The 163,893-nt window shown below is 73.2% G+C and carries 153 protein-coding genes and 6 pseudogenes (1 of these 159 cut by a window edge); 69 read left to right on the top strand and 90 right to left on the bottom strand.

The window, feature by feature from the left end:
• The 4 genes from AMK19_RS37530 to AMK19_RS25990 form a co-directional block, all read left to right on the top strand.
• Positions 1-69: mycothiol transferase (locus AMK19_RS37530; protein ID WP_241844592.1), on the top strand; the 69-nt coding region annotated here is incomplete at its 5' end.
• 395 nt (positions 70-464) lie between these two features.
• Entirely contained in the window at positions 465-860 is a 396-nt protein-coding gene (locus AMK19_RS26000) for a cell division protein SepF (protein WP_143200392.1), read from the top strand.
• Between the two features lie 231 nt (positions 861-1,091).
• On the top strand, positions 1,092-1,646 hold the full coding sequence (locus AMK19_RS25995; protein ID WP_073815789.1) for a TetR/AcrR family transcriptional regulator: 555 nt from the start codon (positions 1,092-1,094) through the stop codon (positions 1,644-1,646).
• Positions 1,643-3,274, top strand: a complete 1,632-nt coding sequence (locus AMK19_RS25990) for an MFS transporter (protein ID WP_083647353.1) — start codon at positions 1,643-1,645, stop codon at positions 3,272-3,274. Before AMK19_RS25995 ends, AMK19_RS25990 begins: the two co-directional genes overlap by 4 nt.
• Position 3,275: 1 nt before the next feature.
• On the opposite strand, the gene AMK19_RS25985 is transcribed toward AMK19_RS25990, so the two are convergent.
• Positions 3,276-4,985, bottom strand: a complete 1,710-nt coding sequence (locus AMK19_RS25985) for an alpha/beta hydrolase (protein WP_073815787.1) — start codon at positions 4,983-4,985, stop codon at positions 3,276-3,278.
• A 216-nt stretch (positions 4,986-5,201) separates the two neighbouring features.
• Between AMK19_RS25985 and AMK19_RS25980 the strand changes: the two genes are divergently transcribed.
• Positions 5,202-5,900, top strand: a complete 699-nt coding sequence (locus AMK19_RS25980) for a hypothetical protein (protein WP_083647351.1) — start codon at positions 5,202-5,204, stop codon at positions 5,898-5,900.
• An 85-nt stretch (positions 5,901-5,985) separates the two neighbouring features.
• On the opposite strand, the gene AMK19_RS25975 is transcribed toward AMK19_RS25980, so the two are convergent.
• Positions 5,986-6,273, bottom strand: coding sequence for a hypothetical protein (locus AMK19_RS25975; RefSeq protein WP_073815785.1), 288 nt, complete (start codon positions 6,271-6,273; stop codon positions 5,986-5,988).
• A gap of 227 nt (positions 6,274-6,500) precedes the next feature.
• On the opposite strand from AMK19_RS25975, the gene AMK19_RS25970 reads away from it, so the two are divergent.
• Positions 6,501-7,736: a right-handed parallel beta-helix repeat-containing protein gene (locus tag AMK19_RS25970; RefSeq protein ID WP_143200391.1), complete on the top strand. Its 1,236-nt coding sequence runs from the start codon at positions 6,501-6,503 to the stop codon at positions 7,734-7,736.
• A 45-nt stretch (positions 7,737-7,781) separates the two neighbouring features.
• The gene (locus AMK19_RS25965; RefSeq protein WP_073815784.1) at positions 7,782-8,900 is read left to right on the top strand and encodes a methyltransferase; all 1,119 of its coding nucleotides are present in this window, start codon (positions 7,782-7,784) and stop codon (positions 8,898-8,900) included.
• Positions 8,901-8,995: 95 nt separating this feature from the next.
• Here AMK19_RS25965 and AMK19_RS25960 read toward each other — a convergent pair whose 3' ends face one another.
• Genes AMK19_RS25960 through AMK19_RS25915 form a run of 10 tightly spaced genes read right to left on the bottom strand, consistent with a single transcriptional unit; the run spans position 8,996 to position 17,762 of the window.
• A complete protein-coding gene (locus AMK19_RS25960; protein ID WP_073815782.1) occupies positions 8,996-10,351 on the bottom strand; it encodes an acetyl-CoA carboxylase biotin carboxylase subunit in 1,356 nt (451 codons plus the stop codon).
• A gap of 9 nt (positions 10,352-10,360) precedes the next feature.
• Positions 10,361-10,867, bottom strand: coding sequence for an acetyl-CoA carboxylase biotin carboxyl carrier protein (locus AMK19_RS25955; RefSeq protein ID WP_073815781.1), 507 nt, complete (start codon positions 10,865-10,867; stop codon positions 10,361-10,363).
• Positions 10,864-12,552 (bottom strand): acetyl-CoA carboxylase, carboxyltransferase subunit beta, encoded by a 1,689-nt coding sequence (accD, locus tag AMK19_RS25950; protein ID WP_073815779.1) that lies wholly within the window; start codon positions 12,550-12,552, stop codon positions 10,864-10,866. The genes AMK19_RS25955 and accD overlap by 4 nt, the downstream gene beginning before the upstream one ends.
• A 46-nt stretch (positions 12,553-12,598) precedes the next feature.
• Positions 12,599-12,919, bottom strand: coding sequence for a TcmI family type II polyketide cyclase (locus AMK19_RS25945; protein ID WP_073815822.1), 321 nt, complete (start codon positions 12,917-12,919; stop codon positions 12,599-12,601).
• Between the two features lie 5 nt (positions 12,920-12,924).
• Positions 12,925-13,383: an SRPBCC family protein gene (locus AMK19_RS25940; RefSeq protein WP_073815777.1), complete on the bottom strand. Its 459-nt coding sequence runs from the start codon at positions 13,381-13,383 to the stop codon at positions 12,925-12,927.
• 1 nt (position 13,384) lies between these two features.
• A complete protein-coding gene (locus AMK19_RS25935; protein ID WP_073815776.1) occupies positions 13,385-13,639 on the bottom strand; it encodes an acyl carrier protein in 255 nt (84 codons plus the stop codon).
• A 27-nt stretch (positions 13,640-13,666) separates the two neighbouring features.
• Positions 13,667-14,890 (bottom strand): beta-ketoacyl synthase N-terminal-like domain-containing protein, encoded by a 1,224-nt coding sequence (locus tag AMK19_RS25930; RefSeq protein WP_073815774.1) that lies wholly within the window; start codon positions 14,888-14,890, stop codon positions 13,667-13,669.
• On the bottom strand, positions 14,887-16,149 hold the full coding sequence (locus tag AMK19_RS25925) for a beta-ketoacyl-[acyl-carrier-protein] synthase family protein (RefSeq protein ID WP_073815772.1): 1,263 nt from the start codon (positions 16,147-16,149) through the stop codon (positions 14,887-14,889). The genes AMK19_RS25930 and AMK19_RS25925 overlap by 4 nt, the downstream gene beginning before the upstream one ends.
• Positions 16,146-16,577, bottom strand: coding sequence for a cupin domain-containing protein (locus tag AMK19_RS25920; RefSeq protein ID WP_073815771.1), 432 nt, complete (start codon positions 16,575-16,577; stop codon positions 16,146-16,148). Before AMK19_RS25920 ends, AMK19_RS25925 begins: the two co-directional genes overlap by 4 nt.
• 42 nt (positions 16,578-16,619) lie before the next feature.
• A complete protein-coding gene (locus AMK19_RS25915) occupies positions 16,620-17,762 on the bottom strand; it encodes a SchA/CurD-like domain-containing protein (RefSeq protein WP_073815769.1) in 1,143 nt (380 codons plus the stop codon).
• Between the two features lie 224 nt (positions 17,763-17,986).
• Between AMK19_RS25915 and AMK19_RS25910 the strand changes: the two genes are divergently transcribed.
• The 6 genes from AMK19_RS25910 to AMK19_RS25885 all read left to right on the top strand — a co-directional run bounded on the left by AMK19_RS25910 (position 17,987) and on the right by AMK19_RS25885 (position 24,062).
• A complete protein-coding gene (locus tag AMK19_RS25910; RefSeq protein WP_073815767.1) occupies positions 17,987-19,660 on the top strand; it encodes an FAD-dependent oxidoreductase in 1,674 nt (557 codons plus the stop codon).
• 218 nt (positions 19,661-19,878) lie between these two features.
• Positions 19,879-20,439 (top strand): RNA polymerase sigma factor, encoded by a 561-nt coding sequence (locus AMK19_RS25905; RefSeq protein WP_073815765.1) that lies wholly within the window; start codon positions 19,879-19,881, stop codon positions 20,437-20,439.
• Entirely contained in the window at positions 20,436-21,254 is an 819-nt protein-coding gene (locus tag AMK19_RS25900; protein WP_073815763.1) for a zf-HC2 domain-containing protein, read from the top strand. The genes AMK19_RS25905 and AMK19_RS25900 overlap by 4 nt, the downstream gene beginning before the upstream one ends.
• A gap of 29 nt (positions 21,255-21,283) precedes the next feature.
• Positions 21,284-22,090 (top strand): ABC transporter ATP-binding protein, encoded by an 807-nt coding sequence (locus tag AMK19_RS25895; RefSeq protein ID WP_073815762.1) that lies wholly within the window; start codon positions 21,284-21,286, stop codon positions 22,088-22,090.
• Positions 22,087-23,490 (top strand): hypothetical protein, encoded by a 1,404-nt coding sequence (locus AMK19_RS25890; protein WP_073815760.1) that lies wholly within the window; start codon positions 22,087-22,089, stop codon positions 23,488-23,490. Before AMK19_RS25895 ends, AMK19_RS25890 begins: the two co-directional genes overlap by 4 nt.
• Positions 23,487-24,062, top strand: coding sequence for a hypothetical protein (locus AMK19_RS25885; RefSeq protein WP_073815758.1), 576 nt, complete (start codon positions 23,487-23,489; stop codon positions 24,060-24,062). The genes AMK19_RS25890 and AMK19_RS25885 overlap by 4 nt, the downstream gene beginning before the upstream one ends.
• Positions 24,063-24,245: 183 nt before the next feature.
• Here the strand turns inward: AMK19_RS25885 and AMK19_RS25880 are convergent, their stop codons facing one another.
• The 10 genes from AMK19_RS25880 to AMK19_RS25835 form a co-directional block, all read right to left on the bottom strand.
• Entirely contained in the window at positions 24,246-25,646 is a 1,401-nt protein-coding gene (locus AMK19_RS25880; RefSeq protein WP_073815757.1) for an MFS transporter, read from the bottom strand.
• A 105-nt stretch (positions 25,647-25,751) separates the two neighbouring features.
• Positions 25,752-26,210, bottom strand: coding sequence for a hypothetical protein (locus AMK19_RS38235; protein WP_073815756.1), 459 nt, complete (start codon positions 26,208-26,210; stop codon positions 25,752-25,754).
• Positions 26,211-26,296: 86 nt separating this feature from the next.
• Positions 26,297-28,672: a SpoIIE family protein phosphatase gene (locus AMK19_RS25870; protein WP_241844583.1), complete on the bottom strand. Its 2,376-nt coding sequence runs from the start codon at positions 28,670-28,672 to the stop codon at positions 26,297-26,299.
• 309 nt (positions 28,673-28,981) lie between these two features.
• Positions 28,982-29,596 carry a TetR/AcrR family transcriptional regulator gene (locus tag AMK19_RS25865; RefSeq protein WP_073815752.1) on the bottom strand — a complete coding sequence of 205 codons (615 nt, stop codon included), beginning with the start codon at positions 29,594-29,596 and terminating at the stop codon, positions 28,982-28,984.
• Between the two features lie 51 nt (positions 29,597-29,647).
• Positions 29,648-31,225, bottom strand: coding sequence for an AMP-binding protein (locus AMK19_RS25860; RefSeq protein WP_073815750.1), 1,578 nt, complete (start codon positions 31,223-31,225; stop codon positions 29,648-29,650).
• Positions 31,226-31,403: 178 nt separating this feature from the next.
• Entirely contained in the window at positions 31,404-32,222 is an 819-nt protein-coding gene (locus tag AMK19_RS25855; protein WP_073815820.1) for an inositol monophosphatase family protein, read from the bottom strand.
• Positions 32,223-32,319: 97 nt separating this feature from the next.
• Positions 32,320-33,510, bottom strand: a complete 1,191-nt coding sequence (locus AMK19_RS25850; protein WP_073815749.1) for an acyl-CoA dehydrogenase family protein — start codon at positions 33,508-33,510, stop codon at positions 32,320-32,322.
• 80 nt (positions 33,511-33,590) lie between these two features.
• On the bottom strand, positions 33,591-35,540 hold the full coding sequence (locus tag AMK19_RS25845) for an ATP-binding protein (RefSeq protein ID WP_073815747.1): 1,950 nt from the start codon (positions 35,538-35,540) through the stop codon (positions 33,591-33,593).
• 31 nt (positions 35,541-35,571) lie between these two features.
• Positions 35,572-37,170, bottom strand: a complete 1,599-nt coding sequence (locus AMK19_RS25840; RefSeq protein ID WP_073815745.1) for an acyl-CoA carboxylase subunit beta — start codon at positions 37,168-37,170, stop codon at positions 35,572-35,574.
• Positions 37,167-38,876, bottom strand: coding sequence for an acyclic terpene utilization AtuA family protein (locus AMK19_RS25835; protein WP_073815744.1), 1,710 nt, complete (start codon positions 38,874-38,876; stop codon positions 37,167-37,169). The genes AMK19_RS25840 and AMK19_RS25835 overlap by 4 nt, the downstream gene beginning before the upstream one ends.
• A gap of 267 nt (positions 38,877-39,143) precedes the next feature.
• Between AMK19_RS25835 and AMK19_RS25830 the strand changes: the two genes are divergently transcribed.
• From AMK19_RS25830 to AMK19_RS25815, 4 genes are all read left to right on the top strand, one after another.
• Positions 39,144-39,575: a phage tail protein gene (locus tag AMK19_RS25830; RefSeq protein WP_073815742.1), complete on the top strand. Its 432-nt coding sequence runs from the start codon at positions 39,144-39,146 to the stop codon at positions 39,573-39,575.
• A 146-nt stretch (positions 39,576-39,721) separates the two neighbouring features.
• The gene (gcvH, locus tag AMK19_RS25825) at positions 39,722-40,105 is read left to right on the top strand and encodes a glycine cleavage system protein GcvH (RefSeq protein WP_073815741.1); all 384 of its coding nucleotides are present in this window, start codon (positions 39,722-39,724) and stop codon (positions 40,103-40,105) included.
• A 167-nt stretch (positions 40,106-40,272) separates the two neighbouring features.
• Positions 40,273-40,746 (top strand): GNAT family N-acetyltransferase, encoded by a 474-nt coding sequence (locus AMK19_RS25820; protein ID WP_073815739.1) that lies wholly within the window; start codon positions 40,273-40,275, stop codon positions 40,744-40,746.
• 23 nt (positions 40,747-40,769) lie between these two features.
• Positions 40,770-41,366 carry a GrpB family protein gene (locus tag AMK19_RS25815; protein ID WP_073815738.1) on the top strand — a complete coding sequence of 199 codons (597 nt, stop codon included), beginning with the start codon at positions 40,770-40,772 and terminating at the stop codon, positions 41,364-41,366.
• Positions 41,367-41,401: 35 nt separating this feature from the next.
• On the opposite strand, the gene AMK19_RS25810 is transcribed toward AMK19_RS25815, so the two are convergent.
• Positions 41,402-41,836, bottom strand: a complete 435-nt coding sequence (locus AMK19_RS25810; RefSeq protein WP_073815736.1) for a VOC family protein — start codon at positions 41,834-41,836, stop codon at positions 41,402-41,404.
• 126 nt (positions 41,837-41,962) lie between these two features.
• Here AMK19_RS25810 and AMK19_RS25805 point away from each other — a divergent pair, with 126 nt between their 5' ends.
• Genes AMK19_RS25805 through AMK19_RS25795 form a run of 3 tightly spaced genes read left to right on the top strand, consistent with a single transcriptional unit; the run spans position 41,963 to position 43,858 of the window.
• Complete coding sequence (locus AMK19_RS25805; protein WP_073815734.1) at positions 41,963-42,415, top strand: hypothetical protein; 453 nt, start codon at positions 41,963-41,965, stop codon at positions 42,413-42,415.
• A gap of 20 nt (positions 42,416-42,435) precedes the next feature.
• The gene (locus AMK19_RS25800; RefSeq protein ID WP_073815733.1) at positions 42,436-43,494 is read left to right on the top strand and encodes a hypothetical protein; all 1,059 of its coding nucleotides are present in this window, start codon (positions 42,436-42,438) and stop codon (positions 43,492-43,494) included.
• A gap of 34 nt (positions 43,495-43,528) precedes the next feature.
• Positions 43,529-43,858, top strand: coding sequence for a hypothetical protein (locus tag AMK19_RS25795; protein ID WP_073815731.1), 330 nt, complete (start codon positions 43,529-43,531; stop codon positions 43,856-43,858).
• Between the two features lie 12 nt (positions 43,859-43,870).
• Here AMK19_RS25795 and AMK19_RS25790 read toward each other — a convergent pair whose 3' ends face one another.
• From AMK19_RS25790 to tdh, 11 genes are all read right to left on the bottom strand, one after another.
• Complete coding sequence (locus AMK19_RS25790; RefSeq protein WP_073815730.1) at positions 43,871-44,065, bottom strand: hypothetical protein; 195 nt, start codon at positions 44,063-44,065, stop codon at positions 43,871-43,873.
• A gap of 429 nt (positions 44,066-44,494) precedes the next feature.
• Positions 44,495-45,496 carry a phosphatase PAP2 family protein gene (locus AMK19_RS25785; RefSeq protein WP_083647350.1) on the bottom strand — a complete coding sequence of 334 codons (1,002 nt, stop codon included), beginning with the start codon at positions 45,494-45,496 and terminating at the stop codon, positions 44,495-44,497.
• Between the two features lie 139 nt (positions 45,497-45,635).
• Entirely contained in the window at positions 45,636-46,256 is a 621-nt protein-coding gene (locus AMK19_RS25780) for an MBL fold metallo-hydrolase (RefSeq protein WP_073815726.1), read from the bottom strand.
• A 110-nt stretch (positions 46,257-46,366) separates the two neighbouring features.
• On the bottom strand, positions 46,367-47,905 hold the full coding sequence (locus tag AMK19_RS25775; protein WP_073815724.1) for an AMP-binding protein: 1,539 nt from the start codon (positions 47,903-47,905) through the stop codon (positions 46,367-46,369).
• A 158-nt stretch (positions 47,906-48,063) separates the two neighbouring features.
• Complete coding sequence (locus AMK19_RS36665; RefSeq protein ID WP_073815722.1) at positions 48,064-48,939, bottom strand: hypothetical protein; 876 nt, start codon at positions 48,937-48,939, stop codon at positions 48,064-48,066.
• Between the two features lie 226 nt (positions 48,940-49,165).
• A complete protein-coding gene (locus AMK19_RS25765; protein ID WP_073815721.1) occupies positions 49,166-50,092 on the bottom strand; it encodes a Gfo/Idh/MocA family protein in 927 nt (308 codons plus the stop codon).
• A gap of 127 nt (positions 50,093-50,219) precedes the next feature.
• The gene (locus tag AMK19_RS25760) at positions 50,220-50,621 is read right to left on the bottom strand and encodes a type II toxin-antitoxin system death-on-curing family toxin (protein WP_443135039.1); all 402 of its coding nucleotides are present in this window, start codon (positions 50,619-50,621) and stop codon (positions 50,220-50,222) included.
• Positions 50,618-50,764: a hypothetical protein gene (locus AMK19_RS36130; protein WP_158071946.1), complete on the bottom strand. Its 147-nt coding sequence runs from the start codon at positions 50,762-50,764 to the stop codon at positions 50,618-50,620. The genes AMK19_RS25760 and AMK19_RS36130 overlap by 4 nt, the downstream gene beginning before the upstream one ends.
• A 92-nt stretch (positions 50,765-50,856) precedes the next feature.
• The gene (locus AMK19_RS25755; RefSeq protein ID WP_073815720.1) at positions 50,857-51,789 is read right to left on the bottom strand and encodes a LysR family transcriptional regulator; all 933 of its coding nucleotides are present in this window, start codon (positions 51,787-51,789) and stop codon (positions 50,857-50,859) included.
• 258 nt (positions 51,790-52,047) lie between these two features.
• The gene (locus AMK19_RS25750) at positions 52,048-53,238 is read right to left on the bottom strand and encodes a glycine C-acetyltransferase (protein ID WP_073815719.1); all 1,191 of its coding nucleotides are present in this window, start codon (positions 53,236-53,238) and stop codon (positions 52,048-52,050) included.
• 49 nt (positions 53,239-53,287) lie between these two features.
• A complete protein-coding gene (tdh, locus tag AMK19_RS25745) occupies positions 53,288-54,319 on the bottom strand; it encodes an L-threonine 3-dehydrogenase (protein ID WP_073815717.1) in 1,032 nt (343 codons plus the stop codon).
• Between the two features lie 361 nt (positions 54,320-54,680).
• Between tdh and AMK19_RS25740 the strand changes: the two genes are divergently transcribed.
• Positions 54,681-56,360 carry a carbohydrate binding domain-containing protein gene (locus AMK19_RS25740; protein ID WP_073815715.1) on the top strand — a complete coding sequence of 560 codons (1,680 nt, stop codon included), beginning with the start codon at positions 54,681-54,683 and terminating at the stop codon, positions 56,358-56,360.
• Between the two features lie 132 nt (positions 56,361-56,492).
• On the opposite strand, the gene AMK19_RS25735 is transcribed toward AMK19_RS25740, so the two are convergent.
• Positions 56,493-57,722, bottom strand: a complete 1,230-nt coding sequence (locus tag AMK19_RS25735) for an FAD-dependent monooxygenase (protein WP_073815713.1) — start codon at positions 57,720-57,722, stop codon at positions 56,493-56,495.
• Between the two features lie 169 nt (positions 57,723-57,891).
• On the opposite strand from AMK19_RS25735, the gene AMK19_RS25730 reads away from it, so the two are divergent.
• Positions 57,892-58,875, top strand: coding sequence for a TetR/AcrR family transcriptional regulator C-terminal domain-containing protein (locus AMK19_RS25730; protein ID WP_073815711.1), 984 nt, complete (start codon positions 57,892-57,894; stop codon positions 58,873-58,875).
• Here the strand turns inward: AMK19_RS25730 and AMK19_RS25725 are convergent.
• A complete protein-coding gene (locus AMK19_RS25725) occupies positions 58,848-59,912 on the bottom strand; it encodes an ATP-dependent DNA ligase (protein ID WP_073815710.1) in 1,065 nt (354 codons plus the stop codon). The genes AMK19_RS25730 and AMK19_RS25725 overlap by 28 nt on opposite strands.
• Positions 59,913-60,250: 338 nt before the next feature.
• On the opposite strand from AMK19_RS25725, the gene ligD reads away from it, so the two are divergent.
• Together ligD and AMK19_RS25715 are read left to right on the top strand one after the other, a co-directional pair.
• Complete coding sequence (gene ligD / locus AMK19_RS25720; RefSeq protein WP_073815708.1) at positions 60,251-61,246, top strand: non-homologous end-joining DNA ligase; 996 nt, start codon at positions 60,251-60,253, stop codon at positions 61,244-61,246.
• A 111-nt stretch (positions 61,247-61,357) separates the two neighbouring features.
• Positions 61,358-62,089, top strand: coding sequence for an alpha/beta fold hydrolase (locus AMK19_RS25715; protein ID WP_443135042.1), 732 nt, complete (start codon positions 61,358-61,360; stop codon positions 62,087-62,089).
• 65 nt (positions 62,090-62,154) lie between these two features.
• Here AMK19_RS25715 and AMK19_RS25710 read toward each other — a convergent pair whose 3' ends face one another.
• From AMK19_RS25710 to AMK19_RS25685, 4 genes are all read right to left on the bottom strand, one after another.
• Positions 62,155-62,391 (bottom strand): chaplin, encoded by a 237-nt coding sequence (locus AMK19_RS25710; RefSeq protein WP_073815704.1) that lies wholly within the window; start codon positions 62,389-62,391, stop codon positions 62,155-62,157.
• A 597-nt stretch (positions 62,392-62,988) separates the two neighbouring features.
• Positions 62,989-63,717: a succinate dehydrogenase/fumarate reductase iron-sulfur subunit gene (locus tag AMK19_RS25695; RefSeq protein WP_073815701.1), complete on the bottom strand. Its 729-nt coding sequence runs from the start codon at positions 63,715-63,717 to the stop codon at positions 62,989-62,991.
• Positions 63,714-65,651: a fumarate reductase/succinate dehydrogenase flavoprotein subunit gene (locus AMK19_RS25690; RefSeq protein ID WP_073815817.1), complete on the bottom strand. Its 1,938-nt coding sequence runs from the start codon at positions 65,649-65,651 to the stop codon at positions 63,714-63,716. Before AMK19_RS25690 ends, AMK19_RS25695 begins: the two co-directional genes overlap by 4 nt.
• 32 nt (positions 65,652-65,683) lie before the next feature.
• The gene (locus AMK19_RS25685; protein WP_083647348.1) at positions 65,684-66,442 is read right to left on the bottom strand and encodes a succinate dehydrogenase cytochrome b subunit; all 759 of its coding nucleotides are present in this window, start codon (positions 66,440-66,442) and stop codon (positions 65,684-65,686) included.
• Positions 66,443-66,526: 84 nt separating this feature from the next.
• On the opposite strand from AMK19_RS25685, the gene AMK19_RS25680 reads away from it, so the two are divergent.
• Together AMK19_RS25680 and AMK19_RS25675 are read left to right on the top strand one after the other, a co-directional pair.
• Positions 66,527-67,450 carry a LysR family transcriptional regulator gene (locus AMK19_RS25680; protein ID WP_073815816.1) on the top strand — a complete coding sequence of 308 codons (924 nt, stop codon included), beginning with the start codon at positions 66,527-66,529 and terminating at the stop codon, positions 67,448-67,450.
• A gap of 92 nt (positions 67,451-67,542) precedes the next feature.
• Positions 67,543-68,085, top strand: coding sequence for an MOSC domain-containing protein (locus tag AMK19_RS25675; RefSeq protein WP_073815698.1), 543 nt, complete (start codon positions 67,543-67,545; stop codon positions 68,083-68,085).
• 20 nt (positions 68,086-68,105) lie between these two features.
• Here AMK19_RS25675 and AMK19_RS34570 read toward each other — a convergent pair.
• A pseudogene (locus tag AMK19_RS34570) lies at positions 68,106-68,531 on the bottom strand (alpha/beta hydrolase); the annotation flags it as partial.
• A gap of 5 nt (positions 68,532-68,536) precedes the next feature.
• Between AMK19_RS34570 and AMK19_RS25665 the strand changes: the two are divergent.
• Together AMK19_RS25665 and AMK19_RS25660 are read left to right on the top strand one after the other, a co-directional pair.
• Positions 68,537-68,731, top strand: a pseudogene (locus AMK19_RS25665) (TetR/AcrR family transcriptional regulator); the annotation flags it as partial.
• A gap of 424 nt (positions 68,732-69,155) precedes the next feature.
• A complete protein-coding gene (locus tag AMK19_RS25660) occupies positions 69,156-71,309 on the top strand; it encodes a M4 family metallopeptidase (protein ID WP_073815696.1) in 2,154 nt (717 codons plus the stop codon).
• Between the two features lie 61 nt (positions 71,310-71,370).
• On the opposite strand, the gene AMK19_RS25655 is transcribed toward AMK19_RS25660, so the two are convergent.
• The 3 genes from AMK19_RS25655 to AMK19_RS25645 all read right to left on the bottom strand — a co-directional run bounded on the left by AMK19_RS25655 (position 71,371) and on the right by AMK19_RS25645 (position 72,816).
• The gene (locus AMK19_RS25655; RefSeq protein ID WP_073815694.1) at positions 71,371-72,030 is read right to left on the bottom strand and encodes an HD domain-containing protein; all 660 of its coding nucleotides are present in this window, start codon (positions 72,028-72,030) and stop codon (positions 71,371-71,373) included.
• Positions 72,031-72,120: 90 nt separating this feature from the next.
• Complete coding sequence (locus AMK19_RS25650) at positions 72,121-72,390, bottom strand: hypothetical protein (protein ID WP_073815692.1); 270 nt, start codon at positions 72,388-72,390, stop codon at positions 72,121-72,123.
• Positions 72,391-72,558: 168 nt separating this feature from the next.
• Positions 72,559-72,816 carry a hypothetical protein gene (locus tag AMK19_RS25645; protein ID WP_073815690.1) on the bottom strand — a complete coding sequence of 86 codons (258 nt, stop codon included), beginning with the start codon at positions 72,814-72,816 and terminating at the stop codon, positions 72,559-72,561.
• A 518-nt stretch (positions 72,817-73,334) separates the two neighbouring features.
• Between AMK19_RS25645 and AMK19_RS25640 the strand changes: the two genes are divergently transcribed.
• Positions 73,335-76,898, top strand: a complete 3,564-nt coding sequence (locus tag AMK19_RS25640; protein ID WP_073815688.1) for an NACHT domain-containing protein — start codon at positions 73,335-73,337, stop codon at positions 76,896-76,898.
• A 12-nt stretch (positions 76,899-76,910) separates the two neighbouring features.
• On the opposite strand, the gene AMK19_RS38230 is transcribed toward AMK19_RS25640, so the two are convergent.
• Positions 76,911-79,676, bottom strand: a complete 2,766-nt coding sequence (locus AMK19_RS38230; RefSeq protein WP_073815686.1) for a helix-turn-helix transcriptional regulator — start codon at positions 79,674-79,676, stop codon at positions 76,911-76,913.
• Positions 79,677-79,809: 133 nt separating this feature from the next.
• The gene (locus AMK19_RS25630; protein ID WP_073815685.1) at positions 79,810-81,963 is read right to left on the bottom strand and encodes a M4 family metallopeptidase; all 2,154 of its coding nucleotides are present in this window, start codon (positions 81,961-81,963) and stop codon (positions 79,810-79,812) included.
• 278 nt (positions 81,964-82,241) lie between these two features.
• Here AMK19_RS25630 and AMK19_RS25625 point away from each other — a divergent pair, with 278 nt between their 5' ends.
• From AMK19_RS25625 to AMK19_RS37500, 4 genes and pseudogenes are all read left to right on the top strand, one after another.
• Positions 82,242-82,820, top strand: coding sequence for an ArsR/SmtB family transcription factor (locus AMK19_RS25625; RefSeq protein ID WP_073815683.1), 579 nt, complete (start codon positions 82,242-82,244; stop codon positions 82,818-82,820).
• Positions 82,817-84,064: an MFS transporter gene (locus tag AMK19_RS25620; protein ID WP_073815681.1), complete on the top strand. Its 1,248-nt coding sequence runs from the start codon at positions 82,817-82,819 to the stop codon at positions 84,062-84,064. The genes AMK19_RS25625 and AMK19_RS25620 overlap by 4 nt, the downstream gene beginning before the upstream one ends.
• A 455-nt stretch (positions 84,065-84,519) precedes the next feature.
• The gene (locus AMK19_RS25615) at positions 84,520-85,401 is read left to right on the top strand and encodes a chitosanase (RefSeq protein WP_443135041.1); all 882 of its coding nucleotides are present in this window, start codon (positions 84,520-84,522) and stop codon (positions 85,399-85,401) included.
• A 361-nt stretch (positions 85,402-85,762) separates the two neighbouring features.
• A pseudogene (locus AMK19_RS37500) lies at positions 85,763-85,933 on the top strand (IS256 family transposase); the annotation flags it as partial.
• Between the two features lie 642 nt (positions 85,934-86,575).
• Here the strand turns inward: AMK19_RS37500 and AMK19_RS25605 are convergent.
• The 4 genes from AMK19_RS25605 to AMK19_RS25590 form a co-directional block, all read right to left on the bottom strand.
• Entirely contained in the window at positions 86,576-87,751 is a 1,176-nt protein-coding gene (locus tag AMK19_RS25605; RefSeq protein ID WP_073815677.1) for an 8-amino-7-oxononanoate synthase, read from the bottom strand.
• A gap of 98 nt (positions 87,752-87,849) precedes the next feature.
• Entirely contained in the window at positions 87,850-88,074 is a 225-nt protein-coding gene (infA, locus tag AMK19_RS25600; RefSeq protein ID WP_073815676.1) for a translation initiation factor IF-1, read from the bottom strand.
• Positions 88,075-88,154: 80 nt separating this feature from the next.
• A complete protein-coding gene (locus AMK19_RS25595) occupies positions 88,155-88,928 on the bottom strand; it encodes a GNAT family N-acetyltransferase (protein ID WP_073815674.1) in 774 nt (257 codons plus the stop codon).
• 182 nt (positions 88,929-89,110) lie between these two features.
• Positions 89,111-89,851 (bottom strand): hypothetical protein, encoded by a 741-nt coding sequence (locus AMK19_RS25590; protein ID WP_073815673.1) that lies wholly within the window; start codon positions 89,849-89,851, stop codon positions 89,111-89,113.
• Between the two features lie 219 nt (positions 89,852-90,070).
• On the opposite strand from AMK19_RS25590, the gene AMK19_RS25585 reads away from it, so the two are divergent.
• Positions 90,071-91,825 (top strand): PT domain-containing protein, encoded by a 1,755-nt coding sequence (locus AMK19_RS25585; RefSeq protein WP_143200390.1) that lies wholly within the window; start codon positions 90,071-90,073, stop codon positions 91,823-91,825.
• Positions 91,826-91,898: 73 nt separating this feature from the next.
• A complete protein-coding gene (locus AMK19_RS25580; protein ID WP_241844581.1) occupies positions 91,899-93,002 on the top strand; it encodes a hypothetical protein in 1,104 nt (367 codons plus the stop codon).
• Positions 93,003-93,064: 62 nt separating this feature from the next.
• Here AMK19_RS25580 and AMK19_RS38480 read toward each other — a convergent pair whose 3' ends face one another.
• Positions 93,065-93,634 (bottom strand): AAA family ATPase, encoded by a 570-nt coding sequence (locus AMK19_RS38480; RefSeq protein ID WP_338015817.1) that lies wholly within the window; start codon positions 93,632-93,634, stop codon positions 93,065-93,067.
• 253 nt (positions 93,635-93,887) lie between these two features.
• Between AMK19_RS38480 and AMK19_RS25570 the strand changes: the two genes are divergently transcribed.
• On the top strand, positions 93,888-96,248 hold the full coding sequence (locus tag AMK19_RS25570; protein ID WP_073815667.1) for an oxidoreductase: 2,361 nt from the start codon (positions 93,888-93,890) through the stop codon (positions 96,246-96,248).
• A gap of 28 nt (positions 96,249-96,276) precedes the next feature.
• Here the strand turns inward: AMK19_RS25570 and AMK19_RS25565 are convergent, their stop codons facing one another.
• Positions 96,277-97,950 (bottom strand): AMP-binding protein, encoded by a 1,674-nt coding sequence (locus AMK19_RS25565; protein ID WP_073815666.1) that lies wholly within the window; start codon positions 97,948-97,950, stop codon positions 96,277-96,279.
• Between the two features lie 279 nt (positions 97,951-98,229).
• Between AMK19_RS25565 and AMK19_RS25560 the strand changes: the two genes are divergently transcribed.
• Positions 98,230-99,102, top strand: a complete 873-nt coding sequence (locus tag AMK19_RS25560; protein ID WP_073815664.1) for an arylamine N-acetyltransferase family protein — start codon at positions 98,230-98,232, stop codon at positions 99,100-99,102.
• Between the two features lie 20 nt (positions 99,103-99,122).
• On the opposite strand, the gene AMK19_RS25555 is transcribed toward AMK19_RS25560, so the two are convergent.
• The 9 genes from AMK19_RS25555 to AMK19_RS25525 form a co-directional block, all read right to left on the bottom strand.
• Positions 99,123-99,623 carry a MarR family winged helix-turn-helix transcriptional regulator gene (locus tag AMK19_RS25555; protein WP_073815662.1) on the bottom strand — a complete coding sequence of 167 codons (501 nt, stop codon included), beginning with the start codon at positions 99,621-99,623 and terminating at the stop codon, positions 99,123-99,125.
• Between the two features lie 72 nt (positions 99,624-99,695).
• On the bottom strand, positions 99,696-99,959 hold the full coding sequence (locus AMK19_RS37495; protein WP_338015815.1) for a hemerythrin domain-containing protein: 264 nt from the start codon (positions 99,957-99,959) through the stop codon (positions 99,696-99,698).
• Positions 99,899-100,552, bottom strand: a complete 654-nt coding sequence (locus AMK19_RS25550; RefSeq protein WP_241844580.1) for a nitroreductase/quinone reductase family protein — start codon at positions 100,550-100,552, stop codon at positions 99,899-99,901. Before AMK19_RS25550 ends, AMK19_RS37495 begins: the two co-directional genes overlap by 61 nt.
• A gap of 108 nt (positions 100,553-100,660) precedes the next feature.
• Positions 100,661-101,140 carry a macro domain-containing protein gene (locus tag AMK19_RS25545; RefSeq protein WP_073815660.1) on the bottom strand — a complete coding sequence of 160 codons (480 nt, stop codon included), beginning with the start codon at positions 101,138-101,140 and terminating at the stop codon, positions 100,661-100,663.
• A gap of 38 nt (positions 101,141-101,178) precedes the next feature.
• The gene (locus AMK19_RS36660; RefSeq protein ID WP_241844579.1) at positions 101,179-101,421 is read right to left on the bottom strand and encodes a multicopper oxidase domain-containing protein; all 243 of its coding nucleotides are present in this window, start codon (positions 101,419-101,421) and stop codon (positions 101,179-101,181) included.
• A gap of 60 nt (positions 101,422-101,481) precedes the next feature.
• Complete coding sequence (locus AMK19_RS25540; protein WP_198953442.1) at positions 101,482-102,645, bottom strand: multicopper oxidase family protein; 1,164 nt, start codon at positions 102,643-102,645, stop codon at positions 101,482-101,484.
• The gene (locus AMK19_RS25535) at positions 102,642-103,643 is read right to left on the bottom strand and encodes a TIGR03842 family LLM class F420-dependent oxidoreductase (protein ID WP_073815658.1); all 1,002 of its coding nucleotides are present in this window, start codon (positions 103,641-103,643) and stop codon (positions 102,642-102,644) included. Before AMK19_RS25535 ends, AMK19_RS25540 begins: the two co-directional genes overlap by 4 nt.
• 36 nt (positions 103,644-103,679) lie before the next feature.
• Positions 103,680-105,068 (bottom strand): dihydropyrimidinase, encoded by a 1,389-nt coding sequence (hydA, locus tag AMK19_RS25530; RefSeq protein WP_073815811.1) that lies wholly within the window; start codon positions 105,066-105,068, stop codon positions 103,680-103,682.
• Positions 105,069-105,073: 5 nt separating this feature from the next.
• A complete protein-coding gene (locus tag AMK19_RS25525; protein WP_073815656.1) occupies positions 105,074-105,916 on the bottom strand; it encodes a nitrilase-related carbon-nitrogen hydrolase in 843 nt (280 codons plus the stop codon).
• Positions 105,917-106,197: 281 nt separating this feature from the next.
• Here AMK19_RS25525 and AMK19_RS25520 point away from each other — a divergent pair, with 281 nt between their 5' ends.
• Positions 106,198-106,899, top strand: coding sequence for a TetR/AcrR family transcriptional regulator (locus tag AMK19_RS25520; protein WP_073815654.1), 702 nt, complete (start codon positions 106,198-106,200; stop codon positions 106,897-106,899).
• Positions 106,896-107,261 (top strand): VOC family protein, encoded by a 366-nt coding sequence (locus AMK19_RS25515; RefSeq protein ID WP_073815652.1) that lies wholly within the window; start codon positions 106,896-106,898, stop codon positions 107,259-107,261. The genes AMK19_RS25520 and AMK19_RS25515 overlap by 4 nt, the downstream gene beginning before the upstream one ends.
• Before the next feature lie 16 nt (positions 107,262-107,277).
• Here AMK19_RS25515 and AMK19_RS25510 read toward each other — a convergent pair whose 3' ends face one another.
• The gene (locus AMK19_RS25510) at positions 107,278-108,174 is read right to left on the bottom strand and encodes a serine hydrolase (RefSeq protein ID WP_073815651.1); all 897 of its coding nucleotides are present in this window, start codon (positions 108,172-108,174) and stop codon (positions 107,278-107,280) included.
• A 201-nt stretch (positions 108,175-108,375) separates the two neighbouring features.
• Here AMK19_RS25510 and AMK19_RS25500 point away from each other — a divergent pair, with 201 nt between their 5' ends.
• Both AMK19_RS25500 and AMK19_RS35440 read left to right on the top strand, forming a co-directional pair.
• The gene (locus AMK19_RS25500; protein WP_073815647.1) at positions 108,376-109,404 is read left to right on the top strand and encodes a serine hydrolase domain-containing protein; all 1,029 of its coding nucleotides are present in this window, start codon (positions 108,376-108,378) and stop codon (positions 109,402-109,404) included.
• A gap of 13 nt (positions 109,405-109,417) precedes the next feature.
• Positions 109,418-109,687 carry a hypothetical protein gene (locus tag AMK19_RS35440; protein WP_143200389.1) on the top strand — a complete coding sequence of 90 codons (270 nt, stop codon included), beginning with the start codon at positions 109,418-109,420 and terminating at the stop codon, positions 109,685-109,687.
• Here the strand turns inward: AMK19_RS35440 and AMK19_RS25495 are convergent.
• On the bottom strand, positions 109,684-110,349 hold the full coding sequence (locus tag AMK19_RS25495) for a response regulator transcription factor (protein WP_073815645.1): 666 nt from the start codon (positions 110,347-110,349) through the stop codon (positions 109,684-109,686). The genes AMK19_RS35440 and AMK19_RS25495 overlap by 4 nt on opposite strands.
• Positions 110,350-110,385: 36 nt before the next feature.
• Entirely contained in the window at positions 110,386-111,396 is a 1,011-nt protein-coding gene (locus AMK19_RS25490) for a sensor histidine kinase (RefSeq protein ID WP_083647343.1), read from the bottom strand.
• A 291-nt stretch (positions 111,397-111,687) separates the two neighbouring features.
• On the opposite strand from AMK19_RS25490, the gene AMK19_RS25485 reads away from it, so the two are divergent.
• From AMK19_RS25485 to AMK19_RS25475, 3 genes are read left to right on the top strand one after another with little or no spacing between them, the layout of a single operon-like run.
• Positions 111,688-112,443 carry an ABC transporter ATP-binding protein gene (locus AMK19_RS25485; protein WP_241844578.1) on the top strand — a complete coding sequence of 252 codons (756 nt, stop codon included), beginning with the start codon at positions 111,688-111,690 and terminating at the stop codon, positions 112,441-112,443.
• The gene (locus AMK19_RS25480; RefSeq protein ID WP_073815641.1) at positions 112,440-113,780 is read left to right on the top strand and encodes an FtsX-like permease family protein; all 1,341 of its coding nucleotides are present in this window, start codon (positions 112,440-112,442) and stop codon (positions 113,778-113,780) included. The genes AMK19_RS25485 and AMK19_RS25480 overlap by 4 nt, the downstream gene beginning before the upstream one ends.
• A gap of 26 nt (positions 113,781-113,806) precedes the next feature.
• On the top strand, positions 113,807-114,601 hold the full coding sequence (locus AMK19_RS25475; protein WP_241844577.1) for a DUF4097 family beta strand repeat-containing protein: 795 nt from the start codon (positions 113,807-113,809) through the stop codon (positions 114,599-114,601).
• A gap of 91 nt (positions 114,602-114,692) precedes the next feature.
• Here AMK19_RS25475 and AMK19_RS25470 read toward each other — a convergent pair whose 3' ends face one another.
• On the bottom strand, positions 114,693-115,304 hold the full coding sequence (locus tag AMK19_RS25470; RefSeq protein ID WP_073815638.1) for a TetR/AcrR family transcriptional regulator: 612 nt from the start codon (positions 115,302-115,304) through the stop codon (positions 114,693-114,695).
• A gap of 253 nt (positions 115,305-115,557) precedes the next feature.
• Between AMK19_RS25470 and AMK19_RS25465 the strand changes: the two genes are divergently transcribed.
• From AMK19_RS25465 to AMK19_RS25455, 3 genes are all read left to right on the top strand, one after another.
• Positions 115,558-116,076 carry a MarR family winged helix-turn-helix transcriptional regulator gene (locus AMK19_RS25465; RefSeq protein ID WP_073815636.1) on the top strand — a complete coding sequence of 173 codons (519 nt, stop codon included), beginning with the start codon at positions 115,558-115,560 and terminating at the stop codon, positions 116,074-116,076.
• A gap of 156 nt (positions 116,077-116,232) precedes the next feature.
• Positions 116,233-116,697: a hypothetical protein gene (locus AMK19_RS25460; protein WP_073815634.1), complete on the top strand. Its 465-nt coding sequence runs from the start codon at positions 116,233-116,235 to the stop codon at positions 116,695-116,697.
• 109 nt (positions 116,698-116,806) lie between these two features.
• Positions 116,807-117,658 carry an NmrA family NAD(P)-binding protein gene (locus tag AMK19_RS25455; protein WP_338015814.1) on the top strand — a complete coding sequence of 284 codons (852 nt, stop codon included), beginning with the start codon at positions 116,807-116,809 and terminating at the stop codon, positions 117,656-117,658.
• Between the two features lie 149 nt (positions 117,659-117,807).
• Here AMK19_RS25455 and AMK19_RS37490 read toward each other — a convergent pair whose 3' ends face one another.
• A complete protein-coding gene (locus AMK19_RS37490; RefSeq protein ID WP_241844576.1) occupies positions 117,808-119,091 on the bottom strand; it encodes a hypothetical protein in 1,284 nt (427 codons plus the stop codon).
• 437 nt (positions 119,092-119,528) lie between these two features.
• Between AMK19_RS37490 and AMK19_RS25445 the strand changes: the two genes are divergently transcribed.
• Positions 119,529-119,966, top strand: a complete 438-nt coding sequence (locus AMK19_RS25445; protein WP_073815631.1) for a hypothetical protein — start codon at positions 119,529-119,531, stop codon at positions 119,964-119,966.
• Between the two features lie 131 nt (positions 119,967-120,097).
• Here the strand turns inward: AMK19_RS25445 and AMK19_RS36120 are convergent, their stop codons facing one another.
• On the bottom strand, positions 120,098-120,538 hold the full coding sequence (locus tag AMK19_RS36120) for a hypothetical protein (RefSeq protein WP_073815629.1): 441 nt from the start codon (positions 120,536-120,538) through the stop codon (positions 120,098-120,100).
• 115 nt (positions 120,539-120,653) lie between these two features.
• A complete protein-coding gene (locus tag AMK19_RS25435; protein ID WP_143200388.1) occupies positions 120,654-121,088 on the bottom strand; it encodes a hypothetical protein in 435 nt (144 codons plus the stop codon).
• Between the two features lie 176 nt (positions 121,089-121,264).
• On the opposite strand from AMK19_RS25435, the gene AMK19_RS25430 reads away from it, so the two are divergent.
• A complete protein-coding gene (locus tag AMK19_RS25430) occupies positions 121,265-122,215 on the top strand; it encodes a beta-ketoacyl-ACP synthase III (RefSeq protein WP_073815628.1) in 951 nt (316 codons plus the stop codon).
• A 76-nt stretch (positions 122,216-122,291) separates the two neighbouring features.
• Here AMK19_RS25430 and AMK19_RS25425 read toward each other — a convergent pair whose 3' ends face one another.
• On the bottom strand, positions 122,292-122,609 hold the full coding sequence (locus tag AMK19_RS25425; RefSeq protein WP_073815626.1) for a hypothetical protein: 318 nt from the start codon (positions 122,607-122,609) through the stop codon (positions 122,292-122,294).
• Between the two features lie 203 nt (positions 122,610-122,812).
• Between AMK19_RS25425 and AMK19_RS25420 the strand changes: the two genes are divergently transcribed.
• Positions 122,813-125,305, top strand: coding sequence for a DEAD/DEAH box helicase (locus AMK19_RS25420; protein ID WP_443135040.1), 2,493 nt, complete (start codon positions 122,813-122,815; stop codon positions 125,303-125,305).
• A gap of 123 nt (positions 125,306-125,428) precedes the next feature.
• Here AMK19_RS25420 and AMK19_RS25415 read toward each other — a convergent pair whose 3' ends face one another.
• The 3 genes from AMK19_RS25415 to AMK19_RS25405 all read right to left on the bottom strand — a co-directional run bounded on the left by AMK19_RS25415 (position 125,429) and on the right by AMK19_RS25405 (position 127,311).
• Positions 125,429-125,731, bottom strand: coding sequence for a DUF981 family protein (locus tag AMK19_RS25415; protein WP_241844575.1), 303 nt, complete (start codon positions 125,729-125,731; stop codon positions 125,429-125,431).
• 113 nt (positions 125,732-125,844) lie between these two features.
• The gene (locus tag AMK19_RS25410) at positions 125,845-126,390 is read right to left on the bottom strand and encodes a chloramphenicol phosphotransferase CPT family protein (protein ID WP_198953440.1); all 546 of its coding nucleotides are present in this window, start codon (positions 126,388-126,390) and stop codon (positions 125,845-125,847) included.
• 48 nt (positions 126,391-126,438) lie between these two features.
• Positions 126,439-127,311: an MBL fold metallo-hydrolase gene (locus AMK19_RS25405; RefSeq protein WP_073815623.1), complete on the bottom strand. Its 873-nt coding sequence runs from the start codon at positions 127,309-127,311 to the stop codon at positions 126,439-126,441.
• Between the two features lie 801 nt (positions 127,312-128,112).
• On the opposite strand from AMK19_RS25405, the gene AMK19_RS25400 reads away from it, so the two are divergent.
• The 6 genes and pseudogenes from AMK19_RS25400 (at position 128,113) to AMK19_RS25385 (ending at position 130,756) form a co-directional block, all read left to right on the top strand.
• Positions 128,113-128,721, top strand: a complete 609-nt coding sequence (locus AMK19_RS25400) for a hypothetical protein (RefSeq protein ID WP_073815621.1) — start codon at positions 128,113-128,115, stop codon at positions 128,719-128,721.
• Between the two features lie 61 nt (positions 128,722-128,782).
• Positions 128,783-128,983 carry a hypothetical protein gene (locus tag AMK19_RS25395; RefSeq protein WP_083647341.1) on the top strand — a complete coding sequence of 67 codons (201 nt, stop codon included), beginning with the start codon at positions 128,783-128,785 and terminating at the stop codon, positions 128,981-128,983.
• A gap of 206 nt (positions 128,984-129,189) precedes the next feature.
• Positions 129,190-129,291, top strand: a pseudogene (locus tag AMK19_RS38690) (hypothetical protein); the annotation flags it as partial.
• A 121-nt stretch (positions 129,292-129,412) separates the two neighbouring features.
• Positions 129,413-130,162, top strand: coding sequence for a recombinase family protein (locus AMK19_RS34555; protein WP_338015816.1), 750 nt, complete (start codon positions 129,413-129,415; stop codon positions 130,160-130,162).
• Positions 130,159-130,314 carry a hypothetical protein gene (locus tag AMK19_RS36115; protein WP_158071944.1) on the top strand — a complete coding sequence of 52 codons (156 nt, stop codon included), beginning with the start codon at positions 130,159-130,161 and terminating at the stop codon, positions 130,312-130,314. Before AMK19_RS34555 ends, AMK19_RS36115 begins: the two co-directional genes overlap by 4 nt.
• 82 nt (positions 130,315-130,396) lie before the next feature.
• On the top strand, positions 130,397-130,756 hold the full coding sequence (locus AMK19_RS25385; protein WP_073815618.1) for a VOC family protein: 360 nt from the start codon (positions 130,397-130,399) through the stop codon (positions 130,754-130,756).
• A 64-nt stretch (positions 130,757-130,820) separates the two neighbouring features.
• Here AMK19_RS25385 and AMK19_RS25380 read toward each other — a convergent pair whose 3' ends face one another.
• From AMK19_RS25380 to AMK19_RS38225, 3 genes are all read right to left on the bottom strand, one after another.
• On the bottom strand, positions 130,821-131,711 hold the full coding sequence (locus AMK19_RS25380) for a hypothetical protein (protein WP_073815616.1): 891 nt from the start codon (positions 131,709-131,711) through the stop codon (positions 130,821-130,823).
• On the bottom strand, positions 131,708-133,180 hold the full coding sequence (locus tag AMK19_RS25375) for an MBL fold metallo-hydrolase (RefSeq protein ID WP_073815615.1): 1,473 nt from the start codon (positions 133,178-133,180) through the stop codon (positions 131,708-131,710). The genes AMK19_RS25380 and AMK19_RS25375 overlap by 4 nt, the downstream gene beginning before the upstream one ends.
• Before the next feature lie 87 nt (positions 133,181-133,267).
• The gene (locus tag AMK19_RS38225) at positions 133,268-133,402 is read right to left on the bottom strand and encodes a hypothetical protein (protein WP_274536998.1); all 135 of its coding nucleotides are present in this window, start codon (positions 133,400-133,402) and stop codon (positions 133,268-133,270) included.
• A gap of 194 nt (positions 133,403-133,596) precedes the next feature.
• On the opposite strand from AMK19_RS38225, the gene AMK19_RS25370 reads away from it, so the two are divergent.
• Entirely contained in the window at positions 133,597-134,916 is a 1,320-nt protein-coding gene (locus AMK19_RS25370; protein ID WP_083647340.1) for a helix-turn-helix domain-containing protein, read from the top strand.
• Here AMK19_RS25370 and AMK19_RS25365 read toward each other — a convergent pair.
• From AMK19_RS25365 to AMK19_RS25345, 5 genes are all read right to left on the bottom strand, one after another.
• Entirely contained in the window at positions 134,913-135,719 is an 807-nt protein-coding gene (locus AMK19_RS25365; protein WP_073815613.1) for an alpha/beta hydrolase, read from the bottom strand. The genes AMK19_RS25370 and AMK19_RS25365 overlap by 4 nt on opposite strands.
• Positions 135,720-136,206: 487 nt before the next feature.
• The gene (locus tag AMK19_RS25360; RefSeq protein ID WP_073815611.1) at positions 136,207-136,734 is read right to left on the bottom strand and encodes a hypothetical protein; all 528 of its coding nucleotides are present in this window, start codon (positions 136,732-136,734) and stop codon (positions 136,207-136,209) included.
• Entirely contained in the window at positions 136,731-137,663 is a 933-nt protein-coding gene (locus AMK19_RS25355) for a class I SAM-dependent methyltransferase (protein ID WP_073815610.1), read from the bottom strand. The genes AMK19_RS25360 and AMK19_RS25355 overlap by 4 nt, the downstream gene beginning before the upstream one ends.
• Positions 137,664-138,565: 902 nt before the next feature.
• Positions 138,566-139,357, bottom strand: coding sequence for a DUF3050 domain-containing protein (locus tag AMK19_RS25350; RefSeq protein WP_073815608.1), 792 nt, complete (start codon positions 139,355-139,357; stop codon positions 138,566-138,568).
• Positions 139,358-139,618: 261 nt separating this feature from the next.
• A complete protein-coding gene (locus AMK19_RS25345; protein WP_073815606.1) occupies positions 139,619-140,155 on the bottom strand; it encodes a TetR-like C-terminal domain-containing protein in 537 nt (178 codons plus the stop codon).
• A 230-nt stretch (positions 140,156-140,385) separates the two neighbouring features.
• On the opposite strand from AMK19_RS25345, the gene AMK19_RS25340 reads away from it, so the two are divergent.
• Positions 140,386-141,396 (top strand): zinc-binding dehydrogenase, encoded by a 1,011-nt coding sequence (locus tag AMK19_RS25340; RefSeq protein ID WP_073815605.1) that lies wholly within the window; start codon positions 140,386-140,388, stop codon positions 141,394-141,396.
• A 714-nt stretch (positions 141,397-142,110) separates the two neighbouring features.
• On the opposite strand, the pseudogene AMK19_RS38475 reads toward AMK19_RS25340, so the two are convergent.
• Both AMK19_RS38475 and AMK19_RS25330 read right to left on the bottom strand, forming a co-directional pair.
• Positions 142,111-142,251 (bottom strand): annotated as a pseudogene (locus AMK19_RS38475) (nucleotidyltransferase domain-containing protein); the annotation flags it as partial.
• 94 nt (positions 142,252-142,345) lie between these two features.
• Positions 142,346-143,197 carry a patatin-like phospholipase family protein gene (locus AMK19_RS25330; RefSeq protein ID WP_073815601.1) on the bottom strand — a complete coding sequence of 284 codons (852 nt, stop codon included), beginning with the start codon at positions 143,195-143,197 and terminating at the stop codon, positions 142,346-142,348.
• A gap of 81 nt (positions 143,198-143,278) precedes the next feature.
• Between AMK19_RS25330 and AMK19_RS25325 the strand changes: the two genes are divergently transcribed.
• The 3 genes from AMK19_RS25325 (at position 143,279) to AMK19_RS25315 (ending at position 145,389) form a co-directional block, all read left to right on the top strand.
• A complete protein-coding gene (locus AMK19_RS25325) occupies positions 143,279-143,839 on the top strand; it encodes a TetR/AcrR family transcriptional regulator (protein WP_073815600.1) in 561 nt (186 codons plus the stop codon).
• A gap of 89 nt (positions 143,840-143,928) precedes the next feature.
• On the top strand, positions 143,929-144,348 hold the full coding sequence (locus tag AMK19_RS25320; protein ID WP_073815598.1) for a carboxymuconolactone decarboxylase family protein: 420 nt from the start codon (positions 143,929-143,931) through the stop codon (positions 144,346-144,348).
• Positions 144,349-144,432: 84 nt separating this feature from the next.
• Positions 144,433-145,389: a phosphotransferase gene (locus tag AMK19_RS25315; RefSeq protein ID WP_073815596.1), complete on the top strand. Its 957-nt coding sequence runs from the start codon at positions 144,433-144,435 to the stop codon at positions 145,387-145,389.
• A gap of 12 nt (positions 145,390-145,401) precedes the next feature.
• Here AMK19_RS25315 and AMK19_RS25310 read toward each other — a convergent pair whose 3' ends face one another.
• Both AMK19_RS25310 and AMK19_RS25305 read right to left on the bottom strand, forming a co-directional pair.
• Complete coding sequence (locus AMK19_RS25310; protein ID WP_073815595.1) at positions 145,402-146,685, bottom strand: alpha/beta hydrolase family protein; 1,284 nt, start codon at positions 146,683-146,685, stop codon at positions 145,402-145,404.
• Positions 146,686-146,828: 143 nt separating this feature from the next.
• Positions 146,829-147,695, bottom strand: a complete 867-nt coding sequence (locus AMK19_RS25305; RefSeq protein ID WP_241844574.1) for a class I SAM-dependent methyltransferase — start codon at positions 147,693-147,695, stop codon at positions 146,829-146,831.
• A 126-nt stretch (positions 147,696-147,821) separates the two neighbouring features.
• Between AMK19_RS25305 and AMK19_RS25300 the strand changes: the two genes are divergently transcribed.
• Positions 147,822-148,577 (top strand): maleylpyruvate isomerase N-terminal domain-containing protein, encoded by a 756-nt coding sequence (locus AMK19_RS25300; protein ID WP_073815592.1) that lies wholly within the window; start codon positions 147,822-147,824, stop codon positions 148,575-148,577.
• A 33-nt stretch (positions 148,578-148,610) separates the two neighbouring features.
• On the opposite strand, the gene AMK19_RS25295 is transcribed toward AMK19_RS25300, so the two are convergent.
• Complete coding sequence (locus AMK19_RS25295) at positions 148,611-149,180, bottom strand: hypothetical protein (protein ID WP_073815590.1); 570 nt, start codon at positions 149,178-149,180, stop codon at positions 148,611-148,613.
• Between the two features lie 91 nt (positions 149,181-149,271).
• On the opposite strand from AMK19_RS25295, the gene AMK19_RS25290 reads away from it, so the two are divergent.
• Complete coding sequence (locus AMK19_RS25290; RefSeq protein WP_073815588.1) at positions 149,272-149,655, top strand: VOC family protein; 384 nt, start codon at positions 149,272-149,274, stop codon at positions 149,653-149,655.
• Between the two features lie 20 nt (positions 149,656-149,675).
• On the opposite strand, the gene AMK19_RS25285 is transcribed toward AMK19_RS25290, so the two are convergent.
• Positions 149,676-150,290 carry an HAD family hydrolase gene (locus AMK19_RS25285; protein ID WP_073815586.1) on the bottom strand — a complete coding sequence of 205 codons (615 nt, stop codon included), beginning with the start codon at positions 150,288-150,290 and terminating at the stop codon, positions 149,676-149,678.
• Positions 150,291-150,353: 63 nt separating this feature from the next.
• Here AMK19_RS25285 and AMK19_RS25280 point away from each other — a divergent pair, with 63 nt between their 5' ends.
• Positions 150,354-151,352, top strand: coding sequence for an ROK family protein (locus AMK19_RS25280; RefSeq protein WP_083647338.1), 999 nt, complete (start codon positions 150,354-150,356; stop codon positions 151,350-151,352).
• 32 nt (positions 151,353-151,384) lie between these two features.
• On the opposite strand, the gene AMK19_RS25275 is transcribed toward AMK19_RS25280, so the two are convergent.
• Entirely contained in the window at positions 151,385-152,377 is a 993-nt protein-coding gene (locus AMK19_RS25275) for a hypothetical protein (protein ID WP_073815583.1), read from the bottom strand.
• 262 nt (positions 152,378-152,639) lie between these two features.
• Here AMK19_RS25275 and AMK19_RS25270 point away from each other — a divergent pair.
• Positions 152,640-153,263, top strand: a pseudogene (locus AMK19_RS25270) (histidine phosphatase family protein).
• Positions 153,264-153,304: 41 nt separating this feature from the next.
• Here AMK19_RS25270 and AMK19_RS25265 read toward each other — a convergent pair.
• Both AMK19_RS25265 and AMK19_RS25260 read right to left on the bottom strand, forming a co-directional pair.
• The gene (locus AMK19_RS25265; protein ID WP_073815581.1) at positions 153,305-153,826 is read right to left on the bottom strand and encodes an SMI1/KNR4 family protein; all 522 of its coding nucleotides are present in this window, start codon (positions 153,824-153,826) and stop codon (positions 153,305-153,307) included.
• A 106-nt stretch (positions 153,827-153,932) separates the two neighbouring features.
• Entirely contained in the window at positions 153,933-154,790 is an 858-nt protein-coding gene (locus AMK19_RS25260; RefSeq protein WP_241844573.1) for an acyl-CoA thioester hydrolase/BAAT C-terminal domain-containing protein, read from the bottom strand.
• A 394-nt stretch (positions 154,791-155,184) separates the two neighbouring features.
• Between AMK19_RS25260 and AMK19_RS25250 the strand changes: the two genes are divergently transcribed.
• The 4 genes from AMK19_RS25250 (at position 155,185) to AMK19_RS25235 (ending at position 163,890) form a co-directional block, all read left to right on the top strand.
• Entirely contained in the window at positions 155,185-157,623 is a 2,439-nt protein-coding gene (locus AMK19_RS25250; protein WP_083647336.1) for a penicillin acylase family protein, read from the top strand.
• Between the two features lie 312 nt (positions 157,624-157,935).
• Positions 157,936-161,856, top strand: a complete 3,921-nt coding sequence (locus AMK19_RS38220) for a P-loop NTPase (protein WP_143200386.1) — start codon at positions 157,936-157,938, stop codon at positions 161,854-161,856.
• A 55-nt stretch (positions 161,857-161,911) separates the two neighbouring features.
• Entirely contained in the window at positions 161,912-162,400 is a 489-nt protein-coding gene (locus AMK19_RS25240) for an RrF2 family transcriptional regulator (RefSeq protein ID WP_073815576.1), read from the top strand.
• Positions 162,401-162,669: 269 nt separating this feature from the next.
• On the top strand, positions 162,670-163,890 hold the full coding sequence (locus tag AMK19_RS25235; protein WP_073815575.1) for an MFS transporter: 1,221 nt from the start codon (positions 162,670-162,672) through the stop codon (positions 163,888-163,890).
• Here the strand turns inward: AMK19_RS25235 and AMK19_RS25230 are convergent.
• A protein-coding gene (locus AMK19_RS25230) for a hypothetical protein (protein WP_073815573.1) crosses the window boundary here: on the bottom strand, positions 163,877-163,893 show its final stretch. The gene runs 721 nt beyond the window's last position; the window shows 17 of its 738 coding nt (coding positions 722-738); its start codon lies beyond the right edge, outside the window — the gene reads right to left on this strand; the stop codon is at positions 163,877-163,879. The genes AMK19_RS25235 and AMK19_RS25230 overlap by 14 nt on opposite strands.

The raw sequence follows: 163,893 nt of genomic DNA, 5'->3' as shown, positions 1-163,893 counted from the left end.
GAGTACGCCCGCCACAACGGCCACGCCGACCTGATCCGCGAGCGGATCGACGGCGCCACCGGCGAGTGACCCCACCGAACGCCGGCCCAGCCCCACTTCCAGGGATCCGGCCCCGCCGACCCCCACGACACGCGGTCGGAAGAGAGCACAGTCCCGCGAACCGACCACCCAAGGTGAACCCCATCGGGTGAAGCCGTTACATGATTGTTGACACACAGTCAACTGTCCTCCGGCCGCCACCGATAGTGTCGTCGCGCGCAACCGTTCACCGGCCGACTGCGTCGTTGCGAATATCCGGGCAAGCACGGATATTCGCCCACGCCACAACCTGCTGGGGCGTCGCGTGCGGGCACTTCGACAGTGATCAGTGCGATACTCGGACAGTTCCAACAAGTGGATGACGTGTCAAAACGACCGTTGTCCCCCGGGGGACGAGTACGGAACGAGACAGGGAGGCGCGGCTAATGGGAGCACTTCGCGACGAGCACCACAACGGGTGGCTGATGCCCTCCGGCAGCTACCCGGCCGCGATGTACGAGGAATCGTGGGACGGCGAGGAGACGCTGCCGAGCGGGCAGCCCGGGCCGTCCAAGATCGTCTCGCTCCGGCCCACCGGGTTCGAGGCCGCCCGCACGGTCGGCGAGCACATCCGTGCTGCCACGCCGGTGGTCATGGACCTCACCGAGATGAACGACGCCGAGGCCAAGCGGATGGTCGACTTCGCCTCCGGTCTGATCTTCGGCACCTGCGGCGGCATCGAGCGGATCGCCCGCCGGGTGTTCCTGCTCACGCCGGCGGACGTCGAGGTGATGGTGATCGACCGCCCGCTCGACGAGTCCGGCTTCTACAACCAGAGCTGACGACCAGGCCTGACGACCAGGGCCGCCACCAGCGCTGACCACCAGCGCCGGCCACCCTGGCAACCGGATCCAACGCCCCCGGCCGCACGGCAATACCACAGCGCCACCCCCCGAAGACCCCGCGCCCCGCGCGGGGTCTTCGTCGTGCGCCCCCCTTCGCACTCCCACCACCGTTGAGACCTCCACCCCCAAATTGAGACATCAATGTCTCACCTGCGCTAGGCTGCTCTCATGGCAACCGACCGCGACTCCGTCCTTGGGGCAGCCGTCGGCGTCCTCTCGCGACGCCCGACCGCCCATCTCGACGAGATCGCCCGCGCCGCCGGCATCAGCCGCGCCACCCTGCACCGGATCTTCCCGGGCCGGGAGGCCCTGATCCGCGAGGTGGGCGCGCTCGGCCTGCGTCGCTTCTCGGCCGCGCTGGACACCGCGCAGATCGAGGAGGGCGACGCCGAGTCCGCGCTGCGCCGACTGGTGGACGCGGTGGTGCCGGATGCCGCGCTGTGCGCCTTCCTCGCCGGCGAGAACCAGCTGTACGACGATCCCGAGATCAACGACCTCTGGGAGCTCCAAGACGCCCGGGTCCGCGCACTGTTCCTGCGCGGCCAGCAGGAGGGGGCGTTCAGGGTCGAGCTCTCGGCCGGCTGGCTCAGTGAGGCGTTCTTCGACCTGGTGGCCGGCATCGGCTGGGCCGTCCAGGAAGGCCGGCTCGCCCCTCGCGAAAGCGCATTCTCGCTCGCCGAGTTGTTCCTCGGCGGCGCTCTACGGAGACCTGATACCCGATGAGTTCCCCCCTCTCCACAACCCCGCCGGGCCCGCCCGGCCACCTGCCGCCCACCCACACCTCAACTGCCGGCTCCGAGACCGCCCCCAACCCCACCACCGGCCGCCGCTGGACCGGCCTCGCCGTCCTCGTGCTCGCCGTCACCCTGGTGGCGGTCGACGCGACGGTCCTCTCCCTCGCCATCCCGTCGATCACCGAAACCCTCCGCCCGTCCGGCACCCAGCTGCTGTGGATCGGCGACGTCTACTCGTTCGTGCTGGCCGGCCTGCTGGTGTCGATGGGCGCGCTCAGCGACCGGCTGGGCCGCAAGCGGGTGCTGCTGGCGGGCTCGGCGGCGTTCGGCGCGGCCTCGCTGCTGGCGGCGTACGCGCCGGGTCCGGGCTGGTTGATCCTGGCCCGGGCGCTGCTCGGCGTGGCGGGGGCGACGATCATGCCGTCCACGCTGTCGCTGATCCGCGCACTGTTCCCGGACGCCCGGGAGCGGGCGACCGCGATCGGTGTATGGGGTGCGGGCGCGACGGCAGGTGCGGCGCTCGGGCCGCTGGTGGGCGGGGTGCTGCTGGAGCACTTCTGGTGGGGCTCGGTGTTCCTGCTGAACCTGCCGGTGATGGTGCTGCTGCTGGTGTTCGGCGGCTGGCTGCTGCCGGAGTCCCGCGATCCGCGCCCGGGCCGCTGGGACATGCCGAGCGTGCTGCTGTCGATGGCGGGCGTGATCGGCGTGGTGTACGGGATCAAGGAGTTCGCCGCGCACGGCCTGTCCGACTGGGCGACCCCGGCGGTGTTCGTCCTCGGTGCGGCGGCGCTGGCGCTGTTCGTACGGCGTCAGCTCCGGCTGGCGACGCCGCTGCTGGAGATCCGGCTGTTCCGTGACCCTCGTTTCACGGCGGCGGTGCTGTCCTCGCTGATCAGTCTGATCGGCCTGTCCGGTGTGATCTTCTTCATGTCGCAGTACCTCCAGCTGGTCCGTGGCTACTCGCCGCTCTCGGCGGGTGTCGCCGAACTGCCGGCCTTCGTCGGTTCGGTGGCGGGCGGTCTGCTGACGGCCCGGCTGGCCCGGCGGGCCGGTGCGCGCCGGGTGCTGACGGTCGGCCTGCTGGTGATGGGGCTGGGCATCGCGGTGCTGGGCGTGATCCACGCCGACAGCGCCTACCTGCTGATCGGCTCGTCGTTCCTGGCGCTGGGCACCGCCGAGGGCGTGGTGTACACCCTCTCCTCGGACCTGGTGCTGGGTGCCGCTCCGGCCGACAAGGCGGGCGCCGCTTCGGCGGTGTCGGAGACGGCGTACGAGCTGGGCGCGGCGCTCGGCATCGCGCTGGTCGGCTCGATCGTGACGGCCCTGTACGCGGGGTCGCTGACCGTCCCTGCGCACACGGACCCGGCGCTCGCCGACCAGGCCGGGCAGTCGCTGGGCGGTGCGGTGGAGGTGGCCTCGACGCTGCCGGCCGGCCCCGCCGAGCAGCTGCTGGCGGCCGCGAACACGGCGTTCGTCCACGGCATCAACGTCGCCGCGTGGATCTCGGCCGCCCTGCTGCTGACCGCCGCGGCCCTCGCCCGCCATCTCCTGCGCCCCCGCACCGAGAACGCCGCCCGGAGCGCCACCGCTCCCCGGCACGACCCGGCCCACCACTGATTCACCCCTGTTCCCGCAGGTGGGCCACCAGCCGCTCGGTGTCCGCCGAGCTCCACCCCTCGGGCGGGACGATCCGCGCCCAGGCCTCGACCGGCATCAGTCCGTAGCGGTGCCCGTGCCCTTCGGGCACCGCCTCGGAGGCCGCCAGGTCGCAGGACACCTGCCAGAACGTCACCAGCGGGTACCAGCGCATGGCGGGTGAGACGTCGTGGGCGCGCTGCCCGTTCAGCCAGGCGGGGCGGCTCCAGATCAGCGCGGGCTGCCACCACACCACCGGGTCGCTGCCGTTCTGCAGGTACACCACGCGGGGCTGCGGCCACGGCGCGTCGGGGACGGCGAAGTCGGAGGGTTGCTGGGCGAAGCGCACGGTGCGGCCGTCCTGGTAGACCGGCCGCCAGACGGGGCTGCCGGGCGCCCGCCCGTCGGTGATCGTCCTGCGCAGCGGGTTGTCGGGGGTGGGCCCGACCAGCAGGGCCCCGCCGGTCTCGGCGGCGAGCTGGTCGACGCCGTCGGGGAAGGCCCGTTCGACGGCGTACGAGCCGAGGCTCTCGCCGGCGACCAGCAGCCGGGGGCGGCTGTCGGCGGGCAGCTGCGACCAGTGCGCGTGGACGGCGTCGTAGAGGGCCCGGCCCGCGTCGGTGGCCTCGCCCTCGGTCAGGAAGGAGATCCAGCTCGGCAGGTAGGAGTACTGGAAGGCGACTTCGGCGCTGTCGCCGTCGTACAGGTACTCGGGCGGCTGGGCGATCCGTTCGTTGACCCAGCCGCTGCCGGTGGTGCCCATCACCACCAGGACCTTGCGCCGGAAGCCGCCGGCCCGGTCGAGTTCCGCGACGGCCCGCCGGGCCCGGTCCTCCAGCACGTGCACCGGGTCGGTGAGACCGATCCCTTCGCCGGAGCGCAGGCCGACGTAGGCCCGGACGGGGTCCTTGGCGGGCCGTCCGGTGAACGCGGAGATCTCGGCGGCGGTCGGGGCGTGGCCGACGAAGTCGCGGCCCTTCGCACCGAGGCTGTCCCAGCTCTCGAACGAGGCGGGGCTGCCGGAGAGGGTGGGAAGGTCGGGGCGGACGATGCCGGGGGCGGTCGAGCGGTCGGCGAGGGCGGCGGCGCGTTCGGCGATGCCGAGCAGGCCTCGCAGCAGGAAGCCCTCGACGAAGCCGAACACCAGGACGGCGGCGAGCGCGCCGGCCCCGGCGGCGGCCGCCCAGCCGGGGACGGCACGGCCGAGGAGCCGCCGCAGCGTCCGGGTGCCGAGCCGGACGGCCCGCGCGGCGAGCACCAGCAGCGCGCCGAGCAGCGCGGCGACGGGGAGCACCAGCGCCCACTGCCACCAGCCGATCTGCGGGTCGAGGCCGACGGCCCGCCGCGCGTCGCCCTGCCAGCGCACGCTCCAGGCGGTGACCGCGACGACCGCCCCGCCGCCCACCGCGGCCAGTGCCCACCACCCGGCGCGCCGCACCGCCGGCGCCGGCCGCAGCCCGCACCGGGGGGCGACCAGGCCGAAGAACGCGCCGAGTCCGTAGCCGAAGAGCGCGGTGATCGCCCCGGCCGCGGCCTGCAGGTGCCAGGGCCGGGGCAGCAGCGACGGCGTGAAGGACAGGCAGTAGAACAGCACCGCCCCGACCAGCGCGCTCCAGCTCGGCCACCGCCGTACGATCCGCTGCTCCCCCACTGCCCTCGGCGCTGTCGCCGCGCTGCTTCGTCCATCGGTCACCCGCCATACGTATCCGTCGCCCGGGCCGTCGATCTGACGGCCCGTCGGACTCCTCCCAATGGCGCAGCGCCGCTGGCTCCGGGGGTTGGCGCGCTCCGACGATGGGGACGGTGGGCGGAGCGTCGGTTCCGCACGTCCTGGCGCGGGCCGACGGCTCGCCCGATCGACCGCGGCGCACAGTGGCCGGCGCGGTCCTGAGCGAAAGGGTGCAGCGCGATGCGAGACGCGGACCAGAACAGTTCCCCCACCGGCGCGCCCCGCGGGCCGCTGCTGCGCCAGGGCCGGGTCGGCCCGCCGGTCCGGCCGGTCCGGCCCGGTCGGCCGGCCCGCCGCGGGGTGCGGCTGGCGCTGGCGCTGGGCGCGGCGACGACCGGGATCGCGGTGATGGCGTCCTGCGGCGGCACCTCGGGCGAGAACCCGACCCAGGCGGCGATGTCGACGTTCACGGTGGGGGCGGAGAACTTCTCGGGCGAGCCGGCGTCGCCGCTCGCCTCGGTGCACTCCTCGGCGTTGGCGTCGGTCTCGTCGGCGCAGGCGTCGGCGTCGCGGCAGGCGGCGGCGTTCGAGTCCTCGGCCAACGCCCAGCTGGCGGCGGGCCGGGAGAAGGCGACCCAGGTGCTGGCGGGCGTCCCGGACGCGGGCAACGCGTTGGGCGACGTGACGCTGACGGGGGTGCCGACGCAGGTGACCGGCGGTCTGACCGCGGCGAAGGTGACGGTCCGCAACAGCACTGGGGCGACCGCCTCGTACGCGATCCAGGTGGACTTCACCGACGGCTCGGGGCAGACCGTGGACTCGGCGGTGGTGGGCGTGGAGAACCTGGCGGCGGGCGCGACCGAGAACCCGGTGGTGTTCTCGACGAAGAGCTCGGACACCACGCTGGTGCCGGTGGTGGTGAAGGCCCAGCGCTACTGACGTCCGCGGAGCTGAGTGCCCCTCAGCGCGCGGTGCCCGCCGTTCGACCGTGGCCGAGCGGCGGGCACCGCGTGCTGAGGGGCACTCAGTTGACCGACCGGAGGATGACGTCGTCGTAGTCCCAGGCGGGGTCCTCGGCGTCCGGCCAGCTCGCGGTCTCCGCTTCGGTCTCGGGGCCGACGTCCACGGCGGCCTGTCGGGCGGCGAGTTCCTCGTCGAGCCGGTACTCCTCGCTGCGTTGCCGCTCGGTGCGGTAGTGGTCGGCGGAGTGCGGTTCGGCGGGGAACAGGTCGGTGCGGCCGACGCCGGTGGGGCGCAGGTCGTCGGGGGCTGGGTCGGTGTGTTCGGCGATTCGTCCACTTTGCATGTTCATGGGTCCATAGTGGTTCGGTGGGCCTGGGCGGGCCCGGTGCCCGGCCGGTGTGCCCCCCGATCGGGTGTACCGGGGGTCTGGGCGCGTCGGGCCACCCGGTCGGCGGCGTGGGCAACTCTTGCGACCGAACCCGGCTGGCCGCGGGCGGGGCGCGACCATAGCGTCGAGGCGGCGGGCGCGCGCCAAGGCCGTCCGCGACCGCGACCCCTGGAAGCCGGCTTCCCCAGATGACTTCTCTCTTCGCCCCGGCGCGTCCGCGCATCCGCCTCGCCGCCGTTCTGTTCGCCACCGCGGCCACCGTGCCCGCCCTGCTGGGCGCCACGACGCCCGCCCCGTTCACCGTCGACAAGTCCCCCTTGCTCGCCCCCGGCCACGCTCCGGGCGCAGCCGTGCCCGGCACAACCGTGCCCGGCGCAGCAGCCGCACCCGGTGCAGCCGTGCCCGGTCCGGCCGCACCCGGCAGCGCCGGTCGCCCGAACGTGCACCACCTCGCGCCCGGCGCCTCCGTGCAGGCCGCCGTGGACGCGGCCCGCCCGGGCGACGTGGTGGAGCTGGCCGCGGGCACCTTCCCGGGCAGCGTCACCCTCGCCACCGACGGCGTGACGCTGCGCGGGCAGGGCAACCGCACCGTGCTGGTGCCCGACCCGGCGGACCGCAGCGCGTGCGCCGCGGCCGGCAACGGGCTGTGCGTGACGGGGGTGGCGGACGACCGCGGGATGCCGGTGCGGCCGGTGTCCGGTGCGGTGGTGGAGTCGCTGGCGGTGGCGGGTTTCCCGAAGAGCGGGATCGCCGCGGCCGTCACCGACCGGTTGACGGTCCATGAGGTGTCCTCGCACGACAACGGCCTGCAGGGCATCAGCGTCGAGATGTCGACCCGTACGGTGCTGACCGACAACGAGGCTCGGGACAACGGGCAGGCGGGGATCTTCGTCGCCAACTGGTTCGACCGCAAGGGCGGTGCGCTGGAGACCCGCGGCACCCAGGTGGCGGGAAACCGACTGACCGACAATCGGATCGGCCTGCAGCTGCGCCGGGTACGTGACCTGACGGCGATCGGCAACCTGGCGTACGGCAACTGCGGCGGCATCTTCGTGGTCGGCGACGACGGGGTGCCGCGGGCCGGTTCGCTGACCGTCTCCGACAACGTGGTGCGCGCCAACAACCGTTACTGCGCACCCAATCCGCGCCTGGACGCGGTCCAGGGCACCGGCATCCTGCTGACCGGCACCGAGGACGTCGTGGTCTCCGACAACCAGGTCGCCGACCACTCCGGCACCTCGCCGATGTCGGGCGGCATCGTGCTGTACCCGAGCGTGGTGGGCGCGCCGAACGCCCGCGCGGTGATCACCGGCAACATGCTGAGCGACAACCAGCCCGCCGACATCGCCGACCTCGACCAGGACACCGGGAGCTCCTTCACGAACAACGCCTGCCGCACCTCCCAGCCCGCCGGCCACTGCTGACCGGCCATCCGAGCCCTCCAGCCCCGACGAAAGGCCGCCGCGCCCATGACCTCCGCCCCGACCCGACCCGTCCCGTCGTCCCCCACCCCCGCCGCCACCTCACCCATCGCCGCGGCCACCGCAGCAGAGGAGGCGACCGAGGCAGCCGAAGCCGCCGGTGTGCCGCCCGCGATGGTGCTGCGCGAGCTGGTCTTCGGCGCCGCCTGCGCGGGCGCGGTGCGCGCCGCCGCCAGTCTGGGGCTGGCCGACGCGCTGGACGAACAGCCCGCCACCGCCGAGGAGTTGGCGTCCCGGCTGGGCGTCGAAGCCGGCCCGTTGGAGCGGCTGCTGCGGGCCCTGGTCTGCTACCAGGTGTTCGACCGGGCCGCCGACGGCCGCTACCGCCACACCCCGCTGTCGCGGCTGCTGCGCGCCGAGGAGCCGGGCAGCCTGCGCGACATCGCGCTGTGGTGCACCGAGCCGTGGACGTGGCAGTCCTGGTCGCGGCTGGACGACGCGGTGCGCACCGGGCGCAGCGTGTTCGCCGATGCCTTCGGCAAGGAGTTCTTCCAGTACCTGCACGACGACGCGCCGCAGTCGGCGGCGCTGTTCAACCGGGCGATGACGCAGTCCAGCCGGCAGTCCGCGCAGGACCTGGCGGATTTCCTGGATCTGGCGGGCATCGCCACGGCGGCCGACATCGGCGGCGGCCAGGGGCAGGCGCTGGCGGCGTTGATGGAGCGTCATCCGGCGCTGCACGGCACGCTGCTGGATCTGCCGAAGGTGGTCGAGCACGCCGATCCGCGGCTGCTGCCGGGCGGTGCGCTGGCGGAGCGGGCCCGGCTGGTGCCGGGCGACTGCCGGGTCGCGATCCCGGTGCAGGCCGATCTGTACCTGGTGAAGAACATCCTGGAGTGGGACGACGAGTCCACCCGCCGCACGTTGCGCAATCTGCGTCAGGTGGCCCGTCCGGGGGCCCGGGTGGTGATCGTGGAGAACCTGGTGGACGACTCCCCGTCGATGCGTTTCACCACTGCGATGGACCTGCTCCTGCTGCTGAACGTCGGCGGCGCCAAGCACACGCTGGGCAGTCTGACGGCGCTGATCGAGGAGTCCGGCCTGCTGCTGCGGTCGGTGGCCCCGGTCAACGCGTACCTGCACGCCTTCACCTGCACCGTCCCCTGAGGCCCCTGACCGGTGCCGACGGAGAAGCCGTCCGGAGATCGTCCGGACGGCTTCTCCGTTGCGCGAGTGCGCGGGAGCGCGAGTACGCGGGAGCGCTACACCGCCTCCGCCGCCATCTCGGCGACCAGCGCGGTGGTGTGCCGGCCGGCCCGGAAGCGCGGGTCGGCGAGGGTGCGGCGCAGGTAGTCGGTGGTGGTGCGGACACCGGGGCCGTCGATGCGGAACTCGGCGAGGGCGCGGTCGAGGCGGGCGACGGCCTGTTCGCGGTCGGGCGCCCAGGCGATGGTCTTGGCGAGCAGCGAGTCGTAGTCGGGGCCGATCGGCCAGCCGGGGTAGGCGTGGGTGTCGACCCGGACGAACGGGCCGCCGGGCGGGACGAATTCGGTGAGCAGTCCGGGGGTGGGCAGGAAGCCGCGGTCGGGGTCCTCGGCGTTGACCCGGGCTTCGACGGCCGCGCCGCGCGGTGCGACGGTGTCCTGGCGGTGGGTCAGGGGTTCGCCGGCGGCGATGGTGAGCTGTTCGCGGACGAGATCGATGCCGGTGACCATCTCGGTGACGGGGTGTTCGACCTGGAGGCGGCAGTTGACCTCCATCAGGTGGAAGGAGCCGTCGGGGCCGAGTACGAACTCGAAGGTGGCGGCGCCGACGTAGCCGACGGCGAGGGCGCCGCGGACGGCGGCGGCGCAGATCTCGCGGCGCAGCGGGTCGGGCAGGTTGGGTGCGGGCGATTCCTCGATCAGCTTCTGGTGGCGGCGTTGCACGGAGCAGTCGCGTTCGCCCAGGTGGATGGCGTTGCCGTGGTGGTCGCAGAGCACCTGGACCTCGATGTGCCGGGCGCTGTCGACGTAGCGTTCGAGGTAGAGCCGGTCGTCGCCGAAGACGGCGCGGGCGTGGGCGCGGGTCTCCTGGAAGGCGGTGGCCAGGTCGGCGGCGTCGCGGACCACGGCCATGCCGCGTCCGCCGCCGCCGGCGATGGCCTTGAGGATGACGGGGTAGCCGGTGCGGGCGGCGATCTCGCGGGCTTCGGCGGGGCTGCGGACGGCGCCGGTGGAGCCGGGCAGGACGGGCAGTCCGGCTTCGGCCATCAGCCGGCGGGCCACGGACTTGTCGCCGAGTTGTTCGATGACCTGCGGGGGCGGGCCGATGAAGGTGAGGCCGTTGGCTTCGCAGATCTCGGCGAAGTCGGGGTCCTCGGAGAGGAATCCGTAGCCGGGGTGGACGGCCTGGGCGCCGGTGAGCCGGGCGGCTTCGACGATGGACGGGATGTGCAGGTAGCTGGCTCTGGACGCGGCCGGGCCGAGGTGGACGGCGCGGTCGGCGAAGCGGACCACCGCCGAGTCCCGGTCGGCGGTGGAGTGCACGGCGACGGTGCGGATGCCCATCTCGCGGCAGGTGCGGGCGATCCGCAGGGCGATCTCGCCGCGGTTGGCGATCAGCACGGTGGTGAACACGCCGTCCTCCTAGGCCGGTTCGACGGCGATCAGCCGCTGCTGGAACTCCACGGCGGTGCCGTCGGCGACGAGGATCTCCACCACCCGGCCGGCGGTGTCGGCCTCGACGGGGCTCATCATCTTCATCACTTCGAGCAGGCCGATCGGCTGGCCGGGGGTGATGTTGTCGCCGACCTTGACGAACGGCGGCGCGCCCGGTTCGGGCGCGTGGTAGAAGGTGCCGATCATCGGGGCGCACACGTGGTGGTGGCCGTCCTGCGGTTCCGGTGCGGCGGCGGGCGACCGGCCCTCCGTCCCGGGTGCGGCCGGAGCGCCGTCCCCGTCCCATTCGACCTCGACGGCGGTGCCGAGGTGTTCGAGTCGGATCCGGCGGGGCGGGCGGCTGCTGGTGCGGGCGAGTTCGGCGATGCTGCGGCACAGTTCGGCGAGGTCCGCGCCGGGCTCGGGGCCGCCGGAGCCGTCACCGGTGAGGGCGATCCGTCCGTGGGACGGCTGGTCTTTCACCTCGACGGTCATGGCTGGCTCCAATCTGCCGCAGCGGCGCCTTGGTCGGCGCCGTAGCGGTGGAAGCGGGCCCGGCGGGCGGCGCGCAGCCGGTCCGGGTCCCAGGGGATCAGTTCGCGCAGGGCCTCGGTGACGGCGGCTTCCAGCAGGTCGGCCGCGGCGGCGTGGTCCTGGTGGGCTCCTTCGGGCGGTTCGGGGACGATGCCGTCGACGACGCCGAGGCTGAGCAGGTCGCCGGGGTGCATGCGCAGCGAGGCGGCGGCGGCGGGGGCGGCCTGCGGGTCCTTCCACAGGATGGCGGCGCAGCCTTCGGGGCTGATCACCGAGTAGATGCCGTTGGCGCTGACCAGGACGCGGTCGGCGACGGCGAGGGCGAGGGCGCCGCCGCTGCCGCCCTCGCCGATCAGTACGGCGACGATGGGGACGGGGAGGCGGGCCATCAGGCGGAGGTTCTCGGCGATGGCGGCGGCCTGTCCGCCGGTCTCGGCCTCGGGTCCGGGGTTGGCGCCGGGGGTGTCGATCAGGGTGACGACGGGCAGGCCGAGTTTGGCGGCGAGGCGCATCAGCCGGTTGGCCTTGCGGTAGCCGGCGGGCTGGGCCATGCCGAAGCGGCGGCGGCGGCGTTCGCCGAGGTCGGGTCCGCCCTTGTCGTGGCCGATCAGGACGACGGGGGTGCCGGCCAGGCGTCCGGTGCCGGCGACGATGGCGGGGCAGTCCTCGGTGAGCCGGTCGCCGTGCAGTTCCTGGAAGTCGTCGACGAGGCGGCGGATGTAGTCGAGGGTGGTGGGCCGTTCGGGGTGCCGGGCGAGGCGGACGTTCTGCCAGGGGTCGCGGTCGGCGAGTTCGTCGACGGCGCGCAGGATGGCGGCGGGGTCGGGTGCGGCGGCGGACCCGGTCGGGCCGGGGGGCCGCAGGCCGAGGAGGCGGCCGAGGACGGGGCGCAGGCCGATCCGGGGCACGACGTCGTCCACCATGCCGTGGGCGAGCAGGAATTCGGCGGTCTGGAAGCCTTCGGGGAGTTTCTCGCCGGTGGTCTGTTCGATGACGCGGGGGCCGGCGAAGCCCATTCGGGCGCCGGGTTCGGCGAGGATGACGTCGGCGAGGGTGGCGAAGGAGGCGGCGACGCCGCCGTAGGTGGGGTCGGTGATGACGGAGACGGTGAGGATGCCGGCTTCGTCGAGTTCGGCCATGGCCTGCGCGGTCTTGGCCATCTGCATGAGCGACAGCACGCCTTCCTGCATGCGGGCGCCGCCGCTGGCGGTGACCAGGACGAGCGGGACGCGGCGGTCGAGCGCGGTGGTGGCGGCGTGCGTGATGAGGGCGCCGACGGCGCAGCCGAGGCTGCCGCCGAGGAAGCGGAAGTCCATCACGGCGGTGACGCAGGGCTGGCCCTCGATCTGTCCGGCGGCGCACAGCACGGCGTCGTGCAGGCCGGTGCGGTCGCGGGCCTCGTCGAGGCGGTCCTGGTAGGGGCGGCTGTCGACGAAGCCGAGCGGGTCGTGCAGGGCGGGCACCGGTCCGAGGAGTTCGGCGGTGCCCGGGTCGAGGAGTTGGGTGAGCCGCTGCGGGGCGGTGAGCCGCCCGTGGTGCCCGCAGTCGGGGCACACCTGCAGGGTGCGCGCCCAGCGTCTGCCGTAGAGCAGGCCGGCGCAGCCTTCGCAGCGCACCCAGTCCGTCGGTTCGCCCGGTTCGGCCACGGCGGCTCTCCCTTCTCTGTGCAATTCCCTGTGGTGGTGCGGGTGTTCAGCGCTCCCAGCGGTAGAACTCGTGGGCCATGGCGTCCTTGGGGCTGCGCCAGGTCGCCGGGTCGTAGGCGTCGACGTAGACGGCGAGCCGTTCGCTGACGTCGCGGAACTCGGGGTGGTCGGCGTACTTGGCGACCTCGGGTCCGGCGGGGCGCTCGGACTCGATCAGGTGCAGGTAGACGTCGCCGAACTGGAACAGGCTGCGGCCGCTGACGCCGATCAGGCCGGGCAGGGCGCCGCGGTCGGAGTCGGCGAAGACGCCGGCGATGTGGTCGGCGGTGCCGGGTTTCATCCGGGCGACGATCAGGGTGCGGTGCATGCCGGTCATCCGGCCGCGCCGGCGCGGTGTTCGACCTTGGCGCGGATCAGCTCCATCTGGATCTTGGAGTTCTGGTCGATCCGGTCGGTCATCCAGAGGTCGTCGACGGGCGCGGTGGGCTTCATCGCGAAGTCCTGGATCCAGCGCATCCGGGTGCTCTTCGGGAGGTCCTCGTACTCCCAGCGGATCTCCATGAATTCGAACGGGCCGGGTTCGACGCGGCGGGCGCGGACGGCGAGCGCGTCGCGGTCGGTCTCGCGTTCGGAGACCCAGCTCCACACCTGGCCGTTCTCGTCGGGGTGCATGGTGAGCCGGAACCGCACCAGTTGGCCCTGCCGGTCGAGGACCTCGACGGAGGCGTACTCGCTGAACAGCTGGGGCCACTGCTCCAGGTCGTTGGTCATGTCCCAGACCAGGTCGACGGGGGCGTTGATGAGGATGGTGTTGTCGGTGTGTCCGGGCATCTCAGGCACCAGCTTTCACGGTGGAGTTGACGGTCTGCAGGAACTCGGCGACGGGACGCCCGAGCAGGTCGGAGGAGTCGATGGAGACGCCGTAGCGGTTCTCCAGGTCGGAGAGGACGCCGAGCACCCCCAGCGAGTCGACGCCGAGGTCGAGGAACATGCAGCCCGGGTCGGCGAGTTCGTCCACGGTGACCTGGACGCCGGCCCGGGCCTTGATCAGGGTGGCGAGTTCCTCGTAGGTGATCTCGGATGCCATCTGTTGCTCCTTGCGGTGGGGTGGCGGTCAGGCCCGGCGCAGTACCAGGGCGGTGTTGGAGCCCATCAGGCCGCGGCTGAGCACCAGGGCGGTGCGCAGTTCGGCGGGCCGCGGGTGGCCTATGACCAGGTCGAGGCCGTACGGGCAGTCCTCGGTGTGCGGGGTGGGCGGGATCAGGCCCTGTTCGAGGGCGAGCACGGCGGCGGCGACGTCGAGCGCGGGGGCGCCGCAGTGGGCGCGGCCGAATCCGGCCTTGGGGGCGGTGACGGGGACGCGTTCGGCGTGTTCGCCGAGGGCGTCGGCGAGCGCGAGGGCTTCGGCGCGGTCGGCCTCGGGGACGCCGAGGGCGTCGGCGAAGACCACGTCGATCTCGTCGGGTGCGCAGTGCGCCTCGGCGAGGGCGCCGCGGACGGCGTGGGCGAGTCCTTCGCGGCTGTCGGCCCAGCGGGCGGCGCCGGTGAAGGTGGCGGTGTGTCCGGCGATCCGGGCCCGGGTGCGGGCGCCGCGCCGGCGGGCGGTGGAGGCGTCCTCGACGACGAACATCGCGCCGCCCTCGGCGGGGACGAAGCCGGCCGCGTCGGAGCCGAACGGTCGGTAGGCGCGGTCGGGGTCGTCGGTGGTGGACAGTCCGGGGTAGCCGAGCTGGCAGACCATCGAGTAGGGGGCGATCGGCGCTTCGGCGGCGCCGGCCAGCACGGCGTCGGTGCCGCGGCCGACGGCGCGGGCGGCGTGCGCGAGGGCGTCGAGGCCGCCGGCCTCGTCGGAGGCGACCACCCCGCAGGGGCCCTTGAAGCCGCCGCGGATGGAGATCTGGCCGGTGGAGGCGGCGTAGAACCAGGCGATCGACTGGTAGGGGCCGACGTGGCGGGGTCCCTCGGCCCACAGGTGCTGGAGTTCGCGCTGGCCGAACTCGCCGCCGCCGGAGCCGGCCGCGGTGACCACCGCGACCTGGAACGGGTCGTCCGGTTGGGGTGTCAGGCCGGCGTCGGTCATGGCGAGTTCGGCGGCGGCCATCGCGAAGTGCGTGAACCGGTCGGTCTGGACGAGGTAGCGCGGCTCGACGTACTCCTCGGCGTCGAAGCCGCGCACCAGGCCGGCGATCCGCAGCGGCAGGTTCTCGCAGCCTTCGCGGTCGATCCGGGCGAGCGCGGAACGGCCCTGGCAGAGCGCCTTCCAGTAGTCGTCGGCGCCGATGCCCTGCGGGGAGACCACGCCGACGCCGGTGATCACCGCGCTGCGGGTGGGGCTCATGCCGCCTCCGCTCTGCTCAGCACCACCGCGGACTGGAAGCCGCCGAAGCCGCTGCCCACCGACAGCACGTGGCGCAGCGGCAGTTCGCGGGCGGTGCGGGGGACGTAGTCGAGGTCGCACTCGGGGTCGCGTTCGGTGTAGTTGGCGGTCGGCGGGACCACGCCGTGGTGCAGGGCGAGGGTGCAGGCGACCAGTTCGATGGCGCCGATCGCGCCGAGCGAGTGCCCGACCATGGATTTGATGGAGCTCATCGGGGTGCGCCGGGCGTGCGCGCCGAGGGAGCGTTTGACGGCGGCGGTCTCGTGCCGGTCGTTCTGCTTGGTGCCGGAGCCGTGCGCGTTGACGTAGTCGATGGCGTCGCCGGGCAGCTTCGCGTGGGCGAGGGCCCGGTCGATGGCCTCGGACATCTCCACGCCGTCCCGGGTGAGGCCGGTCATGTGGTAGGCGTTGCCGAAGGTGGCGAAGCCGCCGAGTTCGGCGTAGATCCGGGCGCCGCGCTTCTCGGCGTGCTCCCATTCCTCCAGCACGATGACGGCGCCGCCCTCGCCGAGCACGAAGCCGTCGCGACTCGCGTCGAACGGGCGGGAGGCGTGTTCGGGGTCGTCGTTGCGGGCGGAGGTGGCCTTGATGGCGTCGAAGCAGGCGACGGTGATCGGGGAGATCGGCGAGTCGCAGGCTCCGGCGACGATGACGTCGGCGCGGCCGTCCTCGATGGCGAGGGCGGCGTAGCCGACGGCGTCCAGGCCGGAGGTGCAGCCGGTGGAGACGGTCTGCACGGGGCCGTGCGCGCCGAGCCGTTCGGCGACGGCGGAGGCCAGTGTGGAGGGGGAGAACGCCCGCTCCAGGTGGGGTTCGGCGGGCCGGTGGTCGACGTCCCAGTGCTCGCCGCGGCCGCTGACCAGCACGTAGTCGTGTTCGAGGCGGGTGGTGCCGCCGACGGCGGTGCCGAGCGAGACGCCGATCCGCCACGGGTCCTCGCGGGCGGGTTCGAGTCCGGCGTCGGCGACCGCCTCGTCGGCGGCGACCAGCGCGAACTGCACGTAGCGGTCGTTGCGGGCGATCTGGTCGGCGGTCAGGCCGTGCGCGACGGGGTCGAAGTCGCACTCGGCGGCGATCCGGGAGCGGAAGCCGTCCGGGTCGAACAGCGTGATGCCGCGGGTGGCGGTGCGGCCGTCGGTGAGCAGCTGCCAGAACTGCGGGACGCCGATGCCGCCGGGGGCCACGACGCCGATCCCGGTGACCGCGACCCGGCGGTTCACGACGCCGCCCCGGCCGGTTCGGGCGGCCCCGACTCGGGGGCGTTCTGCTCCTCGGTGTCGACGTGGCCGAGTTCGGGCCGGGGCGCGAGCGGCCCGAGGTGGAAGACCATGCGGGCCTGGCCGGCGCCGACGTTGCGGAACCGGTGCCGCATCCCGATCGGGATCATCAGCCCGTGGTCGGGCCGCAGCGGCCGGGTCTCCCCGTCCAGGTCGACTTCCAGTTCGCCGGAGATCACGAACACGAACTCCTCGGAGTACGGGTGGTAGTGCTCGCCGATCCGCTCCCCCGGTTCGACGATCGCCACCCCCATGAATCCGCTGGTCGCACCGACCGCCGTCGGGGTGAGCATGGCCCGCAGGTCGCCGCCGCGCTTGCGGTTCGGGGGCGCGTCGTCGACGTGGACGACTCGTGGCATCTCGGTGGTCACGGTGGGCTTCCTCTCGGGCATGGGGACGTGGGTGGCGGGTGGTCAGGTGTCGGCCGAGCGGCGGTCGGTGACCGGGGTCATCGCGCACTCGGCGAGCAGGTGGCGCAGGCCGTCGGCACTGGGCACGGGGTGTTCGGCGGGGATGTCGGCGAGCTTGCCGAGCACGGCGGCGGCGCGCGGTCCGGCCACGCCGAGTGCGGTGGCGGGGTCGGCGGCCGGGTCGGCGAGCAGGTCGACCAGCCGTACCACCAGGTCCTCGCGGCGGTAGACGGTGGCGCGCACCAGCGGCGATCCGGGGTCGGCGGCGGCGTGCTCGTCCTCGCCGGCCAGCAGTGCGGCGAGCGCCGAGCCGCAGCCGGGCCGGACGGGGTACAGGTAGGCGTGCCGCTGCACCTGGCCGGACTTGAGCGCGGCGTGGTGGTGGACGGCGGGCAGTGCGGCGCGCTGGAAGAAGTCGCGGGCGGACAGCGGGTCGTCCAGGTCGCGGTCCTCCTCCAGGTACGGGTTGATGGCCTCCTCGACGGCCCGCACCTCGGGCTGCCTGGCGACGTGCCGCAGGGCGACGACCAGGTCGCCGGCGACTTCGACGCAGCGCACGATCCGGTTGCCGCGCATGAACAGCGAGGTGCGCAGCAGCCGGGTGCGGTCGTCGACCCGGGCCTGCGGGGAGCGGTAGCCGGCCAGCAACTCGGCCGCCCTGGCCTCGGCACCGGGCTTGACGGCGAAGCTGAGCGCGTGCCGGACCACGCCGTCGGGCCCGGGACGGGGGGCGGCGGGCACGCCCGGATGGTGCTCGCCGGGGCGCAGCGGCGCGGCAGCGCTGTCGAAGGTGCGGTCGCCGTGGGTCTCCCGCAGCACGGTGTAGCGCAGCGAGTGGGTGTCGCGGACGCAGCCGTGCATCGGCTTGACCATCTCGCGGTGGTCGGCGCTGTCGACCCAGGCGAGGAACGGTACGGCGCTGTCCCATTCGCTGGTGATCAGCCAGCGGGACGGGTCGTCGATGGACTGGCAGAGCTGGTCGCTGACGTGGCCGGGCACGGCGGAGACCTGATGCCGCAGTAGTTCGTAGGCGTCGAGGAAGCGGTCCTGGGCGCCGTCGTGGACGTCGAGCATCAGGACGACGCGAAGCCGGCCCGCGACGGGCCGGCCGGTGGCGGTCTCCTCGGGTTCGGAGAGCAGGGTCATGGTGGCGGAATCCTGTCCTTGGTTCGCTCCGGGGCCCTCGGCCGGCCGCGGTGCCGTTCGGTCTCGGCGGGCGGGGCGTGGTTCGCACTCGATCGTCACGGGGGTGGGGGGCGGGCGCGAGACTTCACGGCCATCCGAGGGAAGCACCCTGCGTGGCCGTCGGCGGCGGGGGATGGATGCAGGGTCCGGCGTATCCAGCGCCCCGCACGGATGGAGCAGAGCTGATGAACACACAGATGGCGGACCGGGTTCCGGTCCTGGTCTCGGGCGGTTCCCTGGTGGGGCTGTCGGCGTCCCTCTTCCTCGGCCGGCTCGGCGTGCCGCACCTGCTGGTGGAGCGGCACGCGGAGACCTCCCGGCATCCGCGCGGGCGCGGGAACAACCTGCGCACGATGGAGCTGTTCCGCGCCGCCGGGGTGGAGGACGACATCCGGGCGGCGGCGTCGGTGCTCGCCGACAACCACGGCATCCTGCAGGCCGAGACGCTGTCGGGCGGCGAGCAGGAGTGGCTGTTCCGGGAGATCGACCCGGGCGGGGGCCTGGCCAGGTTCAGTCCGTCCGCGTGGTGCCTGTGCAGCCAGAACGACCTGGAGCCGGTGCTGCTGCGGCACGCCGCCGGGCGGGGCGACGTCCGTTTCAACACCGAGCTGCTCTCCTTCGAGCAGGACCCGGATGGGGTGACGGCGCGGCTGCGGGACCGGGCCACCGGCGAGGAACGCGAGGTGCGGGCCGACTATCTGATCGCCGCGGACGGTCCGCGCAGTCCCGTCCGGGAGCGCCTGGGCATCGGGCAGTCCGGGCGCGGCGACCTGTTCCACAACGTCAGCGTCACCTTCCGGGCCAAGCGGCTGGCGGACGTGGTCGGCGACCGGCGGTTCATCGCCTGCTACCTGACCGAGCCGGCGGGGGCGGGCGCGCTGCTGCCGGTCGACAACGACGAGAACTGGGTGTTCCACCTGCCCTGGCACCCCGAGCGCGGCGAGAGCGTCGAGGACTTCACCGACGCCCGCTGCACCGCTCACATCCGGGCCGCCGCCGGGGTCCCCGACCTGGAGGTGGAGATCACCGGCCGGGCCCCCTGGCACGCCGCCGAACGGGTCGCGGACCGGTACGGCGCGGGGCGGGTGTTCCTGGTCGGGGACGCCGCGCACGAGATGCCGCCGACCGGCGCGTTCGGTTCCAACACCGGCATCCAGGACGCCCACAACCTGGCCTGGAAGCTCGCCGCCGTCCTGGCCGGCTGGGGCGGGCCCCGGCTGCTGGACTCCTACGAGAGCGAGCGCCGCCCGGTCGCCGTGCAGACCGCGGCCCGCGCGGCGGCCCGGTCCGTCGAGCACCAGCACCCCGGCTTCGACGCGGCCCCCGCCGGCGGGCCGCGCACCAACGTCCTTGCGGTGGCGCTCGGTTACCGCTACCCGGAGGGCGCGCTGATCGGCGCGGACGCCACGGCCGGCGTCGTCCCCGAGCGCTTCGCCGCCACCGGCGAACCCGGCACCCGCGCCCCGCACGTGTGGCTGCGCGACGCCGCCGGGACGCGCCTCTCCACCCTCGACCTGTTCTCCGCCGGCCCGCTGCTGCTGGCCCCCGTCGAGGGCGGCGGGGCCTGGCCGGCCGCCGCCCGCCTGGTCGCCGAACAGACCGGCGTACCGCTGCGCTGCCTGCTGATCGGCGACGGCGGCGACCTCCTCCCCGAGCCCCCGCCCGCCGACCTCCCCTCCGGCGCCCGCCCCACCGGCCCGGTCTCCCCCACCACCTGGCCCGCCGCGTACGGGTTGCACCCGGGCGGCGCGGCACTGGTCCGCCCGGACGGCTTCGTCGGCTGGCGCGCGACAGGCGCCGTCGGCGACCCGGCCGCGGCCCTGCGGGTCGCCGTCCGCGGGATCGCCGGCCTGGCCTGAGAGAAGCACCGCCAGGGGCGCGGGGAACTGCGCGACAAGCGCAAGGCCGGTCCGCAAGGTCGCGATCACGTGCAGGTCATAGCACTGCATCGCGATCTTGCGGTTGGGTGCCTTCCGCTTCGCGCAGTTCCCCGCGCTCCTGCACTCGCACCCCCGTGCATGTGACGGGGATCACGCCGAACCGAGAACCCGGGCGTCAGCCCTCGCGTCTGGCAGGTGTGAGAGCACGCAGGAGAGCACTGGACGAGCTGGACGAGGAACGTCTGCTCCGCCTGGTCGCCAAGGGCGACCGCGCGGCGTTCGACGAGCTGTACCGGCGCACCGCCCCGTGGCTGGCGGTGCGTCTGCGCCGCCGCTGTGCGGACGAGCAGATCGTCGCCGAGGTGATGCAGGAGACCTTCCTGGCGGTGTGGCGCGCGGCCGGCGCGTTCGCCGGCAGCGTGGTGGGCGGCAGCGCCGTCGGCTGGCTGTGGACGATCGCGGCCCGCCGTCTGGTCGACGCCTTCCGCCGCCGGGCGCACCACGCCGAGCCGCCGGCCGCCGCCGCCCACCTGGCCGCCGCCCCGGCGGCCGAGGAGGAGGCGCTGGCCGCGTCGGTCGGCGGCGACGTGGGGGACGCGTTGCGCCGTCTGGCCCCCGAGCTGCGCGCGGTGCTGCAGGCCACCGTCCTGGACGGGCTCTCCGTGCGGGAGGCCGCCGTCCTGCTCAGACTGCCCGAGGGCACGGTCAAGACCCGTGCCCGCCGGGCCCGGATCGCGATGCGGAAGGAGCTGGCATGAGCACGGACCACGCCTCGGCCGGGCTGATCGACGAGTACGCGCGCGGCGGCGACGGCCTGCCCGCGGACACCGTCTGGGCGTTGGAGGCGCACCTGGAGGGCTGCGCGCCCTGCCGGGGGCTGCTGGCGGCGGCCGTGCCGGCCGCGGCGCCCGATGTCGCGGCGCTGGTCGGCTCCGTGCACGCCGCGCTGGGGCCGCAGTTGGGCACGGCCCGCCCGGTGCCGGTGCGGCGGCGGGCCCGGTGGCTGCCGGCCTGGGCCGTGCCGGCCGTGACGCCCTGGCTGCTGACCGCCGTCGCGGTGGTGGTGCTGGCGCTGACGCTGGACTCCGCCGGGCCGCCGGACCTGCTCGGCCGGGTGTCTCCGCTGCTGCTGGTGGCGCCCGTGCTGCCGCTGTGCGCGGCCGCCGCCGCCTGGGCGCCTGGCCTCGACCCGGCGCACGAACTGACCGCCGCCGCTCCGCGCTCCGGCCTTCCGCTGCTGCTGCGGCGCACCGTCGCCGCGCTCGCCGTGGTGCTGCCGGTGCTGCTGGCGGCGGGCTGGCTGACCGGCGCGATGTCGGCCGCGCAGTGGCTGCTGCCTTCGCTGGCGTTCACCACCACCGCACTCGCCCTGGGCAGTGTCGTCGGCGTCGGCCGGGCCGCCGCCGCGCTGGTCGCCGTCTGGGCCGCCGCCGTCGCGGCTCCCCTCTGGGCCACCGGCCGCCTGCCGTTCGTGCTGCGGCCCGAGCAGCTGCCCGGCTGGGCGCTGCTGCTCGTCCTCGGCGCGGCCACCGTGCTCGCCCGTCGGCGCGCCTACTCCGCACCCCGTACCTGACCCACCCCTTTCCGGAAGGAACCACCTTCATGCCACGCGCCGTCAGCGCGGCCTCCGTCGCGCCCAAAACCCATGCCTGGGAGATCCGCGCCGAGGGCCTGCTCGTCCGGGCCGGACGCAAGAAAATGGCCGTCAACGGCCTCGACCTCGCCCTGGGCACCGGTGCCCACGGCCTGCTCGGCCCGAACGGGGCCGGCAAGACCACCCTGATCCGGGCGCTGGCCACCGTGCTGCGCCCGGCCGGCGGCGAGCTGGAACTGCTCGGCACCGCCGCCGACGGCGCCGACCTGCGGGCGCTGCGCCGCCGGATCGGCTACCTGCCACAGGACTTCGGCTACTACCGGCGCTTCACCGTCCGCGAGTTCGTCGAGTACATGGCCTGGCTGAAGGAGGTCCCGAAGGCCGAGATCCCCGGCGCCGTCCAGCGGGCGGTGGAACGGGTCGGCCTTGCGGACCGCGCCGACCACCGGATGAAGACGCTGTCCGGCGGCATGGTGCGGCGGGCCGGCATCGCCCAGGCCATCGTCAACGACCCCGACCTGCTGCTGCTGGACGAGCCGACCGCCGGGCTGGACCCGGCGCAGCGGCTGCGCTTCCGCGAGCTGCTGCAGGAACTCGGCCGGGACACCTGCGTGGTGGTCTCCACCCACCTGGTCGAGGACGTCGCCGCCGCCTGCTCCGACGTGGTGCTGTTCGCGGACGGCCGCCTGGTCTTCCAGGGCACCCCGGACGACCTGGCCGCCGCCGGCGGGCCCGAACACCCGGGCGACAGCCCGCTGGAGCGCGGCTACTCGGCGCTGCTCCGCCACACCGAACAACCCGGGGGCATCTGGTGAACACACGTGTGCTGCGGACCGAGCTGCGTCGCTCGGCCGCGCCCTGGGCCGGGCTGCTGGTGCTCGGCGGCTCGCTGGCGATCCTGTTCGCGATCGACGGCATCTGGTGGCGCGGCACGGCCGGCTGGACGGCGCAGTGGACGCCGATGGCGATGTGGACGCGCTGGCTGCTGGCCTTCTGGTGGCCGCTGTCGGTCGGTGCCGGCGCGCTGTACGGCCTGCGCGACGCCCGTTCGGGGACGGCAGAGCTGTTCGGCACCGTGCCGAAGCCGGCCTGGCGGCGCGCCGCGCTGCCCGCCGGGGCGATGGCCGGGGTACTGATGGCCGGGTTCGGCCTGGTGGTGGCGGCGGGCGGCGTGCAGGTGGCGCTCGGCGACACCCGGTACCGGCCGCTGGGCTGGGTGCCGATCTCGCTGGTGGCGGTGCTCGCCCTGGCGGCGGCCGCGGTGTTCGGCATGGGCGTGGCGCGGGCCGTGCCGTCGGTGCTGACACCGCCCGCGCTGGTGGTGCTCTCGCTGATGACGGTGGCCGCGCTGCTGCGGTTCACCACCGACGGCGCGGTGCCCAGCGCCCCTTTCGCACCGAACCGGTTCGCCCTGCTCTCCCCTGTGACGGTCGACCCGCGTGAGTCGCTGCTCACCCTGTCCGGCTCCGTCCACCTCGGCCAGACGCTGTGGCTGCTGGGCCTGGCCGCGACCGGATTCGCGCTGCTGGTCGCCGCGACCCGCCGGGCCCGGCTGCTGGCCCTCGTCCCGGTGCTGGTGGGCGCGGCCCTGGCGCTGGCGGTGCTGCCCGGCGACGCCCGCCGCACGTACGTGGTGGACGCGGCGGCGGCCCGGCCGGTCTGCGACGGACCGGTGTGCGTGACGACGGAGAACCGGCACCGGCTGCCCGAACTGTCGGCGCGCGGCGCGGAGGCGCTGCACATTCTGCACGAGGTACTGGGCGACCGGGCGCCACAGGCGATCCGCGAGGACGCCGAGCCGCGCGCCCTCGGCGGGCTGCGGCCGGTCGACGCCGGAACGGTCCTGGTGGACTTCGACGAACGGGAGTTCGCCCACGCGAGCGGCCGGGACCTCACCCGCGCCCTGGTCGCGCAGGGCCTCGTCCCGACCTGCTACGCCCGCACCGACCGGGAGGGCGGGATGGTCGAGGACGCCGCCACGCAGAGCGTCGCCGCGAGCTGGGCGCTCGGCGAGAGCGCCCTGGTCCCGGTGGAGACCCCGGGCACCAGCATGTACGACCGGCAGGGCTGGGAGGACGCCCGGACCGCCTGGACGGCGTTCGCCGCCACTCCCCCGGCCGAGCAGCGGGCCCGGATCGCCGCACTGCACGACGCCGCGCTGTCCTGCTCGGTGGACCACCGTGCGACTGTCCTGGCCGGAACGGAGGGCCGATGAACTGGCTTGTGCTGTATGCCCGTTCGCGTCAGGTGCCGCTCTCGGCGGCGGTGGTGGCGGCCGTCGCGCTGAGTGTGTGGGCGCTGGTGGACGGCGCCCCGGACGGCTCGGACGACCTGGGGACCACCGCCTTCGTGCTGGCCGCGAACGTGCTGGCCGCGATCGTCGGCCTCGGCGGGCAGGACGCGGTGCTCGACCGCACCGCCGCGATCCGCTGGGCGCCGCGCCGGGCCGCGCACGTCCTGCTGATCGGCGCCGCCGCCGGAGCGGTCCTGCTGGCCGTCCAGGCCGTGGGGCCCCACCTGGCCGGCGCCTCGGTGGTGGTCCGTGACAGTGCGGGCCTGGCGGGCCTGGCCGCGTTCGGCGCCGCCTGCTGGGGCACCACGTACGGGTGGACGCTGCCGACCGGCTGGCTCGCCTTCACACTGCTGGTCCCGCCGATCGGCGGGACGCCGGGCCGGGTGGCGATGTGGCTGAACCAGCCCGCCGGCACCACGGCGTCCACCGTGACGGCGTCGGCCCTGTTCCTGGTCGGCACCACGCTGTACGCCTTCGCCGGGCCGCGACGATAGCCCTGCGGGCGCGAACCCGGGGGTGCGAGGAACTGCGCGAAGCGGAAGGCACCCAGTCCGCAAGATCGCGACGCAGGACAATGACCTGCACGTGATCGCGACCTTGCGGACGTGGCGTGCGCTTGTCGCGCAGTTCCCCGCGCCCCTGGGTTCGCGCCCGTCGGCTCTCGCGCTCCCCGGTCCTCAGGGGCGGAGCGCAGCGACCAGCGCCAGCAGCACGAAGCCGATGACCACGGCGAGGCTGAGCTGGAACGCCCCCGGGTAGTCCGCGGGGGTGTGCAGGTGCCCGAAGAACGTGGCTCCGACGGTGGCGATGCCCGCGGCGGAGCCGATCCGCTGGGCGGTCTGCAGGACGCCGCCGGCGCTGCCCGCCCGGGCGACGGGGACTTCGTTGAGGGTGAGGGCCTGGTTCGGGGAGACGACCAGGCCGCTGCCGAGTCCGGCGATCAGCAGGGGCAGGGCGGTGGCCCAGCCGACGAAGGGGCCGTTGAAGAGGTGGACGGCGAGCGCGGCGAGGGCCAGGCCCACGGCGACGGTGGCGAGGCCGAACGCGATCAACCGGCGGCCGTGCCGGGTGACGATCCGTCCGCCGATGGTGGAGGCGACCGCGGAGGCGAGCGCGAACGGGGTGATGGCGAGGCCCGCGTAGAGCGCGCTGTAGCCGCGGCCGGACTGCAGGTACAGCGTGAAGACGAAGAACACGGCCGTGAACCCGGCGAAGTACAGCAGCGACACCAGCGAGCCGGCGGTGAACGAGCGGGTCCGGAACAGCTCGGGGTGGACCAGCGGTTCGCGGCGGCGCGCGTACCACCGCTCCCACCGGACGAAGGCGGCGAGCACGAGCAGCGATCCGGCCAGCAGCAGCCACTTGCGGGCGTCGTGCCACTGCGCCTGGACGAGCGGGAGCAGCAGCAGGACGGTGCCGACGCCGAGCAGCAGCACCCCGACGGGGTCGAAGTCGCGGCGGGCGCAGGTGTCGGGGGTGGGGGCGGGCAGCAGGCGGCGGGCGAAGGGCAGGGCGACCAGGCCGATCGGCAGGTTGACGTAGAAGACCCAGCGCCAGCCCTCCTCGGCGCCGAACGCGGCGATCAGCAGGCCGCCGAGGAGCGGTCCGACGGCGGTGGAGAAGCCGATGGTGGTGCCGAGCAGCCCGAACGCGCGGGCGCGTTCGCCGCCCCGGAAGAGTTGCTGGATGAAGCCGGAGACCTGCGGGACGAGCAGGCCGCCGGACATGCCCTGCAGCAGTCGGGCGATGACCAGCCAGTCCTCGTTCTGGGCGGCGCCGGCCAGCGCGCTGGTGGCGGTGAACAGGGCGAGGCCGGTGAGGAAGACGGGCCGGCGGCCGACCGCGTCGCCGAGCCGCCCGGCGGGGACGAGGACCAGGCCGAATGCCAGCGAGTAGCCGGAGAGCACCCATTGGAGGCCTGCTTCCGACATGTCCAGGCCGGCGCGCACGGACGGCAGTGCGACGTTGACGATCGACACGTCCAGCAGCGTCATGAAGCCGGCGACCAGGCAGACCGCGAGGGCCCGCCAGCGGCGTACCTCGGTGGTGGTGTCGCCGGCTGTGGTGGGCTGGGCCATGCGCGGTGTCCTTCCGTCCGGCGTCCCAGTCTGGGCGGCGCGGACGGCGGCGGGCGTGCGGCGCGCCGGGGTTGACGGCCGGTCGGCCGGTCGGCCGACTGCGGGTCAGGCGTCGGCGGGCAGGTCGAGGACGAGTTGTTGGGCGTCGGCGAAGGCCGGCGGGGCGGCGCCGAGGTCGGCGAGGGTGGTGATGACGACGGCGTCGACGCCTTCCAGCCAGTTGCTGGTCTTGGACTGGACGACGACGCTCTGGCTGTGTTCGGAGCCGTCGCAGACCACCAGGGTGGGCGAGGTGCGGGTGGAGCCGAAGGCCACGGTGGCGGGGTCGTCGGGGTCGGTCTGTTCGACGGAGGTGTTGAGCGAGCGCGGGCCGTCGGAGGCGGCGCAGGTGTAGTCGAGTTCGACCCGGACGCGGCTGGGGACCTTCGGGTCGATGGTGATCCCGGTGATCTCGATGGCGGTGGCCGCGTCGGAGGCGCCGGGTTCCTCGTCGGCGACGGCGGCGGGAGCGAGGGCCAGGCCCAGGGCGAGGGCGGCGAGGGCGGCGGGGAGGCGGAGCTGCACGGCGGGGCCTTCCGGACGGAGGAGGGGGTTCCTCCGACTGTCCGTCAGCCCCGCCGGACGGGCGAGCGGTGTCCGCCGGGCGGGTGTCAGCCCTGCCGGTAGGGCAGTTCGATCTCGGCCCAGACGACCTTGCCGTGCTTGGTCGGGCGGGTGCCCCAGCGGTGGGCGAGTTCGCTGACCAGGTGGATGCCGCGGCCGCCCTCGTCCTCCTCGGCGGAGGTGCGCAGCCGGGGCGGCTGGCCGCCGGCGTCGGAGACCTCCAGGGTGAGGGTGCGGTCGCGGAACAGGCGCAGCCGGCGGGGGGCGTCGGCGTGCAGCAGGGCGTTGGTGACGAGTTCGCTGACCACGAGTTCGGCGTAGTCGGTGAGGCCGGACAGGCCCCAGCTCTCCAGGGTGGCGCGGGTGAAGCGGCGGGCGCGGGCGGGCAGCGGGCCCTCGGTGGGCAGGACCAGGGTGGCGATGCGGTCGGCGGGCAGGGGCAGCGCCCGGGCCATGATCATCGCGATGTCGTCCTCGGTGCCGTCGGTGACCAGGGCGGAGAGTGCGGCGTCGCAGCTCTCCTCCAGGGTGCGGCCGGGAGTGGCGAGGGTGCGGGCGAGCAGGTCGATGCCCTCGTCGATGTCGCGGCCGCGGCGTTCGACCAGGCCGTCGGTGTAGAGCGCGAAGGTGGAGCCGGCGGGCAGCGTGAACCCGGTGGATTCGAACGCGCCGCCGCCGATGCCGAGCGGGACGCCGGGCGGCAGGTGCATGATCTGGGCGGTGCCGTCGGGTTCCACCCGTACGGGTGGCAGGTGGCCGGCGGAGGCGATCACGACGCTGCGGTCGACGGGGTCGTAGACGGCGCACACGCAGGTGGCGAACTGGCCGTCGCCGATCGCCGAGGCGGTCTCGTCGAGTCGGCCGAGGACCTGCTCGGGCGACAGGTCGAGGGTGGCCAAGGTGCGGGCGACGGTGCGGAGTTGGCCCATGGTGGCGGCGGCGCGGATGCCGTGGCCCATCACGTCGCCGACCACCAGTGCGACGCGTCCGCAGGACAGCGGGACGACGTCGAACCAGTCGCCGCCGACCTCGCTGACCACGCTGGAGGGCAGGTAGCGGTGGGCGATCTCCAGGCCGAGGGTGCGGTGGATCTCCTGCGGCAGCAGGCTGCGCTGCAGGGTGAGGGCGGTTTCGCGTTCGCGCCGGTAGAGGCGGGCGTTGTCGATGGCGAGGGCGGTGCGGGCGACGAGTTCCTCGGCGAGCGAGACGTCGGCGGCGCCGAACGGCTCGGGGTTGCGGGTGCGGATGAACTCGGCGCCGCCGAGCACCATGCCGCGGGCGATCACCGGTACCAGCAGGTAGGAGTGGATGCCGGCGGCGACGCCGGGGGCGACCCGGTCCTCGCTGGGGACGATGCCGCGCAGCACCTCCTCGTCGACCTGCGGCTTGAACATCGTGCGGCCGCTGCGCAGGCACTTGGTGTAGGTGCGCTCGGGGCCGTACTCGACGGTGCCGCCGACCTGGTCGGCGGCGCCGGTCAGGCTGGTGCCGTAGGCCTCGCCGACGGCCAGTGCGCGGACCTGGACGGTTCTGCCGGGCTGGATGGGGGCGGGTTCCTCGCCGCGCACCACGGGTTCGAGCAGGTCGAGGGTGGCGAAGTCGGCGAACCGGGGGACGACCGCCTCGACCAGTTCCTCGGCGGTGCGCTGGAGGTCGAGGGTGGTGCCGATGCGGGCGCCGGCGGCGGCCAGCAGGGCGAGGCGTTCCTGGGCGCGGGCGGCGCGGGCCTCGGCCTGGAAGCGCTCGGTGACGTCGATGATCGAGGAGGCGACGCCCAGCACCCGTCCGGTGGAGTCCTCCAGCCGGAAGTAGGACGCGGACCAGGCCCGGTCGCGGCGCGGGTCGGCGGGGACGCGGCCGTGCGAGCGGGCGTCTATGACGGGCTTTCCGGTGGCCAGCACCTGCCGCATGACGGCTTCGACCTCGGCGGCGTTGATGCCGGGCAGCACGGCGGTGATCCGCCGGCCGCGGTGCTGTTCGACGGTGAGGCCGTTGATCCGGGCGAGTGCCCCGTTGAGGCGGACGAAGCGCAGGTCGGTGTCGTAGACGGCGAGGCCGATCGGCGACTGGTTGAAGAAGCCGTCGAAGACCGCGAGGTCGGACTCCACCTCGTGCAGGGCGTGCACGTCGGAGGCGGTGGCCAGCAGCAGGGTGGAGCCGTCCGGCCCGGCGATCGGGTAGGTGTGGAACTCCAGTTCGACGGTGGAGCCGTCGCGGCGGCGGACCGGGTGGGTGCCGGACCAGCCGCGGCCGGCGAGCAGTTTCGCGAACAGCTTCTCGCCGTCGTCGACCCCGTCGTCGGCGAGCAGCAGCCGGGCGGGGTGGGCGCCGAGGGCGTCCTGGGCGGTCCAGCCGGTGAGCGCCTCGGCCTCCTCGCTCCAGTGCAGGATGCGGCCGTCGTCCTGGACCAGCGCGGTGGCCAACGGAACCAGGCGGTGCCCGGCCAGACGCGCGGAGGCGTCGCCCGCCGCGTCGCGACCGGGCTTCTGTTCGAATCCGTGCGTGCTCAGTTGGACACCTGCCCGGTACCTTCCCCGGTTCCGCCGGTCGTTCCGGCTTCCACCAGACTGCATGGCCTGTCGCACCCCTGCGACTGGTGGTCGTACGGGCGATGTGACCGAAGGTCGAAGTCTCCTCGATCCGGGCCTTTCGCGGCAAGGGGAAGGCGGTGATCTGCCGGTTTCGCCGCCGGTCAGGGCCGTGACCAGCCCCGACGGCGGCCCGGCCGGGGCTCAGCCGGCCAGCGCGGCGTCCAGCAGGCGCGACCACTGGCGGACGATGCCGGCCCGGCGCGGGCCGTCGTCGGTGAGCAGGTTCGCCAGGCCGAGGCCGCGGGCGAGGTCGAGCGTCGCCTGGACGGTCTCCCGGACGCCGGTGGCGCTCTCGTCGGCGCCCAGGCACTCGACGGCGGCCCGGTGCGCCTCGCGGCCGACGTGGTTCTCCAGGCTGACGATCCGTTCGCGCAGCGGCTGCTCGGTGGCGGCGGCCACCCACAGGTGCAGGGCGGCCCGGAACAGCGGGCCGGTGTAGAGGCGGACGATCATCTCGACCACCGCCTCGGTGCGTTCCGGCCCGGGCGGCGGCAGCTCCCGCATGTGCGCCAGGACGGCGGCCAGCCGCTCGGCGGCGACGTGTTCGACGGCGGCGGTGAACAGGTCCTCGCGGGTGCGGAAGTGGTGCTGGGCGGCGCCGCGGGTGACGCCGGCCCGTTCCGCGACCACGGCGACGGTGGAGCCGTTCCAGCCGACGTCGGCCAGGCACTCCACCGCCGCCTCCAGCAGCCGGCGGCGGGTGGCGCGGCTGCGGTCCTGCTGGGGGGTGCGGGCGGCGGGGGTGCTGGTCGTCATCGGCGGCTCCTGCTCGGCTGGTTCTCGGCGTGTCCCGATCCTCGCAGACCGTCAGCCGCGCGCGGCCCGGTCCCGCAGTTCGCGGCGGAGGATCTTGCCGCTGGCGGACTTCGGCACGGCGTCCAGGAACTCCACCTCGCGCACCTTCTTGTACGGGGCGACCCGACGGGCCACGTACTCGATGACCTCCTGCTCGGCGATCTCGCAGCCGAACGCGGGCACCACGTACGCCTTGGGGCGTTCGGTGCCCTCGGCGTCGGTGACGCCGATGACCGCGGCGTCGGCGATGGCGGGGTGGGTGAGCAGCAGGGCCTCCAGTTCGGCGGGCGCGACCTGGTAGCCCTTGTACTTGATGAGTTCCTTGACCCGGTCGACGACGTACAGGTAGCCGTCCTCGTCGACGTGGCCGACGTCGCCGGTGTGCAGCCAGCCGTCGGCGTCGACGGTGGCGGCGGTGTCGGAGTCCCGGCCGAAGTAGCCCTTCATCACCTGCGGGCCGCGGAACAGCAGTTCGCCGTCCTCGTCGGGGCCGAGGTCGCGGCGCGGCTCGTCGAAGGACAGCACCCGCAGTTCGGTGCCGGGCAGCAGGCGGCCGACGGTGCCGACGGGCGGGTGGGGGTCGTGCGGCGGGACGACGTGGGTGGCCGGGGAGAGTTCGGTCATGCCGTAGGCCTGCAGCAGGTGCGGCAGGCCGAGCCGGCGGGCGCAGGCGGCGGCGAGTTCGGCGTCCAGCGGGGCGGCGGAGCTGAGCACGTAGCGCACGGAGGACAGGTCGTAGCGGTCCACCAGCGGGTGCTTGGCGAGGGCGAGGGCGATCGGCGGGGCCACGAACACGGCCTCGATGCGGTGCTCCTGGATGGCCGTCAGGAACTGCTCCAGGTCGAAACGGGGCAGCACGACGACGGTGGAGCGGGCCCGCAGCGGGCGGTTCAGCAGCGCGGTCAGGCCGTAGATGTGGAAGAACGGGAGGACCGCGAGGATGCGTTCGCCCGGGGCGGTCTTCAGCATCGCGTCGAGCTGGGCGAGGTTGGTGGAGACCGAGCGGTGGGTCAGCATCACGCCCTTGGGCAGGCCGGTGGTACCGCTGGAGTACGGCAGCACGGCGAGGTCGGCGGCCGGGTCGAACTCCGGGGTCGGCTCGGGGGCGTCGGTGGCGGCCAGGTCGGCGAGCGAGCGGTGGCCGTCGGCGCTGTCGCAGACGAAGATCTCGGCGACGGGGTGGCTCGCGGCCGCTTCGAGGGCGACGGGCAGGAACGCGGCGACGGTGATGATCCAGCGGGCGCCGCAGTCGCGCAGCTGGCCGGCGAGGTCGGCGGCGGTGGCGAGCGAGCCGACGGGGGTGACGGTGGCACCGGTGCGGGTGGCACCGTAGAACGCCAGTGGGTAGGCCACGGTGTTCGGGCTGAACAGCGCCACCACCTCGCCCTTGCCGACGCCCGCCGCGGCCAGCCCGGCGGCGATCCGGCGGCTGCCCGTGTCGAGCTCGCGGTAGCTGACGGTCCGCCCGGTCAGTGCGTCGACCAGGGCGGGCCGTTCGGCGTGCTCGCCGGTGGCGCAGTCGCCGAGGACGGCGTCGTGGATGGGCAGGTCGAGCGGGGCGACGGTCGGGTAGTCGCTGTGGAACACCATGCGGGCCTCCGGGGCGGGCTCGGCGGTCGGGGTGGCGGCGCGGTCCTGTTCGGTGGTGCCGGTGGTGCGGGCGTGGGTCTCGGTGGTGCGGGTGTGCGTCTCGGTGGTGCGGGCTCCTGGCTGCTGTTGGCCAAGGCTGCCGGGGCGGGGAGGGGCGCGGGCAGGGCGCGTGGCGTGATCAGGGGGTCGCGCGGTGGTACTGGCGGTCGATCAGGTCGAGCAGGCGGGCGTGGGTGTCGGCGTCGGCGGCGGCCAGCAGGCCGCCCCCGCCGCTGTGCAGGGGCTTGCCGCGCAGGTCGGTGACGGTGCAGCCGGCCGCTTCGCACAGGGCGAGGCCGGCGGCGAAGTGGACGCTGTCGGCGAGGTGTCCGTCGGTGATATAGGCGGCGCGGCGGCCGGCGGCGACCCAGGCGACGGCCAGGGTGCTGGAGACCACCCGGGGGCGGAACGCGGCTTCGAAGTCGGGGTCGGTGAGCAGGTGCGCGGCACGGAACGCGGCGGCGTTCGGGTAGGGCGGGTCGAGGTTGAGGTCGACGAGCGCGGACTGCGCGGACGGGACCAGCGGGGTGTCCTGCCGGTCGTGGCGCAGGTGGGCGCGCTCGCCGTCGGTCCAGTACGTCTCGCCGGTGTACGGGTCGGCGGTGGCGGCGGCGACCGTCCGGCCGTGCTCGCGCAGGGCCACGTTGACGGCCACCAGGTGGGTGCCGACGGCGTAGTTGAGGGTGCCGCAGAGCGGGTCGATCAGCCACCGCCGGTCGGCGTCGGCCGCGCCGGTGCGGCCGCTCTCCTCGCCGGTGAACGCGTCGCCGGGGCGGGCGGCGCGCAGCAGGTCGAGGACGGCGGCCTCGGCGGCCAGGTCGGCGGCGGTGGCGAAGTCGCCGCCGCCCTTGTGGTGCTTCTCGGCGGTGGCCCAGGCGTGGGCCCGGACGGCCTCGGCACCGGCCTCGGCGGCGCGGCGGGCGATACCGGCGTCGGTGTGCTCGTCGGACCTGTACATGATCGTCATGGCGGGAGCGTAACCGTCCGTCCCGGTGCGGGACGCCGATCCCTCGGATTGCTTCGCGCACCGGCGCACGGGGTCTCCTGACGGCCCGTCAGTACGAGCGGGGCAGGCCCAGGGTGTGCTGGGCGACGTAGTTGAGGATCATTTCGCGGCTGACCGGGGCGACCCGGCCGACCCGGGTGGCGGTGATCAGTGCGGCGAGGCCGTACTCCTGGGTGAGGCCGTTGCCGCCGAGGGTCTGGACGGCCTGGTCGACGGCGCGGCAGGAGGCTTCGCCGGCGGCGTACTTGGCCATGTTGGCGGCCTCGCCGGCGGCCAGGTCGTCGCCCGCGTCGTAGAGGTGGGCGGCCTTCTGGGTCATCAGGCGGGCGAGTTCGACCTCGATGGCGCACTGGGCGAGCGGGTGGGCGATGCCCTGGTGGGCGCCGATCGGCTTGTCCCAGACGGTGCGGGTGCGGGCGTAGGCGACGGCGGTGTCGAGGGCGTAGCGGGCGATGCCGAGGGTGAAGGCGGCGGTCATGATCCGCTCGGGGTTGAGTCCGGCGAACAGTTGCAGCAGCCCGGCGTCCTCGTCGCCGACCAGGGCGTCGGCGGGCAGCCGCACGTCGTCCAGGAAGACCTGGAACTGCCGTTCGGGGGCGGTGAGTTCCATCGGTATGGGGCGGTACTCGAAGCCGGGGGTGTCGCGCGGGACGACGAACAGGGCGGGCTTGAGCTTGCCGGTGCGAGCGTCTTCGGTGCGGCCGACGAACAGCACGGCGTCGGCGTGGTCGATGCCGGAGACGAAGACCTTGCGGCCGCTGAGCAGCCAGTCCTGGCCGTCGCGGCGGGCGACGGTGGAGATGCGGTGCGAGTTGGAGCCGGCGTCGGGCTCGGTGATGCCGAATGCCATCACCTTGCTGCCGTCGGCGAGGCCGGGCAGCCAGCGCTGCTTCTGTTCCTCGGTGCCGAACCGGGCGATCACGGTGCCGCAGATCGCGGGCGAGACGATCAGCATCAGCAGCGGGCAGCCGGCCGCGCCCAACTCCTCGAGCACGACCGCGAGTTCGCCGATGCCCGCGCCCCCGCCGCCGTGTTCGGCGGGCAGGTTGACGCCGAGGTAGCCCAACTTGGCGGCCTCGGACCAGAGTTCTTCGACGGGCTGGTTCTCGCGGGCCTTGCGCTGGAAGTACTCGCGGCCGTAGCGGCGGCCGAGCGCGGCGACGGCTTCGCGCAGGGCGCGGCGGTCCTCTGACTCGATCAGCGGGGAGGCGGGCAGGGCGGTGGTGCGCGGTGCGGACATCGGCGGGTCCTTCCGGGCGAGGGTGGCCGGTGTGCGGGGTCGCCCAACCGGCTTGGTGCGCAAGGGTTTCGAAGGCAGTCTCAGGTGGCGGTGACCACGGCGAGGACGGCGCCGGTCTCGACCTGCTGGCCGACGGCGACCGGGAGTTCGGCGAGTGTGCCGTCGGCCGGGGCGGTGACCTGGTGTTCCATCTTCATCGCCTCCAGCCAGAGCAGCGGCTGCCCGGCGGTGACGGCCCGGCCGGGTTCGGCGGCGATCCGGACGACCGTGCCGGGCATCGGCGCGAGCAGCGTTCCGGGGGCCAACTGGGCTGCCGCGTCCGGGAATCGGTCGAGGACGGTCAGCGTGTGGTGCTCGGTCGGGCTGTCCACGAAGACCTGGTCGCCGTGCCGGGCGATCCGGTAGCGGCGGCGCAGCGGGCCGACCGCGAGGTCGACGGATTCCGCTGTGCTGCCGAGGAGTTGGACGTCGGGGTGGTCCTCGGCGCGCAGGCCGTCGCGGGTGAGCCGGTAGCGGACGTCGAGTTCGGCGCCGTCGGTGGTGCGGTAGCGCTTGTGCTGCGGCTGGGAGGGCAGGTTGCGCCAGCCGGACGGGGCGGTCGCGCCGGGGCGGGCGGTGGCGTCGGCGAGGGCTGCGGCGAGGGCCGCGAGCTGGGCGGATTTGGCGTCCTGGCCGAGGAGTTGGTCGGCGTGCTCGGCGAGGAAGGAGGTGTGCACGGCGCCGTCCAGGAAGGCGGGGTGGCGCAGGGCGCGGACCAGCAGGTCGCGGTTGGTGGCGGGTCCGTGCAGGCGGGTGCGGGCGAGGGCGTCGGCGAGGCGGCGGGCGGCGGCGCGGCGGGTGGGGGCCCAGGCGATCACCTTGGCGAGCATCGCGTCGTAGTGGACGGTGATCCGTTCGGCGGGCGCGTCGCCGGTGCTCGATCCGATGCCGGCGTCCAGGCGCAGGCCGGCGGGTGCCGGGAGGGTGTCGAACTCGACGTCCACGCCGGGGACTTCGAGCAGGTGGACGGTGCCGGTGGCGGGCTGCCAGTCGCGGGCGGGGTCCTCGGCGTACAGGCGTGCCTCGATCGCGCAGCCCCGCGCGGGCGGCGCGGTGGCGGGGAGCTTCTCGCCCTCGGCGACGGCGAGTTGGAGGGCGACCAGGTCGAGGCCGGTGACGGCTTCGGTGACGGGGTGTTCGACCTGGAGGCGGGTGTTCATCTCCAGGAACGCGAGTCGTCCGTCGGGGGCGAGCAAGAACTCGGCGGTGCCGGCGCCGCGGTAGCCGATGGCGCGGGCGGCGGCGGTGGCGGCGGCGTGCAGGCGGGTGCGCAGTGCGGGGTCGAGGCCGGGCGCGGGGGCCTCCTCGATCACCTTCTGGTGCCGGCGTTGCAGCGAGCAGTCGCGGTCGCCGACGGCCCACACGGTGCCGTGCGCGTCGGCCAGCAGTTGGACCTCCAGGTGGCGGCCGGCGGGCAGGTAGGGCTCGCAGAACACCTCGTCGTCGCCGAACGCGGCGGCCGCTTCGGCCCGGGCCGCGGCCAGCGCGTCGGGCAGTTCGGCGAGGGTGCGCACCACCCGCATGCCGCGTCCGCCGCCACCGGCCGCGGCCTTGACCAGCAGCGGCAGGTCGGCCTCGGCGGGTTCGGGGCCGACGGTGAGGACCGGCACGCCGGCGGCGGCCATCAGGCGTTTGGCGGCGGTCTTGGAGCCCATCGCGGCGATCGCGGCGGGCGGCGGGCCGACCCAGCGCAGTCCGGCGTCCTGCACGGCGCGGGCGAAGGCGGCGTTCTCGGAGAGGAATCCGTAGCCGGGGTGGACGGCGTCGGCGCCCGCGTCGAGGGCGGCCCGGATCAGCAGGTCGGCGCGCAGGTAGGTGTCGGCGGGCGCGGCGCCGGGCAGCCGGACAGCGGTGTCGGCCTCCTGGACGTGCCGGGCGTCGGCGTCCGGGTCGGCGTACACGGCGACGGTGGCGATGCCGAGGGTGCGGCAGGTGCGGAAGATCCGGCGGGCGATCTCGCCGCGGTTGGCCACCAACAGTGAGGTGATCATCCGTCAGTTCCCCTTCGTCAGTGGGCTGGTGTTACATCCGGAAGACGCCGTAGCCGCGGGCGCCCTCGACCGGGCCGCTGTGGATCGCGGAGAGGCAGATGCCGAGCACGGTGCGGGTGTCGCGGGGGTCGATCACCCCGTCGTCGTAGAGCCGGCCGGAGAGGAACGCGGGCAGCGACTCGGCCTCGATCTGCTGCTCGACCATGGCGCGGATGGCGGCGTCGGCGTCCTCGTCGTAGGGCAGGCCCTTGGCGGCGGCGGACTGGCGGGCCACGATCGAGAGCACGCCGGCCAGTTGCTGCGGGCCCATCACGGCGGACTTGGCGCTGGGCCAGGCGAACAGGAAGCGCGGGTCGTAGGCGCGTCCGCACATGCCGTAGTGGCCGGCGCCGTAGGAGGCGCCCATCAGTACCGAGAGGTGCGGGACGGTGCTGTTCGACACCGCGTTGATCATCATCGCGCCGTGCTTGATGATGCCGCCCTGCTCGTAGTCCCGGCCGACCATGTAGCCGGTGGTGTTGTGCAGGAACAGCAGCGGCCGGTCGCGCCGGTTGGCGAGTTGGATGAACTGGGCGGCCTTCTGCGACTCCTGGCTGAACAGCACGCCCTGCGCGTTGGCCAGGATGCCGACCGGGTAGCCGTGGACGGTGGCCCAGCCGGTGGCCAGGCTGCTGCCGTACAGCGGTTTGAACTCGTCGAAGTCGGAGCCGTCGACGATCCGGGCGATCACCTCGCGCGGGTCGAACGGCGCCTTCAGGTCGCCGGGGACGACGCCCAGCAGCTCGTCCTCGTCGTACTTCGGCGGCCGGAGCCGACTGTCGGGCGCGGGGCCGGACTTGCGCCAGTGCAGGCGGTGGACGGTGCGGCGGGCCAGGCGCAGCGCGTCGGGTTCGTCGAGGGCGAGCTGGTCGGCCAGGCCGGAGGTGCGGGCGTGCATCTCGGCGCCGCCGAGGGATTCGTCGTCGGCCTCCTCGCCGGTGGCCATCTTGACCAGCGGCGGGCCGCCGAGGAAGACCTTGGCCCGCTCCTTGACCATGATCACGTGGTCGGACATGCCGGGCACGTACGCGCCGCCGGCCGTGGAGTTGCCGAACACGACGGCCACGGTGGGGATTCCGGCGGCCGAGAGGCGGGTGAGGTCGCGGAAGAGGGCGCCGCCCGGGATGAAGATCTCCTTCTGGCTGGGCAGGTCCGCTCCTCCCGACTCGACCAGGTTGACCAGCGGGAGACGGTTGCGCAGCGCGATCTCGTTGGCGCGCAGGGCCTTGCGGAGTGTCCACGGGTTGGACGAACCGCCGCGCACGGTGGGGTCGTTGGCGGTGATCAAGCACTCCGTGCCCTCGATCACGCCGATCCCGGTGACCAGCGACGCGCCGACCGGGTAGTCGCTGCCCCAGGCGGCCAGCGGCGACAGTTCGAGGAACGGCGAGTCCGGGTCGATCAGCAGCTCGATCCGTTCGCGGGCCGGCAGTTTGCCCCGACTGCGGTGCCGTTCCACGTACTTGGGGCCGCCGCCGGCCAGTGCCCTGGCGTGCTCGGCGTCCAGCGCGGCGAGCTTCTCCAGCATGGCGGCGCGGTCGGCGGTGTACGCGGGCCCGCTGGTGTCCAGCCGGGTGGGCAGTACGGTCACAGCAGTGCCTCCGGGATGTCGAGGTGCCGGGAGCGCAGCCACTCCCCCAGCGCTTTGGCCTGCGGGTCGAACCGGGCCTGGGCGGCGACGCCTTCGCCGAGCAGTCCGCGGAGGGTGAAGTTCACCGCGCGGAGGTTCGGCAGCAGGTGCCGCTCGATGGTCAACTCCGCTGTCTCCGGCAGGAGTTCGCGGATGCGTTCGATGGTGAGGGTGTGCGCGAGCCAGCGCCAGCCGGCGTCGTCGCGGGCCCACACGCCGAGGTTGGCGTCGCCGCCCTTGTCGCCGCTGCGGGCGCCGGCGACCAGTCCGAGCGGGGCGCGGCGGGTCGGTCCCGGGTCGGGCCCGTTCGGCAACTGCGGTTGTTCCTGGGCGGATTGGGCCCCGGGGTGGGGTGCCGGCCGGACGGTGACGGTGTCGCCGCCGGGCAGGTGGGCCAGGTGCTCGACCTCCTTGGCGTCCAACTCCCTTGCCTCGAACACCCCGTAGGGTGCGGCCGGGGCGGGCGGCGCGGTCAGGTGGAAGCCGGGGTAGCCGGCCAGGCCGAGTTCGACGGCGGCGGCGGTGAGGGCGCGGCCGACCCTGGCCTCCTGCGGGTCGCGGGCGGCGAGGCGGAGCAGCGCGCTGGCCCGTTCCTCGGTGTCGGCGTCCTCGTGGTCGGTGCGGGCCAGCGTCCAGCGCAGCTCGGCCGGCGGGTCGGTCAGCGCCTGCGTCAACTGCCGTTGCACGAGTGCCGCTTTGGCCTCGATGTCGAGTCCGGTGAGGACGAACACCAGCTCGTTGCGGTAGCCGCCGAGCCGGTTCAGCCCGACCTTGAGGGTGGCGGGCGGGGCCTCGCCGCGCACTCCGTCGATCCGTACCCGGTCCGGTCCGTCCGGGGTGAGCGTCACGGTGTCCAGGCGGGCGGTGACGTCGGGTCCGAGGTAGCGCGGTCCGGCTGTCTCGTACAGGAGTTGGGCGGTGACGGTCTCCACGGTCACCGCTCCGCCGGTGCCCGGGTGCTTGGTGATCACGCTGCTGCCGTCGGCGTGGAGTTCGGCGAGCGGGAAGCCGGGGCGGTCGAGGCTCCCGGCCGCGTGTTCGGCGAAGAAGGCGTAGTTCCCGCCGGTGGCCTGTGCCCCGCACTCCAGCACGTGGCCCGCGACCACCGCACCGGCCAGCGCGTCCAGGTCGTCGGGCGTCCAGCCGTAGTGGGCGATGCCCGGTCCGGCCACCAGCGCGGCGTCGGTCACCCGTCCGGTCACCACCACGTCGGCGCCGCCGCGCAGGCACTCGGCGATGCCGAACGCGCCCAGGTAGGCGTTGGCGGCGAGCAGCGGGCGGCGCGGGTCCTCCCCGGTCCAGCCGAACTCCTGTGCGCGGGGCAGCAGTTCGTCGCCGGTGACGTGCCCGATCCGGGCCCGGACCCCCTGCCGGTCGGCGAGCTCGCCGAGCGCCTCGGCGAGCCGCGCCGGGTTCAGGCCACCGGCGTTGACGACGATCCGCACGCCCCGGTCGAGCGCTTCCGCGAGGCACTCCTCGGCCTGCCGCAGGAACGTCCGCGCGTAGCCGAGTCGCGGGTCGCGCAGCCGGTCGCGGGCCAGGATCAGCATCGTCAGCTCGGCCAGGTAGTCGCCGGTGAGGACGTCCAGCGGGCCGCCGGTCAGCATCTCCCGGAACGCCGCGAACCTGTCCCCGTAGAACCCCGAAGCATTGCCGATCCGCAACACGGCGCACCTCCTCAACTCCCGCTCGAAGAACAGTCGTTCGGCCGGTTCGGCGAGCCCTCCGCCGATCCGGTCGGGACCGAGCGTGGCACCACCCCGCCGACAAATCAAGCACGCGTGCTTGTTTCTCGCCGAACCCGGCACCGGCCCGGCCGTCTCGCCCCGCCATCCCCCGAACCGGTGATCTTTTCGCGTTTCCGCGCCGGCCTCGGGAGTTGTTCGCGAGCATGCGTGCGACTGATCCACTTCTCTCCGCCCAGGAGCACCGGCATGGCCCCCACCGAGTTCGCCACCTCGGGCCACAGCGTTCCGAACCACTGGTTCCGCCTCGACCTCGGCGGTCACGGCAGGGCCGACGGCTTCTTCGCCTCGGCCCTGGGCCTGGCCTTCGACGCCGAGGACGTCCGGTACCGCACACCCGGTCGCCGGCGGTCCGCGACCATCAGCCTGCGCCAGGGCGTCGCTCCGAAGGACGGCCCACTGTTCAGCTGGCTCCACGAGGCCAGCCGGAACCGGGTCGAGCGGAAGGACTGCCGGGTCTCCCTCACGGACGGCAGCGGCGAGACCCTGCTCGCCACCTGGACCATCACCGACGCCGTCCCGGTCCGACTGGGCCGGCGGGACGTCGACGACGCGACCGGGAAAGGCACGATCGAGGACCTGATGCTCGCCACCGACCGGCTCGCGGTCGAATTCCACTGACGGAAGCGGGACACGGGCTGCGTCGACCGCCCTTCCGTCAACCGGCATTGACGTTCCGTCGGCGACGCGCGGGAAATCCGATCGCCGCTGAACGGCCTCGGGCATGCTGAGGCTGCTGCTCGCCCCACCCCCTGAAGGAGAAGAGAATGTCGAACATCCCTGCCGATCTGCGCTTCGCCGAGTCGCACGAGTGGGCGCGCCTGGAGGGCGACGGGACGGTCTCGGTCGGAATCAGCGATCACGCCCAGAAGGCGCTCGGCGACGTGGTGTTCGTGGAGCTGCCGGAGGTCGGCAAGGTCTTCACGGCCGGCGGCGCGGCCGGCGTGGTCGAGTCGGTCAAGGCCGCGTCGGACATCTACTCGCCGATCGCCGGCAAGGTGGTCGCCGTGAACGAGGAACTGGCCGACAGCCCGGAGCTGCTCAACGAAGAGCCCTACGACGCCTGGATCTTCAAGCTCCAGCCGTCCGAGAAGTCCGAGCTCAAGGAGCTGCTGGACGCCGCAGGCTACCGGGCGGCCATCGGCGAGTGAGGCCCTGCGGCCACCGGGATCCGGAACGGGATCGGCCGAATATCGGCCCCGGCCGGTCGCTCCGGCGGTGGCCGAAGGCCGCGGCGGCGGACCGAACGGCCGCTCCCCCGCGGGAAGTGCCAGGGGCGGTTCGTCCGTGTGCGCCGGGGTCGGCCAGACTCTTCGTCATGACGGACGATCCGACCGTACGCGCGGCCCGGCCCGGCGACGCGCGGGTGCTGGCGGAACCGCGTTGGGCGTTCAAGCACGAGGACCACGACGGGTCCGCGGCGGCCGGCGCCCGGCCGGTGGAGGAGGCCGAGCGGTGGCTGCGCGACCGGCTCGGCGGCGGGCGGTGGCCCGCCTGGGTGGTGGAGCACGACGGCGAGGTCTGCGGGCACGTGTTCCTGCACCTGGTGGAGCGGGTGCCGGAGCCGTACGCGGACAACGACCCGCTCGGGTACGTCACCAACTTCTACGTCGCGTCGCCGCACCGGAACCGGGGCGCGGGCGCGGCGCTGCTCGCGGCCGTCCGGCGGTACGCGGAGGCCGAGGGCCTCGACACGCTGATCGTCCGGCCGTCCGAACGCAGCGCCCCGCTCTACCGGCGCTCCGGATTCCGGCCGCCCGAGGAGCTGTTGGAGCTTCCGGTCGCCCCGTGACGGCCCTGGGGTACCTTGATCGGATGACCACCGACACGACCTCCGCGCCCCTCGTCCTCGACCACGACCCGGCGTGGGCGGAGCGCGGCCGCGCCCTCGCGGACGAGCTCCGCGCGGACCTCGCGCCGCTGGCGCTGCACGTCGAGCACATCGGCAGCACGGCGATCCCCGGCATGGCCGCGAAGCCGGTCCTGGACCTGCAGATCACCGTCGCGGACCTGCCCGAGGCCGAGCGCGCGTTCGACCGGGTGCTGGCCGAGAAGGGCTTCCAGCGCCTCCCGCACCGGTACGACCATGTGCCCGCGGGCATCGAGGACGACCCCGAGCGGTGGACGAAGCGGTTCTGGCGGCGACGCGGACACCCGGGCGCGGACTGCAACCTGCACGTCCGCCTTCTCGGCTCGCCGAACGAGCGGCTCGCGCTGCTCTTCCGCGACTGGTTCCGCGCCCACCCCGAGGCGGTGCCCGCGTACGCGCGGTTCAAGTCCGTGCTGGCGGGCGTCGTCCACGACATCGACACCTACGCCGACGTCAAGGACCCGGTCGTCGACCTCGTCGTCACCGTCGCCGAGCCCTGGGCGGCGTCGACGGGCTGGACGCCGCACGCCGGGGCCGAATGACGGGACCGGGTGACGGGACGGGGTGACGGGGCCGGTCAGTCGAGGCAGAACTCGTTGCCCTCGACGTCCTGCATGTTCTGGCAGGACTCGTTGTGCTCGTCCGCCAGCAGCAGCTGACCGCGCGTCGCACCGAGCGCGACCAGGCGGGCGCACTCGGCCTCCAGCACGGCGAGGCGCTCCTCGCCGACCAGACCGGTGCCGACCCGGACGTCGAGGTGCACGCGGTTCTTGACGACCTTGCCCTCGGGGACGCGCTGGAAGTACATCCGCGGGCCGACGCCCTCGGGGTCGCTCGCCACGAACCAGGAGCCGCGCTGCTCGGCGGGCTGCGCCGCGGTGTACGCCTCCCAGCTGTCGAACCCGTCCGGCGTCTGCGGCGGGACGTACCCGATCGCCTCGCACCAGAAGCGGCCGACACGCTCCGGATCGGCGCAGTCGAAGGTGATCTGGAACTTCTTGACCGATGGCATCGCGCCACCATAGCAAAGGTGGATCTTGCCCTCGATTGCTTTTCGACGGCGGCCAGTTGACGAAAGCAGCAGCCGCGGTCCGCGGTCCGCGGCCCGTTGTCGGCGGGGAGTGCCATGCTCCGGCCCATGGGTGTGCTGTTCGGCTACTTCGCCGCTGCTGACGACGACGACGCGCTGGGCGCGATCGTCCGGGACGACGACGAGCCCTTCGGGGCGGGGTACGACGGGACGGAGGTGAAGGGCATCGATCCGATCGTCACGCTCGGGCCGGCCGAGGAGCTGGTGACGGGCCGCTCGGGCGCGGAGCTCCGGGCGGACCGGCGGCGCGGGGCGCTGGTCGGGATGATCGAGGACGGCGAGGTGGTGGTGCTGGCGCTGTCGGACGCCTTCCGGGACGCGCTGGCGCGGCGCGGCGACGACGCGCTGCGCGAGGTCGCCGAGCGCTGGGCGGCGGCCGAGGAGGTCTTCCACGGCCCGGCCGATCCGGACGAACTCGCCCAGTTCCTCGGCGAGTTGGCCGCGATCGCGGCGCGTTCGGCGGCCCGGGGCGCCCACCTGTACTGCTGGGTCTGCCCGTAGCGCGTTGTAGGGTCGGCCGGATGACGGTCGATGCGGTGCTGCGCGGCACGCTCGCCCTGCCGGGCGGGCGGGAGCTGGTGCACGGGTTCGGGTTCGAGGGGCGCGCCGGTTCGCGCCGGGCGCTGCTGCGGGACGGGGCGCGGCTGGCCGTGTTCGACCTGGACGCGGTAGCCGGCGGGCCCCCGGAGGCGACGTTCCCGCTGCCGTGGCCGGGCTGGTCGGGCGGCGTGCACTCGGTGGGCCCGGACGGCTCGTTCGCCGTGTTCTCCGGGCAGCGCGCGGTGCGGGCCGTGAACCGTGACGGCACGACCCGCTGGGAGTTCCGGCACAGCTGCTGGGGGCCGGAGCCGGGCCATCCGCACAGCGGGGACGAGCAGCAGGTGTGCGAGGGCTCCGAGCACGGCTCCTGCCGGGTCGCGGACGACGGCCGGACGGTGTGGGCGCACATCCCGGTGACCGGCCCGGGCGAGGACGACTACGCCGAGGCGTGGGTGGTGCTGGACGCCGCCGACGGCCGGGAGCTGGCCCGGCTGCCGCTTCCGGAGTCCTTCGCGGCGGGCTCGCACCAGCTCTCGCACCCGGGCACGGGCCACGTCGGGCTGTGCGTGGGCATGGGCCAGGACGGCATCGGCCTGTACTGGGCGCGCTGGGACGGCGCGCGGCTGCACGACGTCCGCGCGGAGGCGGTCGGCGAGCGCATCCTGACCGGCGTCCACCCGGAGCGGCCCTCATACCTGACGGTGCAGCACGACGGCTGGGACATCCAACTGCACGCCCTGGACGGCGCGTTGCTCGCCGAGGGCACGCCGCCGCCCACCGCCGACCCGGACCGCCCGGCCCGCTGGGACTGGCCGTGCGGCTTCGTCGACCCGCGCACCGTCCTCGCCTCCGCCCTCGACTGCCACGACGACCAGGGCGCCCACTGGCTGCTCGACACCGCCACCCTCGCCCCGCGCCACCGCGTCGCCTACCCGACGGGCCGCACCCCCGGCCACGCCCAACCGCTCGGCGACGGCACCTGGCTGACCTTCGACGCCCCGACCGGAACGCTCCACCGCTGGTCGGCGGCCGCCGGCTGAGGGACGTGTCGGTGGGGTGCGCCATGCTCCGGCCATGCTTCTGATGACGACCGAGCGCGGCCTGTCGGTGCGCGACCCCGGGCCGACGGCGATCAGCCGGCAGGTGGCCGCCCTCCGCTGCGGCGACTCGTTCCTGATCCTCACGCGGACCGACCCGGACGAGCCGGGCGACTGGTACGCGCAGGTCCGCTACTTGCGCGACACCGAGCGCTACCAGGTGGAGTACCGCGACGGCGTCCCGTCCGAGCACTACCAGGCCTTCACGGACGACCCGGCGGCCGTCGTCGGGGCGCTGGTCGGCTGGGCGGCGGGCCTGACGGCGTGGCGTCGGAACTTCGACCGGGTGCGGCTGTTCGCCGACTGATCGCCGGGGCGGTCAGAGCAGCCAGAGGCCGAAGCCGGCGACGACGATGCCGGCGGCGATCAGCAGCGGGCCCAGGAGGTGGTCGCGGGGGCGGTCGGCGCCGGGGCGGATGCGGATGGTGGAGGCCAGGCCGGCGCCGAAGAGCAGGACACCGAGCGGGGTCAGGATCACCCACAGCGCAGGCGCGAGAGTGTGGCCGGAGATCATCGGGCCGTCGGCCGGGCGGCGGGTCGGGGGCGCTCGCCGGGCGCAGACGGGGGGTTGGGTGCGGCCATGGTGGGGTCCTCCTGCGGTGTTCCGCACGACGCTACCTCCGCCCGCAACAAGACTCCGCCACGGATTGGCAAAGCCTTCGCCGCATCCCCCGGGGACCCGGCCCGGCTGCGGTTCTTGACGGTGGGTCAGCTCCCGTACGCGGCCCGACCGGCGGCGACGCGGGGCGTCCGGCTCCCAGCGAACGCCCAGGAAACTCCCCGGCCGCTCGGAGGGGGGTTCCGAGGCGGTTGCGCGGGCGGTGAGGAGAACGCGCCGAGCGCGCGGCGGCCTTGCGGAGGTCCTGCGGAAACGCCCCGGCCCCGGTCCGGCGCCACCTTGCCGGACCGGGGCCGGGTGCCCCGCACGGGTGAAGATCGGCGTTCAGCCGACCGGGACTGAGGGTGGCGTCGCGGCGACGGCCACGGCTTCCTGCTTCGCGGCGCGGGTCGCGGCGCGGCGGGCGATCAGCCGGTTGACGAGGGTGACCAGCGCCCAGGCGTAGGCCCAGCCGACCAGCACGTCGATGATGAAGTGCTCGCCGCCGTAGACCAGGGTGAAGCCCATCGCCACGGGGTACGCGGCCAGCACCGCCCGCAGGGTGCGGCCGGCCCGGGGCCAGAACACCAGGGCGATCATCATCGGGTAGGCGGAGTGCAGCGAGGGCATCGCGGCGACGTCGTTGGCGAACCGGCTGCCGTTCTCGAAGATGGTGCCGGCCCGGTGCAGGCCGCTGTTCTCCAGCACGGCGTTCACTATCCGGTCGACGGCCGGCAGGTGGTTCTCGATCGCGGCCAGCCACGGCGGGTCGGCCGGGTACAGCACGTAGGTGAGGAAGCCGGCGAAGGTGATGGCCAGGTAGCAGGCGAGGAAGTGCCGGAAGCGGGCGTGGTTGCGCTTCCAGAGCACGGCGAGGATCCCGAACACCGCGAAGAAGTGCGACATGTAGACCACGACGATCGCGTAGTCGTACCACTGTGGCTGTCCGGGGTGGTACAGCAGGTGCTGGAGGCGCACCGTCCAGGTCTCGCCGAAGCCGAGGACCTTGTCGAAGGCGATCTGCGGGGCGTAGTGCGGCCGCCACGGGGTGTGCGCCCCGTAGCCTCGGAGCAGCGAGTACGCCCAGACGACGGCCATCACCGGCACCCAGTCGCGCAGCACGTGCAGCCAGCCCTTGCGGCCGCCGCTGTGCACGGACGCGGCGACCAGCGCGGCGATCAGCCAGAGGAAGACCACGTCGTTGGCGTAGGGCAGTCCGTAGACCGCGAGGTAGCGCCAGAAGGCGAGGGCGAACAGCGGCCAGGCGAGGTGCCTGGGGCGGAGCCGGGCCAGCAGGTGGACCACCAACGATCGTGACCGGGCTGCCAGGTGGGACGAGTCGATCATGCGTCACGAAGCTAGCAAGACCGTCTTTGAGAAACCTCGTGCCGCGCGCCCCGGCTCCCAGTGAATTCCCAGACGGCACACGGACGGACGACCGGATCGTCTCACCCGATCCGGGGGCCCGTGGACCGCGCGTGCCGGTTCAGTCGAGCGGGGCGGATCCGCCGATCGCGATCCGCGCGTAGCGGGTGTCAGCCTCCTCGCCGAGCCAGCCGTCAAAGTTGGCCATGCCGATTTCGCTCAGGTTGGCGTCGTGGATCGGGAAGGTCCGTTCGGGCCGGACGGCGCGCACCATCTCGATCGCCCCGCGCATCGTCAGCCACGGCCCGGAGGCGGGCAGCAGCAGGGCGCGCACCTCCTCGTCCGGGACGTGCAGGGAGTCGCCCGGGTGGTAGACGCCCTCGACCAGGTAGCCGAGGTTCGGGCAGTCGGGGTGGTTGTCGATGACCTGGGCGTGCCGGCCGCCGACGGCGCGGACCGCGAAGCCGCCCGCCTCGAACCGCTCCCCCACCGTCAACGGCCTTACGTAGTCGCCCAGTTCGGCCGCGACGTCCTGCGGCGCGAACACCTGGAGCGCCGGGGCGGCATTCCGGGCCGCCGCGAGCAGCTCGTCGTCCAGGTGGTCGGCGTGCCCGTGGGTGATCAGCACCGCGCGGACGCCTTCGAACGCCTCCGGCACCGTCCAGCAGCCCGGGTCGATCAGCACGGACTTCTCGCCGTCCTCGATCCGGACGCACGCGTGGGCATACTTCGTCAGCAGCATCGGCTCAACGTACCGGCCGCCGCCGGGCCGCCGCCTCCCGCTTTCCGCGCCGCCCCTGACGCGCCTCGCCCCTGACGCTTCGTCGGCGTCAGAGGCGGTCACGGCGGCGGTCAGCCGGCGACTGCTTCGCGCAGGCGCTTCTTGTCCGGCTTGCCGACGGGCGTCAGCGGGATCTCGTCGACCAGGTGCAGCGCCTCGGGCGCGAAGATCCGGCCCTTCTGCTCGGTGACGAACGCCCGGAGCTCGTCCAGGTGCGGCTGTCGGCCGGCGGCGGGGACGACGGCGACGTGCACGTGCTCGGTCTCCTGGTCGTCGCGGACGCCGAAGACGGCGCAGCGGGCCACCGTCGGGTGGGTGACCAGCAGGTCTTCCACCTCGGACGGGTAGACGTGGCCGCCGACCACGATGATCAGGTCCTTGACCCGGTCGGAGAGGTACAGGTACCCGTCCTCGTCGAAGTAGCCGACGTCGCCGGTGTTCAGCCAGCCGTCCTGGATCACCTTGGCGGTCAGTTCGGGCTGCTTCCAGTACCCGGCCATGATCGCGTCGGAGCGCAGGTGGATCTCGCCCTGCTCGCCGGTCGGCACCTCCTTGCCGTCGAGGCCGCGGATCACCACCTCGACGTTCGGGACGGGCCTGCCGACCGGGACCTGCCCGCCGCTGCCGATCCGGGCGTGCTCCGGGGGCGTCAGCACGGAGATCATCTGCGCCTCCGACATCCCGTAGACGCCGACCAGCACCGGCCCGAAGACCTTCATCGCCTCCCGGATCCGGGTCGGCGAGGCGGCGCTGCCCCCGTAGATGATCTGCCGCACGCTGGACAGGTCGGTGCGGGCGAGCGCCGGGTGGTCGAGCAGTTGGTGGAGCAGCGCCGGCAGCACCCAGAACTCGGTGATGCGTTCGCGTTCGACGGCCGACAGCACGGCGCCGGGCTCGAAGGAACGCAGCAGGACCACCAGACCGCCGTGGTACAGGACCAGGTCGGAGAAGACCCCGGCGAGGTGCGCCAGCGGGGTGGCGGCCAGCAGGCGGGGCGCCTCCTCGTTGCCGACCGGGTCGTCGAAGATCAGCCGGTACGTCCCGTGCCGGGTGAGGATGCCCTTCGGGATGCCGGTGGTGCCGCCGGTGTGGCGGATGCTGATGTCGTCGTCCGGCCCGATCCGGACGTCCGGCGGGCCGGCGGGCCGGTGCGCGGACGCGGCGATCACGTCCTCCCCGAGCGTCCCGCCGCCGTCCGGCCCGGGGCCCAGGGTCAGGACCGTCGGCACTTCGACGTGCCGCAGCAACTCCGGTGCGCCGGCGTACCGTTCGGCGTCCACCAGTATCACCGCCGTGTCGACGCTCGACACGATCTCGGCCAGCACCGGCGCGCTCATCCCGTCGTACAGGTTCACCACCCGGGCGCCCGCGAGGCCCGCCGCGTAGCGGGCGCTCAGCGCCTCGGGCGTGTTCCCCGTCATCAGCGTCACGGTGGAGCCGACGGTGACGCCGCGGGCGACCAGCTCCTGCGCGAGGCGGTAGGTCGCGGCGGCGAACTCCCCCGCGGTGATGCCGACGCCGTCGGCGTCGACGATGGCCCGCCGATCGGGGTCGGCGGCAAGAGACCGAAGGACGAGCGCGGGCCCGCTGACGAACTCCCCGTCAGACATGGCTACTTCTTCACTCCGTTGGGCAACCATGGCCACAGGCTAACCCCGCACACCGGCTCCGCCGAGGAACGGCCACGAGCAAATGGCGCGAACGTTCCGCTGCCGGGCTCGAAACCGGGGAGAGCACCCCCGGGCGCGCGCGGGTGTGAACCGGGGCGTCAGCCCGGGGCGGTGGTGGTCGGGGGCCAGCTGGTGACGTCGAGTTTGACCAGGCCGAGGTCGTACGGGATGTCGGTGATCCGGACGGCGATCACGGCGCCCTTGCTGCTGGTGAGGCAGAGGATGGCGCCGGCGCGGATGCCCTTGGCGTCGTTGGCGGGGCGTTCGGCGGCGGTGGCGTAGCGGAAGCTCTTGATGGTGCCCGCGCGGGCGGCTTCGCGGCAGGTGGCCTCGGTGAGGTCGGCCCCGGCCGGGAGGACGGCGGCGAGGGTGCCGAGGACGAGGGTGGGGGCGGGGTGGTCGTGGACGACGATCTCGTAGGACTTCTGGTCGGCGTCGGTCATGGCGTTCCAGTCCTCGTCGCTGACCAGGGTGGAGATCGGCTTGTCGTTCGGGGCGTCCAGGTCGATCAGTTCGTAGCCGCCGCTGACCACGTCGATCTGGAGCGGGACGGTGCGCGGCGCGCGGACGCTCGGGCCTGGCTCGGCGGACGGCGAGGGCACCGGCGAGGGCACCGGCGAAGGCACCGGCGAAGGCGACGGTGACGGCGGTGCCGACGACGGTGCGGGCGGCGAGGGCGTGGCGGGCGGGGCCTGGCTGGTGCGGACGGCGTCGATGGACTTGGCGCCGATGGGCAGGGCCGTGATGATGCCGGCCGCGTTCATGGCGAGGACCGTGATCGTGGCGACCGTCCCGACGATGGAGAGCGAGAGCAGGATGGCGCGGCGGGTCGCCGGGGTGTCCGGGGCCTCCCACGAGACGCCTTCGCGGGAGGCGTGGAACGTCACCCGGTCCGGCGCGTGGCCCTCGTCGTGGTGCGGGCCGTCCGGGTGCTCCCCTTCGTGCGGCGGGGGCCCGGGCTCGGGTGCGGTCACGGTGGCTCTCCATGCGGTCAGATCTCGTTCGCCACCGTACAGTTGGCCCGGGCCGCCGCCGGTCCGGGCGGACCGGCGGCCGCGGCTGCCGGGCAGCTGATCAGCGGCTTCGCTGCTGGGCGCATGCCCCGTCCCGGCACAAGCGGAACTGATCCTTTCGGGGTGCGCACCGATCGAGTGAATCGCTCGTTCGAGCGACCGGCCACGGGGAGAGCCCGACGGTGGGTCAGATCGCGGACTCGATGCGTTCCACGATCAGTTCGCACAGTTCGTGGGTGCGCAGCGCGTCCGTGGCGTCGAGGGTCTTGCCGGCCCGCAGGGCGTCCAGGAAGTGCAGCACGACCTGTTCGATGCCGCGCTGGCGGGCGACCGGTACCCAGTCGCCGCGGCGGCGGACGGTGGGCTGGCCCTTGTGGTCGACGACCTCGGCGAGGTTGTGGACCTCGCGCTTGGAGTCGGCGCCGGACACTTCGAGGATCTCCTCGGTGGAGCCGGAGACCCGGTTCATCAGACCGAGCGCGGTGAAGCCCTCCCCGGCGAGGGTGAGCACGACATGCTCGACCAGCCCGTCCCGGGTGCGGGAGCGGACGTCGACGTGCTCGATCTCGCCGGGGGCCAGGAAGCGCAGGGTGTCGACGACGTGGATGAAGTCGTCGTACACCAGGGTGCGGGCCTGCTCGGGCAGGCCCTCGCGGTGCTTCTGCAGCACGATCAGGTCGCGGGGACGTTCGGCGGCCAGCAGGTAGCCGGGCGCGTGCCGCCGGTTGAAGCCGACCATCAGCGAACGGCCGGTGCTCGCGGCGAGTTCGACCAGGCGGCGTGCGTCGTCCAGGTCGTAGGCGAGCGGCTTGTCGACGTACACGTCCACGCCTCGGGTGAGCAGCTTCTCCACGATTGGGACGTGCTGCTCGGTGGCGGCGTGCACGAACGCGGCCCGGATGCCGGAGTCGATCAGCTCGTCGAGGTCGGTGGTGCGGAACGGAATCCGGTAGGAGTCCGCGATCCGGTCCAACTTGGCCCGGTCCCGCGTCATCAGCCGCAGGTCCAGGCCGGGTTGGGCGGTCAGGACCGGCAGGTACGCCTTCTGTGCGATGTCTCCGAGCCCGATGACGCCGATCGGAAGCGCGGTGCGGTCGGACTCGAAATCGCTCATCGGTGCTCTCCTGCGAGGTGGGTGACGGCCGGCGCGGGCCACCGGGCAGCATATGCCAGGGCCCGCGCCCGCCTGTCGGGACGCGGGGGCCGCACGACCGCACGACGGACCGCGCCCCGTGCCGGCGCTACTCCGACGCGCCCACCATCCGGCGGAAGTCGGCGACGGCGTCCGGCAGTTGACCCGCGTAGCCGCCCTGGGCGAGGCGCAGCACGAAGTCGACCGCCGCGTCGGGGTGCGGGTCGGTGTAGGGCTGCTGGTTGTAGTCGAGGAACAGCAGCATCGACTCGAAGGCGGTGCGTTTGTTCCGGTCCGTCATGGGGTGGTTGCGGGACAGGGACTCACCGAGCGCGACCGCCTTGGTCCACACGTCGGGGTATGCGTCGGCGCCGAACACCGAGGCCCGTGGGCGGCCCAGCGCGGACTGCAGCAGGGAGTGCTCACGGACGGTGGCGGCCTCGCCCAGCAGATAGCCGATGTCGTCCTCGTCCAGGAAGTCGGTGAAGCCGTTGAGCAGACCGGTCGTCACAGCTCCGCCAGCCTCTCCAGCGTCTCCGCGTTGGCCGCGCGTATCCGCGCCACCAGCGCGGCCCGCCGCTCGGCGCGCTGCCCGGGCAGCCAGGCGTGCTGCCGCGGATCGTGCTGTCGGTCCTCTTCCTGCTGCTGCTTCATCGCGGCGCGCCTCCTTCCCGAGTTCCCATCGGTTCGGGCACCGACAGTAGTCAGGGGATGACGCCCCGTCCAACGATTTTCCGGGCGGGCCGTCAGGCCGGTTGCGCGGCCCGGCGGTCGAGGTGCTCGGCGGCCTCCGCGAGGGCAACCAGGACGGGCCGGATCAGCGGGTGGAGTTCCGCCCCGGCCCGGGTCGCGGCGAACACCTTGCGGGTGGCGAGGGCGCTGTCGACGGGCCGGACGGCGACCCGGCCGAGGTCGGCGACGCGCAGCGCGGAGCGCGGGACGAGGGCGACGCCCGCGCCGGCCGAGGCGAGTGCGGTGACGGCGCTGAAGTCGTCGGAGGAGTGCACCAGGCGGGGCTGGAAGCCGGCGTTCTCGCAGGCGAGCAGCACCACGTCGTGGCAGGGGTTGCCGGGGTAGGGGCCGATCCACGGTTCGGCGGCGAGGTCGGCGACGGCGACGGGGCCGCTGCGGTCGGCGAGCGGGTGGCCGAGCGGGAGGACGGCGTCGAAGGGTTCGGCGTACAGCGGGAGCCGGGTGAGCCGCCGGTCGTCGGGGCGGGGCGCGCCGCGGTACTCGACGGCGACGGCGATGTCGGCGCGGCCGTCGAGCAGCATCGGCAGGCTGGCGTCGCCCTCGGCATCGAGCGCCTTGACCCGCAGGCCGGGGTCGCTGCCGGCCAGGGCGGCGATCGCGGGGGCGAGGACCATGGCGATGCCGGTGGCGAACGCGGCGACGGTGACTTCGCCGGCGGCGCCGGAGCTGTAGGCGGCGAGGTCGGCCTCGGCGCGTTCCAGTTGGGCGAGGACGGCGTCGGCGTGGCAGACCAGGATCTCGCCGGCGGCGGTGAGGCGGACGCCCCGGCCGTCGCGGACCAGCAGGGTGTGGCCGGTCTCCTGTTCGAGGGCGGCGAGCTGCTGGGAGACCGCGGAGGGGGTGAGGTAGAGCGCGGCCGCCGCGGCGGTCACGGTCCGGTGGTCGGCCACGGCCCGCAGGGTCCGCAGCCGTCGTGCGTCGATCACGACTCAATTCTGCCAGCGCCGCGGGACTGCTCCGTACGGGCGGGTCCGGGCACGCGGGTCCGGGCGTACGGGTCCGTGCACGCGGGTCTGTGCACGCGGTCCGGGCGCGCGGGTCCGGGCCGTCCGCACGGACGAGAGCGGGCGCGGGGAGCCGGCAGGATGGCTCCCCGCGCCCGCGGCGGGCCGCCCCGGGACGGGAAGGTCGGGGCGATCCGTCGGGATGGCGCGGTTGAGGGTGCCCGCGCCAGGCTGTGGCGGCTACTCGCCGAGCTCGGCCCGGGCGTCGATGAACGCGGCGATGGCACGCTCGACGTCCTCGGTGCTGTGCGCGGCGGACAGCTGGACCCGGATCCGGGCGGCACCGTGCGGCACCACCGGGTAGGAGAAGCCGATCACGTAGACGCCGCGCTCCAGCAGCAGCTCGGCGAGGCGTCCGGCCTTGGCGGCGTCACCGACCATGACGGGGGCGATCGCGTGCTCGCCGGGCAGGACCTCGAAGCCCGCCTCGGTCATCTTCGTGCGGAACAGCGCGGTGTTGGCGGCGAGCTTGGCCCGCAGGTCGTCGCTGGTCTCCAGCAGGTCGAGCACGGTGAGCGACGCGGCGGCGATCACCGGGGCGAGCGAGTTGGAGAACAGGTACGGGCGGGAGCGCTGGCGCAGCAGCGCGACGATCTCGCGGCGGGCGGCGACGTAGCCGCCGGACGCGCCGCCGAGGGCCTTGCCGAGGGTGCCGGTGATGATGTCGACGCGGTCCATCACGCCGTGCAGTTCGGGGGTGCCGCGGCCGGTGGGGCCGACGAAGCCGACGGCGTGCGAGTCGTCGACCATGACCATGGCGTTGTAGCGGTCGGCGAGGTCGCAGATCTCGGCGAGCGGCGCGATGTAGCCGTCCATGGAGAACACGCCGTCGGTGACGATCAGGCGGCGGCGGGCGTCCTGGCTGTCCTTGAGCTGCTGCTCCAGGTCGGCCAGGTCGCGGTTGGCGTAGCGGTGGCGGCGGGCCTTGCAGAGGCGGATGCCGTCGATGATGGAGGCGTGGTTGAGGGCGTCGGAGATGACGGCGTCGCGCTCGTCGAGCAGGGTCTCGAAGACGCCGCCGTTGGCGTCGAAGCAGGAGGAGTAGAGGATCGTGTCCTCCTGGCCGAGGAACTGGGAGAGCCGCTGCTCCAGTTCCTTGTGCACGTCCTGGGTGCCGCAGATGAAGCGGACGGACGCCATGCCGTAGCCCCAGCGGTCGAGGGCCTCCTTGGCCGCGTCGACCACCTTGGGGTGGTCGGCGAGGCCGAGGTAGTTGTTGGCGCAGAAGTTGAGCACCTGGCCGCCGTTGCCGGAGGTGACGGTGATCTCGGCGGACTGCGGGGTGCCGATGACGCGCTCGGGCTTGAACAGGCCGGCTTCGCGGATCTCGGCGAGGGTGGCGGCGAGGTCGTCGCGGACGGTGTCGAACACGGGTGTGTCGCTCCTAACGAAGGGTCAACTGGCTTGCCGAGCTTGGTGTCTAGAGCGTGGTCCAGTCCAGGATGACCTTGCCGCAGTTGCCGCCGGCGGCCTCGTCGAAGGCGGCTTCGAACTCCTGGACGGGGTGCCGGCCGGTGATCACCGGGCTGAGGTCGAGTCCGCCTTCGAGCAGCACGGACATCGCGTACCAGGTCTCGAACATCTCGCGGCCGTAGATGCCCTTGATGGTGAGCATCGAGGTGACCACGGCGGACCAGTCGACCGGGAACTGGTCGGCGGGCAGGCCGAGCATGGCGATCTTTCCGCCGTGCGTCATGTTGGCGATCATCGACTGCATGGCCTCGGGGCGGCCGGACATCTCCAGGCCGATGTCGAAGCCCTCGCGCAGGCCGAGCTGGTGCTGGCCGTCCTCGATGGTGTGCTGGGAGACGTCCAGGGCAAGCGTGACGCCGACCTTGCGGGCCAGCTCCAGCCGGTACGGGGAGACGTCGGTGATCATCACGTTGCGGGCGCCGGCGTGCTTGGCGACGGCGGCGGCCATGATGCCGATCGGGCCGGCGCCGGTGACCAGGACGTCCTCGCCGACCATCGGGAAGGACAGCGCGGTGTGCACGGCGTTGCCGAACGGGTCGAAGATGGCGGCCACGTCGAGGTCCACGGGGACGCGGTGCACCCAGACGTTGGAGGCGGGCAGCGCGACGTACTCGGCGAACGCGCCGTCCCGGTTGACGCCCAGGCCGATGGTGTTGCGGCACAGGTGGCGGCGGCCGGCCAGGCAGTTGCGGCACTTGCCGCAGACCAGGTGGCCCTCGCCGCTGACCAGGTCGCCGACGGTGATGTCGGAGACGGCGGCGCCGATGGCGGCGACCTCGCCGACGAACTCGTGGCCGATGGTCATCGGGGTCTTGATGGTCTGCTGGGCCCAGCCGTCCCACTTGCGGATGTGCAGGTCGGTGCCGCAGATGCCGGTGCGCAGGACCTTGATCAGGACGTCGCCCGGGCCGATCTCCGGCTCCGGGACGTCGGTCATCCACAGGCCGGGGGCGGCGTCCAGCTTGACGAGTGCCTTCACTGCGAGGGCTCCTGACGCGAAGTGCGGGTGGTCCTGCGGTCGGCAGGCCCGGGGGGCGGCCCGGCATGCGGCGGTGGACCGGCCGGGCAGGGTGAAATCTGCCTGGTCACGGTGGGTGCGGTCCATCGAGGAATTCTTAACGGGTGCCACAGCAGGGCTGAACGATCGTGCCCGAGCAGGGCGGCACGGGGTTCGGCGGCGTGCCGGAAGGCACCCGGACGGAGCAGCGCGGCGGGCCCTGACGGCGGGTCGGTTCACCGTCCGATCCTTGACCTGGCCTTGACAGCCGGGATTGGTCCAGTCCATTTTGTTGTCCGCGCTCCCCGCACCTCCAACCCCCACCCCCCACTGGAGGTCCCCCATGCATGCCTTCAATCGCCGTGCCACGGCCGTAGGAGCCGCGGCGCTGCTGCTGGCGGGCGCCGCGGTCGCGGCCGTCCCGGGCTCCGCGAGTGCCGCGAACATCCTGACCAACCCCGGCTTCGAGTCCGGCACCCTGAGCGGCTGGTCCTGCTCGGGCGGCACCGGCTCGGTGGTCTCCACCCCCGTGCACGGCGGCTCGAAGGCGCTGGCCGGCGCGGTCACCGCCGGTGACACCGCCAGGTGCGCGCAGACCGTCGCGGTGCAGCCCAGCACCACGTACACGCTGTCGAGTTGGGTGCGCGGCAACTACGTGTACCTGGGCGTGACGGGCGCCGGTTCGACCTGGACGCCGTCGGCGTCCGACTGGAAGCAGCTGTCGGTGACGTTCACCACCGGCGCCGCCCAGACCAGTGCCGAGGTCTACCTGAACGGGTGGTTCGGCCAGGGCACGTACTACGCGGACGACGTCAGCCTGGACGGCCCCGGCGGCGGCCCCGTCGACACCCAGCCGCCGACGGCCCCGACCGGCCTGGTGGCGACCGCCACCGCCGCGACGCAGGTCTCGCTCTCCTGGGGCGCGTCGAGCGACAACGTCGGCGTGACCGGCTACGACGTGTACCGCAACGGGACGCCGGCGACCACCGTCACCGGCACCTCCGCGACCGTCACGGGCCTGACCGCCTCGACCGCCTACACCTTCACCGTCAAGGCCCACGACGCCGCGGGCAACGTCTCGGCCGCCTCCAACTCCCTTGCGGTGACGACGCCTTCGACCGGCGGCGGCACGCCGGGCGGCTTCAAGCAGGCCGCGCCGTACCTGTACAACGGGTGGGGCAACCCGCCGTCGCCGACCACGGTGATGAACGCCAGTGGGATCAAGTGGTTCACCCTGGCGTTCGTGCTGGCGCAGAACGGCTGCAACCCGACCTGGGACAGTCAGCGGCCGCTGCTGAACGGCGTCGACCAGCAGACCATCAACGCGGTCCGCGCGGCCGGCGGCGACGTCGTCCCGTCCTTCGGCGGCTGGTCGGGCAACAAGCTCGGCCCGGCCTGCGCGGACGCCACCGCGCTGGCGGGCGCCTACCAGAAGGTGATCGACGCCTACCAGTTGAAGGCGATCGACATCGACATCGAGAACACCGACGAGTTCGAGAACTACACCGTCCAGGACCGCATCCTGGGCGCGCTGAAGATCGTCAAGCAGAAGAACCCGGGCATCCGCACCATCGTCACCTTCGGCACCGCCACCAGCGGTCCGACGGCGCCCGGCAACCGGCTGATCGAGCAGTCGAAGGCGCTGGGCGTGGACATCGACGTCTTCACCATCATGCCGTTCGACTTCGGCAACGCCTCGACCGACATGTACGCCGCCACCGTCAGCGCGGCCAACGGCCTGAAGAACAAGCTGAAGTCGGTGTACGGCTGGGACGACGCCACCGCCTACTCGCACCTGGGCATCTCCGGCATGAACGGTCTCAGCGACAACAACGAGACCACCTCCATCGCCAACTGGACGGCCATCCGCGACTGGTCCAACACCAACCACATCGCCCGCCTCGCCTTCTGGTCCGTCAACCGCGACCGCGGCTGCCCGGGCGGCGGCCTGCAGGAGACCTGCTCCGGCATCGCCCAGAGCGACTGGCAGTTCAGCACCATCACGGCCGGCTTCACCGGCTGACCCGTCCCGTTCCCGAACGGCCCCGGCCTCCCCCACGGGGCCGGGGCCGTTCCCTTGCGGCGGTTTCCAGTGGTCGTCGGGCGGCCCCGACTTCGGCGCACCGCTCCGTGACCGGCGCGCGCGGCCGCCCGCTCAGGCCCCGTGCGCGGCCGACGCCGCAGTGTAGTCGGGCAGTTCGACGTCGCCCGCCTTTGCGGCCTGGGCCTCCATGAGGGTGCGGAAGGGGCGGCGGGTCATCCAGCGCATGGAGGCGGCGCGGAGGGTGATCATGGTGCGGCGGTTGGGGGCGTAGCCGGCGACGCCGCCCGGGGGAAGTTCCTGGGCCTTGGCGGCGTAGGGCTTCATCTGCTGCTGGAAGCGGGCGAAAGCGGTGGTGAAGTCGCCGCGGGCGGAGGCGAGTTCGCCCGCCAGGAGGTAGGCGCCGACCAGGGCCAGGCTGGTGCCGAGGCCGGTGAGGGGGCTGGGGCAGCAGGCGGCGTCGCCGATCAGGGCGATCCGGCCGCGGGCGCAGGAGTCGAGGCGGACCTGGCCGAGGGACTCGAAGTAGAAGTCGTCCGCGTCGGCCATCGCGGCCAGCAGCCGGTCGCACTCCCAACCGCGGCCGGTGAAGCGGTCGGTGAGCAGGCGCTGCTGGGCGGCGAGGTCGCGGCGGTCGTGGGCGAGCGGGCCGGAGCGGAAGCTGAAGCCGGCCTTGACCTCGCCGGGCAGCCGGCCGGGGCGGGCGGAGGCGACCAGGCCGCCGGGGGCGTTGTACATCAGGAACCAGCCGTCGAGGTCCAGGTCGGTGCGGGCGGTGAACCAGGCGGTGTAGCAGCCGAGCGGGGAGACCAGTTCGGATTCGGGGCCGAAGGCGAGGCGGCGGACGGTGGAGTGCAGGCCGTCCGCGCCGACCACCAGGTCGAACCGGCGGGGCGGGGCGTTCTCGAAGGTGACGTGCACGCCGTCGGCGTCCTCCCGGAGGGAGGTGACGGTGTCGTCGAAGAGGTACTCGACGTCGTCGGCGGTGGCCCGGTGGAGCACGGCGGCGAGGTCGTCGCGGAGGATTTCGAGGTCGGAGACGATTCCTTCGCCGCCGAATGCCTCGGTGGGCAGTTCGGCGAGGTGCTTGCCGTTCCGGTCGACCAGGGCGAGGCCGCGCTGGTCGACGGCGACCTGTCGGACCTGGTCGAGCAGGCCCATCCGGTCGATGACGGTCCGCCCGGCGCCGCGCAGGTCGACGGTCTGCCCACCCGGGCGGGGCGCGGGGGCGCGCTCCACCACGACGGGACGGAAGCCGGACCTGCGTAGCCAGTACGCCAGGGTGGGTCCGGCGATGCCGCCGCCGGAGACGAGGATGTCCGCGTTCTCGATGTCGCTCTTCATGCCACTGAACGTACGCTGTACGCACCGCACTGCGCAAGCAATTAATCACGGATTCCCGAGCTGCCGCACTAGTGCACTAGTGCGCCCCGGAGAGGCCCGAGCCCTGGTGCGGCACCGGCCTCGGCAGCTAGCATGGGCCGACTGGTGCACTAGTGCGGAGGTGGAGCGGGTGGACCGCTACGAGCAGATCGCGGGCGAACTGCGGCAGCACATCGAGCGCGGCGAGCTGCGGCCCGGCGACCGGGTGCCGTCCACCCGGGAGATCACCCGCCGGTGGAACGTGGCGATGGCCACCGCCACCAAGGTGCTGGCGGAGCTGCGCGGCCAGGGCCTGGTCCGGGCGGTTCCGGGCGTCGGCACGGTGGTCGCCGACGCCGACGCACCCGTGCGGCCCCCGTCCCGCCCGGCCGCCGGCGAACGGCAGATCCCCCGCCGGCCCGCCGCGGAGGGCGGCCTGACGACGGATCGGATCGTCGCCGCGGCGGTGGAGATCGCGGACGCGGAGGGCCTCGAAGCCCTGTCGATGCGCCGGGTCGCAGCCGAGCTGGACGCCGCCACCATGTCGCTGTACCGGCACGTCCCGGACAAGGACGGCCTGGTCACCCTGATGATGGAACAGGTCTTCGCCCCCGTCGCGTTCTCCGACGCCGACGCCGAACTGCCCTGGCGGCCCCGGCTGGAGCTGGCCGCCCGCCTGATGTGGGACCTGTTCCGCGCGCACCCCTGGCTGGCGTCGGCGCTGTCGCTGACCCGCCCCCAGCCGATCGGCAACGCGCTACCGTTCGGCGAGTGGATGCTGTCCACCATGGTCGCCGAGGGCCTGGACCTGCCGACGGCGTTCACGGTGTACCTGTCGCTGTTCAACTACGTCCGCGGCACGGCGCTCAACCTGGAGATGGAGGCCGCCGCCGAGGCCGCCACCGGGCAGGACGCCGAGGCCTGGATGGCGCAGCAGGAGGCCCTGTTCCTGGACCTGGTCGCCGCGTACCCGACCTTCCTCCGGCTCACCCGCGAGGGCTACGACTTCGACCTCGACCAGCTCTTCGAGTTCGGCCTGCAGCGCCTGCTGGACGGCTTCGCCGTGCTGGTCCCACCGGGCGCCGTGCCGACCGGACCGGGCGCCGCTCAGCGCAGCAGTTCGCCCAGGTCGTAGGAGACCGGCTCCTCCAGCTGTGCGTACGTGCAGCTCTCCGGTGTGCGGTCCGGCCGCCAGCGCTTGAACCGGGTGGTGTGCCGGAAGCGGGTGCCCTCCATGTGGTCGTAGCCGACCTCGGCCACCCGTTCGGGGCGCAGCGGCACCCAGGACAGGTCCTTCTTGCCGGTCCAGCGGCTGACCGCGCCGGGCAGCCGGTCCTCCGCCTGGGCCCGTTCGTCCGTCCAGGCCGCCCACGGGTGGCCGCCCAGGTCCTCGGCGTCCAGTCTCAACGGGGCGAGTTCCTCGGCGAGTTCGGCCCGTCGGGCCATCGTGAAGGAGGCGCTGACGCCGACGTGCTGGAGGCGTCCGTCGGCGTCGTACAGGCCGAGCAGCAGGGAGCCGACCACGGGTCCGCTCTTGTGTTCGCGGTAGCCGGCGACCACGCAGTCGGCGGTGCGGGCGTGCTTGACCTTGAACATGGTGCGCTCGCCGGGCCGGTAGGTGGCGTCGAGCGGCTTGGCGACCACGCCGTCCAGGCCAGCGCCCTCGAAGCGGGAGAACCAGGTGCGGGCGAGGTCCAGGTCGGTGGTCGCGGGGGCCAGGTGGACGGGCGGGGCCGCGTCGGCGAGCAACTGGGCGAGTTCGGCGCGGCGTTCGACCAGCGGGCGGGCGGTGAGGTCGTCGTCCTCAAGGGCGAGCAGGTCGAAGGCGACCAGCGAGGCGGGGGTGCGTTCGGCGAGGGTGCGGACCCGGGACGCGGCGGGGTGGATGCGTTCCAGCAGTTCTTCGAAGTGCAGTCGTCCGTCGTGCGCGACCACGATCTCGCCGTCCACCACGCACCGTTCGGGCAGCTGCTCGCGGACGGCCGCCACCACCTCGGGGAAGTACCGGGTGAGCGGCTTGCCGGTGCGCGAGCCGAGTTCGATCTCGTCGCCGTCGCGGAACACGATCGCCCGGAAGCCGTCCCACTTCGCCTCGTACTGCATGTCGGGCGGGATGGCGGCCACCGCCTTGGCGAGCATCGGCGAGACCGGCGGCATCACGGGTAGCTGCATGCCTCCGATGGTCGCTGTCCCCCGCGCCGCGCCACGGCGTGTCGGGCCCACCCGGCGTGTCGGCAGCTGTCCGAACGCCCCCGCCACGCCCGGAGCGGCGCAACGCGCGGCCTGCGGGCGGCCCGCGCCCAGGCCCTCTCTTCCGGATCCTGCCGGGCGCGCGACGCCGGATCATCCCTCCCCCAGCCCTGGCGGGCTGGGAGGTGCCCCCACGGACGCACCGGCAAAACATCCAAGTACACCCAGTACGAGGACGTTTCGCCGGCACGCCCAGCCGGGCGCCCGACACCGCGCGCTGATCCGACAAGATCCGAAAGAGAGGGCCTAGCGTGGAGCGCATGCCTTCTGCTGTGGAACTGGAGGTCGGCGGCCGGACGGTGCGGCTGACCAACCCGGACAAGATCTACTACCCGGAGCCCGGGTACACGAAGCGGGACGTCGCCGAGTACTACCTGGCCGTCGCCCCGGGCGTGCTGCGCGGGCTGCGCGACCGGCCGACCACGCTGCAGCGTTTCCCGGACGGCGTGGACGCGGAGTTCTTCTACCAGAAGCGCGCACCGAAGGGCCTGCCGGAGTGGCTGCCGACCGCGCGGATCGCCTTCCCCTCGGGCCGCACCGCCGACGAGATCTGCCCGACCGAGGAGGCCGCGGTGCTGTGGGCGGCCAACCTCGGCTGCCTGACCTTCCACCCGTGGCCGGTGCGCCGCGAGGACACCGAGCACCCCGACGAACTGCGCATCGACCTCGACCCGCAGCCCGGCACCGACTTCACCGACGCCGCCCGCGCTGCGCTCCAACTGCGGCCGCTGCTGGAGGAGTTCGGCCTGACGGGCTGGCCGAAGACGTCCGGCGGCCGGGGCCTGCACGTGTACGTGCCGATCGAGCCGCGCTGGACGTTCACCGACTGCCGGCACGCCGTCATCGCGCTCGGCCGCGAGCTGGAGCACCGCACCGGCGGCGAGGTCACCACCAAGTGGTGGAAGGAGGAACGCGGCGAGCGGATCTTCGTCGACTACAACCAGATGGCCCGCGACCGCACCATCGCCTCCGTGTACTCGCTGCGCCCCCGCCCGCAGGCCACCGCCTCCACCCCGCTGCGCTGGGACGAGGTCGAACAGGTCTCCCCCGCCGACTTCACCCTGCGCACCGTCCCCGAGCGGTTCGCCGAACTGGGCGACGTGCACGCCGACATGGAGGCGCAACGCTTCTCCCTGGAACGGGTGTTGGAGCTGTACGCGCACCAGGACGCGGGCGATCTGCCGTATCCGCCGGACCACCCGAAGATGCCGGGCGAGCCGGCCCGGGTGCAGCCCAGCCGGGCGCGGAAGAAATAGCAGTTCGAACACACGCGCGAATAACGTAGGATCTCGCCCCGTCGATTCCTGGGACACAGAGGGAGCTGGGGGACTGTGCAGACCACGACGGTGACGCCCGAGGGCGATCGGATGCGCTGGGTGGAGTTCGCGGGAGAGGAGCCCGCCCGGGTCTACGTGCACGGGCTGGGGTCCAGCGCCCCGGCGTACTTCGCGGCCTCGGCCGTCCACCCGCTGCTGGCCGGCCGCCGCTCGCTGCTGGTGGACCTGCTGGGTCACGGCCTCAGCGACCGGCCGACCCACTTCGACTACCGCCTGGAGTCCCACGCGGACACTCTCGCCGCCGTGCTGACAGCAGCAGGCGTGACGGGCGCCGAGGTGATCGCGCACAGCATGGGCGGCTCCGTGGCGGTGGTCCTCGCCGACCGGCACCCGCACCTGGTGTCCCGGCTGGTGGTGGTCGACGCCAACCTCGATCCGACCGCCCCGCGCCCCGGACAGCCCGGCAGCAGCGGCATCGCCGCGTACACCGAGGAGGAGTTCGTCTCCGGCGGCTGGGCCGAGTTCGCCGATCTGGTGGGGCCGCACTGGTGGTCCACCATGCGGCTGACCGGGCGGGAGGCGCTGTACCGCAGCGCCGTCCACAGCGCCCGCAACACCTCGCCGACAGTGCGGGAGCGACTGATCGGGCTGTCCGTCCCGCGCACGTTCCTCTTCCCGGCGGCCGACTGCCCGCTGCCGGGCGCGGAGGGGCTGGTCGCCGCCGGAGTGTCGGTGGTGCCCGTCCCCGACTGCGGGCACAACATCATGCTGGACAACCCGGAGGCCTTCGTCCGGGCGGCAGCGGCGGCGCTCGCCGCGTAGCGCCGCGGGAGATCAGCCGTTCGGGCCCGCTGCGCACCTCGCGCGACGGGCCCGAGCGACGGCGGTCAGCGGTTGACGCAGATGTTCCCGAACGCGGGGTTGGCGATGCCGACGAGGTCCACGGAGTTGCCGCAGATGTTGAGCTGGACCTCGACGGGAATCTGGATCTGGTTGCCGGAGAGGACGCCGGGCGAACCGTAGGCAACGCCTTCCGCGATGGCGTCGGCGGCAGCCGAGCCCGCCCCGACGAGCAGACAGGCCACGGCCAGACCGGAGGCGGCGAGGGACGTGCGAATACGCATGGAATTCTCCTGGAGTGATGATCGGACGATCTGACTCCAGATCACACCTGCCCGAGCCGACCGAACCTCCGCATTGGACGGATCGTGGGCGTGTCCGCCGACGCCGGAAGTAGCGTGCCGACATGACGGAGACCCTGCTGATCGACGCCGCCGGCATCCGACCGACCGGCCTGGCCGCCGGGCCGCTGGACGGCCCCCCGCTGATGCTGCTGCACGGACTCGGCCTGGGGGCTGCGGACTTCGCGCCCGCACACCGTCCCAGTGGACCACCTGGTGCACGAGGAAGCCCCGCGGGATTTCACCCGCCCGGTGATCGACTTCCTTTCCGAGCAGCCGAGTTGACGGACCGTCAGGCAGCCTGCGACACCCGGGCGGTGAGGTCCGCGAGGGCGTCCCGCGCGGTGCTCAACTCGCCGATCCTGGCGTTCAGTTCGGCGAGCTGGGCGGTGAGTCGGTCGCGCACGCAGGGGGGCAGTCCTGCTGGCCGAGTTGGTGGAGCCCTCGCGCTCCCTCCCGGGCAGCCTGGTGTACCGACTGCACGAGCAGGAGGACGGGGTGCTCCGGAGGTCTACCAGGGACGGCTGTACGGCGAGCCGGTCAGCTCCGCAGGAATTCGCGGTTGAGTCGGGCGATCCCGGTCAGCGGGATGCCCTTGGGGCAGGCGGTGGCGCACTCGCCGGTGTTGGTGCAGCCGCCGAACCCTTCGGCGTCCATCGCGCCCACCATGTTCCGTACCCGCGAGGCGCGTTCGGGCGCGCCCTGCGGGAGGACGTTGAGGTGGACGACCTTGGCGGCGGTGAACAGCATCGCCGAGCCGTTGGGGCAGGCGGCGACGCAGGCCCCGCAGCCGATGCACTCGGCGTGCTCGAAGGCGAGGTCTGCGGCCTCCTTGGGGACGGCGGTGGCGTGCGCCTCGGGCGCGGAGCCGGTGGGCGCGGTGATGTAGCCGCCGGAGCCGATGATCCGGTCCAGCGCGGAGCGGTCCACCACCAGGTCCCGCACCACGGGGAACGCGCCGGCCCGCCAGGGTTCGACGTCGATGGTGTCGCCGTCGTTGAAGTGCCGCATGTGCAGCTGGCAGGTGGTGGTGCGTTCGGGGCCGTGGGCCTGGCCGTTGATGACCATGCCGCAGGCGCCGCAGATGCCTTCGCGGCAGTCGTGGTCGAAGGCGACGGGCCGCTCGCCGCGCAGGATGAGTTCCTCGTTGAGGGTGTCCAGCATCTCCAGGAAGGACATGTCCTCGCTGATGCCGGACACCTGGTAGACGGTCATCTCGCCCGGGGTGTCCGGGCCTTGCTGGCGCCAGATGCGCAGGGTGAGGTTCACGCGTAGCTCCGCTGGGTGGGGTGGACGTGCTCGAAGACGAGCTCTTCCTTGTGCAGGACGGGTGCGTCGCCGGTGTACTCCCAGGCGGCGGCGTAGCTGAACTCCTCGTCCCGGCGGGCGGCTTCGCCGTCGGGCGTGGCGGACTCGGTGCGGAAGTGACCGCCGCAGGACTCGCCGCGGTGCAGCGCGTCCAGGCACATCAGCTCGGCGAGTTCGAAGTAGTCGACGAGTCGATTCGCCTTCTCCAGCGCCTGGTTGAACTCGGCGCCGGTGCCGGGGACCTTGATCCGTCGCCAGAACTCCTCGCGCAGTGCGGGAATCCGGGCCAGCGCGCGCCGCAGGCCGGCCTCGTCACGGGCCATTCCGCAGTTGTCCCACAGGAGTTCGCCGAGTTCGCGGTGGAAGGAGTCGGGGGTGCGGTCGCCGTCCACCGCGAGGATCAGGTGCAGGCGGTCGGTCACCTCGGCCTCCACCTCGGCGAGTTGGGGGTGGTCGTCGGGGACGGGCGGCAACGGGGTGCGGCCCAGGTAGTCGTTGAGGGTGGGCGGCAGCACGAAGTAGCCGTCGGCGAGGCCCTGCATCAGGGCGCTGGCGCCGAGCCGGTTCGCGCCGTGGTCGGAGAAGTTGGCCTCGCCGATCGCGAACAGGCCCGGAATGGTGGTCTGCAGGTCGTAGTCGACCCAAAGCCCGCCCATCGTGTAGTGGATCGCCGGGTAGATCCGCATCGGCACCCGGTACGGGTCCTCGGCGGTGATCCGCTCGTACATCTCGAACAGGTTGCCGTACTTGGCCTCGACGGCGTCCCGGCCGAGGCGGGCGATGGCGTCCGCGAAGTCCAGGTACACGCCCTGGCCGCCGGGGCCGACGCCGCGGCCCTCGTCGCAGACCACCTTGGCGGCGCGGGAGGCGATGTCGCGGGGCACCAGGTTGCCGAACGCCGGGTAGATCCGCTCCAGGTAGTAGTCCCGCTCGTCCTCGGGGATCTGCCCGGGCGGCCGGGTGTCGCCCTTGGCCTTCGGCACCCAGATCCGGCCGTCGTTGCGCAGCGACTCGCTCATCAGGGTCAGCTTGGACTGGTGGTCGCCGGAGCGCGGGATGCAGGTCGGGTGGATCTGCGTGAAGCACGGGTTGGCGAAGTACGCGCCGCGCCGGTGCGCGCGCCAAATGGCCGTCGCATTCGAGTTCTTGGCGTTCGTGGAGAGGTAGAAGACGTTGCCGTAGCCGCCGGTGGCGAGCACCACGGCGTCCGCCAGGTGGGTGCGGATCTCGCCGGTGACCAGGTTTCGGGCGACGATGCCGCGAGCCCGGCCGTCGATCACGATCAGGTCGAGCATCTCGGTGCGGGCATGCAACTCGACGTTCCCGGCGGCGATTTGGCGGGACAGCGCCTGGTAGGCGCCGAGCAGCAGCTGCTGGCCGGTCTGGCCGCGGGCGTAGAAGGTGCGGGAGACCTGGACGCCGCCGAAGGAGCGGGTGTCGAGCAGGCCGCCGTACTCGCGGGCGAACGGGACACCCTGCGCCACGCACTGGTCGATGATCTCCACCGAGACCTGCGCCAGCCGGTGCACGTTGGACTCGCGGGCGCGGAAGTCGCCGCCCTTGACGGTGTCGTAGAACAGTCGGCGGATCGAGTCGCCGTCGTTGCGGTAGTTCTTGGCGGCGTTGATGCCGCCCTGGGCGGCGATCGAGTGGGCCCGGCGCGGGGAGTCCTGGAAGCAGAACTGCACGACGTGGTAGCCCTGTTCGGCGAGCGTCGCGCCGGCCGCGCCGCCGGCCAGGCCGGTGCCGACCACGATCACGGTGTGCTTGCGGCGGTTGGCCGGGTTGACCAGCTTGGCCTCGAACCGCCGCTGGTCCCACCGCTGTTCGATCGGTCCGGCCGGGGCCCGGGTGTCGGCGACCGGCGCGCCGACGGTGTAGTCGAGGTAGCTCATCGGGGCCTCTCCGGCGTTCGCGTCGTCGTGGTTCATCGGACCAGTCCCGCCATCACGGCGACCGGCACCGACAGGAAGCCGGCCGTCAGCAGCAGCGCCAGCCCGTTCGCGGCGAGCTTCAACGCCCGGTCGCGGCGCGGGTTGTTGACGCCGAGCGTCTGCGCGGCACTCCAGAACCCGTGCCGGACGTGCAGCCCGAGTGCGAGCATCGCCAGGCAGTAGATCCCGCCGCCGTACCAGGTGGAGAACGAGGCCACGATGTTCTGGTACGGGTGCCCCTCCTCGGCGAGCGGGTTCACCGTCAGGGTGGTCAGGTCGAGGATGTGCCAGACGATGAACAGGCCGAGGATCACCCCGCCCCAGCGCATCGTCCGGGTCGCGTACGTGCTCTGCCGGCGGCGGTGCGCGTACTGCTGCGGGCGGGCCTTCAGGTCGCGGCGGCTCAGCTGGTAGGCGGCGACGCCGTGCGCGACCACGGCCGCCAGCAGGACGGGCCGGGCCAGCCACAGGAACCAGCCGTGGTGCAGCACCGGCTCGCCGATGGTGCGCAGCCAGTGCGCGTAGCCGTTGAGGTCGTCCGGGCCGAAGAACACCTTGAGGTTGCCGAGCATGTGGGCCACCAGGTAGGCGAGCATCACCAGCCCGCTGACGGCCATCACCGCCTTCTTGCCGACGGAGCTGCGCCACAGTGCCGCCGCCTTGGACGGGCGCCGCCCGGGACCGGGGGTCTCGGGGGTCCGACCGGGGGCGGGATTCCGGTTCACCCGGTTTGTCCGGGTAGCAGAAGCCATGGGCATGACGGTAGGACGGTCGTGCAGGGCGTGTCCAAGACATGAAAGCGCTTCCGACGATAGGTGATGCCTATGATGGCCGGTGTGCAGTTGCAGCAGCTCGCCTACTTCGTCGCGGTCGCCGACGCCCGGCACTTCACCCGGGCCGCCGAGTTGACCCACGTGTCACAACCGTCACTCTCGCAACAAATCCGCTCGCTGGAGCGGGAGTTGGGCGCGGAGCTGTTCCACCGCTCGCGCTCCGGCACCTCGCTGACCGACGCCGGGCAGGCGCTGCTGCCGCTGGCCCGGCGCATCCTGGCCGACGCGGAGAGCGCCCGGCGGGCCGTCGCCGAGACGGTGCAGCTGCGCCGGGGCCGGGTCCGGTTCGGGGCGCCGCCCTCGCTCTGCGCCAGCCTGGTGCCGGAGGTGCTGCGCGCCTACCGGGCGCTGCACCCCGGGGTGGACCTGCGCCTGACCGAGGGAGGCTCGCGCGACCTGGTCCGCGACCTGGAGGCCGGCGAACTCGACCTCGCCCTGATCATCGCCGCGCCGTCGGCCGCGCCCGCCGCGCTGTCCGTCACGCCGCTGCTGCACGAGGACCTGGTGCTGGTCTCCGCCGAGCCGCTCCCCCGCCGCCGGGCCCGGATCACCGACCTGCGCGGGCGGGGCCTGGTGATGTTCCGCGAGGGCTACGACGTCCGCGAGACCACGCTCGCCGCGTGCCGGGCCGCCGGCTTCGAGCCCTCCTACGCCGTCGAGGGCGGCGAGATGGACGCCGTCCTCGCCGCCGTCCGGGCCGGCCTCGGCCCCGCCGTCGTCCCCGGCATGGTCGCCGCCCGCTCCGGCCTGCACGCCGCCGCCTTCGCCCCGCCCGGCCTCGGCCGCACCATCGCCCTTGCGCACGGCCGCGACCTCCCCCTCACCCACGCCGCCGACGCCTTCCGCGGCACCCTGCTCGCCTACCTCGTCGAAGCCGACCGCGCCGGCTCCCTCCCCCCGGGCACCCGGCTGCTGCCGCCGGACTGACCCCGGTCCGCGAGCCGGACGCCCCTTCCGCCGGCCCCCGGCCACGCATAGGGTGGGTGCACGGAACATCGTTACGACGAGAGGTGGTCCGGATGTCCGGCACTGTTTTGGCGGTCAGCAGCAACGGCGAGTACTCGTTCACCAAGCCCAACCGGGACGCGATCCGGCTGCTCGAAGGCCTCGGCGTCGAGGGGGACGTGCACGCGGGCGTGACCGTCAAGCACCGCTCCCGGGTGGCCCAGGACCCGACCGTGCCGAACCTCCGTCAGGTCCACCTGATCCAGGCCGAGCTGTTCGACGAGCTCGCCGAGGCCGGATTCGCGGTCGCGCCGGGCGAGTTGGGCGAGAACGTCACCACCCGCGGGCTGGACCTGCTGGGCCTGCCGGTCGGCGCGCTGCTGCACCTCGGGGCGGAGGCGGTCGTGGAGGTCACCGGCCTGCGCAACCCGTGTACGCAGATCGACGCCTTCCAGCACGGGCTGCTGAAGCAGGTCGTCGGACGCGACGAGAACGGCGCGATCGTCCGCCGGGCGGGCATCATGGGCGTCGTCCGGGCCGGCGGCCCGGTCCGGCCCGGCGACTCCATCGCCGTCACCCTGCCGGACGGGCCGCACCGGCCACTCGACCGGGTCTGACGCAGCGCCAGCTCGCCGGCGGCCGCGCGGAGGAACGCCAGGATCTCCGTCTGCGCGGCCCCGGCCTGCGGTTCGAGCCCGGGCAGGGAGAGGAACGCTTGCTTCGCGCCCGGGTACTCGGAGAGCCGCACGGCCGTCCCCGTCTCACCGCCGCCGCTCGGCGTAGCGCCGCCCGTGGTCGGCGACGACGTCCCGGGTCGGCACCACCACGAGCGTCGGCGCGAGCCCGCCCAGGTCGTCCGCGTGCAGCGGCGACAGGGCGTCGACGCCCGGCGGGACGGCCAGTCGGGGCCGCGAGGTGGCTGCTGGTCCAGTCGCACTGCGCCGCCGTCCCGACGAACCCGCCGCCGCAGCGGTAGCGGCTCCCCCGCCCCGGCCGGCCGGTACACCCGCACCGGCAGGTCGCGCCCGGGCAGCGCGGGGGTCTGCCACTCGACCACCGCACCCGGAATCCGGCATCACCGCCACCGATTACGAGCAGGCCATGGAGCAGTTCCTTCTCCCCGTACTCGGCGCCGACCCCGAACACCTCCCCGCCCTGGCCCACTTCGTCCGCGACATCCGCCCGCTCGGCGCGGACCGCACCGCCGCGTTCGAGGAGATCCTCGCCGCCCACCTCGCCGAGCTCGAAACTCAACTCCCCTGACGCGCACGGAATGTCGCTCAATTCCCGCCCAGTCGCATTCCCTAGCGGACCTTCACCACCGCCTCCCACGCCATCCGCAGGCCTGTTCCGCCCCCGCATCGGCCCCCGGTCCTCCCACGTGTGAGCATTGCCGATGCCAAGAGTCCTTGTGCTCGGATCGTCTCCCGGGGTACCTTGAATCGACCGACAACTTCCTTTTCCCGTCGCTTTACTGACGGCATGTCGGATCGGTCCCACCCTACGCCGGGGCGGCATTCCCCCTTGCTTTCCCCTTGCGATTCCCTTGCCGTTCGACGCGGACATGTCGCAAGGGCTTCCGGCAGATCTAGCGTCCTGCCGCCGAGCCGATTCCCGCCGCGACACCACACCCCTTCGGTGTCGTCGGCCGTCCCCCCGTCAACCCGGCTCGGTGGGAGGAAACGCGATGAACCGCAAGACCGCTCTGGCGGCAGCCGTTGCGGCGGCCCTCACCCTGGGCAGCGCCGTGGTGGCGAGTTCGCAGAACGTCGCGCTGGCGAGCAGCACCGCACAGTCCGGTGCCGGGTTCCAGGCGATGAGCACGACGGGCCGGCAGGCCGCGCTGGACCAGGCCGGCAAGGAGGCCGCCGGGACGGCGAAGGCGTTGGGCCTGGGCCCGGACGAGCGCCTGGTGCCGAAGGACGTGCTGGTCGAGAACGACGGTGCGCGGCACGTCCGGTACGACCGTACGTACAAGGGCCTGCCGGTGGTCGGCGGCGACCTGGTCGTGCACCGCGCGAAGAACGGCAAGCTCACGTCGACGAGTTGGGCCCACCAGGGCGCGCTCACGGTCGCCGGAGTGACGCCGAAGCTGTCCACGCAGGACGCGTCGAAGGCCGCCGAGCGCAGCGCCAAGCACGTCAAGCAGGCCCGCACCACCAACCTCGACAGCAGCCAACTGGTGGTCTGGGCGGCGGCCGGCAAGACCCCGGTGCTCGCCTACCGGACCACCGTGACGGGTGCGGGCGAGGCCGGCGCGAGTTCCCAGGAAGCCGTCCTGCTCGACGCCAACACCGGTGCGGTGCTGGACAGCTACCCGGTCGAGCAGGGCATCTCCGGCAGCGGCGACGGCGTCAACGTCGGCCAGGTCACCGTGGAGACCAGCCAGGACGGCAGCGGCAACTACACGCTGACCGACGCGCTGCACGGCTCCACGGTCGTCTACGACTCCAACAACAGCCCGCAGTCCAACCCCGCGCAGAACGCCCAGCCGTTCAGCAAGTCCACCGACAGCTGGGGCGACGGCACCACCGCGAACCGCGAAAGCGCCGCCGTGGACGCCTCGTTCGGCCTCGCCAAGACCTGGGACTACTACAAGAACACCTTCAACCGCAGCGGCATCCGCAACGACGGCCGCGGCGCCCCGGCGTACGTGCACGTCGACAACCAGCTGCTGAACGCGTTCTACGACGACAGCTGCTTCTGCATGTCCTTCGGCGACGGCTCCTCGCAGAACAACAACACGCCGCTGACCGCACTGGACGTCTCCGGCCACGAGATGACGCACGGCGTCACCGCCGCCACCGCCAACCTGAACTACTCCGGCGAGTCCGGCGGCCTCAACGAGTCGACCAGCGACATCATGGGCACCATGGTCGAGTTCTACGCCAACGACCCGGTCAATCCCGGGAATTACTACATCGGCGAGAAGCTCAACATGGGCAACGGCTACCTGCGCCGGATGGACGACCCGACGCTCGACGGCAGCTCGCTGGGCTGCTACAACAGCAACGCGGGCTCGGTGGACGTGCACTACTCCTCCGGCATCGGCAACCACTTCTTCTACCTGACCGCCGAGGGCACCGGCGCCAAGACCATCGGCGGCCTGCCGCACAACGGCACCCCGTGCAACGGCGACACCTTCAGCGGCATCGGCAAGGACAAGGCCGCGGCGATCTGGTACCGCGCCCTCACCACCTACATGACCTCCACCACCGACTACGCCGCGGCCCGCACCGCGACGCTGCAGGCCGCCGCCGACCTGTACGGCGCCAACTCGCAGGAGCGGTACATCGTTTCGAAGGCGTGGGCGGCCGTCTCGCTCGGCACCGCGCTGCCCGACCCGGGCGGCTCCACCCCGACCCCGACACCCACCCCGTCCCCGACCGGCACGCCCGGTTCGGGCAACGCGCTGGTCAACGGCGGCTTCGAGCAGGGCGCCACCGGCTGGACGCAGAGCGCCAACGACATCACCAACTCCAACCAGCAGACCCCGCACGGCGGTTCGTGGTACGCGTGGATGATGGGCTACGGCTCCGCCGCCACCGAGACCCTCTCGCAGAACAACATCGCGGTGCCCTCCTCCGGAAGCCCGAAGCTCACCTTCTGGCTCAAGGTCACCACCCAGGAGACCGGCTCGACCGCGTACGACACCCTGAAGGTCAACGTCAACGGCGCCACCGTCGCGACGTACTCCAACGCCAACGCCAGCGCCGGCTACGTCCAGAAGACCGTCGACCTCAGCGCCTACCGCGGCCAGACCGTCAACCTCCAGTTCGCCGGCCAGGAGGACGCGTCGCTCGCGACGATCTTCCTGGTCGACGACGTGAAGATCGGCTGACCTTTCGCGTCCGGCCGTGAGGGTGCCGATCCGTCCCCGGCACCCTCACGGCCGGTGCCGTTCAGCTCTGCCAGCCGCCGCCCTTGCGGGACCAGCCGCGGCGCTCGCCCTCGTCGATCAGCCGCCGCCCGGCCTCCCACAGCGCCGCCGACGCGTCACCGATCACCGCCTTGCGCGCCCGGACGTCGTCCGCCGTCACTCCCGGGGTGCGCCAAGTACCGCCCTGAGCCATCCAGTTGAGCAGCAGCGGCTGCAAGCGGTCCATCGCCTTCGCGAACCGCGCCTCCGGCGTGCGACGCGCCTCGAACTCGTCCCACAACTCCCGCATCCGCAGCGCCTGTTCCTTCGGCAGCAGCCCGAACAGCTCGTCCGCGGCCGCCGCCTCCCGCTCCTCCTGGTCGACGCCCGCCTCCGTGTCGTACAGCGGCGTGTCACCGGCGTAGATCTCCACCAGGTCGTGCAGCAGCACGAGTTGGACGGTGTGGCCGGTGTCGATCGGTTCGTCCGCGTACTCCGCGAGGACGGTCACCATCATCGCCAGGTGCCAGGAGTGCTCGGCGTCGTTCTCCCGCCGCTCGGCGGCCACCAGCGGCGACTGCCGCAGGATCGTCTTGAGCCGGTCGATCTCGACCAGGAAGGTCAGTTGGGCCCGCAGGCGCTCGTCGATTCCGTCCGGGAAGGGCGTGCGGTCCACCAGCAGGGGGCGGGGTTCGTCGCTCATGAGGCCCATCGTGCCACGGCCACTACCGCCCGTAGCCGCGCAGCGGTGCCCGGCGGGTGGGGTTCCCGCCGGGCACCTGGCCTTCTGGTGCTACTGACCGGGCCAGCCGGCCCCGGAGTTGTCACCGGCGCCGGAGACGCCGGTGCTGTCGGACCAGATCCAGAAGTCGGCGTGTTGGGCGCCGTCGGCGCCGACGGCGGAGTTCGTGTCACCGACGCCGCTCGCCTCCCCGCCGGCCACGAACTGGCCCTGGCCGAAGTTCGCGTCCAGGCCTTCCTGGGCGGACGCGAGTCCGGCGCAGCCCATCACGAGGGGCGCGGTGAGGGCGCCGATGGCCAGGACACGCTTGATGGCACGCATGATGCTTCTCCTCCGAGTGGTTTCGATGGGTGGGGCAGGGTGGCAGCCGCCGGCAACAGGGGCAGCCGCCCGGACGGTCCTGGCGGAACGTCGACGGCCCGACACGCCGGTGCCCGGCGGGTGGGGTTCCCGCCGGGCACCGGATGAGCGGAGCGTCAGCCTGTGGACTTAGAAGTGCGCGCCGGAGTCGGAGAAGGAGCCGGTGACGCCCTCGTCGCCGGACCAGACCCAGCCCTTGATGTGCTCGACGCAGTTCGGGGAGACGACGGAGGAGACGCCGGCCTCACCGGCGCCGTCCTCGTTCGCCACGAACTGGCTCTGGCTGAAGTGGGCGCTCGGCTCGTCGGCGGCGGCGAGTCCGGCGCAGCCGATCACGAGGGGGGCAGTGAGGGCGCCGAGGGCCAGGACACGCTTGATGGCACGCATGATGTTTCTCCTCCGAGTGGTTCGGTTCTTGGCGGGGCGCGGTGGTTGCCCCTGCCTGTTCCAGGACGCCATGGGTTCCGGAGGCCCGCAAAGGGACCGTGCGTCCGTGTGGTCCTGACGCCACATCAGGAGCCCTTGCGCCTGCCGGGCCGGAGCCCCTCGAAGGTTCACCCTTGAGGGGTGCCTCCTCGGGGGCGGAAGGGCTCTTTCGCTGACTATCCGTCAGCTCTTGCCCCCGCCGGGGCCGGGATCAGGGCAGCGAGGCTTCCCGCCTTCTCGAACATACGGCCGATTCACGACCGGCAGGAAGGCTGCGCGGATCGCCTTTCCTGACGTTCAGTCAGCACGACCCGCCGACTCCGGGTTCACCCGCCCGAAGCAGGAAGCCTTCCCACCCCGACCCTCCAACTCGGCTTGCCTCAAAGGGAGTCCGGGGCCTCGTACCCTCGAAGCGGCCGTGCCCCGCGCCGGGCCGGTAGGGTGCGGGCGGGGACGTGCGGGAGCAAGGGGGCAGTGGCATGTCGGTGATCGCGACGGCGGCGGGCGTACTCGGGAAGTTGGTCGCGAAGCCGCTGACGGATGCGGCACTGCGGCAGGAGCGGGTGCTCCGGGCGCTGAAGGCCGTCCGGTTGGATCCGCGAAAGCCGCCGAGGGACTTCGACGGCATCTACGCGTACGCGCTGATCGAGTACTGCGCGAACCGCGCCGAGTCGGTGCTCGCCGTCTTCCGCGACCAGTACGTGATCGACTCGTTCCGCCGGTCGTTCGAGGCCCGGGACCTGACGCGGGTGCGCCGGGAGGTCGCGGAGGCGGTCGAACGGAACCGGGAGACCGGGGAGTTCGGGCACCTGGCGCACGGCTTCGAGGAGCACGTCGACGCGTTCGCCGCCACGTTCGAGCAGGTGGTCGACCGGACCAGGGCGCCGCACGAGGCGCGGTTGGAGGAGACCGTCAAGGCGCTGGTCAGCGCGGTCGGCCGGACACGCGACGAGGAGGAGGGCCGCCGGCTGCGTATCGAGCCCGGCCGCGCCGAGCTGACGCCGGCGCAGCGGCTGGCCCAGGACGCGGAGGAGTGGTTCCGGGCGGTCGGATACGAGATCCGGCAGCAGCAGTGGCCGGTCGGCGAGGACGCGGTCGCGCTGCTGGTGGACATTCCGCGCCGCCGGGGACGCTTCGACCGCACGGTGATGCTGTGCGTGGCGGGCGAGTTGGGTCCGCACCACCTCAACGCCCTTGCCGAGCTGGCCGATTCGGCTGCTGCGGCGGAGGGTTGGGGTATCGCCCGCCTGCGGGTCAGCGCGGCCGCCCGGGCCTTGGCGGAGGCCAGTGAGGAGCGGCTGTTCTGCTACTCGTTCGACGAGCTCATCGACGAGGAGGCCGACTTCGAGCCGTACCTGGCGTGGGTCGAGGAGGAGGTGCGGCGGCGCGGCATCGACACCCGCTACGTCCCGCTGTCCTGCGAGAAGGACGAGATCGACCCGGGCACCGGCCAGCGCCTCGCCACCAGCGACTACCGTTGGCAGGACGGCGGCCTGGACGACTACGTGGCGCGCTGGTTGGACGAGCCGGCCAAGCAGCACCTGTCCGTGCTGGGCGAGTTCGGCATGGGAAAGTCCTGGTTCGCCCTGCACCTGGCGCACACCATGGTGCAGGCTTGGCGGGACGCCAAGCGGCGCGGCGTGCCCCGCCCCCGGCTGCCGTTGCTGATACCGCTGCGCGACTACGTCAAGCAGACCACCGTGCAGGGACTGCTCGCCGAGTTCTTCTTCGACAAGCACAAGATCGACCTGCGCAGCGCCGACGTGGTGCGGGTGCTCAACCGGATGGGCCGGTTGCTGCTGATCTTCGACGGCTTCGACGAGATGGCGGCGCGGGCGGACCGCAACACGGTGGTGGCGAACTTCTGGTCGCTGGCCTCTGCGGTGGACCAGGGCGCGAAGGTGCTGCTGAGCAGCCGCAAGGAGCATTTCCGCGACGCCCAGGAGGCGCGGGACCTGTTCGGCGCGAAGATCAGCGCCTCGGGCCACGGCACGATCGTCAACGGACCGACCTTCGACATCGTCGAGCTGGTCCCGTTCGACGACGAGCAGATCGAGCGGATGCTGCGCAACGACCTCGGGGACGACGACAAGGTGCGCACCGTCATGGGCCACCCGGACGTCCTCGAACTGATGCGGCGGCCCGTCATGTCGGAGCTGGTGATCGACGCGCTGCCGGAGATCGAGCACGGCGCGGAGGTCGATCTGGCCCGGATCTACCTGTACGCGGTGCAGCGGAAGATGGACCGCGACGTGCTGGAGGAACGCACCTTCACCTCTCGCGCGGACAAGCTGTACTTCCTGTGCGAGGTCGCCTGGGAGATGCTCTCCACGGACCGGCTGACTCTCAACTACCGTGACTTTCCCGACCACTTGCGCAACTGCTTCGGCCCGGCCGTGCAGAGCGCGAAGGATCTGGACTTCTGGGAGCAGGACATGCGCAACCAGGGCATGCTGGTGCGCAACGCGGAGGGCGACTACGGGCCTTCGCACAAGTCGCTGCTGGAGTTCCTGGTGGCGCTCCGGCTGGTGGCCGAACTCGGCATGCTGGAGGGCGACTTCCTGGCGGCGGTACAACCCGCCGGGTCGGACGGGGCCGATGGAATGCGCGTCGTCGCATCGTGGTCGGAGTACTTCACCTCCCGGGGCCCGGACGGCTCACTCGCACCGCTGGAGTCCTTCGCCACGGAGTCGATCGACGCCCTGGCCCGCTCGCTGGGGTCGCTGGACCACAACCGGACGGTGTTCGAATTCATGGCCGCCATGGTCCGCGACCGGCCCGAGAACCTCGCCCGACTGGTGAAGCTGACCGGCCACTCGGACACCGGCCGCCTGGACGGCAACTGCCTCAACCTGGCGGTCTACGCGGGCTTCAGCCTGGCGGGGGCGTCGCTGCCCTGCCGAAACCTGTACGGGTTCGGGGCGTGGGACAAGGAGCGCAGGACCTCACTGGCAGACGCGGACCTGCGGGACACCGATCTGCGCCTGGCGAGGCTCAGCCGCGCCGACCTAGCCGGTGCGGATCTGACGGGAGCGCGGCTCCGCAACGAGCTGCTGCACGACGAGCATCACCGTGACGTTCTTCTGATGCCCGACGGAACGGTGGTCACGGCGGCGGACGGTTCGCTGTTGCACTGGCCGGGCGGCAACCTGGCCGATCCGCCGCTGCGGCTGCCGGCCGGTCACGACCGGCTACTGAGGGCCTGGGACGCCGACATCTGGTGGACCGTCGGGCCGGACGGCGGGCGGTTGATCCGATCCGCAACGGGTGAGGTGGTCGGCAGCACTCCTCCCCTCCACAATGCAGGGCTCGCAGTTCGCTGGCGTGGTCGTCAGCAGGTGTTCGATGCCATGCGACACGAAGTCCGAAGCTCCCACGGCCCGGCGGTGGTCGAGCAGATCCCGTCGCCGATGGCTGATCAGCGCTACGGCAACTATTTCTCCGACGGCTCACGGGTGGGTCTGCTGGCCGCCGGCCCGACCGCGGTGGAGTACCTGGTCACGGACGAGACGGCCGCCGGTGGTTGGCGTTCCGTCCGCCGGGCGGCGCTGAGGCTGAATTCCGACGACTGGTTCCTCAGTTCCTCCGCCGACAGTGCCCTGATCGCCGCCGACGGCCGCGTGGTGGGGGTGGTGGACGGCACGTCGGACGAGGTCCGCCTCACCCCGGACGGGTTGACGCTGCCTTTTCCCGTGTCCGACCTGGCGGGGAGCTTCCTGTATCGCACCCGCTCCGGCCTGGCAGCGTTGGCGGCGGACGGCGGTCTGCGGGGGTGGCGGCTCGACCACGGGGATCAGCCTGTGCTGTGGCAGCACGGCGTCCCGATCGGCGTCGCCGGGCTCGGGGCCGCTCCGTCCGGCGACCGTCTGGCCATGGCGACGGCGATGGGCGAGCTCTGGCTGCTCGACTTCCGCACCGGCGAAATACTGGCCCGCGTCCCGCTCACCGAGCGCCTGCGCGGCACCCGGTTCTCGCGGGACTGCGGGTTCGACGAGGACACCCTCGCGGCCATCGTCCGGCTCGGCGGCATCCTCGTCGAATGATCAACTCGCCTGCTACCCATCCCACTTGGCCAGCTCCGTGCGCCCCCGCACGCCGTACTGGCGGAACAGGCGGGTGAGGTTCGCCTCCACGGCCTTCACCGAGAGGTGGAGTGTCGCGGCGATCTCGCGGTTCGTCGCGCCGCTGCGGACGAGGCCGAGGATCTGCTGCTGGGTGGGGGTCGGGTCGGCTTCCAGTGCGTCCAGGGAGGCGAGGGCGTTCTCGGTGTGCCGCACCCAGGGCAGGCAGCCGGCTGCGGTGTAGCGGGCGTGGGCGTCCTGGAAGGCGGTGCGGGCGGCGGCGCGGCGGCGGGCGCGGCGTTCGAGGGTGCCCAACGCCAGGTGGGCGCGGGCGAGTTCGAGGGGATAGGGATGGGCGGCGGGGAGCAGCGAGCGCAGCGTGTCCGCGGCGCGGCGGGGGTCGGTGAGGGCGGTGAGGTGGGCTTCGGCGCGGTGCAGGCCGAGGAGGACGACGTCGCGGCCGAGGCGGGTGGCGCGGTCGCGGGCGTCGGCGAGGGTGGCGGCGGCGTCGGCGGGGTGGCCGGAGAGGGCGCGGGCCTCGGCGAGGTCGGCGTCCACCAGGAAGAGGCTGGGGTCGGTGAACTGCATGCGCCGGAGCAGGAGTTGGCAGTGGGTGAGGTGGTGGACCGCGGTCGGGAGGTGGCCGAGGAGGAGTGCGGCGCGGCCGCGCAGGCCGTGGGCGTAGGCGAGCCATTCGTGGTCGTGGTCGTCCTCGGCGGCGCGGATCGCGGAGTCGAGGAGGTGGGCGGCGCGTTCGGCGGTGCCGCCGTTGAGTTCGGCGGCGCCGCCGAGGACGCGGGCGGGGCCGGGGGTGGGTTCGATGCGTTCGCGCAGGTCGTGGGCGGCGCGGCCGGCGTCGTAGGCCTCGGTGCAGCGGCCGGCGCGTTCGTAGACGGAGGCGGCGATGTAGAGGACGTTGGCGAGGTCCTCGGTGCGGCCGGCGGCGTCGATCTCGGCGCGGAGGGTTTCGACCTCGGCGAGGGCCCGGGGGGTGTCGCCGCTGCGCAGGGCGGCGACGGCGAGGCCTTCGCGGCACAGGACGGCGGCGGCGGTGGGGGGCCGGCCGGCGGCGAGGCGGCAGCCGCGTTCGAGCAGGGCGAGGCCGTGGGCGGGGTCGGTGAGCAGGGTGATGGGGGCGCGCAGGGCGAGGAGTTCGACGAGCAGGTCGGGGTTGTCGGCGTGGTCGGCGTACTTCTCGGCGGTTTCGAGTTCGGCGAAGCCCTCGGTGCGGTCGCCGCGGTGCAGGGCGCGGACGGCGCGTTCCTGGTGGACGGCGGCGGTGAGGGCGGGGTGGCCGCCGGTGTCGTCGGCGGCGGCGGTGAGCAGGATTTCGGCGTCGGGGTGGTCGGGGCCGAGCAGGCGGGTGAGCAGCAGGCGGGCGTGGACGCGCAGGTCGGCGGCGGGGGCCCCGAGCAGGGTTTCGGCGCAGGCGCGGGCTAGGTCGGGGAGGCCGGCGGCGGCGGCGTTGCGGGCGGCGGCCAGCAGACGGCGTCCGGCGGTGTCGGGGTCTGGGGTGTGGTGGGCGGCGTGTCGGAGGAGTTCGGCGGCGGTGCCGGGGGCGCCGCGGGTGAGGGCGGTGTCGGCGGCGCGGGTGAGGCGGGACGCGAGGTGGGGGTCGGGGTGTTCGGCGGCGAGGGCCTGGTGGCGGACCTGCTCGACGGGGTCGGCGGTGAGGGCGGCGAGCAGGCGGTGGGCGTCGCGCAGGGCGGCGGGGGTGGCGTCGGCGAGGACCACTTCGGCGATCAGCGGGTGTCCGAACTGGGGTGTGCCGAACGGGGTTTGGCGGATGATGCGGTGGCGGCGGGCGGCGGCGAGGGGTTCGGTGACGGTGGCGGGCAGGGCGGTGCCGGGGCGGGCGGCGGCGAGGACGGTGAGGGCGGCGCGGGCGGAGTCGGGGAGTTCGGTGAGGCGGGCGGAGACCAGGGCGCGCAGCCGGTGCGGGACGTCGAGCGGGCGGGCGGGGTCGGTGGCGAGTGCGGCGTCGCTGCCGCCGGCGGCCAGTGAGCGCCCCAACTCCAGGGCGTAGTAAGGGTTTCCGCCGCTGACGGCGTGCACGCGGCTGAGTGTGAGACCGCTGAGGCGCAGGCCGAGGCGTTCGCGCAGCAGGGCGCCGGTGCCGCGTTCGCCGAGCGGCCCGACGGGGAGGTCGCGGGCGGCGGGCGGACAGAGCGCGCCCATGGTGGGGGCGGTGTCGGCGTGTTCGGTGCGTTCGGTGACGGCGAAGCGGACCCGGCGGTCGGTGAGGCGGCGGGCGGCGAAGGCGATGACCTGGCGGCTGGCCTCGTCGAGCCACTGGGTGTCGTCGAGCAGGACGAGCACGGGGCCGCGGGCGGCGAGTCGGCGCAGGGTCTCCAGTACGGCGACCCGGACGGCCAACGGGTCGGTGGGGGTGCCGGGTTGGGGGGCTCGGTGCAGCAGGGCGCATTCGAGGGCCTGGCGCAGGTGACTGGGGAGTTCCTCGGCGAGCGCGGGGAGGGTCTCGCCGAGGAGGTCGATCAGGGCGAGGTGCGGCAGGTCCGCCTCGGCCGCGGTGGGGCTGCTGCGCAGGACCGGCTCCCCTGCCGCGTGGGATTCCCGGGCGAGTGCGTCGAGCAGTGCGGTCTTGCCGATGCCGGCCGGGCCGTGGAGCAGGGCGCCGCCGGTGGCGGCAAGGGTGGAGCGGATGTCGGCGAGCAGGTTCGCACGGTCGACGAGTGCGGGCTCGGCCGGACCTGCCGTGGTGCTGGCGGGTCCGGCCGGGCCGGGGAGGATGCCGGTCATGGCGGTCAGTGTGCCGCCTCCGACCGGGGTTGCGCGAGGGTGTCACATGAACACGACACCTTCACGACCCTGCGTTAAGTCCCCTTTAAGGCTGCCGGGTTGAGGCCGGTCGGGGGCGTCGGGGGCGTCGGGGTCAGCCGACGGAGACGTCGTCGATCAGGAAGAGGGTGGACAGGTAGGCGTCCTCCTGGCCGGCGAACTGGAGGTTGACGGTCTGGCCGCGGTAGGCGCTGAGGTCGACGGTCTTCTGGACGTAGCCGGCGCTGGCGTTGGCGTTGGAGTACGTCGCGACGGTGGCGCCGTTGACGTTGACCTTCAGGGTGTCGTACGCGGTCGAGCCGGTCTCCTGGGTGGTGACCTTGAGCCAGAAGGTGAGCTTCGGGCTTCCGGAGGAGGGCACCGCGATGTTGTTCTGCGAGAGGGTCTCGGTGGCGGCGGAGCCGTAGCCCATCATCCACGCGTACCACGAACCGCCGTGCGCGGTCTGCTGGTTGGAGTTGGTGATGTCGTTGGCGCTCTGCGTCCAGCCGGTGGCACCCTGCTCGAAGTCGCCGTTGGTGAGGGCGTTCCCGGGGTTGGGGTTGCCGGTCGGCGAGCCGCTCGGGGACGGGCTCGGGGAGGAGGTGGAGCCGCCCGGGTCGGGCAGCGCGGTGCCGAGCGAGACGGCCGCCCACGCCTTCGAAACGATGTACCGCTCCTGCGAGTTGGCGCCGTACAGGTCGGCGGCGGCCTGCAGGGTGGCGGTGCGCGCCGAGGAGTAGTTGGTGGTGGAGGTCATGTAGGTGGACAGGGCGCGGTACCAGATCGCCGCGGCCTTGTCCTTGCCGATGCCGCTGAAGGTGTCGCCGTTGCACGGGGTGCCGTTGTGCGGCAGGCCGCCGATGGTCTTGGCGCCGGTGCCCTCGGCGGTCAGGTAGAAGAAGTGGTTGGCGATGCCGGAGGAGTAGTGCACGTCCACCTGGCCGGCCCGGCTGCTGTAGCAGGACAGCGAGCTGCCGTCGGCGGCCGGGTTGTCCATCCGGCGCAGGTAGCCGTTGCCCATGTGGAGCTTCTCGCCGATGTAGTAGTCACCGGCGTCGGTGGCGTTGTTGGCGTAGAACTCGACCATGGAGCCGAAGATGTCGGAGGTGGCCTCGTTGAGTCCGCCGGACTCGCCGGAGTAGTTCAGGTTGGCGGTGGCGGCGGTGACGCCGTGGCTCATCTCGTGGCCGGCGACGTCGAGTGCGGTCAGCGGCGTGTTGCCGTTCTGCGAGGAGCCGTCGCCGAAGGACATGCAGAAGCAGCTGTCGTCGTAGAACGCGTTCAGCAGCTGGTTGTCGACGTGCACGTACGCCGGGGCGCCGCGGCCGTCGTTGCGGATGCCGCTGCGGTTGAAGGTGTTCTTGTAGTAGTCCCAGGTCTTGGCGAGACCGTAGGAGGCGTCCACGGCGGCGCTCTCGCGGCTCGAAGTCGAGCCGCTGCCCCAGGAGTTGGTGGACTTGCTGAAGGTGCGGGCGTTCTGCGCCGGGTTCGACTGCGGGCTGTTGTACGAGTCGTAGACGACCGTGGAGCCGTGCAGCGCGTCGGTCAGCGTGTAGCCGCTGCCGCCCTGGCTGGTCTCCAGGGTGACCTGGCCGACGTTGACGCCGTTGCCGGTGCCGGAGATCTCCGGGTTGACCTCGTACTGGTCGAGGACGGCGCCGCTGGCCGCGTCGACGAGGACCGCCTCGCGGGTGTTGGCGCCGGCCTCGCCCGCGCCGGTGACGGTGCTGCGGTACGCCAGCACCGGGACCTTGCCGACCGCCCAGACCACCAGTTGGCTGCTGTCGAGGTTGGTGGTGCGGGCCTGCTTGACGTGCTTGGCGCTGCGCTCGGCGGCCTTCGACGCGTCCTGCGTGGACAGCTTGGGCGTGGCCCCGGCAACCTTGAGCGCGCCGTCGTGGGCCCAGGTGGTGGAGGTGAGCTTGCCGTTCTTCGCGCGGTGCACGACCAGGTCGCCGCCGACCACCGGCAGGCCCTTGTACGTACGGTCGTACCGGACGTGCCGCGCACCGTCGTTCTCGACCAGCACGTCCTTGGCCACCAGGCGCTCGTCCGGGCCCAGGCCCAACGCCTTCGCCGTCTCGGCGGCCTCCTTGCCGGCCTGGTCCAGCGCGGCCTGCCGGCCGATCGTGCTCATCGCCTGGAACCCGGCACCGGGCTGAGCGGCGGCGCTGGCCTGCGCGACGTTCTGCGACGTGGCCAGTGCGGCGGTGCCCAGGGTGAGGGCCGCCGCAACGGCTGCCGCCAGAGCGGTCTTGCGGTTCATCGGGTATTCCTCCCACCGAGCCGGGGTTGATGGGGGACGGCCGACGACACCGATGGGGTGTGGCGTCGCGACCGGTTTCAGCTCGGCGGGCAGGACGCTAGATCCACCGACACCCCTCCCGACATGCCCTCGCCGACCCCACAAGGGACGCACAAGGGTCCCCCCGGCCCCCCGTCAGGGCCCGACCCGCAACAGCGCGCCTCCCCACCGGTCGGCTCCAACCGTCGTCGGCGATCTGAGAGTTGACTCTCAGAAAGAGTGAGAGGACACTCTCAGGAATGAATCCGGAGAACCCGCTCGGCGATGTCGAGCTCACCGATCCCCGGGCGATGCGCGCCCTCGCCCACCCCGTGCGGCTGGCCGTGCTGGAACGGCTGAACCGTCATGGGGCCGCCACGGCGAGCGAGTTGGCTCCGCACGTGGGGGCGACGCCGACGGTGACCAGTTGGCATCTGCGGCACCTCGCGGAGTTCGGGCTGGTGCGGGACGCGGAGCCCGGGACGGATCGGCGGACGCGGCGGTGGGAGGCGGTGGGGCGGGGGTTCCGGTTCGCGCCGACGGACGACGGCGAGGGCGGTGCGGCCGCGCGGGCGCTCTCGCAGCAGATGTTCCTGCGCTCCGCGGACCTGCCGTCGCGCTGGATCACCGAGGTCGAGCCGGGCCTGCCGCTGGAGTGGCGGCGCCTCGGCGGCCTGGCCAACACCCGTGTCGTCCTCTCCCCCGCCGAACTCGCCGAACTCGCGGACGCGGTGGAGCGCCTGCTCGCGCCGTACGTGCACCGCGACGCCGGCGACCGGCCGGCCGACGCCCGCCCGGTCCGGCTGATGCGCTACGCCCTGCCGGAGGGCGAGGAGTGACCACCGCGACCCGACCTCCGGCCGCCCCTGCACTGCGCGGCGACCGTCGCTTCCGGCGCTTCTGGGCCGGCCAGGCGGTCTCCCAATTCGGCGACCGAATAACGGAGTTGGCCCTCCCGCTGATCGCCGTCACGGCGCTGCGCGCCTCCACCGCGCAGGTCGCCGCGCTGACGGCGCTGCTCTGGGCGCCGAACCTGCTGGCGGTGTTCCTGGGCGCCTGGGTGGACGGCCGCGCCGACCGGCGCCGACTGCTGGTGGTCGCGGACCTCGTCCGGGCGGCGGCCCTGGCCTCGCTGCCGCTGGCAGCGCTGGCCGGCGCGGTGACGCTGGGTCAGCTGTATGCGGTGGCGGTGGTGACGGGCGCGGCCGGGGTGCTGTTCAACAACGCGTACGCGCCGTTCTTCGCACACCTGGTGCCGCGCTCCGCCTACCTCGCGGCCAACAGCAGGCTGAGCGCCACCCGTTCGGCGGCGCAGATCGCCGGACCGGCCCTCGGCGGGGCGCTGGTGCAGGCGCTGACCGCACCCGTCGCGGTACTGGTGGACGCGCTGTCCTTCCTCGCCTCGGCGTTGCTGATCGGCCGCATCCGGGTGTCGGAGGCGGCGACCGACAGTGAGCCGATGCTGTCCCGGGCCCGCGCGGGCCTGCGGTTCGTGGTGCGCCACCCCGTCCTGCGGGCGAGTCTGGGCTGCTGCACCACCGTCAACTTCTTCACCTTCCTCGGCTACGGCCTGGTGCTGCTGTTCGCCGGCCGCACGCTCGGCCTCTCGGCGGGCACCATCGGCGCGGCGTTCGGCCTCGGCGCGACCGGGGGCCTGCTCGGCGCGCTGCTCGCCCCGGCAGTGTCCCGCCGCCTCGGCCTCGGCCGCACGATCGTCCTCGGCTCGGTCCTCTTTCCCGCCCCGATCGCCCTGCTGGCGGCGGCGGACGGCCCCGGCTGGGCCCGGGCGGGGGTGCTGGCGGCGGCCGAGTTCCTGTCCGCGCTGGGCGTCATGCTGTTCGACATCAACCTCAACTCCCTGCAGGCCGCCGTCATCCCGGACGACCTGCGCAGCCGCGTCTCCGGCGCGTTCGCCACCGTCAACTACGGCATCCGCCCGCTCGGCGCGCTCACCGGCGGCCTGCTCGCCACCGCGTTCGGCCTCCGCGCCGCGCTGCTCGTCGCCGCGGTGGGCGGCGCGCTGTCCGCCCTGTGGCTGCTGGTCTCGCCGGTCCCCCGGATCCGCGACCTCGACTCCCTCTGAGGGTGCTGCCCACCCCTGCCGGCCGCCCGCGCGCGGGCCTCCCTCGGGCCGGCGGCGATCCGGGCGAGCGCCCGGGTGATCGGGCGACCGGGGCGAGTGCCGGGTGGGCGAGTGCCCGGGTGATCGGATGGTCCGGGCAGACACCGGCCCGGGACTGAGGTAGCGTCAGGCCCCGGTCCGGATTCGGATGCTCCGCTTTCGGTGGGAGGAACCCCGGCCGCGCGGCAGCCGCCGGTCGGACCACTGCGGCCCCGCTCCCCCGGGCGGGGCGGTCACCGACCAGAAAACGGAGCCGAATTCCCATGCAGAGCGGAGCAAACAGAACCGGTGGACGGCCGCGCCCCGTCCAGGTGGCGCTGGCGGTGGGGGTGGTCGCGGCGATGACCACCGGCCTCACCGCGGCCGGCGCCCCGGGCGAATCGGCCGCCGCCCAGCACGCCGGGGCCCCGGCGTCGATATCCGCCGGCGCGTCCAACTCTCCCGCTGCGGCGTTCACTTCGCCGACCGGCTCGCCCACGGCCGTTGCCCCGTTCCGGCCCGCACCGGCCGGCGCCACCGCGCTCCCCTCCGGCATTCCGTCCGCCGCCCAGGCCCCCTCGACGCCGCCGCCCTCCCCGACCGCCTCGACCCCTGCGCGGCCGGACCTCACCGACCCGCGCTGGAAGGAGTACGCGCAGGAGCTGGTCTCCAGCGCGGAGAACTCCACCCTCGACTGGCGCTCCCAGTACCCGTACGTCGAGGACATCGGCGACGGCAACGGCTACACCGCCGGCATCATCGGCTTCTGCTCCGGCACCGGCGACCTGGCGGACGTCATCACCCGCTATACCGCGCTGAAGCCGAACAACATCCTGGCCAAGTACCTGCCCGCGCTGGCCGCGCTCGACGGCAGCGCCTCGCACCAGGGCCTCGACCCGACCTTCGTCGGCGACTGGCGGCTCGCCGCGCAGGACCCGCTGCTCCAGCAGGCGCAGAACGAGGAACGCGACCGGCAGTACTTCACCCCGGCAGTGCAGCAGGCGAAGACGGACGGGCTGCACGCGCTCGGCCAGTTCGCCTACTACGACGCGCTCATCGTGCACGGCCCGGTCGGCTTCGCCACCATCCGCACCGCCGCACTGGGCAAGGCCAAGACCCCGGCCAAGGGCGGCGACGAGACCGCATTCCTGAACGCCTTCCTGGACGCCCGCAAGGCCTACATGCTGGCCGCCGACCCGAACCGCAACACCTCCAGGATCGACACCGCACAGCGGGTCTTCCTCCAGGCCGGCAACCTCGACCTGCGGGCGCCCCTGAACTGGAAGGTCTACGGCGACAGTTACACCATCCCGGCCTGACCCGCCGGCCTGGGCGGTGCTCGGACGACGCCAACCGGAAGCGCCGGGCACCACCAGCCGCCCCAGGCCGGCAGCCGCCCCAGGCCCGCAGCCGCCCGGCCGCGGTGACGGTGCCAGTCGTGGTGAACGCCCGGCCGGAGCGAACCCCACGCTCTGCGCCGGGCCGCCGCCGACGCTCTGCCGCGGTGATGACGCCGGAGCCGCTCCAGAAGGGCGGGGCTCGGCACCGGCACCAAGACGGCCCCTGCCGTCAGGGGACGTCAAGTTCGGTGAGTCGCCGCGGGACGATGTCGGTTCCGCGCGCGGCGAGGCTGCTCAAGAGGGCGACCCGTTCCATGTGGGGAAGGTAGCGGGCGGGTTCACCAAAAGCACCGGCTCCCGCGCCGCCGGTCTGGCGGTGGTGTTCAAGCTCGTCGAGTCGGCCCAGGTCCGTTGGCGGGCCGTCAACGGTGCCCGCCTCGTCCCGCTCGTCCATGGTGGAACCCGCCGCGATGCGCGGAAATCGATGGTCTCTCCGATGCCGGCCAGGTGATACTGGCGCGCCATGACGAGCGATGAACACTCGGCCGATCCGGCGTTGCGACGAGTACTGGCCAAGGCCGGTGGACCGGAACTGCTGGACCTGCTGGCCAAGGGGCTGACCGGGACGGATCTGACCACACTGCTCCTGGAGGTCTTCCGACGGCGCGCCGATCGGCTCACCCCGGCCGAGGTGATGCGGCGTTATCGCACCGACCGGTTCGTGACCCCGGCCCCGACAGCGTTCGCGGACATCCGACGAGCCGAAGACTTCCTGCTCGCGGCGCTGCCGGATGACTTCCAGATGCTCACCTTGGCTCCGCTCGTCCCCCTGGCAGCGCACACAGCGGTCGCGACCGTCGACCCGCGCAAGGTCGTCGCCACCATTCGTGGCAGCGAGGTCGCAGCCGACCCGACCAATGCCCTGGCCCTGGAGGCAGCCCGGCGGAGATCCCAGGCCCTGGCCGCAGATCCCCGCTCGGCCGTGCCGGTCCGGATGGCCGCCGGCCAACGAGTCGTGCGTGCCCAGCACTTCGCCGCGCCCGGCATGCTCGCGCACTTCCACCTGTTCGCGCTGGCGGCACCAACTCGGCGTTCTGGACGGTCGACCAGGTCGTGTTCGGCAGGTGACCGGCGGCTGAGCGGCGACCGGGGCCTACCGGGTCTTGACCACCACGCCGACCGCGAAGGCGATCTGGTCGTCGGTCAGGTCGGCGCGGGCGGTCAGGCGCAGCCGGGGTACGCCGTCGGGCACGGACGGGGGGCGGAAGCAGCCGACCGCGAGTCCTTCGTCGCGGCAGGCGGCGGCCCAGCGCACGGCGTGCTCCGGGTCGTCGGCCCGCACCGACACCACCGCACCGTCCGGTGCGGTGGTGTCGAGGCCGAACTCGGCGAGCCGGGTGGAGAGTTCGCGGGCCACCCGGAGTGCGTCGGCGGCCCGGCCGGGTTCGGCGCGCAGCAGGCGCAGCGCGCCGAGTGCGGCGCCGACGGCGGCCGGGTTGAGGCCGGTGTCGAAGATGAAGGTGCGGGCGGCGGAGACCAGGTGGCGGATCACCCGTTCGGGGCCGAGCACGACGCCGCCCTGGGCGCCGAGCGACTTGGAGAGCGTCGCGGTGGCGACCACGTCGGGCTGTCCGGCGATTCCGGCGGCGGCTCCCGCTCCGGCGCCGCCGGGGCCGAGCACGCCGAGGCCGTGCGCGTCGTCGAGGACCAGGGCGGACCCGAACTCGCGGGCGACGGCGAGGTGTTCGGCGAGGGGTGCGGCGTTGCCGTCGACCGAGAAGACCGAGTCGGTGACCACCAGGGCGCGCGGCAGGGTGCGGGCGGCGAGGGCCTCGCGGACGGACTGCGGGTCGCTGTGGGCGGCGCGGGCGATCTGGCCCTTGGACAGTCGGCAGCCGTCGATGAGCGACGCGTGATTGTGGGCATCGGAGACGATCAGGGTGTCCGGGCCGGCGAGTGCGGTGAGCACGGCCAGGTTGGCGGTGTAGCCGGAGGAGAACACCAGGGCCGCTTCGTAGCCGCAGAACTCGGCGAGTTCGCGTTCGAGTTCGGTGTGCGCGGCGGTGGTGCCGGTGACCAGCCGGGAGCCGGTGGAGCCGCCGCCCCACCGCCGGGCGGCCTCGGCGGCGGCACCGGTGACCGCCGGGTGCCTGGTCAGGCCGAGGTAGTCGTTGGAGGCGAGGTCGAGCACGTCGTCCTCGGCGGTGCGGCTGCGCAGCCGCCTGGTCAGCCCGGCGGCCTCCCGTGCGGCGGCGGCCGCGTCCACCCAGTCGAACACCGTCTCCGGGCGCGCGGCCCGCACCCCTGCCCTGACCTGCGACTCTTCCATGCCCGGCACTCTGTCACCCGGCCGGGCGCGGGGGCAACGGCCGCCGCCGCGATGTGCGCCTTCGCACACCGACGGCGGCCGTTGCCGTTCCGGCCGGGTCAGTTGCGGTAGCGGTACATGATCCGTCCCCTGGTCAGGTCGTACGGGCTGAGCTCGACCAGGACCCGGTCGAACGGGAGGATCTTGATGTAGTTCTTGCGGATCTTTCCGCTGATGTGGGCGAGCACCTGGTGGCCGTTCTCGAGCTCCACCTTGAAGGTGGCGTTGCGCAGGCACTCCAGTACGGTGCCCTCTATTTCCAGGCCTTTGCTGATACGCGGCAAGGTTTCTCGTTTCTCGATTCGGTGAAGCGGGGGTGGCGGGGGGTGGTCGTGAGGGGTGGCGAGGGCGGCAGCCGCCGGTGTCAGTGCGGGCGGCGCACCAGTTCGACGAGGTGGCCCGTGCGCCGGGCCCCGAACTCTTCGAACAGGGTGGTGGCGGCGGTGTGGGACTGGTCGATCTCCGTCCACGCCGTGTCGATGCCGGCCTCGCGCAGGGTGGCGAGGGCGTGCCGGAGCAGTGCCCGGCCCGCGCCCCGGCGGCGGAGTTCGGCCCGGACGGCGAGCAGCCCGATCCGGGCCCGACGGCCCCGGGACACCACGCGGATCAGGCCCGCGTACTGCCCGTCCAGCACGGCGACCGCGTACAGCGACGGGTCGATCAGGGTGTCCTCGGCGGCGTGCGGCCTGAGCTCGGCGGGCATGGTGTGCCAGCCGACGGCGGCCTCGACCTGCGCCCGGACGTCCCGGTCGAGGGCGCGCAGCAGCTGCTCGTCGGCGGTGCCGGCGGGCAGGATCGTCACGTTCTCGCCGGCCTGCTCGGCCCGGTCGGCGGCGGGTTCGGTGCGGGTGGGCATCAGGTACTCCCACTCGCGCCGTTCGACGGTGAACCCGGCCCGCTGCCAACGCGACGCCAGTTCGGCGTCCTCGCCGCCGACCAGGGTGTGGAGCACGGCGCCCGGCAGTTCGCCCAGCATCGCGTCGGCCAGCGGGTCGAACGCCTCGTCCTGCCAGACGTCGATGCTGACGAAGAGTCGGCCGTCGGGCCGCTGGGAGACGTCACCGTGGCCGACGATCTGCTCGTCCGCCACCGCCTGCCACTGGGCCTCGTCGACCCGGTTGATCATCACAGTGTTCATGGCTGTCGCCTTTCGGAAGTACCTGCACAGCAAGGCGCTCCCGACAGCGGCTCGATCAGCCGCACACCGTGAGGAAAAGGGGGAGCACCCACCTTGGTCCAGCTCTCATGGGTGTTCACCTCCTCGCATCCTGTCACGGTGAGCTGCACGTTAGCAGCCGCCCTCCGGTACCGCCAAACGATTTAGTTCCGGGCCGGACTGGTGACCGTGAGCCCCGGGACCGAGGTGCCGACCGGCACCGGCTTCTGCCCGACCCAGCCGTCCTCCGGGCCGGTCGGCGCGACGATCGACCGGTACGCCGTGGCGAACGCTGCCACCCGGGAGCGCTGCACCCCCTCGGCCGGCTCGGCCGGCACCCAGCTCTCCTTGTCGTTGCTCGTGACCTTGACGTCGAGCCCGAACTCGCAGTCCTGGCTGCCCGCCACGAAGTACACCTCGAATGTCCGGGCGTCACCGGCGGCCCCGCCCTCCAGGTAGATCGACTTCGAGAAGTACGGGTCGCCGAGGGCGAAGTGGCTCCCGGTGTCGCCCGGAAGCAACGTGCGGGCCCTGGGACTGCGCTCGGCGAGGTCGAACGCCAGGACGGTCTTCTCCACTTCCTCCCCCGGCCCGCCGATCGGTCCCGGCAGCACCAGCGTGCCGTCGGTCGGGGCCGTGCACCGGACATCCGTGAGGCGCATGCCCTGGATGATGACGGTCCCCTCGTGCAGGGCGCGCACCGTGAAACGCGCGGCCCCGGCGCCCACCACCCGCACGTCGTTCGAGTCGAGCCAGGAACTGTATGCGGGCGCTCCGATCGCGTAGCCGGCCGCAGGCCCGAGGCTCGTCGTCTCTGCCGGGAACGCGAAGTACTGCGGCACGCAGTCGGCCCCGCCCCCGGCGACGGACACCGGCGGGACGGGCGGCGGAGCGGGGTTCGACACGCTTCTCCTCCAAGACACGGAACGATCGGCCCCACAAGGGTTTCTGACGCAGCGTCACCTTGCCAATCCGGCGTCAACCGTCGTACGCATCAGGAAGGCCGACCGCCCGGCCGCTGTCACCGCCGGGTGGGAGGCTTGGCGGGCCGACGGAACGGGGATGGTCCGGGGGCGGATCCGGGGAGGGGAACGACGATGGGGCGTCAAGCACGTAGCTGGACAATGAGGTTGGCACTGTGGTGGCTGTGGATGCCGCTGCTCGCCGCGCTGGTGTGGGCGGTGAAACATGTGGTGTTCGGCGGCTTCGGCCAGCAGGACCAGAGCTACCGGCTGTGGCTGAAGCGGGAGTTCTTCCCGCACGGCGGGTTGGTGGACGCCGCGCCGCTGTTCTGGCTCTGGGTCGCGGTGGGGCTGGGCGGCACGGCCTGCGCGGTGGTGCTGTGGGCCGCTGGCGAAACGGGCTCGCGCCTCGGCTGGCGGGCCCAGGCGACCGCCGCCGTGCTGGCGCTGGCCGTGGCCGGTTCGCTGGTGCGCGCCGGGACGGGCATCTGGGACAACGACAAGGACGCGGGCCGCTTCTACGCCGCGGCGACCGTCCTGGACGTGCCGGCGGGCGGCGAAACCCCCCGTTCGGTGCAGGCCGTGACGGAGCACACCCGCCCCGGCGACGGCACCCGCTGCGACCTGGTCGGGGCGGCGGACGTGCCGGCCTGCGTGAAGACCGCGCCGATGCCGGACTTCGACTTCGAGGCGCGCACCGCCTCCTACGCGGCGGCCACCAAGGCGCTCACCGACAGCGCCGGCCTCTCCTCCGGCGTCCACCTGATGGGCCACAGCCTGCACTACCTGCCGAACGCCGGGAAGGACGGCGGGGTCTGGACGGCGGTGCTGGACGGCTCGGGCGAGCAGCCGATGGAGGGCATCGCGGTCTGGGACGGCGGCTCGAACTCGGTGGTCAGCTGCGCCTTCCGCGGCGACCACGCGTTCAACCGGGCGTTCGGCGGGACGGGCGCGGTCAGCCTGCGCAACCTGCTGGCCGAGCGCTTCCCGGACCTCGTCCACAGCGACCAGGACGTCTGGGGCTACTGCGACGGCCCCGACCCGCGCACCGCGCAGCCCGTGGTGGTGATCTCGGTGGCCCGCCAGACCGTCTGGAAGCAGCGCACGGTCCTCGCGCCCGCCGGTGTCCTGGTCCTGCGCGGTTCGCCCAGCGGCCGGCCGGACATCACCTACCGCGCCGAGGTCGCACCGGGCGACCTGCCGGGCGCGGTGTACCCGGCGTCGGTGGTGCGCTCGCAGATCCACGAGGTGCAGTGGCTGGGCGGTCGCGGCGCGAAGGACGACCGCGGCTTCGGCTTCGACCACACCTCGGCGAGCACCAACGCCACCAACCCCGGCGAGTTCCTGCTCCGCTCGAAGGCCGACGGCCACCTGTACTACGTCACTCCCCTGGTCCCGAAGGAGAGTTCCTCCCAACTCGTGGTCGCCTACGCCGTCCTCCAGGCCGACCGCGCCGGCGGCGGCCTCAACGACCTGCACGTGTACGTCCGCAGCGACGACGCCCCGGCCGTCAACCTGGACGTGCTGGCCAGCCGCATGGTCTCCTACATGGCGCAGCAGACCTCGATCACCATCAGCGCGGGCCAGGGCGGCGCCCTCCAGGAGCTCGTCCCGTTCGGCAAGGACATGTGGCGCGGCTTCGTGGACTTCAACGGGCAGACCCAGGACTACATCGACCTCTCCGGCGACGCGACGGTCTCCCCCAACCTGGTCTCCCTGACCGGCCCGATCACCCCGCCGGGCGGCCAGCCGCAGAACCAGCCGACGGGCCAACCCTCGGGCCAACCGAGCGGACAGCCGAACGGCCAGCCCGCCGCGAGCGGCTGCGGCGGCGACCCGAACCAGCTCACGAACTCCCAACTCGCCGCCTGCGTGGCCGAGTTGTCGAAGGCCCTGCAGGGTCGGGTGCACGACTGACCTCTGACGGCCGAGAACCCTCCGGCCGGGGCGGATACGGTGGGTGGGGTGATCGAGGAGAGGGGTGCGGGCGGTGGCGGTGCCGAGCGTCAAGACGGCCCGGACGTGGCAGAGCGGGCTGCGGAACGTCGCGCCCGGGCTGTCGGAACGTGAACTGGACGCGGTGGAGGCCCGGTTCGGGTTCCGGTTCGCACCCGACCACCGGGTGTTCCTGGCGGCGGGGCTGCCGACCGGGCCGAGCTGGCCGGACTGGCGGTACGGCGACCCCGAGCAGCTGCGCGGGCGACTGGCCTGGCCGGTCGAGGGCACGCTGTTCGACGTCAGCCACGGGTACTGGTTCCCGCTCTGGGGCCCCGAGCCCGAGGACGCGGCAGAGCGGGAGCGGGTCGCCCGGGCGGCGCTGGCGTCCGTGCCGCAACTGGTGCCGCTGTACGGCCACCGCTACCTGCCGGCGGCGCCGTTCGGGCCGAGGCACCCGGTGCTGTCGGTGTACCAGACCGACATCATCGAGTACGGCCGCGACCTGGCCGACTGGCTGCGCGTCGAGTTCACGGGCGGCCCGCATCATGGCGTGGCGGTCTCCACCGTCCCGTTCTGGTCGAACTTCGTGACGGACGGCCCGGAGACCGCCCACCTCACCCCGCACGACCCGACGGCGACCACCGCCGCCGAGGCGGTCGAGTACCTGCGGATGCTGGCGCTGGAGCGGCTGGTGGGCCGTCAGGTGGACGACGGGCAGCTGATCACGGCGGGCCTGGTGGCGGACGCGCTCGGCGTCGACGCGCCCTCGCTGCCGCACCTCGCCGCACCGGCCGGGGACGAGCACCCGGCGCAGCTGTTCGAACAGGTGCTGGCGGAACTGGGGTTGGCCGAGTCGCTGCCCGCCGACGACACCGACCTCCCGTACGAGCGGGCCCGCTGGGAGCTGGTCCGCTGGTGGCTGCGGCTGATCGTGGACGGCGGGCTGCGCGCCTCGACGGGCGTCGGCGTGATCACCCACGGCGGCTGGGCCTCGCTGGGCCACCCCGAGTCGCTGCGCCCGCTGGTCGAGCTGAGTCCGGAACTCCTCTCCCGGGACGCCTCCACCCGCACCGACCTCGCCCGCGCGACGGTCGTCGAGGCCCGCCGCCTGCTGGCCGGCCCGTGGCCGCCGGCCGACGGCACTCCCGCGTCCTGACCCACTGCCGCCACCGGGGACCTGCCCGGCCCGTTGCCGAGCGGCGAAGTGCCCAGGAGCGCTCAGGCCAGGGCGGCTGCCAGGCGCTGCGGGAGAGTGTCGTAGGGGCGGCAGTCGAGCACCGGGAGGCCGTGGGCGCGGGCCTGGGCGGCGAGCCGGTGGGAGTATCCGGCGCTGACGGCGGCGCGGGCGGGCCGGGGGCCGAGGTGCGGCTCGCGGTGGGCGTAGTTCGCGCCGATCCGTGCCGGGTCGCCCTCGTGGAGGAAGACCGCGCGCACGCGCCTGTGCTGCTCGGCGGCCTCGGCGGCGGCCCGGGTGGCGGCGGCGGGGGTGAGGTAGTCGCCCTCGACGACGGCCGGCACCTCGACGCTCAGCCGGTTGCGCACGACGCCGAGCACGGCCTCGTCCATGGCCTGCGCGGTGGCGATCTGCAGCTCCAGAACCCGGTCGGCGCCGAGCTCCCGTTCCGGGTCGCGGTGGGCCGCGAAGAGGTGGAGCGACGGGTGGGTGGCCGGTGGGGTGGCGGCCTGGAGCGCCGCGACGACGTCGTCGAACTGGACCGTGAACGCGCCGCGGGCCTCGGCGAGGCGGGCGGCGGCCCGACTCCTCCCGACGCCGGAGGCACCCCCGATCAGCAGGACGTCCCGGGGATGGTGATCGCTACGGATGCGCTCACCGTAGGCGACGGCGGAACTCCGCCCGGGAAGCAGGGTCGGGCCGTCGGCTCAGGGCCCGGTCCGCCGCTGCTTGCGGCGCGGACCCGGAGGCCGGAGATTCGGCGTAGCACCCCGTGCGCCACCCGCGCCGCCCGCGCCACCCGCGCCGCCCGCGCCGCCCTTCGGCGATCGGCCGGTGGCGCGGCCAGGATGGGAAGGGGCTCAGGACATGGCGGAACCGCACACCGGGCACACGCCGGACGGCGGACCGGCCCGGGCCGCCCGTTCGCACCGCCGCCCGATGCGGGTGGCCTGCATCGGCGGCGGGCCCGGCGGCCTGTACTTCGCCGCGCTGTTCAAGCGGCTCGCGCCGGACGCGGACGTCACGGTCTGGGAGCGGAACGCGCCGGACGACACCTTCGGCTTCGGCGTGGTCTTCTCCGAGGAGGCGCTGGGAGGTGTCGCCGCCGCCGACCCGGTGGTCTACCGGGCGATGGCGCTCGAGTTCGCCCGCTGGGACGACCTGGACGTGCACTACCGCGGCGAGGTGATCACCTGTGGCGGCCACGGGTTCGCGGCGATGTCCCGCCGCCGGCTGCTCGCCGTGCTCCAGGACCGCTGCCGCGAACTGGGTGTCCGGCTGCGCTTCGGCCGGCCCGCGCCGCCGGCCGAGGTCCTGGCCGCGGAGCACGATCTGGTCGTGGCCTCGGACGGCGTGCACAGCGCGACCCGTGACGCACGGTCCGCGGCGTTCGGCTCGTCCGTGACCTCGCACCGCTGCCGGTACATCTGGCTCGGCACCGACCTCGTCCTCGATGCCTTCCGCTTCGACTTCGTCCCCACCGAGCACGGCGTGATGCAGCTCCACGCCTACCCCTACAGCGCGGACGCCAGCACCTTCGTCGTCGAGATGCGCGACGAGGTGTGGCGGGCCGCCGGCCTCGACCGCAAGGCGCCCGTCGCCGCCTGCGAGCGGCTGTTCGCGCACGTCCTGGCCGGGCGCCGCCTGTTCGGCGGGGCCGCCCCGCACTGGACGACCTTCCGCACCGTCGCCAACTCCCGCTGGCGGGACGGCAACATCGTGCTGCTCGGCGACGCCGCGCACACCGTGCACTTCTCCACCGGTTCCGGCACCAAGCTGGCCCTGGAGGACGCCTCCTCGCTCGCCACCGCCCTGCACGAACAGCCCACCGTGGACGCCGCGTTGGAGGTCTACGAGGCGGAACGCCGGCCGGTGGCCGAGTCCCTCGGGCGGGCGGGCCGGGCCAGTCTGGAGTGGTTCGAGAACGTGGCCCTGTACCTCGACCAGCCGCCGCTGCAGTTCGCCTTCAACCTGCTCAGCCGCAGCCGCCGGGTCACCCACGCCAATCTGCGGCTTCGCGACCCGGAGTTCACGGCCCGGGTCGAGCGCGCCTGCGGCGTTCCGGCGGGCACCCCACCGATGTTCACCGAACTGACGATCAGTCAACTCACGCTGAGGAACCGGGTGGTGGTCTCGCCCATGGACATGTGCTCCGCCGCGCCGGGCCCCGACAGCGCCGGGGGCGAGCCCGGGGACTTCCACCTCGTCCACCTCGGCGCCCGCGCGCTGGGCGGCGCCGGCCTGGTCATGACCGGGATGGCCGGGGTCGGTCCCGAGGGGCGGCTCGGCCCCGGCGGCACCGGGCTGTGGAACGACACACAGACCGCCGGCTGGCTCCGCGTCACCGACTTCGTGCACGAGCACAGCGGCTCCGCGATCGGCGTGCAGCTCGGCCACGCCGGCCGCCGGGGCCCGACGCACGCGGGCTGGGACGGCCCTGACCGACCGCTCCCGGCCGACGGCCCGACGCCATGGACACTGACCCGCACCGACCTGGCCCGGATCCGGGACGAGTTCGTCCGGGCCGCCCGACGCGCCGCGCGGGCCGGCTTCGACCTGCTGGAGCTCCAGTACGCCCACGGCAGCCTGCTGTCCGCCTTCCTCTCCCCCCTGACCAACCGGCGCGCCGACGCGTACGGGGGCTCGCCGGCGGCGCGGCTCCGCTTCCCGCTCGAAGTCCTCGACGCCGTCCGGCAGGACGGCTGGCCCGACCACCGCCCGCTCGCCGTGCGGATCTCCGCCACCGACTGGGCCGAGGGCGGCAACACCGGGGACGACGCCGTCGAGATCGCCCGTGCACTGGCCGGTCACGGCGCCGATCTGCTGGACGTCTCCAGCGGCCAGGTCGTCCCGGACGAGCGGCCCGACCGCGGGCGGCTCCACAACTCCGGGTTCGCCGACCGGATCCGCCACGCCGCCGCGGTCCCCGTCGTGGCGGTCGGCGCGATCACCTCGTACGACGACGTCAACTCGCTGATCCTGGCGGGGCGCGCCGACCTGTGCGCCCTGGGCCGGCCGCACCTGTACGACCCCCACTGGACCCTGCACGCCGCCGCCGAACAGGGGTACACCGGCCCGGGAGCGCTCTGGCCCGTCCCGTACCGGCCCGGCAGCCGGCCGCCGTACGCCGGACGTGTCGAGGCCCGCCGGGCGCGCCCGCCCCTGCTCCCCGACCCGGCTCCCGCCGCCACCCGGCACCGCCGCTGGCGCAACGGGACGGCGCCGTAGGGCGATTCGCGCACCGTGCCGTGCCTGATCAGCTGTCGGCGGGCGCGGCGGTCGGGCCGTCGTCGGTGTCGGGCAGCGGCCTGGCGCCGGTGAGCCAGTCCCGCAGGACGTTCTTGCGGATCTTGCCGAGCTCGTTGCGGGGGAAGCGCGCCACGGTCTCGACGCGGGTGGGCCAGTACCAGTCGGTCATGCCGCGTCCGGCCAGCCAGCTGCGCAGTTCCGCCAGCTCGGGGGTACGCCCGTCGGCGGGGACCACGACCGCACAGGGCAGGTCGCCGTGCTCGGCGGGGTAGCCGACCAGGGCGACGTCGGCGACCGCCGGATGCTCGCGCAGCTCCGCTTCCACGTCCAGGACGGGGATCATCAGCTGGGTGGTGCCGGAGATCCGGTCGGAGGCCCGGCCGGCGTAGCGCAGGCCGCCGTCGGCGTCCGTGCGCAGCAGGTCTCCGGTGGCGTACCAGCCGTCGGTGTCGGCGGCGCGCCACAGCAGGCGGCCGGTGTCCCGGTCGAAGGTGCCCAGGCAGGTGGACGCACTGCGCAGGTCGACCGGCGAGGCCTGGTCCGGTCCGGTGGCGGGGGTCATCCGCAGTTCGATGCCGGACATCGGGCGGCCGACGCTGCGCGCGGCCCGTTCGGGCGGGTCGGCGAGGCCGGTGGCGAGGATCCCGCCGGACTCCGTCGAGCCCAGGGCGTTGACGACGTGCCCGCTCAGGGTGCGGCGCAGCAGGTCGACCAGCTCGCGCGAGGGGCTCGCGGCCATCGCGGCCACGGCCTCCCATTCGGGCAGGTCCCTCGGTCGGCGGTCCTGTTCGGTGGCGAGGGCCTCCAGCATGGCCGGCGGGGCGAACGGGGCGCCGGCCCGGTAGGTGCTGATCAGGTCGAGCCAGCGGCCGGCGTCCCACTCGTCGCCGTACAGGGCGCAGGTGCGGTGGACGAGCGGCCGCAGCATGCCGTTCCGGATCCCGGCGCCGTGGCTGAGCGGGGTGAGCACCGGGAAGGGCTGGCCCGGGCGCAGGGCGGGGATCGGCAGCGGTCGGCGGACGCCCGCGTACAGGGTGTTCAGGCTGTGCACGACGGCGGTGGCGCTGCCGCTGGTGCCGGAGGTGAACAGCACCGTCGCGGCCTCGTCGGGTCCCAGCGCCCTGTCGTGCGGCGCGGCCCGGTCGGCGGCACGCGGGCGGGTGTCGGCGACGGCGACGTCGGCGTCGGGGACGTCGTCGAGAGCGGTGTGGTGGCGCAGGGCGGACAGGCCGTCGAGGCCCGCCGTGTGCTCCAGCTCGGCGGGGCGGTCGGCCGTGACCAGCAGGACGGCTCCGGTGGCGGCCAGCATCCGGCGCACCTCGCGTCGGCCGAACCGCAGGGAGAGCGGCATGGTGACCGCGCCGGTGCGCCAGCAGGCGAGGGTGAGGGCGGCCGTCTCCCACCGGTCGGGCAGGTGGAGGGCCACCACCTCGCCGCGCCGTACGCCCAGCCGGCGCAGCCCGTCGGCGAACCGTTCCACCTGGCCGGCCAGCTCGGCGAAGGTCAGGGTGACGGCCCGGCGTTCTGCCGAGCGCCAGTTGATGATCACGCGCCGGTCGGGCGACTGCTCGGCGGCGTCGCGCAGGTCGTCCAGGAAGGTTTCGTCGCGCCACCAGCCCTGCTCGCGGTACCGGGCGGCGGTGGCGGGCAGCGGGCGCATGGCGTCGAACAGCTCCGGCATGGATTCCTGCTCCCTCGGGTGGGGCGAGGACGGCACCCCCGATGCGGACCGGTCCTCGGCGCCCGGGCCCGTCGGCTCGCCGGGCCCGTGCCAGCACTCTGACACGGCGGCGGGTCGGCCGGTGTGTCCTGCGAAGCTGCGGCGCACCCGGAAGGGTAAGGAAGAGACCATCGGGTGTCGGCCGGGCTGTCTCCGGAGGTGTCGGGACGCCGTGCGGCCTCGGATTCCGCGGGCCGAGGTGGCACGCGGGGTGGTGGCAGCCGGTTCGAGGAGGAGCGCATGGGCAGGCCGGTCGGCTCCGTCTGGGGCGGTCAGCAGCTGGACCTGGACGCCTATCTGGCCCGGATCGGGTACGCGGGAGAACGCGCGCCGACGCCGAGGGTGCTGCGCGCGCTGCACGCCGCCCACATCGCCGCGTTCGCCTTCGAGGACCTGGAGGTCGTCCTGGGCCGCGCCGTCCGGCTCGACCTGGAGTCCGTCCAGGCCAAGATGGTCCGGCGGCGACGCGGGGGCACCTGCTGCGAACAGACCCTGCTCTATGCCGCCGCGCTGGACGCGCTCGGCTTCGTCTTCACCGCGACGGCGTCCCGCGTGCGCCTGGGCGAGCATCGGCTCCGCCCGGCCACGCACTACTCGCTGCGGGTGGAACTCGACGGCGAGGCGTGGTTCACGGATGTCGGTTTCGGCGCCGAGGGCCTGCTGGAGCCGATCCGGCTGCGCGACGGCGAGGTCGCGCGGCAGTCCGGCTGGACGTACGGGCTGGTCCGGGAGGGCGGCCCGACCCCGGGTACGACCGGGCCGCTGGTGCTGAGCCTCCTGCGGCCCGACGGCTGGTTCGGCCTCTACGCGATCGGGGGCGAGCCGCGCTTCCCGATCGATTTCACCGTGACCAGCCACTTCACCTCCACCCACCCGCTCTCCCCCTTCCATGGCAGGCTGCTGGTGCAGAAGCCGGCCGCCGACCGCCGGCTGGTCCTCCGCGACACGGAACTCGCCCGGCTGCTGCCGGACTTCACGGAGGAGCGACGCCGGGTGCCGGCGGGGGAACTGCCCGGGCTGTTGGCCGAGGAGTTCGGGATCGTGCTGGACGCCGAGGACTCCGCCGCGCTCGTCGCGCGCTACCGGGAGGAACCGGCGTCACGCGGGACGTGAGCGTCCGCGACGCGCGGCCGTCACCGTCCCGCCGGCGGCCCGTCGCCGGCCGCGCCCTGTTCGTAGGCCGTCATGGTGCGGACGAACAGGGCACGTTCGGGCGCGGTGAGGGGCGCGAAGGCGGCGTGCCAGGCGGCGGCACCATTGGCGAGCCAGCGGTGGATGGCGGCGCGGGTGGCGGGGTCGGCGGTGAGCGAGACGATGGTGCGGCGGCGGTCGGCGGGGTCGGGGGTCCGGTCGAGGACGCCCTGCTTGGCGAGGTCGGCGACCATCAGGCTCACGGTGGTGGGGGCGACTTCGAGGCGTTCGGCGAGGGTGCCGACCGGCATCGCGCCGTCGTAGACCAGGTAGGAGAGCAACGACAGGTGCCGGGGGGCGAGTTGGAGGCCGGCCAGGGCGTCGGGGACGGCGATCCGTTTGACCCGGGCGGCGACCCGGGGCATCAGCAGCAGCATGGCCCGGACGGCGTCGGGCGCGGTGAGGCCGTCGTCCGGGTCGCGGTCCGGTTCCGGGCGGGCCATCCGGGCCTCCTGCTGCTGCACGGTCCTGCGGGCTTGTTCTGCCCGCTCACGGTAGCTGACGGGGGGTCGTGCTCAGCGCGGCGGGTGCGGGGCGGACGGCGGCACCAACTGGGTTTCCTCGTAGGCGAAGTGGGCTTCCAGGCCGTCGGTGAGCCGGTCGAGTTCGGCGCGCAGCTCGGCGGGGTCGGTGTCGGGTGCGGCGAGGCGGGCCTCGAAGCGGGCGAGGGCGTCGGCGACGGTGCGGTGTTCCCGGCGCAGTCGGGCGAGGGCGGGGATCAGCTGGGGGTACTGCTTCTCGAAGGCGGTGAAGGCGCCGTCCTCGCGGGTGTGGTGCATCCCGAGGCCGTAGCAGAACTGCAGGCAGTGGTCGCGCAGTTGGGCGGCGAGGTCGGGCCGGGGACGGGTCCTGCGGTGTCGAGTCGGGTGCGCAGGTCGGCGAGTTCGCGGCGCAGGTCCTCGTGGTGGAGCTTGAGTTGGGCGAGCACCCGGCCGGCGATCGCGGGGTCGGCGGACAGGTCGAGCGGGTGCAGGGCGACGACGGGGATGGTGCGGTCGGTGCGCGCGGCGTAGTCGGCGAAGGCCGGGACGCGGCGGACCTGTTCGGCGAACCGGCGCTCGCGTTCCTCGCCGTCGAGGTCGACGGGCCGCACCGACAGGGTGGTCACCCCGCCTTCGCCGTCGCCGATTTCGACGGTGGCGCCGCCGGCGGCGAACAGGTTGCGGTACCACTGGGGGTGTTCGGCGGCGCCGGCGTTGGAGCCGAACACCAGGTAGCGGCCGCCGTCCTCGCGGTAGGCGAGCGGGGTGGTGCGGGGCCGGCCGGTGCTGCGGCCGGCGGTGGTGAGCAGCAGGATCGCGGCGAAGCCCTCGACCCGTCCGCCGTGTGCCCGGAATTCTTCGACGACCCGTTGGTTGAAGGTCTTCTCCATGGCTGATCCTCTCCCCCGCTCCCGGATTGCGTTTGCAAGCAAAGACAATCTAGGCAGGCTCCGCCGCGACGGTCAACACCGAATCCAGGCACCGGACTTGACGGACAATCAGAAATCGTAGACGGTCACGGGTATCCCCTGGTCGGCGAGCCGGGCCGTCACCAGCGGCTCGATGCGCTCCCAGCGGCCGCCCGCCAGTCCGCAGCCGATCCGCGGCATGTGGACGGAGGCGCCGAGCCGGCGGGCGTGGCCTTCGAGGGTGGCGAGGGCGGTGTCGATGGCCTCGTACCGCACGGGGACGCCGGTGGAGCGGCCGGTCTTCATGCCGCGCTGGCCGACCATGTTCGCCACCCACAGGTACGGCTCGACCTGCACCAGCTGGACGGCGCCGAGCCCGAAGTCGTTGCCGGCCCGTTCCCGGTGCCAGCGCCGGTAGGAGGCCTCCGGCTCGGGCCAGCGGCGCGACAGCGCGAGCACGAAGCCCTTGCCCCAGCCGCCGAGGTCGTTGCAGACGTGCGCGACGATCCGCACGCCCTTGCCCTGCGGCGCGGTGGCGTCCCCGCGCAGGTAGGTGATCGTCTGTTCCATCCGGGCATGCTGCCATCCGCCACCGACAGCCGCGCGGGTCAGTGCGCGTGCGCGACGCCCGCGTACCGTCGCGACACGCTGCTCTCCGTCCCGGGCTCGACGGTGACGAACTGGCCCATCATGCCGGCGTCCTCGTGCCGCAGCAGGTGGCAGTGGTACATGTACGGCTCGACGGGATCACTGAACGGGCCGAACCGCACGGCCAGCCGGACGGTGGTGCGGGCGGGGGTGAAGACGGTGTCCTTGTGGCCGCCGGTGGGGCGGCCGTCGGCGTCCAGCACCTGGAAGGCGACTTCGTGGATGTGGAAGTTGTGCGAGGTGCCGGTGGCGTTCTCGACCTCCTAGATCTCGACGGCGCCGGCGGGGACGACCTCGTCGATGCGCTGCATGTCCATCGGCCGGCCGTTGATGCTGTCGCGTCCGCTGAGCGTGAAGTGCCGGACCTTCGCGCCGGCGGGCGGCACGATCGGCTCGGGCGCGGGCAGTGCGGCAGGCAGCTCGGGCGCGGGGCTCAGGCGTTCGGCGGCGACGAAGCGGATCAGGTCGAGGTCGCCCTTGGCGATGTCGAGGCCGTTGTCGAGGGTGCGCAGCACGACGTTGTCGCCGGGCGCGAACCCGACGAGGATCTCGGCGCGTTCGCCGGGGGTGAGGTCGAGGGTGGTGGCCGCGACGGGGGCGGGCAGCAGTCCGCCGTCGGTGGCGACCTGGTGGAAGGTGCGCCGGTCGGCGAAGGCGAGGTGGTACATGCGGGCGTTGGAGGCGTTGAGCAGGCGCAGCCGCACGCGCGCGGTGGTGACGGTGAAGCGCGGGTTGTAGGTGCCGTTGACCAGGATGCGGTCGCCGAGGATGCCGAACGGGCCGCTCATCGGGTCGCCGTCGAGTCCGCCGCGTTCGGTGAGTTTCTTGTCCTGGAGGATCAGCGGGATGTCGTCGGTGCCGTAGGCGGTGGGCAGTCGGGTGTCCTGGTCGTCGTCGATCAGGAAGAGTCCGGCGAGGCCGCGGTAGACGTGCCGGGAGGTGGTGCCGTGCGGGTGGGGGTGGTACCAGGTGGTGGCGGCGGGCTGGTCGACGGTCCAGCTGGGGCTCCAGTGGCCGCCGGCGGCGATGAGTTGGTGCGGGCCGCCGTCCATGGCGGCGGGCAGCCGCATGCCGTGCCAGTGGACGGTGGTGGCCTCGGGGAGGGTGTTGCGGACGGTCATCGCGATCCGGTCGCCGCGGCCGGCGCGCAGGGTGGGGCCGAGGTAGGCGCCGTTGAAGCCCCAGGTGGTGGTGGGTTTTCCGGGCAGCAGTTCGGACTGCCCCGCGAACGTGATGAGTTCGAAGCGGCGCAGGCCGTCGGGTTCGGTGGCGGGGTTCAGCAGCGGCGGAATCCGTAGCGGGGTGGACAGGTCGAGCGGCGGGGGCGCGGGGTGCGGTTCGGCGTCGGAGCCGCAGCCCGCGGCGAGGCCGGCCGTCGCGGTGGTGCCGGAGAGGGCGGCGAGAGTGAGGAAGGTGCGTCGGTTCACGCGGTCAGCGCCGGGATGACGTGCTCGCCGTAGGCGTCGACGGTGGTTTCGCGGGCGTCGTGCATGGCGTACACGGCGAACTGGTCGACGCCCAACTCCCGTAGCCTGTGCAGCTTTTCGATGTGCGCCTCGACGGGGCCGAGCAGGCAGAAGCGGTCGACGACGGTGTCGGGGACGAAGTCGGTGGAGGGGTTTCCGGCGCGGCCGTGGTGGCTGTAGTCGTAGCCGTGCCGGTTCTTGATGTAGGCGGTGAGTTCCTCGGGGACGACGGAGGAGTGTTCGCCGTACCGGGCGACCAGGTCGGCGACGTGGTTGCCGACCATGCCGCCGAACCAGCGGCACTGTTCGCGGGCGTGGTCGAGGTCGTCGCCGACGTAGGCGGGCGCGGCGACGCAGACGGTGATGGCGCCGGGGTCGCGGCCGGCGTCCTCGGCGGCGCGGCGGACGGCCTTGACCATCCATTCGGTGAGGTAGGGGTCGGCGAGTTGGAGGATGAAGCCGTCGGCCTTCTGTCCGGCCAGGGCGAGCGCTTTGGGGCCGTAGGCGGCCATCCAGACGGGCAGCCGGCCGTCCTTGATCCACGGGATGCGGATCGGGCTGCCGTCGACGACGGCCTCGCGGCCCTCGGCGAGGTCGCGGATGGCGTCGACGGCCTCGCCGAGCCGGGCGAGCGTGTTGGGCGCCCGGCCGGCCACCCGCATCGCGGAGTCGCCGCGGCCGATGCCGCAGACGGTGCGGTTGCCGTACATGTCGTTGAGGGTGGCGAAGGTGGAGGCGGTGACCTCCCAGGTGCGGGTGCCGGGGTTGGTGACCATCGGTCCGACGTGCAGCCGTTCGGTGTGTTCGAGGATCTGGCTGTAGATCACGAACGGTTCCTGCCAGAGCACGGCGGAGTCGAACGTCCAGCCGTAGCGGAAGCCGTTGCGTTCGGCGCGGCGCATCAGGTCGACGACCGTGGCGGCCGGCGGGTCGGTCTGCAGGACGAGTCCGAAGTCCACTGCGGGGGTTCCCACTTTCAGAGGTGCCGGCGGGTCTCAGAGGTACTGGCAGGTGGAGCGGGGCAGGAAGGCGCCGTGGCCGGGGCGGCCGAGGTACTGGCCGCGGTCGAGGACGACCTCGCCGCGCGACAGGACGGTCTCCACCCGGCCGGTGACGGTGCGACCCTCGTACGCCGAGTAGTCCACGTTCATGTGGTGGGTGGCGGCGGACAGGGTGTGGGTGGCGTGCGGGTCGTAGATCACCACGTCGGCGTCCGCGCCGGGCGCGAGGGTGCCCTTGCGCGGGTAGAGGCCGAACATCCGGGCGGGCGCGGCGCAGGCGATGTCGATCCAGCGGCGGCGGGTCAGGTGGCCGTCGACCACGGCCTGGTGCAGCAGGTCCATCCGGTTCTCCACGCCGGGCAGGCCGTTGGGGATCTTCGAGAAGTCGCCGCGGCCGAGTTCCTTCTGCCCCTTGAAGCAGAACGGGCAGTGGTCGGTGGAGACGACCTGGAGGTCGTCGGTGCGCAGCCCGCGCCACAGCGCCGCCTGGTGGTCCTTGGGGCGCAGCGGCGTGGAGCAGACGTACTTGGCGCCCTCGAAGTCGGGTTCGGCGAGGTTGTCGGTGGAGAGGAACAGGTACTGCGGGCAGGTCTCGCCGAAGACCGGCAGGCCGAGGTCGCGGGCGGCGGCGATTTCGGCGAGCGCCTCGCGGGCGGAGACGTGCACCACGTACAGCGGCGCGCCGGCGACGCGGGCGAGTTGGACGGCGCGGTGGGTGGCCTCGGCCTCCAGCAGGGCCTTGCGGACTTCGCCGTGGTGGCGGGGGTCGGTCTCGCCGCGGGCGAGGGCCTGTTCGACCAGCACGTCGATGGCCGGGCCGTTCTCGGCGTGCATCATGACCAGCCCGCCGGTGTCGGCGGCCTGCTGCATGGCGCGCAGGATCTGGCCGTCGTCCGAGTAGAAGACGCCCGGGTAGGCCATGAAGAGCTTGAACGAGGTGACGCCCTCGCCGATCAGGCCGGGCATTTCGCGCAGCGTCGACTCGTTGACGTCCGACATGATCATGTGCAGGCCGTAGTCGACGGCGCAGCGGCCGCCGGCCTTGGCGTGCCAGGCGTCGAGGCCGGCCCGCAGCGAGGCGCCCTTGGACTGGACGGCGAAGTCGATGATCGTGGTGGTGCCGCCCCAGGCGGCGGCGCGGGTGCCGGTCTCGAAGGTGTCGGAGGCGAAGGTGCCGCCGAACGGCAGCTCCATGTGGGTGTGGGCGTCCACGCCGCCCGGGACGACGTACTTGCCGCTCGCGTCGAACACCCGCTCCGCGGTCCAGTGGTGGCGTCCGGGCAGGGCGAGGGCGACGACGACGCCGTTCTCGATCAGTACGTCGGCGTGCAGTTCGTCGGCGGCCGTGACGACCAGTCCGCCGCTGATCAGGGTCCGGGTCACGGCGCTCACGCCCCGGTGAGCGGGCCGTAGGCGTCGGGGCGGCGGTCCCGGTAGAACGCCCACTGCTGCCGGACCTGGTCGATCACGTCGAGGTCGAGTTCGCGGACGAGGAGTTCCTCGTGCTTGTCGGAGGCGACCTCGCCGACGAACCGGCCGCGCGGGTCGACGAAGTAGCTGGTGCCGTAGAAGTCGTCGTCGCCGTACTCCTCGACGCCGACCCGGTTGATCGCCGCGACGAAGTACTCGTTGGCGACGGCCGCGGCGGGCTGTTCCAGCTGCCACAGGTACGCGGAGAGGCCGCGGCTGGTCGCCGACGGGTTGTAGACGATCTCCGCGCCCGCGAGGCCGAGCGCCCGCCAGCCCTCCGGGAAGTGCCGGTCGTAGCAGATGTTCACGCCCACTTTTCCGACCGCTGTTTCGAACACCGGCCAGCCGAGATTTCCGGGCCGAAAGTAGTACTTCTCCCAGAATCCGTGCACCTGGGGAATGTGGTGCTTGCGGTACTTCCCGAGAAAGCTGCCGTCGGCGTCGATCACGGCCGCGGTGTTGTAGTAGAACCCGGCCTGTTCGACCTCGTACACGGGCACCACCATCACCATGCCGAGCTGCCGTGCCAGGGCGCACATCCGTTGCACGGTCGGGCCGTCCGGGACGGGCTCGGCCCAGGCGTAGTGCTCGGGTTCCTGCACCTGGCAGAAGTACGGCGCGTTGAAGACCTCCTGGAAGCCGATGATCCCCGCTCCCTGCGCGGCGGCGTCCCGCGCGGCCTTCTCGTGTGCCGCGATCATCGATTCCTTGTCGCCCGTCCACGCGGTCTGGAACAGGGCGGCCCTGACGATACGACTCATGGTCGCACTCCTCGCTCGAAGGCCCGACGGAAAAGGCACCGTAGATCGTCGAGACTAGGAGGTGAAGGGGGAATGCCGAAGTGCCACGCGGGAAGCGACGGAAATTCGACATCGGCACGATTTCCGGATCGTCTGTTTGTCGGTGGCGAACTCCTCCTCACCGCCTCCCCGCGTGCGCGCCGCACTGGACGGATGCGCGACGCCCGCCGGAGCCGGCGACGAGTTGCCGACGGACGCGCGACCCTTGACCGGAGTGAGCACTCACTCCGATACTGGCGGCCATGACCGACACCCCGCCCGAACGGCGGCGCAGAGCGCCCGCGATGGACGCCGAACAGCGGCGCGAGATGATCGTCCGAGCGGCGATGCCGCTGGTCGTCGAGCACGGCGGCGGGGTGACGACCCGGCAGATCGCCCGGGCCGCCGGGATCGGCGAGGGCACGATCTTCCGGGTCTTCGCCGACAAGGACGCGGTGCTGGACGCGTGCGTCGGCGAGGCGCTGCGTCCCGGGCCCGTGCTCGACCGGATCGCCGCGATCCCGCTCGCGCTGCCCCTCCCCGACCGGCTGGTCGAGGCCGCCGCCGCACTGCGCGCCCACCTGGACCGGCTGGGCGCACTGCTGGGCGCGCTGCACGCCACCGGCGGACGGGCCCGCATCGGCAGACAGGCCCGCACCGGCGCCGCGCCCGACCGCGCCGCGGGGACGCTGCCGGTGCGCCTGGCGCTCGCCGAACTGTTCGAGCCGGAACGGGAGTTGCTCCGACTTTCGCCCGACCGGCTGGCGGCCCTGTTCCTCGGCCTGCTGTTCGCCGGCGCGGCTGACGCGGCCGACGCGGCCGACGCGGCCGACGCGGCCGACGCGGCCGACGAACGGCCCCTGAGCTCCGCCGAGCTGGTCGACGTCCTCCTGCACGGCGCACTCACCGACCCCGCCACCCCTGCCGCCCCTGCCACCCCTGCGACCCCGGAAGGCCGATCGTGACCATCACCCTGAACCACACCGTCGTCCCGGCCGTCGAAAACGAGGCCGCCGCACACTTCTTCGCCGCCGTGATGGGCCTGGAGTACGCGGGCCCCGACCGCCACTTCGCGCCCGTCCGGGTCAACCCCGGCCTCACCCTGGACTTCCTGACCGTCCCCGACCCGGCCGGCCACCACCTGGCGTTCGACGTGGACCCGGCCACCTTCGACGGCATCCTCACCCGCCTGCACGCCACCGGCACCCCGTACGGCAACGACCCGTCCACGTCCGACAACGGCCGCACCGACCACCCGCTGTGCGCCCGCGGCCTCTACTTCACCGACCCGGCGGGCAACCTCTTCGAGGTCATGACCACCGCCTGAATCGCCTACTCCCGGTCTACTCCCGCAGGGCCGCGACCGCCTGCCTGGCGGCCTCGCCGATGGCGCGGTTGATCGCGGCGTCGTCCGAGCCCAACGGGGAGCGGGTGAGGACGGCGGCGGCGTACTGGCGGCCGTCCGGGAAGGAGACGACGCCGATCTCGTTGCGGACCACGCCGAGCAGGCTGCCGCTCTTGGCCGCGACCCGCACCGGCGGGCGGAACCCGCTCGCGATCCGGTGCCGGGTCAACTGGCTCGCCATCACCTTCCGCACCCGCGCGCACGCCGCGGCCGGGCCGGCCCCGTCGGTCCAGATCAGGCGCAGCAGTTCGGCCATGTCGCGCGGGGTGGTCCTGGTGCCGCGCGCCGGATCCATGGCGCGAGCGGTCGGCAACTTCCCGTCCGCGCGCGCCAGTTGATCCTTCGCGGCACCGGCCGCCCAGTCCTGAAGATCCGCCCAGTCGGCGCGGCCGAGGTCCTCGCCGATGCTGTCGAGCATGGTCCGCAGATCGGACTCGACGAAGGTGCCGGACAGGCCGAGCCGCGCCGCCGTCGCGTTCACCGCGTCGACGCCGACCCGGCCGAGCAGGGCGTCGGTGGCCGGGTTGTCGCTGATGGTGAGCATCAGCACCACCAAGTCCCGCCAGGACAAGGCCACTTCGTCCTCGAAAAGCGAGGTCCCGACCGGCCCGAACGTCCGCTCGGCGGCCCCCAGCACCACCCGCTCCCGCCCGTCCAGCCGCCCGTCGACGAACGCGCTCTCCATCTCCAGCGCGATCTGCACCTTGAACACCGACGCCGACACCATCGCCCGGTCCGCATCCAGCACGATCTCGCCGTCCCCCGCCACCTCCCGCACGCACAACGCGCCTTCGCAGCCGGCCCGTTCGAAGATCTCCCGCAGGTCTCCCGTCATGCCGCGGATTCTGCCGGCGCCACACGCGGGCCGAGCCCCCGGGTCCGCCGCCGGCGGGCCGCCCGACGCGCTGATCGCCGCCCTGGCGGCCGAGGGCGCCTCTACGATCCGAGGCATGTGCCACCTGCGACGCGGCTACGGCGGCCTGCTACCCGAACTCGCCTCGCTCGGTGCAAAGCTGACGATTGATCAGGAGATGCCGTGACCACCTCGTGGAAGCCCGCCCAGCTCACCGACCTGCGCGAGTGCCTTGAGCTGATGACCGCCGACGGGACCGTGCCCGGCGGCGTCATCGCCCACGGCGACCTGGAGGGGGAGCCCGGCTTCCTGACGGCCGGCATCGTCGCACCCGAGTGCGGCGACGCCCGCCCCGGCCCGGACACCGTCTACGACGCGGCCTCGCTGACCAAGGTGGTCGCCACCTGGCCGCTGATCGGCAGCACCGGCATCGACCTCGACGCCCCGGTCCACACCCTCCTGCCCACCGTCGCGGCCGTTGTGCCGGGCGGGAAGGTGACGGTGGGCCAGATCCTGGCCCACACCACGGGGCTGCGGGCCGACACCCGCCTCGACCAGTACCGGAACCGAAACCAGGACCTGGCCGCCCTGATCTGCGGCGAGGACTTGATCGCCGAACCGGGCGCCGGGCACCGGTACATCAACCGCGGCTTCATCCTCGCCGGCCTCCTGCTCGCCCAGGTGACCGGCCGCCGCCTGGACGAGCTGGCCGCCGACCTGTGGACCTCGCTCGGCATGACCAGCACCGCCTACGGGCCGATCGGCCGCTCCAGCCGGGTCGCGCCGACCGAACAGCGACTGGCCGGGGCCCCGCGGCTGTGGGGGATCCCGCACGACGACAACGCGGCCCTGCTGGGCGGCGTCGCCGGGCACGCGGGCGTCTTCACCACCGCCGCCGACCTGGCCACCTACGCGACCGCCCTGCTGAGCGGGCACCGCGACGGCACCGACCTGGGGCGCTGGCTGGCCCGCAGCACCGTCCCGCAGGCCGTGATCGAGCCGGGCCTGAACCGGGGCCTGGCCTGGCTCCTCACCGGCAACGGCCGAGTGGCCTACCACCACGGCTTCACCGGCACGAGCCTCTACCTCGCCCCGGCCACCGGCCGCTACCTGGTGATCTGCACCAACGCGGTCTACCACCACCAGGACAACCGCACCGCCCTCGCGCCCTTGCGCGCCCTCGCCCTCAAGGCGATCACCGCCGAACCCTAGGGAGAAACCGGCCGTGGCACCGACCACGCTCGCACCCCTGACCACCCTGCGCGGAGGCAGCAACGTCATCTGCGGCCGGATGGTCCTGGACAGCCTGCTGCCCACCGCGCGGCGCCGGCGCGTCAAGGCCCGCAGCCGCAAGAACCCAACGGGCAAGTACGGGCCGAACGCAGGAGAACACCCGCAAACCGCCCAGACCTACGCACTTTCTGTCGAGATCCACGTCATGGAAGACGGACTTGCATCACGCCTCCCGGTAGACGCAACGGCGTTGAAGTCCTAGTTGTATTCGAACCAGGTCAGGATGGCCTTCACCCGGCGGTTGTCCTCGCCGGAGGGCATGCCGAGTTTCACGAAGACGTTCCCCACGTGTTTGGCCACGGCGGCGCCCGAGAGGAACAGCTCTGCCGCGATCTCCGCGTTGGAGCGGCCTTCGGCCATGAGAGCGAGCACCTCCTGTTCGCGGGCCGTGAGCCGGGCGAGCGGGCCCCGCGGCGGGTCGGCGCGGGTGACGTGGCGAACCACCTCGGGGTCGATCACCACTCCGCCGCCGGAGACCGTCTCGACGGCCCGCAGGAACTCCGCCACTCTGCCCACCTTCTCCTTGAGCAGGTAGCCGACTGCCCCGTCGGCGCCCGGGCCGTTCAGGAGTTCGCGCACGTACGGGCCCGTGACGTAGGCGGAGAGGATCAGTACCGGCAGGTCCTGGTGCCGCGACCGAATGTCGATCGCGGCCCGGAGTCCGTCGTCGGTGTTCCCGGGCGGCATGCGAACATCCGTGATCACCAGGTCGGGGGCGGCTCCGGCGGCGGCGAGGTCGTCGACAGCGGCGACCAGTTCGTCGGCGTCCTCGCATTCGCGGATCACGTCGTGGGCGCTGGACACCAGGATCTCCCGGATTCCGGCGCGTATCAGCAGACTGTCGTCCGCCAGGATGATTCTCACAATCGATTTCCCATCGCTTTTCCCTGTCGAATTCCTTCACCACGGGGGTTGGGCCGGGGCGGATGCCACGACCTCCGTTCCGCCGCCCGGCGGGCTGATGATTTCGAGGTTCCCACCGACGCTCCGCATCCGCTCACGCAGCCCGGAGAGCCCGGATCCGGTGCTGATCCGCGCGCCGCCGGCGCCGTCGTCGCCCACCAGGACGCGGACGCCGCTCTCGGTGCACCGCATCTCGATCCGGGCGCTCCCGACGCCCGCGTGCTTGGCGATGTTCGTCAGGGCCTCGGAGACCGTGAAGTACACGGCCGTGGCGATCGGCGAGGAGAGCCGGGCGTCCGTACCGGTGCTGGTCAGTTCGACCTGCAACGGTGATCTGGCCACCAGTTCCCGGACGGCGGCGATGAGACCGAGATCGCTCAGTTCGCTGGGGTGGATGTCGCGCACCGTCTCCCTCAGCCGTTCGAGCGCGCGTTCCGCCTGGGCCTGGGCCTGGCGGGCCAGCTGGACGATCCGCGCCTGGTCGGTGGCCGTCGCTGCGGTTTCCAGGATTCCCAGGCGCATGACGAGGGCGACGAGTTCCTGCTGGGCGCCGTCGTGCAGGTCACGCTCGATGCGCCGGCGCTCGTTCTCGAAGGCCGCCGTCAGCGAGGCCCGGCTGGCGCGGAGTTCCTCCAGTTTCGCGAGCAGGTCGGGGTTCCGGCTCCCCGAGAAGGCCCGCAGGAGCAGGTCGCGGAGCAGGGAGATGCCGGCCAGCGCGCCCACGGTGACCGCACCGAGGGCGATTCCCGCGGGCACCGCCACGAGGGTTTCCCACAGGGCGGCCGGGGTGAACGGGCCGACTTGCGCGGCGATGCCGAAACCCCAGAAGACGGGGGAGAAAACCAGCGCCAGAGCGCCGACGAATCCGAAGAAACCCACCAACAGCGAGAGCACGGACAGGAGCACGGCGGTGACGAACACGGGGAGGTCGGTCCTCCACACCGACCGTGTCCGCAGCCGACCGGCCACCCACTGCGGCCAGCTGCGGCCGGCGGGTCGCAGCGGCATCGTCCGGACTCCGCACCACTGCGCCCTGGAGCGGTCCAGTTCGGCCACCACCGGAACCGAGACCGGCGCAGCGAGAACGGAAATCAGGAGAATCGGAAAGGCGACCGCTGCGACGAATTCGGTCAGCAGCCTCCGGGCAACACGAATCTGCGCCATGATCAACATTTTCGCACAGTTCGGATCGGTCGGGCGGTAGATCCAAGTCTACCTCCAATAGCAGTGCAGGCACCCGTGCACTCCACTGCCCGGCCCTGCTTTCCTTGATTCATGCCATTTTCCACTACCGCTCCCGTGCCGTGCATTCGTCTGCGCGGCCTTCGGACGGAATTCCCTATTCCCGGCCGCCGGGGCGAGACGACGCGCGTCCTGCACGACATCGACCTGGAGATTCCCGAAGGCCGGCTGACCGCCGTCGTCGGCCCCTCCGGTTCGGGCAAGTCGACGCTCCTGCTCTGCACGGCCGGGCTGGAACGGGCGACCGCGGGGTCCGTCGAGATCCTCGGGACGGACGTCCGCTCGCTCAGCCCCCGCAAGCAGGCCGCGTTCCGCAGCGAGAACATCGGCTTCGTCTTCCAGGAGTACAACCTCGTCAGCTCGCTGACGGTCGAGGACAACATCGCCCTGCCGGCGCGGCTCGCCGGCCGCCGGGTGCCCAGGGCGCGGGTCGAGGACGCCATGGCGCGGCTCGGCATCGCCAAGCACGCGCGGCGGCGCCCCGACCGCCTCTCCGGTGGCGAGCGCCAGCGCGTCGCGGTGGCCCGGGTGGTGGCGAACCAGCCGCGGATCGTCTTCGCCGACGAGCCGACGGGTGCGCTCGACCTCAAGTCGGGTCATGTGGTGCTCGACTGGCTGCAGGCGCTTCCCGCGCAGGGGAGCACGGTGCTCATGGTCACCCACGACCCTCATGCGGCCGCGCGGGCCGATCAGGTCGTGGTGATGGGGTCCGGGCGGGTACACGCCGTCATCCCCGGTGGCGACTCCCACGCGGTGGGCGACGCCGTCCTCGCGGCGCAGTCGGCGGACGAAGCGGGCGGGGAGGAGTCGTGATCCGGCTCGTACTGTCGGACATCCGCCTGCAGGCGTCGATGTGGTGGTGGACGCTCCTGTGCGCCACGGTCGGCGCGGCGTGCTCGGCGGGCTCGGCCATCGCGATGTTCACCGCCGTCTCGGCGGCGCGGGCGGCGGGTGACGCACGGATGGTCTCCGCGTCGATCGCCCTCGGCGGCAACATCGTCTTCTTCACCGTGCTCGCCGCCGTGGGCATCGTCGCCTCCGCGGTCGGTCTGACGCTGACGACCCAGCGGCGCGAGCACGCCCTGTGGGTGATCCTCGGGATTCCGCGCCACCGCGTCAGGTCCATCCTGCGGACGGAGATGGTGGTGCTGGGCGCGGTGGCCGGCGCGCTGGCCGCACCGCTCGCCCTGCTGGTCGCGGGTGTCACCCTCGCGCAGTGGAAGGGGACGGGTCTCGAACTGCACGGGGCCTCGGTCGGGTTCCGGTTCTGGTACGTCGGCGCGAGCGTGCTGTTCGGACTGGTCCCGTGCCTGCTCGGGGGCTGGGGCGTCACCCGGCGGGCCGCCCGGACGCCGGAGATGCGCGCCTTCCGGGACTACTCCGATCCCCCGGCGCGGCCGGGCGTGGCCCGTGCTGGCCTCGCCCTGTGCCTGCTCGCCGGTGTGGTCGGGATGTGGGTCCCCGGTCTGGGCCTCGAACTCAAGGGCGGGCTCGCCCAGCGGACGGCCTTCGCGTTCGCCGGGAACCTCTTCCTCGTCTGCCTGCTGCTGCTGATGGGGCCGTGGGTGCTCACCCCGCTGATGAAGCTCTGGACGGCGCTGGTGCCCTCGCGCGGCGTCGCCTGGCACCTTGCCGTGCAGTCGTGCCGGGCCCGCGCGACGAGGAGCGTCACCACGGTGCTGCCCTTCGCGCTCTCCCTGTCGTTCGTCGGCCTCTTCATGGTGATGGGGAAGGCCATGCCCGGAGGCAGCGCCGGGCTGGACAACATCCTGGTCGTGCTGGGCTGGGTCTTCGTCGTGTCCTGGGTCGGGGGCCTCGCCGTGATCGCCCTCGTCGGGCGGGAGCGCGCCCGTGACTCCGCCGTCGTGACGGTGGCCGGTGCGCGGCCGGGCGTGGTCACCCGGTCGATGGTCTACGAGGGGGCGATCTACGCGGGGACGGCGATCGTCTTCGGCGCGCTGTTCGTCGCCGTGTCGAGTCTCACCATCGCCCTGGGAGCCCGGATCGACGTCGTCCGGGTCCTGGCGGGCCTCCCCTGGGCCACGCTCGGGGCGCTCGCCGCCGGGACGCTGGTCACCACCTGCCTCGCGCTGGTCCTGCAGGCGGCCCGGGTGTCGCGCACGGTCGCGGTCCGGGCGCTGCGCCCGTAAACCGGGGTGCGGGAATCCACACCACCATGTTCGTTGACGAAGGAAGAATTTCGATGGAACCGACCACCCGCACGCTTCTCGCCCTCGGCGGAGCCGCGCTCCTCTGCCTCGCCGCCACGGCCTGCACCACGGACGGCGCATCGGCCGACGCGACCGTGGAGTCGAAGTCCTTCGACTTCACCGGTCGCAGCCTGACCGTCAACTCCGGTTCCGCCGACCTCGTGCTGGTGGCCGCCGACATCGAGGGCATTCAGGTGGAACGACGGGTCAGCGGCAGGAAGGTCGGCGGGGAGGTGGGGTCCGGCTGGCAACTCGAAGGGGGCACGCTCACACTCTCGCTGGACTGCACGGGGATCTCGGTGGGCTGCAGCGCGAAGTACACCGTGAAGGTGCCGCGCGCCGTCGCCGTCACCGCCGAGAGCGGCAAGGGGCGCATCGAGGCCACCGGCTTCACCGCGGACTTCTCGGCCAGGACCGCCGGCGGCGACGTCCGGTTGTCGGACCTCCACGGAGCCAAGCTGGCCCTGGAAGGCGGCGACGGAAGCATCGAGGGCGACGGGATCTCCGCCCGGTCCGTCAGCGTCACGTCGCGCAACGGCAACGTCGACCTGGGCCTGGCCGCCGTGCCCGACCTGGTCGACGTGCAGAGCAGGGACGGCGACGTCGAGCTGGGCCTGCCGGAATCGACGTACGCGGTCCGCACGGCCGCGAAGAAGGGCGACGTCACCGTGAACGTCGCGAAGGACGACGCGAGCGGCCATTCCGTAGCCGTCCGGACCCGCAACGGCAGCATCGCCATCGGCAAGGGCGGGAAGTCCTAGCCACCGCGCAGCAACCGGGCGGGAAGCGTTCGATCGACGGTTCTCCCGTACCCGTGGGGAACCCGATCCGATCCCCCGGCCGCGATCCCGCTCAGGCGGCCGACGGCAGGAGGCGGTTCAGGGCGTGGCGGGTGCGGGTGGCAGCGAGGGGGTCGCGGAGGAGTTGGAGGGCCTGATTGAGCGCCAGGTAGATCCCGGTCAGCTCGTGGACGATCTGCTCGGGGTCGGTGTCGGCAGGCAGATGGCCGGCGTCGACGGCGAGGCGGACTTCGCCGGCCAGTCGGCGGCGCCACACCAGCAGCAGGCGGGCGACGTTCTTGCGCACCGGGCCGTCGTGGGCGTCGAACTCGACGGCGGCCGTGGTGAACAGGCAGCCGCCGGGGAAGACCTCGCGGGCGTGCTCCAGGTACGAGATCCAGCTCTCGCAGACGGCGCGCAGCCGCCGCAGTCCGGGCTCGGCGTGCGCGGCCGGTTCCCACACGAGGCTGGTGAAGAGCGCGGACGCCCGTTCCAGGGTGGCGAGTTGGAGGGTCTCCTTGGTGCCGAAGTGGCCCAGTACGCCGGCCTTGCTGAGCCCGAGATCGGTGGCGAGCCGTCCGATGGTGAGCCCTTCGAGCCCGTCCACGGACGCCAGCGCCACGCTCCGGTCGACAATCCGGTCCCGGGTCCGACGCGCCTGGGCCACGGTGCTGCGCGGGCTCATCGCTCCCTCTCGGTCGGACAGTACGGTCCGCGCATCCTACGTGGTGACCGGCCTGACGTGCGGCGCAGGCATCACCGGCCATCAGCCGCCTCGGCCGCCACCCGACCGGAGGACCCCGACGCCCGCCCCGTCGACGCTTCGCCCGACCAGGATCCCGCCCTGCGAGGCGCCGGCCGGCCAGGAGCCGTCGGGTGCCATTGACCTGAGGCCGAGCACCTTGACGGCCAAAGTCATTAGCTGCCATATTACTTGCATGACAAGGGACGAGGCCGACAGCGAACAGCCCACACTGGAGCAGGCCGGACGGCAGCTGCGGCACTACGGCCTGGAGATGGACCCGCAGGCGGTACTGGTCGCGGTGCGGCTGATCTCCGCGGGCGCGAGGGTCGGCCGGGCGGCCGAGGCCCACTTCGCCAGGTTCGGGCTGTCGACGGGCCGCTACCGGCTGCTCGCGGACCTCGAAGGCCACGGGGGCGAGAAGTCCCCCTCACAACTTGCGGCCGACCTCGATGTCTCCAGGGCCACGGTCACCGGCCTGCTGGACGGCCTGGAGCGCGAGGGCCTGATCGCCAGGCGTCCGTCCACCGAGGACGGACGCGGCACGGTCGCGATCCTGACCGCGCGCGGCGCACAGCGCCTGCGCGACATGGCGCCCGAGCATTTCGGGCGACTGGAGGCGATGGTCGCGGGGCTCACCGCCGAGGAGCGCGCAACGTTCCTGGACCTGCTCGCGCGCGTCGTGCGCGGCAGCTCGGCCCTGACCGCCGACTGACCCGGCCGACCGCCGGGCTCGGGCTCCCGTCCCGTGGATGGGAGCCCTTTTCACCAGGCAGTAATTAGCCAACTAATTACCTTGCGGGAGAGGCCCGTCGACGCCCCACCCGCACCCTTTCGCCTTTCGGAACTCCAACGAGATGAAGAGGCCAAGATGCCCGCAACGAACGACAGAACCGGCCCACGCCGGGCGGCCGCCCGGCCGTTCACGCTGTGGCGCGAGGTGGTGACCGCCTACGCCGCCCCCGCCCTGATGGCGGGTACCGCGGGAGTCGTCACCGGACAGGCGGATCTGACAGTGGCGGCCTGCACCTCCATCGCCGGTACTTCCGCGGTGGTGGCGTTCCTGGTCGGTACCTGGCTTCGGCACAGCGGGCAGCCGCGACGCTGGACCACGACCCTGCCGCGCCTCGTCCTGACCGCGCTGCTTGTCAGCGCGGCCACCGGTGTGGCGGCAGCGCTGGGATGGTTCGCCGCCGAGTGGCTGCCGGCCCGCACCTCGCTCCACGCCGCCCCCTGGCTGCGGCGTCTGCGCATCGACCTGCCCGTCTCCGCCGTCCTCGCCACCACCATCGTCACCCTGCGCTGGCGCGGCACCCTCGCGAAAGCCCGGCCGTGACCGGCCCCGACACCCGGGCACCGGCGCCCGGACGCACCGAACCCACCCCGGCAGCACCGGCTGCCGCAGACGCCACCAAGCACCGAGGAGACACCCGATGATCGTCGTCATGGGAGCGACCGGAACCACCGGGACCGCCCTGCTCCACAGCCTGCGCGCCCTCGACGTCCCCGTCCGCGCCCTCACCCGCACCCCGCACCGACTGCTCCCCGACACCACAGGCCCGCACGACCGGCGCGTCGAGGTCCGGTACGCCGACGCCGACGACCCCGACTCGCTGCGCACGGCCTTCTCCGGCGCCGACCAGCTCTTCCTTGCCATGGCCAACAGCCCCGCACAGGTCGAACTCGAAACCCGTGTCATCGACATCGCCGCCCACAGCGGAATCGGACACATCGTCAAGCTCTCCGCCCCCGCCGCCGAGCCCGAGGCACCCGTCGCGATATCCCGCGGACACCACGCCGTCGAGGAACACCTGCACGCCTCCGGACTCACCGGCACCGTCCTGCGCCCCTACGCATTCATGCAGAACCTGCTGCGCCTCGCGCCCACCGTGGCCCAGGGTCTCGTCCTCGGCGCCATGGGGGACGCGCCCTGCAACTACATCGACTGCCGCGACATCGGCGACATCGCGGCCGCCGTGCTCACCCGGCGCCACCTCGCCGGCGGAACCTACACGCTGACCGGACCGGAAGCCGTCTCCCACCCCGACCTCGCCGCCCGGCTGACCGAACTGACCGGCCGCCGGATCCAGTACATCGACCTCGCTCCGGACGAGCTGCGCGACAACCTCATCCACCAGGCCGGCATGCCCGCCTGGCTCGCCGACCACGTCGTGGAGATCCAGCAACTCGCCATCGCCCGACCCGAGTTCCCTACCAGCACCGTCACCGACATCCTCGGCCGGCCGCCCCGCACCCTCGACGCCTTCCTGAACGAACACCGCGCCCGCTTCCGGTGATTCAGGTTGCTTCGGCGCGTTCGGAAATGGCTCATCGAGTGCTGCCGGAGCTCTCCCCGGCCCCCGAACGCACCGGGGGCCGGCTCCGTACCGCCCGCGCCGCCCGCGCCGTACGTCGTCGTCGTCACACCGGCGCGCCCGCCAACTCCCTACGCCAACGCCGCTGTTGTGCGGAAGAGCGGTTCCAGCGGCTCGCCCTCCCCGCCGAGGACGAGGCACGTCCCGGCGACCGGCCCCCGGGAGAGTTCGGCGAGGCGGGCGAGGGCCGTCGCCTCGGCGGGCAGCGCAGTCGGGTCGAGGCCGAGGGCCCGGGCGGCGCGGTCGCGGCGGGCGTCGAGGTCGGGGATGTCCGCGCGGTAGTCGGCGGCGGCGCTCCCGAGCCCGTCGAGCGCGCCTCCGCGCACCTCTCCCCACCACGGCACTGCGAGGCACAGGCGCACCAGTTCGGGCAGTCCGACGGCGAGCAGCCCGGCCTCCCCGTCGAGGCTCACGTACACCACCGGACGCTCCTCGCCGCCCTCGCCGACGAAGCAGTACGCGTCCCCGGTGGCCGCCCGCGCGAACTGCTCCAGCCGGGCCCCGGACGCGAGCCGGATCCCGTCCTCCAGCTCGTGGTCGTCCGGGCTCGTCGCGTCGAGGTCCGCGACGGCGGCGAAGAACGCGACGACGTCCTCGTCACCGGCCAGCAGAGGCAGCAGGGGCAGCAGCGACTCCGACGAGAGCGCTTCGCGCAGCTCCGCCCGCAGGCGCGTCGAGGTGTCGACGGGCAGACCAAGGTTGGCGTAGCGGAGCTCGTTCGAGAACCCCGCGATCAGGTCGAGGTCGCGCAGCTGCCGCCGCAGTTCGGCGGACATCGCCTCGTCCTGGTCGGCGTCGAAGACTTCGACCGTCTCGGACAGTTGCTCCAGGTGCAGTTCGACGGCCTCCAGCGCCCGGCCGCTGGTCCACCTCGCGTACTTCCGGCAGCCGAACAGGTAGGCGTGCGCCGCGTACAGCGCGGCCGCCGCGGCGGACTCGTCGGCGTCGTCCGGGCCGTGCTGGCCCTCGTTGTGGCAGTACTCGCTGAGCATGTACTCGGCGACGCCGCGGTTGATCGCCGCGAAGGCCGTCGAGTCGCCGAGCACGCCCTCCCACACGGCGTCCAGCAGCGGCCGCAGACTCAGCGTGAACGGCGCCCGCTCCCCCTCGGGCAGGGTCTCGTGCCGACGCATCAGCCGCTCCGCGACGCCCGCCGCGAAGACCTGCCGCTCCTCCGACGACACCGACCTCAGCCGCTCCGCCACCACCGCGTCGAGTTCCTGCCACGTGTCCATTCGAGCCGCCCACGAGTCCGCCACACCGACGCGCCCCGCGCCGACCACGACGATCATGCCCGCCACCACCGACAACTCGCGGCCGGTCAGGGCCCACCCCCGGATCCGCTGAGCGGCCACGCCAGGTGGCGCGGCAGGCGGCGGTTTCGAACCGGCGCCCGCCCGGGGATCGCAGACGGTCCCGGCAGGCGCGCCCGGATGCTTCGCGCCGTCCCGCCGAACGACGGTCGGCCGAAGTGACCCGTCTCAACGAACCTTGGCGCGTCTCAGGGAAGTGTGACCACCGGCGTTCGCGTCGGTCGCTGCGCGCTGCCTGTCGGCCACCGGGTTGGAGCCCTGGTGACGGGGTACGGCACACAGGTGACGGGGCCGGCGGTTCCCGTCGCCGAGCGGAGCGGGAAAACGCTGGCCCACCGCCGAACGGGCCGGGTAGGTTCGCGCGGTGAACCACACCGACACCGCAGTCGACGGAGGTCGGGAATGGCCGCGACGTACGATCGCACTGAGGGCGAAGCGCCAGGCCGAGATTCCGGCACCGGCGTGCGGGAGGGATCAGGATGTTCGGTTCGAGTAAGAAGCTCAACGACATGATGGCGCAGCTCAGGCCCGACCTGAGCCGGGAATCGCTCGGCGTCGGGCCCGACTTCCCGGGCATCGCCCCGAACCCGTTCCTGAGCAGTGATGCACGGAAGCGCAATGCGGAACTGCGTACGGGGGCGCTTGCGCTCGGCGTTCTCGTCGACTGGCGGGAGGTCAACAGCAATCCACGCGTGGCCCTGATGTTCGACGTGGAGACCGCCGACGGCATCTCGTTCCGCGGTATCGCAGACGAAGGCCTCACGATCACCGAGCTCACCCGACTCGCCCCAGGACAGACGTTTCCCGTGCGCTACCGGCCGGCCGTCATGGACCACTACGTCGCCCTTGCCCGGGACGCGGACCCTGCCCACGTGCAACAGCTCTCTGACGCGATCGCGCGCCGCAAGCGGACCTGACCCGAAGCCATTGACCGAACCCCCAAGGCGCGTCCGGCAAGGTTGAGCGGTCTCGTGGCGGCAGGCTCGGTCCCAATGAAACCTTGACCAGTCTCAACGAGGTTTGACCGGCTCCCGCTCCGGGGCCGGGGTCAGTCCGCAGGACAGCCCCAGTAGCCGACCTCAGCCGGCCGGTCCTCGCGATAGAGCACCGTGCAGCGGCCCTCCCCACGCCCGATCGGATCAAGCAACCGGCGCTGTGCGGCATCCCACTGCTCGCGGGTCGGACGGCCGTCGGGCGCCCAGGCCACGACCTCGTTCCGGGACAAGGGCCGCATCACGAAGGGAACTTCGTCCTCGGTGACGACCAACTCGTAGAAGTCGAGCACCGTACCGGTGCCCCCGGTCGCGATGTACTCCTGCCACGCTTCGTCCTGCCACAACTCGACGATGCCAAGCCCCGGAAAACCCCGATCGTCCTGCACCAGCTCCAGGGCCTGGGCCTGGGCCTGGGCCTGGGCCTGGGCCTGCCGAAACGCCGCTGCCAGGTCCTCCTGGTACGGCCCGGTCATCGTCCACTCGTTGCCACCCACTGCAACCCCTCCCCGATCGCCGCCCTTCGGCTTCGCCGCAGGTTGGCCACCCTCCCCGACAAGATCGACTGTGACCATGCCGTGGATGTCCCGTCTCATCGAACTTTGACGAGTCTCAGGGAAGTTCGACCGGTTGGTACAGCTGCCCGTCATGGCTGATGCGCAGCGACTGGTTGGCGTACTGCCAGGCGATGCTGTGCCTGCTCAGCGCCCATGCCTCGGACCCGTTCCGGGCCTTCTCCACCCAACTCCGGAGCTCGGGCAGCGCCTGCTCGCGCAGGATCCGACGGGCAGCGGCCCGCTCACCGCTCGGGACGGGGCCGACGGTGATCCAGACACTCGACCACCACTCGGGAGGAAGACCGGCGCCGTAGTTCGAGCCGATCGGCGGCACCCAGTCGGCCTTGAGGATCGCCCCGTCCGTCCAGCGGCGGTCGAAGAAGCTGAGATGGAGGGCCTGGGAGCGCGTCTCATCGAGGACGGAGCATATGTCCGTCGAGGTGAGCGGCCACGACAGGTGCCGCGGCAGGCGGCGGTTACGAGCTGGCACGCGCACGAGGATCGCAGACCACCTGGTCAGGGCTCCAGGGTATTTCGGTCCAAAGGATCGCCGCGCAGCGCGGTCGGCCTGCGGGTGGGCGTTTAGCTTCCGATCGGTCGGTTGCTATATTCGCGACCGTTGCCTCCGGCACCGGCCGGTGGCCGCTGTCGCGGAAGGGAACTGCCATGCCCGGAGTCCGTATCGCCGGTCTCGGTCATCACCAGCCCAGCAGGGTGCTGACCAATGACGAGCTGGCGACCATGGTGGACACCGACGACGAGTGGATCCGCCGGCGGACGGGCATCGTCACGCGGCGGATCGCCGCGCCGGACGAGTCGGTGACGGACCTCGCCGCGGTGGCCGCCGCGAAGGCGCTGGCGGCGTCGGGCCTGGACCCGGCGGAGATCGGGCAGATCACGGTGGCGACGTGCAGCGCGATGGACCGCTGCCCGTCGATCGCGGCGCAGGTCGCGGCGCGCCTGGGCATTCCGTCCGCCGTCGCGTTCGACGTGAACAACGGCTGCGCGGGTTTCTGCACCTCCCTCTCGCTGGCCGACCACTCGCTGCGGGCGGGCGCGGCCCGGCACGCGCTGGTGATCGGCGCGGAGAAGATGTCGGACGTCACCGACTGGACGGACCGCCGCAGTTGCATCCTGCTGGGCGACGGCGCGGGCGCGGCGGTGCTGTCGGCGACCGACGGCGAGAGCGCCGGGGTCGGGCCGGTGGTGTGGGGGTCGGACCCGTCGCGGGCGAGCGCGGTGCGGCTGCTGGGCGACTGGCACCCGCGGTTCGAGCAGGACGGGCAGGCGGTGTTCCGCTGGGCGACCACGGAGCTGCCGGCGCTGGCCGAGCAGGCGTGCCGGGCGGCGGGCCTGAGCCCGGCCGAGCTGGACGGGGTGGTGACGCACCAGGCGAACCTGCGGATCATCGAGTCGCTGGTGCAGAAGCTCGGCCTGTCCGAGGACGCGGTGGTCGCCCGGGACGTGGTGGACTCCGGCAACACCTCGGCGGCGTCCGTCCCACTGGCGCTGGCGAAGCTCGTGGAGCGCGGTGAACTGGCGTCCGGCGCAAGGGTGTTGCTGTTCGCCTTCGGCGGCGGCCTGTCCTGGGCGGGCCAGGTCGTCACCTGCCCCTGAGCCACCCCCGGCAGGTCGCGGCGGCCCGTCCCGGGCGGGCCGGGTCGTCACCTGCGCCCGACCCGCCGCCGGCAGGTCAGCTCCCGTCGGTGCAGGTGATGGTGAGGCGGATGGCGGCGGGCGGCGGCGGGGAGCCGTCGTAAGGGGCGATCCACGCGCCGACGCCGGTGGAGCCGACGGCGGTGGTGCGCACCCGCTGGCCGGGGCCCAGCGGGGTACCGTCGCCGTCGGTCACGTGCACGTCGGTGGGGCTGATGTTGTCGGGGCAGATCGCGATGACGCCGCTCGGGGCGCCCGTCGCCGTCACGGTCTCGGCGAACGCCGCGGCCGGGCCTGCCGCGACCGCCACCACCAGGGCTGCGGCCAGGCCGGTGCCGACGAGTTGTCTGCGCATGGATGTCCTTCCGTCGGGTCGGGCCGCCCCCGGAGGTTTCGGGGCGGGCGAACCCGATCGTTCCCGTCACGCACGGCGATCGGGCGGCGACACACCGAAGCCGCCGGGCGGTCCGGCGGTCACAAGAAAGGACCGTGCGGGGGCGAGCTTTGCCCATGGTCGTGCCGGGCGGGCAAGATAGCGGGGTGACCCTCCTGGACCTGATGCCGAAACCCGCCACGCCCGACTCGCTGTTCGAGACCTTCGCCGAGTGGGCGTCGGATCGCGGCATCACCCTCTACCCCGCCCAGGAGGAGGCGCTGATCGAGCTGGTCTCCGGGAACAACGTGATCCTGGCGACGCCGACCGGCTCCGGCAAGTCCCTGGTCGCGGCGGGCGCGCACTTCGCCGCGCTGGCCGAGGGCAAGCGGACGTTCTACACGGCGCCGATCAAGGCGCTGGTGTCGGAGAAGTTCTTCGACCTGTGCAAGATCTTCGGCACCGAGCAGGTCGGCATGATGACCGGCGACGCCTCGGTGAACCCGACCGCGCCGATCATCTGCTGCACCGCCGAGGTACTGGCGCAGATCGCGCTGCACGACGGCCCGCGCGCCGACATCGGCCAGGTCGTGATGGACGAGTTCCACTTCTACGCGGAGCCGGACCGCGGCTGGGCGTGGCAGATCCCGCTGCTCGAACTCTCGCACGCGCAGTTCCTGTTGATGTCGGCGACCCTCGGCGACGTCCGCCGCTTCGAGGAGGACCTGACCCGCCGCACCGGCCGCCCGACCGTGGCGGTGCGTTCGGTGACCCGCCCGGTGCCGCTGTTCTACGAGTACCGCCGCACCTCGCTCCACGACACGCTGGAGGAGCTGCTGAACACCGGTCAGGCGCCGGTGTACGTCGTCCACTTCACGCAGAAGGAGGCGGTGGAGCGGGCGCAGTCGCTGATGAGCATCAACATGTGCTCGAAGCAGGAGAAGGACGCGATCGCCGATCTGATCGGCAACTTCCGTTTCACCACCAAGTTCGGTCGCAATCTGTCGCGTTATGTCCGGCACGGGATCGGCGTGCACCACGCCGGCATGCTGCCGAAGTACCGCCGTCTGGTGGAGCGCCTCGCGCAGGCCGGTCTGCTGAAGGTGATCTGCGGCACCGACACCCTGGGCGTCGGCGTCAACGTGCCGATCCGCACGGTGCTGTTCACGGCGCTGTCCAAGTACGACGGGCAGCGGGTGCGGATCCTGCGGGCCCGCGAGTTCCACCAGATCGCCGGTCGCGCGGGCCGCGCCGGGTTCGACACCGTCGGCCAGGTGGTGGCGCAGGCGCCGGAGCACGTGGTGGAGAACGACCGGGCGCTGGCGAAGGCCGGCGACGACCCGAAGAAGCGCAAGAAGGTCGTCCGCAAGAAGGCCCCGGACGGGTTCGTCTCGTGGACCGAGGAGACCTTCGAGCGGCTGATCGGCGCCGACCCGGAGCCGCTGGTGTCCCGGTTCAAGGTCAGCCACGCCATGCTGCTGTCCGTCATCGGCCGCCCGGGCAACGCGTTCGAGGCGATGCGCAAGCTGCTCACCGACAACCACGAGGACCGCCCGGCGCAGCGCCGCCACATCCGGACCGCGATCGCCATCTACCGTTCGCTGCTGGAGGGCGGCGTGGTGGAGCAGCTCGACCAGCCGGACTCCGAGGGCCGCACGGTGCGTCTGACCCTGGACCTGCAGGAGAACTTCGCGCTGAACCAGCCGCTGTCCACCTTCGCGCTGGCCGCGTTCGACCTGCTCGACCCGGAGTCGCCGTCCTACTCCCTGGACGTCGTCTCGGTGGTCGAGGCGACGCTCGACGACCCGCGGCAGATCCTCGCCTCGCAGGAGAACAAGGCGCGCGGCGAGGCCGTGGCGGAGATGAAGCGCGACGGCATCGAGTACGAGGAGCGGATGAACCGGCTCCAGGAGATCACGTACCCGAAGCCGCTGGAGGAGCAGCTAGGCCACGCCTACGACGTGTACCGGCGGGCGCACCCGTGGATCGGCGACCACCCGCTGCGTCCGAAGTCGGTGGTCCGCGACCTGTACGAGCGGGCCATGACGTTCACCGACTACGTGGGCTTCTACGAGCTGGCGCGCACCGAGGGCATCGTGCTGCGCTACCTGGCGGGCGCGTTCAAGGCGCTGGAGCAGACCGTCCCGGACGACATCAAGACCGATGACCTGAAGGACGTCATCGCCTGGCTGGGCGAGCTGGTCCGGCAGGTCGACTCCTCGCTGCTGGACGAGTGGGAGGCGCTGGCCAACCCGACCGAGCCGGAGGCCGGCGAGGTCCGCCTCGACGACAAGCCGGCGCCGGTCACCGCGAACTCCCGCGCCTTCCGGGTACTGGTCCGCAACGAGCTGTTCCGCCGGGTCGAGCTGTGCGCGCTGGAGCACTACGACGAGCTGGCCGGGCTGGACGGCGAGGACGGCTGGGACGCGGACCGCTGGGCGGACGCGATGGACGGGTACTGGGAGGAGTACGACGACCTGTTCACCGGCCCGAACGCGCGTGGCCCGAAGATGCTCCTGATCGAGGAGGTCGAGGACGAGGGCCTGTGGCGGGTCCGGCAGATCTTCGACGACCCGAACGGCGACCACGACTGGGGCATCTCCGCCGAGGTCGACCTGTACGGCTCCGACGAGGAGGGCCGCGCCGTCGTCAAGATCACGGCGGTGGGCGCGCACTGACGCCGTGCGCACTGATGCGGTGGGCGCACTGACTCGGTGGGCGCGCGCTGACGCCGTGCGCACTGATGCGGTGGGCGCACGCTGACGCCCGGTGGGCCGTGACGGGGACTCACGGCCCACGGGTCACATGGTGTTGACGATCGGTCCGATGTGGGTGAAGTAGTTCAGCCCGCCGAAGATCAGGAAGGCGAGCCCGGCCAGTCCCCAGACGATCCCGATGGTCGGGCTCAACCAGGTCCTGGGGCGGCGCAGGGCGAACGGGAACAGCAGCGCGCCGATCCCGACCAGGACGTACAGCCCGGACATGAAGCTCGCCTCCAGCCACGGGTAGTTCGCGAACTCCCCGGAGATCGGCTCCTCGGGCGGGGCGGCGAACAGCGTGTACTTCCAGCCCGCGGCGGCGATCCCGAAGCAGGCCGGGCCCATGCCGAGCGGCGGGCATCCGTCCGGTGCCGGCCACCGCCCTCGCCCGCCTCCCTCGCCCGCCTCCCTCCGCAACCGTCCTCGGGAACCGGTCGGGACCCGAGTGGGAGAAGCCGCTACCGGCCCGACCGCGCCAGTCGTTGCACGATGGCGCGGGCGCAGTCGGCGGGCGGGGTGCGGGTGGTGTCGAGCTCCAGGTCGTAGTGGACGCCGAGGTGGACGCGGAGCGCCTGGTCGGCGGCCATGCCCGGGGTGCGGTCGGGGCGGGCGCGCTCGCGGGCGGTCGCCTCGGCGGGGTCGCAGCGGACCCCGGCCCAGAGCACGTCGAGGTCCAACAGTGCTTTGGTCCAACGGAGTTGGGAGTTGCGTCCGGAGAGGAACACGTCGTCGACGATGACCGGTGCGCCGGCCAGGGCGGTGGCGGCGATGCCGGCCATCCAGGCGGCCTCCAGGCGGCGGAAGGTGCCGCCGACGGCGACGGTGCCGTCCCCTCCGAGCTCGATCCCGGCGTCGCCCTGGAGCAGCGCGAGCGGCATCGAGTCGATCAGGCCGTCGATGCCGAAGATCAGCCAGGGTTCCGGCAGTTGGGCCTGGAGCGAGCGCGCGATGCTGCTCTTGCCGCTGCTGGAACCGCCGTTGAGCACGATCACCCGAATGGTCATCGGGACACCGTACCTGCCCGGCGGCACGCGGTGTCGATCACCGGTCGATCACCATTGGTGGGCGGCGAAGTCCACCGGCCCGGACGTCAGTTGGGCGGTGCGGGCGACCAGGTCGCGCAGCTGCTCGGCCATCCGGGCGGGCGCCAGGTGCTTGCGGTCGCCGTGGCCCGGCAGCATCCACTCGAAGTGCAGCAGCGGCGCGACGCGGGCCAGCGAGGCGGCCTGCTCCTCGATGGAGTACCAGGTGACGTGTTCGGCGACGGCCAGCGCCCCGGCGGCGCGCGACCAGTAGATGCTGTCGCCGCTGAAGCAGTACCGGCGGTCGGCGAGGTACAGCACGCTGCCCTCGGTGTGGCCCGGCACGGGGTGGGCGACCACGCCCTCGGCGATCTCCACCGGATCGACGCCGCTCAGCACCCGGTCGGCGTCCGGTGCGGCCGCCAGATCGCCTTCGTGGATCCACAGCCGGGCGCCGAACCGGTCCGCGTAGCGGCGGCCGTGCGCGGCGTGGTCCCGATGGGTGAGCAGGACGTCCGTCACCGGGCCCACCGCCTCGTACCGGGCGGCCAGCGACTCCGACCAGCGCGGCGTGTCGATCATCATCACGGTGCCGCCCGGGCGGCGCAGCAGGTAGGAGTTGGCACCGGCCGTCTGACGCGCATTGTGGCCGCAGAGCAGCACCCGCTCGTCGATGGCCAACGGGAACGGATCGTCCACCGGATCCAGCGGCCCCGAGTGCCGGCGGATCGACCGGGTGTGGCAGGCGAACGCGGCAGCATTCAGCCGCGCCGTCTCCACCGCGTCACGCGGCTGGCGCGCCACCTCCGAACCCCGACCCACCTGCGCAATCAGCCCCGGCGCGAGCTGCCGCGCCACGTCGCACCCGGTGCACCGATCGTCCACGTACCAGTCCTCGCCCATGGCTGCCCCTCCAAGAGAGTTCCGACGTTTCGTCAACAGGCCGGACCAGCCCGGTAGTTCCAGGGTCCCCCGGACGGCGGGCAAAGTGGAAGAGACGCGGATCTTGTGGTTCCCGAAGCAATGCACTCTCACCGGAGACCCGGGCCACAACGGAGCCGCAGGCCCGGCCGCCAGCAGAAGAACGCCAACCTCGACAGCGCCGGAGCACGACGCACCACCGGGCCGGCGCCCGGCATGCGGAGAGGCCGTCCTCACCCCTGCAAGGTGAACGCCAGCCCCCGCTCGAGCGGGGCCAGTTGGCGGCGCGGGCACCGATACCCTCTACTTCCCCGCGGTAACGTCGCACCGCCGTGGCACGGTGCTCCCGCACGTCGCTCCTTGGTACCTGAAGCTCCACCAGCGGCCGGACATGGCAAAGAAGCTGCAAAGCCGCTGGAACGCTGCGGGTCGCGAAGCGTCTTCCCCGCGCGAGCGGGGGTCAGCCCGCCGCTTCCTGGCCGAGGTCGACCATCCGAACGTCTTCCCCGCGCGAGCGGGGGTCAGCCGACCAGCACCCTGGCGCACGAGCGCCTGATGCGGCCCTCCCCGCGTGAGCGGGAATCAGCCGGAATCCTTCACTCGACTTCCTCCCACACGGCCCTCTTCCCTGCTCGAGCGGGGGTCAGCAGGGCACATCTTCACAGCCAATTTGAACGCGTTCAATGTTTTTCATAGAGTGGTCGTGGTCAAGTGGTGGGGGTTCGTACCGTGATCGCCGTTGTGATCCGACGTGGTGTTCGACTGGGAGTCCGAATAGGAGCTGTGCCTGCCGGGCTGGCCGCCTCGTTATGGCTCGGCGCCGCTGTCGCGCAGCTCCTCACGAAGCCGCATGCCCTGCCGGGTCTCTCCCGACTCGCGATCATGGGTGGCGGAAGCCTGGGTGTCGGCGTTCTGGTCGGCGCGATCACCGGTGCAGCACTTGCGCTGTCACCTGAGTGGCTGGCTGGGCGCACTTCGCTGCGAGGACTACTCGCCGGGATTGTCGCCGGGACGACATATCTCGGCGAGACCGTCGTCGTGGCAGTGGCCTCCGACGGCGGATACGGGCCGATACTGCTCACGCTCCTCTCCACTCCCGTGGTTAGCGTCGTGGCGGCGGTGCACAGCGGTGACATCCTGCGACGCGCACACTCACAGAAAGTCAGCATACTGACGCACCACCTGCGCCATCGCCAGCAGGAGCCGTCAGGCCGGCGCCTGTTCGGCAGCCTCCAAGTCCCCAAGGGGGCCAAGCTCCTGAACGACATCATCGACGCCACCGGCGACATCTTCTCGTCGTGGATCGCCCAGGACGCCGAGGATCGGGCCGAGCGGGCCCGCGAGATGGCCGCGTTCGACGACCAGCAGGGGCCGGGCCGCGGCACGATGTGACGGCTGCGGTGACTGCCATAGTGGGCCGCCGATGACGCCCGACGGCCGCAGAGGGTGGGGCGTGCCCATCAGCAGCCCGCCCCACCCGGCCCTCGGCAAACTGGTGCGGGACAAGCGCGACGGCCGCACCGGCACGATCAGCGGCCAACTGGTCGAGCGCGACACCGAGACGGGCAAGCTCCTGCGCCGACGGATCTTCGTCCGGCCGGCCGGAGGCGGGTTCGAGTGGGAGGCCGACGCGGCCGACCTCGAACCCACCTGAACACCCGTGCGACGCTCGTATGGCCGCCGCCAGGGGTCAAGTAGCGCAGAGTCAGGGATATGACGGAACGTCACTCTCGCAAATGAACAGTCGCGAGAGTTCTGCGAGACCCCCGAGATGTGTCCGGTTTGCCCGTGTCTCCACTCGCAAAGAACCTCCCAAAAAAGCTCCGGCGTTCTGCAACGCACCTCTGAGAGACTTCCGGCGTGGATCTGACACCCGATCAGGCCGCATCTGCGGTGGAACATCACGATTGCCCGAAGTGTGAAGTCCCGGCGGACAGTGCGTGCCGGACGATGGGCGGCAAGACGGCGGCGAACTACCGCACCGCCCGGTTCATCCTCGTCCCCAGGCTCCGCGAGGACCTGGAGGTGCTGGTGCCCGCCGATCCGGATCGGGTAGGCGCGTTGCTCGACCGCCGAGCAGGAGCTGGAGAGCCAGCTCGTCGCCCTGGCCGCGGCCGGGTGCGCGAAGGTCTTCCAGGAGAAGATCAGCACACGGATCAAGCACCGGCCGCAGATGGAGGCCGCGCTCGGCCTCGCCCGCCAGTTCAAGGAGGCCGCCCCCGACCAGGTGGTCATCCTGACCGTCCACGAGTTGAAGCGCCTGGCCCGCAACGCCGCCGAGCTCATGCAGATGGCCGCCGACCTTGAGAGGGCGGGCATCCTGCTCGAACTCCTCACCGGCCCGATGACCGGCATCTACGACCCCAACGGCTTCGGCGCGATGTTCTTCGCCGTGCTGGCCGTCGGCGCCCAGCTCGACCGCAACTACATCCGGGAGAAGACCCTGGAGGGCCAGGTGGCCGCCGCCGCGAAGGGCAACCATGGCGGCCGGCCGAAGGTCATCAGCGACGACATGCTCACCTTCGCCCTCGCGCTCAAGGCCAAGGGCGTCCCCGTCTCCGAGATCGCCGGGAAGCTCGTCATCAAGGACGGCAGGAACGCCAGCAAGAACTTCTCCGTCACCTCCGTGTACCGGGCGCTCGCCGAATACCGGGCGCTCGCCGAAGCCGAGGAGAACGCCGCCGCCGAGGACGACCTGCCGCAGCGGTCCGTACCCGCGCGCATCCGCCAGCCCGAAGACCCGCTCACCGCCGAGGAGATCGACCTGCGCGAGCGTCTGGTCGCCCAGCGCACCGTCCTCACCGCCGCCGAGATCGAAGAGGTGCACCCGTGATCCCCGGCCTGCGCCGACTCAAGGTCGGTGCCCTCCAGCTCGGCGCCGACGAGCCCGGCCTGCCCGGACCCCTCGATGCCTGGACCGGCCAGGGCGGCCAGGAGGACGAGCACGACCCGGCCGGCGATGACCCCGCCGAACCGCACTGCTGATGCACCGAGTTCATCCCCTCACGGCTTTCGGGCTCACCCTGGCCGGCCCCCCGAAGGCTGGCAACCCCCTTGGAGGCAGACCGTGTTCAAGAAAGTGACCACCGTGATGACCTTTGCCGTGGACCCCGAGGCGTCGGCCCGGTGGTGGGGTGAGGTCTTGGACGTCCCCGTGAAGCTGGACGTCAGCGACACCGGGGCCGTTTACGCCTGGGTGGAGGTGGGCAAGGTCAAGTTCGGCTTCCACCCCGCCGACGACGAGCGCAACCCGAGGGGCGGCAGTCCGGTCGTGTACTGGGGTGTGGACGACATCGACCAGGTTCGGGAACGGCTGCTGGCGGCCGGCTGCGAGCACCACCGCGGCCCGCTGACGATCGAGCAGGGTCGGCGGATCGCCCAGCTGCGTGACCCGTTCGGCACGATCGTCGGCATCGAGGGCCCGTAGCGGCACGCGAACGCCCGGTGCCCCGCCGACCACCACGGTCGGCGGGGCACCGGGCGTTGTTCGTTCACCGGTCCAGGCCGTGCAGGCTATCCAGTCCGGTGGCCGCTGCGTACGCGCGCAGGGCGGCCTTCAGCGAGCCGGCCGTCCAGCGGGCGCCGCGCGCGGCGGTGGCGTCCAGGTACAGGCCCAGCGCCCGGGCCGGGCCGATGTCGTGCCCGGCCTGCCGCAGGACGGCGGGCAGGGTCACCAAGTCGATCAGCCCGGTCACGTCCGGGCGCACGCTCTCCACGTCGAGCAGGACCAGCTCGCCGTCCGGGCGCCTGCGCAGGTGTTCGGACTTGAGGTCGAGGTGTCCCAGCGGGACCAGGTCGGGGCTGTAGGCGTCCAGGTGTGCGGCCAGCACCTCGTCGTACGCGGGCGGGTCGGTGATCCAGGCGGGGGCCGGGGCGGCGTGCAGAGCCGCGAGGGTGAAGCCGGCCATCGCTTCGGCGGCCTCGCCGGGCAGCCGTAGTGAGGTTGTGTGGATGGCGGCGACCCGCTCGGCCAGCAGCGCGGGCATCGCCGTCCCGGTCCAGTCGGCGGGCTCGGGCAGGTACTCCAGCAGCAGCGACAGCGACTCCTCGGCCTCCGCGTACAGCCGGGCGATGGGCGCGGTCTCGGCCAGCAGCGCGTACGCCAGCGTCTCCCCGGCGTACGCGGCCGGGTCGGCGTGGAGCTTGAGCACCAACGGGACCTCCGGCGGCGGCCGGTGCACCACGAACACCGCGGCGGTGTACCGGGCGCTGACCACGCTGACCCGGCCGTTCACGCCGGGGTGGTCGGCAGAGAGCACCTGGCGGGCGCGGACGAGAAGGTCGACGGGGTCGGAGGGCATCGGGGTGGCCAGCCACCCGGCTGGGCGGATGCGGGCCAGTCCGGTCAGTGCCTGGGCGGCCGTGGCCGGGGCGGTGGTCACCGGGCTCCCGCCCGGGCCGTGATGCCCGCGGCCAGGTTCACGTAGGACAGGGCGGCGAGGTCGGGGCGCTGGTGCTCGCCGTAGATGCCGAAGAAAGCGTAGACGAGGCTGTCGAGGGGGCGGCCGATGTGCCAGCACTCCATCGCGCCGCCGGCCACGTCCCACACCTGCAGCCGCCCCTGGAGCAGGGCCAGGTAGTCCTGGAAGAACATCTCCACGCCGAACGGGTAGGCGGCCATCGCCTCCTCCCGGCCGGTCGCCTCGACCTGGACGAAGCCGGCGGTGGTGACGTCCCAGGCGAACTGACAGAGCTCGCCGCCGGGGCCGTCCTTGAGCCGCAGCACCGCGCGGTGGGGGCCGAGCGGGCCGGAGAGGTACTCGTGGATGCTGCACGCCAGCATCCCGGTGCCGGTGGCCAGCAGCTCGCGGCCCAGCCGCGGCAGCGCGGCCCGGACCTCGGCGAGGGCCTGGTCCTGGTCAACGGGCGGCTCGGCGAGCGGGACCAGCTCGACGGCGCCAGGGTCGGCCAGGAACGCGGCGTGGGCGATGAGCGCCTCGTACTCGAAGTCGTCGTCGATCCGCACCCAGCCGACCTGATCCGACGTCACCTTCTGCGCGGGCAAGGCCGGGACGGTCAGCCGCTCACCCGGACGCGGGCCGTGGACGTGGAAGAGGTGCTGCAGGCCGTTGGCGGCCGAGGCCATCTTCGGGTGATCGGAGTAGAGGAACGGTCCGTGCGGCGAGCCCGGGGGCAGGAAGCCGTTGCCGCACAGCGCCACGTCCGCGACGCCGTCGAGCGGGGCGAGGACCTCCAGCAGCAGCTGGTTGAGCACACTCAGGCCGGCCTTGTGCCGGGTGCCGTCCATGCCGGGCAGCAGGTTGACGGAGGATGCGGGCATGCCGGGCGGCACGATCTGGGAGTTGTTGGAGACGATCGCCATCCGCGGCACGGGCTGGGCGCCTTCGGCGACCTGCTGGAGGTACAGGTCCGAGGGGTCGGCGTCGACCGCGATGAACACCGCTGGGCCGTCGCCGACCCGCAGGCAGGGCTGGACGACGCGGTCCTCCCAGAACAGGGTCCGGGCGCCGGCCGGGTAGAGGGTGACGCGCAGGTCGCCCAGCTCGATCGGGGTGGTGTGGTCGACCCGGCGGACTTCGAAGCCGAGCCTCACGATCGCCTCCTCGACCGGGGCGGGCAGCAGCGGACCGGTGTAGACCGGCGTCTGACGGTCCAACAGGTCCAGGGACGGCAGGTGGAAGTGGTCGAGGTGCTCGTGGGTGAGCACGACGGCGTCCGGGCGGGGCATCAGCCCGGCGTCGATCCGGCGCGGCGGCCACACCCGGCACTCGGCCCGGCCGGGCAGACCGAACGCCTCCGTGAGGACGGGGTCGATCAGGACGCGGTGGTCGGCGCCCTGGACCAGCCAGGTCTGGTGGCCCAAAAACGTCAGCTCCAAGCGGGTGTCCACGGGTTGCCTCCAAGGGGTGTTCGGAACCGGGGGTAGAGAGCCCCGGAGGGCGGGACGGCCCCAGCCGTCCCGCCCTCCGGGAGCACCTCAGTGGTGGTAGGTGTGCGGGGCGGCGGCCAGCGCGCCGGTGCCGACGAGCCGGTTGACCTTGGCCTGGAGCGCGGCGACCTTCTTCGGGTCGAGCGTGACGGCCGGGGCCTTCGCCGGGGTGGTGGTCTTCATGGCGTCCTCCTTGTGTAGAGGGGGTGTTGGGGACTCGGCCGGGTGGGCCGGTCCGGTGCTCGCAGTTCAGCGCCGGGCGCCGCCCGGGTCGAGGCCGGATCACCGGACGCTTCACCGGACACCGTGACGGGTAGGTACCGGCACCTCGCTCACGGTGGCCATGATGGCTACCGTGGTTGTCCTGGAATCCGGGGGTGCCCGTGCCCGAACACGCCTTCGCCAACTGGCGCCTCGTCGCGGCTCGCGTCGAGCGCGGCTGGCACACCCAGGAGGACTTCACCGCCGCGTACGACGACACGGCCCGTGAGCTGGGCGAGCAGGCCAGGATCTCGGTGCGGCAGGTGAGGCGATGGGAGTCGGGTGAGTCGACCTGGCCCAACCGCGACGCGAGACGCGTCCTGGAGGAGATGTTCGGCTGCCCTCTTGAGGACCTCGGCTTTCGACGGCCCGCCCGGCCCACCGGACGGCGCCCGGACGGGAGCGAAGAGAAGCTGGAGGAGCGCGACGTGCGCCGACGGACGTTCCTGGGCCTGGCGGACGCCGCCCCGGTGCTCGACCTTGACGCCCTGGACCACCTCACCGCCGCCGCCCACGGTGCCCGGCGCTACGACGAGGGCGAGCTCCTCGGACACCTGCGGACCGCGCTGGACGACGCCGCCCGCGCCGACGGCTTGGCCGGCCCGCACGAGGCGCTGCCCACCGTGCTGGGCATCCTTGCCGCGATCAACTCCGCCGCCCGCACCACCGCCCCCGGTCTGCGGCGCGAGCTGCTGGTCCTCGGAGCCCGGGGCGCCGAGCTCGCCGCCTGGCTCCACCACGACGCCGGCGCCCCCGCCCCCTCCGTCGCGTACTGGCACCACCAGGCGAAGGAGTGGGCGACACTGACCGGCGACGGCGCCATGCACGCCTATGTCCTGCTCCGCCAGGCCCAAGCCACCGACCGCACCGACGCGGCCCGGATGCTCGACCTCGCCCGCGCCGCCACCACCGGCCCCTGGACGCTGCCGCCACGGCCGCGCGCGGAAGCGTTCCAGCAGCAGGCCCGGGCGCTGGCCCTGACCGGCGCCCGCATCGAGGAGGTGGCCCGCACGCTCGACCAGGCGCACACCGCCCTTGGCCAGGCCGCCCCGCCGAGCGGGCCCGCCAGCTGCACCGGCCCGCTCGGCGACGGCTACACCAACCAGCGCCTCATGGCGCAGAGCGCGATCTGCTACCGAGAAGCCGGCCAGAGCGAACGGGCCGTCAGCCTCTTCGGCGAACACCTCGCCACGGCCGCGTTCGCGCCGCGCGACCGCGCGTTCTTCACCGCCCAGTACTCCGGTGCCCTGGTCGCGGCCGGTGAACCGGACGAGGCCGCCGGCGCCGCGATGGAAGCCCTGGCACTCGCTGCCGGAACCCGCTTCGGGCAGGTCCTGGCCGAGCTCCACCGCACCGCCGCCGACCTCGCGCCATACGCCCACCGACCGGCCGCACGGGAGTTCCGCCAACGCCTCGGCGACCTGGCGGTGACCTAACCCAGGAAGGCGCCGACCTTCCCAATCACTTCACTCTGCCACGCCTGCGACTTGGGGTGCAGGTACTTGGGGTCGTCGTGGACGGCGAAGCCGTGCTGGGCCCCGTCCAGCTCCACCAGCTCCACCGGCCCGCCGAACATCGGCCGGTACCGCCGGGAGGATTCGACCGGCACGAAGGTGTCCGCGGTGCCGTGCACAATCAGCACCGGCGCCCGCACCACGGCCAGGATCGCCGGGGTGTCCAGGTAGAACACCTCGTTCAACAGGGCCCGGTTCAGCTCGAACGGCGACTTCTCCGTGAAGCCCTGCTCCTCCAGCCGCACCGCCATGTCCCCGGACAGGTAGTCCTCCGACCAGCCCGGCCGGGAGGTGACGTACCGCTCCTTGTAGTCCAGCCGCGGGTTCAGCAGCACCAACTTGTCGACCTCATCGGGCCGGTGGGCGGCGTGCAGCGCGGCGGCGCCGCCGGAGAACGACGCGGCGATCACGTGCACCGGGCCCGGACGGCCGGTGTGCGCACGCAGGTGGTCGCAGGCCGCGCGGATGTCGTTGGTCACCGAGGCGATCGTCAGCTCCGACTCCCGCCCGCCGCTGGCCCCGTGCGCCCGCAGGTCGAACCGCAGACTGGTCACCCCTGAGGCGGCCAGGCCGGCGGCCAGGCGCGTGAAGAAGCCGCCCTCCTCCCGGGTCACCCCCGACCCGTGGACCAACACCGCCATCCCGATCGGCGTCTCCGCCGAGCAGACCGTGCCGAACAGCGCGGTACCGTCCAGGGACTGAAACGCCGTCTCGTGATCGACCATAAGCAGATGGTAGCCACCCCACGGGGGCGTCGGGGACGGGGACGACTAGCTAGAGCGCCGAGGCGCGCCTTGCGCCCATGGGGTCATTCACCTACGCGTCACTGTTCCGTGACGCCTGCACAGCATCACCGGCTGCAGACCGGCGGCGGTGCCGCGCGAGCGGTCCCGGTCCGGGACGATGAGGCTGGCGGCCGACCTGCGCTGACGGTCGGCCAGGTCGGTGCCGATTCTGCTGGCGACCTCTTGTGTCCTCCCTGCGCGAGCGGGGGTCAGCCAGCCACCGGCGACCGATTCTCGTTCAACGTCAAGTCCTCCCCGCGCGAGCGGGGGTGTCGGCGTACACGTGAAGGCACGCAACCCGGTACAGGCGAACGTGCACCGGTAGCGGCATCCCAGGCGCGGCTCGGCCTGATGCCTTTCCCCAGGTCCGGCACCGGGCCGGCCGGGAGGCGGGGTGACCTCGCCGCCGAGGTGGTGAGGAGCGCCGTCAGTGCTCGGTGACGGTGTGGGCGGGGCGGTACCAGTGGTGGTGGACGAGGGGCTCGACGGACAGCATGGCTGCGCCCGCCACTGCGCCGACCAGGAGGGAGGCCCAGCCGCCGCCGTTGAGGAGCGCGCCGAGGCAGGCGGCGGCGATGGCGAGTGGGCGCAGGAGGGTGAGCGGGCCGAGTCCGACGACCATGGCGAGGGTGCTGGCGCGGAACGGCAGGAGGAGGTAGGCGGCGAGCGAGAGGAGGACTGCGGTGGCGTAGAGGGTGAGCGGGAGCAGGTAGCCCGAGCCGCCGGCGGTCAGCGCCGCGTAGGCGCGCTGCGGGTCGGCGGCGGTGAGCAGGTGGAGGACGGCGGTCACTGCGGGGGCGAGCAGCAGGACGGTCCCGACGGCCAGTCCGCGCAGGGCGGCACGCGTGTTGGCCCGATGCTTGCGGATGCGGGCGTCGCGGCCGGCATAGGCGCGGAAACCGCTGAACGCCGCGTCGATCACGCCGAGTGCCGCCAGTGGCAGAGCAGGTGTCATCGGGCGGCCTGGACGAGCTGCTCGGGGCCCAGGAGCCGGCGGGAGGAGCGGCCGAGGGCCTGGCGCAGGGGTGCTTCCAGGTGCGGGCGCAGGCCGAGGACCGGGCGCAGGGTGGTGCAGAAGGGGTTGGCGATGCGTCGGGGCTCGTAGAGCAGTGGTCGCATGCCCGAGGCTGCAGCGGTCCGCAGCAGGGTCTCGTCGCTGTGGGCCCGCCGGGCGGAGACGACGCCGTCGTGTCGGCCCAGCGGGTGGCGCATCCGGGCGCGGTGGAACATCCACGCGCCGACGGGGGCGAGGCCGGTCGCGGCGATGTCGTAGTGGCAGAACGCCAGGGCCGGGGACGCTCCCTGGGCTGCGAAGAATTCCGTCAGCGCCGGCTCGGGGAAGTGGTGCAGCACGCCGGTGGACACGTACACGGTGGCGGCCTCCGGCAGCGCGAAGGCATCGCCGTGGACGAAGCGGCAGTTCAGTTCCTCGTCCCGGGCCAGACGCGCCGCCTCGCCGACCAGCGCCGCGTCGAGGTCGACCCCCAGCAGCTCGACGTCCGGAGCAAGGGCGCCGGTGGCCGCCAGCCAACGGACCAGGTAGCCCAGCCCGCAGCCGATGTCGACCAGGCGATACGGCCCCGGCACGCCTGAGGCCCGGATCGCGGTGAACAGCGGGCGGAGCAGGTGGACGAGGCGCTCGCCGATGCGCAGTTCCTCGCTCAGGCGCTGCATCTCGGTGTGCACGCTGATCAGCAGCCGGTCCACGGCGACCCCGTCCAGCACTCCGTCCCGGTCGGCGGGCAGGCCCGCCACGATCCTGGCGGCCCGCGAGTCGCCGTGCGCGCGCAGCCGCTCGACGACCTCGGCACGCCGAACCGGCAGCCGTCGTCCGGTGGCCGGGTCGGCTGCGGTGATCAGGTCGGAGATCTCAAGCGGAGGCACACGGAGCACTTTACGGCGTCGCTGCGGGGCTCCCTTCCCTCGGCCCGGGCGCCGAGCCGGGCAGTGACCTCCTCTCAACGTCCCTCCACGGGCACGTCTTTGACTGGTGCACGCCGCTCTGTCCCTACGGAGGCCGAGGCGTGCCAGGTCCTCCCCGCGCGAGCGGGGTCCGCCGGCAACTCGCGGGGCCCGGGCGGCACCTACTGAGGTTTTCGTCGTGTTGTCGGTGGTGACAGGTGGTGGTCCCTGCGATGTGCCGGTGGTGTGCAGCGAGCCAGGATTGGGGCCTGAATGCTGAGCGGCGGCCGCCCGGCCGTGTCATTCTGCCGGGGTGGACCGGGGAGTGTCTGCTGTCCGTTGACGGGGGCGTGAGCGGTCTGCGTGTCGGGCGCGGTGGGGCTCGGACACTCGGGCGTCTCCACCCCGGACCGGGCCCAACTCGGCAGCCGGAGGCCACCGTTGGCGTTGCGGGCGAGGTGGGTCAGCACGTGGCCGGGCGACGAGCCGGACGGCGGGGGCGGCGTCCGGACGTCGGCCGTCGGTGAACCGGGAGGCCGTCCCGAGGGGAATCGCGGTCGCGGCGGCGTCGAAGTCCGTGGCGTCGGCCATCCCCCCGGCATACCCTCCGCACGGTGCGCCCGCACCGAGCCGGGCCGTCCCACCGCCACGCCCGCCGAGCGGTGACGGCCGGGCCGGGGACGGCGCTGGGACAGGCCGCGTCGCGGAGCCCGGAACCGGCCGTGCCCTCCGAGCAGTACCCCGGCGCAACTGCCGCGCCGAGGTCGGCACGAGGTCTCGTCATCCGGCCGGCAGCGGCCAGTTCGAATTGCCCGGGGGGTCTCGGCGGTGCCGCCGGGCGGCCGGCGGGGGCCGGCGCCCGGCGGGGGCGGGGCGGTCGGGGCTCAGGCGGTGCAGTCCGCGAGGATTCCGTCCCAGAGGGCGACGCGGGCGGCCAGGGCGCGCTGGACTGTGTCGGCGCACTGGGTCCAGCGTTCGTGGTCGTCGCCGCAGAGGTCGATGAGCATCTGCATGGCCATCGGCGTGTGCTGCTCGCCGTCCACCTCGATGTGGCGGGCGAGGTAGTCCTTGAAGACGGTCAGCCGGTTGTCCGCGTCCTCGATCCGGATGACCTGCTCGAACATCTCCGGGATCAGGTCCTCGCGGCCGAACGCGAAGGCCGCGGCCTGGCAGTGCACCGGCGCGTTCTCGATGATGTCCCAGGTGACCGCCATGAACTCGGCGGCTGCGGCGGGGATTTCGGCCTGCTTCGCCGCGTCGGCGACCGCGGTGCCGGTGCCGAGCAGGCGCAGGAATTCGGTCACCGCGCCGGTGTCGGCGCCGGCCCGGGCCATGCCGTCGAGGTAGAGCTCGAAGTGGCTGATGTAGCCGTCGCCGAGCTCGTCGCTCTCCTCGACCAGGACGATTTCGTTGATGAGTCGCCGGCTCGCCGTCGGGCCGCTCGGCAGCCACGGGAGCTCCACGCACGTCAGTTGCCGCTGCAGGCACTTGAGCAGCGACATGAAGTCCCAGACCGCGAACACATGGCGTTCCTGGAAGGTCCGGACCCGCTCCAGGGAGTTCAGCTCCTGGTAGATGGGGTGGCCGACGACCTCCTGACGCACGGGCTCTATCGCCTCGCGCAGTGCGGTCAGGCCGGGGTGCGAGCGGTCCCAGTGGTAACGGTCGGAACTCATGGCGGCTCCAAGGCAGGGAGAAGCGATGCACTGACGACATGTCAGGCATGGGGTGTGTGTGGCGGATTGCGCGGTTCAGGCTACGGGAAGGCGCACACAAATCCGATGCCTCGGACTCCGATTTTTCACAAAGGCATCTCAGGGCAGTGCCGTGGCCGGGAGTCCGGGTGCGTGCCCTTTCGGGCAGCGGCGCGCGCCACTCGCCGTGCGGCGCCGGGCGGGGCCGGGGTCAGCGCCGGGCGGGGCCGGGCGGGGCCGGGGTCAGCGCGGGGACAGGCCGTCCAGCACCAGGTCGACCAGGGAGTCGAGGAAGGCGGGGGTGACGGGTTCGCCGAGCAGCAGGTGGCGGGCGAACAGCGGGCTCATCAGCGCCTCGACGGCCGCCCGGGGGTCGATGTCCGCCCGGATCTCGCCGCGTTCGGCGGCCCGGCTCAGCAGCAGTTCGGCGCGCTCCAGCCGTGCGGCCCAGTAGGCGTCACGATGGCTGCGGGTCTCGGCGGTGGCCGGGGCGATGCTCAGGTGCAGCAGCGCGGGGCCCTCCGGGGTGTCGAGGAACGCGGCGAGGGCGGTGAGGAGTTGACGCAGGTCCTCGCGCAGGGTGCCGGTGTCGGGCAGCGGCAGCGCGTGGTCGGTCCAGTCGGCGAGCGCCTCCAGCAGCAGCCGCTCGCGGGTGCCCCAGTTGCGGTACACGGAGGTCTCGTGGACGCCGGCGGCCGCGGCGACGGCCGACACGCTGGCGGCGTCGAGCCCGCCCTCGGCGAGCAGTCGCACGGTCGCGTCGAGCACGGCCCGCCGCATGGCTGCACCGCGCCGCCGCAGTGGCGCGGCCGGCCCGGCCTCGTCTTCCGCAGGTCCGTTCTGCTTGTCGCTCGACACCCCCGAAGCCTAACGCAGGCCTCCTTGCATTGCTGCGCACAGCGTCGTAGCCTCGGCAATGCAAGTCGCCTTGCGATATCCCTCGATATCCGCGCAGGGCGCTGCGGCAACAAGGCCGCCGACAGCCCGCCGTCGGCCGGAGAGGATCGACCATGGCCCGGATGCGTGCCGTCCGCCTGCACCTGCCCACCCGCAAGCTGAGCGTCGAGGAGGTGGAGCGTCCCGTCCCCGGCCCCGGCCAGGTGCTGATCAAGGTGGAGGCGGCCGGTGTCTGCCTGTCCGACGTCCACCTGATCGACGGCTCGCTCACCCCGCTCTACCTCCCGGGCGAGAGCGTCACCCTCGGGCACGAAGTCGCGGGCACCGTAGCCGAGTTGGGCGAGGAAGCGGGCAAGTGGCAGGTCGGCGACCGGGTCGTCCTGCAGGCCGGCGAGCAGCGCGACGGCATCACCTGGACGCGCGGCGTGGACTACGACGGCGGCTGGGCGGAGTACGCGCTCGCCCGCAAGGACACCCTGATTCCGCTCCCCGAGTCGATCTCGTTCGAGCAGGGCTCGATCATCCCGGACGCGGTCTCCACCCCGTGGGGCGCCATCACCACCACCGGCCAGGTGCGGCCCGCCGAGCCGGTCGGCGTGTGGGGTGTCGGCGGTCTCGGCGCGCACGGCGTCCAGCTGCTCCGGGCGATCGGCGCGAACCCGATCGTCGCCGTGGACCCCTCCCCCGCCGCCCGCGAACGCGCACTCGCCTTCGGCGCGGACCTGGTCCTGGACTCGGCCGACCCTGAGCTCGCCGCGAAGATCGGCGCCGCGACCGGCGGGGCCGGCCTGGCCGCCGCCTTCGACTTCGCCGGCGTGCCCGCCGTCCGCGAGCAGGCGATGACCGTCCTCGGCGCGCACGGCCGACTGGTCCTCGTCGGCCTCACCGACCAGCCGCTGACGGTCACCAACAGCGTCCGCTTCTCCTACCTCCAGCAGCAGATCCTCGGCCACTACGGCTCCGGCGAGACCGCCGTCCCCCAGCTGATCTCCCTCGCCGCCGGCGGCCGCCTCGACTTCTCCCGCTCGGTCAGCGACGTCCTCCCGCTCGACCGGGCCGCCGAGGCCGTCGAGCGCCTGCACACCAAGCAGGGCAACCCGATCCGCCTGATCCTCAAGCCCTGACGCCCTCCTCCACCCGCCCCGCCGGACCGGCACCCCCGTCCGGCGGGGCACTCCCATGCGCGGCCCTGGCCCGGCCGACGCTCGACGCCCGGCGGCCGACTCGGCGACGCCCCGCCAGGTCCTCCGGTAGCCCACGGACAGGGGGCCGCCGACGAGGTCGAGCACCTGCTCGGCGGCCCTGGCCAGGAGGGCCGGGTCGCCGGAGTGGCACAGCTGGCGGTGGCCTTCGAGCAGGGCCGGGCCGAGCGTCCCGTCCGCTTCCCGGAGGCGTCGCGCGAACCACTTGCCGCTGCCGACCCAGGCGCGGCGGTGGTCGCAGAGCAGGTCGGCCGCCGCACTCAGGACCGCACCGGCGACGGCCAGTTCCTCGATCCGGTCCCGCGTGTCCGCCAGGTCGGTCGGGTCGGTCGGGTCGGTCGAGTCGGTCAGGTCGGTCAGGAGGTCGGTCAGTCCGTACCGCTTCGTGTCGACCGCCTCCGGGTCGAGGGCCGGTGGCCCGTCGAGGAGGTCGGCCTTCGCGCGGGCCCGGGCCCGGGCGCCGTGCCCGTGCGGGTCGAACAGCACCCGGCCGGTGGCGTACATGCTCTGGGCGACCGCGCGGCGCGAGGCCGCGTCGACGGCGAAGAGGTCCGTGAGGCCGGCCTGCGTGTGGACGAAGAGCTCGACGACGCGTTCCTCGAAGCGCACTGTCTCGCGGTAGGTCGCGCCGTCCTCCGGCATCAGGACCGCGATGTCGAGGTCGCTGGACGCCGTGGCGCGCCCCGAGGCCGCCGAGCCGGCCAGAACGGCGGCGAGCGCGTCCGGGAAGCGGTCGTTCACCAGGCGCCGGGCTTGGGCGATCGGATCGGAAGTCATGGCGGTCACCGTCGCACGCCGTCGCCGCCGGCCGCGACACGGTTTCCGCAGTGCCACCGGTGACTGTCCGGTCGGGCGGGCCGCCCGCGGCTGGTCAGTCTCGGTCCGCGTCGGCTCCGGTCTTCCAGGCGAGGCGGAACTCCTCGGCCGTCTCCGCGCCCTGCCGGAGGCCCTCGGCGTAGGCCGGGGCCCAGGCCGTTCGGTCGTTCAGGTCCGGACCGAAGGCGTGCAGGGAAGCCTGGTCCGGCTCGATGGTCAGGGCGGTGTGCGGGGCTGCGGCCGCCAGTTCGCGGTGGAGCAGTTCGCGGGGGAAGAGGTGCGCCTGCGGGTCGACCACGACGAGGGTGCGGGCCCCGGTGGCGAGTGCGGCGTTGGTCGCGGAGTGCAGCGAACCGTCGAGGTAGCGGCGGCCGTTGACGGTGATCGGCGGGTAGATGCCCGGGAAGGCCGTGCTCGCGGCAACGGCGGCGGCCAGCGGTGCGTCGCTCGTGCGGGAGAAGACCGTCTGGGCGCCGGTCTCGGCGTCCGTCACGGGGATCAGCAGCTCGCGCGAGGACGGCCAGCGGTCGGTGCCGATCATGGCGTGCATCCGGTCGATGTGGGCCTGTTCGGGGCCGGTCTCGGCGGCGAGCGCGATCCGGCCGACCCGGCGGCGGGCCTCGTCCGGGTTCGCGGCGGCGTCGCGGAGGACGGCGAACGCCTCGCCCAGGCGGCGTCCGTCCACCTGGGGCGGGGTGCCGCCGGCGGGGCGGGGCGGGGTGGCGAGGTGGTCGGGGTCCCGGCCGGTGGCGAGCAGGGCTGCGGTGATCGCGCCGGCCGAGGTGCCGACGAAGAGGTCGGCGTCGGCCGGGTCGAGCCCGCTGCGGCGCAGTCCGGCGGCGAGGCCGGCCGTCCAGGCCGTGCCGACGAGGCCTCCGGCGCCCAGCACGAGTGCCCGGGTGTGCATGACTGTCCCCTCTCGTTGTTGAAACAGTCGTACCATATACCGACGCACGTTCAACTCCGCAGCGAAGAAAGGACGTTCACCGTGGGCCGACCGCCGGACCCGGACCGCCGGGAGGCCACCCTGGCGCGGGCGACCGACTACGTGCTGGCGCACGGCCTGGCCGGGTTGAGCCTGCGCCCGCTGGCCGCTGCGCTCGACACCAGCCCGCGGATGCTGCTCTACGACTTCGGCAGCAAGCAGGAGTTGGTGGCCGCCGTGCTCGCCGAGGCCCGCCGCCGGGGCGCGCACCGGCTGACCGAACAGCTCCCCCCGACGGCCGTCTCCGCCGAGGAGCACCTGCGCGCCATCTGGACCTGGATGAGCGCCCCGGAGCGCGCCCCGTTCGTCCGGCTGTTCTTCGAGGTGCACGCCGACGGTCTCGCCCACCCGGAGAACTACCCGGACCGGGCCGAGGCGATCACGGGCTGGTTCGACACCCTCGGCACCACGCTCCGCGGCATCACCGCGGGCCCGGGCGACACCGTCACGCCCACCCTGGTGATGGCCGTCGTCCGGGGCCTGCTGTTCGACCTCACCACCACCGGGGACCGCCACCGCACCGACCTCGCCCTGGACCGCTTCTGCGCACTCCTCCGGCCCTGAACGAGGCCTGACTCGCGTTTGCGTTCGAGCGCACTCCAACTCCTACGGTCTCCACCATTCACCGTGCACCCACGAACGGAGACCACCCCATGACCAGTACTGACGCCGCCACCACCCGGCAGCAGCGCCTCGACCACGGCCTCGACGTCCTCGGCCGGATCGACGGCGAGGCCGGCCGGAACGTGCTCGCCGCGCTGTCCGACGTCTCGCCGGAGCTCGCCCACCAGGTCGCCGCCTGGGGCTTCGGCGAGATCTACGCCCGCCCCGAACTCGCCCCGCGTGATCGCCAGTTGGTCACCCTCGGCATGCTCACCGCGCTGGGCGGCTGCGAGCCGCAGCTGCGGGTGCACGTGAACGCGGCGCTGAACGTCGGCCTGACCCCCCAGCAGATCGTCGAGGCCCTGCTGCACTCCGCCGTGTACTGCGGCTTCCCGCGCGCCCTGAACGCCACCCTCGCCGCCAAGGAGGTCTTCGCCGAGCGCGGCCTGCTCCCGCTCGCGGCGGCCTGACCGGCCGCGTGCGGCGGGCGCCTCCCCCGGCCCCGGGGGTATTTCGTTCGCTTCGGAACGGGTGCGTGTTGAATCCTCGGAGGCATGACACTGCACGAGGACGAGATCCCGACCGACGAACTGCTGGTCCGCCGTCTGCTGGCGCAACAGCGGCCGGAGTGGGCCGAGTTGCCCGTCCGGGCGGCCGGGTCCGGCACCGACAACCGGATGTTCCGGCTCGGTGACGGGCTGCTGGTGCGGCTGCCGCGCACGCCGGGGACGGCCGACGCGGTGCGCAAGGAGCAGGTCTGGTTGCCGCGCCTGGCACCGGAGTTGACATGCGTGGTGCCCGAGCCGGTGCACCGGGGCAGGCCCGGTGGCGGGTTCCCGCTGCCGTGGTCGGTGTACCGGTGGATCGAGGGCGCCGAGGCCGGCCCGGAGTCGGTGGCCGACTGGGCCGCGTTCGGGACGGAGCTGGCGGCGGCGGTCCGGGCCCTGCACGCCGTCCCGCTGCCGCCCGAGGACGAGCGGCACGGCCTCCAGTGGTACCGGGGCGAGGAGTTGGCGGCCTGCGCCGACTCGATCGGCGCGTCCTTCGCGCAGGCCCGCGCCCTCCCCGGCCTCGGCCAGGACTCCGGCCAGGACTCCGGCCAGGGCCTTGACCTGGACCGCGACCTGGACCTGGACCGCCTCGAAGCCGTCTGGCGCGCCGCGCTGGCCCTGCCCGCCCCGTCCGCACCCCCGGTGTGGCTGCACGGCGACCTGAAGCCGTCCAACCTGCTGGTCCGGGACGGCCGGCTGCACGCGCTCATCGACTTCGGCTGCCTGTCGATCGGCTTCCCGGACGCCGAGCACGCCCCGCTGTGGGACGTGCCGGCCGCCGCCCGCCACGCCTACCGCGCCGCCCTCGGCGTCGACGAGCAGACGTGGCAACGGGCTTGCGGATGGGCGGTGGCCGTGGCGATCAGCGGGGTGCCGTACTACTGGGAGAGCGATCCGGCCTTCGTCGCCGAGTGCGTCGCCCGTCTGCGCGCCGTCCTGGACGACCCGGCCGGGCTCTGAGCCCCGGGCCGGTCACGGTTCGTAGACCATCTCCGGGAAGTTCCCCGAGGGCCCGTCGAGCAGGTGGTCGTCGTGGCCGCGCAGCCAGCGGTCGAAGAAGCTCGCGACGTACGTCCGGGTGGCGAGGACCGCCCGGTCGGGCCGGATGTCGCCGACGCCCTCGTGCAGCGCCTCGGCGGAGATCGCGCCCTGGCGGGCGAGTTGCGGCAGCAGCGACTCGGCGTCGGTGTACGAGGCGTGGCGGGAGCCGTCGAGGGTGAAGTCGGCGTGCCAGCCGGTGCTGTGCTGCCACAGCGCCTCCCAGCCGGGCTGCTGCTGGTGCGGGCCGGAGTCGCCGTTGCGGGTGCCGAGCAGCAGGAACGGGCGGTCCAGGCCCTTCTCGGCAACATCCGTCAGGTAGACGCCGGTGCGGCCGTCCGAGCCGGGGAAGTGCAGCTGCCCGTCCATGTTGACGGCCGCAGAGATCCGCGGGTCGTCGTGCATGGCCTGGAGGGCGGTGGAGCCGCCGCCGGAGTGGCCGACCATGCCGATCCGGCCGAGGTCGAGGGCCGCGCCGACGCCGGGCGGCAGGGTGCGGGAGTCCTTCAGCCGGGCCAGCTCGTCGAGGACGAACCTGGTGTCGTCGACCCGGGTGCCGATCATCTTCCGCAGCAGCGCGCCCATGTCGAGGGCCGGGTCCTGGGCCAGCTCGGGGAACACCGATGTGGCCAACTCGCCTCCGGGCAGGGAGACTTCGGACGCCTCCCAGGTGTGGTCGACGGTCACCACCACATAGCCGCGCGAGGCGAGGTCCTCCACCAGGCCGGTCCCCCAGGTGCGCGGGTCGCCCAGGCCCGCCGAGTACAGCACCACCGGCCGGACCCGGCCGGGCAGCGCCGGCGCGTCGACGCGGGCGTGGGTGCGCACCCCCGACCAGTCGGTGCGGTCGGGCTCGAAGCGCTCGTTCATCCATCCGACGCTCCCGGCGCTGCCGAAGTGCGCGCCCGCGTCGGGGGTCATGTACGGCACTCGGTCGGTGCCGGACGCCGGGCGGGCGGTCGGGTACCAGAGGCTGATCATCAGCTCGCGGGGCCGTCCGGCCTTCCACGGGTCCTCCCGTCCCTGGTCGACCAGGTGCACGCTGGTCGTGCCGACCGCGTACGGGCCGGTGGGCGCCGGCAGCGTCGCCGTCGCCAACTGCCCGGCCGGGGCCTGCCGCCCCACCGTCTGCGCCATCGCGCCCGGCGCCCCGGCCACGCCCAGCGCCACCGTCGCGGCCAGCACCGCCGCCGCCATCGCCCGTCCCCGCCTGCCCATCGTCCGTCCCCCTACTGGTGTCTTCGCTACGTTCTTCGGCACGGGAGGGACGGTACGGGCGGGGCGGGTGCGAAACCGTCATACCGGGGAGCCAACTCGCCCGGGGCTACCCCGGTATGACGCTCCCGCAGCAGCGCCCCGGCCTACCGCTCCGGCACCACCGCGTGGGCCAGCACGGAGAGTTCGAACGGGCGCAGCGCATCGGTCCGCTCCTCCCACGGCTGGGGGACCAGGGTGTCGCGCTGGCGCAGGTAGCCGAGCGGGCGCAGGCCGTGGCCGGTCAGCAGGGTGTCCATCTCCTCGACGGTGAGGAAGGTCCGCCACGGTTCGCCGTTCTCGGCGGCCGCTGCGTGCACCTGTTCGGCGTACAACTGCCCGGCGGGGTCGCGGTGTTCGGCGGGTAGCAGGTGTTCGGCGAGAAGTTCGGTGCCGGGCGCGAGCGCGCCGACGGCTGACAGCACCCGGCCGATCGCCTCGGTGCCGAGGTACATCGTCACGCCCAGCCAACTCACCACCGCCGGCCGTTCGGTGTCGAATCCGGCAGCCGTCAGGGCATCGGTCAGGTCGCCCTGTTCCAGGTCGAGCGGGACGAAGGAGACGGTGGTCGGGACGGCGATTCCGGCGGCGGTCAGCCGGGCCCGCTTCCACTCCTGCATGGCCGGGTGGTCGACCTCGAACACCCGGACGGGGTGGGCGAGTTCGCTGCGGTAGGCGAAGGTGTCCAGGCCGGCGCCGAGGACCACGTACTGGTCGATGCCGCGCCGGGCGACGGCCTCGGCGAGGCGGTCCTCGGTGCAGCGACTGCGGGTGACAGCGGTGGTCCGGGCACCGGCCAGGATCGGGTGGGCGCCGAACGCGCGGTGGTAGCCGAGCAGTTCGTCCGCGCGCTCGCCGAGCAGGGCGGAGGCGAGGGTGTCGGCGAAGATCGGCGGTTGCTGATCGACGAGCAGGTGGGCGGCGCGGGCGGCGGCCGACATCAGGGCGGTTCGACTGGGAGCGTGATGGTCCATGCCCAGAAAACTAATATGCTGACACCACATCATATCACATTAATAAATCTTTCCACAGTGTTTATCGGTACGTTTTCCGCAACAATTCCCGCGCGCTGCGGCGAGGGCCCGTGATAGGCAGGGGGAATGGCTCTCACACTCGCCTTCCCGGCCCTGTTGGCCCAGATCGACGAGCACTCCGCGGCCCTTCGCCGCACCGTCGCCGCCGCGCCCGACCCGCGGGCCGTCGTCCCCAGTTGCCCGGGCTGGCGGCTGCCCGACCTGCTCGAACACGTCACCGTCGTGCAGCGGTTCTGGACGTCCGCCGTCACCGCCGGGGCCGGCTTCGTCCCGAGCCGGCCCGAGTTGGAGACCGGTCTCTCCGCCGAGCAGGAACTCGCCCGCTCGGCGGAGACAACTGCCGATCTGCTCAAGGCACTTCGCGCAGCCGGCCCGGACGGCCCGTGCTGGACGTGGTGGCCGGGCACCGACGCCCCGCAGACCACCGGGGCAGCCGCCCGGCATCAGGTGCAGGAGGTCGCCGTCCACGCCCATGACGCCCAACTCGCGGTCGGCGCACCGCAGTCGGTCGTTGAGGAGGTCGCCCTCGACGGCATCGACGAGTTCCTCGTCCTCTCCTGGGGCACCGCCGACCACTGGACGCACGGACCGGCCCGCGTCCGCCTGCGCACCGACGAGGGCCCGACCTGGCTCGTCGAACTCACCGCCGACGGCGCCAAGGCCCTCGCCCCGGACGAGGACCCGGTCGCGCTCGAACTCGCCGGCCCCGCCAGCGAGTTGCTCCTCACCCTGCACCGGCGACGTCCGCCCACGGCCGTCCGCACCACCGGCGCCGACCCGGCGCTCCTGCCGCTCCTCCTCGACTGGCCCCGCCTCGGCTGACGCCCCAACGGCCCGCCGAGGTCGGGCTGTTCGTCACCGCCGTCGCCGCCGGCGGCCCGTCCGCGGGTCGTCGGCGGCGCCGAACGAGGTCAGGGCGGCGGCCAGCACCAGGAAGCTGCCGATGACGGCGAACGCGGCCGGGACGCCGGTGAAGATCCGGACCTCCGCCCCGCGTCGGCGGTCGTACTCGGCCTGGCCGATCTCGGTGCGGACCAACGTGCGTCCGTGCGCGCCGGATTCGGCCTTCGTCCAGTAGTAGCCGGTGGCGTCCTTGTGGACCTCCGCCGCGTCGGAGCCGGTGGCCAGGCCGACCGCGATCAGACAGGCCGTCAGCACGTAGCAGAGCTTCACCCCGCGCGGCAGCCGCCGCAGTTGGTGCGGCAGTCCGTCCACCCTGTCCCGGCGCAGGAACGGGACGGACCAGGAGCGGGCCAGGGCGGCGGCGAAGACCAGGACGATCGCGGCCAGCGTCGACGCCCACAGCCAGGCCGGCGCCACCCACCGCAGCGGCGGCACGGTGGCCGCCAGGCAGAGCAGTTCGACGGCGCACAGCACCCACGCGGCGACGAAGTGGACCCGGTGACTGCCCCGCAGAACCTCCATGCCACACCCCGTTCAGCCGTTCCCCCGAATCTCGCGCAGCCTATCCCCGGCATGCCCCCGCAGGGCACCCTTGCCTCTCTAGGATGGCCGAATGGCATGCCGTATCAGCGAGTTGATCCTCGACTGCAGCGACCCCGAGCTCCTCGCCGCGTTCTGGTGCGAGGTCCTCGGCTACGTCGAACTGGGCCGCGAACCCGACGGCGGCATCGAGATCGGCCCGCCCGCCACCGGCTTCGGCGGCCCCCTGCCGACGCTGATCCTCAGCCCCACCACCGACCCCCGCCCGTCCCGCCTCCCGCTGCACCTCGACGTCAGCCCCACCGACCGCGAGCAGGCCGCCGAACTCGCCCGCCTGCTCGCCCTCGGCGCGAAGCCCGCCGACGTCGGCCAGACCGGCCGGGAGCCCTGGCACGTCCTCGCCGACCCGGAGGGCAACGTCTTCTGCCTCCTGCGCGCCCGTATCCCGCCCGTCTGACCGAATGCCGTCCCCCGCTGTCAGCCGGCGGTGCGGGTGCGGGTCCGGATGTCGACGGCGGGCATGCCGGCGCGGCGGGCGGCGAGCAGGCCGGAGTCGGTGTCCTCCAGGACCAGGCAACGGGTCGGGGGGACGCCGAGACGCTCGGCCGCGAGCAGGAAGATCTCCGGGGCGGGCTTGCCCTCGGTGACGTCGTCGCGGGTGACGGTGCAGGCGAACAGGTCGGCGAGGCCCAGGTGTTGCAGGGTCGCCCCGACCGTCTCGCGCATGCCGCCGGAAGCGACCGCGATCGGCAGGCACCCGGCCAGGGAGCGGGCCAGGTCGGCGACCCAGCGGATCTCGCGGACGTCGTCGAGGTGGTCGAGGTAGCGCCTCTCACAGGCCGCCACCAGGGCCTCCAGCGGGTCGGCGGGGGTGACGTCGTGCTGGTCGAGGGCGGCCCGGACGGTCTCCGGCGTGGAGGTGCCGGTGTGGTCCTGGTACCAGTCCCGGCCGATCCGGATGCCGAGCGGGCCGAGCGTGTCGGACAGGGCCTTGAAATGGGCCGTGTGGGTGTCGGCGAGGGTACCGTCGCAGTCGAAGAGAACGGCCCGGCGGTCGGCGAACCAGTCGGCGGGGTCGTGCGTGCCGGTCATGACTTCCCTTCAGGGACGGGGAGTTGACGGGGTGACACATCATTGAGTGGGTTTCCTTTCTAAGTGTCGGAGTCCGCACCCGTCAAGGAGGTACCGTCCCGGCCGACCGTCAATGAGCTGGTCAGAGTGCTGGAGGCGGCCGGTTTGGTCGAGTGCGCCGGGGAGGAGAACGCCCGCACCGGGCTCGGCCGGCCGGCCCGGCCGGCCCGGGCGGTCCGGTTCCGGGCGGAGGCGGGCCATGTCGTCGGGATCGACGTCGGACCGCACCGGCTGGTGGTCCTGCTCGCCGATCTCCAGTGCGCCGTGGTCGGCCGGTGGCGGCTCGACGACCACGGCCTGACGCCCGCCCGGGCCGGGCGGGAGGTGTCCGAGCGCCTCGCCGAACTGCTGGCCGCCGTACCCGAGTCCGGCGGCCTGCGCGGCATCGCGGTCGCCACGCCCGGCCTCGTCCCCTCCCCCGGGACGGCCCCGCCCGGCCCATGGCCGGTCGCCGGCCTCCTCGCCGACCTGCGCGACGCCCACCCCCGCTGTCCGATCCTGGTGGAGAACGACGCCAACCTCGCCGTCCTCGGCGAGCACCGGCGCGGTGCGGCGCGCGGCCTCGACACCGTGGCCTACGTCCACTGGGGTTCCCGGATCGGCTCGGGCCTGCTCATCCACGGCCGCCTGCACCGGGGCGCGACGGGAGCGGCGGGCGAACTCGGCCATCTCGCGCCCTCCGCCGGCCCCGGCGACCCGCGCATCAATGCGTCCGAACGCGGCTGGCTGGAGCGACAGTTGCTCGACGTCGACCTCACCGACCCCGCCGGCCGCGCCAGCGCCGTCCAACACCTCGCCGCGGGCCTCGCCGCCCTCGCCCACCTGCTCGACCCCGACGCCGTCGTGCTCGGCGGCGGCGCGATCGAACGCGCCCCGGACCTCGTCGACGACCTTCGCGCCCGTCTCGGCCGCATCGCCCTCTCGCCGCCCGCCCTGCACCGCTCCCCCCTCCGCAACGAGTCCGCCGCCACCGGCGCGATCCACCTCGCGCTGGAGGCCGCGGAGCGCTCGCTGCTGCCGTGAATCGGCCTCCGGCGGGTGCTCGGGTGTCCTGGTCAGGGGTGGGACGGCCCGGGGGTGAGGTGGGCGGTGATCAGGTTGGGGTCGGTGGCGGTGGCGTAGGCGGCGCTGCCGATGTAGGCGGTGTGGCCGCGTACGGCAACGGAGGTCGGGTTCTGGAGGCCGTCCGCCGCGGTAAGGACGGTGGAGCGGGTGCCGTCGGGCTCGATCAGGACGACTTGGCTGGGGCCCTCGACGAGGGCGGCGAGGATCTGATCGCTGCGGCCGGTGAAGTCGAAGTCGTCGACGGGGCCGAGGCCGGCGGCCCGGGTCTCGACCGCCCCCGGCCGGCCGCCGTCGCCGATGGGGACGCGCAGGACCGTCCCGTAGGACGTGTTGGTGACCCAGACCGCACCGCCGTGCACCTTCAGGCCGTTCGCCCCGAGGTCGCCCACGGCCGGCGCGAGCTCCGGGGCGGTGGCCCAGCGAACCGCGCTGCCGCCGGTGACCGGGACGGTCCAGATCGTGCTCAGGTTCGAGTCGGCGATGTAGAGGGTGCCGGTGCGCCGGTCCAGGGCCATGCCGTTGGGGATGCTGTCCGCCGGGAGGGCGGCGATGCGCTCCGGTGTGCGGCTGCCGGGGCTCAGCCGCCAGACGCCCGTCAGGTCGGCGCTGCCCGCGACGTACAGGACGTACAGGGTGCCGTCGTCGGCGCGGGCGATGCCGGTGGCGAGCGGCTGACCGAACACCGGCGTGTCGACGCCGCCGTCGGGCGGGGTCGGGAGGGTGGCCAGCACCCGGGTGCGACCGTCGAGGCCGACGTGGGCGACCTGGTGGCTCACCGAGAAGGTGACGTCGGCCGAACCGTCGGGCTCCAGGGCGATGTTCTCCGTGGTCTGCCCGGCAGCCGCATCGAAGTGCGCGACGAAGCGTGCGCGGTCGACGCCGACCACCGGGCCGGCGGCGGCCGGGCCGGTCACCGCCGTCACGAGCCCCATGGCGGCCGCCACGATTCCGGCGGCGGCCGCCGGCCTGCGCGCGATCTTCATGGACAATGTCCTTTCCCACGAACGGAGTTGGGCCGTGATCACCGGCTGGGGCGCTTCTTCCCGGACGGTCTGTGAAGTGTCCGGCAAGCCTCCGGCGTGAGTCCATGGAACCGCCCGGCGGGCAGTCGGGGCGAGTGATTCGACGAGCCTCGTTACCTGCCCGCCCGACGCCCGGTCGGACTCCCGGCGAACCGGTCGCCCCCGCGCGGGAGTCATGACGATCGGCCGCCGAACGCACCGACCGCATGAAGGAGCCCCGAGGATGACGGAACGAGCCGCCCGCTACCTGTACCTGGCACGGCGAGGCGAGGCGTTGGCGGACGAGAGCGGGCTGTCGGAGCGCGGGCGGCGGCAGGCCGTGCTGCTCGGCCGTCGGCTGGCGGGGCGGCCGCTGTCCGTCGTCCATCACGGCCCGCCGGCCCGGGCCGCGCAGACTGCGCGGTTGGTGTGCGAGCAGCTCGACGGTGTCCCGGCGCAGGTGTCCGAGCCGGCGGGCGACTATGTTCCGTACGTCCCGTCGCGGGCCGAACTGCCGTCCGACTGAACGGACTTCCTCCTCGCGTTCCTCGCGCAGGCCACGGCGGAGGAGCGTGCGCGCGGCCTGCGGCTGGCGGCGCAGGCGGTCGAGCGGTTCACCGAGCCGGTGGCGGGCGGCGAGGAGCGCCACGAGCTGCTGGTGACCCACAACTTCCTGATCGGCCGGCTGGTGCGCCACGCCCTGGACGCGCCGAGCTGGCGCCGGCTCGGGCTCAACCACGGCAACGCCTCGCTGACCGTCATCCGCCGGACGCCGGGCCGCCCGGCCACCCTGCTGGCCCACGGCGACATGTCGCACCTTCCGGCCGAGCTCCGCCGGACCGGGTTTCCCACCGAGTCGCGACTGTGACAGCCGGGCCGGCCGATCACGACTCCGTCTCCGGCCCTCCGTCAATCGCCCGATCGACGGCGGGCCGGGTCGGCGATCGATCCTGTGATGCGCCGTCGATCGGTCGGCGCGGGAAGGCTGGGAGGCGGGCCGCATGCCTCCGGATCGTCGAACTGGCCGTAGAACTCGCCCGGTCCGTCCTCGAAGAAGTCGGTCCCCTCGGTCTCCTCCCAGTCGGTGATCTGTGCCGACAGGCCGGCCCAGGGGCGGTCGAGGGGGAAGGGCTCGGCGGGCCTCGGGCCCTTCTGCTCGCGGACGAGCCGCCCGTCGTACGCCATCAGCAGGTGGGCGGGCTCGCCGAACTCCAGCAGGTACCGGCGATAGTTCTCCGGCAGCCGCAGCCCCAGCCCGCTCTCCGTCTCCACCACCTCGGCCTCCGTCAACGCGGAGCAGCCGGTCCGCCACACCTCGCCGTCGCCCGGCCGCAGGGCGGCCCGGCGCGCGAACAGTTCGCGTATCCGGGCCGGCCGTCGGCCGATCCGCTCGTCGTCGAGCGGCTGCCGGGGCACCGGCTCAGCAGTCATCACAGGGTCCTTCGCCGTCGGAGGGAGCCGTCGCGAGATCCGCACCGCACGACGACGTGAAGGGCACCCTGGCGATCGGGACCGACTCCGGCACCGGCCCCCGCGGTCAGCGCATCCGACTGGTCGTCAGGACCTCCACGATGTGCGGCCAGGCGGCCGCGCCGAGGAGGGCGTCGGCCTCCGGGGTGCCGCCGTAGGCGTAGGTCGGGGAGGCGGGGAACAGGGGTTCGCCGGGGAGGCGGGGGCGGTGGCCGGCGGCGGGGTGGTGGACGAGTCGACTGGGGAGGCCGGCGGCGCGGCGGCGGGCGGCGAGTTGCTCGGCGAAGGGGGCGGAGGGCCACATCGCGTCGTCGCCGCCTGCGACGAGGAGGAGGTCGGCCCGGGTGTGTTCGACGGGGATGGCCGCCGGGGGCAGGGCGTCGGGGAAGGTCCGGGCGGCCTGTTCGTAGGCGCCGCGGACGGCGACCGGGCGGCCGGGCGATTCGGTGGGCGTCCAGGTCTCGTCCATCGGCACGAACGGGAGCGGGCGGCCCTGCCACGTCCAGCAGGAGCGGTACGGGCGCTCGGCGCCGTCCAGGCCGGGGCCGACGTTGCTCCAGACCAGCGAGGTGGGCGAGATCGCGACGACCGCGTCGACCCGGGGGGCGTGAACGGCCGTCAGCAGGGCGGCTTCCGCGCCCTTGGAGGAGCCGAGTACGCCGATGCGCCGTACGCCGCGGCGCTGCAGCAGGTCGATCGCCGCGGTGAAGGTCTCCAGCGGGACTTCGCAGATGCCGGGCGGCTGGCCGGGGCCGCCGAACCAGCGGATCGCCAGTGCGGTCAGCCCGGCGCGGGCCAGCAGTCGGGCCCGTTCCCGATCGACCCGCCCGCTGGAGCCGGCCAGCACCAGCACCCCCGCGCCGCTGTCGTCGCCGTCGGGCGTGCACAGCAGGCCCTCCCAGGGCTCGGTCAACTCCCGTTCCACCAAGGCCTCCACGCACAGGTCGGTTGGGCCTGAAGTATGCCAGGACCTGCCGGAACTCCGGCCGGGGAGGGGCGGCGGTCGTCCTGTCGAAGAGGTCGGGCCTCACGCGGTGGTCGCCGCCCAGGGTGCGCGCCGTCACCACGCTCCGGGACGAGCGGGCGCACCCGCAGGGCTTCGCCCCGCCCCAGGACGGCATCGCAGGCCACCGCCCGGCCGGGTCGGCCCCCGGCAACTTCCGGACGGGGCAACCGATTTCACTGCGCGCCACGGTGATCACGACCACGGTGCGGAGATCCGTCCTCCTCCGGATGTAGTCCGTACGCCTGCCGGGCGAGGCCCACGTCGTCCCGTGGGTCGATGACCGACGACAGACCGGGACGGAAACGTGGAGCACATGACAGAGAACACGAAACTGACGCACCGTCAGTCTCGCGCGAAAGTACGGCGTTCGGGAGCGATCCCGCTCGTCCTCGGGCTCGCCGCCGGCCTGCTGACGGCCCTCGCGCCCGCCTCCGCGCAGGCCGCCGACACCGACCTGGCGGCCGGGCAGGCGGGGGGCGGCTGGACCGCCAAGATCCGGCGGACCGAGTTCGGCATCCCGCACGTCCTCGCCCAGGACTTCGGCGGTCTCGGCTACGGCTACGGCTACGCGTTCGCGCAGGACAACCTGTGCCAACTCGCCGACCAGGTGGTCACCGTGCGCGGCGAACGCTCGCGCCGGTACGGGCCGGACGGGCAGACCGTGGACCGGCTCCGCAACCTGGACAGCGACACCTACCAGCAGAGCCTGCTCCGCTCCGGCACGGTGCGGAAGCTGCTCGACCAGCCGGCGCCGCTCGGCCCGACCGCCGAGGCGCGGCAGCTGGTGGACGGCTACGTCGCGGGCTACAACCGCTACCTGCACGACACCGGCGTGGGCCGGCTCCCGGACCCGTCCTGCCGGGGGAAGGACTGGGTCGGGCCGATCACCGCCGACGACCTATGGAACATCCTGTACGACGTCAACACCCTTGCGGGCGTGGCGAAGAAGGAGACGGCCACCGCCGTCCCGGGCGCCGGCGCGACGGGCCCGGCGGCGCTCAAGGCCGCCGCAGGCGCGACGGGCCCGGCGGCGCTCAAGGCCGCCACCGCGCCGGCCGAGACCCCCGACACCGGCAGCAACGCCTGGGCGATCGGACGGGACGCCTCCCGCGACGGCCACGGGCTGCTGCTGGCCAACCCGCACCTGCCGTGGGTGGGCTCGGAGCGGTTCTACCAGGCCCAGTTGACCATCCCGGGCGTGCTGGACCTGGGCGGCGCCGGCCTCTACGGCATCCCGTTCCTGCAGATCGGCCACACCGCCGGCCTCGCCTGGAGCCACACCACCAGCTACGCCGACCACGCGACGTTCTACCGCCTGTCGCTGGTGCCGGGCGACCCGACCGCGTACCTGGTGGACGGCAAGGTCGAGCGGATGACGGCGCAGACCGTCCCGGTCACCGTCCGGGCGGCCGACGGCACGCTGTCCACCGTCGAGCGGACCGTCTACCGCTCCCGGCAGGGCTTCGTGCTGGCCGCCGGCTGGACCGACAAGCAGGCCTACACGCTGCGCGACGCCAACGCCGACAACCTCCGCTCCCTCAACGAGTGGATCGCGATGGGCCGTTCGCAGAACCTCGACCAGCTGCGGCAGGCCCAGCGGACCTACCAGGGCGCGCCGTGGGTGTACACCACGGCCGTCGACACGTCCGGGACCACGTACTTCACCGACTCCTCCGCCGTCCCGCACCTGCCCGACGAGCAGCGGGCGCGCTGCCTGGTGGACGATCCGATGATCGACGGGCTGCTGAACGGGTCGACCACCGCGTGCGACCCGGGCAGCGACCCGGAGGCGCGGGTGCCCGGCGTGTTCGGGCCGGCCGACCACCCCACGCTGAGCCGCACCGACTACGTCGCCAACTCCAACAACGGCCCGTACCTGACCAACGCGGACGCGCCACTCGCCGGCCTGCCCGCCGTCTACAACGGCGGCCCGCAACTCGCCTCGCGGCCGCAGCTGGGCCTGCGGATGATCGCCGACCGCCGGGCCGGCACCGACGGCCTGGGCGCGCCCGGCTTCACCCTCGGCACGCTGCAGGACGCCATGTTCGGCAACCGCGTACAGAGCGCCGAGCTCGACCGCGACGACGCCGTCGCCCTGTGCCGCGCCCACCCGCAGATCACGGCCTCCGACGGCACCGGCGTGGACGTGCGCGCCGCGTGCGACGTGCTCGCCGCGTGGAACACCCGGGGCGACGCCGACAGCAGGGGCACCGTGCTCTGGCAGGCGTACCGCGACGCGCTGGCGGGCACCCGCACCAGGGCCTGGCAGACCGTCCCGTACGACCCGGCCGAGCCGCTGACCACCCCGCGCGGCATCGCCGCCGACAGCCCGGACGCGCAGCGCGCGTTCGCCGACGCCGTCCGCGCGCCGGCGGCGCGCGGGCTGCCGGTGAACGCCGCGATCGGCGACGTGCAGCGCTGGGCGGGTATCCCGCTGCACGGGTGCGCCGGGCAGATCGGGTGCTTCAACGTGCTGACGGCCGGGCCGAGTTCGGGCGCGGGCGGCGGCACCTACCCGGCAAGCGGCGCGAGCGTGCCGCACGGCTCCAGCTTCGTGATGGCCACCGAGCTGACCGACCGGGGCCCGCGCACCCGGACGCTGCTCACCTACGGGGAGTCGGCCGACCCGACCTCGCCGCACTTCACCGACCAGACCCGCCGGTACGCCGCCAAGCAGTGGGTGACCGAGCGCTTCACCGAGGCCGAGATCCGCTCCGCGCCGGGCCTCACCGTCACCACGCTGCGCCGCTGACGCACCGCCGATTCGCTCATCGGGCCGCCGCCGTTCCCCGAACGGCGGCGGCCTCTGCCGTGACCGGGCAGCCACCACCGAACCCACCTGTCGCCGACCGCCCAGGGCCTGTCCGGTCGATCTTGTCGGATCAGCGCGCGGCGGCGGGCGCCCGGCTGGGAGTGCCGCCGGAACGTCCTCGTACTGGGTGTACTTGGATGTTTCGGCGGTGCTTCCAGCCGGGATGATCCGGCGGCGCGCGCCCGGCAAGATCGGCCGGACAGGCCCTAAGGTGGTGGGGTTTTGGCAGGGCGGCAAGGGGGCGGGGGCGGCGTGGAGCGGGCGCGGCTGGTGGGGGTGGACGGTCTGGGTGGGCCGGGGTCGGGCTGGGCGGTCGGTGGGCGGCTGGTGTTGACGTCCGCCCATGTGGCGCGCGGTGAAGGCCCGTCGGGCGTGCGGGTGTTCCGTCCGGCGGGGCCGGGTCCGGTCGGCGCCGAGGTGGTGTGGTGCGGTACGCCGGGCGGTCGGGACGATGCGGCGCTGCTGCTGCTCGAAGGCCCGCTGTGGGCGGAGCCGCCGGGCCCGGTGCGCTGGGGGCGGCTGGTGACGGACCGTCCGGGGACGGCCTGCGCGACCTGGGGCCTGCCCGACCTCGCGCAGCGCCCGGGCCGGCCGGCCGAAGCGGTGCAGCTGGTCGGGGAGTTGAACCCGGGCACCGGTTTCGTCGAGAACCGGCACGTGATGGACCTGCGTCAGCACCCGCCGCAGTGGTCCGCCGGAGGTTCCCCGTGGGGCGGCCTCTCGGGGGCGGCGGTGCACTGCGACGACCTGCTGGTGGCCGTGGTGGCGTCCGACCGGGCGCATGCGGGCGGGGCGCAGCTGAACCTGGTGCCCGGGTACGTGCTGCACCACGATCCGGCGTTCCGGGCGGTGTTGGCGGCGCACGGGGTGCCGGCGGCCGCGTTGGAGCCGGTGGAGTTGCGGCGCCTGGCCGATCCGGCGGTCGTCCCGGAGCGGGCGGCGGGGCCGGTGCGTTCGCCGGCGGCGCTGTTGCGGGCGGCCCGGCAGGTGGTGCCGTTCCACGGGCGGGCGGAGCTGCTGGGCGAGTTGGTCGAGTGGTGCGGGCGGGGCGGGTTCGGCGCGTGGCTGCTGCACGGGCCCGGCGGCCAGGGCAAGACGCGGCTGGCGCACGAGTTGGCGGCGCGGCTGTCGGAGCGGCAGTGGGCGGTGTTGTGGCCGCGCCCGGACGCCGGGCCGGAGGAGTTGGCGGAGTGCCGGCTGGCGGCGCGTCCGCTGCTGGTCGTGCTGGACTACGCGGAGCACCGCACCGCGCAGCTGTCTGCGCTGGTCGCGGCGGCGGCCGCGCACCGGGGTCCGGCGGCGTTCAAGGTGCTGCTGCTGGCCCGCACCGACGGCGACTGGTGGCAGCAGGCCGTCACCGCCGACGACGTCGCGCAGGACCATCTGGAGTTCGCCCCGACCCGGCGGCTGGACCCGCTGCTGGCCGAGCCCGCCGCCCGCCCGCCCGCGTACCGGGCCGCGTTGGACGCGCTGGCCGCCGCGCTGCCGTTCGTGGACGGCCAGGCGGGCCCCGACTGGGCGGGCGTGGCGGCGGCCCTGCCGACGGCGCCCGGGCTCGACCAGCCCGGCTTCGGCAATGCGCTGACCCTGCAGATGGCGGCGCTGGCGGACCTGCTGGACACCACCGGGACGGCCGAGTTCGCGGGCCGGCCCGGCGCCGCTGTGGTGGAGGACCGGCTGCTGGGCCACGAACGCCGCTACTGGCAGCGCACCGCGTCGGCGCTCGGCCTCGCGCCCGCGCTCTCGGTGCGGGCGCTGGACGCGGTGGTCGCCGCCGCGAACCTGGCGGGTGCCGCCGACCGGGACCAGGCGGACCGGCTGTGGCGTCAACTCCCGGCGCTGGCCGACCAGTCACGGGACCGCCGCGACACCGTGACGGCCTGGCTCGGCGCGCTCTACCCCGCGCCCGCACCTCACCCGTTCGGCCCGCTGCCGCCCGACCGCCTCGCGGAGCGCCACATCGCCCGGGTCCTGGACACCGACCCGGCGCTGCCCGAGCACCTGCTCCCCGCTCTCGACCCGGACCGCACCGCCCAGTTGCTCACCGTCTGCACCCGCGCTGCCGCCCATCCGGCGCTCGACGGCCGCCTCGACGCCGCGCTCACTTCGCTGTGCGTCCGCCACCGCACCGCGCTGGCCCGGCACTTCGTCCCGCTGGCGACCCGCACCCCGCGCCCGGGGCCGCTGCTGGCGGCGCTGGCGGCGATCGTCGAGGACCCGGGGACGCCCCTGGACGACCTGTTCGAGCTGGATCAACTGATGCCGGGGCTCAGCCAGGCCCTGGTGCACGAGGCGGCCCGGCTGGCGCGCACCGTGACGGGCCGGCTGCGGACGGCGTGGGCCGCCGACCCCGACCGGTACGGACCGCGGCTGTCCGCCGCGCTCACCGCGCTGTCCGTCCGGATGCGCGAACTCGGCCGCGTCGAAGAGAGTCTGGCCGCCGCGCAGGAGGCGGTCGAGCTGTTCCGGTCGCCGGCCGACGCCGATCCGGACTTCCACACCCTGGGCCTCGCGCTCATGCTCGGCAACCTGGGCGTGCGGCTCGCCGAGGCCGGTCGCCACGAGGAGGCGCTGGCCGCCGCCCAGGAGGGCGTCGCGCTGCACCGGTCCCGCGACGATGCCGGGCTGTCCCCGCTGGTCTCCGCGTTGGTGAACCTGTCCTCCGTCCTCGGCAGTCTCGGACGGGACGCGGAGGGACTGGCCGCCGCCGAGGAGGCGCTCGCGGTGACGCACCGGCTCGCCGAGTTCGGGGCGGAGGCGGACGAGTTCCTGGAGGCGAGCGTGACGGCTTCGTTGAGCCTGCGGCTCCAGGGTCTCGACCGTTTGCCGGAGAGCGCGGAGGCGGCCCGCCGCACGGTGGACCTGTACCGGTCGCTCGCGGAGTCCGTCCCGGACACGTACCTGCCCGCGCTCGCCGGGGCGCTCACCCGCGAGGCCCAGCTCTGTCTGGTCCTCGGTCGCCGGGAACGGGGCCTGTCCTCGGCGCAGGAGGCGGCCGCGCTGTTCCGCGGCCTCGCGGAGCACAACCCGGACGCGCACCTGTCGACGCTGCTCCTCGTTCTCCTCACCCTCACCAATCACCTGAACGCCGTCGACCGTCCGTCCGAGGCCCTGGACGTGGCCCGGGAGGCGCTGGCCGTTGCCCGCAGGGTGCGGGCCGACCGGTCCGAACTCGTCGCCGCGCTGCTCAACCTCTCCTTCCACCTCGGTGTTCACGGGTGTGCGGAGGAAGGATGGACGGTCGCTCAGGAGGCGATCGGGCTCTGCCGCTCGCTCGACGCCGATCACCCCGGGGACCACGCGATCGGCCTCGCCGCCGCGCTCGACGAATCGGCCGCCCACCTCGTCCTGCTGGGCCGGACGAACCAGGCACTGGCCGACCGCGTCGAAGCGGTGGACCACCTCCGCACTCACGCCGCGCGATCGGCCGGGCTGGCCGAATCGCTGAGCGGCCTCGCCGGCCAGCTCGGCGGCCTGGGCCGCCACGCCGAAGCGGTCCTCCACTACGCGGAGGCCGTCGAGATCCGCGCGGCCCTGGCCGAGTCCGCCCCGGACAGCCAACTGCCGCGTCTCGTCGACGCCTTGGTCCGGCTCGTCGAGCAGCTCCGGCCGGCCGGGGAGGTCGCCGGGGCCGTCCGTGCTGCCCGCGAGACCCTCGGCCGGTGCCGCGCGCTGGCCGCAGCCGTGCCGCCGCACCATCTCCCGTCTCTGACAGCCGCGTTGACCGGCCTGGCCGACGTCCTCGGCGAACCCGACCGGTGGGCGGAGAGCCTGGCCCTGGCCGAGGGGACGACAGCCCATTGGCGCAGGCTCGCCGAGTCCGATCCCGACACCCATCTGCTGTCGCTGGTACAGGCGTTGACCGCCATTGCCGTCAACTCCGGCCTGGCTCATCGCCCTTCGGACGGACTCGCCCCGGCCGTCGAGGCGGTCGGGATCATCCGCACACTCCATCGAGCCGATCCGGTCTCCCATCTGCACTTGCTGGCAGCCGGGTTGCGCATCCTCGCCCTGCTCCGGCGCGACCTCGACCAGCACGCGGAGGCGCGCGCCGCCGCGACGGAGGCGCTCGGCCTCTACCGGGCGCTGGCCGCCGAACGCTCCGTCTCGTTCCGCCCCATGGTGGAACAGCTCACCGGAGTCCTCGCCCGGCTCGACGAACTTCCCTCCTGAGCCGCCGGGTTGAACCGCTGGCCATCCGGCTTTCCGGACAGCTAGTATCCCGAATATGCGGACGAGCGAAGGCGTCGAGTGGGGCCTGCACTGCTGCCTCACCCTGGTGTGGCTGGACGAGACCGACCCGGTGCCGTCGGCCCGACTGGCGGCGATGTTCGAGCTGTCGCCGACGTACCTCAACAAGGTGCTGCAACGGCTCACCCGGGCAGGCGTGTTGACGTCCACCTCGGGTCCGCGCGGCGGCGTCCGGCTGGCCCGCGACCCCGGACGGATCACCATGATGGACGTGGTGACGGCCGTCGAGGGCGCGGATCCGCTGTTCGCCTGCGCCGAGATCCGGCAGCAGGGCCTATCGGCGGAGGGCGCGCACACCCGCGAGTTCGCCCGCCCGTGCGGCATCGCCGCCGCGATGCGCCGCGCCGAACTCGCCTGGCGCCGCGAACTCGCCGCCCGCACCGTCGCCGACCTGGCCCACGAGGCCCCGGCCACCTCCATCGCCCGCATCCGCCACAACTACGCCCGCCTGACCTCCACCGCCTGAACAGCCGCCGGGCACGGGACAGTGCGAAAACAGGGACGCGGGGAACTGCGAGGGTGCGAACCCAGGGGCGCGTGGGGGCACCTCCCGGCCCGCCAGGGCTGGGGGAGAACTGCGCGAAGCGGAAGGCACCCCATCCGCAAGATCGCGACGCAGGACAGTGACCTGCACGTGATCGCGACCTTGCGGACGTGACGTGCGCTTGTCGCGCAGTTCCCCGCACCCCTCCCCCTATTCCGGATACCAAACATCCCGAATCACGGAGCCCCACCATGCCCACCACAGTCAAGCCCCCTCCCCCGAACGCCACTTCGCCCACCGACCCCGGCCTCCGCCCCGCCGCCGTCCTCGCCGTCGGCACTTTCGCCGTCGGCACGGACGCGTTCGTCACCGCCGGCTTCCTGCCCGCCATGGCCGGCTCGCTGCACGTGTCGACCGCCGCCGCCGGGCAGTCCGTCAGCCTGTTCGCCGCCGTGTACGCACTCGCCTCGCCGCTGCTCGCCGTCGCCACCGCCCGACTCCCCCGCCGCACCCTCCTGCTCGGGGCGCTCCTGCTGCTCGCCGCCGCCAACGCGCTGTCCGCACTCGCCCCCACGTACCCGGTCCTCCTCGTCGGCCGCACCCTCGCGGCTCTCGCCGCCGCCGCCTTCACGCCGACCGCCGGGGCGACGGCCGCGGCGCTGGCGCGGGCCGAGTCGCGGGGGCGGGCGCTCGCGGTGGTGATCGGCGGGCTGACGGCGGCCACCGCGCTCGGGGTGCCGCTCGGGCGGGTGGCGGCCGCCGGACTGGGGTGGCGGGCGGCGCTGGGCGCGGTGGCCGTGCTGTCCGCGTTGGGAGCGCTCGCCGTCGGACTGACGCTGCCTCGGATTCCGGGCGGGGAGCCGGTTCCGCTCCGTTCGCGGCTGGCCGCGCTGCGCCGTCCGGGTGTGCTGCGGGTGCTGCCGCTGACGGTGCTCGGGATGGCGGCGTGCTACGTGCCGTACTCGTACAGCGTGCCGGTGCTGGCGGCGGTCGGCGTCTCGGGGCGGGTCGCGGTGCCGGTCGCGCTGGTGCTGTACGGCGCGGGCGCGGTGGCGGGCAACCTGCTGTCGGGGCGTTGGACGGACCGGCTCGGCCCGGTCCGCGTGCTGACGTCGGGCTACGCGACCATGGCGGTGGCGTTCGCCGCGCTGACCGCCCTCGCCGCCGTGCACGCGCGCAGCGCCGTCGCGGTGGGGGTGTTGGCGTTCCTGTGGGGTGCGAGCAGTTGGTGTCAGACCCCGGCGCAGCAGCACCGGCTGCTCGCGGCCGCGCCCGAACAGGCTCCGCTGGTGGTGTCGTTGAACTCGTCCGCGATCTATCTGGGCATCGGCGCGGGCACGGTGCTGGGCGGGTTGGCGCTGCCGCACGGCGCGGCGGCGGTGTTCGTCCTGGCGGCGGTGCTGTCGTGCGGCGCGGCGGTGTTCCTCCGGGTCACCGCAGCGCGCGGGCGCGCCGGTGCTACATCCACATGAACG

The organism is Kitasatospora sp. CB01950 (assembly GCF_001905465.1).
Classification (GTDB): Bacteria; Actinomycetota; Actinomycetes; order Streptomycetales; family Streptomycetaceae; genus Kitasatospora.
Note: the sequence above shows the minus strand (reverse complement) of the source record. Positions and strands in the feature narration are given on the sequence as shown.

Bases quoted from the DNA above. Each gene is read 5' to 3' on its own strand.
- AMK19_RS26000 (WP_143200392.1), top strand. From the start codon at position 465: ATGGGAGCACTTCGCGACGAGCACCACAACGGGTGGCTGATGCCCTCC.
- AMK19_RS25995 (WP_073815789.1), top strand. From the start codon at position 1,092: ATGGCAACCGACCGCGACTCCGTCCTTGGGGCAGCCGTCGGCGTCCTC.
- AMK19_RS25990 (WP_083647353.1), top strand. From the start codon at position 1,643: ATGAGTTCCCCCCTCTCCACAACCCCGCCGGGCCCGCCCGGCCACCTG.
- AMK19_RS25980 (WP_083647351.1), top strand. From the start codon at position 5,202: ATGCGAGACGCGGACCAGAACAGTTCCCCCACCGGCGCGCCCCGCGGG.
- AMK19_RS25975 (WP_073815785.1), bottom strand. From the start codon at position 6,273: ATGAACATGCAAAGTGGACGAATCGCCGAACACACCGACCCAGCCCCC.
- AMK19_RS25970 (WP_143200391.1), top strand. From the start codon at position 6,501: ATGACTTCTCTCTTCGCCCCGGCGCGTCCGCGCATCCGCCTCGCCGCC.
- AMK19_RS25965 (WP_073815784.1), top strand. From the start codon at position 7,782: ATGACCTCCGCCCCGACCCGACCCGTCCCGTCGTCCCCCACCCCCGCC.
- AMK19_RS25955 (WP_073815781.1), bottom strand. From the start codon at position 10,867: ATGACCGTCGAGGTGAAAGACCAGCCGTCCCACGGACGGATCGCCCTC.
- AMK19_RS25945 (WP_073815822.1), bottom strand. From the start codon at position 12,919: ATGCACCGCACCCTGATCGTCGCCCGGATGAAACCCGGCACCGCCGAC.
- AMK19_RS25940 (WP_073815777.1), bottom strand. From the start codon at position 13,383: ATGCCCGGACACACCGACAACACCATCCTCATCAACGCCCCCGTCGAC.
- AMK19_RS25935 (WP_073815776.1), bottom strand. From the start codon at position 13,639: ATGGCATCCGAGATCACCTACGAGGAACTCGCCACCCTGATCAAGGCC.
- AMK19_RS25930 (WP_073815774.1), bottom strand. From the start codon at position 14,890: ATGAGCCCCACCCGCAGCGCGGTGATCACCGGCGTCGGCGTGGTCTCC.
- AMK19_RS25915 (WP_073815769.1), bottom strand. From the start codon at position 17,762: ATGACCCTGCTCTCCGAACCCGAGGAGACCGCCACCGGCCGGCCCGTC.
- AMK19_RS25910 (WP_073815767.1), top strand. From the start codon at position 17,987: ATGAACACACAGATGGCGGACCGGGTTCCGGTCCTGGTCTCGGGCGGT.
- AMK19_RS25900 (WP_073815763.1), top strand. From the start codon at position 20,436: ATGAGCACGGACCACGCCTCGGCCGGGCTGATCGACGAGTACGCGCGC.
- AMK19_RS25895 (WP_073815762.1), top strand. From the start codon at position 21,284: ATGCCACGCGCCGTCAGCGCGGCCTCCGTCGCGCCCAAAACCCATGCC.
- AMK19_RS25885 (WP_073815758.1), top strand. From the start codon at position 23,487: ATGAACTGGCTTGTGCTGTATGCCCGTTCGCGTCAGGTGCCGCTCTCG.
- AMK19_RS25880 (WP_073815757.1), bottom strand. From the start codon at position 25,646: ATGGCCCAGCCCACCACAGCCGGCGACACCACCACCGAGGTACGCCGC.
- AMK19_RS25865 (WP_073815752.1), bottom strand. From the start codon at position 29,596: ATGACGACCAGCACCCCCGCCGCCCGCACCCCCCAGCAGGACCGCAGC.
- AMK19_RS25860 (WP_073815750.1), bottom strand. From the start codon at position 31,225: ATGGTGTTCCACAGCGACTACCCGACCGTCGCCCCGCTCGACCTGCCC.
- AMK19_RS25855 (WP_073815820.1), bottom strand. From the start codon at position 32,222: ATGTACAGGTCCGACGAGCACACCGACGCCGGTATCGCCCGCCGCGCC.
- AMK19_RS25850 (WP_073815749.1), bottom strand. From the start codon at position 33,510: ATGTCCGCACCGCGCACCACCGCCCTGCCCGCCTCCCCGCTGATCGAG.
- AMK19_RS25845 (WP_073815747.1), bottom strand. From the start codon at position 35,540: ATGATCACCTCACTGTTGGTGGCCAACCGCGGCGAGATCGCCCGCCGG.
- AMK19_RS25830 (WP_073815742.1), top strand. From the start codon at position 39,144: ATGGCCCCCACCGAGTTCGCCACCTCGGGCCACAGCGTTCCGAACCAC.
- gcvH (WP_073815741.1), top strand. From the start codon at position 39,722: ATGTCGAACATCCCTGCCGATCTGCGCTTCGCCGAGTCGCACGAGTGG.
- AMK19_RS25820 (WP_073815739.1), top strand. From the start codon at position 40,273: ATGACGGACGATCCGACCGTACGCGCGGCCCGGCCCGGCGACGCGCGG.
- AMK19_RS25815 (WP_073815738.1), top strand. From the start codon at position 40,770: ATGACCACCGACACGACCTCCGCGCCCCTCGTCCTCGACCACGACCCG.
- AMK19_RS25810 (WP_073815736.1), bottom strand. From the start codon at position 41,836: ATGCCATCGGTCAAGAAGTTCCAGATCACCTTCGACTGCGCCGATCCG.
- AMK19_RS25805 (WP_073815734.1), top strand. From the start codon at position 41,963: ATGGGTGTGCTGTTCGGCTACTTCGCCGCTGCTGACGACGACGACGCG.
- AMK19_RS25800 (WP_073815733.1), top strand. From the start codon at position 42,436: ATGACGGTCGATGCGGTGCTGCGCGGCACGCTCGCCCTGCCGGGCGGG.
- AMK19_RS25795 (WP_073815731.1), top strand. From the start codon at position 43,529: ATGCTTCTGATGACGACCGAGCGCGGCCTGTCGGTGCGCGACCCCGGG.
- AMK19_RS25790 (WP_073815730.1), bottom strand. From the start codon at position 44,065: ATGATCTCCGGCCACACTCTCGCGCCTGCGCTGTGGGTGATCCTGACC.
- AMK19_RS25785 (WP_083647350.1), bottom strand. From the start codon at position 45,496: ATGATCGACTCGTCCCACCTGGCAGCCCGGTCACGATCGTTGGTGGTC.
- AMK19_RS25780 (WP_073815726.1), bottom strand. From the start codon at position 46,256: ATGCTGCTGACGAAGTATGCCCACGCGTGCGTCCGGATCGAGGACGGC.
- AMK19_RS25775 (WP_073815724.1), bottom strand. From the start codon at position 47,905: ATGTCTGACGGGGAGTTCGTCAGCGGGCCCGCGCTCGTCCTTCGGTCT.
- AMK19_RS25765 (WP_073815721.1), bottom strand. From the start codon at position 50,092: ATGAGCGATTTCGAGTCCGACCGCACCGCGCTTCCGATCGGCGTCATC.
- AMK19_RS36130 (WP_158071946.1), bottom strand. From the start codon at position 50,764: ATGAAGCAGCAGCAGGAAGAGGACCGACAGCACGATCCGCGGCAGCAC.
- AMK19_RS25740 (WP_073815715.1), top strand. From the start codon at position 54,681: ATGCATGCCTTCAATCGCCGTGCCACGGCCGTAGGAGCCGCGGCGCTG.
- AMK19_RS25735 (WP_073815713.1), bottom strand. From the start codon at position 57,722: ATGAAGAGCGACATCGAGAACGCGGACATCCTCGTCTCCGGCGGCGGC.
- AMK19_RS25725 (WP_073815710.1), bottom strand. From the start codon at position 59,912: ATGCAGCTACCCGTGATGCCGCCGGTCTCGCCGATGCTCGCCAAGGCG.
- ligD (WP_073815708.1), top strand. From the start codon at position 60,251: ATGCCTTCTGCTGTGGAACTGGAGGTCGGCGGCCGGACGGTGCGGCTG.
- AMK19_RS25715 (WP_443135042.1), top strand. From the start codon at position 61,358: ATGCGCTGGGTGGAGTTCGCGGGAGAGGAGCCCGCCCGGGTCTACGTG.
- AMK19_RS25710 (WP_073815704.1), bottom strand. From the start codon at position 62,391: ATGCGTATTCGCACGTCCCTCGCCGCCTCCGGTCTGGCCGTGGCCTGT.
- AMK19_RS25690 (WP_073815817.1), bottom strand. From the start codon at position 65,651: ATGAGCTACCTCGACTACACCGTCGGCGCGCCGGTCGCCGACACCCGG.
- AMK19_RS25685 (WP_083647348.1), bottom strand. From the start codon at position 66,442: ATGGCTTCTGCTACCCGGACAAACCGGGTGAACCGGAATCCCGCCCCC.
- AMK19_RS25675 (WP_073815698.1), top strand. From the start codon at position 67,543: ATGTCCGGCACTGTTTTGGCGGTCAGCAGCAACGGCGAGTACTCGTTC.
- AMK19_RS25660 (WP_073815696.1), top strand. From the start codon at position 69,156: ATGAACCGCAAGACCGCTCTGGCGGCAGCCGTTGCGGCGGCCCTCACC.
- AMK19_RS25655 (WP_073815694.1), bottom strand. From the start codon at position 72,030: ATGAGCGACGAACCCCGCCCCCTGCTGGTGGACCGCACGCCCTTCCCG.
- AMK19_RS25650 (WP_073815692.1), bottom strand. From the start codon at position 72,390: ATGCGTGCCATCAAGCGTGTCCTGGCCATCGGCGCCCTCACCGCGCCC.
- AMK19_RS25645 (WP_073815690.1), bottom strand. From the start codon at position 72,816: ATGCGTGCCATCAAGCGTGTCCTGGCCCTCGGCGCCCTCACTGCCCCC.
- AMK19_RS25640 (WP_073815688.1), top strand. From the start codon at position 73,335: ATGTCGGTGATCGCGACGGCGGCGGGCGTACTCGGGAAGTTGGTCGCG.
- AMK19_RS38230 (WP_073815686.1), bottom strand. From the start codon at position 79,676: ATGACCGGCATCCTCCCCGGCCCGGCCGGACCCGCCAGCACCACGGCA.
- AMK19_RS25630 (WP_073815685.1), bottom strand. From the start codon at position 81,963: ATGAACCGCAAGACCGCTCTGGCGGCAGCCGTTGCGGCGGCCCTCACC.
- AMK19_RS25625 (WP_073815683.1), top strand. From the start codon at position 82,242: ATGAATCCGGAGAACCCGCTCGGCGATGTCGAGCTCACCGATCCCCGG.
- AMK19_RS25605 (WP_073815677.1), bottom strand. From the start codon at position 87,751: ATGGAAGAGTCGCAGGTCAGGGCAGGGGTGCGGGCCGCGCGCCCGGAG.
- AMK19_RS25595 (WP_073815674.1), bottom strand. From the start codon at position 88,928: ATGAACACTGTGATGATCAACCGGGTCGACGAGGCCCAGTGGCAGGCG.
- AMK19_RS25585 (WP_143200390.1), top strand. From the start codon at position 90,071: ATGAGGTTGGCACTGTGGTGGCTGTGGATGCCGCTGCTCGCCGCGCTG.
- AMK19_RS25570 (WP_073815667.1), top strand. From the start codon at position 93,888: ATGGCGGAACCGCACACCGGGCACACGCCGGACGGCGGACCGGCCCGG.
- AMK19_RS25565 (WP_073815666.1), bottom strand. From the start codon at position 97,950: ATGCCGGAGCTGTTCGACGCCATGCGCCCGCTGCCCGCCACCGCCGCC.
- AMK19_RS25560 (WP_073815664.1), top strand. From the start codon at position 98,230: ATGGGCAGGCCGGTCGGCTCCGTCTGGGGCGGTCAGCAGCTGGACCTG.
- AMK19_RS25555 (WP_073815662.1), bottom strand. From the start codon at position 99,623: ATGGCCCGCCCGGAACCGGACCGCGACCCGGACGACGGCCTCACCGCG.
- AMK19_RS37495 (WP_338015815.1), bottom strand. From the start codon at position 99,959: ATGCACCACACCCGCGAGGACGGCGCCTTCACCGCCTTCGAGAAGCAG.
- AMK19_RS25550 (WP_241844580.1), bottom strand. From the start codon at position 100,552: ATGGAGAAGACCTTCAACCAACGGGTCGTCGAAGAATTCCGGGCACAC.
- AMK19_RS25545 (WP_073815660.1), bottom strand. From the start codon at position 101,140: ATGGAACAGACGATCACCTACCTGCGCGGGGACGCCACCGCGCCGCAG.
- AMK19_RS25525 (WP_073815656.1), bottom strand. From the start codon at position 105,916: ATGAGTCGTATCGTCAGGGCCGCCCTGTTCCAGACCGCGTGGACGGGC.
- AMK19_RS25520 (WP_073815654.1), top strand. From the start codon at position 106,198: ATGACCGACACCCCGCCCGAACGGCGGCGCAGAGCGCCCGCGATGGAC.
- AMK19_RS25510 (WP_073815651.1), bottom strand. From the start codon at position 108,174: ATGACGGGAGACCTGCGGGAGATCTTCGAACGGGCCGGCTGCGAAGGC.
- AMK19_RS25490 (WP_083647343.1), bottom strand. From the start codon at position 111,396: ATGCCGCTGCGACCCGCCGGCCGCAGCTGGCCGCAGTGGGTGGCCGGT.
- AMK19_RS25475 (WP_241844577.1), top strand. From the start codon at position 113,807: ATGTTCGTTGACGAAGGAAGAATTTCGATGGAACCGACCACCCGCACG.
- AMK19_RS25470 (WP_073815638.1), bottom strand. From the start codon at position 115,304: ATGAGCCCGCGCAGCACCGTGGCCCAGGCGCGTCGGACCCGGGACCGG.
- AMK19_RS25465 (WP_073815636.1), top strand. From the start codon at position 115,558: ATGACAAGGGACGAGGCCGACAGCGAACAGCCCACACTGGAGCAGGCC.
- AMK19_RS25460 (WP_073815634.1), top strand. From the start codon at position 116,233: ATGCCCGCAACGAACGACAGAACCGGCCCACGCCGGGCGGCCGCCCGG.
- AMK19_RS25455 (WP_338015814.1), top strand. From the start codon at position 116,807: ATGGGAGCGACCGGAACCACCGGGACCGCCCTGCTCCACAGCCTGCGC.
- AMK19_RS25445 (WP_073815631.1), top strand. From the start codon at position 119,529: ATGTTCGGTTCGAGTAAGAAGCTCAACGACATGATGGCGCAGCTCAGG.
- AMK19_RS25430 (WP_073815628.1), top strand. From the start codon at position 121,265: ATGCCCGGAGTCCGTATCGCCGGTCTCGGTCATCACCAGCCCAGCAGG.
- AMK19_RS25425 (WP_073815626.1), bottom strand. From the start codon at position 122,609: ATGCGCAGACAACTCGTCGGCACCGGCCTGGCCGCAGCCCTGGTGGTG.
- AMK19_RS25420 (WP_443135040.1), top strand. From the start codon at position 122,813: ATGCCGAAACCCGCCACGCCCGACTCGCTGTTCGAGACCTTCGCCGAG.
- AMK19_RS25415 (WP_241844575.1), bottom strand. From the start codon at position 125,731: ATGGGCCCGGCCTGCTTCGGGATCGCCGCCGCGGGCTGGAAGTACACG.
- AMK19_RS25410 (WP_198953440.1), bottom strand. From the start codon at position 126,390: ATGACCATTCGGGTGATCGTGCTCAACGGCGGTTCCAGCAGCGGCAAG.
- AMK19_RS25405 (WP_073815623.1), bottom strand. From the start codon at position 127,311: ATGGGCGAGGACTGGTACGTGGACGATCGGTGCACCGGGTGCGACGTG.
- AMK19_RS38225 (WP_274536998.1), bottom strand. From the start codon at position 133,402: ATGAAGACCACCACCCCGGCGAAGGCCCCGGCCGTCACGCTCGACCCG.
- AMK19_RS25365 (WP_073815613.1), bottom strand. From the start codon at position 135,719: ATGGTCGATCACGAGACGGCGTTTCAGTCCCTGGACGGTACCGCGCTG.
- AMK19_RS25360 (WP_073815611.1), bottom strand. From the start codon at position 136,734: ATGACACCTGCTCTGCCACTGGCGGCACTCGGCGTGATCGACGCGGCG.
- AMK19_RS25350 (WP_073815608.1), bottom strand. From the start codon at position 139,357: ATGAGTTCCGACCGTTACCACTGGGACCGCTCGCACCCCGGCCTGACC.
- AMK19_RS25345 (WP_073815606.1), bottom strand. From the start codon at position 140,155: ATGCGGCGGGCCGTGCTCGACGCGACCGTGCGACTGCTCGCCGAGGGC.
- AMK19_RS25340 (WP_073815605.1), top strand. From the start codon at position 140,386: ATGGCCCGGATGCGTGCCGTCCGCCTGCACCTGCCCACCCGCAAGCTG.
- AMK19_RS25330 (WP_073815601.1), bottom strand. From the start codon at position 143,197: ATGCACACCCGGGCACTCGTGCTGGGCGCCGGAGGCCTCGTCGGCACG.
- AMK19_RS25320 (WP_073815598.1), top strand. From the start codon at position 143,929: ATGACCAGTACTGACGCCGCCACCACCCGGCAGCAGCGCCTCGACCAC.
- AMK19_RS25315 (WP_073815596.1), top strand. From the start codon at position 144,433: ATGACACTGCACGAGGACGAGATCCCGACCGACGAACTGCTGGTCCGC.
- AMK19_RS25310 (WP_073815595.1), bottom strand. From the start codon at position 146,685: ATGGGCAGGCGGGGACGGGCGATGGCGGCGGCGGTGCTGGCCGCGACG.
- AMK19_RS25305 (WP_241844574.1), bottom strand. From the start codon at position 147,695: ATGGACCATCACGCTCCCAGTCGAACCGCCCTGATGTCGGCCGCCGCC.
- AMK19_RS25300 (WP_073815592.1), top strand. From the start codon at position 147,822: ATGGCTCTCACACTCGCCTTCCCGGCCCTGTTGGCCCAGATCGACGAG.
- AMK19_RS25295 (WP_073815590.1), bottom strand. From the start codon at position 149,180: ATGGAGGTTCTGCGGGGCAGTCACCGGGTCCACTTCGTCGCCGCGTGG.
- AMK19_RS25290 (WP_073815588.1), top strand. From the start codon at position 149,272: ATGGCATGCCGTATCAGCGAGTTGATCCTCGACTGCAGCGACCCCGAG.
- AMK19_RS25285 (WP_073815586.1), bottom strand. From the start codon at position 150,290: ATGACCGGCACGCACGACCCCGCCGACTGGTTCGCCGACCGCCGGGCC.
- AMK19_RS25275 (WP_073815583.1), bottom strand. From the start codon at position 152,377: ATGAAGATCGCGCGCAGGCCGGCGGCCGCCGCCGGAATCGTGGCGGCC.
- AMK19_RS25265 (WP_073815581.1), bottom strand. From the start codon at position 153,826: ATGACTGCTGAGCCGGTGCCCCGGCAGCCGCTCGACGACGAGCGGATC.
- AMK19_RS25250 (WP_083647336.1), top strand. From the start codon at position 155,185: ATGACAGAGAACACGAAACTGACGCACCGTCAGTCTCGCGCGAAAGTA.
- AMK19_RS25240 (WP_073815576.1), top strand. From the start codon at position 161,912: ATGCGGACGAGCGAAGGCGTCGAGTGGGGCCTGCACTGCTGCCTCACC.
- AMK19_RS25235 (WP_073815575.1), top strand. From the start codon at position 162,670: ATGCCCACCACAGTCAAGCCCCCTCCCCCGAACGCCACTTCGCCCACC.